The organism is Pseudomonas sp. KCJK9016 (assembly GCF_046231795.1).
GTDB classification, from domain to species: Bacteria; Pseudomonadota; Gammaproteobacteria; order Pseudomonadales; family Pseudomonadaceae; genus Aquipseudomonas; species Aquipseudomonas bananamidigenes.
Genome location: NZ_JBJJMM010000015.1, coordinates 1 through 165,066, shown reverse-complemented (window position 1 = coordinate 165,066; position 165,066 = coordinate 1). Strand labels below are relative to the sequence as shown.

Annotated in this window: 160 protein-coding genes; 61 read left to right on the top strand and 99 right to left on the bottom strand. The window is 59.0% G+C overall.

Annotated elements, in window-relative coordinates:
- The first annotated feature begins 775 nt into the window (after window positions 1-775).
- Window positions 776-1,018 (top strand): hypothetical protein, encoded by a 243-nt coding sequence (locus tag ACK6BI_RS16760; protein WP_409317916.1) that lies wholly within the window; start codon window positions 776-778, stop codon window positions 1,016-1,018.
- A gap of 181 nt (window positions 1,019-1,199) precedes the next feature.
- Here the strand turns inward: ACK6BI_RS16760 and ACK6BI_RS16755 are convergent, their stop codons facing one another.
- Window positions 1,200-1,421 carry a hypothetical protein gene (locus ACK6BI_RS16755; RefSeq protein WP_409317915.1) on the bottom strand — a complete coding sequence of 74 codons (222 nt, stop codon included), beginning with the start codon at window positions 1,419-1,421 and terminating at the stop codon, window positions 1,200-1,202.
- A 636-nt stretch (window positions 1,422-2,057) separates the two neighbouring features.
- Between ACK6BI_RS16755 and ACK6BI_RS16750 the strand changes: the two genes are divergently transcribed.
- On the top strand, window positions 2,058-3,077 hold the full coding sequence (locus tag ACK6BI_RS16750; RefSeq protein WP_409317914.1) for a fimbrial protein: 1,020 nt from the start codon (window positions 2,058-2,060) through the stop codon (window positions 3,075-3,077).
- Window positions 3,078-3,809: 732 nt separating this feature from the next.
- On the opposite strand, the gene ACK6BI_RS16745 is transcribed toward ACK6BI_RS16750, so the two are convergent.
- The 5 genes from ACK6BI_RS16745 to ACK6BI_RS16725 form a co-directional block, all read right to left on the bottom strand.
- Entirely contained in the window at window positions 3,810-4,847 is a 1,038-nt protein-coding gene (locus ACK6BI_RS16745) for a DUF4238 domain-containing protein (protein ID WP_409317913.1), read from the bottom strand.
- Between the two features lie 320 nt (window positions 4,848-5,167).
- Window positions 5,168-7,066, bottom strand: a complete 1,899-nt coding sequence (locus ACK6BI_RS16740) for a UvrD-helicase domain-containing protein (RefSeq protein ID WP_409317912.1) — start codon at window positions 7,064-7,066, stop codon at window positions 5,168-5,170.
- An 8-nt stretch (window positions 7,067-7,074) separates the two neighbouring features.
- Entirely contained in the window at window positions 7,075-8,997 is a 1,923-nt protein-coding gene (locus ACK6BI_RS16735; protein ID WP_409317911.1) for an ATP-dependent nuclease, read from the bottom strand.
- 894 nt (window positions 8,998-9,891) lie between these two features.
- Complete coding sequence (locus ACK6BI_RS16730) at window positions 9,892-10,299, bottom strand: hypothetical protein (RefSeq protein ID WP_223699210.1); 408 nt, start codon at window positions 10,297-10,299, stop codon at window positions 9,892-9,894.
- Window positions 10,300-10,359: 60 nt separating this feature from the next.
- Entirely contained in the window at window positions 10,360-11,160 is an 801-nt protein-coding gene (locus ACK6BI_RS16725; RefSeq protein WP_409317910.1) for a hypothetical protein, read from the bottom strand.
- 346 nt (window positions 11,161-11,506) lie between these two features.
- On the opposite strand from ACK6BI_RS16725, the gene ACK6BI_RS16720 reads away from it, so the two are divergent.
- The 5 genes from ACK6BI_RS16720 to ACK6BI_RS16700 are packed head-to-tail and all read left to right on the top strand — an operon-like array spanning window position 11,507 to window position 14,601.
- Entirely contained in the window at window positions 11,507-11,782 is a 276-nt protein-coding gene (locus ACK6BI_RS16720) for a hypothetical protein (protein ID WP_038574461.1), read from the top strand.
- Window positions 11,775-12,125 carry a helix-turn-helix domain-containing protein gene (locus ACK6BI_RS16715; RefSeq protein ID WP_038574459.1) on the top strand — a complete coding sequence of 117 codons (351 nt, stop codon included), beginning with the start codon at window positions 11,775-11,777 and terminating at the stop codon, window positions 12,123-12,125. The genes ACK6BI_RS16720 and ACK6BI_RS16715 overlap by 8 nt, the downstream gene beginning before the upstream one ends.
- 9 nt (window positions 12,126-12,134) lie before the next feature.
- Window positions 12,135-13,151 carry an ImmA/IrrE family metallo-endopeptidase gene (locus tag ACK6BI_RS16710; RefSeq protein WP_409317909.1) on the top strand — a complete coding sequence of 339 codons (1,017 nt, stop codon included), beginning with the start codon at window positions 12,135-12,137 and terminating at the stop codon, window positions 13,149-13,151.
- A gap of 23 nt (window positions 13,152-13,174) precedes the next feature.
- The gene (locus ACK6BI_RS16705) at window positions 13,175-13,765 is read left to right on the top strand and encodes a C1 family peptidase (protein WP_409317919.1); all 591 of its coding nucleotides are present in this window, start codon (window positions 13,175-13,177) and stop codon (window positions 13,763-13,765) included.
- Complete coding sequence (locus tag ACK6BI_RS16700; RefSeq protein WP_038574455.1) at window positions 13,762-14,601, top strand: hypothetical protein; 840 nt, start codon at window positions 13,762-13,764, stop codon at window positions 14,599-14,601. The genes ACK6BI_RS16705 and ACK6BI_RS16700 overlap by 4 nt, the downstream gene beginning before the upstream one ends.
- Here ACK6BI_RS16700 and ACK6BI_RS16695 read toward each other — a convergent pair.
- The 3 genes from ACK6BI_RS16695 to ACK6BI_RS16685 are packed head-to-tail and all read right to left on the bottom strand — an operon-like array spanning window position 14,573 to window position 16,778.
- Window positions 14,573-15,247: a uracil-DNA glycosylase gene (locus tag ACK6BI_RS16695; RefSeq protein WP_038574454.1), complete on the bottom strand. Its 675-nt coding sequence runs from the start codon at window positions 15,245-15,247 to the stop codon at window positions 14,573-14,575. The two genes, ACK6BI_RS16700 and ACK6BI_RS16695, sit on opposite strands and share 29 nt — an antisense overlap.
- The gene (locus ACK6BI_RS16690) at window positions 15,248-16,474 is read right to left on the bottom strand and encodes a nucleoside triphosphate pyrophosphohydrolase family protein (RefSeq protein ID WP_409317908.1); all 1,227 of its coding nucleotides are present in this window, start codon (window positions 16,472-16,474) and stop codon (window positions 15,248-15,250) included.
- Window positions 16,386-16,778, bottom strand: coding sequence for a DUF4031 domain-containing protein (locus ACK6BI_RS16685; RefSeq protein WP_409317907.1), 393 nt, complete (start codon window positions 16,776-16,778; stop codon window positions 16,386-16,388). The genes ACK6BI_RS16690 and ACK6BI_RS16685 overlap by 89 nt, the downstream gene beginning before the upstream one ends.
- A gap of 41 nt (window positions 16,779-16,819) precedes the next feature.
- On the opposite strand from ACK6BI_RS16685, the gene ACK6BI_RS16680 reads away from it, so the two are divergent.
- Window positions 16,820-17,158, top strand: a complete 339-nt coding sequence (locus tag ACK6BI_RS16680; RefSeq protein WP_409317906.1) for a helix-turn-helix domain-containing protein — start codon at window positions 16,820-16,822, stop codon at window positions 17,156-17,158.
- A 375-nt stretch (window positions 17,159-17,533) separates the two neighbouring features.
- Here ACK6BI_RS16680 and ACK6BI_RS16675 read toward each other — a convergent pair whose 3' ends face one another.
- The 3 genes from ACK6BI_RS16675 to ACK6BI_RS16665 all read right to left on the bottom strand — a co-directional run bounded on the left by ACK6BI_RS16675 (window position 17,534) and on the right by ACK6BI_RS16665 (window position 20,157).
- Window positions 17,534-17,839: a hypothetical protein gene (locus ACK6BI_RS16675; RefSeq protein ID WP_102623553.1), complete on the bottom strand. Its 306-nt coding sequence runs from the start codon at window positions 17,837-17,839 to the stop codon at window positions 17,534-17,536.
- Between the two features lie 72 nt (window positions 17,840-17,911).
- Window positions 17,912-18,067, bottom strand: a complete 156-nt coding sequence (locus tag ACK6BI_RS16670; RefSeq protein ID WP_409317918.1) for an antitoxin Xre/MbcA/ParS toxin-binding domain-containing protein — start codon at window positions 18,065-18,067, stop codon at window positions 17,912-17,914.
- A gap of 527 nt (window positions 18,068-18,594) precedes the next feature.
- Window positions 18,595-20,157, bottom strand: a complete 1,563-nt coding sequence (locus ACK6BI_RS16665) for a TnsD family Tn7-like transposition protein (protein WP_409317905.1) — start codon at window positions 20,155-20,157, stop codon at window positions 18,595-18,597.
- Between the two features lie 715 nt (window positions 20,158-20,872).
- Between ACK6BI_RS16665 and ACK6BI_RS16660 the strand changes: the two genes are divergently transcribed.
- The 3 genes from ACK6BI_RS16660 to ACK6BI_RS16650 are packed head-to-tail and all read left to right on the top strand — an operon-like array spanning window position 20,873 to window position 25,139.
- A complete protein-coding gene (locus ACK6BI_RS16660) occupies window positions 20,873-21,835 on the top strand; it encodes a hypothetical protein (protein WP_409317904.1) in 963 nt (320 codons plus the stop codon).
- Complete coding sequence (locus ACK6BI_RS16655; protein ID WP_409317903.1) at window positions 21,832-23,829, top strand: transposase; 1,998 nt, start codon at window positions 21,832-21,834, stop codon at window positions 23,827-23,829. Before ACK6BI_RS16660 ends, ACK6BI_RS16655 begins: the two co-directional genes overlap by 4 nt.
- The gene (locus ACK6BI_RS16650; protein WP_409317902.1) at window positions 23,826-25,139 is read left to right on the top strand and encodes an ATP-binding protein; all 1,314 of its coding nucleotides are present in this window, start codon (window positions 23,826-23,828) and stop codon (window positions 25,137-25,139) included. Before ACK6BI_RS16655 ends, ACK6BI_RS16650 begins: the two co-directional genes overlap by 4 nt.
- A gap of 2 nt (window positions 25,140-25,141) precedes the next feature.
- On the opposite strand, the gene ACK6BI_RS16645 is transcribed toward ACK6BI_RS16650, so the two are convergent.
- The 22 genes from ACK6BI_RS16645 to rpmH form a co-directional block, all read right to left on the bottom strand.
- On the bottom strand, window positions 25,142-25,900 hold the full coding sequence (locus ACK6BI_RS16645) for a hypothetical protein (RefSeq protein ID WP_409317901.1): 759 nt from the start codon (window positions 25,898-25,900) through the stop codon (window positions 25,142-25,144).
- A 281-nt stretch (window positions 25,901-26,181) separates the two neighbouring features.
- Window positions 26,182-28,014: a glutamine--fructose-6-phosphate transaminase (isomerizing) gene (gene glmS, locus ACK6BI_RS16640; RefSeq protein ID WP_409317900.1), complete on the bottom strand. Its 1,833-nt coding sequence runs from the start codon at window positions 28,012-28,014 to the stop codon at window positions 26,182-26,184.
- Window positions 28,015-28,016: 2 nt separating this feature from the next.
- Window positions 28,017-28,793, bottom strand: coding sequence for a DeoR/GlpR family DNA-binding transcription regulator (locus ACK6BI_RS16635; protein WP_409317899.1), 777 nt, complete (start codon window positions 28,791-28,793; stop codon window positions 28,017-28,019).
- A 132-nt stretch (window positions 28,794-28,925) separates the two neighbouring features.
- A complete protein-coding gene (gene glmU / locus ACK6BI_RS16630) occupies window positions 28,926-30,293 on the bottom strand; it encodes a bifunctional UDP-N-acetylglucosamine diphosphorylase/glucosamine-1-phosphate N-acetyltransferase GlmU (RefSeq protein WP_409317898.1) in 1,368 nt (455 codons plus the stop codon).
- 119 nt (window positions 30,294-30,412) lie between these two features.
- Window positions 30,413-30,838, bottom strand: a complete 426-nt coding sequence (locus ACK6BI_RS16625; RefSeq protein WP_007954164.1) for a F0F1 ATP synthase subunit epsilon — start codon at window positions 30,836-30,838, stop codon at window positions 30,413-30,415.
- Window positions 30,839-30,883: 45 nt separating this feature from the next.
- Window positions 30,884-32,260: a F0F1 ATP synthase subunit beta gene (gene atpD, locus ACK6BI_RS16620; protein WP_065260117.1), complete on the bottom strand. Its 1,377-nt coding sequence runs from the start codon at window positions 32,258-32,260 to the stop codon at window positions 30,884-30,886.
- Between the two features lie 27 nt (window positions 32,261-32,287).
- Entirely contained in the window at window positions 32,288-33,148 is an 861-nt protein-coding gene (gene atpG, locus ACK6BI_RS16615) for a F0F1 ATP synthase subunit gamma (protein ID WP_065260118.1), read from the bottom strand.
- A gap of 50 nt (window positions 33,149-33,198) precedes the next feature.
- Entirely contained in the window at window positions 33,199-34,743 is a 1,545-nt protein-coding gene (gene atpA, locus ACK6BI_RS16610) for a F0F1 ATP synthase subunit alpha (protein WP_409317897.1), read from the bottom strand.
- 21 nt (window positions 34,744-34,764) lie between these two features.
- Complete coding sequence (locus ACK6BI_RS16605) at window positions 34,765-35,301, bottom strand: F0F1 ATP synthase subunit delta (RefSeq protein ID WP_260521628.1); 537 nt, start codon at window positions 35,299-35,301, stop codon at window positions 34,765-34,767.
- Between the two features lie 12 nt (window positions 35,302-35,313).
- Window positions 35,314-35,784 carry a F0F1 ATP synthase subunit B gene (locus ACK6BI_RS16600; RefSeq protein WP_409317896.1) on the bottom strand — a complete coding sequence of 157 codons (471 nt, stop codon included), beginning with the start codon at window positions 35,782-35,784 and terminating at the stop codon, window positions 35,314-35,316.
- A gap of 58 nt (window positions 35,785-35,842) precedes the next feature.
- Entirely contained in the window at window positions 35,843-36,100 is a 258-nt protein-coding gene (atpE, locus tag ACK6BI_RS16595; RefSeq protein ID WP_003097235.1) for a F0F1 ATP synthase subunit C, read from the bottom strand.
- 133 nt (window positions 36,101-36,233) lie between these two features.
- The gene (atpB, locus tag ACK6BI_RS16590; protein ID WP_260521629.1) at window positions 36,234-37,103 is read right to left on the bottom strand and encodes a F0F1 ATP synthase subunit A; all 870 of its coding nucleotides are present in this window, start codon (window positions 37,101-37,103) and stop codon (window positions 36,234-36,236) included.
- 16 nt (window positions 37,104-37,119) lie between these two features.
- A complete protein-coding gene (locus ACK6BI_RS16585; RefSeq protein ID WP_003229783.1) occupies window positions 37,120-37,527 on the bottom strand; it encodes a F0F1 ATP synthase subunit I in 408 nt (135 codons plus the stop codon).
- A gap of 148 nt (window positions 37,528-37,675) precedes the next feature.
- Window positions 37,676-38,548: a ParB/RepB/Spo0J family partition protein gene (locus ACK6BI_RS16580; RefSeq protein ID WP_065260123.1), complete on the bottom strand. Its 873-nt coding sequence runs from the start codon at window positions 38,546-38,548 to the stop codon at window positions 37,676-37,678.
- A 9-nt stretch (window positions 38,549-38,557) separates the two neighbouring features.
- Window positions 38,558-39,355, bottom strand: coding sequence for a ParA family protein (locus ACK6BI_RS16575; protein WP_065260124.1), 798 nt, complete (start codon window positions 39,353-39,355; stop codon window positions 38,558-38,560).
- An 18-nt stretch (window positions 39,356-39,373) separates the two neighbouring features.
- On the bottom strand, window positions 39,374-40,018 hold the full coding sequence (rsmG, locus tag ACK6BI_RS16570; RefSeq protein WP_409317895.1) for a 16S rRNA (guanine(527)-N(7))-methyltransferase RsmG: 645 nt from the start codon (window positions 40,016-40,018) through the stop codon (window positions 39,374-39,376).
- Window positions 40,015-41,913 (bottom strand): tRNA uridine-5-carboxymethylaminomethyl(34) synthesis enzyme MnmG, encoded by a 1,899-nt coding sequence (mnmG, locus tag ACK6BI_RS16565; RefSeq protein ID WP_260521631.1) that lies wholly within the window; start codon window positions 41,911-41,913, stop codon window positions 40,015-40,017. The genes rsmG and mnmG overlap by 4 nt, the downstream gene beginning before the upstream one ends.
- A 551-nt stretch (window positions 41,914-42,464) precedes the next feature.
- Complete coding sequence (gene mnmE, locus ACK6BI_RS16560; RefSeq protein ID WP_065260127.1) at window positions 42,465-43,835, bottom strand: tRNA uridine-5-carboxymethylaminomethyl(34) synthesis GTPase MnmE; 1,371 nt, start codon at window positions 43,833-43,835, stop codon at window positions 42,465-42,467.
- Between the two features lie 81 nt (window positions 43,836-43,916).
- On the bottom strand, window positions 43,917-45,599 hold the full coding sequence (yidC, locus tag ACK6BI_RS16555; RefSeq protein WP_409317894.1) for a membrane protein insertase YidC: 1,683 nt from the start codon (window positions 45,597-45,599) through the stop codon (window positions 43,917-43,919).
- 2 nt (window positions 45,600-45,601) lie between these two features.
- On the bottom strand, window positions 45,602-45,847 hold the full coding sequence (gene yidD, locus ACK6BI_RS16550) for a membrane protein insertion efficiency factor YidD (protein WP_082302427.1): 246 nt from the start codon (window positions 45,845-45,847) through the stop codon (window positions 45,602-45,604).
- Window positions 45,840-46,241 carry a ribonuclease P protein component gene (gene rnpA / locus ACK6BI_RS16545; protein ID WP_065260184.1) on the bottom strand — a complete coding sequence of 134 codons (402 nt, stop codon included), beginning with the start codon at window positions 46,239-46,241 and terminating at the stop codon, window positions 45,840-45,842. The genes yidD and rnpA overlap by 8 nt, the downstream gene beginning before the upstream one ends.
- Before the next feature lie 16 nt (window positions 46,242-46,257).
- Window positions 46,258-46,392: a 50S ribosomal protein L34 gene (gene rpmH, locus ACK6BI_RS16540; protein ID WP_003213577.1), complete on the bottom strand. Its 135-nt coding sequence runs from the start codon at window positions 46,390-46,392 to the stop codon at window positions 46,258-46,260.
- Window positions 46,393-46,958: 566 nt separating this feature from the next.
- Here rpmH and dnaA point away from each other — a divergent pair.
- Genes dnaA through gyrB form a run of 4 tightly spaced genes read left to right on the top strand, consistent with a single transcriptional unit; the run spans window position 46,959 to window position 53,169 of the window.
- Window positions 46,959-48,485, top strand: a complete 1,527-nt coding sequence (gene dnaA / locus ACK6BI_RS16535) for a chromosomal replication initiator protein DnaA (RefSeq protein ID WP_409317893.1) — start codon at window positions 46,959-46,961, stop codon at window positions 48,483-48,485.
- Window positions 48,486-48,524: 39 nt separating this feature from the next.
- Window positions 48,525-49,628 carry a DNA polymerase III subunit beta gene (dnaN, locus tag ACK6BI_RS16530; RefSeq protein ID WP_409317892.1) on the top strand — a complete coding sequence of 368 codons (1,104 nt, stop codon included), beginning with the start codon at window positions 48,525-48,527 and terminating at the stop codon, window positions 49,626-49,628.
- 14 nt (window positions 49,629-49,642) lie between these two features.
- Complete coding sequence (recF, locus tag ACK6BI_RS16525) at window positions 49,643-50,746, top strand: DNA replication/repair protein RecF (protein ID WP_260521635.1); 1,104 nt, start codon at window positions 49,643-49,645, stop codon at window positions 50,744-50,746.
- Window positions 50,747-50,751: 5 nt separating this feature from the next.
- Entirely contained in the window at window positions 50,752-53,169 is a 2,418-nt protein-coding gene (gene gyrB / locus ACK6BI_RS16520) for a DNA topoisomerase (ATP-hydrolyzing) subunit B (RefSeq protein ID WP_409317891.1), read from the top strand.
- A 64-nt stretch (window positions 53,170-53,233) separates the two neighbouring features.
- On the opposite strand, the gene ACK6BI_RS16515 is transcribed toward gyrB, so the two are convergent.
- On the bottom strand, window positions 53,234-53,953 hold the full coding sequence (locus tag ACK6BI_RS16515) for a response regulator transcription factor (protein WP_409317890.1): 720 nt from the start codon (window positions 53,951-53,953) through the stop codon (window positions 53,234-53,236).
- 144 nt (window positions 53,954-54,097) lie between these two features.
- On the opposite strand from ACK6BI_RS16515, the gene ACK6BI_RS16510 reads away from it, so the two are divergent.
- Window positions 54,098-55,639 (top strand): sensor histidine kinase, encoded by a 1,542-nt coding sequence (locus tag ACK6BI_RS16510; protein WP_409317889.1) that lies wholly within the window; start codon window positions 54,098-54,100, stop codon window positions 55,637-55,639.
- A 157-nt stretch (window positions 55,640-55,796) separates the two neighbouring features.
- On the opposite strand, the gene ACK6BI_RS16505 is transcribed toward ACK6BI_RS16510, so the two are convergent.
- From ACK6BI_RS16505 to glyQ, 4 genes are all read right to left on the bottom strand, one after another.
- Window positions 55,797-56,576 (bottom strand): lysophospholipid acyltransferase family protein, encoded by a 780-nt coding sequence (locus ACK6BI_RS16505; RefSeq protein ID WP_409317888.1) that lies wholly within the window; start codon window positions 56,574-56,576, stop codon window positions 55,797-55,799.
- Window positions 56,577-56,658: 82 nt separating this feature from the next.
- The gene (gene gmhB / locus ACK6BI_RS16500; RefSeq protein ID WP_409317887.1) at window positions 56,659-57,198 is read right to left on the bottom strand and encodes a D-glycero-beta-D-manno-heptose 1,7-bisphosphate 7-phosphatase; all 540 of its coding nucleotides are present in this window, start codon (window positions 57,196-57,198) and stop codon (window positions 56,659-56,661) included.
- Between the two features lie 4 nt (window positions 57,199-57,202).
- Window positions 57,203-59,257, bottom strand: coding sequence for a glycine--tRNA ligase subunit beta (gene glyS, locus ACK6BI_RS16495; RefSeq protein WP_409317886.1), 2,055 nt, complete (start codon window positions 59,255-59,257; stop codon window positions 57,203-57,205).
- Window positions 59,254-60,207, bottom strand: a complete 954-nt coding sequence (glyQ, locus tag ACK6BI_RS16490; RefSeq protein ID WP_003187265.1) for a glycine--tRNA ligase subunit alpha — start codon at window positions 60,205-60,207, stop codon at window positions 59,254-59,256. Before glyQ ends, glyS begins: the two co-directional genes overlap by 4 nt.
- A gap of 81 nt (window positions 60,208-60,288) precedes the next feature.
- On the opposite strand from glyQ, the gene ACK6BI_RS16485 reads away from it, so the two are divergent.
- Both ACK6BI_RS16485 and ACK6BI_RS16480 read left to right on the top strand, forming a co-directional pair.
- On the top strand, window positions 60,289-60,846 hold the full coding sequence (locus ACK6BI_RS16485; RefSeq protein WP_065260137.1) for a DNA-3-methyladenine glycosylase I: 558 nt from the start codon (window positions 60,289-60,291) through the stop codon (window positions 60,844-60,846).
- A 40-nt stretch (window positions 60,847-60,886) separates the two neighbouring features.
- The gene (locus ACK6BI_RS16480; protein WP_260521641.1) at window positions 60,887-61,774 is read left to right on the top strand and encodes a lysophospholipid acyltransferase; all 888 of its coding nucleotides are present in this window, start codon (window positions 60,887-60,889) and stop codon (window positions 61,772-61,774) included.
- 50 nt (window positions 61,775-61,824) lie between these two features.
- On the opposite strand, the gene ACK6BI_RS16475 is transcribed toward ACK6BI_RS16480, so the two are convergent.
- The 5 genes from ACK6BI_RS16475 to def are packed head-to-tail and all read right to left on the bottom strand — an operon-like array spanning window position 61,825 to window position 66,388.
- Window positions 61,825-62,139 (bottom strand): tetratricopeptide repeat protein, encoded by a 315-nt coding sequence (locus ACK6BI_RS16475; RefSeq protein ID WP_409317885.1) that lies wholly within the window; start codon window positions 62,137-62,139, stop codon window positions 61,825-61,827.
- Between the two features lie 20 nt (window positions 62,140-62,159).
- On the bottom strand, window positions 62,160-63,536 hold the full coding sequence (gene trkA, locus ACK6BI_RS16470) for a Trk system potassium transporter TrkA (protein WP_409317884.1): 1,377 nt from the start codon (window positions 63,534-63,536) through the stop codon (window positions 62,160-62,162).
- Between the two features lie 22 nt (window positions 63,537-63,558).
- Window positions 63,559-64,869 carry a 16S rRNA (cytosine(967)-C(5))-methyltransferase RsmB gene (rsmB, locus tag ACK6BI_RS16465; protein ID WP_409317883.1) on the bottom strand — a complete coding sequence of 437 codons (1,311 nt, stop codon included), beginning with the start codon at window positions 64,867-64,869 and terminating at the stop codon, window positions 63,559-63,561.
- Window positions 64,866-65,825 carry a methionyl-tRNA formyltransferase gene (gene fmt / locus ACK6BI_RS16460; RefSeq protein WP_409317882.1) on the bottom strand — a complete coding sequence of 320 codons (960 nt, stop codon included), beginning with the start codon at window positions 65,823-65,825 and terminating at the stop codon, window positions 64,866-64,868. Before fmt ends, rsmB begins: the two co-directional genes overlap by 4 nt.
- A 56-nt stretch (window positions 65,826-65,881) precedes the next feature.
- Window positions 65,882-66,388: a peptide deformylase gene (gene def / locus ACK6BI_RS16455; protein WP_409317881.1), complete on the bottom strand. Its 507-nt coding sequence runs from the start codon at window positions 66,386-66,388 to the stop codon at window positions 65,882-65,884.
- Between the two features lie 170 nt (window positions 66,389-66,558).
- Between def and ACK6BI_RS16450 the strand changes: the two genes are divergently transcribed.
- The 3 genes from ACK6BI_RS16450 to ACK6BI_RS16440 all read left to right on the top strand — a co-directional run bounded on the left by ACK6BI_RS16450 (window position 66,559) and on the right by ACK6BI_RS16440 (window position 69,376).
- Window positions 66,559-67,584 (top strand): LysM peptidoglycan-binding domain-containing protein, encoded by a 1,026-nt coding sequence (locus tag ACK6BI_RS16450; protein WP_409317880.1) that lies wholly within the window; start codon window positions 66,559-66,561, stop codon window positions 67,582-67,584.
- Window positions 67,585-67,666: 82 nt separating this feature from the next.
- The gene (gene dprA, locus ACK6BI_RS16445) at window positions 67,667-68,764 is read left to right on the top strand and encodes a DNA-processing protein DprA (RefSeq protein WP_409317917.1); all 1,098 of its coding nucleotides are present in this window, start codon (window positions 67,667-67,669) and stop codon (window positions 68,762-68,764) included.
- Between the two features lie 54 nt (window positions 68,765-68,818).
- The gene (locus ACK6BI_RS16440; protein ID WP_409317879.1) at window positions 68,819-69,376 is read left to right on the top strand and encodes an L-threonylcarbamoyladenylate synthase; all 558 of its coding nucleotides are present in this window, start codon (window positions 68,819-68,821) and stop codon (window positions 69,374-69,376) included.
- Window positions 69,377-69,425: 49 nt separating this feature from the next.
- Here ACK6BI_RS16440 and ACK6BI_RS16435 read toward each other — a convergent pair whose 3' ends face one another.
- Window positions 69,426-70,403 (bottom strand): NADPH:quinone reductase, encoded by a 978-nt coding sequence (locus ACK6BI_RS16435; RefSeq protein WP_409317878.1) that lies wholly within the window; start codon window positions 70,401-70,403, stop codon window positions 69,426-69,428.
- A gap of 151 nt (window positions 70,404-70,554) precedes the next feature.
- Here ACK6BI_RS16435 and hemF point away from each other — a divergent pair, with 151 nt between their 5' ends.
- Window positions 70,555-71,469 (top strand): oxygen-dependent coproporphyrinogen oxidase, encoded by a 915-nt coding sequence (gene hemF, locus ACK6BI_RS16430; RefSeq protein ID WP_409317877.1) that lies wholly within the window; start codon window positions 70,555-70,557, stop codon window positions 71,467-71,469.
- 9 nt (window positions 71,470-71,478) lie between these two features.
- Window positions 71,479-72,300, top strand: coding sequence for a shikimate dehydrogenase (aroE, locus tag ACK6BI_RS16425; RefSeq protein WP_409317876.1), 822 nt, complete (start codon window positions 71,479-71,481; stop codon window positions 72,298-72,300).
- A 7-nt stretch (window positions 72,301-72,307) separates the two neighbouring features.
- On the opposite strand, the gene ACK6BI_RS16420 is transcribed toward aroE, so the two are convergent.
- The 3 genes from ACK6BI_RS16420 to betC form a co-directional block, all read right to left on the bottom strand.
- Window positions 72,308-73,876 (bottom strand): SulP family inorganic anion transporter, encoded by a 1,569-nt coding sequence (locus ACK6BI_RS16420; RefSeq protein WP_409317875.1) that lies wholly within the window; start codon window positions 73,874-73,876, stop codon window positions 72,308-72,310.
- Between the two features lie 200 nt (window positions 73,877-74,076).
- The gene (gene choX, locus ACK6BI_RS16415; protein ID WP_409317874.1) at window positions 74,077-74,994 is read right to left on the bottom strand and encodes a choline ABC transporter substrate-binding protein; all 918 of its coding nucleotides are present in this window, start codon (window positions 74,992-74,994) and stop codon (window positions 74,077-74,079) included.
- Between the two features lie 16 nt (window positions 74,995-75,010).
- Window positions 75,011-76,525 (bottom strand): choline-sulfatase, encoded by a 1,515-nt coding sequence (gene betC / locus ACK6BI_RS16410; RefSeq protein WP_409317873.1) that lies wholly within the window; start codon window positions 76,523-76,525, stop codon window positions 75,011-75,013.
- A 114-nt stretch (window positions 76,526-76,639) separates the two neighbouring features.
- Here betC and ACK6BI_RS16405 point away from each other — a divergent pair, with 114 nt between their 5' ends.
- Window positions 76,640-77,590 carry a choline sulfate utilization transcriptional regulator gene (locus ACK6BI_RS16405; protein ID WP_409317872.1) on the top strand — a complete coding sequence of 317 codons (951 nt, stop codon included), beginning with the start codon at window positions 76,640-76,642 and terminating at the stop codon, window positions 77,588-77,590.
- On the opposite strand, the gene ACK6BI_RS16400 is transcribed toward ACK6BI_RS16405, so the two are convergent.
- The gene (locus ACK6BI_RS16400) at window positions 77,591-78,256 is read right to left on the bottom strand and encodes an NAD(P)-dependent oxidoreductase (protein ID WP_409317871.1); all 666 of its coding nucleotides are present in this window, start codon (window positions 78,254-78,256) and stop codon (window positions 77,591-77,593) included.
- Window positions 78,257-78,340: 84 nt separating this feature from the next.
- On the opposite strand from ACK6BI_RS16400, the gene ACK6BI_RS16395 reads away from it, so the two are divergent.
- The 10 genes from ACK6BI_RS16395 (at window position 78,341) to ACK6BI_RS16350 (ending at window position 89,349) form a co-directional block, all read left to right on the top strand.
- Window positions 78,341-78,667, top strand: a complete 327-nt coding sequence (locus ACK6BI_RS16395) for a DOPA 4,5-dioxygenase family protein (RefSeq protein WP_065260155.1) — start codon at window positions 78,341-78,343, stop codon at window positions 78,665-78,667.
- Between the two features lie 436 nt (window positions 78,668-79,103).
- Window positions 79,104-80,411, top strand: coding sequence for a CitMHS family transporter (locus ACK6BI_RS16390; RefSeq protein WP_119429908.1), 1,308 nt, complete (start codon window positions 79,104-79,106; stop codon window positions 80,409-80,411).
- A gap of 70 nt (window positions 80,412-80,481) precedes the next feature.
- On the top strand, window positions 80,482-81,249 hold the full coding sequence (locus ACK6BI_RS16385) for a TerC family protein (protein WP_409317870.1): 768 nt from the start codon (window positions 80,482-80,484) through the stop codon (window positions 81,247-81,249).
- Between the two features lie 213 nt (window positions 81,250-81,462).
- Window positions 81,463-83,121 (top strand): Na/Pi cotransporter family protein, encoded by a 1,659-nt coding sequence (locus ACK6BI_RS16380; RefSeq protein ID WP_409317869.1) that lies wholly within the window; start codon window positions 81,463-81,465, stop codon window positions 83,119-83,121.
- Window positions 83,122-83,289: 168 nt separating this feature from the next.
- A complete protein-coding gene (locus tag ACK6BI_RS16375; RefSeq protein WP_409317868.1) occupies window positions 83,290-84,681 on the top strand; it encodes a M16 family metallopeptidase in 1,392 nt (463 codons plus the stop codon).
- 76 nt (window positions 84,682-84,757) lie between these two features.
- Complete coding sequence (locus tag ACK6BI_RS16370) at window positions 84,758-85,786, top strand: DUF5924 family protein (RefSeq protein ID WP_409317867.1); 1,029 nt, start codon at window positions 84,758-84,760, stop codon at window positions 85,784-85,786.
- Between the two features lie 54 nt (window positions 85,787-85,840).
- Window positions 85,841-86,989 carry an MlaE family lipid ABC transporter permease subunit gene (locus ACK6BI_RS16365; protein ID WP_409317866.1) on the top strand — a complete coding sequence of 383 codons (1,149 nt, stop codon included), beginning with the start codon at window positions 85,841-85,843 and terminating at the stop codon, window positions 86,987-86,989.
- A 14-nt stretch (window positions 86,990-87,003) separates the two neighbouring features.
- Window positions 87,004-87,789 carry an ABC transporter ATP-binding protein gene (locus tag ACK6BI_RS16360; RefSeq protein ID WP_176704470.1) on the top strand — a complete coding sequence of 262 codons (786 nt, stop codon included), beginning with the start codon at window positions 87,004-87,006 and terminating at the stop codon, window positions 87,787-87,789.
- A 1-nt stretch (window position 87,790) separates the two neighbouring features.
- On the top strand, window positions 87,791-88,729 hold the full coding sequence (locus ACK6BI_RS16355) for an MlaD family protein (protein ID WP_409317865.1): 939 nt from the start codon (window positions 87,791-87,793) through the stop codon (window positions 88,727-88,729).
- The gene (locus ACK6BI_RS16350) at window positions 88,726-89,349 is read left to right on the top strand and encodes an ABC-type transport auxiliary lipoprotein family protein (protein WP_409317864.1); all 624 of its coding nucleotides are present in this window, start codon (window positions 88,726-88,728) and stop codon (window positions 89,347-89,349) included. Before ACK6BI_RS16355 ends, ACK6BI_RS16350 begins: the two co-directional genes overlap by 4 nt.
- 3 nt (window positions 89,350-89,352) lie before the next feature.
- Here the strand turns inward: ACK6BI_RS16350 and ACK6BI_RS16345 are convergent, their stop codons facing one another.
- The 5 genes from ACK6BI_RS16345 to ACK6BI_RS16325 all read right to left on the bottom strand — a co-directional run bounded on the left by ACK6BI_RS16345 (window position 89,353) and on the right by ACK6BI_RS16325 (window position 93,697).
- Entirely contained in the window at window positions 89,353-90,582 is a 1,230-nt protein-coding gene (locus ACK6BI_RS16345; RefSeq protein ID WP_409317863.1) for a nucleoside recognition domain-containing protein, read from the bottom strand.
- A 102-nt stretch (window positions 90,583-90,684) separates the two neighbouring features.
- Entirely contained in the window at window positions 90,685-92,016 is a 1,332-nt protein-coding gene (gene gltP, locus ACK6BI_RS16340) for a glutamate/aspartate:proton symporter GltP (RefSeq protein ID WP_260521666.1), read from the bottom strand.
- 697 nt (window positions 92,017-92,713) lie between these two features.
- On the bottom strand, window positions 92,714-93,178 hold the full coding sequence (locus tag ACK6BI_RS16335) for an inhibitor of vertebrate lysozyme family protein (protein WP_409317862.1): 465 nt from the start codon (window positions 93,176-93,178) through the stop codon (window positions 92,714-92,716).
- A gap of 2 nt (window positions 93,179-93,180) precedes the next feature.
- Window positions 93,181-93,345, bottom strand: coding sequence for a DUF1328 domain-containing protein (locus tag ACK6BI_RS16330; RefSeq protein ID WP_003177151.1), 165 nt, complete (start codon window positions 93,343-93,345; stop codon window positions 93,181-93,183).
- Between the two features lie 67 nt (window positions 93,346-93,412).
- Window positions 93,413-93,697, bottom strand: coding sequence for a hypothetical protein (locus ACK6BI_RS16325; protein ID WP_065260171.1), 285 nt, complete (start codon window positions 93,695-93,697; stop codon window positions 93,413-93,415).
- Window positions 93,698-94,124: 427 nt separating this feature from the next.
- Here ACK6BI_RS16325 and algB point away from each other — a divergent pair, with 427 nt between their 5' ends.
- Window positions 94,125-95,471: a sigma-54-dependent response regulator transcription factor AlgB gene (gene algB / locus ACK6BI_RS16320; protein WP_409317861.1), complete on the top strand. Its 1,347-nt coding sequence runs from the start codon at window positions 94,125-94,127 to the stop codon at window positions 95,469-95,471.
- Between the two features lie 10 nt (window positions 95,472-95,481).
- Window positions 95,482-97,272, top strand: coding sequence for a KinB sensor domain-containing domain (locus tag ACK6BI_RS16315; RefSeq protein ID WP_409317860.1), 1,791 nt, complete (start codon window positions 95,482-95,484; stop codon window positions 97,270-97,272).
- Here ACK6BI_RS16315 and ACK6BI_RS16310 read toward each other — a convergent pair.
- From ACK6BI_RS16310 to ACK6BI_RS16280, 7 genes are all read right to left on the bottom strand, one after another.
- A complete protein-coding gene (locus tag ACK6BI_RS16310; protein WP_409317859.1) occupies window positions 97,269-98,882 on the bottom strand; it encodes an EAL domain-containing protein in 1,614 nt (537 codons plus the stop codon). The genes ACK6BI_RS16315 and ACK6BI_RS16310 overlap by 4 nt on opposite strands.
- A gap of 74 nt (window positions 98,883-98,956) precedes the next feature.
- Entirely contained in the window at window positions 98,957-99,736 is a 780-nt protein-coding gene (locus tag ACK6BI_RS16305) for an N-acetylmuramoyl-L-alanine amidase (protein ID WP_409317858.1), read from the bottom strand.
- A gap of 102 nt (window positions 99,737-99,838) precedes the next feature.
- The gene (locus ACK6BI_RS16300) at window positions 99,839-101,908 is read right to left on the bottom strand and encodes a diguanylate cyclase (protein ID WP_409317857.1); all 2,070 of its coding nucleotides are present in this window, start codon (window positions 101,906-101,908) and stop codon (window positions 99,839-99,841) included.
- Complete coding sequence (locus ACK6BI_RS16295) at window positions 101,905-102,783, bottom strand: endonuclease/exonuclease/phosphatase family protein (RefSeq protein ID WP_065260176.1); 879 nt, start codon at window positions 102,781-102,783, stop codon at window positions 101,905-101,907. The genes ACK6BI_RS16300 and ACK6BI_RS16295 overlap by 4 nt, the downstream gene beginning before the upstream one ends.
- A 14-nt stretch (window positions 102,784-102,797) precedes the next feature.
- Window positions 102,798-103,439, bottom strand: a complete 642-nt coding sequence (locus tag ACK6BI_RS16290; protein ID WP_065260177.1) for a thiol:disulfide interchange protein DsbA/DsbL — start codon at window positions 103,437-103,439, stop codon at window positions 102,798-102,800.
- Window positions 103,440-103,650: 211 nt separating this feature from the next.
- Entirely contained in the window at window positions 103,651-104,262 is a 612-nt protein-coding gene (locus ACK6BI_RS16285; RefSeq protein WP_065260178.1) for a cytochrome c, read from the bottom strand.
- Between the two features lie 32 nt (window positions 104,263-104,294).
- Window positions 104,295-104,600, bottom strand: a complete 306-nt coding sequence (locus ACK6BI_RS16280) for a cytochrome c5 family protein (protein WP_065260179.1) — start codon at window positions 104,598-104,600, stop codon at window positions 104,295-104,297.
- Between the two features lie 191 nt (window positions 104,601-104,791).
- On the opposite strand from ACK6BI_RS16280, the gene yihA reads away from it, so the two are divergent.
- Window positions 104,792-105,436 (top strand): ribosome biogenesis GTP-binding protein YihA/YsxC, encoded by a 645-nt coding sequence (gene yihA / locus ACK6BI_RS16275; protein ID WP_409317856.1) that lies wholly within the window; start codon window positions 104,792-104,794, stop codon window positions 105,434-105,436.
- 423 nt (window positions 105,437-105,859) lie between these two features.
- Here the strand turns inward: yihA and polA are convergent, their stop codons facing one another.
- Window positions 105,860-108,664 (bottom strand): DNA polymerase I, encoded by a 2,805-nt coding sequence (gene polA / locus ACK6BI_RS16270; protein ID WP_409317855.1) that lies wholly within the window; start codon window positions 108,662-108,664, stop codon window positions 105,860-105,862.
- Between the two features lie 74 nt (window positions 108,665-108,738).
- On the opposite strand from polA, the gene ACK6BI_RS16265 reads away from it, so the two are divergent.
- Together ACK6BI_RS16265 and ACK6BI_RS16260 are read left to right on the top strand one after the other, a co-directional pair.
- Window positions 108,739-109,029, top strand: coding sequence for a DUF2782 domain-containing protein (locus ACK6BI_RS16265; protein ID WP_065260182.1), 291 nt, complete (start codon window positions 108,739-108,741; stop codon window positions 109,027-109,029).
- Between the two features lie 60 nt (window positions 109,030-109,089).
- Complete coding sequence (locus tag ACK6BI_RS16260; protein ID WP_409317854.1) at window positions 109,090-110,043, top strand: homoserine kinase; 954 nt, start codon at window positions 109,090-109,092, stop codon at window positions 110,041-110,043.
- 102 nt (window positions 110,044-110,145) lie between these two features.
- Here the strand turns inward: ACK6BI_RS16260 and ACK6BI_RS16255 are convergent, their stop codons facing one another.
- Window positions 110,146-111,075, bottom strand: a complete 930-nt coding sequence (locus ACK6BI_RS16255; RefSeq protein WP_409317853.1) for a zinc ABC transporter substrate-binding protein — start codon at window positions 111,073-111,075, stop codon at window positions 110,146-110,148.
- A gap of 57 nt (window positions 111,076-111,132) precedes the next feature.
- Here ACK6BI_RS16255 and zur point away from each other — a divergent pair, with 57 nt between their 5' ends.
- The 4 genes from zur to ACK6BI_RS16235 are packed head-to-tail and all read left to right on the top strand — an operon-like array spanning window position 111,133 to window position 113,932.
- The gene (gene zur, locus ACK6BI_RS16250; protein ID WP_065260668.1) at window positions 111,133-111,615 is read left to right on the top strand and encodes a zinc uptake transcriptional repressor Zur; all 483 of its coding nucleotides are present in this window, start codon (window positions 111,133-111,135) and stop codon (window positions 111,613-111,615) included.
- Complete coding sequence (gene znuC, locus ACK6BI_RS16245) at window positions 111,615-112,400, top strand: zinc ABC transporter ATP-binding protein ZnuC (protein WP_409317852.1); 786 nt, start codon at window positions 111,615-111,617, stop codon at window positions 112,398-112,400. The genes zur and znuC overlap by 1 nt, the downstream gene beginning before the upstream one ends.
- Window positions 112,393-113,181: a zinc ABC transporter permease subunit ZnuB gene (gene znuB, locus ACK6BI_RS16240; RefSeq protein ID WP_065260666.1), complete on the top strand. Its 789-nt coding sequence runs from the start codon at window positions 112,393-112,395 to the stop codon at window positions 113,179-113,181. The genes znuC and znuB overlap by 8 nt, the downstream gene beginning before the upstream one ends.
- A 37-nt stretch (window positions 113,182-113,218) precedes the next feature.
- A complete protein-coding gene (locus tag ACK6BI_RS16235; RefSeq protein ID WP_409317851.1) occupies window positions 113,219-113,932 on the top strand; it encodes a PA5502 family lipoprotein in 714 nt (237 codons plus the stop codon).
- 38 nt (window positions 113,933-113,970) lie between these two features.
- On the opposite strand, the gene katE is transcribed toward ACK6BI_RS16235, so the two are convergent.
- Complete coding sequence (gene katE / locus ACK6BI_RS16230; protein WP_409317850.1) at window positions 113,971-116,112, bottom strand: catalase HPII; 2,142 nt, start codon at window positions 116,110-116,112, stop codon at window positions 113,971-113,973.
- A gap of 259 nt (window positions 116,113-116,371) precedes the next feature.
- Between katE and ACK6BI_RS16225 the strand changes: the two genes are divergently transcribed.
- From ACK6BI_RS16225 to ACK6BI_RS16215, 3 genes are all read left to right on the top strand, one after another.
- On the top strand, window positions 116,372-117,379 hold the full coding sequence (locus tag ACK6BI_RS16225; RefSeq protein ID WP_409317849.1) for a methionine ABC transporter ATP-binding protein: 1,008 nt from the start codon (window positions 116,372-116,374) through the stop codon (window positions 117,377-117,379).
- Window positions 117,379-118,053 (top strand): methionine ABC transporter permease, encoded by a 675-nt coding sequence (locus ACK6BI_RS16220; RefSeq protein WP_065260662.1) that lies wholly within the window; start codon window positions 117,379-117,381, stop codon window positions 118,051-118,053. The genes ACK6BI_RS16225 and ACK6BI_RS16220 overlap by 1 nt, the downstream gene beginning before the upstream one ends.
- 77 nt (window positions 118,054-118,130) lie before the next feature.
- Window positions 118,131-118,904 (top strand): MetQ/NlpA family ABC transporter substrate-binding protein, encoded by a 774-nt coding sequence (locus ACK6BI_RS16215; RefSeq protein ID WP_065260661.1) that lies wholly within the window; start codon window positions 118,131-118,133, stop codon window positions 118,902-118,904.
- A gap of 61 nt (window positions 118,905-118,965) precedes the next feature.
- Here the strand turns inward: ACK6BI_RS16215 and ACK6BI_RS16210 are convergent, their stop codons facing one another.
- From ACK6BI_RS16210 to ACK6BI_RS16190, 5 genes are read right to left on the bottom strand one after another with little or no spacing between them, the layout of a single operon-like run.
- A complete protein-coding gene (locus ACK6BI_RS16210; protein ID WP_409317848.1) occupies window positions 118,966-119,601 on the bottom strand; it encodes an SCO family protein in 636 nt (211 codons plus the stop codon).
- The gene (gene cyoE, locus ACK6BI_RS16205; RefSeq protein WP_409317847.1) at window positions 119,598-120,497 is read right to left on the bottom strand and encodes a heme o synthase; all 900 of its coding nucleotides are present in this window, start codon (window positions 120,495-120,497) and stop codon (window positions 119,598-119,600) included. The genes ACK6BI_RS16210 and cyoE overlap by 4 nt, the downstream gene beginning before the upstream one ends.
- Window positions 120,485-121,564 carry a COX15/CtaA family protein gene (locus ACK6BI_RS16200; RefSeq protein ID WP_409317846.1) on the bottom strand — a complete coding sequence of 360 codons (1,080 nt, stop codon included), beginning with the start codon at window positions 121,562-121,564 and terminating at the stop codon, window positions 120,485-120,487. The genes cyoE and ACK6BI_RS16200 overlap by 13 nt, the downstream gene beginning before the upstream one ends.
- A 10-nt stretch (window positions 121,565-121,574) precedes the next feature.
- Window positions 121,575-122,168: a hypothetical protein gene (locus ACK6BI_RS16195; RefSeq protein WP_409317845.1), complete on the bottom strand. Its 594-nt coding sequence runs from the start codon at window positions 122,166-122,168 to the stop codon at window positions 121,575-121,577.
- Window positions 122,134-122,874 carry an SURF1 family protein gene (locus tag ACK6BI_RS16190; RefSeq protein WP_409317844.1) on the bottom strand — a complete coding sequence of 247 codons (741 nt, stop codon included), beginning with the start codon at window positions 122,872-122,874 and terminating at the stop codon, window positions 122,134-122,136. Before ACK6BI_RS16190 ends, ACK6BI_RS16195 begins: the two co-directional genes overlap by 35 nt.
- Window positions 122,875-122,945: 71 nt before the next feature.
- Here ACK6BI_RS16190 and ACK6BI_RS16185 point away from each other — a divergent pair, with 71 nt between their 5' ends.
- Complete coding sequence (locus ACK6BI_RS16185; RefSeq protein ID WP_065260656.1) at window positions 122,946-123,149, top strand: twin transmembrane helix small protein; 204 nt, start codon at window positions 122,946-122,948, stop codon at window positions 123,147-123,149.
- 9 nt (window positions 123,150-123,158) lie between these two features.
- Here ACK6BI_RS16185 and ACK6BI_RS16180 read toward each other — a convergent pair whose 3' ends face one another.
- The 4 genes from ACK6BI_RS16180 to coxB form a co-directional block, all read right to left on the bottom strand.
- Window positions 123,159-124,046 carry a cytochrome c oxidase subunit 3 gene (locus ACK6BI_RS16180; protein WP_409317843.1) on the bottom strand — a complete coding sequence of 296 codons (888 nt, stop codon included), beginning with the start codon at window positions 124,044-124,046 and terminating at the stop codon, window positions 123,159-123,161.
- Window positions 124,047-124,071: 25 nt separating this feature from the next.
- A complete protein-coding gene (locus ACK6BI_RS16175) occupies window positions 124,072-124,623 on the bottom strand; it encodes a cytochrome c oxidase assembly protein (protein WP_409317842.1) in 552 nt (183 codons plus the stop codon).
- 126 nt (window positions 124,624-124,749) lie between these two features.
- Window positions 124,750-126,336 carry a cytochrome c oxidase subunit I gene (gene ctaD / locus ACK6BI_RS16170; RefSeq protein WP_065260653.1) on the bottom strand — a complete coding sequence of 529 codons (1,587 nt, stop codon included), beginning with the start codon at window positions 126,334-126,336 and terminating at the stop codon, window positions 124,750-124,752.
- A gap of 82 nt (window positions 126,337-126,418) precedes the next feature.
- The gene (gene coxB / locus ACK6BI_RS16165; RefSeq protein ID WP_409317841.1) at window positions 126,419-127,546 is read right to left on the bottom strand and encodes a cytochrome c oxidase subunit II; all 1,128 of its coding nucleotides are present in this window, start codon (window positions 127,544-127,546) and stop codon (window positions 126,419-126,421) included.
- A gap of 370 nt (window positions 127,547-127,916) precedes the next feature.
- Here coxB and ACK6BI_RS16160 point away from each other — a divergent pair, with 370 nt between their 5' ends.
- A complete protein-coding gene (locus ACK6BI_RS16160) occupies window positions 127,917-128,549 on the top strand; it encodes a hypothetical protein (RefSeq protein ID WP_065260651.1) in 633 nt (210 codons plus the stop codon).
- A gap of 51 nt (window positions 128,550-128,600) precedes the next feature.
- Here ACK6BI_RS16160 and ACK6BI_RS16155 read toward each other — a convergent pair whose 3' ends face one another.
- The 3 genes from ACK6BI_RS16155 to ACK6BI_RS16145 form a co-directional block, all read right to left on the bottom strand.
- Window positions 128,601-130,127, bottom strand: a complete 1,527-nt coding sequence (locus ACK6BI_RS16155; RefSeq protein WP_409317840.1) for a SulP family inorganic anion transporter — start codon at window positions 130,125-130,127, stop codon at window positions 128,601-128,603.
- Between the two features lie 82 nt (window positions 130,128-130,209).
- Window positions 130,210-130,941: a carbonic anhydrase gene (locus ACK6BI_RS16150; protein ID WP_409317839.1), complete on the bottom strand. Its 732-nt coding sequence runs from the start codon at window positions 130,939-130,941 to the stop codon at window positions 130,210-130,212.
- 215 nt (window positions 130,942-131,156) lie between these two features.
- On the bottom strand, window positions 131,157-132,215 hold the full coding sequence (locus tag ACK6BI_RS16145; protein ID WP_409317838.1) for a PA0069 family radical SAM protein: 1,059 nt from the start codon (window positions 132,213-132,215) through the stop codon (window positions 131,157-131,159).
- 234 nt (window positions 132,216-132,449) lie between these two features.
- Between ACK6BI_RS16145 and ACK6BI_RS16140 the strand changes: the two genes are divergently transcribed.
- Entirely contained in the window at window positions 132,450-132,752 is a 303-nt protein-coding gene (locus ACK6BI_RS16140) for a hypothetical protein (protein ID WP_409317837.1), read from the top strand.
- 52 nt (window positions 132,753-132,804) lie between these two features.
- Here the strand turns inward: ACK6BI_RS16140 and ACK6BI_RS16135 are convergent, their stop codons facing one another.
- From ACK6BI_RS16135 to ACK6BI_RS16125, 3 genes are read right to left on the bottom strand one after another with little or no spacing between them, the layout of a single operon-like run.
- Complete coding sequence (locus ACK6BI_RS16135; protein WP_409317836.1) at window positions 132,805-134,106, bottom strand: c-type cytochrome; 1,302 nt, start codon at window positions 134,104-134,106, stop codon at window positions 132,805-132,807.
- A 12-nt stretch (window positions 134,107-134,118) separates the two neighbouring features.
- On the bottom strand, window positions 134,119-135,903 hold the full coding sequence (locus ACK6BI_RS16130) for a GMC family oxidoreductase (RefSeq protein ID WP_409317835.1): 1,785 nt from the start codon (window positions 135,901-135,903) through the stop codon (window positions 134,119-134,121).
- Between the two features lie 2 nt (window positions 135,904-135,905).
- Window positions 135,906-136,652 (bottom strand): gluconate 2-dehydrogenase subunit 3 family protein, encoded by a 747-nt coding sequence (locus tag ACK6BI_RS16125; RefSeq protein WP_409317834.1) that lies wholly within the window; start codon window positions 136,650-136,652, stop codon window positions 135,906-135,908.
- A gap of 284 nt (window positions 136,653-136,936) precedes the next feature.
- On the opposite strand from ACK6BI_RS16125, the gene ACK6BI_RS16120 reads away from it, so the two are divergent.
- On the top strand, window positions 136,937-137,581 hold the full coding sequence (locus ACK6BI_RS16120; RefSeq protein WP_409317833.1) for a dual specificity protein phosphatase family protein: 645 nt from the start codon (window positions 136,937-136,939) through the stop codon (window positions 137,579-137,581).
- On the opposite strand, the gene ACK6BI_RS16115 is transcribed toward ACK6BI_RS16120, so the two are convergent.
- The 3 genes from ACK6BI_RS16115 to prlC all read right to left on the bottom strand — a co-directional run bounded on the left by ACK6BI_RS16115 (window position 137,568) and on the right by prlC (window position 142,095).
- Window positions 137,568-139,616: a M3 family metallopeptidase gene (locus tag ACK6BI_RS16115; RefSeq protein ID WP_409317832.1), complete on the bottom strand. Its 2,049-nt coding sequence runs from the start codon at window positions 139,614-139,616 to the stop codon at window positions 137,568-137,570. The genes ACK6BI_RS16120 and ACK6BI_RS16115 overlap by 14 nt on opposite strands.
- A 113-nt stretch (window positions 139,617-139,729) precedes the next feature.
- Entirely contained in the window at window positions 139,730-140,020 is a 291-nt protein-coding gene (locus ACK6BI_RS16110; RefSeq protein ID WP_007953955.1) for a YheV family putative zinc ribbon protein, read from the bottom strand.
- Window positions 140,017-142,095 (bottom strand): oligopeptidase A, encoded by a 2,079-nt coding sequence (prlC, locus tag ACK6BI_RS16105; RefSeq protein WP_409317831.1) that lies wholly within the window; start codon window positions 142,093-142,095, stop codon window positions 140,017-140,019. The genes ACK6BI_RS16110 and prlC overlap by 4 nt, the downstream gene beginning before the upstream one ends.
- A 62-nt stretch (window positions 142,096-142,157) precedes the next feature.
- Here prlC and ACK6BI_RS16100 point away from each other — a divergent pair, with 62 nt between their 5' ends.
- Window positions 142,158-142,703, top strand: coding sequence for a gamma carbonic anhydrase family protein (locus tag ACK6BI_RS16100; protein WP_409317830.1), 546 nt, complete (start codon window positions 142,158-142,160; stop codon window positions 142,701-142,703).
- 28 nt (window positions 142,704-142,731) lie between these two features.
- A complete protein-coding gene (locus ACK6BI_RS16095; RefSeq protein WP_409317829.1) occupies window positions 142,732-143,382 on the top strand; it encodes an HAD family hydrolase in 651 nt (216 codons plus the stop codon).
- Window positions 143,383-143,385: 3 nt separating this feature from the next.
- Here the strand turns inward: ACK6BI_RS16095 and ACK6BI_RS16090 are convergent, their stop codons facing one another.
- A complete protein-coding gene (locus ACK6BI_RS16090) occupies window positions 143,386-144,471 on the bottom strand; it encodes an aminopeptidase (RefSeq protein ID WP_409317828.1) in 1,086 nt (361 codons plus the stop codon).
- Between the two features lie 59 nt (window positions 144,472-144,530).
- Here ACK6BI_RS16090 and ACK6BI_RS16085 point away from each other — a divergent pair, with 59 nt between their 5' ends.
- Together ACK6BI_RS16085 and ACK6BI_RS16080 are read left to right on the top strand one after the other, a co-directional pair.
- Window positions 144,531-144,953 carry a hypothetical protein gene (locus tag ACK6BI_RS16085; RefSeq protein ID WP_409317827.1) on the top strand — a complete coding sequence of 141 codons (423 nt, stop codon included), beginning with the start codon at window positions 144,531-144,533 and terminating at the stop codon, window positions 144,951-144,953.
- A 40-nt stretch (window positions 144,954-144,993) separates the two neighbouring features.
- Complete coding sequence (locus ACK6BI_RS16080; protein ID WP_085713013.1) at window positions 144,994-145,413, top strand: hypothetical protein; 420 nt, start codon at window positions 144,994-144,996, stop codon at window positions 145,411-145,413.
- A gap of 6 nt (window positions 145,414-145,419) precedes the next feature.
- Here ACK6BI_RS16080 and ACK6BI_RS16075 read toward each other — a convergent pair whose 3' ends face one another.
- Window positions 145,420-145,659: a DUF1161 domain-containing protein gene (locus tag ACK6BI_RS16075; RefSeq protein ID WP_085713012.1), complete on the bottom strand. Its 240-nt coding sequence runs from the start codon at window positions 145,657-145,659 to the stop codon at window positions 145,420-145,422.
- A gap of 102 nt (window positions 145,660-145,761) precedes the next feature.
- Complete coding sequence (locus ACK6BI_RS16070; RefSeq protein WP_065260634.1) at window positions 145,762-146,193, bottom strand: OsmC family protein; 432 nt, start codon at window positions 146,191-146,193, stop codon at window positions 145,762-145,764.
- 243 nt (window positions 146,194-146,436) lie between these two features.
- Between ACK6BI_RS16070 and ACK6BI_RS16065 the strand changes: the two genes are divergently transcribed.
- A complete protein-coding gene (locus ACK6BI_RS16065; protein ID WP_409317826.1) occupies window positions 146,437-147,438 on the top strand; it encodes an LLM class flavin-dependent oxidoreductase in 1,002 nt (333 codons plus the stop codon).
- Window positions 147,439-147,514: 76 nt separating this feature from the next.
- Here ACK6BI_RS16065 and ACK6BI_RS16060 read toward each other — a convergent pair whose 3' ends face one another.
- Both ACK6BI_RS16060 and ACK6BI_RS16055 read right to left on the bottom strand, forming a co-directional pair.
- On the bottom strand, window positions 147,515-147,736 hold the full coding sequence (locus tag ACK6BI_RS16060; protein WP_409317825.1) for a DUF1161 domain-containing protein: 222 nt from the start codon (window positions 147,734-147,736) through the stop codon (window positions 147,515-147,517).
- Window positions 147,737-147,861: 125 nt separating this feature from the next.
- Window positions 147,862-148,077, bottom strand: coding sequence for a dodecin (locus ACK6BI_RS16055; RefSeq protein WP_003220389.1), 216 nt, complete (start codon window positions 148,075-148,077; stop codon window positions 147,862-147,864).
- A gap of 156 nt (window positions 148,078-148,233) precedes the next feature.
- Between ACK6BI_RS16055 and ACK6BI_RS16050 the strand changes: the two genes are divergently transcribed.
- Window positions 148,234-148,560, top strand: coding sequence for a YqjD family protein (locus tag ACK6BI_RS16050; RefSeq protein WP_007953918.1), 327 nt, complete (start codon window positions 148,234-148,236; stop codon window positions 148,558-148,560).
- Here the strand turns inward: ACK6BI_RS16050 and ACK6BI_RS16045 are convergent.
- A complete protein-coding gene (locus ACK6BI_RS16045; RefSeq protein WP_409317824.1) occupies window positions 148,533-149,450 on the bottom strand; it encodes a LysR family transcriptional regulator in 918 nt (305 codons plus the stop codon). The two genes, ACK6BI_RS16050 and ACK6BI_RS16045, sit on opposite strands and share 28 nt — an antisense overlap.
- Before the next feature lie 112 nt (window positions 149,451-149,562).
- Between ACK6BI_RS16045 and trpB the strand changes: the two genes are divergently transcribed.
- From trpB to ACK6BI_RS16030, 3 genes are all read left to right on the top strand, one after another.
- Entirely contained in the window at window positions 149,563-150,810 is a 1,248-nt protein-coding gene (trpB, locus tag ACK6BI_RS16040) for a tryptophan synthase subunit beta (protein ID WP_409317823.1), read from the top strand.
- Window positions 150,810-151,622 carry a tryptophan synthase subunit alpha gene (trpA, locus tag ACK6BI_RS16035; RefSeq protein WP_265812748.1) on the top strand — a complete coding sequence of 271 codons (813 nt, stop codon included), beginning with the start codon at window positions 150,810-150,812 and terminating at the stop codon, window positions 151,620-151,622. The genes trpB and trpA overlap by 1 nt, the downstream gene beginning before the upstream one ends.
- Window positions 151,623-151,742: 120 nt before the next feature.
- Window positions 151,743-152,186 (top strand): anti-virulence regulator CigR family protein, encoded by a 444-nt coding sequence (locus ACK6BI_RS16030; RefSeq protein WP_085713007.1) that lies wholly within the window; start codon window positions 151,743-151,745, stop codon window positions 152,184-152,186.
- 69 nt (window positions 152,187-152,255) lie between these two features.
- On the opposite strand, the gene ACK6BI_RS16025 is transcribed toward ACK6BI_RS16030, so the two are convergent.
- The 11 genes from ACK6BI_RS16025 to ACK6BI_RS15975 all read right to left on the bottom strand — a co-directional run bounded on the left by ACK6BI_RS16025 (window position 152,256) and on the right by ACK6BI_RS15975 (window position 162,372).
- Window positions 152,256-154,217: a DUF4105 domain-containing protein gene (locus ACK6BI_RS16025; protein ID WP_409317822.1), complete on the bottom strand. Its 1,962-nt coding sequence runs from the start codon at window positions 154,215-154,217 to the stop codon at window positions 152,256-152,258.
- Window positions 154,214-154,534 (bottom strand): DUF2388 domain-containing protein, encoded by a 321-nt coding sequence (locus ACK6BI_RS16020; protein ID WP_065260625.1) that lies wholly within the window; start codon window positions 154,532-154,534, stop codon window positions 154,214-154,216. Before ACK6BI_RS16020 ends, ACK6BI_RS16025 begins: the two co-directional genes overlap by 4 nt.
- A 28-nt stretch (window positions 154,535-154,562) precedes the next feature.
- Complete coding sequence (locus ACK6BI_RS16015; RefSeq protein WP_409317821.1) at window positions 154,563-154,871, bottom strand: DUF2388 domain-containing protein; 309 nt, start codon at window positions 154,869-154,871, stop codon at window positions 154,563-154,565.
- A gap of 107 nt (window positions 154,872-154,978) precedes the next feature.
- Window positions 154,979-155,296 carry a DUF2388 domain-containing protein gene (locus tag ACK6BI_RS16010; protein ID WP_065260623.1) on the bottom strand — a complete coding sequence of 106 codons (318 nt, stop codon included), beginning with the start codon at window positions 155,294-155,296 and terminating at the stop codon, window positions 154,979-154,981.
- A gap of 135 nt (window positions 155,297-155,431) precedes the next feature.
- Complete coding sequence (locus ACK6BI_RS16005) at window positions 155,432-155,641, bottom strand: DUF1127 domain-containing protein (protein WP_409317820.1); 210 nt, start codon at window positions 155,639-155,641, stop codon at window positions 155,432-155,434.
- Between the two features lie 258 nt (window positions 155,642-155,899).
- Window positions 155,900-156,115, bottom strand: a complete 216-nt coding sequence (locus ACK6BI_RS16000; RefSeq protein ID WP_003220409.1) for a DUF1127 domain-containing protein — start codon at window positions 156,113-156,115, stop codon at window positions 155,900-155,902.
- Between the two features lie 322 nt (window positions 156,116-156,437).
- Window positions 156,438-157,931 carry an acetyl-CoA hydrolase/transferase family protein gene (locus ACK6BI_RS15995; protein WP_409317819.1) on the bottom strand — a complete coding sequence of 498 codons (1,494 nt, stop codon included), beginning with the start codon at window positions 157,929-157,931 and terminating at the stop codon, window positions 156,438-156,440.
- 216 nt (window positions 157,932-158,147) lie between these two features.
- Window positions 158,148-159,581, bottom strand: a complete 1,434-nt coding sequence (locus ACK6BI_RS15990; protein WP_409317818.1) for an NAD(P)(+) transhydrogenase (Re/Si-specific) subunit beta — start codon at window positions 159,579-159,581, stop codon at window positions 158,148-158,150.
- Window positions 159,581-159,901, bottom strand: a complete 321-nt coding sequence (locus tag ACK6BI_RS15985; protein WP_003220416.1) for an NAD(P) transhydrogenase subunit alpha — start codon at window positions 159,899-159,901, stop codon at window positions 159,581-159,583. The genes ACK6BI_RS15990 and ACK6BI_RS15985 overlap by 1 nt, the downstream gene beginning before the upstream one ends.
- 15 nt (window positions 159,902-159,916) lie before the next feature.
- Window positions 159,917-161,038, bottom strand: coding sequence for a Re/Si-specific NAD(P)(+) transhydrogenase subunit alpha (locus tag ACK6BI_RS15980; protein ID WP_409317817.1), 1,122 nt, complete (start codon window positions 161,036-161,038; stop codon window positions 159,917-159,919).
- A 434-nt stretch (window positions 161,039-161,472) separates the two neighbouring features.
- Window positions 161,473-162,372, bottom strand: a complete 900-nt coding sequence (locus tag ACK6BI_RS15975) for a LysR family transcriptional regulator (protein WP_409317816.1) — start codon at window positions 162,370-162,372, stop codon at window positions 161,473-161,475.
- A gap of 158 nt (window positions 162,373-162,530) precedes the next feature.
- Between ACK6BI_RS15975 and ACK6BI_RS15970 the strand changes: the two genes are divergently transcribed.
- Together ACK6BI_RS15970 and ACK6BI_RS15965 are read left to right on the top strand one after the other, a co-directional pair.
- Entirely contained in the window at window positions 162,531-163,712 is a 1,182-nt protein-coding gene (locus ACK6BI_RS15970; RefSeq protein WP_065260616.1) for an acyl-CoA dehydrogenase, read from the top strand.
- A gap of 13 nt (window positions 163,713-163,725) precedes the next feature.
- Window positions 163,726-164,946 carry a CaiB/BaiF CoA transferase family protein gene (locus ACK6BI_RS15965; protein ID WP_409317815.1) on the top strand — a complete coding sequence of 407 codons (1,221 nt, stop codon included), beginning with the start codon at window positions 163,726-163,728 and terminating at the stop codon, window positions 164,944-164,946.
- The last annotated feature ends 120 nt before the right edge of the window (window positions 164,947-165,066 follow it).

The following is a 165,066-nucleotide window of genomic DNA, read 5'->3' as shown; positions in this document are numbered from 1 at the left end:
AAATGCACGGTTTTTTTAACTCGTATGCATACGTCTTTACTTGTACATACAAGCATATGCAATTGAACGGCCAACTTGCCGAGGGACCTTCCGACAAAACCAACGGACATCCCTGAACACGCCGAAATCACGGGGTATCGGTTGATTGAATTTTTTTCGCAGGAGCGCTTTTTGAAAGAAGACAGGCTGTTACAGGAGCGTGGCATTGCACCGCGCTGGGGTGTTCGGTAACAAAAAGTGGGAACGGGCCACAGTCTGGAGAACCCGATGGGGTCTCCAGGCTGTGCCTGTTTTGGATTTAGAGAATAAAAACTGTCGCACGGTGTCCGCAAACTACGCGGCTTCCAGCCTTACTTAGAGCAAACGCAAATCTGTGTCCGGGAATTGTTGACCACTACACATCAGGCAAACCAAAGTAATGAATTTGGGGATATTCGTTCATAACCTTTACGCTTGGATCAAGCTCAGCATACTGAATCGCCAGGAGTTGTGGCCGGTTCAAGAAGCGGAAAGCAACCCTATAGAACACTCGATCATTTGCCATCCCCTCAAAGCCGTCAACACGCAAGCTGCTTGATAAAGGCGTGCTTCAGCCCCATTCCTTGGAAAAAGTACGCGACGGCCTTTACGACATCTCGCTCCTCCGTCTGCAGACTGGACTCAAGAAGATAATGCTCTCGGTAAGCGCGTGCTTTCTGAAAGTCCAAAGACTGCCCTATGGCGAGATCAGTGGGCGGCGGCGCAGCCTTGGAATTCGACCCGGACTGCACGAAACGTGGGTTTACACATCACGCTGAAGCTGCTCCTGATGGTGGCAAGCAGCTACGGCAGTCTTGCTCGGATCCGCGGCTTTGATGGCCAGAACATCGGCCTGCTTGCCGTTGGAAGGCAGCACAGCCAGCCATTTTCCTTAAGCCAGGTAATGCAGCTCGGTGATCGGCCGATGTGCACGACGAATGCGCTTTACGACAGGCACGAAGTTAGGCTCTTAAGCCTCTTTTTCAGCGGCTTTCAATGAATACAATAGATTGAAGTTTCAGTAAGCTGGCAGGCCTCCCACTAACAAAATCCTGCGGGTTTCCTAGCCCGTGTCCTTTTGTAGTTCTCTAGGGGGGCGCACTCTGATCCCCCACACCTAGCTGTCTGGTTCCCGTTCGAAGAATGATCCGTTAGATGACTGAACTGATACGCAACGTCCATCAAGGAACTGTTGCATACCGTTGAGAAGTCAGTTTTCCGGAAAGTTTGCGAAGTATTTCAGCTTCACTCTGCAGCAAACCGATAATTTCTATGACGTTATTGGCCTCAGCGACAGTAAGCTTGCGCAAGATACTTAATAGGTCTGCGGCGCAGCTTTCGCTCACCGACACCGATTCGATCAACCTTAACTGAAAGTTCTGAATGTCGCGCAGAGAGCTCATAAGTTTGTCTTTCCTTGAAGAGTGTTTGATAGGTGCTACTCCAAATTTTAAAGACATACTGTGAGTCTTTTTATCAGACTACTCCCAAAGTGACGGGAAACTTTGCTTCATCGTATAGCGTATCGTCTGGTGGAGCCGGTATCTGAGTGTCATGCCCTGTCCCGTTCCTTTGGAAAGACGGACATGCCGTTTGAAACACCGACCGAAGATAGGCGGCGAGCCTGGAGTCACAATGGTGCGGTGGAAGCGGGTTTCATATAAATATTTGACCATCCAGAATTCCGATGATGGATTGGACCTACTAGCCACGGAGATCCCAATAAATAATAGTTCATATGACTACCTAGAATCAGCTCGTACCATTTTCGTACCAACTCTACCAAAAGTTCACCAATCGACTTGACAGGTGGGAAGGCACTCAAGATGCCCCGTGTCGGGTTGAGTCGTGAAGACGCGATCAGTTGCTCTACTCTCATTTCTACAGCAGCAACGGATATAGGATTCGTCTGATTCCTACGAACTCAATCAATCTATATGGTTACCAATTGATGAAACCAAGCTCAAACTGAAAATCTCTTTAATTGGTCGGTTCGCTATTGATTCAACGGTTTCCAGGGTGAGTGGCGAGGGTTAATTATGAAGTTCAAGCTTACGCACCTGCTGATGGGGATGATGTTGGTGGGGGTAGGAGAAGCCCATGCCTATACATGCAGCACGGAGACCAGTTCAACCACCATTACGGTGCCGGAGTTTACAGTTCAACAGGACTTGCCGGTGAATGCTGAAATTGGCCGTGTCGAGTCAAGCACAGTGTCTGCATATAAGTGCTCTGGAAATCCCGGGGAGTTCACGTGGCAGGATTTCGGTGTCAAAGCCTATGGCACCTACCTGACGACTATTGATGGCATGCGGGTGTATGAAAGCGGCATTACAGGTATTGGATATGCCGTTGGCGCGACTATGATGTCGAACTGCGTGGGCGACTACATTAAGTGGGTCGGGACCGGTAGCCCTGACTTTACGGATGGTAATCCGGATAACCGTATCTTCTGTGTTGCGAATGGTTTGTTTGGCCAGCAGCCCTTAAAGGGAAAGGCCTATATAAAGTTCTATAAGACCGCTGAAGTCACAGGCTCAGGCGAGGTTGTCAGCAAGAATGTGGGTTCCTTTATCTTGAAAAATAACAAGAGTTCTTGGCATTATCCAGAATCGAGATTCAATATCGGACCACTCAAAGTCAACACCGTGTCGTGTTCGCTTAGCGCTCCCTCGATCAATGTGGAGATGGGAAAAGTGGGCATCGGACTCTTCGAGGGAGTAGGAACCTGGCCAGGAGATGGCAATACCCGGACTTTCAGTGTTCCACTGGACTGTTCCGCCGGAGCCAGCATCAATCTGAAAGTCGAAGGCAATGTACAGAACGCCAGCCAGGGCGTGTTGAAGGTGGCTGCGGGCAACTCCAGCGCAAGCGGCGTCGGAATCCAGTTGCTCTTTGACGACAACCCGGTCGAACTGGGCAAGCAGTTCAAAGCGGGCACGGCGAGCTCCCAAGGTAAATACAACATCCCGCTCAAGGCGCGTTACTTGCAAACGGAAGACACAATCACGTCAGGTGCTGCAAATGGCAGTGCGACCATTACGTTGACCTACCAGTAATCCTTGGGCGAAAAAAAGCCCGGCGCCAGGCCGGGCTTTTCGTCAGGGCGGCGATCAGCCGTCGAGCAGCACCTTGTTGCGCACTGCACCTTTGTCGGCGCTGGTAGCCAGCAGGACCGCGCATCTGCGTGAACAGGCGCTAGTCGAGGTATCAGGCCGTGAAATCAAAACTCTGGACATGGATGGGCTCAAGCATCTGGTCGCGGGTTGTCATCGGTCTTCTTGAGAATCATCATGCACACCATGAGGCTATACCGAAATAAGGGGAAACTCACTCATTTGGTCTGCAACTATTTGTCAAGATTAAAAATCTCTCGAGACACGCCATAGACAGAACCATTTAGGGAAAGCTTGAGGTGGATTACACTCAAGCCTTTAGTAAGCGTCCAACCAACACCTCCTCCGAACTCCAACATTAAGGTGATCCTAAACATTAAAGTCAGTCTCATCCCGGTACGAATCTTGGGCGCTGTAGCGTGTTGGAATGGATTTTAAAGTCTGTCTCACCCCACCCCTAAGGCCGCTTTCCGATTCGGAAAAATATTAAAAACGGTCTCGCCGGCTTAGGCTCTGGCCACGATGATGGTCGCACGCAAGCTTTGGGGCCTTGGCCTGAAACAGGATATACTTGGACAGCTGGCTCCGAGACCTCGTTGGCACATAGCCTCCCCTTGGAGACGCTTGATAGCCCGCCTCCATGGCGGGCTTCTCTATATCTGCGCAACCCCAGTATCAGATGCGTTCAGGGTCGGGATACTCGGCCTCTTCCCTAGACTGGCTCTCATGCCATTCAGCCCAAAGCCTCTGCTCCGCCTCGTACTGCTCGCGAGAGACTGTACGGGGCAGGTACTCCTCGATGTCACGGGTGTCTGTTGCATACACGTAGCGGCTGGCGCCCTTCAGGATCATCGTCCTCAAAAAAGCTGCGTCGTAGAGACTGAGCGTGGTGCCTCGTTGAGGTGGTCTAGAACCCACACAGGCATACAAGAGATGCTTTGGGCTGAGCGGGATGAAAAGTCTCGTCCCTCGCACACCCCAGCCCCCCTCAAGGCTCAACTCGCCTTTTGCCCCAACACCCAGCCTTGTAAACGGATTATCAGTGGTGGGCCAAGTCACCCCAGGTGGTGCATGTAGAATGGTCCAACGATGGGTAGGTATCCGATGGATAGTGCTCTTTAGCACATGCTCAAGATGCCATATCCAAAACTTTCGTCCGTTGAGGACGTGCGCTTGCAGCCCCACCTCTCCATCCTCGTTCTTTACACGCTGGATCTTCAAGGGAAGCTTGTTGTAAGGGTCTGCTACAGGGGCGGGCTCCAGTTCGACACCGGAGGACAGGGCTGAATCAAACTTGGCAACTGACCCCTCCATTGTTTCAGACAAGAACGACTCAAGCGTTTCACTCTGACGCCTCATAAAGCTCTGCAACCCAACCGGGGTCCTGACTGACTGCGCTACCGCAAAGCGGAACAAATTGTTCCAGTCCTCGCTGGTCAACCGCGATTCGCTAACCACCTTTGCAATTGATCTGGATGCAGGTACTTCGAAATCACGATCAAGCCAGCGTTCGATCTCGTCACTGTCCTTTGAGCCTGAGAAGTAAGAGTACAGGTGCTCAAGCTTGGCAATGCTTTTGGGTGACAGCGCCTTCCAGGTTTCGCATTTTTCATGAGGCACCAGGAGTCTGTAGGTGAGGACCTTGCCGCCGCTCATCCACTGCTTCAGGTATGTCTGAGGTACGTAGTGGTTGTCCTTTTTGAAGCTTTCCATGGTGCTCAACATCCTCGTTGCTCTGCCTTGCGGGCAGCAATCCATTAAGGCCGGTCGGCGCAAGATCTACACGAAGTCATTTTGCAAAAAATGCAAGTGATTTGGGCTCCAATCACCTCTCACACCATCCACTCTCCCGATCACTTTCGCTTCCCGTTTGAGTCGTGAGGGCTGAGTAGCCCAGGAGATGGCGTAACTTTTTGGGGTTGGCGGTTTGCGCGGACTGGTGATTAGCATTGAATCGCTCCGGGTTTCGTAGACACCTCCATGCCTTAAACTAAGGCCAATCAGGAGGTGCCATGAACAACCCGCGTGGCCTGCTACAGCAAATGGGTAATGGTCCACCCTTGATCGGTCAATGCCGTTTTACACTCTTCTGAAACCCGTTCTGCATTGACTGCCAAGCACAGAAAGCTGGTAGGTCGCGACATGCCGACATACAGGTTTCGAAACTGAGAAAGCTGAGTCTCAGGCATTTTCCCGGAGCGAGTGCCAATCCCAGCAATGATGGGTAATGCCATCTGTAGGTCGAAGCGACGACTTGGATGGCCTAGGGACTCCATGACGAGGGTTGCCAGATGCGTTTCGCCTTTCATCGAGGCGAGGGTACCGATATGAATATCTAAGCTGCGACCATTTTTTTCGATAGAGCATATGGACCGGCGGGCTCCGTGAATAGCCATAGCCTCTGGCCGCTCAAAAACCGAGAGCGCGGCGAATATCTGTGGCGTCATGTGATTTGGGAGCAACGGGCGCAGCTTCACGTATAAAAAATTCACGATACGGATACGCCTAGCTTCATCCATATCGCTCAAATTTTTCATGCACAGATCACGAATCAGTAGCCGGAAGGCTGAAACATCTTCATCAGCATCACGCAGCTTCCGAATTAACTGATGATCGGTTTTCAAGCCTTCGACAATCTCTGCTTTGGCAGCGCGCAGTATCAGAAACAGCGCTCTGCGGATCTCCTCAAATCGTGATGAAAACGATGCGTTTACGGCAGGCTTGGGCCCCCCGAGAAGCGCCCAGAATCGCACAAGCTTGAGTCCGGGGGATTGGTCGCCACCCGAGGCTGGCCAGTAGTCCAGGAGGGTACGGCCTGCTAACTGTGTTTGGGCATCGCCCTGTTTGCGAGCGCAAAGGGCTTTGACTTTTCCACTGGTCAGATCGGTATCGCTGAACCGGTCTAGTACTTGGCCTCCAAACGTCGCAATCACATCCTGTACTCGCCCTGTGCTGTAGACGATCAGCATGGACGGATGTCGGTCTTGGGCCTCTCCAGTTACAGCAGTACCTGCCAGCTGTGTTCTAGACACAGACTTAGCGATGTGGGGTCCGAAGCGCTTGCTAGAGGAGATCGGAAGTACGTCGCCTCGGGGGAAAGTCAGGTTTTCCGCGCCTTCCGAGCTTCCAAGGATTCGTTGGTTGATGTCGCCGAAGCGCTGAACGGTGACGGTCTCATCGAACATCAGTTGCAACAAACGCTCTTGCTCCCATGACGTGTCCTGCATTTCGTCGATGAAGACGATAGGGAACCGTCGGGATAGCTGGGTGCGAACCTTAGGGAAAAGGGTCAACAAACGTTCTGCATACGCGAACATGTCCGCGTGCCGGAAAACCCCTTCAGCGGCGAGTTTTTCTTTGATACCGACGATTGCCGGAAGGGTTTTCGCGCCCGGTTTAGGAAGCGAGCCAAACTCGCTGGCGAGGTCCAGAGAGGCACCTTTGTAGACCAGCCCCTCTAGCATGGGCGCGACGCTCGCATTCTTTTGCATGTAAAGCTTCAAGCCAAAGTTAGCTTGGGCTAGCGCCAATGCCCGGCGAGCAAAGATATCGTTGTCGATCACATCGACAGTCATCCCATTGCTTCGCAGGTAGGGCAGAGCCAGAAACTGATTCACCATGGCGTGAATCGTCCCGATGAAGTGGGGATGCGCGAGCAGGCGACTCCCGTCATGGTTTGTACCTAACCGATGTTGAATCTCATCACGGGCGACATTGGTATGACTGAGTACACAAACGCCTGCGCGGCTTGAGGTCCATCTGCGGCTCAGCATCAGGAGCTTCGCGGCTAGCACCGTGGTCTTGCCACTGCCTGGCGCGGCGTTGATGTCACGAGACAGGTTCTCCAGCAATACGGCACGCCGCTCTTGATCATCGAAGTTCAAGTCGGGTGTCAGTTCGCGTAGAGCCGCAAGATCGGTATCATTGATCACAGGGACTGTCATGGCTCAGCCCTGCCAGTCAGATGCCGTAACGCCTGCTGTAGGTAAGGCGGCAGCTTGTTGAACAGCTCATCGCCTTTCCCATAGTCGCCTGTTGAAATCAGGTGAGCAGCGTATTGGGCAGTGATCGCTTTTGATGCCTCTTTTTCAACGAGCGGCTGGTAGATGAGTGACGCCAGTTCCACTGGCGAGTGTCCGGCGTTCGAGAGTTCTTTCCAACGCTCGCCTGCCTCGACGATCGTCTTCTTCTCATCGTCCTCCGTCAGCCGTTCCCCCCTCGAGTCTGCCTTCTTCGCCAGGTGAATTGCGTCATGCATCAACTGGGCACATCCATGAAGGGCGAGATCGAATTCCAGCGTCCAGTTGTTGGAGACGCAGACAATTGTGCTACCACCCTGGGCGCGATCGACCTTCGTTTTGACCAGTGCCTCGATTTCCTCTGGCGTGTAGTCTTTTTCGAATCGTTTACGGTTGTTCTTGGGAGGAGATATATAGGTGGCCTCATTGGGCACGATGTCACGATCCGTGATGCAGGCGACGGGAATGGGAATCGCCGAGCCATCAATCGGCTGCAAGATTCGCGCGTAGTGATAAAGCCCAACTCCGCCGACGTTAACGCAAGAAATGCCGTGTTCGTTGAACGAGTATCCTGAAGCTGCAGCCAGAGCGGGCAGCAGCAGCGCTTCTGCTGGCCCTTCCACGATCGCAACGCCGCGAGCGAAGAACAGATTCGCTTTGGTGGCATCGATAAAGCGCCTCAAAAACTCGTAATCGCTTTTCAGCAGTTTGGTCTTCCCATGAGCCAGGCTGAATAGTTGGGCACGGTTTACCAAGGTCAGGCTTGCGATGTCCGCACCCGCCGCCAGAGATGGGCTGTGGGTAGTCATAATGATCTGAACAGGGCGGCTATCTGGCTCCGCCGCCTTGGAGGTGCGTTCGAGGAGCTGCTGAACGCGCTCCTGCAGTTGCGGATGGAGATGGGCCTCGGGTTCCTCGATAAGCAGTAGTCCGAGTTCATCACCGTCCCGCAGCAGAACCAGTTCGGTCGCCATGAACAGAGCGTTGTTATAGCCGAGTCCGCGAATGCACCTCTCACCTGGATCGATGGTGGAGGATGGCAGCAGCGCCAATTCGAAGCGCTCCAGAATGGGCTGTAGGCCCAGCTCCGGAGCGATCTGGATGCGTGAGGACAGGGCATCGCCGGCAAACGCGAACTTGTTCAGGTAGTTGTCGTTGATGTCGTCTTGGACATCTCTGATAACCTGATGCTCGCCCAGGTGATGCTGAGCAAACGCCATCAGCCCGACCAGGTTGCTGGGGACCGTAGCAGGAGCCGCTAGGTCGAAGTCATTTTGCTCCTGCCCATCAATGCGTTTATGAGCGCCCAAAATTTGGGACAGCCGAGACTGGCGACCAGGGCGTAGCTCAGCTTCGGCATCTCGAAGGGGGCGCAAGTAGGTGGCTCGGATGAGCTCACGAACCGCCGTGCCGATCTCTGGCCCCGTGCCATTCGGGCCCGAGCAGGTGATGGCCTCGACCCGCCCACGTTTGTTAGCCTTCGGTGGTATCCAACGCGCCTGCAGATAGACGATCAAGCTATGAGACCCGTCTGCTTCGTGGGTCATCCACTCGAGAACTGAGGCCTCTTGCGCGGGGTCTAGGTCCACAAGAGTGGCTTCGATGAACAGGGAGCGGGCTCTTGTTGTGCCCGTGATGTGAAAGTCAGTTTCGAAAAGCCGAATGAACTCGTAGCTGGTTGTCCACAGCACGTAGCGAATCGCGTCAATTACAGAGGTTTTGCCGGAATCGTTTTCCCCGACAAGGATGTTCAGTCCTGGAGCAAGCTCCCAATCAAGTGAGGGGGCAACTGTACCGTCGCCAAACGCCCGAAAATTTGACGCCCTGATCCGCTTCAAATGCATCTTGCTTCTCCGTCCTGTTGGAAAGCCTGTCCCGGATGGCGCAAGGCAGTCCGTGCACTCTGTGGGTATGATTGGCTTTTATCACGTGAGAAAGCGGGTCGGAAGGGTAATTTAGTAGCAGGGAGCCATTACTGAGGGTGGGATGCAAATTCCACGGACACTTAGACAAGCATGTTGGGGCTGTGGTGTGCTGCACGACGACGCTGCCTACTTTAGTCTTCACAGAAGACTGGAATCTATTGTGGGAGAGGCAGGGCAACTGCTGAGGGAAATTTCAGCACTCTCGGAAAATTTCGTTCTTAGGCACGGGGTATCAATGGAAGCTCTGGAAGCTGGGACCGCCGAAATACTTAAAGAGTGGCAGATCTAGATGAGATGTGCATGGGACAGGAAACAATGCGTCGGAAGCTTGTGATCGCCTGACCTTGCTACCGTTGGCAGATACGAAAAAGCCCGCTTTCGGGGCGGGCTCTCACGCGTCTCTAAGGGGAGGCAATTTGCCAACAAAGTCTCGGAGCCAACCACCCTACTCTACACCCCAGGGCCATCCTTGTCAGTAAGCCTAGGTCAGAGTTTTAGCCCAGCCTGCCTAGGTGCGCATTACCTTATACCAGTCTATTTCGTACCCAGCATCCTGCAGCTCCTGGCTCAATGCCTGCTTCCAACCCTCGTCGTTCATCGAGGCCCAGACCACGCCTGCGAAGTCGCTTGGAATTTCAACCTGACCACGCTTGAGCGCGCAGACTCAGTCACGCCCCAAGTAGCCTACCCAGTCCCATATTCACGCGACTTCGGTGTGTTCACCAGCACCGCGGCAGGATTGCGTAAGCAATCGGAGCAAACGCGCTGTACGGTTTGATTGACCAGTGGGCTGACACATGCTCAGGTCCCGACTCAACGCTTGATATTCATCGTTTCGACGGCAAACAGGTATAGGGCGAACATTCTCACAAATTCGACACTGCCGAACAGCTTCAGGTTGATGGGATCGGGAACATTCGACACGTACCAAAAAATTACGCACAGGCAGAACGTCAATACCACCCCACCCAAATAGGGCCCCCAGCTAAAAAGATCGTGATCGGCAAGGCGGCTGTTCAGGTTGATTACACAGTGCACCCACGACACGACCATCACAGAGGCGAAAAATAAATAGAAGGGCAACAGCAAGCTGGTAACGGAAAAGGGATCCTTGATCGGTCCTCCACCGTCAACGAATGTCGAAAGAGCCAGCGCTGCAAACACGTTCAGCAGCGGGCGCGACTTGATCCTACCCAAAGCATCCAGAAGATCCTTGAACACTTATGTTTGATCCTTGCATGAGTTGAAACTTAGGCCCGCCTGCAAATCTGCGTTGGACCATCAACGCTTTCGGTGACGGTTCTTTTGTTGACGACGAATAGCTGCAGAGTGCTGAGATTTACGCCGTGCCATTTGCTGATTGAACGGCCCCAGCACTTTGTCCAGGTCTCCGTAAAAATTCGATTTCGACCTGACAACCTCGGTGAAGAAATAACGCTTAAAAGTAGAGCTCTCAAAACGTCCATGCCTCCAGCAGTGCAGCATAAAGTTGCTGCTCAAAAAGAAGCAGAAGCCGCCGAACAAAATAGTCAGCTGCAAGTACAACGCTTGGTCCCTAGCCAGTTCACCGGATGAGTTTTTCACCAGCAACCAATACACCGCCATAGTCGCTCCCAGTACCACACAGAACATGGGTAATGATGCTCTCTTGCGTATGGGCTGCCCGGCAACACTCACTTGCGTACCTTGGATTAAGGTGTACAGGGCATTCACCAAAAAGGGGAATCCAACGAAAGCAATGTCGATACCTGAGAAAGCGTAGCTCACCGAATCCAGCCAATAGACACCGACTAACGCCAGCGCCGTGATCGCGGCGACGATCAAATCCTTCTGTAGCGACTCAGCGTAATCAAGGTAAAGCCGACCATTTTTGCCCAAGCGCGAATGAACGTAGTCGACTAGTTCTATATACGCCAGCGGCCATAACGATGCCGTAAAGCCGACAATGTAAAAAGCTTTGAGTAGGGCAAAAAACTCAAGATTGTAAAGCAGCGCGAAAGGGTTGACTCTCAGAGCGAGGAACCCCCAAAAAAGCGACACCAGCAGAAGCGGATAGAAGAGGATGCGGTGCAAGTAACGCATGAGTTTCCCTAGCTAACAGATCAGGAGTGCAATTGCCCGGGTTGGACGGCTATAAACCCATAGCGAAACAGGGCCTACCATCCTCTTCGCTGCAAACCAGAGCAGCGTGGCATCCGACGCTCGTCGCAAATCTGCGCGCTTTGCTTGCCTAAATTGACCAACAGTTCGATCTGACTACAGTCACTACGCTTGGACGTAAAATGGCCAAGTGACGCTTGGACGATATCACGCTTAGCGGTACTCAATAAAACCGGCCTAGTCTAGGACCCGGTACAAGCCTATTGCCATCAGCCATACCATGTGGTTGTATTTATGTACAGCTATTGTTCGATTTTAAGACACTATAATGACCTTACTTCAAAGCAAAATTGAAGATCTGTTAGGTGCGTTCTGGGATGAACGAGAGATCGTCATTGCCAGCGATCCCACGTCTATCGATGACATGGGAGCACCGATGGACTCATTAACCGCTTGTGAAGCGATGATCGATATCGACGTGCTCGTAGGCAAGAAAATCCCTGTAGAAGTGGTCATTCGCAATGGGGGCTATGAGTCGCGCGATCAATTCATTCAGCAAGTCACCGAGGGGGTACTCACGTACCTAACGAAGGAAGATGAGTGAAACTGACAACGATGAAGAACGTCTCCAAATTGCGGAGCGGCTGCGATCTGCTCGCGAGTATCTAGGGCTATCCCAAGCTGAAATTGCTCAGCTCGTTGGACTTACACGCACAGCCATTACCGGAATCGAGTCCGGCACTCGCAAGGTTGAAGTGACAGAGCTGAAACGCCTGTCGAGCATCTACCATCGGTCCGTGGAGTATTTGCTGACAGGGTGCGAACCCGCGTACTCCGGTCCCGAACAATTCGCTTTCCTGGCTAGGGCAGTCAAAGGCCTGACTCAGAAGGATGTGGATGAAGTCGCTCGGTTTGCTGACTTCTTGAGGGCTTCGAAAGCTAATTAGGGGGTAGGGATGCTCTCCGCAACTCAAATCAAATCTGTTGTTACACGCGCCGCTGAGGTCGTCAGAGACTCCGGCGCGAAGCGCCGAATCGACGAGGATGGGTACACACGCGTCGATCCATTTCGGATTGCTCAAGCGGCCGGGGTGGTCGTGATGCTACGACCACTGGAAAAGCTATGGGGCGCATTTATCAGCGAAGGCCAACCAGGAATTCTGGTGAATGCTGAGCGTCCAGCAGGCGTTATCCAAATGACTTGCGCACATGAGCTCGGGCACTTCGTTCTGGATCACGGCACTACAACTGACGAACAGCTGGACTACACCAACACAGCCGCTCAGAAAGAACTGGAGGCTGATTGGTTCGCCTACAGTTTGGTGGCACCGCGCTGGGCCGTCGCGAAAATCATGAAGCGAAAAGGTTGGGCGGTGGCCGATCTTGCGCACCCCTTCAACCTCTATCAGCTTTCCCTAAGGCTAGGAATCAGCTACGCCGCAACCGCATGGTCACTTCAGAGACTGAAGCTGTGTGACCGATCGTTTGTTGAAGAGGTGCTACGAATTCAACCAGCGGCAATCAAGAAAGCACTGCTCCCCAAACCACTGGTCAATTCACAGCGAGACGTCTGGCTTATCGATGAAGCTGATCGAGATCTCGTTCTCGAACCCCGTGTTGATGACCAGATGTTGGTGCGACTAAAAGACCACTCGGGTGCTGGCTACGTCTGGGACACGAAAGAGGCAGCCTCGGAAGGTTTCACCATCGAACCGGTATTACTGCCTCCAGGCAACGCCGCAGATACCGACGCGCTGATTGCAGGTGGTGAGCACTATTTGGACTACCTGATCTCACCGTCTCAGAGTCTACCAACTGTTTGTTCAGAGCTTCAGCTCGACGAGCGCAAACCATGGGACAGGTCATCGGATCCGCTTAACAGCTTCGAAACCCAGACTCAATTCGAGGATTTGGCAAGCGGACTTTCTTCCGCAGCTAAGCAGGCTTTGCTTCAAGGAACCGGCCAATCGTGATTCAACCGCGCGTAACGATACCGATGAATTCCAGGGACCAGGGAAACAGGGGGTCATGCGTCGCGTTTTCGCTCGCAGGGATCAAGGGTAATCTCTCGAACCACTTGCTCAGTCCCGAATACGCTTATTTGGCTACCGTGCATCAGAGTCCCACATGGACGCCCAACGCTGGATTGGACGTCCGAATCGCTATTGCGGCTACCAAAATGGGATTGCCAGAAGATCATCACTTCCCATACCAGCAGAGCGAACCAGGGCTGCCATTACCGGTACTTCCCACCGGCGTCCCTCTCCACGGCCCTGATCTGGCACTTGCAGCACTCGACCTGAACAAAATCAAGCAGTGGCTGGGTCTTGGCAGACCGGTAGGAGTGCTGGTTTCGACAACCCAATCCTTCATGCGCCCTATCGATGGTGTGGTGGCCTTCGAAACGAATGTCTTCCCAGGCCGACATGCAGTGGTGATCGTGGGCTACGGTCACGATCAATCGGGGACGGAGCATTATCTGATCTGCAATAGTTGGGGAGTTGCTTGGGGAGTGAATGGACACGCATGGGTGCCAAACTCTTACCTAACCGCCCACGCATCATGTATCTACGGAGCTGATAAATGACGGAAGTATTCCAGAGGTCGCGAGTAGTACAAGCATGGCTGGCTGGCATCCGCTACCTGGAAAGCCAAAAGAAGCATGATGCCACCAATATCATCCTGGAAATTACCTCGCCCCAAGCTGCAACCAGCGAGGACCGTCAGGTAGTCAACGCCGTCAGTCGTGCCCTCCAACAGCGGAAGGCAAAACGGACTGTGATGACGGCTGCCGGGACAATCTTCCCCCAGACAATCTATAAGCGTTATGGGCGTCCAGATTGGTACGCGCACTACAAGTCGATCATGGCGCGTGGCATGGCACCGAACACCTGGGGCACCTATGCATTGCGTATGATCGAGCGCAAGGATGAAAGCGGTGCGACGTTTAATCCGCTCGACAAAATCATCGAAAAACTGATTGCTATTCGTACCAAATATTTGAATAAGTACGTGGCCGCTTATGAGCTAGGCGTTTGCGATCTGGCCGTAGATCTTGCAGACGACTTGAACGGCCTTGGATTTGATCTCCCGACCTATGATCCGAGCATCGATCGGCACAAGTACTACGGTTCCGCCTGTCTCAGCCACGTGACCTTCAAACTGATGCACGGAAAGATTGATCTGACTGCGATCTACAGGTCGCACCACTACGCTGAGAGGGCACTGGGCAACCTTATTGGGCTTGCCCAGTTGCAGCAATATGTCGCAACGGAGGCGGGATACGAGACAGGGACGCTGACGTGCATTTCCACCTACGCCAAGCTCGATGATGGATTGGGTGGCATCCGTGCGGCAAGCAATCTGCTTGAAACGTTCCCGATCGATGAGACGCTTATAAAAGAGACGGCTGCAGTGATCTAGCCCCCAAAAGGTCTTCCGGAATGCTATAAATCTGCTTCATTCCGTTGCGGAAGTCTTTCACGCCACCGTAGCTTGGATGCCGGACCGTTAGGACCTCGACTCCAAAAGCGGTTGCATAGCTTGCGGCATCCTGGCCGATTGCAACAATCCTGCGCACCTTGAGCCATTTGATCAGCGCATTGTTGAGATCGTTAACCAGCGCGAGTTCCTTGGCTTTGAAGCGTCGGTTCGTCAGGGGGTTGTCCGTTTCGTGCGGATGGAAGGGAAACACGTTCCAAAGTAGAGGCGGCTTCTCGATCACCTTCAAGACCCCCCAAATCTCGGCGGCCGTACGCTCAGCGATTACAGGCCCTCTAGTGGCTTGTCGTGAAGAACAACCCGGATAAACCTTAGCCATCTCCGCTAAGTGAAACTCATCCGTCAGCGCTAAGCCGGTCCTACGCCCACCTCGGTAACCAAGATCTCGTCCCATCCAAATGGTGTCGACACCGATATCTTCAGCAGCGCTGAGGTATGTGCGCAGGTTCGTACGCCGGTATGAAGCCGCATCTGTCCGATCATGCACTGGGCACGTGTCGGCATATGGGTTGAATACATCTTCCAGGCTCAAACTGGCGAGGGCTTTCACGAAAGAAGTGGGGGTCATTTATACACAGTTCTTATCGGCAAGAGAGTGGAAGGTCAGCTGGTGATTAGTCATGTCGACGACAACAGATCCTGACCGCACGGAACGAAGCTCTCGAAACACCTCGAATCCTTTCAGAATGGCCAGCTCCCACTGCCACAACGGGCATTTGTGAACCTCATACCCTTCCACCATGGAATGGATCTGCTTGAGCAGGCCGTACTCAAGCTCCCCCTCTTTGATCCCTTTGTAGAATTTTCGGCGCTTGGCATGGTTGAAAATCCAGGTGGCAATCCCTTCCTCGATAATCATCGCCCGAGCACCATCCTCATTCTCATCGATGATCGGGTTCGATTTTCGCTTAAGCTTGAGCAAACCACGCAGGACCGGCGACCATCCGAGGTACGCCATATAGGCAAGATGAAAGACATCGTGGAAACGATAGTCGTCGGGCTCGTTGCTATTATCTGTCAAACGGTCACCGATGAAGACACCGTTCAGCTGCTGCACAACAGATGGCCCGTTGCGACCTGGTAGCTCGATGAAGTCCATTTTGAGTGTCCTGGGCAAGCGCTCATAGCGAGGAAACTCGGACTCTGGATCGAAGAAAGGAGTGAACTCACGCTCGTCGCCAGGCCACCGGCTCTTGGTCTTTTCAAGGTTGTATCGCGCGACATCTTCAAGATGTAGATCGAAACTCGCGCAACTGAGTGCCAACTCCGCCAACAGACCACCCAGGTGATCCCTTAGTGTTGGGGTCGGCCCCGCCCGTAATTGAGCGTCAGGCATGTTACAGAAAATGCCGGCCGCATGAGCCAGAGCACCGAGTTGGCCACCTCTCAGCGCTGAACCTTCCTCCTGCCGACGCGAATTGATCAAAGCATCGATGTGCCTGAAGTTCACGGTTGCGATAACTGGAGACGCGCTCTCTTTGAATCGCTGCCTCAAAACCTTCAGGCAGCTTTCTCCAATTTCATCCGGAGTGAACTGCAGAATGGAATTGGCCCTGATCAGATACCACAGTGCATCGCCAAGCTCTTCAGCCGCGACCTCACTTTGAGTTTCTTCAAGCCTGTCTCGCTCGGCCTTCTTCACCGATGAAAGCAGTCCTCCCACCTCGCCGAAAAAGCCGAAGCGTAAAACCTGCAGCGCTTTGGGGTCATTCTTGAAGCGGGAGCTGTTGCTGGCCTTGAGGGCGTATTCCGGCAGCGATAGTGGTCGCTCCTGCTGTCTGGCAATAGGTGCCATCTATTCCTCCTGAATCGAACAGCGACTGCTGTTGCATCCTCTGCGCTTGCAATTGGGCCCGCATCTGCTTGCAGCACCCAATGATTTTCCTGCGATCTGCGTGTAAGGCTCCCAGTTGCATAGCCCGAGCCTTAACCGAGAGCGTGACATCGTAATGCGGATAAAAACTCTTGCTCTGGAACCACCTACGCTGGAGGCCTAATCGAGCCGCAAAGCTGTGGAGCTCGTCAAGCGAATCTGCTACCAGATGGCACCAAACACGGCCTTTCCAGCGGATATCTTCAGAATCGACGTAGACCGCCATGGCTAGTTTCTCTGTGCATAATGTGCAAATATTATGCACATATGACCGAAAAACTCAATGCAGCATCCGCCGCCAATCTCGCAAAAATCATCCGAGAAGCGCGTATTTCTCGCGGTTTAACCCTTGAAATTCTTGGGTCTAAATGCGGAATTCATCATTCTCAGCTTTCCCGCTTTGAGCAGGGAAAAATGGTGCGCGTGAGCAAAAATCTCAAATCAATTTGCACATTTCTGCACATAGATATTTCCCCGAACAAAAGTGATGCCGAACAAATGCAGTCGCTGTTCTCCCGCATCGAAAGACTGATCACGTCCTCTCAAAGCAGCGAACGCGCAATCGAAAGCCTGGTTTCAGCACTGGAAGAGCTCACCTTCGGATAGGTCGACCAGGATACGATAGACATGCTGGCCGCTGAGTTGGATGAGTAGCGATGACGATAGCGATATTGAAGCCAACGCATTCGGCGCACGGGTGGCCACGCATTCCTACGACCAGATGAACTCCAACACCGCCCCCTTCGTCGAGTTCTAACTGCCACCATCAGTCAAAGCGAGCGTGCCTGCGATAGCTATGGTCGAAGCATCTGTCGTGATTTCAGGATTCGGGCAAACGCTTGTGTGGCATGAGAGAACGCATCGTGACCCAGGTCATCAATGGGTCCGCTCCCTCTTGATTAGTGCGTTCTGAACAAGAACCTGTAATCAAATTGGACTGCTATTTTTTTCTGCGGAAACGGCCGTTGTGGCCACGCTGTATCAACCTCTGTCCTTGAAGAAATCATCCTTCGTAATCAAACCGAAATCGTCATCCGGCATTCCGCCATCATCGTCGAAGAGCCCTTGAGTACGCCGCTCTTCCTTAAGGCCGGCAACAGCTTGGAAAAAACAGCCTTCACACAGGTGTATCTCGTACCGTTCACCGTCATGCTTCGTTCCATAGCCCCAATGTGCCTGCAACGTTGCAAATTGAAGCCCACCGTTGTGTACCTTGGTGGTGAGCCGACAGACATCGCAAACAACGTCTTCGACACCATCAACTTCGACCTTACCGATAACTTTCATCTCCTATCTCCTCACGCCAGCGAGCGTATGAAAGCAGCCCCGAGTGACCGTATCGCGTGGAGGGGCACACCGCTATTGGTAAACACCCAAGCGAGCGCGCTCTAGGTAGTCCACCACAACCTTGAAACCCACCGAGGTATTGAGCATCTCGAAAGGAACAATCCCTGACAGGTGCTTACAAGACCGTCCCAGCCAATTCTCGGCGAGCGTTTGAGAGCCGAAGACCATCACTGCAAGCTCAAGTCCCTGGGCGTATTGGAGCGCTACAGCGCTCTGCTGGGGATTCAATCGGACTGCGTTCTGGGGGTTACTGAGCCGTTGGATGGTCCGAGCGGACTTCCCCATGATTCGCTCCAGGAGCTTGTAAGATTTGAATAGGCTTGATGAGCGGACCATAGCCTGAACATCACTGAGGGCAAAACCAGCTTGGACGAGGCGCAGGATGTCCAGATGACTCAAGCTTCCCGTCTCAGCATGGGTCAACTGGAACGTCGGTGGTTGAGCTGCGGCTCCTGTTTGAGGTCTCAAGATTGAAGAACTCATTGGACTGACCTCCCAATGCTCTGGATGCCAGATTTAATCCGTTTCTCTCTCATTGTAGTGATCAGCCGCTTCGAAAGTGAGTTAATCCCACCTCGGCTCGCAGGATCGCTAAAGATCACTACTTCACTCTCAAACATCCGAGCAACTCCGGCAGCACATCGGTCGCTCTCTGCATGTGGGTCATGATGCACACCTGGGCGATCAGTACGGCCCTATCGTTTGAACAGCAGCTTCATGTAGGCCCGAGTTCGCGGATATCGATCTCGACGTTCCAGACGCTGTGCAAGGCGTGGGAGCAGGGAGAAGATCTGCGACTGCTTGAGACACAGGTTCTGATCCGATCCGAATCGCCGAATAATCTCAGCTTCCAACTCACGTTGCAGTCCATCGTCCCTACTCTCCCAATCGACTCGCGGATTAGGGTTTCTAGCAGGTTTGGGCACTTGACTAGCCTGCGCATACAACCACTCTCTGTCGTGACGATGCAGCCAGGTGTAAAGCGATTGGCATTCGCGGCGAAGCTCAGTGAGAGAATGCAATGGAAACCGCGACTGAAGCTCAGCCCATCGTAAGCGATGATCAGCCTGATCGAGAGCCATTCGTCGAGCCTCCCATGACGCTTGAACGGCACACTCCGCGCGGAGCAGCTTGTTCACCGTGGATATGGTGAGTTGAAACTCCCGGCAAATTTCATTCTTTGCCGTTCCTTCAGCAAGTCGGCTCAGTAAATGTGCCCTGAATTCAGGCTTGAGCCGCTTCGGCCGAGGGTGGCCCTTTCTGTTTGCCGGTGATACTGAAACGTCAGGTACTGGGGGTGACGCCGGCAGTGCCGAAAGTGCTTTCCGCTGAGCACAAGCGACATCGTGGCATACCGCAAAGGACGAAACCTCGCCGAATAGCCAAGTAATCATCATCAGGTGTTTGAGTGGATGAATGTGCCGCCGTGGTGACCGCACCATTTGACTGATGAAGCTGGTGGCGGCGGTCTCAGTGGATGGTAGCCCACCATATGGACGAAACCTTCGCAAAGGGCTGATATGCGTCAACAGGCTCTGTGCCGCGCTTTCTGTTGGTAGCCACTTGCGGTAGAGCTGGGCGACCACTACTGGATCAAAGTGCTTGGCCAAGCCTAGAGACCCCAACTCGCGGCACACCGAGGCCAGTTGAGCGAGGCGCTCCCGTTCCAGGGAGGTGATCGCGCCATAATCCGAATCGCGTAATGTGCCAGCGCAGGGCATCGTCCAAGTGAAGCGCCCACACCAACGGCGATTTTGGCTGCATTCGCAAAGCACTTCACTGTGCTCAGGGCATACCACCACGCCTGGGTACTGATGGGACAGATGCCAATATGAGACCCCACACGAGTCCAGATCCCGAGCCATGCAGGACCGGCATGCTCGCAAAGGATGATCAGCACCGAATCCTCCACAAACGAGGCCGAGTTGGTACTTCAGCGGTCCAAGCGATGGGCCTCTGATTTGAACAAGGGCGCCGGCGACTGAGCTATCCGACTGAAAAGGGGAGAAGAACGGGAAAATGGTGCGCTGTTCAATGATGGAGATGGCTTCTCCCCAAAGGCCCGAGGTGTTCCGCTCGAAAGCATCCAGACCACAAGGCACATCGTGCTTGATGCACCGTTCTGAGAGGCTGAACAGCTGCTCGGTAGTCGCAGCTGGGCGGAGGTGACCAGACAGGAAATGCAGACGACTGCAAAGACTGAAGAACGTCTCTCCCGGTAGCCAAGCGAGGGAAAGTCCAAAACAAGAGGTAGCCATGGGCGCCTCTCCATGCGAGAGGTATCTCGGGCACGCAAACGTGCTGTGGATAACTTATTGTAGCCGGATGGCAGATGTGGATAGTTTGTTTGGAACTATCAGATAGCGTAGATATTCAGCTACGCCTTAGCAATGTGGATAACTTTTAAGTTATCCAACGAAGAGCAATTGAAACCTTTTGCACACATTAACCATACAAACTTACACTATATCAAGCAGCTAGGAAAGGGACCGGAATCTTGTGTGCGCTGTGCAAAAAGCTTTTAAGGTTGTCAACACAGCTTTCATAGCGTTACCATGCGCAGTAATCGCTATAGGCTTAACTGCGAACCGATCTAAAAAAGCATACATAGCGGCGTATGCTAAGTCTCCAAACTTCGCTCTGCGCCAAGAGCAAAAAGTTCGCTGCCAATTAAATAGCCAAGTTATAGAATATAAAGAGGTAAGCGGTATGAAGAATTCTGGTTAGTTTTTCGGGGAGCCAGAATAGACAAAGGCCTGGGTTTTACCCCAAGCCCCTGTGTCAAGATTAGTGCCCTGACACAGCCATTGTCTATCCGCATGCGCGGGGCGTCAAGTCCTGCGGTCCCCCTTCGTCCCTTGAAACGTAAATCCGGGTGCCCCAACAGCACCAGGTCGTGTGCGTACGCCTTTCGTACGCATGTACTCCACTTGGCCACCGCTGGCAGAACAAGTGGTATGGGTATGGACAATAATGATTTCTGAAAAAACGCTGAAGCGGATTAGAGACCGCCAGGGCAATTTCCGGTGGGGGGACGATTACGTTCCCGCCATTTGTGCTGTACCAGGTGAAGCCCCGAAGACTTCTAGGATCTGCCGCCTTAACAGCCGAAAGCTCGGCCGCACACTTCACCTGCTATCCATTCCTGAACGAGTGTTCACACAACTGGCGTTGTTCAATCCAGCAGTGTTTGAAATTCATGAGCAAAAAATGCTGCACCCGGTGCCGCATGTACATCCCCTGCATGGCCACCCTTTCGCCCTTGGCTTGAGTCTCAGTCCTCTAGTCGGAACTCTCGCCGCAGCAAAAGATATAGGGATGGACCATGCCAAGGTGGTGATAGAAACGCCGTGCGGCGAACGCCAGTGGTCCGCCTACCCATACCTGGGTGACCTACTGATCTACCTCCGCGAGCCGGGCACGGCGCCCTATGCTCTAAACTGGAACATCAAACTTTCCAAGTTTGATTTTATGGAGAAACGGCGTTCAGCGGTTAAAACATTAGAAGCGCGAAGAAAAGATCGTGAACGCGCAGAGTTACGCCTTCACCTTGAAGAAACTTATTATGCAAGCGCCGGCATCAGAACAGTAAATCTCTCGCTCGACGATATTGACCCCATTGTTGTAGCCAATCTAGATCAGATTTTTGGTTTACATGACCGTCCTCTCAGCCTTGACCAAAATTTACTGGAGGACTTCAGCCACCAATTACAAGAAGATTTTAATATTGGCCGCCCTCCGGCACTGGCGGCCATCACCTATGGCAACAAGTGGGGGCATCGCGACCAGTTCATCGCCCGCATATATCAAGATATTTGGAATAGATCGCTACCAGTAGACTTATTTCAATACATACAGATCGACCAACCACTTGGGCAGGCCAGGTGCGAAGTGATTGAGCACTATCGCCATTTTTTCTCGGAAGCCGCTCTATGATGGCGGGATCTCGACTGATTGCACCACAAGGCTGCGGTGAACTCGTCAAAGGAAAGGAATACCACTTTCTCATCAGTGATGGCGGGTGTAACCGTGTCCGCTTGGTCGAATTCGATGAAAAAGGGTCATCTGCGAAGCTGCACACGATGACCCGGCTGCGCTTCGAAGCGGCGCTGGAGGCTGGTGAGATCGTAGAGACAGGTAGCCATGATTATCCGCCATGGCTGACAGCGGCAGCAGGCATCGAAACCAAATGGCGCGAAAGCCGCCGCGTTAGCTCGAAACGGTCGTACGAGGAGATAGTTGACGGCCGCCTACTGAGGATCGTAGAACTTATTCCCAAGAGAGCAGAGATACTGGCCTCGGACGACCCGGAGGCAGTTATTAATGCTCACGCTAGGACTTCAAGGCCGAGGCAGCACCCCACACGTATCCGGCTATGGTTCTTCACTTATCTCGTATTTGGGCAAACAAAATGGGCATTGATGCCCCGCTTGGACGCATGTGGAAAGTGGGACAGAAGTGAGAAAACCGATAAGAAACTGGGTCGCCCATCCGGCCAAGGCCAGAATCATGGGTATCCCATAACTCCTGACATGAAGGAGAAAATCCTAACTGCCTTCTCGAAGCACTCACGGGTAGACAAGACCAAGGACGACATCTACGGGGATTCACTGCGAAAGACATTTGGTTGCCGTACTCGCCAAGGCTCAGCGGGGAAAGAGTTCTACCATCCCGACGGTGAGCCTTATCCAAGCTTCAATCAGTTCTGGAATTGGGTAAAACGGCTAACAAACCCCTCTGCCCTTGCGCAAGCGATGAAAGGGCCAAGCGCTGCGCGTGCAAAATCCGGCGACATTGGGAGCTTTGCGCAGATGATAGGTAACCTCAATCAGCGATTAGAATTTGATGGTTATTACCCAGAGGAAAAATTATCTGGGTTCATCGAAGGATCGCCACTGGATTCATTTTGTGTGGTAAGAGCAGTGTGTGCACTTTCAGGAGCCGTTGTAGGTATCGGCTTTGCCAGAGGCAGGGAAAGCTTGGAGGCGTACCGGATGGCCCTATTTTGCATTGCAATCGGCAAGGTTAAATACTGCAAGCTATTTGGTATGAATATCAAACCTGAGGAGTGGCCCTGCGAAGGACTCTCAAGCCAGATGATATTCGATAGAGGTCCAGGAGTGCATATAGATGTCTCTGGTGCAAAAGAATGGTTAGGCCGCTTGGAAATTACCCCTACACATTCTGGGCAATCTAAAGCCACAGTTGAATCCTCTCATCCTAGAGATAAAAAGTTCAAAGATCAGCCGGCGCATGTTCATAGCGGCCTCAATCTTGTTGAAATGTCACGCCGAGAGATACGTCGGATTATAAAGGACAATGAAACATCCGACGCTAGCGACCGTATGGATGAGGATATGTGGCTGGAAGGCTTCTCGCCGACCCCTCTGAACGTATGGAACTATCACGATGCGCTTGGCCGCAATCATGGCATCAAGATGTCGCCAGAAGAAGCTGTAAGGGAATTTTTGACGCCTATGCCTGCGGTGATCAGGGAAAAAGGTGTCTATTTATTCGGGAGAAAGTACAACTCAAAAGAATTGACCGATACAGGTATATTTGACCGAGTTGCTGGTGGTCGCGTGATTCACGCAACAGCATATACCATGACAATGTGCGTTCGACACATATGGATAGAGGTTGAGGGAAGGCTTTACGAACTCAACTGCGTTTTCACCGCAACCACAAGACGTGGCAGCACGGACATCTCGCTCGAAGACCTTCAGTACATCAACGAATCACGTCTCCGGGCTCAAGCAAAACGCAGAAAAGAAAAAATTGCCATTGATCAGCATCACTATCAAGAGTTTGAAAATGAGACGGGCAAGCCTTGGCATGCTGGAGTGAGAAAGTCAGGGCGTCCGGCTAAGAGTCTTGAAACACAGCGAGACTTAGATGATCAAAGACGACTGGTAGGTAATAAGCCATGATTGAAAGACTGCGAACCAGATTCGATGGTTTGATTGACATCGAGCACATACGGAAAAAGGTAACAGTCCGACCAAAACCCGTCGGCGACATAGATCGACTACCACCTATGTTAGCTGCACACATCCTTGATATGTCACTAAGACAAATTTACCTGCCAAATCAATTCAGTTTAGAGCTTATTGCAGAGCTAGTGGGGAAAGCAGCAGTCCATTCGGCAATACGTTCCGAAACAGAACAAACGTTTGTCAAAGGCATGTACTACCCTATAACAGCCGAAACTTTCCCAATCTGCCTTACTGGCTTAGCGGGTGTGGGTAAATCGGCAACCATCGAAGCGCTACTTCGCGCTATGCCCGGCCCTACTGAGTTCAAGCTAAATCATTACATGGAACCTCAAACAGCCGAGTCTTACTGGTACGCCAGCGCTAAAGGTAAAGCGTCTGGTAAGCAGCTGCTCACGGATTTTCTTGGCATTGAAGCGACTACACGAGAGAACACTGCAATCCTCAGATTAAGAGCGCAGCAGCAAGCACATCAACGCGGTATCTCGCTGGCAATTCTTGAGGAAATGCAGCATTTAACACCTGGGAAAGGGGCAGCCCTTACAACCGACATACTGCTTACTATGTCCGGCCTTGGCTTACCCATGGTGTACGTATCTAATTTCAGTTTGGGACATAAGCTGCTTAAACGTAATCAGGAAGACACCCAACGCCTAGTCGCAGAGCCGAGAATCATGTGGCCAGACGCCCTAGAGTCAAAAATCTGGGCTGAATTCATAGACGAATGTATTACCGTGAGTGATGGTCGAATTCGGGCCAATCCCAAAGATTTTTCTTACGAAATCTATCGAGGGAGCTATGGGCTAAAGCGTGCAGCCATTCACCTAATGGTACAGGCATATATCCAGGCTCGTTCCTCAAATCGCGCATGGGTTGAAATTGAGGATGTGCAAAGGGCTTATGCCTCAAGCTCATATTATTCGTACCGGGTGGACGTTGAGGAACTGGAGCGGATTGCTATTCAAAAGAACTCCAAACGTGATGACCTCAATTGCCCATTTGGCTCTCCCATACGCTCGAATGTGGTGCAGTTCGTTAGGAAGGAGCGCGACCATCGTGTCGCTCAAGCTGCTTTCAAAGGTGCGCTGACGGCTGAAGAGCGTGAAGCTCATAAAAGCTTGAAGCTGGATACCGACATGAAGGCTCAAAACCCGAAGCGCCCTAAGCGACCGCCTTTAGGAAAACCTACAAATGATGATTTGGGGAATGCATTCAGCGATTATTTCGGCGACAAGGAGGACAATTAATCCTAATACCTGCCTTGGTACTCAACACGCATCAGGTCATCTATGTTGCGAACCAGCTTATCTGTTTCACGCAGACTGTCTACTAAAGCAGCAAAGCTGCCATACAACATTGCTATAACTTCAATAATATTATGAGAATACCTATCGTCAGGGCGATATTTCAACCATGTGTCGGAAATTCTTTTAGAGTTTTTAAGCCTCCAATTTATCGCCATTAACTCCTCCTCACTAATACTTCCCTCCAGTGCCATTTTATTTGCCTGACCCGCAAGATGTTCTATAGCAGACTCCAAATCAACGGCAAATTTTGATTCTCCGATTTCCGCGAAAATTCTTGCGAATGTCAGTTTATATTCGTGTGGATTTTTCGTGGGTTCGCACTGATGGACATAGCTCCCTTTACACCCGCCCCAAAGTAGATCATGACCATATCCTTGGCGATGATATCGGATATCGCGCCTACATATAGGGCATTGTCTAAGCAGGATTGTATTGTGCTTCGCACATACCTCCACATATCTATGGTCACGTCTCCAGTAAGGGAAACCAAGCGACTCAATGTCCTCTTTTACACAGTCAATGCAAATTCCAGCTCGTTGACTTTCGGTTTCAAATCTCGTTTCGGAATCCTGATAATTGCCTCTGGTATAGCTGGATTGGCCGAAGCCTGGAAAAACCCCCACCTGCGAATAACTCGTGTGTTCATGCAGCAGACGATTGAATTCATATGTATCAGATCTGCCTAGCAGGTCAGCGATCACCCCGATAGACCATCCTCGCATGTAGTACCTGGATATTTCTTTGAGCTTTATCGACTCGGGTGATCGGGGGTCCAGGTAAAAATGCCTTTCGATGAAGGAGCGGAGAGACTCGTGCGGTTGGATGGTGAGCAGCAAGGAGGAGTACCCAATATTTCGAGGCACCAGAGGGGGCAGTAGAGGGATCTCTGCTCGGAGCCCCCAAAGGCTCCAAGCGAGACAGACTTTAATACTCAGAGACAGACTTTAATATTTACGATCAAAGGAGGGGGCCTGTGAATAACTTATTCCACCGTCACCGACTTCGCCAGGTTGCGCGGCTGGTCCACGTCAGTCCCCTTGAGCACGGCGACGTAGTAAGACAGCAATTGCAGCGGGATGGTGTAGAGGATCGGCGACAGGATGTCGTGGATGTGCGGCATCTGTACCACGTGGGTGCCTTCACCGTTGGTCATCCCGGCCTTCTCGTCAGCGAACACGATTAGTTCGCCGCCACGGGCACGGACTTCCTGCAGATTGGACTTGAGCTTCTCGAGCAGTTCGTTGTTCGGTGCCACAGTCACCACCGGCATGTCGTTATCCACCAGCGCCAGCGGGCCATGCTTCAGTTCGCCGGCAGGGTAAGCTTCGGCGTGGATGTAAGAGATTTCCTTGAGTTTCAGGGCCCCTTCCATCGCGACCGGATATTGCGCGCCACGGCCAAGGAACAGGGTGTGGTTCTTGTCGGCGAACAGTTCGGCGATTTTTTCCACCGTGCTGTCCATGGCCAGCGCTTCGCCCAGACGGGTCGGCAGGCGACGCAGTTCTTCGACCAGCGTGGCTTCAACGTCTTTGCCCAGCGTGCCGCGCACCTGGCCCAGGGACAGGGTCAGCAACAACAGACCAACCAGTTGCGTGGTGAACGCCTTGGTCGAGGCCACGCCGATTTCACGACCGGCCTGGGTCAGCAGGGTCAGGTCGGATTCGCGCACCAGCGAACTGATGCCGACGTTGCAGATCGCGAGACTGCCCAGGAAACCCAGTTCCTTGGCGTTGCGCAGCGCCGCCAGGGTGTCGGCGGTTTCGCCGGACTGGGAAATGGTGACGAACAGCGTGTCCGGCTGCACCACGACCTTGCGATAGCGGAACTCACTGGCCACTTCGACCTGGCACGGAATTCCCGCCAGCTCTTCGAGCCAGTAACGGGCAACCATGCCGGCGTGATAGCTGGTGCCGCAGGCCACGATCTGTACGTTGCGCACCTTGGCGAACAGTTCGGCGGCTTGCGGGCCGAACGCTTGCACCAGCACCTGGTTCGGGCTGAGACGCCCCTCCAGCGTGCGTTGTACCACGGACGGCTGTTCGTGGATTTCCTTGAGCATGTAATGACGGAACTCGCCTTTGTCGGCCGCTTCGGCGCCATCGGTGTACTGCACGGTCTGGCGCTCGACGGCTTTACCGGTCAGGTCCCAGATCTGCACCTTGTCACGCTGGATTTCGGCGATATCGCCTTCTTCCAGATACATGAAACGGTCGGTGACCTGACGCAGGGCCAGTTGGTCGGAAGCAAGGAAGTTCTCGCCCAGGCCCAGACCGATCACCAGCGGGCTGCCGCTGCGCGCCGCAACCAGACGATCCGGCTGCCGGGCGTGGATGACCGCCAGCCCATAGGCGCCATGCAGTTCCTTGACCGCTGCTTTCAGGGCGTCGGTCAGGTCGGGCAGTTTCTTGAGTTTTTCGGTCAGCAGGTGAGCGATGACTTCGGTGTCGGTATCGGAAGAGAACACATAACCCTGCGCCTTGAGTTGCTCACGCAGCGCTTCATGGTTTTCGATGATGCCGTTGTGCACAACCGCAACATTGCCGGAGAAATGCGGGTGAGCATTGCGTTCGCTTGGCGCGCCATGAGTGGCCCAGCGGGTGTGGGCAATGCCCAGGCGCCCCACCAGCGGATGTTCAGCCAGGGCCGCATCCAGTTCGCTGACCTTGCCCACACGACGGGTACGCTCCAAAACGCCGTCATTGGTGTACACCGCCACACCGGCACTGTCATAACCCCGGTATTCGAGGCGCTTGAGGCCTTCGACCAGGATGGCGGTGATATTACGTTCAGCTACCGCGCCGACAATTCCACACATGCTTATTTCTCCTGACTGACCGTCGCGCAAATCAAATTGATACCGCGAGCCTGAATCTGATCCCGTGCCTCCTGCGGCAGGCGATCATCGGTAATTAGGGTATGGACGCTGCTCCACGGCAGCTCCAGGTTTGGAATCTTGCGACCGATCTTGTCGGCCTCGACCATCACGATCACTTCCCGCGCCACTTCCGCCATCACCCGGCTCAGGCCGAGCAGTTCATTGAACGTGGTGGTGCCACGCACCAGATCGATGCCATCGGCACCGATGAACAACTGATCGAAGTCGTAAGAGCGTAGTACCTGCTCGGCGACCTGGCCCTGGAAGGATTCCGAATGAGGATCCCAGGTGCCGCCGGTCATCAGCAGGACAGGTTCATGTTCAAGTTCGCTCAGAGCATTGGCGACATGCAGGGAATTGGTCATCACCACCAGCCCCGGTTGCTGGCCGAGTTCGGGGATCATCGCGGCCGTGGTGCTGCCGCTGTCGATGATGATGCGGGCATGCTCACGAATACGGGTGACCGCAGCGCGGGCAATTGCCTGTTTGTATTTGGAAACGTTCTGACCGACATCGGCCACCAGTTCCTGAGGCATGGTGATCGCTCCGCCGTAACGGCGCAGCAACAGGCCATGGCTTTCCAACGCAGCCAGATCCTTGCGAATCGTAACTTCCGAAGTTTCGAAACGCTTGGCGAGTTCGTCGACACTGACTTCACCCTGCTCATTGAGCAAGGCCAGAATGTTGTGGCGGCGTTGGGGCGTATTGCGTTTCGACATGGCCTGATAAGTTTCGATTCGAAAGATAACGGAAGCAATCAAAACCGATCGACGCAAAATCGTCAAGCCGGGGGATGAAAAAAATCGCTGCCCTGGGGCAGCGATTCTCTGGATCGAAGTGCTGTGGATAACTCAGCTCTTTCTGATCTTCTCAGGACGCTTCCAGCCATCGATGTTTCTCTGCCGCGCACGACCCACGGCCAGCTGGGCGTTATCCACATTCTGAGTGATGGTCGAACCGGCGGCAGTGGTCGCACCGGACGAGATATCCACAGGTGCCACCAGCGAGTTGTTGGAACCGATGAACACATCTTCGCCCAACACGGTTTTCCACTTGTTGGCGCCATCGTAGTTGCAGGTGATGGTGCCGGCACCGATGTTGGAGCGGGCACCGATCTCGGCGTCGCCCAGATAAGTCAGGTGCCCGGCCTTGGCGCCCTCGCCCATACGGGCGTTTTTCAGTTCGACGAAGTTACCCACATGAGCACGAGCTTCCAGCACGGAACCCGGGCGCAGGCGGGCAAACGGACCGGCATCGCTGCCCTCACCCAGCACTGCGCCTTCAATATGACTGTTGGCCTTGATCACCACGCCTTTTCGCAGGGTGCTGTCCTTTATCACGCAGTTCGGGCCGATCACCACATCATCTTCAATGACCACCTTGCCTTCGAGTATCACGTTGATGTCAATCAGCACGTCGCGACCGACGGTCACTTCGCCACGTACATCGAACCGGGCCGGGTCACGCAGGGTCACGCCCTGCGCCATCAGGCGGCGACCGGCACGCCACTGATAGTGGCGCTCCAGCTCGGACAGTTGCTTGCGATCATTGGCGCCCTGTACTTCCATCGGATCGTGGGGTTGCTCCGTGGCAACCACCAGGCCGTCACCGACCGCCATTTCGATTACGTCAGTCAGGTAATACTCGCCCTGGGCATTGTTGTTCGACAGGCGTCCCATCCAGTCGGCCAGATGGCTGGCCGGTACCGCGAGAATGCCTGTGTTGCCTTCGGTGATCATGCGTTGCGCTTCAGTGGCATCCTTGTGCTCGACGATTGCCGCTACCTTTCCGCTGGCATCGCGCACGATGCGGCCATAGCCGGTCGGGTCCTCCAGCTCAACGGTCAGCAAGCCCATTTGCCCTGGAACGACATGCTTGAGCAGACGTTGCAGGGTTTCGACCTCGATCAACGGCACGTCACCGTAGAGAATCAGAACCGTGTCGGATGTAATGAACGGTACGGCCTGAGCAGTCGCGTGGCCGGTACCCAACTGCTTGTCCTGCAGCACAAAATTGAGATCATCGGCAGCCAGACGCTCGCGCACCACATCGGCGCCATGGCCGACGACCACGTGAATGCGCTGTGGATCGAGTTGACGCGCACTGTGGATAACATGGCCTAGCATGGAGTCGCCGGCGATCGGGTGCAGCACTTTTGGCAACGCCGAACGCATGCGGGTGCCTTGACCGGCCGCGAGGATAACGATTTCAAGAGACATGACTGGCTACCAATCCTGGGTGGTCAGCAATTGCGACCGGTTTTTTGAAAGTCGGAAAAAGAAAAAAGGGTAGCCGAGGCTACCCTTTTTTATCAATCGCACAACAAGTGGCTGACGGATTAACCGCCAAACTTCTTGCGGATCTGCTGGACGGTGCGCAGCTGAGCTGCAGCCTCGGCCAGACGTGCGGACGCAGCTCCGTAGTCGAAATCTGCGCTCTTCTCATGCAGAGCGGCCTCGGCAGCCTTGAGAGCTGCCTGGGCTTGAGCTTCATCCAGGTCGGCGGCACGTTGCACGGTATCGGCAAGCACCTTGACCATGTTCGGCTGAACCTCGAGGAAACCACCGGAGATGTAGAACACCTCGGCTTCCCCGCCTTGCTTGATCAGGCGGATCGGACCCGGCTTGAGATTCGTGATCAACGGCGCGTGGCCCAGAGCGATACCAAGATCACCCAGAGCACCGTGCGCAATCACCATCTCGACCAGACCGGAGAAGATTTCCCCTTCCGCGCTGACGATATCGCAATGGACTGTCATAGCCATCTGATTGCCTCAACCTAAATTAGCGCCCGTTGCCGGGCGCCTGGATTACAGTTTCTTGGCTTTCTCGATCGCTTCTTCGATGCCGCCAACCATGTAGAACGCTTGTTCTGGCAGGTGGTCGTAGTCACCGTTGAGGATGCCTTTGAAGCCAGCAATGGTGTCTTTCAGGGAAACGTATTTACCCGAAGCACCGGTGAAGACTTCAGCCACGAAGAACGGCTGCGACAAGAAGCGCTGGATCTTACGAGCACGGGCTACCAACTGCTTGTCGGTTTCCGACAGCTCGTCCATACCCAGGATCGCAATGATGTCCTTCAGCTCTTTGTAACGCTGCAGCACGTACTGAACGCCACGAGCGGTCTCGTAGTGCTCGTTGCCGATCACGTTCGGGTCCAGCTGACGCGAAGTCGAGTCCAGTGGGTCTACCGCCGGGTAGATACCCAGGGAAGCGATGTCACGGGACAGAACGACAGTGGCGTCCAGGTGAGCAAACGTGGTGGCCGGCGACGGGTCGGTCAGGTCGTCCGCAGGTACGTATACGGCCTGGATCGAAGTGATCGAACCTTGCTTGGTCGAAGTGATACGTTCCTGCAGAACGCCCATCTCTTCAGCCAGAGTCGGCTGGTAACCTACCGCCGAAGGCATACGGCCCAGCAGTGCGGATACTTCGGTACCGGCCAGGGTGTAACGATAGATGTTGTCGACGAACAGCAGAACGTCGTTACCTTCGTCACGGAACTTCTCGGCCATGGTCAGACCGGTCAGCGCTACACGCAGACGGTTTCCCGGTGGCTCGTTCATCTGACCGTAAACCAGGGCTACCTTGTCGAGAACGTTGGAGTCCTTCATCTCGTGGTAGAAGTCGTTACCCTCACGAGTACGCTCACCCACACCGGCGAACACGGAATAACCGCTGTGCTCGATGGCGATGTTACGGATCAGTTCCATCATGTTTACGGTCTTGCCTACACCGGCACCACCGAACAGACCGACTTTACCGCCCTTGGCGAACGGGCAGACCAGGTCGATAACCTTGATGCCGGTTTCGAGCAGGTCGTTGCCACCTGCCTGTTCAGCGAAGGAAGGAGCGGCGCGGTGGATACCCCAGCGCTCTTCTTCGCCGATCGGGCCGGCTTCGTCGATCGGGTTGCCCAGTACGTCCATGATCCGGCCCAGGGTCGCTTTACCGACCGGTACGGAGATGGCTGCGCCAGTGTTGTTGACGTCCAGACCGCGCTTCAGGCCCTCGGTGGAGCCCATCGCAATGGTACGAACCACGCCGTCGCCCAGCTGCTGCTGAACTTCCAGAGTGGTTTCGGCGCCTTGAACCTTCAAGGCGTCGTAGATGCTCGGTACGCTGTCGCGTGGAAATTCCACGTCGATAACGGCGCCGATGATTTGAACGATACGTCCGCTACTCATAGCTGGATCCTCTGAATATTTGAACCGTTAAACCGCGGCAGCGCCGCCGACGATTTCCGAGATCTCTTGGGTGATCGCAGCCTGACGCGCCTTGTTGTAGATCAGCTGCAAGTCGCTGATCAGATCACCGGCGTTGTCGGTAGCGTTCTTCATCGCGATCATCCGCGCAGCTTGTTCGGCCGCGTTGTTCTCGACCACCGCCTGGTACACCTGCGACTCCACGTAACGCACCATCAAGCCGTCAAGCAGCTCTTTGGCGTCCGGCTCGTAGAGGTAGTCCCAGTGGTGCTTGAGTTCTTGATCCGGGGTCGCCACCAGTGGAATCAACTGCTCCACGGTTGGCGTCTGGGTCATGGTGTTGACGAACTTGTTGGACACCACGGACAGGCGGTCGATACGGCCGTCCAGATAAGCATCCAGCATCACCTTGACGCTGCCGATCAGATCATTGATCGACGGCTCTTCACCCAGATGGCTGATAGCTGCAACGACGTTACCGCCGAAGTTGCGGAAAAAGGCCGCACCCTTGCTACCAACGACACACAGATCGATCTCGACGCCGTTTTCGCGGTTTACCGCCATGTCCTTGACCAGGGCCTTGAACAGGTTGGTGTTCAAGCCGCCGCACAGACCACGGTCACTGCTCACCACGACATAGCCGACGCGCTTGACGGCGCGGTCGATCATGAACGGATGGCGGTATTCCGGGTTGGCGTTGGCCAGATGCCCAATTACCTGGCGGATACGCTCCGCATAAGGGCGGCTAGCAGCCATGCGCATTTGTGCCTTGCGCATTTTGCTGACCGCCACTTTTTCCATGGCGCTGGTAATTTTTTGCGTGCTTTTGATGCTCGCAATCTTACTGCGAATCTCTTTTGCGCCTGCCATGTAACACCTATCAGGTTAGCAAGCGGGAGCCTTGCGGCTCCCGCTGCGGCTTACCAGGTTTGGGTGGCCTTGAACTTCTCGATACCGGCTTTCAGGCCAGCGTCGATTTCGTCATTGAAGTCACCCTTCACGTTGATCTTGGCCATCAAATCGGCGTGATCGCGGTTGAAGTAAGCAATCAGCGCTTGCTCGAAGCTGCCGACTTTGGCGATTTCAATGTCAGTCAGGAACCCACGCTCAGCGGCATACAGCGACAGCGACATGTCGGCGATCGACATTGGCGCGTATTGCTTCTGCTTCATCAGCTCGGTAACGCGCTGACCATGCTCAAGTTGCTTGCGGGTCGCTTCGTCCAGGTCAGAAGCGAACTGGGCGAATGCCGCCAGTTCACGGTACTGGGCCAGAGCGGTACGGATACCACCGGACAGCTTCTTGATGATCTTGGTCTGAGCGGCACCACCCACACGGGATACCGAAACACCGGCGTTCACTGCAGGGCGGATGCCCGAGTTGAACATGGCCGATTCCAGGAAGATCTGACCGTCGGTGATGGAGATCACGTTGGTCGGAACGAACGCGGAAACGTCGCCAGCCTGGGTTTCGATGATCGGCAGTGCGGTCAGGGAACCGGTTTTGCCGGTCACTGCGCCGTTGGTGAACTTCTCTACGTACTCTTCCGAAACGCGGGATGCGCGCTCCAGCAGACGGGAGTGGAGATAGAACACGTCGCCTGGGTAGGCTTCACGTCCTGGCGGACGGCGCAGCAGCAGGGAAATCTGGCGGTAAGCCACTGCTTGCTTGGACAGATCGTCATAAACGATCAGCGCGTCTTCACCGCGGTCGCGGAAGAATTCACCCATGGTGCAACCGGAGTACGGAGCCAGGAACTGCAGTGCTGCAGATTCCGAAGCGCTCGCGGCAACGATGATGGTGTTGGCCAGTGCACCGTTTTCTTCCAGCTTGCGAACCACGTTGGCGATGGTCGACTGCTTCTGACCGACCGCTACGTATACGCAGAAAATGCCACTGTCTTTCTGGTTGATGATCGCGTCGATCGCCAGAGCGGTCTTGCCGATCTGACGGTCACCGATGATCAGCTCACGCTGGCCACGGCCGACAGGAATCATGGCATCGACAGCTTTGTAGCCAGTCTGTACAGGCTGGTCTACCGACTTACGCCAGATCACGCCCGGTGCAACTTTCTCGACCGCGTCGGTCTCGGTGTTGCCCAGTGGACCTTTGCCGTCAACAGGGTTACCCAGTGCGTCGACAACGCGACCCAGCAGTTCCTTACCAACTGGAACTTCGAGGATGCGGCCGGTGCACTTGGCGCTCATGCCTTCAGCCAGACTGGTGTATGCGCCCAGTACAACGGCACCTACGGAGTCTTGCTCCAGGTTGAGGGCCATACCGTAGACGCCGCCCGGAAACTCGATCATCTCGCCGTACATGACGTCGGCCAGACCGTGAATCCGCACGATACCGTCAGACACGCTGACGACAGTGCCTTCGTTACGGGCTTGGGAGGTTACATCGAGCTTCTCGATGCGACCCTTGATAATTTCACTAATTTCGGAAGGATTGAGTTGCTGCATTGCTCTGCTGCCCCTTCAAACTCAAGATTTCAATGCTTCGGCCAGTTTCGCGAGTTTGCCGCTAACTGAGCCATCGATAACCAGGTCGCCGGCGCGAATGACAACACCCCCGATGAGGGATGCATCTTCCGCAACTTGCAGGCGCACTTCCCGGCTGAGTCGTGCACTGAGAACCTTGGCGAGTTTGTCTTGCTGTTCTTGGTTCAATGCAAAAGCACTGGTCACTTCAACGTCTACCGATTTCTCTTGTTCGGCCTTGTACAGGTCGAAAAGAGCGGCGATCTCCGGCAGAAGCGGGAGACGGTCGTTTTCGGCAACGACGTGAATGAAATTTTGTGCCTTGGCATCAAACTTGTCGCCGCACACGTCAATGAACGTGGCGGCCTTTTCTGCGCTCGTCAGTCGCGGGGCCTTGAGCACGCGCTGCATGGTGTCGTCTTGCGACACCGCTGCTGCCAGGCCGAGCATGGCTGACCAATTGGCCAGTTGCTGGTGGGCCTGAGCGTGCTCGAAGGCCGCCTTAGCGTAAGGTCGGGCCAACGTGGTCAGTTCTGCCATGATCGCCCTCGCTTAGATTTCAGCAGCCAGTTGGTTAACCAGCTCTGCGTGCGCGTTTTGATCGATTGTCTTGCCCAGGATCTTCGAAGCACCGCCAACGGCCAGGCTACCCACTTGGGCGCGCAGCGCATCTTTGACACTGTTCAGTTCCTGTTCGATCTCGGCCTGAGCCTGAGCCTTCACACGGTCAGCTTCGACGCGAGCCTGTTCACGGGCTTCGTCAACAATCTGGTTACCGCGTTTCTTGGCTTGCTCGATGATTTCAGCTGCCTGAGCTTTCGCTTCGCGCAGTTGCTGACCCGCTTTCTCTTGGGCCAGCTCCAGGTCGCGAGCTGCTCGGCTGGCAGCGTCCAGACCATCGGCGATCTTCTTTTGACGTTCGCGCAGTGCCGTGATGACCGGAGGCCATACGAACTTCATGCAGAACAGTACAAAAATCAGGAACGCAACGGACTGGCCAATCAGGGTCGCATTAATGTTCACGCCAACACCTCGCAGTTACGTTGTCCATCACATCAAATCAATCGGAAGATCCGAATGATTAGCCAGCGATCTGACCAACGAACGGGTTCGCAAAGGTGAAGAACAGAGCGATACCAACACCGATCATGGTTACGGCGTCGAGCAGACCGGCAACGATGAACATTTTAACTTGCAGCATTGGAACCATTTCCGGCTGACGCGCTGCGCCTTCCAGGAACTTGCCGCCCAGCAGGCCGAAACCAATTGCGGTACCCAGTGCGCCCAGGCCGATCAACAGTGCAACAGCGATAGCGGTTAGACCAACTACAGTTTCCATCTTTCCTCCCGACTTTTACGTCGTATGGTTTAGGTTTTTTAGATTAAAGCGGTAAAACAAATCGTTTCGGAGGCCCCGTGAGGAGCCCCCTCCCGTTTGACCGGGAGGGACATCAGACCGGCCGAGACCTGTCTTAATGGTTTTCTTCGTGCGCCATCGACAGGTAGACGATGGTCAGCATCATGAAGATGAACGCCTGCAGGGTGATGATCAGGATGTGGAACACCGCCCACGCCCACTGCAGAGCAACGCCCAGGCCGCTGAGCCAGAGCAGGCCGCTGCCGAACATCACAGCGATCAGGATGAACACCAGCTCGCCGGCATACATGTTGCCGAAAAGACGCAGGGCCAGAGAGATCGGTTTGGCGATCAGGGTCACGAATTCCAGCAGGAAGTTCACCGGGATCAGCAACGCCTGAACGAAGATGTTCTTGCTGCCGAACGGGTGCAGGGTCAGCTCGCCGATGAAGCCGCCGATGCCCTTGACCTTGATGCTGTAGAAAATAATCAGTGCGAAAACCGAGAACGCCATGCCCAGGGTCGCGTTCGGGTCGGTAGTCGACACGGCACGGAACGGGATGTGGTGGTCGCCGGAGATCAGGATGGCCAGCTGAGGAATCCAGTCGACCGGTACCAGGTCGACGGCGTTCATCAGGAACACCCAGACGAAGATGGTCAGTGCCAGCGGTGCGATCACCGGGCTACGGCCATGGAAGCTGTCTTTCACGCTGCCATCGACGAATTCGACCAGCACTTCAACGAAGTTCTGCAGTGCACCTGGCTGACCGGAAGTCGCCTTCTTGGCCGCCATGCGGAAAAGAAAGACGAAAATCAGACCCAGTGCGACCGACCAGCCGAGGGTGTCGACGTGGAAAGCCCAGAAACCCATTTCCTTGGCTTCTGCTGCGGTGTGGGCAAAGCCCCAGCCGCCGTTGGGTAGCTGACCGAAGGTCAGGTTCTGCAAGTGGTGCTGGATATAGCCCGAAGCGGTTGTTTCTGCCATGGTTGCCTCAAACGCCCTAAGGTCTCGAAAGTCTTGTTCTCATCAGCAGGGGAGCGAACCAGCTGACCGACTGAGTCAGCACGAAGGCGCCGAATACAGCGATCGGCGCCAGTGGCTTCACACCTGCAAACACCAGTGCAAACAGCACTGCCGTCAAAATCAGTTTGCCTGCCTCGCCGGCATAGAAAGACCGGACGATGGACTGGGCTGCTCGGGCGCCGGAAAACCGAAATGCCTTGTGAGCGAAATAAACATTGGGCAGCAAGGCTATCAGGCCTCCGCAAAGTCCCGAGTATCCGGCAACGACTCCGTGCCATTGCCAGAGCGCCAAAGCGGCAATGAGCAAAATGACAAATTGAGCCATCAACACCGGAAAAACCGCCAGGCGATGGAAGGGCAGGCGGTTTGGCTTGCGGGTTTCCATCACGATTGCTCTCCAATGGTCGGCTGCCGAAATTCAATAACTTGGCATAATTTGTGCCGACAAAATGCGCGCAGAGTATAGGGGCGGTTCTGCCCCTATTCAACTGTCAGGTAGTGATTTCCGACTGCGCGCTACAAGAGCAATTGTTTCAGCGGATGTGTGCAAGCACACCTTGAAGCTCGTCGAGAGAGTTGTAACCGATCACCAGTTGACCCTTTCCCTTCTTGCCGTGGCGGATCTGCACCGCAGAGCCAAGGCGCTCGGCCAGACGTTGTTCGAGCCGGGCGATATCCGGGTCGGGTTTTGCCGGTTCGACCGGCGCGGGTTTGCCACTCAGCCACTGGCGAACCAGTGCTTCAGTCTGGCGCACGGTGAGGCCGCGTGCGACAACATGTCGCGCCCCTTCCACCTGCTGATTGTCCGGCAGACCGAGCAGCGCACGGGCATGACCCATTTCCAGATCGCCGTGGGACAGCATGGTCTTGATGACTTCCGGCAGTGCGATGAGCCGCAGCAGGTTGGCCACTGTGACGCGAGACTTGCCCACAGCCTCGGCCACCTGTTGCTGGGTGAGCTGGAACTCCTGCTGCAAGCGCTGCAGAGCCACAGCTTCCTCAATGGGGTTCAGGTCTTCGCGCTGGATGTTTTCGATCAGCGCAATGGCGATCGCGGTTTCATCCGGCACATCACGGACCATGGCCGGAATGGTTTCCTGTCCGGCCTGCTGGCTCGCGCGCCAACGTCGTTCACCGGCGATGATTTCGAAACGGCCACCGCCGATCGGGCGAACCACGATCGGTTGCATCACGCCCTGAGTCTTGATCGATTGCGCCAGCTCTTCCAGCGCCTGGGGATCCATGTCCCGGCGCGGCTGATACTTGCCCCGCTGCAGCAGATCCAGCGGCAGGTGTTGCAACTCGCGGCTGTCAGCCTGCGCAGCCTGTTCTTCCAGGGCGCTGACAGTCGGACCGCTCAGCAGTGCATCCAGTCCACGTCCGAGACCTCGTTTCTTGACGGCCATGGGGATTCCTTAAGTTGGCTGGGCAGCGGCGATGCGTGAATTTTTGCGCTGACGGCGAACCATCTCGCCCGCCAGAGCCAGATAGGCCAGCGCACCACGCGATTGCTTGTCGTAGGCCAGCGCCGGCATGCCGTAGCTCGGTGCTTCGGCCAGGCGGACATTGCGCGGGATCACCGTGTCGTACAGCTGATCGCCGAAGTGTTCCTTGAGTTGGGCCGATACATCGTTCATCAGGCTAAGGCGCGGGTCGTACATGGTCCGCAGCAGGCCTTCGACCTTGAGGTCCGGGTTCAGCAGCTCGGCGATGCGCTTGATGTTATCCACAAGGTCGCTCAAGCCTTCGAGCGCAAAGTATTCACACTGCATGGGGATAATCACCCCGTCGGCGGCAACCAAAGCGTTCAGCGTGAGCATCGACAGCGATGGCGGGCAGTCGATCAGAATGTAATCGTAATTTTCACGGACCGGCGCCAGCGCGCTGCGCAGGCGGCTTTCCTTCATCTGCATTTCCAGCAGCACCACTTCGGCCGCCGTCAGGTCACGGTTGGCCGGCAGCAGTTGATAACCGCCGTGTTCGGAGAAATGCATGGCCTGGGCCAGATCGCATTCGCCGATCAACAGGTCGTAGACCGAGTTTTCCAGGCCATGTTTATCCACACCGCTCCCCATGGTGGCGTTGCCCTGTGGATCGAGATCGATCAACAGCACCCGGCGCTTGGTCGCGACCAGGGATGCTGCGAGGTTGATGCAGGTGGTGGTCTTGCCCACGCCACCCTTCTGGTTCGCTATCGCGAATACCTTAGCCATTCTTGCTTGTGTTCCCAATCATGCCGTGCGGCGCAGTATCAGCAGATGGCGTTGGCCTTGGCAACCGGGTACGGCCAGGGCGTGTTCGCTATCGAGTTTGAAGTCTGCCGGCAATGCTACCAGCTCATCGGCCGGATGAACGCCCTTCATTGCCAGCCAGCGTGTATCGGCGTCGCCGAGATGGCGAGTCCAGTTGGTGAAGTTCTCCATGCTGCTGAATGCCCGGGAAATGATCCCGTTGAAAGGCTCTGCAGGCTGGAAGGCTTCGACGCGACTGTGGATAACTTGCAGATTGTCCAGTTTGAGCTCGAGTTTGACCTGGGTCAGAAAGCGGGTTTTCTTGCCGTTGCTGTCCAGACAGGTCACTTGCGAATCCGGATACAGAATTGCCAAAGGAATACCCGGCATGCCTCCACCGCTGCCGACATCCAGCCATCGGCCGTTTTCGATAAACGACATCACGCTCAGACTGTCGAGCAAATGGCGGGAAACCATTTCGTCCGGATCGCGAACGGCAGTCAGGTTGTAGGCCTGGTTCCATTTGATCAACAGGGCCAGATAACCCAGCAGCAATTCGTGCTGGGCTTCTGTGAGATTGACACCGAGCTCACGGGCTCCTGTGGATAACTCTTCGGCGTGTTGCGAAGTGACCTTAGAACTCAAGCGCTTTGCTCCAACTGACGGCCCGCGCCGCGTTTTTTCAAATGAATCATCAACAGCGAAATCGCTGCCGGGGTCACGCCCGGGATCCGCGAAGCCTGGCCCAGCGTCTCGGGACGCGTGGCACTCAGTTTGCTTTGAATCTCTTTGGAGAGACCGGAAATGCTGGTGTATTCGATATCCACAGGCAATTTCGTGTCTTCGCTGGCGCGCAAACGGGCGATTTCGTCCTGCTGACGGTCGATGTAACCGGCGTATTTGGTCTTGATCTCAACCTGCTCGGCGACCTGTGGATCTTCCGCGCCCGGTCCGGTCACTTCGACCAGACCAGCGTAGTCGATTTCCGGACGACTCAAGAGATTGAGCAAGTTGTATTCGTGGGATAGCGGCGTGCCGAATTTTTCTGCAATCGCGTCACCTTGCGGCGTGCCGGGACGAACCCAGGTGCTTTTCAGGCGCTGTTCTTCAAGTTCGATATTTTCGCGTTTCTTGCAGAACGCCGCCCAACGCGCGTCATCGACCAGACCCAGTTCACGACCTTTTTCGGTCAGGCGCAGGTCCGCGTTGTCCTCACGCAGGATCAGGCGGTACTCGGCACGGGAAGTGAACATGCGGTACGGCTCCTGGGTGCCGAGGGTAATCAGGTCGTCGACCAATACCCCGATGTACGCCTCATCGCGACGCGGGCACCAGGCTTCCTTGCCCTTGGCCCGCAGTGCGGCGTTCGCGCCAGCCAGCAGACCTTGAGCGCCGGCTTCTTCGTAACCGGTGGTGCCGTTGATCTGGCCAGCGAAGAACAGACCGCCGATGACTTTGGTTTCCAGGCTGTACTTCAGATCCCTTGGATCGAAGTAGTCGTACTCGATCGCATAACCAGGACGCACGATGTGCGCGTTTTCCATGCCGCGGATCGATTGCACGATCTGCAATTGCACGTCGAACGGCAGACTTGTGGATATCCCGTTCGGATACAGCTCATGGGTGGTCAGGCCTTCCGGCTCGATGAACACCTGATGACTTTCCTTGTCGGCAAAACGGTGGATCTTGTCTTCGATCGAAGGGCAGTAACGCGGGCCGATGCCCTCGATTTCTCCGGCAGCGGAATACATCGGCGAACGATCGAGGTTCGAAGCGATAATTTCGTGGGTGCGAGCGTTGGTGTGGGTGATCCAGCAACTCACCTGCCGTGGATGCTGCTCTTTGTTGCCCAAAAACGACATCACCGGGATCGGAGTATCGCCTGGCTGCTCGGTCATGACCGAGAAATCCACAGACCGGCCATCGATGCGCGGAGGTGTACCGGTCTTCAACCGGCCGACACGCAGCGGCAGTTCACGAAGACGACGAGCCAACGCAATAGACGGCGGATCACCGGCGCGACCGCCGGAGTAATTCTGCAAGCCGATGTGGATAAGTCCGCCCAGGAACGTACCGGTGGTCAATACCACCGAATCTGCAAAGAAGCGCAGACCCATTTGCGTGACCACACCGCGGACCTGCTCCTGCTCGACGATCAGGTCGTCAGCGGCCTGTTGAAATATCCACAGGTTCGGCTGGTTCTCCAGGATTTCGCGGACAGCGGCTTTGTAAAGAATCCGGTCGGCTTGTGCACGGGTTGCACGCACGGCCGGGCCTTTACGGCTGTTCAATACACGAAACTGGATTCCACCCAGATCGGTAGCCATGGCCATCGCGCCGCCGAGGGCATCGATTTCCTTTACCAGATGGCTTTTACCGATGCCGCCGATGGCCGGGTTGCAACTCATGGCACCGAGGGTTTCCACGTTATGCGTCAGCAGCAGGGTTTTTGCCCCCATGCGTGCTGAGGCCAGTGCTGCCTCGGTACCGGCATGACCGCCGCCGATGACGATCACTTCAAAACGGGAAGGGAAATCCACCACGCACCTCGTGCCTGCTTAAGTAGGTATTCAGGAATAGTTTGAGATCAGGTTTCTGGACCTGGCCGACAAGTATAGGGACTTCGCCCTTCCTAAAGAACCCTTTGCACAAAATTTAACCAGCTGTGGAGAACTCGCGGTTAAAAGAATAAAAAAGAGAGAAATTTATAAAACCTTTGTTTTAAAGCTTATTCTTACTGCCCATCATCTTTGTGGATAGATTGCTACAAGCCTTAATTTTCAATGTGTACAGAGATTCAAAACCCTGTGCCCATGTCACCATGAGGCCCTTGGATAACCGGTTTAAGCCTGTGGATGAATGAGATGGTTATCCACAGAGGCGGTTGTGTCCAGTTTTGAAGCCCTGTTATCAACTGCCCTTAACGGCAGTTATTCACAGGGCTTAATCCACAGAATTCGGATGAATGAGCATGCAGCGGACAGGAGAAATCCGCTCGGGAAGAAGGAATCTACCCTGGGATGGAAGCAAAGGAGTGCGAAGAGAGGGGCAGACAGGTCGCGAACGGACCTGTCTGTGGACAACGGAAGGGTTATTTACCGATGCAGAAACTGGAAAAGATCCGACCGAGCAGATCATCGGAGCTGAAGGCTCCGGTAATTTCCCCAAGGGACTGTTGAGCCTGGCGCAGATCTTCTGCCAACAGCTCGCCGGCGCCCGCCAGGGTCAGCTGTGCACGGCCGTGTTCCAGGGCAGCGCTGGCATGGCGCAAGGCTTCCAGATGGCGACGGCGTGCGCTGAAGCTGCTTTCCGAGGTCTGCTCGTAGCCCATGCAGGCCTTGAGGTGATCGCGCAGCAGATCCAGGCCTTCGCCGGCAGCCTTGGCGCTCAGGCTGATGGTCACATGGCCATCGTCGCTGACTTCCAGGGCAATCGCTTCACCGGTCAGGTCCGCCTTGTTGCGAATCAGGGTGACTTTTGCCGGATCCGGCCGGGTTTCAAGAAATTCGGGCCATAACGCAAAAGGATCGGCCGCTTCCGGAGCCGTAGCATCGACCACCAACAATACTCGATCGGCTTCGCCGATGGCTTTCAACGCACGTTCGACACCAATCTTTTCCACATGATCATCGGTATCGCGCAATCCGGCGGTGTCCACGACGTGCAGTGGCATGCCATCGATGTGGATATGTTCGCGCAGGATATCCCGAGTGGTGCCAGCGATTTCCGTCACGATGGCAGCTTCTCGACCGGCCAGTGCGTTGAGCAGGCTGGATTTCCCCGCATTCGGACGCCCGGCAATCACCACGGTCATACCGTCACGCAGCAACGCACCCTGCCCGGCTTCACGCAAAACAGTGGATAATTCGTCACGAACCTTGTCGAGCATGCTAAGCACATGGCCATCGGCGAGGAAGTCGATTTCTTCTTCCGGAAAATCGATGGCAGCTTCGACATAAATTCGCAGGCCGATCAGCTGTTCGGTCAAGTTATGTACACGTTGGGAAAACGCTCCCTGCAAGGAACGCAGGGCATTGCGCGCAGCCTGTGCGGAACTGGCTTCGATCAGGTCGGCGATCGCCTCCGCCTGAGCCAGGTCGAGTTTGTCATTGAGGAAGGCGCGTTCGCTGAATTCTCCCGGACGGGCCAGACGACAACCCAGCTCAAGGCAACGCTTGAGCAACATGTCCAGAACGATCGGGCCACCGTGCCCCTGGAGTTCCAGAACATCTTCGCCGGTGAACGAGTTCGGCCCGGGGAAATACAGCGCCAGACCTTCGTCCAGCACCTGTTGATCGTCGCTGAAGAACGGGCCGTAGTGAGCGAACCGTGGTTTCAGTTCACGGCCGCTGATGGCTTTGGCTGCAACGCCGGCCAATGGCCCGGAGATCCGAACGATGCCCACGCCCCCGCGGCCCTGGGCGGTCGCGACGGCTGCGATGGTTTCACGAGGTACGCTCATAAACCGGTATCCAGACAAAAATGGCAGATAGCAAAACGCCCCACTAGGGGGCGTTTCGAGTGGTGTTATCCACAGAGTAAGTTACGCCTCGGCTTTCTTCGTCGCCGATTCGATCTTACGCGTGATGTACCACTGTTGTGCAATCGACAGGCAGTTGTTCACGACCCAGTACAGCACCAGACCGGCCGGGAACCACAGGAAGAAGAAGGTGAAGATGATCGGCATCATTTTCATGACCTTCGCCTGCATCGGATCCGGCGGAGTCGGGTTCAGACGCTGCTGGATGAACATGGTCGCGCCCATGATGATCGGCAGGATGAAGAACGGATCCTTGATCGACAGGTCGGTGATCCACAGCATGAACGGCGCCTGGCGCATTTCCACGCTTTCCAGCAGAACCCAGTACAGCGAAAGGAAAACCGGCATCTGCACCAGGATCGGCAGGCAGCCACCCAGCGGATTGATTTTCTCTTTCTTGTACAGCTCCATCATGGCTTGCGACATTTTCTGCCGGTCATCGCCATGTTGTTCTTTCAACGCAGCCAGTTTCGGAGCCACGGCACGCATGCGGGCCATCGACTTGTAGCTGGCGGCCGACAGTGGGAAGAAAATCCCCTTGATCAGCATGGTCAGGAAGATGATCGACCAGCCCCAGTTGCCGACAATCGCGTGGATATGTTGCAGCAGCCAGAAGATCGGCTGGGCAATGAACCACAGAATGCCATAGTCGACGGTCAGTTCCAGACCTGGGGACAACTCCTTCAGGACAGCCTGGCTTTTCGGGCCGGCGTACAGAATGGCGCTGGTTTCAACTTTTGCACCTGGTGCCGCGGTCAGCGAAGGACCGGTGTAACCGATGATGTAGTTGCCTTTGCTGTCTTTACGGGTCTGAACGATGTTGTTTTCGCCCTTCGGCGCAACCCATGCCGTCACGAAGTAGTGTTGCAGCCAGGCGACCCAGCCACCGGTAACGGTTTCCTTGAGTTGACCTTTGTCCATGTCCTTCATGGACACTTTCTTGTACGGCTCGGAACTTGTCCACAGGGCCGCGCCCAGGTAAGTCGCGGTACCGGTAGCAGTGGTCGACGAAGGATCGGCGCTGTTGTCACGCTTCAACTGCGCAAACATCGAGCCGGTCCAGGGTTGAGCGCTCTGGTTATCCACAAGGTAGGTTACGGTCACGTCATACAGGCCACGTTTCAGGGTGAAACGCTTGATGTAGTTGACGCCGTCCTTGCTGAATTTCAGGTCGACGACCAGTTGGTCCTGACCGTCGGCCAGTTGATAACTTTTCTTCTCCGAAGAGTAGACCGGACGACCGGCCGGATTGGCGTCTGGGCCGTTGGTGCCGATCAGACCGCTTTGCGCCAGATAAGTACGTTCACCGCCGTTGTCGAACAGCTGGAACGGAACATCCGGACGGTCCTGACGACGTGGATACAGTGGCAAGGTCAGTTGTGCAACGTCACCACCCTGTGGATCGATCGCCAGATCGAGCACGTCGGTTTTGACCTGGATCAGATCCTTGCTGGCAGCGACCGGCACTTCTGCAGGTGTGCTGGTATCGCTTGCGGCATGCGGAATATCGTCACTGGCGGAAGCGTTATTGCCAGGAACGGTGTCCGGCAAACCGGAGGTGGTCGTGCTGGAAGCAACATTCTGAGTCGGCAGGGCAGCCTGGCCATAATCCTGGTTCCATTTAAGAACCATGACGTAGGACACGATTGCCAGGGCGACGATCAGGATCGTGCGTTTGATATCCATGATTACTCGGCCATCGAAGAAGAACGGGAGGTAGGGACAGGTGGAACCGGGTCATAACCACCGGGATTCCACGGATGACAGCGACCTAAACGACGAAAGGTCAGCCAGCCACCGCGAAGAAGACCATGATTTTCGATGGCTTCCAACGCGTAGCAGGAACAACTGGGGTAGAAACGACAGTGACTGGCCATCAGGGGGCTAATGGCGTAGCGGTAAAACTGGATCGGAACGAGTGCCAGTTTACGCATCTGGACTGTCTACCCCTACAGTTTCGGTTTTGGCTGCTGGTGCCGGCTTGTTGCGCGCCAGACGTTTCCAGAGTTTGCCGAAATGCTGAATCAATTCGGGGTTCTCTACATCACCCAAACCTTTGCGCGCGACGATAACGATGTCCCAGCCGACCAGTGAATCCTGGTGCAGGCGAAACGATTCGCGCATAAGACGTTTGAGACGATTGCGCTCGACGGAGAGCTTTACGCTCTTTTTCCCGATGACCAACCCTAGACGGGGGTGATCGAGATCGTTGTTGCGCGCAAGGAGCAGGAGATTTTTCCCCGGAACCTTGCCGGTAGGGGAGTCAAAGACCGCCTTGAAGTGCCGGGGGGTAAGCAGACGCTTTTCCCGACTGAAGTCCTGACTCACCTCCAGTGCCGGATTATCAAACTGCCAGACGTGCGCGGCCTTTGGCGCGACGACGCGACAGTACGGCACGACCGTTCTTGGTAGCCATGCGAGCACGGAAACCGTGGGTACGAGCGCGTTTGATAGTGCTTGGTTGGAAAGTACGTTTCATGTCGTGTTACCTGGTTCGTCCACAACGGGCCGGAATGGCCCCCGTTTTAAGAGACCGGGGATTCTAGAGAAAGCAAGTCCACAGGTCAATTTCCAACCAACGTTTCCTTATAAATAGATCCCGGATGCCTCGAGGCTCGAAACCTTGTCGGCCAAACATAAAAATAAAGAAGCGAAGTATTTAAAGCTTTTCTGTAAAGCTTGTAAAAGCTAGGCCAGCCCTGTTCTGTGGATAACTGGCTCAAGTCCTTGTTCGACGTGATGTACAGAGAAGGACAACTACAGTGGAAAACCGTGATCAGCCTGTGCTGCGCGACCGGATAACCTGTGCGTGGAAGATGATGTTATCCACAGGCGGATTATCCACCGGGTTTCGCCCCCAGTTGTCCAGTGCTCTCAGCTGCATTTATCCACAGAGCTTATTCACACACCGTCGGTCGCTTTTTCGTGGGTTAACGTATTGATAAATCATGTCCACCGGGCAACCTGCGTGTGGATAAGTGAACGTCCCGCCGGTACAATGGCCGCTTGTTTTTGCCTCACCGGCTTTCAACTTAGGGGATTTCCGTGTCAGTGGAACTTTGGCAGCAGTGCGTGGAGCTTTTGCGCGAAGAGCTGCCAGCCCAACAATTCAACACCTGGATCCGTCCATTACAGGTCGAAGCCGAAGGCGACGAGTTGCGTGTCTATGCACCGAACCGTTTTGTTCTGGACTGGGTCAACGAAAAGTACCTCGGGCGCGTCCTTGAATTGCTGGATGAGCATGGGAACGGTCTGACGCCATCGCTTTCCTTATTAATAGGCAGCAAACGCAGTTCTGCCCCACGCGCAGCGCCAAACGCTCCGCTGGCCGCCGCTGCGGCAGCGTCTCAGCTGCAAGCTAGCGCGGCTCCTGTCAGCGCTCCGGCTCCCGCTCCGGCGTCTGCACCGGCCAAGCCGGCGACGCAGAAAACCGAGGAAGTCAGCGAGGAGCCGTCCCGCGACAGTTTCGATCCGATGGCAGGCGCTGCTTCGCAGCAAGCCCCGGTTCGTGCCGAACAGCGCACCGTGCAGGTTGAAGGCGCACTCAAGCACACGAGTTATCTGAACCGCACGTTTACCTTCGAAAACTTTGTCGAAGGTAAATCCAACCAGCTCGCCCGTGCGGCGGCCTGGCAAGTGGCAGACAATCCCAAGCACGGCTACAACCCGCTCTTCCTTTATGGCGGCGTGGGTCTGGGTAAGACGCACTTGATGCATGCGGTGGGTAACCATCTATTGAAGAAGAACCCGAATGCCAAGGTCGTCTACCTGCATTCCGAGCGTTTCGTCGCCGACATGGTCAAGGCGCTGCAACTGAACGCGATCAACGAGTTCAAGCGTTTCTATCGCTCGGTGGACGCCCTGCTGATCGACGACATTCAGTTCTTTGCCCGCAAGGAACGTTCCCAGGAAGAGTTTTTCCACACCTTCAACGCCCTGCTTGAAGGTGGCCAGCAAGTCATTCTCACCAGTGACCGCTACCCGAAGGAAATCGAAGGCCTTGAAGAACGCCTCAAATCCCGCTTCGGCTGGGGTCTGACGGTTGCCGTCGAACCGCCGGAGCTGGAAACCCGCGTAGCCATCTTGATGAAGAAGGCCGACCAGGCCAAAGTCGAGCTGCCGCACGATGCGGCGTTCTTCATTGCCCAGCGCATTCGCTCCAATGTCCGTGAGCTGGAAGGCGCGCTGAAACGCGTGATCGCCCATTCGCACTTCATGGGCCGCGACATCACCATCGAGCTGATTCGCGAATCCCTGAAAGACCTGTTGGCATTGCAGGATAAACTGGTCTCTGTGGATAACATTCAGCGCACCGTCGCCGAGTACTACAAGATCAAGATCTCCGACCTGCTGTCCAAGCGCCGCTCGCGCTCGGTCGCTCGTCCGCGTCAGGTGGCCATGGCGCTGTCCAAGGAACTGACCAACCACAGCCTGCCGGAAATCGGCGATGTGTTTGGCGGTCGTGACCATACGACGGTGTTGCACGCCTGCCGCAAGATCAACGAACTTAAGGAATCCGACGCGGACATCCGCGAGGACTACAAGAACCTGCTGCGTACTCTGACCACTTGATGAACACCAGCGCAGCTTATTAAGGCAAGGGACTAGACCATGCATTTCACCATTCAACGCGAAGCCCTGTTGAAACCCCTGCAACTGGTCGCAGGCGTCGTCGAGCGCCGACAGACCTTGCCGGTACTGTCCAATGTGCTGCTGGTTGTCGATGGCCAGCAGTTGTCGCTGACCGGTACCGACCTGGAAGTAGAACTGGTCGGTCGCGTACAACTCGAGGAGCCTGCCGAAACAGGTTCCATCACCGTGCCGGCGCGCAAGCTGATGGATATCTGCAAGAGCCTGCCGAACGATGCACTGATCGACATCAAGGTCGACGAGCAGAAGCTGGTGGTGAAGGCCGGTCGTAGCCGCTTCACCCTGTCGACCCTGCCGGCCAATGACTTCCCGACCGTGGAAGAAGGCCCGGGTTCGCTGACCACCAGTCTGGATCAAAGCAAACTGCGTCGCCTCATCGAGCGCACCAGTTTCGCCATGGCCCAGCAAGACGTGCGTTACTACCTAAACGGTATGTTGCTGGAAGTGTCGACCGGTGTGATCCGTGCCGTGGCGACCGATGGTCACCGCCTGGCAATGTGCTCGATGCAGGCCGATATCGGTCAGCAAGACCGCCACCAGGTGATCGTGCCGCGCAAAGGTATTCTCGAACTGGCACGTCTGCTGACCGAACCGGACGGCAATGTCAGCATCGTCCTCGGTCAGCATCACATCCGTGCGACCACCGGCGAATTCACCTTCACTTCGAAACTGGTCGACGGCAAGTTCCCTGATTACGAGCGCGTTCTGCCAAAGGGCGGAGACAAGCTGGTACTGGGTGATCGCCAGGCGCTGCGCGAAGCGTTCAGCCGTACCGCGATTCTGTCCAACGAAAAGTACCGCGGCATTCGTCTGCAACTGGCCAGCGGTCAGTTGAAGATCCAGGCCAACAACCCGGAGCAGGAAGAAGCGGAAGAAGAAGTGGGCGTGGAATACAACGGCGGCTCGCTGGAAATCGGCTTCAACGTCAGCTATCTGCTCGACGTGCTGGGCGTGATGACCACCGAGCAGGTTCGCCTGATCCTGTCCGACTCCAACAGCAGTGCGCTGCTGCAGGAGTCCGATAACGACGATTCGGCTTACGTTGTCATGCCGATGCGTCTGTAATCAGCTGACTCTGGATGTCGCTAAGTCGCGTCTCGGTCACCGCGGTGCGCAATCTGCACCCGGTGACCTTCTCCCCCTCTCCCCGAATCAATATTCTTTACGGCGCCAACGGCAGCGGCAAAACCAGTGTTCTGGAAGCCATTCACCTGCTGGGGCTTGCCCGTTCGTTTCGTAGCACGCGGCTGTTGCCAGTCATCCAGTATGAGCAACTCGCCTGTACCGTATTCGGGCAGGTGGAGCTCGCTGAGGGTGGTCACAGCGCATTGGGGATTTCTCGCGACCGTCAGGGCGAATTCCAGATCCGCATCGACGGTCAGAATGCCCGTAGCGCCGCGCAACTCGCGGAAATGCTGCCGCTGCAGTTGATCAATCCGGACAGTTTTCGTCTGCTGGAAGGCGCACCGAAGATCCGCCGGCAGTTCCTCGACTGGGGCGTATTCCATGTCGAGCCGCGCTTCATGGCCACTTGGCAGCGTTTGCAGAAGGCCTTGCGCCAGAGAAACTCCTGGCTGCGGCATGGTACACTTGACGCCGTTTCGCAGGCGGTTTGGGACAGGGAACTGTGCCAGGCCAGCGCTGAAATCGATGAATACCGCCGCGCCTATATCAAAGCCTTGAAACCGGTCTTTGAGCAAACCTTGAGCGAACTGGTTGAGCTTGAAGGTTTGACGCTCAGCTATTACCGAGGCTGGGACAAGGATCGGGAACTGAGTGACGTACTTGCCGGATCCTTGCAGCGTGACCAGCAAATGGGTCACACCCAGGCCGGGCCGCAACGTGCTGATTTGCGCCTTAGACTGGGCGCACATAATGCCGCGGACATCTTGTCCCGGGGGCAGCAGAAACTGGTGGTCTGTGCGTTGCGGATTGCCCAGGGGCATCTGGTGAGCCAAGCCCGGCGCGGTCAGTGTATTTATCTGGTGGATGACTTGCCGTCCGAGCTGGACGAGAGCCACCGTCGCGCGCTGTGCCGCTTGCTGGAAGACTTACGCTGCCAGGTCTTTATCACCTGTGTAGATCATGAATTATTGAGGGAAGGCTGGCAGACGGAAACGCCAGTCGCTCTGTTCCACGTGGAACAGGGCCGTATCACCCAGACCCACGACCATCGGGAGTGAAGGCATTGAGCGAAGAAAATACGTACGACTCATCGAGCATTAAAGTGCTGAAAGGCCTGGATGCCGTGCGCAAACGTCCCGGTATGTACATTGGTGATACCGATGATGGCAGCGGTCTGCACCACATGGTGTTCGAGGTGGTCGACAACTCGATCGACGAAGCCCTCGCCGGCCATTGCGACGATATCAGCATCATCATCCACCCGGATGAGTCCATCACCGTCAGAGACAACGGTCGTGGCATCCCGGTAGACGTGCACAAAGAGGAAGGCGTATCCGCTGCCGAGGTCATTATGACCGTCCTCCACGCCGGCGGTAAGTTCGACGACAACTCCTACAAGGTATCCGGCGGTCTGCACGGTGTAGGTGTTTCTGTGGTGAACGCCCTGTCCGAAGAGCTGGTCCTGACCGTGCGCCGCAGTGGCAAGATCTGGGAGCAGACCTACGTCCACGGGGTACCTCAGGCACCGATGGCCATCGTTGGCGACAGCGAAACCACCGGTACCCAGATTCACTTCAAGGCTTCCAAGGAAACCTTCAAGAACATTCACTTCAGCTGGGACATTCTGGCCAAGCGTATCCGTGAACTGTCCTTCCTCAACTCCGGTGTCGGCATCGTCCTCAAGGATGAGCGCACCGGCAAGGAAGAGCTGTTCAAATACGAGGGCGGCCTGCGTGCGTTCGTTGAATACCTGAACACCAACAAGACAGCGGTCAACCAGGTATTCCACTTCAACATCCAGCGTGATGACGGCATCGGCGTGGAAATCGCCCTGCAGTGGAACGACAGCTTCAACGAGAACCTGTTGTGCTTCACCAACAACATTCCGCAGCGCGACGGTGGTACCCACCTGGTGGGCTTCCGTTCCGCTCTGACGCGTAACCTGAACAACTACATCGAGCAGGAAGGTCTGGCGAAGAAGCACAAGGTCGCCACCACCGGTGACGATGCCCGTGAAGGCCTGACAGCAATCATCTCGGTGAAGGTGCCGGATCCGAAGTTCAGCTCGCAGACCAAGGACAAGCTGGTGTCTTCCGAAGTGAAGACCGCGGTCGAGCAGGAGATGGGCAAGTACTTCTCCGACTTCCTGCTGGAAAACCCGAACGAAGCCAAACTGGTTGTCGGCAAGATGATCGATGCCGCCCGTGCCCGTGAAGCGGCGCGCAAGGCCCGTGAGATGACCCGCCGCAAAGGCGCGCTGGACATCGCCGGCCTGCCGGGCAAGCTGGCCGACTGCCAGGAAAAAGACCCGGCGCTGTCCGAACTGTACCTCGTGGAAGGTGACTCCGCGGGCGGCTCTGCCAAGCAGGGACGTAACCGCAAGACCCAGGCGATCCTGCCGCTGAAGGGCAAGATCCTCAACGTCGAGAAAGCCCGATTCGACAAGATGATCTCGTCCCAGGAAGTGGGCACCCTGATCACCGCGCTGGGCTGCGGCATCGGCCGCGAAGAGTACAACATCGACAAGCTGCGTTATCACAACATCATCATCATGACCGATGCTGACGTCGACGGTTCGCACATCCGTACCCTGCTGCTGACGTTCTTCTTCCGTCAGTTGCCGGAGTTGATCGAGCGCGGCTACATCTATATCGCCCAGCCGCCGCTGTACAAGGTCAAGAAAGGCAAGCAAGAGCAATACATCAAAGACGACGACGCCATGGAAGAGTACATGACGCAGTCGGCCCTGGAAGACGCAAGCCTGCATCTGAATGAAGACGCCCCGGGCATTTCCGGTGAAGCGCTGGAGCGTCTGGTGAATGACTTCCGCATGGTGATGAAGACCCTCAAGCGCTTGTCGCGCCTGTACCCGCAGGAGCTGACCGAGCACTTCATCTACCTGCCGGCCGTCAGCCTGGAAATGCTGGGCGACCACGCGAAGATGCAAGACTGGCTGGCTCAGTACGAAACCCGTCTGCGCACCGTCGAGAAATCCGGTCTGGTTTACAAGGCCAGCCTGCGTGAAGACCGCGAGCGTGGTGTGTGGTTGCCAGAGGTTGAGTTGATCTCGCACGGCCTGTCGAACTACGTCACCTTCAACCGCGACTTCTTCGGCAGCAACGATTACAAGACCGTCGTTTCCCTGGGGGCCCAACTCAGCACACTGCTGGACGAAGGGGCTTATGTTCAGCGTGGCGAACGCAGAAAATCGGTCACCGAGTTCAAGGACGCTCTGGACTGGCTGATGGCCGAAAGCACCAAGCGCCATACCATCCAGCGATACAAAGGACTGGGTGAAATGAACCCGGATCAGCTGTGGGAAACCACCATGGATCCGACCGTGCGCCGCATGCTGAAAGTCACCATCGAAGATGCCATTGCCGCGGATCAGATCTTCAACACCCTGATGGGTGATGCGGTCGAACCTCGCCGTGACTTCATCGAGAGCAACGCCCTGTCGGTTTCGAACCTGGATTTCTGATCCCGCTCGGTACCAACGAAAAAGGCCAACGCATTCGCGTTGGCCTTTTTTATTTGCCTGTCGTTCACTGGCCTGCAGAAACCACACTCTCCAATCGATACCCATACCCGTAAATCGTCAGCAATTGCCAACCCCGATCCGCTGTCAGCCCGAGCTTGTTGCGCAGGCGATAGATGTGGGTATCCAGCGGTCGTGACGAGGCCATCTCTTCATGGGGCCAGAATCTTTCATATAGATAGTCCCGCGACAACGGACGGCCCAGGTTACTGAACAGGCAATGCGCGAGGCGATACTCGCGCTCAGTCATCATGATCGGTTTTCCCTCACGGGTAACGGTCAGCTCGGCATCGTCGAACACCAGATCATTGAAGCGCAGGATATTGGCCGCAGCCGGGCGTTGATGGCTATGCCGACGCAGCACGGCGGTGACCCGGGCCTTCAGCTCGTTGGGACGGAATGGTTTGCTGACGTAGTCGTCGGCTCCCGTATTCAACGCCTGTACGATATCGCTCTCACCGTCACGGCTGGTGAGCATGATGGCGGCCGGTGGTGCTTCCATGTGCTCGCGGGTCCAGCGCAGCAGCGCCAGTCCGGTGAGGTCGGGAAGCTGCCAGTCGAGTATAAGCAGGTCGAAGGTTTCGCGACGCAGCTGTCGCAGCAGGTCTTCTGCGCGTTCGAAACTGTGCAGCGACCATGGCTGTTCACCGGCCTCGGCCATTTGTTGCAGGGTTTGCTCGACCCGGCGCAGTTCGGCGGGTTCATCGTCCAGTATCGCAACGCGCATACGCGGTATTCCTTGTCGCTGGTTTTATGGCAAAGCAAATGAAAGTAAGCGGCACGCCGTGGGGGGAGCCGCTATGATTCTTCGGATCTACACCCTCAGACCTGTCGCCTGTGAAAGCATTCAACCCGCCCAGTCCGGTATTCCATGATTAACCGACGCCGCCACGAAAGCCGTGTGCAAAGTCAGGTTCAACGCCTGTTTCGGCAACTGGTGCGCGAATGGCTGTGGATAAGTCTAGTGCTGTTGCCGCTGACTGCATTGTTGTCGTGGCGTGCGCAGGTCAATCTGCAGGAGCCTGCACCGGCGGCCGGCGCAATGTTGTCGGTCGCTCTGGTGGCTTGTATGTTGGGGTTGTTGCTGTGGCGCCCGCGCCTGGCTATCTGGGTGACGCTCGGCGGGATTGCCTGTGTGTTGCTGACCAGTGCCGGCCTGGCGCAAATACGCCTCTGGTGGTCACCGACACCGGCGGCGCTGGGCATGCTGTTTGGCTATCTGATCTGGAACTGGCGGCGACTGAGCGTCGTGCTCACGTACTTCGGCTGGGAGCTGTCACGGCTGGACAGTGAACCGAAGGTGTTCCCCGAGCGACGCCGGGCGCAGTTTTCCAGTGCGGATCGCCTGCAGGGGCAGATCATGGCCCTTGAACAGGCCATGAGCCGCACCCGCGATACGCGACGGTTCATTTCCGATGGGTTGGAGTACTTGCCGGTAGCGACGTTGATCAGCGATCCACGGGGGCAAATCCTGCTGGGCAATCGCAAGGCCCGGAGCCTGTTCGATCATCCTCTGGTGGGTGAGGATGTCCTCGATCAACTGGCGAGTCTGGGCTATCCGGATTTATCCACAGACTCGCGCCCCCCGCTATCTGATTTACCTCTGCTGGAATTTCGCGACCCCAAGGATCGCAGCCTGCGTCTGGAACGTGCCGCGTTGTTGCCAGTGGATGGTGATACGCCGATTGGCTGGCTGCTGAGCCTCACCGATCTTAGTGCCGAGCGCGCTGCCGAGGAACAGCGCAGCGTGTTGCTGCGTTTTCTGTCCCATGATCTGCGGGCTCCGCACTCGGCGATTCTCGCCCTCCTCGACGTCCATCGGCACCAGGCCGGAACCGATGCGCCGTTGTTCGAGCAAATCGAACGTCAGGTGCGCCGGGCGCTGGAACTGACCGATGGTTTCGTATTGCTGGCCCGGGCCGAATCCGAGGCGTATCAATTCCAGCCGACTCTGTTCGCGATGCTGGTGATGGATGTCCTGGACCAGGCACTGCCCATCGCCCAGCAAAAGCGTATCGAACTGCTGAACGATATGGATGAGCAATCACAGGAACGCCTGGTGATGGCGGACCAGGGTTTGCTGACACGGGCGCTGTTCAATCTGCTGGAAAACGCGATCAAGTACAGCCCGGTCGGCTCCACGGTCAGATTGTGCGTTCGCTGTAACGATGACTGGCTGCAATGCGAATTGACCGATCAGGGCAAAGGCATCGCCGCCGAAGAACTGCCCGAACTTTTCAGTCAGTACCGCCGTTTTTCTTCAGCCCAAGGTATTGATGGCGTGGGCCTGGGGCTATCGATGGTCAAGGCTGTGGTGGATCACCACGGTGGCCGGATCGAGTGTCTCAGCGTTGTCGATCAAGGCACCACATTTCGTCTGGCGTTACCGATGATTGCCGAAGAGCAGGTATAAAAAAACCGGCTATATCAGCCGGTTTCCTTACTTCCGAAAAAAACTTATGCACCTTTTACGGCGTTTTAGCAGGTTCAGAAATATATAAGTAAATCAGTCACTTATTTAGTATTTCCTGAACGTTGCCAACAAACCGTACACAGGTTATCCACAAAAGTCAGGCTGTCGCCTGATCGTTGGTTGCCGGTGCTTGTGGAGCCGGTGGCAACGACCCCATTTCCCGCTGGGCCTGTTCGTTCCACGCCTGCACCCGGTCATTCAGATCGGCGATGGCGCGGGGGCCGGTTCCTTCGGCATACATCGGTTCACCGATGACCACGGTGATCACCCCCTGCCTTTTTCCCCAGCCGATTTTCGGCCAGAACTTGCCGGCGTTGTGTGCAACCGGCAGCACAGGCAACTGCGCATTGACTGCCAGCGCGCTGCCACTGCGGGAGAACTTGCCGATAGTGCCGTGAGGTACACGAGTGCCTTCCGGGAAGATCAGCACCCAGACATTGTCCTTGAGCAGATCATCACCTTTTGCTGCCACCTGTTTGAGCGCGGCTTTCGGGTTGTCGCGGTCAATCGCGATCGGCCGCAGCATGGCCATCGCCCAGCCGAAGAACGGCACATACAGCAATTCGCGCTTGAGCACCTGGCTCAAGGGCGAGAAATAAGCGGAGAGAAAGAACGTCTCCCAAGTGCTCTGATGGTTCGATTGAATCACGCATGGCCGGTCAGGCACGTTTTGCGCGCCTTTGACTTCGTAACTGATACCCAGGAACACCTTGGTCAACCACAAGGCGCAGCGGCACCAATACACATTAATGAAGCGATAGCGCGCCTTGAACGGCAGAAAGGGCGCGATAAAAAAGCTCAGGCTGCACCACAGCAAGGCGGTGGTACCCAGCAGCAGGTAAAAGAGGACAATTCTGATGGCCTGCAGTATCGACATGGCGACGTTTACCGTTACGGGCGATGCCCGACTGTTCAAGCGCACTCCCGATCAATCCCTGGTCAGGAACTTCAGAAGTACTCTAGTTGTGGATAAGTTCTGCGGCAATCGCCGCCAGATCGTCAAAAATCAGGGTGCCGACCGGAAGGGTCTTGCCCAAGGTCTTTTCGCCTTTCCCGGTCTTTACCAAAATGGGCTGTGAATCGACGGCTTTGGCGGCCTCCAGGTCACCAAGGCTGTCGCCGACGAACCAGACATTCGTCAACGCAACGTCGTAATGCTGCGCAATGGTTTTCAGCATGCCGGGTTTCGGCTTGCGGCAGTCGCAACCCTCGTCCGGCCCATGTGGGCAATACACGATCAGCCCGACTTCACCGCCCTGCTCCGCCACCAGTTCGCGCAGGCGCGCGTGCATGGCGTCGAGGGTGGCGAGGTCATAGTAGCCGCGAGCAATGCCCGACTGGTTGGTGGCGACCGCCACCGTCCAGCCGGCCTTGCTCAACTGCGCAATCGCTTCGATCGAGCCGGGCAGCGGAATCCACTCCTCCACCGACTTGATGTAAGCGTCGGAGTCGTAATTGATCACTCCGTCCCGATCGAGAATCAGCAGTTTCAACAACAATCCCTCAACCCAGCAGCGAAATGTCGGCGACGCCCAGGAACAGGCCACGCAGACGCGACAGCAGCGCGTAACGGTTGGCCCGCACGTTGGCGTCTTCGGCATTGACCATCACGGCGTCGAAGAACGCGTCGACCGGCTCGCGCAGTGCAGCCAGACGTGCCAGCGATTCGTTGTACTGACGCGCCGCAGCCATTGGCTGTACCGCCTGATCAGCCTGCTGGATCGCCGAGTACAGCGAGAACTCGTTGGCGTTGTCGAAGTACTTGGCCTGGACATCGGTCGGCACCGAGCCTTCGACTTTGCTCAGCAGGTTCGACACCCGCTTGTTCACCGCCGCCAGCGCTGCCGCTTCCGGCAGTTTGCGGAAGGCCTGAACCGCTTGCACACGCTGGTCGAAGTCCAGCGCCGAACCCGGCTTCAGGGCACGTACCGACAGGTAGGTGGCGACATCCACGCCTTCGTCTTCGTAACGCGCACGCAGACGGTCGAAGATGAATTCCAGCACCGCGTCGCTCAGACCGGCAGCCTTGACCTTCGCGCCGAAGGAATTCACGGCGAACGCCACGGCGTCGTTCAGGTCCAGATCCAGTTGTTTCTCGATCAGGATCCGCAGCACGCCCAGTGCCGCACGGCGCAGGGCATACGGGTCCTTGCTGCCGGTCGGCAGCATGCCGATGCCGAAGATGCCGACCAGGGTGTCGAGCTTGTCGGCAATGGCCACGGCCGCACCGGTCAGGGTAGCTGGCAGTTCGGCGCCGGCACCGCGCGGCATGTACTGCTCGTTCAGCGCCAGGGCGACGTCTTCCGGCTCGCCGTCATTGAGGGCGTAGTAGTAGCCGGCGACCCCTTGCATCTCCGGGAACTCGCCGACCATTTCAGTGGCCAGGTCGCACTTGGACAACAGACCTGCACGGGCAGCCCACGAAGCGTTGCCGCCGATACGCGCCGCGATGTACGCAGCCAGTTTCGACACGCGCTCGGCCTTGTCGTAGACGCTGCCGAGTTTTTCCTGGAACACCACGTTCTGCAGACGTTCGTTGAACACTTCGAGCTTCTGCTTCTTGTCCTGCTTGAAGAAGAACTCGGCGTCGGTCAGACGTGGGCGAACCACTTTCTCGTTACCGGCGATGATCTGCTGCGGGTCTTTGGATTCGATGTTGGCCACGGTGATGAAACGTGGCAGCAACTTGCCGTCGGCATCCAGCAGGCAGAAGTACTTCTGGTTGTCCTGCATGGTGGTGATCAGCGCTTCCTGCGGCACGTCGAGGAAGCGTTCCTCGAACGAGCACACCAGCGGCACCGGCCATTCGACCAGCGCGGTCACTTCGTCGAGCAACGCCGGCGGCACGATCGCGGTGCCTTCCTGACGGGTTGCCAGTTCTTCGGTGCGCTTGCTGATGATCTCGCGACGTTCGTTGGCGTCAGCCAGTACATAAGCGGCACGCAGGTCGGCCAGGTAGCTCGATGGCGAACCGATGCGCACGGCCTGCGGGTGGTGGAAACGGTGGCCACGGGATTCACGGCCGGCCTTCTGCGCGAGGATGGTGCAGTCGATGACCTGGTCGCCGAGCAGCATCACCAGCCACTGGGTCGGACGCACGAACTCTTCCTTGCGTGCACCCCAACGCATGCGTTTCGGGATCGGCAGATCGTTCAGCGAGTCTTCGACGATGGTCGGCAGCAGACTGGCGGTCGGCTTGCCGGCGATGTTCTGGCTGTAGCGCAGTTTCGGACCGCTCTGGTCGATTTCGCTCAGCTCGACGCCGCATTTCTTGGCGAAGCCCAGCGCCGCCTGGGTCGGATTGCCTTCGGCATCGAACGCGGCCTGACGTGGCGGGCCGTCGAGGTTGATGCTGCGATCCGGCTGCTGGGTGTCCAGCTTGGTGATCAACACGGCCAGACGACGTGGCGCGGCGTAGACAGCCTTGGACTCGTAGCTGAGACCGGCAGTCTGCAGACCCTTTTCGATACCGGCCAGAAACGCTTCGGCCAGGGTGCTCAGGGCTTTGGGTGGCAGTTCTTCGGTGCCCAGTTCAACCAGAAAATCTTGAGCACTCATTGTGCAGCCTCCAGCTTGGCCAGTACTTCGTCACGCAGATCCGGGGTTGCCATCGGGAAGCCCAGCTTGGCGCGGGCCAGCAGGTAGGCTTGGGCGACGGAACGCGCCAGGGTGCGAACGCGCAGAATGTATTGCTGACGCGCGGTCACCGAGATCGCCCGGCGCGCATCCAGCAGGTTGAAGGTGTGCGAGGCCTTCAGAACCATTTCGTAGCTTGGCAACGGCAGCGGCTGGTCGAGTTCGATCAGGCGCTTGGCTTCGCTTTCATAGAAGTCGAACAGTTCGAACAGCTTGTCGACGTTGGCGTGCTCGAAGTTGTAGGTGGACTGCTCCACTTCGTTCTGGTGGAACACGTCGCCGTAGGTCACCTTGCCGAACGGACCGTCGGCCCAGACCAGGTCGTAGACCGAGTCCACGCCTTGCAGGTACATGGCCAGACGCTCGAGGCCGTAGGTGATCTCGCCGGTCACCGGGTAGCACTCGATGCCGCCCGCCTGCTGGAAGTAGGTGAACTGGGTCACTTCCATGCCGTTGAGCCAGACTTCCCAGCCCAGGCCCCAGGCGCCGAGGGTCGGCGATTCCCAGTTGTCTTCGACGAAGCGGATGTCGTGGACCAGCGGGTCCAGGCCGACATGCTTGAGGGAGCCCAGGTACAGTTCCTGGAAGTTGTCCGGGTTCGGCTTCAGGACCACCTGGAACTGATAGTAGTGCTGCAGACGGTTCGGGTTTTCGCCGTAACGGCCGTCAGTCGGACGGCGGCTTGGCTGTACGTACGCGGCGTTCCAGGTTTCCGGGCCGATGGCACGCAGGAATGTCGCGGTGTGGAAAGTGCCGGCGCCTACTTCCATATCGTAGGGCTGAAGTACCACACAACCTTGCTCGGCCCAGTATTGCTGGAGCGCGAGGATCAAGTCTTGGAAGGTACGCACGGCTGGCGTAGGCTGGCTCACGAAATTCACCTGTTTCTTGGGCTGCGATTTAAAGAGCGGGAGTATACCCGATTCAGTCGCACCTCCACCCCCTGGAGCCTTATGCCACGCTGCTTTTGGTGCAACGATGATCCGCTGTACATGGCTTACCACGATCAGGAGTGGGGTACGCCGCTACGCGACGCGCAGGGATTGTTCGAGTTGCTTTTGCTCGAAGGGTTCCAGGCCGGGCTTTCCTGGATCACCGTGCTGCGCAAGCGCGAGCGATATCGCGAGGTGTTGTACGGCTTCGACGTACAGCGCGTGGCGCAGATGAGCGACGCGGAAATCGATGAGTTGATGCTCGATCCGGGGATCATCCGCAACCGTCTCAAGCTCAATGCCGCCCGGCGCAACGCTCAGGCGTGGCTGGAACTGGATGACCCGGTGGCGTTCCTCTGGTCGTTTGTGGATAACCGCCCGATCATCAATCATTTCAAGGATCGCAGCGAAGTCCCGGCCATTACCCCGCAAGCCGTGGCCATGAGCAAAGGCCTTAAAAAGGCCGGTTTCACCTTCGTCGGCCCGACCATTTGCTATGCCCTGATGCAGGCTTCGGGCATGGTCATGGATCACACTCAGGATTGCGACCGCTACGCGCAGCTGGTCAACGGCGGTTAGAATGGCCGCCTCGCGCACAGCACAAGATCAGGAGTGACCTGTGGAAAAGTTTAAAGGCGCCATGCTGGTCGGCGCTCTGCGGCTGTTTGCCATGCTTCCGTGGCGGGCCGTGCAGGCCGTGGGTTCGGCGATCGGCTGGATCATGTGGAAAACCCCCAACCGTTCCCGCGATGTGGTGCGGATCAACCTCGCCAAATGTTTTCCACAGATGGACCCGGCCGAACGCGAGCGTCTGGTGGGGCAGAGTCTGAAAGACATCGGCAAGTCCCTGACCGAAAGCGCCTGCGCCTGGATCTGGCCGGCCCAGCGTTCCATTGATCTGGTACGCGAAGTCGAAGGCCTCGACATCCTCAAGGAGGCGCTGGCGTCGGGCAAAGGCGTGGTCGGCATCACCAGCCACCTGGGCAACTGGGAAGTGCTCAACCACTTCTATTGCAGCCAGTGCAAACCGATCATTTTCTATCGTCCGCCCAAGCTCAAGGCTGTGGATGAATTGCTGCGCAAGCAACGCGTGCAGTTGGGCAACCGCGTGGCGGCGTCGACCAAGGAAGGCATCCTCAGTGTCATCAAGGAAGTGCGCAAGGGCGGTCAGGTGGGGATTCCGGCGGACCCGGAGCCGGCCGAATCCGCTGGGATCTTCGTGCCGTTCTTCGCCACCCAGGCCCTGACCAGCAAGTTCGTGCCGAACATGCTGGCCGGCGGCAAGGCTGTCGGCGTGTTCCTGCACGCCCTGCGTCTGCCGGACGGTTCCGGTTACAAAGTGATTTTGGAAGCGGCGCCGGAAGCCATGTACAGCACCGACACCGAAACCTCCTGCGCCGCAATGAGCCAAGTGGTCGAGCGTTATGTGGCGGCCTATCCGAGCCAGTACATGTGGAGCATGAAACGCTTCAAGAAGCGCCCGCCGGGCGAAGCGCGCTGGTACTGAGCCGCGGGTTCATCTGTGGATAACCTCGCTGGCGAGGTTATCCACAAGCTTCACGGCTTTTGCCGATCCAGCTTCTTCAGAAACACCGTCATTTCCTTCTCGGCCTGCTTGTCGCCATGGGCCCGGGCCGCTTCCAGTCCCTGCTCCCAGGCCTGTCGCGCAGCCGTCGGATCACCCAGCGCCAACTGCGCCTTGCCCAACAGTTTCCAGGCCGCCGAATACTTCGGATCGAAACCGACGCAGTGCTGAAAATGTTCGGCGGCCTTCGCATTTTCCCCCTGATCCAGATAGCCCTTGCCGAGGCCGAAGCGCAGCAATGAGTTATCCACACCCTTGGCGAGCATTTTTTCCAGGGATTCGATCATCGGTTTCGCCTCGAGGTCGGTCAGAAAAAACTCAGTCCCACGTGGAACAACTTCTCCACATCGCGAATATGCTTTTTATCCACAAGGAACAGAATCACATGGTCACCGGCGGCGATGACCGTATCGCCGTGGGCGATGATCACTTCTTCATCGCGAATGATTGCGCCGATAGTCGTGCCCGGCGGCAGGGCGATGTTCTCGATGGCCTTGCCGATGACCTTGCTCGACTTCGAATCACCATGGGCCACCGCTTCGATGGCTTCCGCCGCGCCACGGCGCAGGGAGTGCACGCTCACGATATCGCCACGGCGCACATGGGCCAGCAAAGTGCCGATGGTCGCCAGTTGCGGGCTGATGGCGATGTCGATATCGCCGCCCTGGATCAGGTCGACGTAGGCCGGATTGTTGATGATCGTCATCACCTTCTTCGCCCCCAGGCGCTTGGCCAGCAGCGATGACATGATGTTGGCCTCGTCATCGTTGGTCAGCGCGAGAAAGATGTCGGCGTCGGCGATGTTCTCTTCCAGCAGCAGGTCGCGATCCGACGCACTGCCCTGCAGCACCACGGTGCTGTCGAGGGTGTCGGAAAGGTAGCGGCACCGCGCCGGGTTCATCTCGATGATCTTCACCTGATAACGGCTTTCGATGGCCTCGGCCAGGCGCTCGCCGATCTGCCCGCCGCCGGCGATGACGATGCGCTTGTAGGTTTCGTCGAGGCGGCGCATTTCGCTCATCACGGCGCGAATGTTCTCGCGGGCGGCGATGAAGAAGACTTCGTCGTCGGCCTCGATCACCGTGTCGCCCTGAGGAAGAATCGGGCGGTCGCGTCGGAAAATGGCGGCAACCCGTGTCTCAACATTCGGCATGTGTTCGCGCAACTGACGCAGTTGCTGCCCCACCAGCGGCCCGCCGTAGTAGGCGCGTACTGCCACCAGTTGCGCCTGGCCTTCGGCGAAGTCGATCACCTGCAAGGCGCCGGGATGCTGGATCAGGCGTTTGATGTAGTTGGTGACCACTTGCTCTGGGCTGATCAGCACGTCGACCGGAATCGCTTCGTTCTGGAACAGCTGTTCTTCGCGGGTCAGGTACGAAGCTTCACGTACGCGGGCGATCTTGGTCGGAGTGTGGAACAGAGTGTGGGCGACCTGACAGGCGACCATGTTGGTTTCGTCGCTGTTGGTCACGGCCACCAGCATGTCTGCGTCGTCGGCGCCGGCCTGGCGCAGCACGCTCGGCAGCGAGCCTCGGCCCTGTACGGTGCGGATATCGAGACGGTCGCCGAGGTCGCGCAGACGGTCGCCATTAGTATCGACCACGGTGATGTCGTTGGCTTCGCTGGCCAGGTGTTCGGCCAGCGAACCGCCGACCTGTCCCGCACCGAGGATGATGATTTTCAACCCGTCACTCCATTGAATCCGTTTAGCCGCGCGCGGCAGCGATCTTGATCAGCTTGGCGTAGTAGAACCCGTCATGCCCACCCTGCCGGGCCAGCAATTGGCGACCATGAGGTTGTTTGATTCCGGCCTGCGTGGCCAGATCCAGTTCCCGGGCGCCCGGCGTGCGCTCAAGGAACGCGGCAATGACTTCGGTGTTCTCTGTCGGCAAGGTCGAGCAGGTGGCGTAGAGCAGGATGCCGCCCACTTCGAGGGTTTTCCACATCGCGTCGAGCAGTTCGCCTTGCAGTTGCGCAAGGGCGGCGATGTCGTCGGCCTGGCGGGTCAGCTTGATGTCCGGATGACGGCGGATCACCCCGGTGGCCGAGCACGGCGCGTCCAGGAGGATGCGCTGGAACGGTTTGCCGTCCCACCATACGGAGATGTCGCGCCCGTCGGCGGCAATCAGTTCGGCGCTCAGGCCAAGGCGTTCGAGGTTTTCCTTCACCCGTACCAGACGCTTGGCTTCCAGATCCACCGCCACGACACCGGCCAGCGCCGGTTCGGCTTCAAGGATGTGGCAGGTCTTGCCGCCAGGGGCGCAACAGGCGTCCAGTACCCGTTGGCCCGGCGCGAGATCGAGCAGATCGGCGGCCAGTTGCGCGGCTTCGTCCTGCACGCTGATCCAGCCTTCGGCGAAACCCGGCAGGCTGCGCACATCAGCGGCGGCGTCGAGGACGATGCCGTCGCGGCTGAACGTGCACGGCTGCGCGGCGATGCCCGCTTCCGTCAGCAGACCGAGGTAGGTGTCGCGGCTGTGATGACGGCGGTTGACCCGCAGGATCATCGGCGGATGCGCGTTGTTGGCTTCGCAAATGGCTTCCCATTGTTCAGGCCAGAAGGCCTTCAGGGATTTTTGCAGCCAGCGCGGGTGGGCGGTGCGCACCACCGGATCGCGTTCCAGTTCGGCGAAGATCGCCTCATGATCGCGCTGGGCATTGCGCAGCACGGCATTGAGCAGACCTTTGGCCCACGGTTTTTTCAGCTTGTCGGCGCAACCGACGGTTTCGCCAATGGCAGCGTGCGGCGGGACGCGGGTATAGAGCAACTGATAGAGGCCGACCAGCAGCAGCGCCTCGACATCGGCGTCCGCCGCCTTGAACGGCTTCTGCAACAGTTTTTCCGCCAGTGCCGACAAGCGTGGTTGCCAGCGGGCAGTGCCGAACGCCAGATCCTGCGTGAAACCGCGGTCGCGATCTTCGACCTTGTCCAGTTGTGCCGGCAGGGAGCTGTTGAGCGAAGCCTTGCCGCTCAGGACTGCGGCGAGTGCCTTGGCGGCGGCCAGACGCGGGTTCATGGCGCGTCCACCGCTGCACCCAGTACGGTGCCGATGGCGAATTTCTCACGACGGCTGTTGAACAGATCGCTGAAGTTCAGCGCCTTGCCACCGGGTAATTGCAGGCGGGTCAGGCACAGCGCCTGTTCGCCACAGGCCACCAGCAGGCCGTCCTTGCTGGCGCCAAGGATGGTGCCCGGCGCGCCTTTGCCTTCGGCCAGCGTCGCCGCCAGCACTTTCAGGGCTTCGCCGTTGAGCGTGCTGTGGGTGATCGGCCATGGGTTGAAGGCGCGGACCAGACGCTCCAGCTCGATGGCCGGGCGGCTCCAGTCGATGCGGGCTTCGTCCTTGTTCAGTTTGTGGGCGTAGGTGGCGAGCTCATCGTTCTGCACTTCGCCTTCCAGGGTGCCGGCGGCGAGCCCGGCAATCGCCTGCACGACGGCGGGCGGGCCCAGTTCGGCGAGGCGGTCGTGGAGGCTGCCGCCGGTGTCTTCGGCGCTGATCGGGGTTACCACCTTAAGCAGCATCGGCCCGGTGTCCAGGCCGGCTTCCATGCGCATCACGGTCACGCCACTTTCGGCGTCACCTGCTTCCACAGCGCGCTGGATCGGTGCTGCCCCGCGCCAACGTGGCAGCAGCGAGGCGTGGCTGTTGATGCAACCCAGGCGCGGTATATCCAGCACCGCTTGCGGCAGGATCAGGCCGTAGGCGACCACCACCATCAAGTCCGGTTTCAATGCCGCGAGTTCGGCTTGAGCGTCGGCATTGCGCAGGGTCGGCGGCTGCAACACCTGGATATTGTTTTCCAGGGCGAGTTGTTTGACCGGGCTCGGCATCAGTTTTTGTCCGCGACCGGCCGGACGATCCGGTTGGGTGTAGACGGCGACGATCTCGTAAGGGCTGTCCAGCAGGGCCTTGAGATGTTCGGCGGCGAATTCCGGGGTACCGGCAAAAACGATGCGCAATGGCTCAGTCATGGGGGAATCTCGTAAAAAGAAAAAGGCTTGCCGCGGCAAGCCTTTGGAGAGGGGCATCAAGCGTTCTGGCGGTGCTGCTTTTCCAGTTTCTTCTTGATCCGGTCGCGTTTGAGCGTGGACAGGTAATCGACGAACAGCTTGCCGTTGAGGTGGTCGCATTCGTGCTGGATGCACACGGCGAGCAGGCCCTCGGCGATCAGTTCGTAAGGCTGGCCTTCACGGTCCAGCGCCTTGATCCTGACCTTCTGCGGGCGGTCGACGTTTTCGTAGAAGCCCGGCACCGAGAGGCAGCCTTCCTGGTATTGCTCCATTTCGTCGGTCAGCGGTTCGAACTCGGGGTTGATGAACACCCGGGGTTCGGTGCGGTCTTCGGAAAGGTCCATCACGACGATACGTTTGTGCACGTTGACCTGGGTCGCGGCAAGGCCGATGCCCGGCGCTTCATACATTGTTTCAAACATGTCATCGACCAGTTGACGCACTTCGTCGTCCACTACGGCCACAGGTTTGGCGATAGTGCGCAGACGCGGGTCCGGAAATTCGAGGATGTTCAAAATGGCCATAAGCTTGATTGCTGCACGTGTGAGGTAAAGTCGGGTCGATGGCCTGGCGGGTCCGAAGATGCAGGCTACCGTTGTGAAACGTAGCGCCTTGCTTTTCAGCATAGAGCAGGGAGCGAGCCACGGGGGCTCTGGCGTTTCACGCGAACGCACATGATAAAGGGATTCACCGCATGAGGAAATCACTACTCGCCCTGCTGTTTCTGGCCTCGGCCGGCACCGCATACGGGCAAGTGCAACTCAAGGAAGGTTTTCCACAGCAATACACGGTGGTTTCGGGGGATACACTCTGGGACATATCCGGTAAATATCTGCGCGAACCCTGGCAGTGGCCACAACTGTGGCGGGCCAATCCGCAGATCGAAAACCCCAACCTGATCTATCCGGGCGACACCCTGACGCTCAGTTACGTCAACGGCCAGCCACGTCTGACCCTTAATCGCGGGGCGTCGCGCGGCACCATCAAACTTTCGCCCAGGGTCCGCAGCAGCCCGGTGGCCGAGGCGATTCCGAGCATTCCGCTCAAATCCATCAACAGCTTTCTGTTGAGCAACCGCATCGTTGACAAGGTCGAGGACTTCGACAAGGCGCCGTACATCGTCGCCGGCGATGCCGAGCGCGTGCTCAGCGGCACCGGCGACCGGATCTACGCCCGTGGCCATTTCGATCCGGGCCAGCCGGTCTACGGCATCTTCCGTCAGGGCAAGGTTTATACCGATCCACAGACCAAGGAGTTCCTGGGGATCAACGCCGACGATGTCGGCGGCGGCGAAATCGTTGCCACCGAAGGCGATGTCGCCACCCTCGCCCTGCAACGCACGACCCAGGAAGTACGCCTCGGCGACCGTCTGTTCGGTGGCGAAGAGCGTTCGATCAACTCGACCTTCATGCCCAGTGCTCCCGCCACCGACATCAACGGTCTGATCATTGATGTGCCGCGTGGCGTCACGCAGATCGGCGCAATGGACGTGGTGACACTCAACAAGGGCAAGCGCGACGGGCTCGCCGAGGGCAATGTGCTGGTGGTGATGAAAACCGGGGAAACCGTACGCGACCGGATCACCGGTCAGCCACTGAAAATCCCCGATGAACGTGCCGGCTTGCTGATGGTGTTCCGTACCTACGACAAGCTCAGTTACGGCCTCGTCCTGAACGCGTCGCGCTCGCTGGCAGTGCTGGACAAGGTGCGAAATCCTTAGCTGGCTTCACAAGTTACCAACAGAGTTATCCACAGCTTGTTCCGAAGGGTTCGGGGCTAATGACGATCAAGGATGATCCATGATGATGCCTGTCTGTATGCCGGTTTCCCCGGCAGAACTGGAGGCGCGTTTGCGCCTGCACCGCCTGCCGGAAATCGGCCCGAAACGTTTTGCCCGATTGCTCGAAGCGTTCGGCTCTGCGTCCAAAGCCCTCAGCGCGCCGGCCAGTGCCTGGCGCTCGCTGGGGTTGCCGGCGACGAGCGCCGAAGCTCGCCGCTGTCCTGACGTGCGCGACGGCGCCAGCCACGCATTGCGCTGGCTAGAGCGTCCGCAGCAGCATCTGCTGATGTGGGACCAGGCGGATTATCCGGCGTTGCTGGCGCAGATTTCTGATCCGCCGCCCTTGCTGTTTGTCGCCGGGGATCCCGCCATTCTGGAAAAACCGCAACTGGCGATGGTCGGCAGCCGACGTGCCTCGCGTCCGGGCATGGACACGGCGGCGGCGTTTTCCCGGAGTCTGGCCGGAGCCGGTTTTGTCATCACCAGTGGCCTGGCCCTGGGAATCGATGCGATGGCTCATCAGGCGGCGGTGGACGTCGGAGGGCAGACTGTCGGCGTATTGGGTACCGGGCTGGAAAATTTTTACCCACAGCGCAATCGACGGCTGGCGGACGCGATGATTGCCTCTGGCAGCGCGGTGCTTTCGGAATTTCCACTGGACACCGGACCGACAGCGAGCAACTTCCCCAGGCGTAACCGGATCATCAGCGGTTTGTCCCTTGGCGTGCTGGTGGTCGAGGCCAGTGTGGCCAGCGGCTCGCTGATCACGGCGCGACTGGCGGCGGAACAGGGCCGCGAGGTCTACGCGATTCCGGGGTCGATTCACCATCCCGGTGCGCGCGGTTGTCACCAGTTGATCCGTGACGGCGCCGTGCTGGTGGAGACCATCGAACACATCCTGGAGGCCCTGCGTGGCTGGCAGCACCTGCCGGCGTCCGCGACCGCACCAGGCTCCGACAGTCCGTTGCTGCGCCTGCTGCATGCGGCACCACACACCAGCGAAGGGCTGGCCGAGAGCAGTGGCTGGGCGTTGCCCAAAGTGCTGGCGGCACTGACCGAACTGGAGATGGAGGGGCGAGCGGTATGCGAAAACGGTCGCTGGTTTGCACGGGCGAGCTAGGTTTTACATTGAAGATCGGTAAACTGCGCGAAACCTGTTTGCGGAGAGTTTTTCATGGTCAACAGTTGGCGTGTGCAACAAGCCGCACGAGAGATTCGCGCCGGGGCGGTGATTGCCTATCCAACCGAAGCCGTCTGGGGGCTGGGGTGCGATCCATGGAATGAAGAAGCGGTGGATCGCCTGCTGGCGATCAAGAACCGTTCGGTGGACAAGGGACTGATTCTGGTCGCTGACAACATCCGGCAGTTCGATTTCCTGTTCGAGGATTTCCCCCAGGACTGGATCGACCGCATGGCCAGTACCTGGCCGGGTCCGAACACCTGGCTGGTGCCGCATCAGAACCTGTTGCCGGAGTGGGTGACCGGAGTGCATGACACCGTGGCACTGCGGGTCAGCGATCATCCGCAGGTGCGGGATCTGTGCTCGCTAGTGGGGCCGCTGATTTCGACGTCGGCCAACCCGCAGGGACGGCCGGCGGCGAAGAGTCGCTTGCGGGTCGAGCAGTATTTTCGCGGGCAAGTCGATCTGGTGCTGGGCGGCATGCTGGGCGGGCGCAAGAACCCGAGCCTGATCCGCGACCTGGCAACCGGTAGGGTCGTGCGCCCGGCCTGATACCGTGGCGCTTTGTGGCGAGGGAGCAAACTCCCTCGCCGCAGTCGGTTTATGGCAACAGAATGGTCGAGCCAGTGGTACGCCGCGCCGCCAACTCGGTCTGCGCCTTTGCCGCATCCGCCAGTGGATAACGCTGACCGATATCCACTTTCAGCTTGCCGCTGGTGATCATCCCGAACAACTCATCCGCCATGCGCTGCAGGTTCTCGGCATTGTTGGCATAGGTCGCCAGGGTTGGCCGGGTGACGTACAGCGAGCCTTTCGCTGCGAGAATCCCCAGATTGACCCCGTCCACCGCGCCGGATGCATTGCCGAAGCTTACCAGCAGCCCCCGTGGCGCCACGCAGTCCAGCGAGGCGAGCCAGGTGTCCTTGCCGACGCCGTCGTAGACGACCGGGACTTTCTTCCCGTCGGTCAATTCCAGCACTCGTTGCGCGACGTTTTCGTGGCTGTAGTCGATGGTTTCCCAGGCGCCGTGGGCCTTGGCCAGTTCGGCTTTGGCTTGCGAGCTGACGGTGCCGATCAACTTCACGCCCAGGGCTTTCGCCCATTGGCAGGCGAGCAAACCGACGCCGCCGGCCGCCGCGTGGAACAGAATGGTTTCGCCACCCTTGAGTTCATAAGTCTGACGCAGCAGGTACTGCACGGTCAGACCCTTGAGCATTACGCCCGCTGCGGTTTCGAAGCTGATGGTATCCGGCAGGTGCACCAGATTCGCTTCGGGCAGGACATGCACGTCGCTGTACGCGCCCAGCGGACCGCTGCCATACGCCACGCGGTCACCGACCTTGAACCGGGTGACGGCACTGCCCACGGCCTCGACGATGCCCGCGCCTTCCGCCCCCACACCCGACGGCAATGCCGGCGGCGCATACAGACCGCTGCGGTAATAGGTGTCGATGAAGTTAAGGCCGATGGCCTTGTTGCTCACGCGGACCTGCTGCGGGCCGGGCTCGGCGGGCTGGTAGTCAACGTATTCGAGCACTTCGGGGCCGCCATGGGCGCGGAACTGGATTCGCTTGGCCATCTGCCTACTCCTCGGGACGATTCGGAAGGCCCCTATCGAACTCCCCTGCTTGATCTTCGTCAACTGCGGCGTGCCGGCCTGCGATGGTATGCTACGCGCCCATTTGCGCCGCCCCTCGCCCACGGGGCGATGCCCGATCCAAGGTGAAGCCATGACGACCCGCACCGACGCCGTAAAGGCCTATCTGCTCGACCTGCAAGACCGCATCTGCGCGGCCCTGGAATCCGAAGACGGCGGCACGCGCTTCGTCGAAGACGCCTGGACCCGTGCGGCCGGCGGTGGCGGTCGCACCCGGGTGATCGAGAACGGCGCGGTGATCGAAAAGGGCGGCGTCAACTTTTCCCACGTCTTCGGCAGCGGTCTGCCGCCGTCCGCCAGCGCCCATCGGCCGGAGCTGGCCGGGCGCGGCTTTGAAGCCCTTGGCGTGTCGCTGGTGATCCATCCGCACAACCCGCATGTGCCGACGTCCCATGCCAATGTGCGTTTTTTCATCGCCGAGAAGGAAGGCGAAGAACCGGTCTGGTGGTTCGGCGGTGGCTTCGACCTGACCCCGTACTATGGCAACGAAGAAGACTGCATCCACTGGCACCGCGTCGCCGAGCAGGCCTGTGCGCCGTTCGGTACGGACGTCTACCCGCGCTACAAGGCCTGGTGCGACACCTATTTCCACATCAAGCATCGCCATGAACCACGGGGCATCGGCGGGCTGTTCTTCGATGACCTGAACGAATGGGATTTCGACACCAGTTTCGCTTTCATGCGTGCCATCGGCGATGCCTATATCGACGCTTACCTGCCGATCGTGCAGCGTCGCAAGAATGATGCGTTCACCGCCAAACAGCGTGAGTTCCAGGAATTCCGTCGCGGCCGCTACGTCGAGTTCAACCTGGTTTACGACCGTGGCACCCTGTTCGGCTTGCAATCGGGCGGGCGCACCGAGTCGATCCTGATGTCGCTGCCGCCGCAAGTGCGCTGGGCCTATGACTGGAAGGCCGAGCCGGGCAGTGAAGAAGCACGGCTGACCGAGTACTTCCTGCAAGATCGCGACTGGCTGGCCCAGGCCTGAGGACTTCTGATGGATCGTTACGTCGTTTTCGGTAACCCGATCGGCCACAGCAAGTCGCCGATGATTCACAAACTGTTCGCCGAGCAGACCGGACAGAGCCTCGACTACAGCACCCTGCTGGCGCCGCTTGACGACTTTTCCGGCAGCGCCAAGGCGTTTTTCCGCGAAGGTCGCGGCGCCAACGTGACCGTCCCGTTCAAGGAAGAGGCCTACCGCTTGGCCAACAGCCTGACCGACCGTGCCCAACGGGCGGGGGCAGTGAACACCCTGAGCAAACTCGCCGACGGCAGCCTGCTCGGGGACAACACCGACGGCGCCGGGCTGGTGCGGGACCTGACGGTCAACGCCGGGTTCAGCCTCACCGGCAAACGCATCCTGCTGCTCGGTGCCGGTGGCGCGGTGCGTGGCGCACTGGAGCCGTTGCTGGCGGAGAAACCGGACTCGGTGATCATCGCCAACCGTACAGTCGACAAGGCTGAGCGGCTGGCCGAACTGTTCTGCGATCTGGGACCGGTCTCGGCCAGCGGTTTCGACTGGCTGCGCGAGCCGGTGGACGTGATCATCAACGCTACCTCCGCCAGCCTCAGCGGCGACGTGCCGCCGATTGCACCTGGCCTGATCGAACCGGGCAAGACCTTGTGCTACGACATGATGTACGGCAAGGAGCCGACCGCGTTCTGCCGCTGGGCCAGCGAACAGGGTGCGGGCGTGGTGATGGATGGCTTGGGCATGCTGGCGGAACAGGCGGCGGAAGCGTTTTTCCTGTGGCGTGGTGTACGTCCCGACACGGCGCCGGTTCTGGCGGAGCTGCGTCGTCAACTGGCGCTGTAAAGCGCCTTCAATCCTCGAAGCGGATCGGGCATTTCTCCGGCCCTTCGAGTTTGCGCAACTCCTCCACCACCTGCGGTCGCGCCTGACGCAAGGTCAGGCTGCGATCCTGGCGCAGCAGGCGCCGGGCTTCCTGATGAAGCATTTCCACGCCGGAATAGTCGATGAAGTTGATCTGCTGTGCCTCGATCACCACCCGTGCGCCGTGCATCCGTTGCAGCCGCACTTGCAGATAGTGGCTGGCGCCGAAAAAGATCGATCCGCCGACCCGCAACACATCGTCATCTCCATCGCGCCAATGCTGCACCCGCGGCTGCGAAGTGCGCTTGAGGTAGAAAAACAGCGAAGCCAGCACGCCGGCGTAAATGGCCGTCTGCAATTCCAGCAGCAACGTGGCGACGCAGGTCAGGCTCATCACCACGAATTCCGCCCTGCTGACCCGCAACAGCGCACGAATGCCGCGATGATCCACCAGCCCCCAGGCGATCAACAGAATGCTGCCGGCCATGGCCGGGATCGGAATGTGTGCGATCAGCCCTGCACCGAAAATCGCGAACAGCGCCACCCACAATGCCGAAAACACCCCGGCCAGCGGTGAACAGGCGCCGGCCTCATAGCTCAGTCCGGAACGGGTGAACGAACCGGCGGACAACGAGCCCGAAAAGAACGCCCCGACGATGTTGGAAAGCCCTTGGGCGCGGACTTCCTGATTGGCATCGAGCAGTTGTTGTGAGCGTGCGGCAATCGAACGGGCAATCGACAGGCTGGTAACCAACCCGAGCATGCCCACGGCCACGGCGCTTGGCAGCAGCCTTAAAACCAGATCCATATCCAGCGGCAATCCGCTGAGCGGCGGCAGGCGTCCAACAAAGGCGCTGACCAGATGAACATGGCCGAACATCGTCGGCCACAGCCACACTATCAGGCTGCCAAGGACCAGGGTCATCAACAGCGTCGGCCAGCGTGGCAGCAGTTGCTTGAGCAATACGCCCACCACCACCGTAGCGGCGCCAAGGACAAGCGAGGGCTTATCCACAGCCCCGAGATGTCGCAGCAGATCCATCAGACTGGCCAGTGCCGTCGCCCTGGCCGGCAGATCCAACCCCAGCAAATTCGGCAACTGCCCGATGGCAATCACCACCGCCGCACCGAGGGTGAAACCCAGCACGACCGAGTGCGAGACGAAATTCACCAGCGCGCCGAAGCGCAACAGACCGAGCAGCCACTGAAAAATCCCCGCGAGAAATGTCAGCAGCAGGATCAGGGTGATGTAGTCCTGCGACGCCGGCACGGCCAGCGGGCTGACGCTGGCGAACAGCACAATCGAAATCGCCGCCGTCGGCCCGCAGATCAGATGCCATGACGAACCCCACAGGCAGGCGATCAGCACCGGAATGATTGCGGCATACAGGCCATATTCGGGTGGGAGCCCGGCGATCAGGGCGTAGGCAATCGACTGCGGCAACGCGAGAATCGCACCGCTGAGGCCTACGATCAGGTCCCGCCCGACGCTGGCGCGGGTCTGTCGGGGCAGCCAGGCCAGGAAAGGGAACAGTGAGCGGCGGCTGGGGAAGGCCATGGATCCTCTCGGGTGAAATTTTACGCAAGCGTAACAGTACAGGGCTGATCATTGTGGCGAGGGAGCTTGCTCCCGCTGGAGTGCACAGCACTCCCGATCCCGCAGACTCGGCCAGTGAGAAATGCATCGTTGCCTGTTTTCTGGACTGCTACGCAGCCCAGCGGGAGCAAGCTCCCTCGCCACAAAGCGGAGGTAATGATTTACAGCCGGGCTTTTACCGCCGGCAACGCATCCTTCCCGTCAACGGTCTTCACGCCGTCGAGCCACTTGTCCAACACCCCCGGATTCGCCTTGATCCAGGCCTTCACCGCATCGGCATTGCTGACCTTCTTGTTCACCACTTCGGCCATGATGCTGTTCTCCATCTCCTGCGTGAACGAAAGATTGGTCAGCAGTTTGCCCACATTCGGACAGGCCTGTGCATAACCCTTGCGAGTCAGGGTGTAGACGCTGCCGGTGTCGCCGAAGTATTTCTCGCCACCCTTGAGGTAACGCATTTTCAGCTGCACGTTCATCGGGTGCGGGGTCCAGCCGAGGAAGGTGACGAATTTCTGTTTCTTCACCGCCCGCGACACTTCGGCCAGCATTGCCTGTTCGCTGGACTCGATCAGCTTCCACTGACCCATGTCGAAATCGTTTTTCTTGATGATCTCCTGCAGCGAGATGTTCGCCGGTGCGCCGGAGCCGATGCCGTAGATCTTGCGATCGAACTTGTCGGCGAATTTGTTCAGGTCGGCAAAGTCATGCACACCGGCATCCCACACGTAGTCCGGCACGGCCAGGGTGAATTCGGTGCCGTCGAGGTTCTTCGCCAGTTGCGTGACATCGCCGGTGGCCACGAACTTGTCGTAGAAGCCCTGCTGCGCCGGCATCCAGTTGCCCAGGAACACGTCGACCTGGCCGTCCTTCAAGCCGCCAAACGTGATGGGCACGGCGAGGGTGTCGACCTTGGCCTTGTAACCCATGCCGTCGAGCAGAAAGCCCGCGATGGCGTTGGTCGCGGCAATGTCGCTCCAGCCGGGATCGGCCATTTTCACCGTGTCGCAGTTCTCGGCGAACGCGGATGCGCTGCCCAGTACCAGCAGACTGACCGTCACTACTGTGGATAACTTGACCATGGACTTCCCCTCGACGTTATTGGTTTTGGCAGGGTTGTGGATAACGGGCCTTGCGCTCCAGGTCATCGAGGTCGATGTGGTTGCGCATGTACTGCTGACTGGCGTCCACCAGCGGCTGGTGGTCCCAGCTCTTCAGTTTGCCGATCGTCAGCGCCTCGGCGACGAAGCGCCTGCGCCGTTGGCTTTCGAGAACTTCGCGATGAATGGCCGGAATGTCCCATCTGGCTCGTGCTTCGGTGAGAAAGTCGTCGAACAGCCGGCGATGTTGCGGTGATTGGCTGAGTTCTTCCTGCTCTTCTGGATCGTTATCCACGTCGAAAAGCAGGCAAGGGTCGGTTTCGCTGTAGATAAATTTGAACGCGCCCCGCCGGATCATCATCAGCGGGCTGACGGTGCCTTCGGCCATGTATTCGCCGAACACTTCATCGTGACCACCCTGCCCTCGCAGATGCGGCACCAGAGAGCGACCATCCAGCGGCAGATCCGGTTCCAGGCTGCCACCTGCCAGTTCCACGAAGGTCGGCAACAGATCGGCGGTGGACACGGCAGCGTTCACACGGCCTGCATTGAACTGACCGGGCGCACTGATCAACAGGGGCACCCGCGCGGCCATTTCGAACCAGTGCATTTTGTACCAGAGGCCTTTCTCCCCAAGCATGTCGCCGTGGTCGCCGGAGAAGACGATGATGGTGTCGTCCGTCAGCCCGCAATCGTCGAGGGTTTGCAGGAGTTTGCCGACGTTGGCGTCGATATAACTGCAGGCGCCGAAATACGCCCGGCGTGCATCGCGAATCTTGTCCACAGGCAACGGCTTGTCCCACAGGTCGTAAACCTTGAGCAAACGTTGCGAGTGCGGATCGAGTGAAAGCTGATCCGGTGTGGTCGGAAGCGGGATATCCGCCTCGTCGTACAAATCCCAGAATGCCTTGGGAATCGTGTATGGATCGTGTGGGTGCGTCATCGAAACGGTCAGGCAGAACGGCTGGTCGCCGTCCTCGCGGATGTGGTCGAACAGGTATTGCTGCGCCTTGAACACCACCTCCTCGTCGAAATCCAGCTGATTGGTGCGCACACACGGCCCGGCCTGCAGCACCGAGGACATGTTGTGGTACCAGCTCGGCCGCACATCCGGCTCGTCCCAGTTCACCGCCCAGCCGTAGTCGGCCGGGTAGATGTCGCTGGTCAGGCGCTCCTCGTAACCGTGCAGTTGATCGGGGCCGCAGAAGTGCATCTTGCCCGACAACGCGGTGCGATAACCGAGGCGACGCAGGTAATGGGCATAGGTGGGAATGTCGGCGGGAAAATCGGCGGCGTTGTCGTAGGCGCCGATCTTGCTTGGCAACTGACCGCTGACCAGGGTGAAACGCGAGGGCGCGCACAGCGGACTGTTGCAATAGGCGGTGTCGAACACCACGCCTTGTGCGGCGAGACGACTCAGGTTCGGCAGTTTGATCGGCGACGGGCCGTAGATAGGCAACATTGGCGCGGCCATTTGATCGGCCATGATGAAGAGAATGTTCTTGCGCTTCATGTGATCGCGGCATTCCATAGTGAATATTTATGCGACATTGCTGCGATTGAGCATGGATTCCATGCAATTTCCGGTAAAGCCCGCGCCGGACAATGACTAGGATAAGCACAGCTTATGTATGAAGCCCTCGGTGATCTGTCCCTCGACCTGCTGCGCGCTTTCGAGGCGGCGGCCCGTCATCGCAGTTTTACCGCCGCCGCGGTGGAGCTTGGTACGACTCAACCGGCCATCAGCCAGCAGATCAAACGGCTGGAGGAGCAGCTCGGAACGCGGCTGTTCGACCGGATTTACCGAGGTATTGAACTGACCGAGGTTGGCTCAATCCTTTTCGAGCAAATTACCCTCGGTTTGCAGAATATCGACGCAGGATTGAGTGCGATCAGCGCACAGCAACAGCATGAAGTGTTGCAGGTCGCTACCGATTTCGCCTTCGCTGCGTACTGGCTGATGCCGCGCCTGCATCATTTTCACGCAGCCAATCCGCAGGTCGATGTCAGTTTGGTCACCAGCGAGCGCAATCACAACATGTTGCGCCCGGATATCGACGTTGCCGTGCTGTTCGGCGACGGTCGCTTCAAACAGGGCGAAAGTCATTGGCTGTTCAGCGAAGAAGTGTTTCCGGTGTGCAGCCCGCAATTGCTCAAGGATCGCGTCCTGCCCATGCCAGCCAACGCGTTGCTCGAGTTTCCCCTGCTGCACTTGCGTGGCGAAAACAGCAGTAACTGGTTCGACTGGAGCGGGTTGTTTCGCGAACTCGGCATCAATACGCCGCCAGCGCCGGGGCAACTGCGTTTCGATAATTACACGTTACTTATCCAGGCGGCGATTGGCGGTCAGGGTGTTGCAATTGGCTGGCGGCACCTTGTGGATAACTTGCTGGCGCAGGGCTTGTTGTGCCGGCCGATTGCAGAAACCACGCTTTCGCGCCTCGGTTATTACGTGGTGCTGCCCCAGCGCAAACGCCGGGGGGCGTTGATTCAGCGGTTTGTCGATTGGCTGATGGCCGAACAGGCCAGCAGCGCGCAGTCGCTGACGGGAATGGATTTGCCTTCGATCGCCGTGTGATCAAGGCTTCGATGCGGCAACAAAACTCACATGCTCGCCTGTGTGCAGGTTCAGACGCAGTTCATCGGCAATTCCGATCGCCACCCGGTGCAAACGCTCCAACGGTTCGGCCAGGCCCGGCTCCAGCGTTGCGCCGACCTGGCTGAAATGCTCGATGGTCAGCCCCGCCACTCCACGCGGCGCATCGACCAATGTCCAGTGCAGTGAGCTGCCTTGCAGGGCCTCGCGGATTTCCCCGGCGGTGTGGCGCTGCAAGCGATCATCCAGACCGGGTTCGTCCAGCAGCGCGAAATCCCCCACGACAAACAACCGCGATACGCTCGCCGCTTGCAGGCCATCGATCAGCGCATCCACCGCCAGCACCTGCTCCACCGGCCCCAGCACCACAGACTTTTCCACATGATCGCTGCTGAACGGCAGGCCCGGCACATCCAGCAGGCAGATCACCGCCGAGCTGCCGGCTACGCTCTGGTTGACCCGTTCGGCATCGAACAGATCGCCGCCCTTGGTGCGCAGGCCCGGGCGTGGCGCGAGGGCGGTCAGGTCGTCGAGGATGGCGATGACTTCGTGCTGACGGCGCAGCAGTTCAGCCATCAACGCACTGCCCAGGCTACTCATGGCACCATAGAGCACCACCTTCACCACCGGGGTTTCGGCATTTTTCATGGCTGAGGTCCCTTTTGATTTCCATTGTATGGCGTGTGACATATGGCCAGCGCCAAGGGTTCGAACCGATTCGGAGGGTTCGCGATGCAGACGATCAAGGGTTACCACGCCCACGTTTATTACGACGCCGGCACCATCGAACAGGCGCGGACGCTGTGTGAGCAGGCGGCGGCGTTGTTTCCATTGAAGATGGGTCGCATGCATGAACGCCCGGTGGGCCCGCATCCGGACTGGAGTTGCCAGCTGGCTTTCGGTCCGGAGCTGATTGGCGATGTGCTGCCGTGGCTGGCACTCCATCGCAAGGGACTGGTGGTGTTCCTGCACCCGGACACCGGCGACGACTTGCTCGATCACACCGAGCACGCGATCTGGATGGGGGCGATGCGGCCGCTGGACCTGTCTGTTTTTTGATCAGAGGGTTTCTTCCGGCTCGCCGGGCAAATGCTCGTCCAAATCTTGCAGGGGGCCGCTGAACTGAAAGCGGGTATGTCCGAAATGGCAGCCGCCTGTGTGCAATTGGTTCATCACCCTGCTCCCGTTCCCGTGTTCATTGACTCTAGTCGCATCCGACGGCCGGTTGGTCGTTCGAATCGAAGCTTTCACCCGCGAAAGCTGGCTGAAAGGTTGCCCCATTAGGATCGCCGCCACTACCGGCAACAGACCGGTTGGCCAACGCATGTCATTGCTTGCATGTCAGGCCCGATTAACAACAACAATGGTGATTCTGATGTCCTCTGTAGCCCGCCTCCTCGCTCCAACTCCGCCCGTACGTCTCGTGCTTCCCGTTCTGCGCTGATCCCGCCCGATCCGCTTACTTACCTAGCCGCGCTACGCCTGGAGTTTTCCCATGCTGACTTTCCTTGGCTTCGCCATGGTCATCACGTTCATGTTCCTGATCATGACCAAGCGCCTTTCCGCGCTGATCGCTCTGATCATCATCCCGATCCTGTTCGCCCTGTTCGGTGGCTTCGCACCGAAGATCGGCCCGATGATGCTCGAAGGCATTACCAAGCTTGCGCCGACCGGCGTGATGCTGATGTTCGCCATTCTGTACTTTGCCCTGATGATCGACTCCGGCCTGTTCGACCCGGCCGTGCGCAAGATCCTCAAGCTGGTCAAGGGCGACCCGCTGAAAGTGTCGGTCGGCACCGCCGTCCTGGCGCTCGTCGTTTCCCTCGACGGTGACGGCGCGACCACCTACATGATCTGCGTGGCCGCCATGCTGCCGCTGTACAGCCGCATCGGCATGAGCCCGCGGATCATGGCCGGTCTGATCATCCTCGCCGGCGGTGTGATGAACATGACCCCGTGGGGCGGCCCTACCGCCCGTGCGGCCAGTGCGCTGCACGTGGACCCGTCGGACATCTTCGTGCCGATGATCCCGGCCATGGGCGCCGGTGTGATCGCGATCCTGATCATTGCCTACTTCTACGGCAAACGTGAACGTGCGCGTCTGGGTGAGCTGCACCTGATCGGCGACGAGATCGATCACAGCGAAATCAGCGTGTCGCAGTTCCCGGATGCCCGCCGTCCGAAACTGATCTGGTTCAACGGCCTGCTGACCCTGGCGTTGATGTGCACCCTGATCGCCGGCCTGTTGCCGCTGCCGGTGCTGTTCATGGTGGCGTTCAGTATTGCCATGATCGTCAACTACCCTTGCCTGCAACAGCAGAAGGATCGCGTCGCGGCTCACGCCGGCAGCGTGCTGTCGGTGGTCAGTCTGATCTTCGCGGCGGGCATCTTCACCGGTATCCTGTCGGGCACCGGCATGGTCGATGCCATGTCGAAAAGCCTGCTGGCGGTGATCCCTGATTTCCTCGGCCCGTACCTGGCGGTGATTACCGCGCTGGTGAGCATGCCGTTCACGTTCTTCATGTCGAACGACGCGTTCTACTACGGTGTGCTGCCGGTGCTGTCGGAAGCGGCCAGCCACTACGGCATCACCGCTGTGGAAATGGCCCGCGCCTCGATCGTCGGCCAACCGGTTCACCTGCTGAGCCCGTTGGTGCCGTCGACCTACCTGCTGGTGGCACTGGCCGGGATCGAGTTCGGCGATCACCAGCGTTTCACCCTGAAGTGGGCAGTGCTGGTCTGCCTGTGCATACTGGCCGCCGCACTGCTGTTGGGGACGTTCCCGCTGTTCAGCACGTTGTAACGGCTTCAAATCACCCGTACGCCGGCGGCCTGCCGGCGTACGGGTTTAACACTCGCTCAAAGGAATACACATGGATTGGCTGACCAACCCCGAAATCTGGGTTGCCTTCTTCACCCTGACCGCCCTGGAGATCGTCCTGGGCATCGATAACATCATCATGATTTCGATCCTGGTCAGCCGCATGCCCAAACACATGCAGCAGCGCACCCGGATCTTCGGTCTTGGCCTGGCCATGATCACGCGGATCCTGTTGCTGCTGTCGATCACCTGGGTCATGCGCCTCACCGCCGACCTGTTCGTGGTGTTCGGGCAGGGCATTTCCGGTCGCGACCTGATCCTGTTCTTCGGTGGCCTGTTCCTGCTGTGGAAAAGCTCCCAGGAGATGTACCACGCGCTGGAAGGTGAAGACGAAAGCGATGATGCGCCTTCGGGCAAGGGCGGCAACTTCTTCTACACCATCATCCAGATCGCGATCATCGACATCGTGTTTTCGCTGGACTCGGTGATCACCGCCGTCGGCATGGTCTCCCATGTCCCGGTGATGGTCGCGGCGATTATCGTGGCGGTACTGGTGATGATGGCGGCCTCGGGCAAGATCAGCGAATTCATCGACAAGCACCCGTCGCTGAAAATGCTCGCGCTGTCGTTCCTGCTGGTGGTCGGCACCGTGCTGATCGCCGAAGCGTTCGACGTTCACGTACCGAAAGGCTACGTCTACTTCGCCATGGGCTTCTCGCTGGCAGTCGAAGCTATCAACATCAAGATGCGCGGTGCGATTGCCCGCAAGAAAAAACAGCAGGATCCGGTGAAACTGCGCAAGGATGTTCCGGGTCAGTAACCGCAACGCTGCGCTGATGATCAAAGGGCCTTCGGGCCCTTTTTTCATGGCTGCATGAACCTGATTTCATGACGGTTTTGTTTCAATCCGCACTTTAGCTGTGCAATGCTGGCGCCCGGACCGTTCGCCAACTACAGCTTATGAACAACACGTAGAAACTGCGCGGTATCGTCAACTTGCCCCTTTGGGGCACTGCAACTACAGGGGGTCTGCATGCTCACCCTGCTCAATCTGCTGTCTGCCGTGGCCCTGCTGATCTGGGGCACGCACATCGTCCGAACCGGCATCCTGCGGGTGTACGGCACCAACCTGCGGCACGTGATCGGCCAGAACATGTCCAGGCGCTGGCTGGCGTTCATCGCCGGCATCCTGGTGACCGCGATGGTGCAGAGCAGCAACGCCACCGCCATGCTCGTGACTTCCTTCGTCGGCCAGGGGCTGATGGCGCTGACCCCGGCCCTGACCACCATGCTCGGCGCCGACGTCGGTACGGCACTGATGGCGCGGGTGCTGACCTTCGATCTGTCATGGCTGTCGCCGCTGCTGATTTTCCTCGGGGTGATTTTCTTTCTGTCACGCAAACAGACACGGCTCGGGCAGATGGGCCGCGTGGCCATCGGCCTGGGGCTGATCATTCTGGCGCTGCAACTGATCGTCGAGGCCGCCGGGCCGATCACTCACGCCAAGGGCGTGAAGGTGATCTTTGCTTCGCTGACCGGCGACATCCTGCTCGACGCCCTGGTCGGCGCGCTGTTCGCGATGATTTCCTACTCAAGCCTGGCCGCGGTGCTGCTGACCGCGACCCTGGCGGGCGCCAATGTGATCAGCCTGCCGGTGGCGATCGGTCTGGTGATCGGCGCCAACATCGGCAGCGGCGTGCTGGCGTTCATGAGCACCAGCATGCAGAACGCCGCGGGCCGGCAAGTGGCACTCGGCAGTCTGTTGTACAAACTGATCGGCCTGTTGCTGATCATTCCGGTACTCGACCCGCTGGCACACTGGATCGACAGCCTCGATTACAGTCCGCAGGAAATGGTCATCGGCTTCCACCTGCTCTACAACACCGCGCGCTGCCTGATCCTGCTGCCGACGGTCGCGCCCATGGCGCGGCTGTGCGCCTGGCTGTTGCCGGAGCGACCGGAGGTCAATGGCACCGCCAAACCGCGTCACCTCGACCTGACCGCGCTGGTCACGCCAAGCCTGGCGCTGGCCAACGCCGCCCGGGAAACCCTGCGCATGGGCGACCTGATCGACAACATGCTCGACGCCACCCTCGACGTGCTGCGCGGCAAACAGACCGCAGTCACCCAGGAAATGCGCAAGCTGAGCGATGACGTCGAAGCGCTGTACAGCGCGATCAAGTTATATCTGGCGCAGATGCCCCGGGAGGATCTTGGCGAACAGGACAGTCGGCGCTGGGCGGAAATCATCGAACTGGCGATCAACCTCAAGCTTGCCAGCGACCTGATCGAACGCATGCTGCGCAAGGTGCAGCAGCAGAAGACGTCCCAGCGCCGTTCATTTTCCGAAGACGGACTGGAAGAACTGGCCGGGCTGCACCAGCAATTGATCGCCAACCTGCGGTTGGGGCTGTCGGTGTTTCTCAGTGGCGACAAGGAAAGCGCACGCCAGTTGTTGCGCGAGAAACGTCGCTTCCGCGCTCAGGAGCGGCGTCTGGCCCATGCCCATGTCAGCCGTTTGCAACGCAAAATCGTGCAAAGTATCGAGACCAGTTCGTTGCACCTGGAATTGATTGCCGATATGAAACGCCTGAACTCGCTGTTCTGCAGCAGCGCCTACGTGGTGCTGGAAACTTCCGACACCGGCGCGCTGGCGGCGGACGAAATGGCCGACATCACGCATTCGCCTTGAACGTCTGGGGCTGTGGTCAGTCAGTACTCATGGTTCAGCCTCAAGGACGCCTTTGCGAGCAGGCTCGCTCCTGCATTTGAAAGGCATTCCTTTGTGGGAGCGAGCCTGCTCGCGAAAGCGATCCGACTGACGACACGGATCTCCAACTCAGTTGTATGGAAGCTCGTTATGCGTTGCCTGTTGTTCGCTTGTCTGCTGCTCGGTTCCCTGCCCGCCCTGGCCCTGGATCGTTTCCAGGTCGAGGGCTATGCCCTGCCCAACGGCCTGCAATTGCTGCTCAAACCCGGCACCGAACGCGGGCATGTGGCTATCCGCCTGGTGGTGGGCGTCGGCCTCGACGATTTCGACTGCAATGAAAAGGAGCTGCCGCATCTGCTCGAACACCTGTTGTTCAGCGGCATCGATGCCACTGGTGAAGGTGGCCTCGAAGAGCGCATGCAGGCCCTGGGCGGTGACTGGAACGCCTTCACCAGCAACGCTGACACCACGTTCGTCATCGAAGCCCCGGCGAAAAACCAGCGCAAGGTCCTCGACCTGTTGCTGGATCTGCTGACCCAGACCCGTTTCGACGACAACGCGATCAACGCCGCCAAACGGGTGGTCGAGCGCGAGGACGGCGGCCATTACACCCGTCTGCGGCGCTTTCTCGACCGTCAGGACCTGGGCCACAGCGCCAGCAATCAGCTGGCGGTCGAGCTTGGGCTGAAGTGCCCGCAACGGGCCGAAGTCGATGGCCTGACCCGCGAGCAGCTGGATAAGGTGCGCAAGGCCTGGTACGCGCCGAACAACATGACCCTGATCGTCGTCGGCGACCTCGACAAGCTGCTGCCGGCCTATCTGGAACGGGCGTGGGGCGCGCTCGAGGCGGTCGATCCGAGCGAGCATCGGTCGCTGCCGGACATCCGCACCAGTGCCGCCCATGAGCGCACGCTGACCCGCGGCTTCATCGGCAATGGCGCCAAGCTGCACTGGCTGGTGCCGGAGCCGGTGCTCGACGACCAGTACGACGAGACTTTCGATTTGCTCAAAGAATATCTGGAGTGGGCGCTGTATCGCGAGTTGCGCCTGAACCATGGCTTGTCCTATGGACCCTGGGCCGAACGCGAGGTGTTTGGTGGCGTCGGTTTCATGAGTCTTAACGCCGACCTTGATCGCAGTGATATCACCGAGGCCGAACAGGTACTGGAAGATCTCAAGGCCAGCCTGCTGAAAAACGGCCTCGATGCCGACACCTTCAATCGCATCAAACAGGCAGCCATCGCCCATCAGGCCTGGGCCGTCCAGGGCAACAGCGGCATGGCTGACTATTACTGGAGCGCGCTGGGCGACTACGAGGATGGCCGCTTCGCCGATCCTGCCCGGGAACTGCAAGGGGTGACGCTGGAAGCGGCGAACAAGGCCATGCGCGAATTATTGTTGCAGCCGGGGTATCTGCGCATCGAGAAAGCGTTGTTCAGTGACGATCAGGTGGTGTGGCTGATGGGGGGCGGTTTGGGCGTTGTGTTGCTGCTCCTGCTCGGCTGGCGACTGCGCCGGCGAAAATCCGTGCCTTCAGACTGACCGGCAGCCTCGCCACAGGCCCCGACGGGCGGTACTCTGTCGAGGTTTTTTTCCTCGACTGTCGTGAACCGCCCACATGCCTAAATTGAACCTCCTGATCCAGCGCATCCTCGAACTGATGAAGCGCTACCCCGGGGTCATTGCACTCGGCGGTTTCATTTCCGGTGTCGGCAGTTTCATCCTGGTCGACCGGCAACAGGGCCTGGCGAGCTGGATCACCACGATCATGCTGCTGAGCTGGATCTGGCTGATGCTGGAAAACAGCTTGACGGAGCTGTTCACCCGGGTCTTCAAACGGGAAATTCCCCAGCCGCTGCTGCGTTATGCGACGCAGATGATCCATCAGGAAAGCCTGTTTTTCGTCCTGCCGTTTTTCTTCATCACCACTACCTGGAACAGCGGCCAACTGGTATTCACCGGCCTGCTGTGCATCGCGGCGCTGATCTCGATCGTCGATCCGCTCTACTACAAATGGCTGGCGCCCCGGCGTTGGGCGTTTCTCGCGTTGCACACCCTGACCCTGTTCGCTGCCCTGCTCACCGCCCTGCCGGTAATCATGCACCTGACCACCTCCCAGAGCTTCAAGTGGGCGCTGGGCATTGCCGTGGTGCTGTCATTCCCGAGCCTGGCGTCGATCTTCCCGATCCGCACCGTGCGCAATGCGCTGGCGATCCTCAGCATCACCATAGGTATCGGTGGCGTCGGCTGGGTCCTGCGTTCGTGGGTGCCGCCGGCAACGTTATGGATGACTGACGTGGCAATCAGCACTCAGGTGCAGGACCGCACTCCCGGCGCCAGCCTGGAGCAAGTCAGTGCCGATCAGATCCGTAGCGGCGGCCTCTACGCCTACACCGCGATCAACGCGCCGCGCGGGCTCGATGAGCGGATCTACCATGTGTGGCAGTTCAACGGCAAAGAGGTCGACCGCATTGCCCTCGACATCCACGGCGGGCGCAAGGAAGGCTATCGGGCGTGGACCCACAAGCAGAACTTCCCCGGCAATCCGGTCGGTGACTGGCAGGTGCGGGTGCTGACCGAAGACGATCAGGTGATCGGCGTACTGCGCTTCGAAATTACGGACAGCACACCGATCAAAGAAAAGTAATCCGGTTCGTGCTATTACGTAGATTCGCTCAGCCGCAGAACAAGCACGGAGTCTATGACCAGCAGCGCGATGACCGGTAATGCCCGACTGGACACGTCAATCAGCCCTGCCCGCCTGCGGGTCACCGGGGACTGGACGCTTGCCCATTACGCCGAACTCAAGCACCTGAGCGAAACGCTCCGCGGTCAGTACGACGCCAGCACCACCATCGATCTCAATGGCCTCGGCGCCCTCGACACCGCCGGCGCTTCACTGCTGGTGGAGCTGCTCGGCTCCGAGCGACTGGGCAAGTCCGCCGAACATCCCGATTGCACGATTTCCGCTGCCGACCGCGCCTTGCTGCAAACCGTGTATCGCTCGCTGACCGACTTCTGCGTGCCGGTCAAGGAGCCGGAAATCAGCGTCAGCGTGCAGTTGCTGACCCGGATCGGCCGGGCCGTCGATGCGGTGTGGCAGGACACCCTGCAACTGCTCGGTTTTGTCGGTCTGATTCTCGAAACCATCGCTCGCAGCCTGTTCCGGCCCAGGCGCTGGCGGATCACGCCGATGATCGCGCACATCGAACAGACCGGCCTCGACGCCGCCCCCATCGTCGCCCTGCTGACCTTTCTCGTCGGCGCGGTGGTGGCGTTTCTCGGGGCGACGGTGCTGGCCAGTTTCGGCGCCAGCGTGTTTACCGTGGACCTGGTGGGCTTCGCCTTTCTTCGGGAGTTCGGCGTGTTACTCACGGCAATCCTGATGGCCGGCCGTACCGCCAGTGCCTTCACGGCGCAGATCGGTTCGATGAAGGCCAACGAGGAAATCGACGCGATCCGCACGCTCGGCCTCGACCCCATGGAATTGCTGGTGGTGCCGCGGGTGCTGGCGTTGCTGGTGGCGCTGCCGATGCTGACGTTTCTGGCGATGATCTGCGGGATCATTGGTGGCGCTGTGGTCTGTGCGGTGTCGCTGGATATTTCCCCGGCGATGTTCCTCTCGCTGCTGCAAAGCGACATAGGGATTCAACATTTTCTGGTGGGACTGGTCAAAGCCCCGATCTTCGCGTTCCTGATTGCCGCCATCGGCTGTCTGGAAGGCTTCAAGGTCAGCGGCAGCGCCGAATCGGTCGGCGCCCATACCACCTCGAGCGTGGTGCAATCGATCTTCGTGGTGATCGTGCTCGATGCGGTTGCCGCGCTGTTCTTCATGGAGATGGGCTGGTGAGTCGTCTACCCCGCATGCCGTCCGAAGCGGTGATCGAAGTCCGTGGCCTGTGCAATCGCTTCGGCAGCCAGAGCGTGCACGAGAACCTCGACCTGGACTTGTACAAGGGCGAGATCCTCGCGGTGGTCGGCGGTTCCGGCAGTGGCAAATCGGTGTTGCTGCGCAGCATCGTCGGTTTGCGCCGGCCCAGCGAAGGCATGGTCAAGGTGTTCGGTCAGAACCTTCCGAGCCTGCCGGAACATGAGCGTTCATTGATCGAGCGGCGTTTCGGTGTGCTGTTCCAGAAAGGCGCGCTGTTCTCTTCGCTGACGGTGACCGAGAACGTCGCCCTGCCCCTGATCGAACACGCCGGCCTGAGTCGTGAAGACGCCGAGCACCTGGCGGCGGTGAAACTGGCACTGGCCGGGCTGCCGCTGTCGGCGGCGGACAAGTACCCCGCCTCGTTGTCCGGTGGCATGATCAAGCGTGCAGCCCTGGCCCGGGCATTGGCGCTGGACCCGGACATTTTGTTTCTCGACGAACCCACCGCCGGCCTCGATCCGATTGGCGCAGCGCAGTTCGACCAGTTGATCCTGACCCTGCGCGATGCGCTGGGACTGAGTGTGTTTCTGGTGACTCACGACCTCGACACGCTCTACACCATTACCGACCGGGTGGCGGTGCTGGCGCAGAAGAAAGTGCTGGTAGCCGGGCCCATTGACGTGGTCTCGGAAACCGACGACGCGTGGATTCACGAATATTTCCACGGCCCTCGCGGCCGCTCGGCGCTGGACGCCGCCAAACTGCTCAACGAGGTCTGACATGGAAACCCGAGCCCATCATGTGTTGATCGGCCTGTTCACGGTGATTGTGGTGGCCGGTGCCCTGCTCTTCGGTCTGTGGCTGGCCAAGTCCAGCGTCGACACCGAGTTCAAGGATTACGAAGTCGTCTTCAACGAGGCGGTCAGCGGTCTGTCCCGGGGCAGCCCGGTGCAGTACAGCGGGATCAAGGTCGGCGACGTGGTCAGCCTGCGCCTCGACCCGCAGGATCCGCGCCGGGTGCTGGCGCGGATTCGGCTCGGCGGCGACACGCCGGTCAAGGAAGACACACTGGCCAAACTGGCCCTGGCCGGGATCACCGGCACGTCGATCATCCAGCTCAGCGGCGGTACGCCCGAGAGCCCGAAACTGCGCGGCCATGACGGCAACCTGCCGACCATCGTCGCTTCGCCCTCGCCTATTTCGCGGCTGCTCAATGACAGCAATGACCTGATGAGCGGAGTCAGTACGCTGCTGAGCAACGCCAATCAGATGTTCTCCGCCGACAACATCGAGCGCGTGAGCAAAACCCTCGAACATCTGGAGCAGACCACCGGTTCGATCAATGATCAACGCGGCGACCTGCGCCAGGCCATGCAGCAACTGGCGACCGTCGGCAAACAGGCCGGCAGCATGCTCGAGCAGACATCGGCGCTGATGCGTAATGCCAACGGTTTGCTCAACGATCAGGGCAAACAGGCGCTGGGCAGTGCCGAGCAAGCGATGAAGTCGCTGGAACAGAGCAGCGCCACCATCAACGGCTTGCTGAGCAAGAATCAGAATTCCCTCGACAGCGGCATGCAGGGCCTCAACGGCCTCGCGCCGGCAGTGCGCGAACTGCGTGAAACCCTGAATTCGCTGCGGGCCATTTCCCAACGTCTGGAGGCCAACCCCAGCGGTTACCTGCTGGGCAGTGACAAGAACAAGGAATTCACGCCATGAAGCTGACTCGCCTCGCCCTCCTCGCCGGCTTCACGCTGATCGGCGCCTGCTCGATCCTGCCCAAGTCCGAGCCGCTGGACGTTTACCGCCTGCCTTCTGCACAGGCGCCCGCCTCGCCCGCTTCGGCGACTCAGCATTGGTCGCTGCGTCTGAACAAACTGCAGGCCAGCGAAGCGCTGAACCGTCCGGGCATCGCGGTGATTCCCCAGGGTGACATCATCAGCACTTACAAGGCTTCGCGCTGGAGCGACCCGGCGCCGGTGCTGATGCGCAACCGGCTGCTCGATGGCTTCCAGCGCGATGGCCGCGTGTCGCTCCTGAGTACCGACGACAGCAACTTCCAGGCGGATCTGGAACTGGGCGGCAGCCTGCAGGCATTCCAGACGGAATATCAGGGCAATCAGGCCAGCGTCGTGGTGCGGGTGGATGCGTTGCTGGTGCGCGGTCATGACCAGCGGATTCTGGCCAGTCGCCGTTTTGAAGAGCGCCAGCCGTTGAGTGATGTGAAGGTTCCGGCGGTGGTGGCCGGATTCGGTCAGGCCAGTGATCGCCTCACCGCGAAAGTCGTGGCATGGGCGGTGGAGCAAGGGCAGAAAGTGGCCCCACCTGCCCGGCCCTGAGCCTCAGCCGAAGAACCAGTAACAGACGCCGATAGCGCCGAGCACGCCCGCCAGCTCGGCCAGCAGCGCGCACCCCACCGCATGTCGCGCCCGCTGGATGCCCACCGCGCCGAAGTACACCGCCAGCACGTAGAACGTGGTCTCGGTGCTGCCCTGGATGGTCGCCGCCACCAGCGCCGGGAAGCTGTCGACGCCGGAGGTCTTCATGGTTTCGATCAGCATTGCCCGGGCGGCGCTGCCGGAGAACGGCTTGACCATCGCGGTCGGCAGCGCATCGACGAAGCGCGTGTCCCAGCCTGCCCACTGCACCAGATGGCGAATGCCGTCGAGGCCGAAATCCAGCGCACCGGACGCTCGCAAAACACCGATCGCACAGAGCATCGCCACCAGATACGGCAGCAGGTTTTTGGCGACGTCGAAACCTTCCTTCGCACCTTCGACGAATGCTTCGTAAACCTTCACCTTGCGCAAGGCGCCGATCACCAGAAACAGCATGATCAGGCCGAACAGCGTCAGGTTGCCGAGAATCGACGAGAGGCCCGCCAGTGCGCTGGCCGACATCGTGGCCAACAGTGCCATGAAACCGCCGAGGATCAGCGCACCGGGAATCAGATATGCCAGCACCACCGGGTCCCAGACCCGCAGGCGCTGCATGAACGCCACCGACAGGAAGCCGACGATGGTCGAGCAACTGGTGGCCAGCAGGATGGGCAGGAACACCAGCGTCGGATCCGGCGCTCCTTGCTGGGCGCGATACATGAAGATCGTCACCGGCAACAGGGTCAGGGACGAAGCATTGAGCACCAGGAACAGGATCTGCGCGTTGCTGGCGACGGTCGAGCTGGGATTGAGTTCCTGCAGCGCCTTCATGGCCTTGAGGCCGATCGGCGTGGCGGCGTTGTCCAGGCCCAGGCCGTTGGCGGCGAAGTTCAGGGTGATCAGGCCCAGCGCCGGATGCCCGGCCGGTACTTCCGGCATTAACCGCAGGAACAGCGGCCCGAGCACTTTGGCCAGCCATTCGACGATCCCGGCCTTCTCGGCGATGCGCAGAAAACCCAGCCACAGGGTGAGTGTGCCGAACAGCAACACCATGACTTCGACTGACAGCTTGGCCATGGCAAAAATGCTTTCCACCATCGCCGCGAAGATCCCGGCGTTGCCGCCGATCAGCCACTGCCCCAGCGCCGACACGGCTGCCACGATGAAGAAGCCAAGCCACAGGCCATTAAGCATCAGTCAAATCCCCCGGAAGATGCGGCGAATGATAGCGGGGTCGCCAGAAACGACAAACCCCGGATTTCTCCGGGGTTTGTCAGGGCGCATGGCAGGCGGGGATCAGTTTTTCGAAACGTCACCGGCCGGCAGTTGTTCCTTGCTGCGCCAGTGCGGCAGCGAGTTCCAGTAGCGCTGGCCCTTGGCGTCGTCGTACATGCCTTCCCAACGGGCGATGACCAGTACGGCGAGGGCGTTGCCGATCACGTTCAGGGCGGTACGCGCCATGTCCATCACACGGTCGACACCGGCGATGAAGGCCAGGCCTTCCAGCGGAATGCCGACGCTGCCCAGTGTGGCCAGCAGAACCACGAAAGACACGCCCGGCACACCGGCGATGCCTTTGGAGGTGACCATCAGGGTCAGGACCAGCAGCAGTTGCTGGCTGATCGACAGGTCGATGCCGTACAGCTGGGCGATAAAGATCGCTGCGATGGACTGATACAGGGTCGAACCGTCGAGGTTGAACGAGTAGCCGGTCGGAACCACAAAGCTGCAGATCGCTTTCGGTGCGCCGTAGGCTTCCATCTTCTCGATCACGCGCGGCAGCACGGTTTCGGAGGACGCGGTGGAGTAAGCCAGAACCAGCTCATCCTTGAAGATGCGCATCAGTTTGATCACCGAGAAACCGAACATTTTGGCGATCAGGCCCAGGATCACGAAGGCGAAGAAAGCGATGGCGACGTAAACCAGAATCACCAGCTTGGCCAGCGGCAGCAGCGAGGCGAAACCGAAGTTGGCCACGGTCACCGCGATCAGCGCGAACACACCGATTGGCGCGTAGTTCATGATCATGTGGGTGACTTTGAACATGCTTTCCGAAACGCCCTGGAACATCTTCACCAGCGGCTCGCGCAGGTCCGACTGCAGGCTCGACAGACCGAGACCGAACAGCACGGAGAAGAAGATGATCGGCAGCATTTCGCCGCGGGCCATGGCTGCGAAGATGTTCGACGGGATCAGGTTGAGGATGGTCTCGATGAACGCGTGTTCATGTTGTACTTCGGCGGCGGTCGCCTGGTACTTGGAGATGTCCACGGTGCCCAGGGTGCTCATGTCGATGCCGGCACCCGGGTGGAACAGGTTGGCCAGAAGCAGGCCGACGACGATGGCGATGGTGGTGACGATTTCGAAGTAGATGATGGTCTTCAGGCCGATACGCCCGAGCTTCTTGGCGTCGCCCACGCCGGCGATGCCGACGATAAGGGAAGAAATGACGATCGGGATCACGATCATCTTGATCAGACGGATAAAGATATCGCCTGCCGGTTGCAGGACATTGCTGATCCACCAGGCCTTTTCGGCACTGAAATGGTTGAGCAACGCACCGATTGCAATCCCCAATACCAGACCGATGAGGATCTGCCAGGCGAGGCTGAGCTTTGCCTTCTTCATATTCTTTACCCTTACTTGCGTTTGACTCAAGGCACATGCAGGAACTGGAACGCTCTTGGCGGAAAAGTCTGTGCATCTGCCTCCGTATAAGGTGCCCCGAAGCGCGTATTTACGGCTCTCCGGCAGGCGAAAAAAGGCGCAACTATTCCGATGCGGGGTTGCGCCGTCTAATGCCGTAAACGCCTACCCTATGCCGAATCGGCATGAGTTTTTTTTACTGAAACTGGCGTCCCAACCGGTTCGAATACGACATTTCGGCAGGCATAAGTGCCGTGAACCGGCCATTACAGCGTAGATTGGTTATTTTTTGAGCGAGTGATTTCGACGAAAATTTTCGGAAAAAGCCTACGTTTGGAATCTAAAACCCTGACAGGCTTTATCGACTCTTTCTCGATATACGGTCGCGAGGAAACACCGCGAAACGCTTTTCGCGCGCAGTGTGAACGACAAAAAGATGAGCAGAACGCTCTGGATCAATGTTTTGTCACTTTGAAAGCTCAGCGCAAGCCCGTCGAACCACTGCGGGTCGGCGAACTTGCGTTGCAGCCTTTACCCTGACCCGGCCCTCATCGCAGGCACTCCCTGTACCCGTAGGTCACTCCGACCCTGAAACAGTCAGAACGTCCCGGCCCCCTGGTCATGCACCGACCTTCCTCGGGCGGGTGCAATGGAAGGCAGCTGTCGGCTGCCTTCGTGTTCAATACCAGTTCGGATCTTTCTTCAGCGTTTCCATCAACAGATCCTGCATGCCCTGATCGGGTTTGCCGATAAAGCGGTAAGTGGCATGTCGCGTTGGCGACTTGTCTGCCGGCAATCCTTCGGGCACATCGACCAGCATGCCGTAGGCGTGTTTCTTGTCGAAGCTGAATGCGACGATCAAGCGGTGGTTGAGGCACTTGTCCTGCGATTCGCAGAGCGGCCCCACCAGGTACTTGTCGCCGTCTTCCGTGACGGCATTCATCTGTTGGTCCGGCGCGCCGGAGAGGTTCATGACCCATTCCGGCAGGCGTTCTTCCTTTTTCACCACGCCTTCCCAGGTTTCCCGGTATTGCGGGTCCGAACTCAAGAGCTCGTTGGCCCGGGTCTGGCCATCATTGGCCGCCATCGCCATGGCACTACCGCCCAGAAGCAGGGCGGCTGCCAGTGTCTTTAAAGCACTCATGGTCAACCTCGGCCGCGACGGCCAAAGAAGAACGAGGCGATGAACATCACCAGGAACACGACAAAGAGAATCTTGGCGATACCCGTGGCGGTGCCCGCGATACCACCGAAGCCCAGGACTGCAGCGATGATGGCAATGATCAGGAATGTAATTGCCCAGCTCAACATGGTGATTCTCCTTGTTTCTATTTAGGGATGTTGCCGGTCTCGGCGCAGTGGCGCCCAGATTCGTGGATCAGAAAACCCAGCGTTCTTCGCGCGGCATGTCGCCCAACGGTTGCGGCTGGTCGACATCCATCATGCGCATCGCGCCGTTATCGACCTGGCTGCTGGTGACGGCGCTGAAGTGTGTCTGGGTGGCGTGTTGCATCGAAATCAAAGGCTCGGGGTGCTGACTCTGTTCCCAAAGCAGGTATTGCTGGCAGGCGATCAGGGTGATCAGCAGCGCCAGTGCGCCAAACAGGCCCTGCTGCAGATGCAGGGGAGAAATACGCATTTGGGCAGCACGTTGGCGAGTCATCCTGGTTTCCTCACTCTTGTCGGGTTGGGGCAGTGCATGTCTGCCCGGGCTGATTGAGTTATTGCAGTCGGCATGCCAGCTTTTTTGTTTGAAAAATTCTAATAAAATCAGATGCTTATAATTGATGTGAATTTTTTTGACGACGCATCCTGCACGATGGCTGTTTCGCGGTCGTGCGAAATGCACGAATGCGTCGTGGGAGAAATCATTCTTTTTGAATTGAAAGCAGGGTGTGGATGTCAGAAAAGGAAGCAGGTAAACGCCTGCAAATCGGCGATTGTTAAAAAAATCAACAAAATCAGTGTATTAGCCGAAATAGCAGGAGAGGGCTACCCTGCCATGACTGGATTCGATCAGAATCAACCATGCAACTTGCCCGATTTTTACGGGACTAACTCAAGACATTCATTTATGGAGCGTAGGAAACATGGAATCAGCCACTGAGCATCAAGGCCGCATTCTGCTGGTGGATGATGAATCCGCCATCCTGCGAACTTTCCGTTATTGCCTCGAAGACGAAGGCTATACCGTCGCTACCGCCAACAGCGCAGCTCAGGCCGATGCATTGTTGCAGCGTCAGGTATTCGATCTGTGCTTCCTCGATCTGCGTCTGGGTGAAGACAACGGTCTCGACGTGCTGGCGCAGATGCGCATTCAGGCGCCCTGGATGCGGGTGGTGATCGTCACCGCCCATTCGGCCGTCGATACGGCGGTTGATGCCATCCAGGCCGGTGCCGCCGACTATCTGGTCAAACCGTGCAGCCCGGACCAGTTGCGTCTGGCCACTGCCAAGCAGCTCGAAGTGCGCCAGCTTTCGGCGCGTCTTGAAGCCCTTGAAGGCGAGGTCCGCAAGCCAAAGGACGGTCTTGATTCCCACAGCCCGGCGATGAAAGTCGTACTGGAAACGGCACGGCAAGTGGCGAGTACCGATGCCAATATCCTGATCCTCGGCGAGTCCGGTACCGGTAAAGGTGAACTGGCCCGGGCCATTCACGGTTGGAGCAAGCGCGAGAAGAAATCCTGCGTCACCATCAATTGCCCGTCCCTGACCGCCGAACTGATGGAAAGCGAGCTGTTCGGTCACAGTCGCGGCGCATTCACCGGCGCCAGTGAAAGCACCCTGGGCCGTGTCAATCAGGCCGATGGCGGTACGCTGTTTCTCGACGAAATCGGCGATTTTCCCTTGACGTTGCAGCCAAAGTTGCTGCGATTTATTCAGGATAAGGAATACGAGCGGGTAGGGGACCCGGTCACCCGCCGCGCCGACGTGCGCATCCTCGCGGCCACCAATCTCAATCTTGAGGACATGGTGCGCGACGGTCGTTTCCGTGAAGACCTGCTGTATCGCCTGAACGTCATCACGCTGCATTTGCCGCCCTTGCGCGAACGGGCCGAGGACATCCTGACCCTGGCCGACCGTTTTCTCGCGCGTTTTGTGAAGGAATATGCTCGCCCGGCCCGGGGCTTCAGTGACGAGGCCCGGGAAGCCCTGTTGGGTTACCGCTGGCCAGGCAACATTCGCGAACTGCGCAACGTGGTCGAGCGGGCGAGCATCATTTGTCCGCAGGAACGCGTGGAAATCAGCCACCTCGGAATGGCCGAACAACCGGCCAACAATGCCCCGCGGGTCGGCGCGGCCCTCAGCCTCGAAGAACTGGAAAAGGCTCATATCGGTGCGGTGCTGACGGCCTCCTTGACCCTCGACCAGGCTGCCAAGACCCTCGGGATCGATGCCTCGACCCTGTATCGCAAGCGCAAGCAGTACAACCTGTGAGCTCCCGCCGATGAAACTGGCGATGAAGTTGCGGACCCGCTTGTTCCTGAGCATTTCCGCACTGATCACCGTGGCCTTGCTCGGGCTGCTGCTCGGGCTGGTCAGCGTGATGCAAATGGCCGGGACTCAGGAAGCGCTGATCCGCAACAACTTCGTCACCCTCGATCTGGGCCTCAAGCTGCGCCAGACCCTGGGCGATCAGCTGATCATGATGCTCGCCGAGAAGCCTGATCCGGTGGCGTTCGAAGCGTCGAAGCAGCATTACTTCGAGCTGCTCGACGAGGGCATCGCCCAGGAGCAGAAAGGCGATGACCGCCAGTACGGGTTCAGTCAGGCCAAGGCCGATTACCTGAGTTTCCTGCAGGCATTCGACCTGTCCCGCGATCCGGGCGCCGCCCTGAGTGGCGGTGGAGACTTGCGCGAACGCTTCAATGTCTTGCGCAACGGTCTGATCTCCGAACACAAGCACGCACTGGACAATATCAACGCGGTACAGCATGACGCCCGGGACCGGGCGCTGTTGGTCGCCGGACTCCTCGGGCTGGTAGGGCTGGCGGTGCTGATCATCGGTTTCATCACGGCCCAGGGGATTGCACGCCGGTTCGGCGCACCGATCGAGGCGCTGGCGAAAGCGGCGGACAACATCGGCCAGGGCAATTTCGAAGTGACCCTGCCAGTGTCCTCGGCCATGGAAATCAACTTGCTGACCCGTCGTTTCGGGCTGATGGCCGAAGCCCTTCGCGAGCATCAGGCGACCAATGTCGATGAATTGCTGGCCGGTCAGCAGCGCTTGCAGGCGGTGCTCGACAGTATCGATGACGGCTTGCTGATGATTGACCGCCAGGGGCATCTGGAACACTTGAACCCGGTGGCACAGCGACAGCTGGGCTGGGACAGCGACCGTTTCGGCGAGGGGCTGGGCAGCGCCTTGCAACGTCCGGAACTGGATGCGCAACTGCAACTGGTATTGCGCGGCGGCACTCTTGAGCGCGCGCCGGAAGACTTGAGCATCGAGGTTGATGGCGAATCGCGGCTGCTGACCTACAGCCTGACTCCGGTCAGCCACACCCAGGGGCATATCCTCGGAGCAGTGATGGTGCTGCACGACGTCACCGAGCAGCGTGCGTTCGAGCGGGTGCGCAGCGAGTTCGTGCTGCGCGCCTCCCACGAACTGCGTACGCCGGTGACTGGCATGCACATGGCCTTCGGGCTGTTTCGTGAACGGGCGAAGTTTCCGGCGGACTCACGCGAGTCGGATCTGCTCGATACGGTCAACGAAGAAATGCAGCGCCTGATGCAGTTGATCAACGACCTGCTGAATTTCTCGCGCTATCAGAGCGGTTTGCAGAAACTCACGCTGGCACCGTGTTCCATCGAAGATTTGCTGACGCAGGCGCAATCACGGTTCGCCGACGCTGCCGCGCAGAAGGGGGTGGCGTTGAATGTCGAGGTGCAGAGTCCCTTGCCGCGCTTGCAGGCCGATCAGGCGCAACTGGATCGGGTGCTCGACAATCTGATCGATAACGCCTTGCGCCACACCACTCGCGACGGGCTGATCCGTCTGCAGGCGCGGCGTCATGGCGAGCGGGTCATCATCAGCGTTGAAGACAACGGTGAAGGCATTGCCTACGGCCAGCAGGGGCGGATCTTCGAGCCCTTCGTACAGGTCGGGCGCAAAAAGGGTGGCGCGGGGCTCGGACTGGCACTGTGCAAGGAAATCGTTCAGCTGCATGGTGGGCGGATGGGCGTCTACTCGCGGCCGGGGCAGGGCACGCAGTTCTACATGGCGCTGGCGGTCTAGGCTTCGTCGTCCATGCGGCGTCCGGCGAGCCGCCGGCCTCGTGTGATGAGTTCGATGAATTGCACGGCGCTTAACGCCTGGGCGAACAGCCAGCCCTGGCCGAACTTCACACCTTCGCTGCTCAACAGTGCGGCCTGGGATTCATGTTCGATACCCTCGGCGATGACCTTCAGGTCCAGGGCCTGGGCCATGTGAATGATGTGCGGGGCGACGCCGCTGCTGGCCGCGTCGTGGCCGAGTGCGTCGATAAATGCCTTGTCGATTTTCAGGCAGTCCACCGGCAGGGTCTGCAGGTAGGAGAGGCTGCAATAGCCGGTGCCGAAATCGTCGATCAATACCTGGTGACCGACATCGCGTAACGCTTGCAGGTTTTCCCGGGCCACCACGACATCGATCAGCCCGCGTTCCGTCACTTCAAATGCAATCTGCCTTGCCGCTACCCGGTGCAGACTCAGCAACCGCGCCATGACCTGGCCGATGCGCGGCACCATCACATCACAGGCTGCCAGATTCACCGAAATGTACAGCTGTGGATTGGCCCGAAGCAGCTGACCCAGCTGTTCCAGCAGGCGCTGCAGGACGAAATCGGTCATCTGGCGAATCTGCCCGGTGTTTTCCGCCATCGGGATGAACAGGTCAGGACTGGTCAGCGTACCGTCCGGTCGCCGCCAGCGCAGCAACGCTTCGGCGCCGACGCAATTGCGGCTGTCGAGGTCGAAGATCGGTTGATACAGCACTTGAAGCTCACCGCGGCGGATCGCTCCGTGCAGTTCGGCATCCAGCGACTGACGCTGGCGGACCAGCCAGAACACCAGGACCCCGACAAATGCCCCCAGCAACAGACAGAACGGCACCATCCACCACCAGAGCTCCGGAATGTGCATGCCGGTGCGCGGTGTGATCAACACCAATTGATACTCCGGATTGTCGGTCGGCATGCGGTAGATGAGCTGTGTCTGGGTTATCTGCAGCGCGTCGGTGGACTTCGGAGGCCACGGCTCGGCAGGTGGCCAAGCCTGTGGGACGCCGAGCACCGGAATGGCTCGGGTTCCGTGATCCAGCACCACCAGCAGGCTGCTTTCCGGGGGCAGGTCGACCATGTCGGTCAAGTGCCCGCGCGAGGTGGCTACACGAAAGTTGCCCCGTCCGAGCATCAGTGCCGCACGGTTTTCATCGGGTTCGGTGGTGGTATTCAGCCAGTAACTGTAGGTCGGGCCCTTGATATCCGGCGGACGGACGACCGACAGACCTTCCTGGCGCGGACGATTGGAGCAGATGCGGGAGGCATCCATGTAGGCCGCTTCATAAACGAAGCGATAGTTGAAGGTCACTTGCTGCAGTGTGGCGATCATCTCGTCGTCGCAACTGCGTAGCGGCTGGGCTTCGAGGTCGTCGAGACTTTCGCGCAACTGGCCGAACAACTGTTCCAGGCGAGCCAGGAAGCGCTCGCCCTGGGCGTTCATTTCCTGACTTTCACTCTGTTCGACCTGATGCATGGCCACGAACAGTCCGCCGGTGATCAGCAGGCTGGCGCTGAGGACAGCCGCCAGCATCGCCAGAAACCACGGACGATAAAACCAGCCGCGCAGCGCCTCTCGGGTAGCAACCATATGGATATCCGAAGAATTACCAATGAGTTATAGCTGCTGATTGTGTTTTCGCCTTGACCGTCGGGCGGGCGTCATTATTTTGTCTGATTCAACACCAGCAGCAACGCTGCCGTTTGCGCATCCGGCGTGCCGTCAAAGCGGGAAGGGCGGAAGTGCATCTGGAAGGCGGCGAGTACATGGCGGGTCGCCACGTCCAGTTCACCGTTTTGCGGGGTTGCATAGCCCAGGCGGGCCAGTTGCGTCTGGAACCAGCTGATGCTCGGTAACTCGACGTCGAACCTGACCTGCTGGCGGGCGACCGCCTGTTCGTCTGGCCATAGCCCCAGACCCTCGGCAGCCAGGCGTTTCCACGGGAACAGCGGGCCAGGATCCAGCTTGCGCAACGGTGCAATGTCGCTGTGTCCGATGATGTGGTCCGGGCTGATGCCGTGGCGTTTGCTGATGTCCCTGAGCAGCACGATCAGCGACTGCACCTGGGCTTCACTGTACGGATACCACACGCGGCCGGTCGGAGTGTCCTTGAAGCCGGGATTGACGATTTCGATCCCGATCGAGCTGGAGTTGAGCCAGGTACGCCCCTGCCATTCGCTTTCGCCCGCATGCCAGGCGCGCAGGTTTTCGTCCATCAGCTTGTAGATTGTGCCGTTCTTGTCGTCGCCGATCAGGTAGTGGCTGCTGACTTCACCGTGGGTCAGCAGTTGCAGCGAGCGCTGCAGGGAAGCAGAGGTGTAATGCACGATCACGAACTGCGCGCGGCTGTCGTGATTGGCGGAAGGGTGGCTGGTGTCGTAGCGCGGGCCGCTGGCACAACCGGCCAGGATGAGCAGCGACGTAACGAGAGCAAGGAATTTCATGGCAGAGAGCAGTACACACAAGACAATAATGCAACAGTGTAACGTACTGACCTGCCTGCGAACGGCAAAAGGGCTGATTTAAATGAAATGGAACAATTGTGTTCAGCCCAGCTCGACCCGGTTGCGACCCGCATTTTTTGCCCGGTACAGCGCCTGATCGGCCCTTTTGAGCACCAGATCGCTGCGCTCTCCTGGCTTGAACGATGCCAGCCCCATGGAAATGGTGATCGTCACCCGCTCGCCCTTGAAGTGAAAAGGGCAGGCCTCGATCGCAGCACGCAGCGTTTCCAGCAACCTGGCACCGACGGCCGGCGGTGTGGCCGGCAGCAGCAGGACAAATTCCTCACCGCCGAAACGGGCAATGAAATCGTTGCCCCGCAGGCGTTTGCGCAACACGGTGGCGATGATCTTCAACACCTTGTCGCCGGCCAGATGCCCGTAGTTGTCGTTGATTCGTTTGAAGTGATCGAGGTCGAGCATGGCCAGGCTCAGGGTATTACCGTGTTGCTGCCATTGGGCGATTTCGTGGTCGAGACGCTCGCTCCAGGCGGCGCGGTTGGGCAGGCCGGTGAGCGGGTCGATCAAGGCTTTCTGGCGTTGCTCTTCAAGGTGTTCGCGATAGCCGAGGGCCTCTTGTTCCATGTGGGCCACACGTTCGGCGAGGCTCTTGAGGCGGTTGGCCACTTCCTGTTCACGGGCGTCGCGTTGCTTCTGATGCTGGTCCATCGTGCCAAGCAGGCCTTCGAGGTGGTTTTCCAGCACCTGTTTGAGATCGTCCAGATCCGCCGCCTCCTGAACACTGTTCTGCAAACCATCGACCTGTTCGCGAATCTGCGTGTCCATCGCCCGCGCTGCAGAACTGTTGTCGGCATGGCCTTCGCTGGCGGCCTGCAGGTTGCTCTGAAATGCTTCCAGGCGTTCGTTGAGTTGCTGCAGATAAGCCTCGAATTCGTGCTGGCCGCTGTCGGTGATGGCCAGCATCAAGGTCGCCAGATCGTCGAGGATTGGCAGCAGCTCGTACCAGTTCAAACCGTTTTTCAGCCGTTCACGCATGGCTTCGGCTTGCGGGCGATGGCGCTCCGGCAGGGTCAGGTCATCCAGTAGCCCGATCAACGTGTCTTCGATGTGTTTGGCTACCGAGCTATAGGACGGTTCGGGCGAGTCCGGCAGGGCATAGAGGATGTCGTGCTCGGACTGTTCCGGATCGATGGCCGCCAGGGCCTGCGCGATAGGCTCGGGCAAGGGCAGGCTGTCGAGGATGACCGGGGGTGGGTTGTCACCGGGATGGGTCAGTTCGTCGGGGTTGATGGCCATTGGCGTCGGCGGAGCGAAGACCGGAGGCAGCGCGGCGGCTGGCGGCTCAGGTTCCGGTTTGAAGGTCTCCGGCTCGCCGGGGGCGGGGACGACTTCGGGAACGATTCTGACCGGCTCGAAGGCGACCACATCCGGCTCTGGCTCCGCCGCATGCTCGGGCGTTGGTGCGCAAGCTTGCGGCGGGGTGGCGGCAGCAACAGCAACAGGCTCGGCAGAGACGACAGGCGCTTCGTGCATTGGCATTGCTTCAGGCGCAGCGGCGGGTGACTGCACAGGTTGAACATCCGGAGCCGCTCCGGCAGGTTGAGCCACAGGCGCAGGTGTTTCTTCACTGTCACGACTGCCGAACAGACGCTGCAACAAGCCGGGGCGTACCGGTTCAGCCGGCGTCTCCAACTGGCTCAAGGCCTTGCCCTGCAAGCCGCTGAGTTCGCTGAGCAGCAGCGGCATTTCCCGGGCCTGACTGACTCGTCCGTCGAGTTGCTTGGCGAATTTCTTCAGCGGCTGAGCAACTTCCCGGGGCAGCGGCAACGACTGCAGCTGGGTGACCAGCGCGTTGAGCGCGGTGCTGACCTGTTCGATGCGGGTTTCACGACGTTGCTCGGAATCGAGCACGGCTTTTTCCAGACGCGGCAACAGGGCGGCGAGGCCGGCATCCATGTCGTCGGTGCGTATCACGTCACGCATTTCTTTCATGTATTGATCGACCACACGGTCGGTGCCTTCCGCCGCCAGGGTGCTGCGCACCAGGCCGCGGCGCAGCAGGTCGAGCCGGGCGTCCCATCGACGTTCCAGCTTTTCCTGTTGTTCGATGCTCTTGAGGTATTTTTCTTTCCAGCGCTGGGCTTCGTCGCTCATTCAGGCGTTCCGCGAGGGGCAGGACTCAACGCGGGCAAGGCATCGGCCGTGAGCGAACCCGGCAGACGAATCTCTACCGCGACGGGCAGGTGATCGGAAATCGGTTGGGCCAGCACTTCGACTTTTTCCAGGGTCAGGGTCGGGCTGAGCAGAATATGGTCCAGACAGCGCTGGGGGCGCCAGCTGGGGAATGTCGCTTCGAGTTGCGGGGCCAGCAGCCCGAGGTCGCGCAACGGTGAGTGTTGCAGCAGGTCGTTGGCGTGGGTGTTCATGTCACCCATCAGCACCTGATGCTGGTAGCCACCGATCAATTCGCGGATGTAGGCCAATTGCATGGTGCGTACCCGGGCGCCAAGCGCCAGGTGCATCATCACCACCACCAGCGCGTCGGGACCTTCGCCGAAGCGTACCAGTATCGCTCCGCGACCCTTTGGTCCCGGCAGCGGATGGTCCTCGATCGCCCACGGGCGCAGGCGACTGAGCACGCCGTTGCTGTGCTGGGCCAGTCGGCCGAGGTTGCGATTGAGCTGTTGATACCAGTAGGGGAAAGCGCCGAGATGAGCCAGGTGTTCGACCTGATTGACGTAGCCTGAACGCAGGCTGCCGCCATCGACTTCCTGCAGGGCGACCAGATCGAAGTCGCCGAGCAGATTGCCGATCTTCTGCAGATTGCCGGAGCGCCCGGGATGCGGCAGCAGATGCTGCCAACTGCGGGTCAGGTAGTGCCGATAACGTTCGGTACTGATGCCGACCTGGATATTGAAGCTGAGCAAACGCAAACGGCTGTCTGCGGGCAGGCCCGTGGATTCCAGGTGGTGCTCGTTGACCTGCGGATCATGCAGGCCGACGAGTCGTTCGGTTCCCCAGCGGCGCATGGCGATTGCCGCGCTTAGTTGGCGGCTGCCTTGTTGGCCGCTCGCTCTTTGGCGACCAGTTGGTCAGCCAGTTTCAGAGCTTCTTCGGCACCACCGGCAGAGCCGATGTCAAAGCGATATTTACCGTTGACGATCATGGTTGGAACGCCGGAGATTTCATATTTCTTGGCCAGTTCGCGAGCCTTGACGATCTGGCCCTTGATGGCGAAAGAGTCGAAAGTGGCCAGGAACTTGTCCTTGTCCACGCCTTGAGTGGCGAGGAAGTCAGCCATGTCGTTCTTGTCGGTCAGTTTCTTGTGTTCTTTCTGGATCGCGTTGAACACCGCAGCGTGCACGTTGTGCTCGACGCCCATGGCTTCCAGGGTCAGGAACATCTGACCGTGGGCGTCCCAGGGGCCGCCGAACATGGCCGGGATGCGAACGAAATTGACGTCGGAAGGCAGTTTCTCGACCCATGGATTGATCACCGGCTCGAAAGCGTAGCAGTGCGGGCAGCCGTACCAGAACAGCTCCACCACCTCGATCTTGCCAGGCACGGCAACCGGTACCGGGTTGCTCAGTTCGACGTAAGGGGCGGCAGGTGCTTCGGCGGCCTGGGCCGTCACGCCGAACAGGCTGGCAGCGACGAGGGCGGCGCTGATGATCAGATTACGCATGCTTTACTCCTGGGCAAATTGGGTCGCCTCGCGCGACCTGTTTTCAGACAGATCCTGGCGGGCATGAGTTCTGTAGTGTAACGGCAGCGGCCACAAAAAAGGGCGGCCAAAGCCACCCTTTTTATACTTGCTGCAACGGATTAATCGAGCGTTAACGTGGCGGGAGTTGTCCTTCACACGCAACGCTCGAATCACCATCGCAGGCCGGTCCTCAGTGCAGCCCTTGAATGTAGCTGGAGACTGCCGCGATGTCCTCATCGCTCAGTTTGCGAGCGATGGTGCGCATGGTCATGGCATCGCCGTCGTTGTTGCGACCGGCTTCTTCCTTGCGGAAATCGGTCAGCTGCTTGGCAATGTATTGAGCGTGCTGGCCACCCAGATGCGGGAAGCCGGCGGCAGCGTTGCCCGCGCCGTTCGGCGAATGGCAACCGGTGCAGGCCGGCAGGCCTTTTTCCAGGTTGCCGCCACGGAACAGGGCTTCACCGCGAGCGACGATTTTCGGGTCGGCGGCGCCGACGCTGCCTTTCTGGCTGGCGAAATAGGCGGCGATGTCAGAAAGGTCCTGATCGCTCAGGTTGGTCAGCAGCCCGGTCATTTCCAGAACGGTGCGTTTGCCCGACTTGATGTCATGCAGTTGCTTGGTCAGGTAGCGTTCACCCTGACCGGCCAGTTTTGGAAAGTTTGGCGCCATGCTGTTGCCATCCGGGCCATGGCAGGCCCCGCATACGGCCGCTTTCGCCTGGCCTGCGGCGGCATCGCCTGCAGCATGGGCGAAACCTGAGATTCCCACGGTCAACAGCAGACTCACGATCAGTTTGTTCATCAGCTAATCCAACTACGGCTAAGGGTTAAGAGTTATGGACCGGGTTTACTCTCGCTCATCCAGAGGATGATGGCCTGGTAATCCTCGGCACTGCAGTCCATGCACAAACCACGCGGCGGCATCGCCTTGAAACCCTGGGTCACGTGTTGCACCAGCGTCCCCATGCCTTTCGCCAACCTCGGCGTCCAGGCTGCCTGATCGCCTCTTTCGGGCGCCATGGGTAGCTGGCCGGAATGACAGGCACCACAAACACGGTTGTACACGGCTTCCGGATCCTGTGTAGCCTGTGCGCCGCAAAGCGGCATCAGAACTCCGGCAGCCAGCAGCCATTTCGTCATAAAACGACCTTTTCAGGGTTGAGAGCGATCTGCGTTCTGTTGCGCAATCAAAGTCTGTCGCTCTCGTGAGCTTCATCCTTCGCCGGGACAAAGCACACACAAAATCTGCGGCATTATATACTGGCGTCACTGAAACGGAAGCGACACCGCGTTCCGCGCCCAATCCTGGCGCCGCCCACATCGGAAATCCCATGCAACTCAAGAATCCCATCCTCGGCCTGTGCCAACAGTCCACGTTCATGCTCAGTGCCGCCAAGGTCGATCAGTGCCCCGACGACGAAGGCTTCGAAGTGGCGTTCGCCGGTCGTTCCAACGCCGGTAAATCCAGCGCGCTGAACACCCTGACTCACGCCAGTCTGGCGCGGACCTCGAAGACCCCGGGTCGCACACAGCTGTTGAACTTCTTCAAGCTAGACGATGAACGGCGTCTGGTCGACCTGCCCGGCTACGGTTATGCAAAAGTACCGATCCCGCTCAAGCAACACTGGCAGCGTCACCTTGAAGCCTATCTGGGCGGGCGCGAGAGTTTGAAGGGGGTGATTCTGCTGATGGATATCCGCCACCCGATGACCGACTTCGACCAGTTGATGCTCGACTGGGCCGTTGCCGCCGGCATGCCGATGCACATCCTGCTGACCAAGGCCGACAAGCTGACCTACGGCGCAGCCAAGAACACGCTGCTCAAAGTGCAGTCGGAAATCCGCAAGGGCTGGGGCGACCTGGTGACGATCCAGCTGTTCTCCGCGCCAAAGCGCATGGGTCTGGAGGAGGCCTACACCAGACTGGCGGGCTGGATGGAACTGGCGGATAAGGGAGCGGAAGCGGCGGCAGAGTAAGGGGATTTCAAAACTGTCTGTGGTGCTGTCAGGCAAGGCAAAAGCATTGCTAAAACGGCCGGGGTCGCGCTCGACTTTAGGGGACCTAAATGAGCATTTTTAGCGATGCTTTTAACGCAGTCTGGCGGCGCCACAGCCAGTTTTGAGGCAAAAAAAGCCCCGGACTTCATATGGGGAGGGAGAAGTTCCGGGGTTCAAGTTCCGAACCGCTAGGGCGGGGTTCAGATATCTGCCAACACTTAACACAACATAGGAGCATCGAAGGGCTTCACCAGCCATTCAGTATCTCTGAGTGGCCTGTCGCAAGATTAGTTCAGATTCTTTTCAAAAAAATTTGGAATAAGCTCAAGAACGATCAGCGCTAAGCCCTGTCGATGACCTTGCCGCGACGCCCTGTCGCGGCAAAACCACGGCCCAGAGGCCTCAGTGCGCCTCGTCCCAGTTGTTGCCGACGCCCACTTCCACCAGCAATGGCACATCCAGCTTCGCCGCTTCGCTCATGTGGAGGCGAATTTCGTCGCGAACCTGATCCACCAGATCCTCCCGAACTTCCAGCACCAGTTCGTCATGCACCTGCAGGATGACTTTGGCGTCCAGCCCCGAAGCGCTCAGCCAGTTGTCCACCGCCACCATGGCTTTCTTGATGATGTCTGCTGCGGTGCCCTGCATCGGCGCGTTGATCGCCGTGCGTTCGGCAGCGGCGCGCTCCTGCGGCTTGTTGGAGTTGATGTCCGGCAGGTACAGACGACGGCCGAAGATCGTTTCCACATAGCCCTGATCCGCTGCCTGGGCGCGAGTGCGGTCCATATATTCGCGAACGCCCGGGTAACGCGCGAAGTAGGTGTCGATATAGGCCTTGGCGGTCTTGGTGTCGACGCCGATGTCCTTGCCCAGCTTCTGTGCGCCCATGCCGTAGATCAGACCGAAGTTGATCGCCTTGGCGCTGCGGCGCTGGTCGGAGGTCACTTCGCCCAGCTCGACCTTGAACACTTCGGCTGCCGTTGCGGTGTGCACGTCCAGGTTGTTGCGGAAGGCGTTCATCAGGCCTTCGTCGCGGGACAGGTGCGCCATGATCCGCAGTTCGATCTGCGAGTAGTCCGCCGCCAGCAGTTTGTAGCCTTTCGGCGCGACAAACGCCTGACGAATGCGTCGGCCCTCGGCGGTGCGAACCGGAATGTTCTGCAGGTTCGGATCGCTCGACGACAGGCGACCAGTCGATGCCACAGCCTGATGATACGAGGTGTGTATACGTCCGGTGCGCGGGTTGATCTGCTCCGGCAGACGATCGGTGTAGGTGCTTTTCAACTTGCTCATGGAACGGTGTTCCATCAGCACTTTTGGCAGGCGGTGATCGTCTTCGGCCAGCTTCGCCAGCACCTCTTCGGCGGTGGACGGCTGGCCCTTGGCGGTTTTCTTCAGTACCGGCAGGCCGAGCTTTTCGTAGAGGATCACGCCCAGTTGCTTGGGCGAGCCCAGGTTGAACTCTTCTCCGGCGATTTCAAACGCTTCACGCTCCAGCGCGACCATCTTGTCGCCCAGCTCAATGCTCTGCACGCCCAGCAGTGCGGCATCGACGAACGCACCCTGACGCTCGATGCGGGCCAGCACCGGCACCAGCGGGATCTCGATGTCGGTCAGCACGCTGGCCAGGCTCGGAATGGCGCTGAGTTTTTCGAACAGCGTCTGGTGCAGGCGCAGGGTCACGTCAGCATCTTCGGCGGCATAAGGCCCGGCCTGTTCTAGAGCGATCTGGTCGAAGGTCAGTTGTTTGGCGCCTTTGCCGGCGATGTCCTGGAAGCTCACGGTGGTGTGATCCAGATACTTCTGCGCCAGGCTGTCCATGTCGTGACGGGTCGCTGTGGAGTTGAGCACGTAGGACTCAAGCATCGTGTCGAAGGCGATGCCGCGCACGGTGATGCCTTCATTCTGATCGCCACCGATGGCGCAGTTGGCCAGGATGTTCATGTCGAACTTGGCGTGCTGGCCGACCTTGAGCTTGTCCGGGTCTTCGAGGATTGGCTTGAGCGCGCGCAACACCGTGTCGCGATCCAGTTGCTCCGGCACGCCGATATAGGAATGCGTCAGCGGGATGTAGGCCGCTTCATTGGCCTGCACCGCAAACGACAAACCGACCAGTTGCGCCTGCTGAGCATCGACCCCGGTGGTTTCAGTGTCGAAGGCAAACAGCTCGGCTTTCTTCAGTTTTTCCAGCCAGACGTCAAAGCGGGCCTGGTCGAGGATGGTTTCGTACCGGTTTTCAGTGCTGGCGGCTGGGGCTTCGGTTTCCGGGGCGCTGAACAGATCGACGACCGGCTCGGGGGCGGCGGCGCTGCTCAGTTCCTGGCGTTTGGCGTCGCGTTCCAGATCGTTGATCCAGCTCTTGAACTCCAGCAGGGTGAAAAGCTCGTAGAGCTTGGCCGGGTCTTCCGGGCCCATCTGCAGGTCGTCGAGGCTGATATCCAGAGGTACGTCGACCTTGATGGTCGCCAGTTGATAGGAGAGGAATGCCATCTCCTTGTGTTCTTCGAGCTTGGCCGGCAGGGTCTTGGCGCCGCGGATCGGCAGGGTCGGCACGATATCGAGCTGCGCGTAGAGCTCGGTGAGGCCACCGTTGACACCGACCAGCAGGCCGGAAGCGGTTTTCGGGCCGATGCCGGGAACGCCGGGGATATTGTCGGAAGAGTCGCCCATCAGGGCCAGATAATCGATGATCTGCTCCGGAGCGACGCCGAATTTCTCCTTCACGCCCTCCACGTCCATCGAACTACCGGACATGGTGTTGACCAAGGTAATGTGCCCGTCGACCAGTTGCGCCATGTCCTTGTCGCCGGTGGAGATGATCACCGGGCGCTCGGCGGCTGCGCTGCTGCGGGCCAGGGTGCCGATCACGTCATCGGCCTCGACGCCGTCGACGCACAGCAGCGGAAAGCCCAGCGCCTTTACGCTCTGGTGCAGCGGCTCGATCTGCACACGCATGTCGTCTGGCATGCTCGGGCGGTTGGCCTTGTATTCGGCATACATCTCATCGCGAAATGTCCCGCCCTTGGCGTCGAACACCACGGCAAACGGGCTGTCCGGATACTGCTTGCGCAGGCTTTTGAGCATGTTCAGCACGCCCTTGACCGCACCGGTCGGCATGCCTTTGGAGGTGGTCAGCGGTGGCAGCGCGTGAAAGGCGCGGTACAGGTAGGACGAACCGTCCACCAGGACGAGGGGGGCTTGGCTCATGAGCAGGATCAACCTTTTCGGCGGGTCCGGCGCTAGAATAGCGGGACCGTTGACGACAAAGGGACAAGGTTATCATGCGTACGTTAAATCGCTTGCTGCTGGTCAGTCTGATTGCTGTCTCACCGTTGCCTGCGATCGCGGCGGATGATGCGCCGTCCGCGGAGCCGGAAGTCACTATCCGCACCGAGGGTGACAAAACCATCCAGGAGTACCGGCAGAACGGTTTCCTGTACGCGATCAAGGTGACTCAGAAGGGTTTTCCGCCCTATTTTCTGGTGCGCGCGGACGGTACTGATGCAAACTTCATCCGCTCGGACCAGCCGGATATGCTGATCCCCGCGTGGAAGATTTTCGAGTGGAAGTAGTTTCTTAATTTCAACCGGCGCCGGCTCGATGGCGGCGCCAGAACTGAGCAGTTTTCAACCATGTCTGTGTTCACCCCCCTGGCTCGGCCCGAGCTGGAAACCTTTCTCGCCCCTTACGGGCTCGGCCGTCTGCTCGATTTCCAGGGGATCGCCGCCGGCAGTGAAAACACCAACTTTTTCATCAGCATGGAAAAGGGCGAGTTCGTCCTGACCCTGGTCGAGCGCGGCCCGGTGCAGGAAATGCCGTTTTTCATCGACCTGCTCGACGTTCTGCACGAAGCCGACCTTCCGGTGCCCTACGCACTGCGTACCACCGACGGTGTGGCCCTGCGCGAATTGAAAGGCAAGCCGGCGCTGCTGCAACCGCGCCTGGCCGGCAAGCACATCAAGCAGGCCAACGCCCAGCATTGCGCACAGGTCGGTGATTTGCAGGCCCATCTGCACCTCGCAACCCAGGGCGACAGCATGATCAAGCGCAAGACCGATCGTGGCCTGGACTGGATGCTGGAGGAGGGTACGCAGTTTCTCTCGCACCTCGACGACGAACCGCGTGCGCTGCTGCAGAGCGCGCTGGACGAAATCACCCAACAGAAAGAGAAAATTCTCGCCCTGCCTCGGGCAAACATCCACGCCGACCTGTTTCGTGACAACGCGATGTTCGAAGGTACGCATCTGACCGGGCTGATCGACTTCTACAACGCCTGTTCCGGGCCGATGCTCTACGACGTGGCGATTGCCTTGAACGACTGGTGTTCGGACGATGACGGTCTGATCGACGGCCCACGTGCGCGGGCCTTTCTGGGCGCCTATGCGGCACTGCGTCCATTTACGGCGGCCGAAGCCGAATTGTGGCCAACCATGCTGCGAGTGGCGTGTGTGCGGTTCTGGCTGTCGCGGTTGATCGCGGCGGAATCGTTCGCCGGGCAGGACGTGCTGATTCACGATCCGAAAGAGTTCGAGCAGCGGCTGGCGCAGCGTCAGCAGGTCCACTTACCTTTGCCTTTCGCCCTTTAAAAGCTTCGCGAGCAGGCTCGCTCCCACATTGGTTTTGTGTCGATTACAAATCTGATGTGGGAGCGAGCCTGCTCGCGAATGGGGCAATACTGATGCCCGTGTTTACAGCGACTCCAGGCAACCCGCCAGGTCATTCCCCAGTTTCTCCAGCACTTGCTCATAACCCTGAGCCGTCGCTGGTGTGTATCCGCCCAACGCATCCAGCTCCGCCAGCTTCACCGGCAGGCCCGCCACCAGGGTCTCGGCCAGACGCGGACGCAGTGGCGGTTCACTGAATACGCACGTCTTGCCGACTTCCTGTAACCGCGCGCGCATTGCCGCCACATGCTGAGCGCCCGGCTGTACTTCTGCGGCAACGCTGAACACGCCAGTGTGTTTCAAGCCGTAGGCATCTTCGAAGTAGTCGAAGGCTTCATGGAAGACGAAGTAGGGTTTTCCTTCAACGCTCGCCAGGCGTTTCTTCAAACGCTGGTCCAGTGCATCGAGACGTTCGTCAAACGCTTTGGCGTTGCTCTGATAGCGCTCGGCATTGGCCGGGTCGGCGACGCTCAGGTCAGCGGCCATTTTGTTGGCTATCACTCGCGCGTTCACTGGCGATAGCCACAAATGCGCATCGAGCGTGCCGGGACGATGGTCGTGGTCATGCTCATCGGCGTCTTCGGCGTGGGAGTGGCTGTCTTCGGCGAAGCGGCGCAGCTTCATGCCCGGCAGATCCTGCACGGCGACGCTCGGCAGCGTACGACCGTTCAGTACCCTGGGCAGGAAACCTTCCATGTCCGGGCCGATCCAGTACAGCAGATCCACCGATTGCACTTTGCGCACGTCGGACGGGCGCAACGCATAGTTATGCGGCGAAGCCCCCGGCGGCAGCAGCACTTCCGGAATCGCCACACCGTCCTGCACCGCAGCGGCAATCAATTGCAGCGGCTTGATGCTGGTGAGGACTCTGACTTCGGCCTGAGCCGAACCGATCAGCAGAAAACTGGCGACAAAGGCCACAAAAACAGAAAAAAGTCGGGACACGATGACCACTCAAGGAGGCGAGAACGGGTAACATAATAACGTCTCTAACAAAACTCGTCGCCGCTCATGCCTATTACACCGATTGCCAGCCGTCCCCACGACCATTCTCATTGCGTCCACAGCGCCCTGTCCGAGGCCGATGCCTTGTGTGCACAGAAAGGCCTGCGCCTGACCGCATTGCGTCGGCGGGTGCTGGAGCTGGTGTGGCAGAGCCACAAACCGCTGGGTGCCTACGACATCCTGGCTGTGCTCAGCGAGCAGGACGGTCGTCGCGCCGCGCCGCCGACCGTGTACCGTGCGCTGGATTTCCTGCTGGAAAACGGCCTGGTGCACCGCATCGCTTCGCTGAATGCCTTCGTCGGTTGCGTTCATCCAAAGCATTCGCATCAGGGCCAGTTCCTGATCTGCCGCGAGTGCCACGCGGCCATCGAACTTGAGCAAAAAACCATCAGTGACGCCATCGTCCACAGCGCCAGTGACGTCGGCTTCATCGTCGAAGCCCAGACCGTCGAAGTGGTGGGTCTCTGCTCTGGTTGCCGGGGGGCTTGATGAGCGATGCGTTGATCCGTCTGGAGCAGGTGGCTGTCCGGTTTGCCGGGCAGAACGTGCTGGACAACATTCACCTGAGCGTCGAGCCGGGGCAGATCGTCACCCTGATCGGCCCCAACGGTGCCGGCAAGACCACGCTGGTACGTGCCGTGCTCGGGCTGCTGAAGCCCGACAGCGGCAGCGTCTGGCGCAAGCCGAAACTGCGCGTCGGCTACATGCCGCAAAAACTTCACGTTGATCCGACCCTGCCGCTGTCAGTCCTGCGCTTTCTGCGGCTGGTGCCGGGCGTCGATCGTCCGCGAGCGTTGGCGGCGCTGAAGGACGTGGGCGCCGAGCACGTCATCGACAGCCCGGTGCAGAGCGTGTCCGGCGGTGAAATGCAGCGCGTGCTGCTGGCCCGGGCACTGCTGCGCGAACCGGAACTGCTGGTACTCGACGAACCGGTGCAGGGCGTCGACGTGGCGGGCCAGGCCGAGCTGTACAGCCTGATCACTCGCCTGCGCGATCGCCATGGTTGCGGGGTGCTGATGGTGTCCCACGACCTGCATCTGGTGATGAGTACCACCGACCAGGTCGTGTGCCTCAACCGTCACGTCTGCTGCTCCGGACATCCCGAGCAGGTCAGCGGCGACCCGGCTTTCGTCGAGCTGTTCGGCAATCATGCGCCAAGCCTGGCGGTCTATCACCACCATCACGACCACGCCCACGACCTGCACGGTTCCGTGGTCAAAGGGCCTGTGAAAGGCCAACCTCACGTTCACGGAGATAGCTGCAAGCATGGCTGATTTTCTGTTCTACGCCCTGCTTGCAGGCCTGGCGCTGGCGGTGGTTGCGGGGCCGCTGGGCTCGTTTGTGGTCTGGCGGCGCATGGCCTATTTCGGCGATACCCTCTCCCACGCCGCGCTGCTCGGCGTAGCGCTGGGGTTTTTGCTGGATGTCAGCCCGACCGTCGCGGTCACCGTGGGCTGCCTGCTGCTGGCGGTGCTGCTGGTGACGCTGCAACAACGCCAGCCGCTGGCATCCGACACGTTGTTGGGCATTCTTGCACCGAGCACGCTCTCGCTCGGCCTGGTGGTACTAAGCTTCATGCATGAGGTGCGGATCGACCTGATGGCCTATCTGTTCGGCGACCTGCTGGCGATCAGCCCGACTGACCTTGCCTGGATCCTTGGCGGCAGTGCGGCGGTGCTGGTGCTGTTGGTCACGCTGTGGCGACCGCTGCTGGCCATCACCGTGCACGAAGAGCTGGCCAGGGTCGAAGGCCTGCCGGTGGCCGGTCTGCGTATGGCGTTGATGCTGCTGATCGCGGTGGTGATCGCCGTGGCGATGAAAATCGTCGGTGTGTTGTTGATTACGTCGCTGTTGATCATCCCGGCAGCTGCGGCACAACGTCACGCCCGTTCGCCGGAGCAGATGGCGCTGGGCGCGAGCCTGCTGGGCATGCTCGCCGTGTGTGGCGGGCTGGCGCTGTCCTGGTTCAAGGACACCCCGGCCGGCCCGTCAATCGTTGTGACGGCGGCCGCACTGTTTCTGCTGAGTTTTGTTCTGCCCCGTCGAGGGGTGTAGACTTGCTCGTTTTTTGCGCAAATAGAGAGTCGCAGGAATGAAGCCGTTCGCCTCCCGTTATCTGCTCCTTGTCGCATTTTCAGTGCTGCTGGGCGCCTGCCAAAGCTCGCCGCCGGTGGCCGAAGTCCCCGATGCACGAGCCACGGCCATCGCACAGCTGGAGCAAAGCCTGGCCAGCAGCGAACTGGCCACCGCCGAGGACCAGTTGGCAGCGTTGCAGGCCGAAACGCCCAACGATCCATCCCTTGAGCAGTACCAGCGCCAGTTGGCCGAAGCTTATTTGCGCCGCAGCCAGATCGTCCTGCAAAAAGGCGATGTGAATGCTGCGGCGACCGCCTTGAGTCGTGCCCGCGCGCTGATGCCCAAGGCCCCTGCGCTGACTGGCGGCGTCAATGGTGCGATCACTGAAGCCCGCAAGGCTGAGCTGGAGAAAGCCGAAGCGGCACTTCAGGCCGCCGAGGCCAAGCCGAAAGCGAAGGTGATCGATCTGACCGCCGAAAGCACCACGGTCGCGTTGAATATCACCGACAGCCGCAAACTCCGCCGTCAACTCGACGCGATTGCCGCCGATGTGGTGAATTACGATTGTGCGGTGAGCATTCAGGCGCCGCGCACCAACGATTATCCATGGCTGGCGACACTGATCACCAAGCGTGTGAAGAAGCTTGATCCGGATTTCGATCTGCAGATCGAGAAGCAGATTTTGCGCACGGTCCCGGCACAGATGGTTCTGAGCCCGCGCAAACCTTGAATTGACCGCAGCCTGCTTTTCGCAGGCTGCGGTTTTTTTCAGGCCGGAATTGCCTTGGCCTTCGCCTCCCGATCCCAAACCCGATGCTGCCCGATCGCCGCAAAGAACGGCTTGGTCAACGCTTTCACATCTGCACCTTCTATCAACCCGGCATCCGCCTCCAGCTTCAACACATCCAGCAATTGTTTCGCCTCGCCATGCAGCGCGATCGCCTTCAAGTGTTTGTAAGCCTCGAGCAGGTAGTGCAAGGCCACGCCGTCTCCAGTCAATGCTTTGACCGACGCCGCGCCGCCCGGCACGAATACCGCGTCGAACACCACTGAAGGCATACCTTCCATCGACGCATCCACCGCCAGGCTTTTGCCATCCGCCGTCTTCACCGGCGCCGAGGTCGGGCCGAGCAATTTGGCGTGTGCACCCTCTGCGGCCAAAGCCTTCTTCATTGCCTCAATCGCCGCACCATCGACGCCGTTGGCCGCCAGAATGGCGACTTTTCGGGTCTTGATGTTCTCGGGCAACAGGTTGGCCTGACTCAGCGCCGGCGAGTGATCCAGTGAGGTCTTGCGCACCTCGACCGTGCCTTGGGTAGGGGCCGGCAAACCGAGGTTCACCGCTACCCGACGCGCCAGTTCCAGATCGATGTTGGCCAGAATCTCGTTCACTTCTCGGGCCCGGATGTGCTCCCGTTCAACCTTGCCCAGTTCGAAGCTGTACGCCGAAATGATGTGCTCTTGCTCGTGCTTGCTCATGCTTTTGAAGAACAGTCGTGCCTGGGAAAAGTGATCGCTGAACGATTCGCTGCGCTGGCGGATCTTGTTGGCGTCGATGCGCTCTGCGTAGCTCTCGAAACCGCCGTCCTGCGCAGCCGGCGGGGTTTCTTTCGGCCAGCCGCCATCGATCGAGTTTGGCTCGTAGGACGCGCGGCCCTTGTCAATCACCGTGCGGTGCTGGGCATCGCGCTGGCCATTGTGGAATGGCGCGACCGGGCGATTGATCGGCAGCTCATGAAAATTCGGCCCGCCGAGTCGGCTGATCTGCGTGTCCGTGTAGGAAAACAGCCGGCCTTGCAGCAGCGGGTCATTGGAGAAGTCGATCCCGGGGACGATATGGCCAGGGCAGAACGCGACCTGCTCGGTTTCGGCGAAGAAGTTGTCCGGGTTGCGGTTGAGGGTCATTTTGCCCAGCGGTGTGATCGGGACGATTTCCTCGGGAATCAGTTTGGTCGGGTCGAGAATGTCGAAATCGAAGTCGTGCTCGTTTTCTTCCTCAATGACCTGTACGCCGAGTTCCCATTCCGGGTAGTCCCCGGTCTCGATGGCCTCCCAGAGATCGCGTCGGTGGTAGTCGGTATCTTTACCGGCCAGTTTCTGCGCTTCGTCCCACACCAGCGAACAGGTACCGGCGGTGGGGCGCCAGTGGAACTTCACGAAGCGCGATTTACCCTCGGCGTTGATCAGCCGGAAGGTGTGCACACCGAAGCCCTGCATGCTGCGCAGGCTTTTCGGGATGGCCCGGTCGGACATGGCCCAGATGACCATGTGCGCCGATTCCGGTACCAGCGACACGAAATCCCAGAAGGTGTCGTGGGCCGAGCCGCCGGTCGGTATTTCGTTGTGCGGTTCGGGTTTTACAGCGTGGACAAAGTCGGGAAACTTGATCGCGTCCTGAATGAAAAACACCGGCATGTTGTTGCCCACCAGATCGAAGTTGCCTTCGTCGGTGAAGAACTTCACGGCAAAACCACGCACGTCACGCACGGTGTCGCCGGAACCGCGTGGCCCCTGCACCGTGGAAAAACGTACGAAAACCGGTGTTTTCTTCCCCGGATCCCGCAGGAACCCGGCCTTGGTCAGCGCCGAATGGTTCTCGTAGCTTTGAAAGAAACCATGGGCGCCGGTACCGCGGGCGTGGACGATGCGCTCCGGGATCCGCTCGTGGTCGAAGTGCGTGATCTTCTCACGCATGATGAAGTCTTCCAGCAGTGACGGCCCACGCGGCCCGGCCTTGAGCGTATTCTGGTTGTCCGCGACCTTCACGCCCTGATTGGTGCGCAGGGCCTGGCCGGTGGCGTCGGAGCGAAATTTTTCCAGGCTGTCGAGTTTGGCGTTGGTGTTGGCGCGATCCGGGGTGTCGGTGCCGGCCAGTTGGCTCTTGTCAGTGGCAGGTTTTTTCGTACTCATCAGTCGTGAACTCCTGTATGCCCGGGCATTGCGCCGGGCCGCTCGAGTGGTTCCCGGGCACGGCACCCAGGGTTTCAAGTCGCTTAACTAGTGACTGATGAGGGTTTCGGGCGTTCCTTTTTTATGACCTTTGATCCTGTTATTGCCAAATCGAAGGTTAATTGCGAAATAAATGCTAAGAACCTCTATACGGACAGGCTAAAATGCGCGCCCGGCTAACCGCTGATCCTTTTCCAACGCGCCCCACAAGGTTCGCTACGTGATCGAGTTTCAAAACGTCCATAAGACTTACCGCGTCGGCGGTAAGGACATCACCGCGCTGCATCCGACCAGCCTCTCCATCGAGAACGGTCAGGTGTTCGGCCTGATTGGCCATTCCGGCGCGGGAAAAAGTACCCTGCTGCGTCTGATCAATCGCCTGGAAGATTCCAGTGGCGGCAAGATCATCGTCGACGGCGAAGAAGTCACCGCGCTGGACGCCAATGGCCTGCGCCGTTTCCGTCAGCAGGTCGGAATGATCTTCCAGCACTTCAACTTGCTGGCCTCCAAGACCGTGGCCGACAACGTCGCGTTGCCGCTGACCCTGGCCGGTGAACTGTCCCGTGCCGAGATCGACCAGCGTGTGGCCGAATTGCTGGCGCGGGTCGGCCTGTCCGATCACGCGAAGAAATATCCGGCGCAGTTGTCCGGCGGCCAGAAGCAGCGTGTGGGCATCGCCCGTGCGCTGGCGACCAAGCCGAAGATCCTGCTGTGCGACGAAGCCACCAGCGCCCTCGACCCGCAGACCACCGCCTCGGTGCTGCAACTGCTGGCCGAGATCAACCGCGAGCTGAAACTGACCATCGTGCTGATCACCCACGAGATGGATGTGATCCGCCGTGTCTGCGATCAAGTGGCAGTGATGGATGCCGGCGTGATCGTCGAACAGGGCTCGGTGGCTGAAGTGTTCCTGCATCCGAAGCACCCGACTACCAAGCGTTTCGTGCAGGAAGACGAGCAGATTGACGAAAGCGAGCAGCGCGATGACTTCGCTCACGTGCCGGGTCGCATCGTGCGTCTGACCTTCCAGGGCGACGCGACCTACGCTCCGTTGCTCGGTACTGTCGCCCGGGAAACCGGTGTGGACTACAGCATCCTGGCCGGTCGTATCGACCGCATCAAAGACATTCCTTACGGGCAATTGACCCTCGCCGTCACCGGTGGCGACATGGACGCGGCGTTCGCCCGCTTCACCGCCGCTGACGTTCACATGGAGGTGTTGCGCTAATGGCAGACCTGATGAGTTTCTTCACCAATATCGACTGGTACGAAATCTGGCTGGCCACCGGCGACACCATGATGATGCTCGGCGGTTCGCTGCTGTTCACCGTGCTGCTCGGCCTGCCGTTGGGTGTGCTGCTGTTCCTCTGCAGCCCGCGGCAATTGCTCGAAGCCAAAGGTGTATACGCCTTGCTGTCGCTGGTGGTGAACATCCTGCGTTCGCTGCCGTTCATCATTCTGTTGATCGTGATGATCCCGTTCACCGTGCTGATCACCGGCACCTCGCTGGGTGTGGCCGGTGCGATTCCGCCGCTGGTGGTAGGTGCGACACCGTTCTTCGCGCGTCTGGTGGAAACCGCTTTGCGTGAAGTCGATCGGGGCATCATCGAAGCGACCCAGTCGATGGGTGCGACTACCCGCCAGATCATCATGAACGCCTTGTTGCCGGAGGCCCGTCCGGGCATTTTCGCAGCGATTACGGTGACGGCGATTACACTGGTTTCCTACACCGCAATGGCGGGCGTGGTTGGCGCCGGTGGTCTGGGTGACCTGGCGATCCGTTTCGGCTATCAGCGTTTCCAGACTGATGTGATGATCGTCACCGTGGTGCTGCTGCTGATTCTGGTGCAAGTGCTGCAGATGGTGGGCGATCGGCTGGTCGTGCATTTTTCGCGCAAATAACCCGGTTTGGTAATCAAAAAATGAGCCGGCCATTCGCTGGCAGGTGCCACACGGGCACCTCAAAAGGAGTTAGCTGAATGAAAAAACTGATCGTCGCTCTGGCTGCAGTTGCAGCGTTCTCGGCTCATGCCGACGAAACCCTGACTGTTGCCGCCACCCCGGTGCCGCACGCGGAAATCCTCGAGTTCGTGAAGCCTGCCCTGGCGAAAGAAGGCGTGGATCTGAAGGTCAAGGTTTTCACCGACTATATTCAGCCGAACGTGCAGGTCGCCGAAAAACGCCTGGACGCCAACTTCTTCCAGCACCAGCCGTACCTCGATGAATTCAACAAGGCCAAGGGCACCAGCCTGGTGGCCGTGACCGGCGTACATCTGGAGCCGCTGGGCGCTTACTCGAGCAAGATCAAGAAAATCGAAGACCTGCCAGGCGGCGCCAACGTGGTCATCCCGAACGACGCCACCAACGGCGGCCGTGCGTTGTTGCTGCTGGACAAGGCGGGCGTGATCAAGCTGAAGGATTCGAAAAACATCCTGTCGACCGTCAAGGACATCGCCGAAAACCCTAAAGACCTGAAGATCCGCGAACTGGAAGCCGCGACCATCCCGCGCGTGCTGACTCAGGTCGATCTGGCGCTGATCAACACCAACTACGCGCTGGAAGCCAAGCTCGATCCGTCCAAGGATGCTCTGGTCATCGAAGGCAACGACTCGCCTTACGTGAATATCCTGGTGTCCCGTGCGGACAACAAGGACAGCGACGCCATGAAGAAACTGGCTGAGGCCCTGCACAGCCCGGAAGTGAAGAAATTCATCACCGAGAAGTACAAGGGCGCGGTGTTGCCGGCGTTCTGATCCTGGCTTGCAGGCATAAAAAAACCGCAGCTCAGGCTGCGGTTTTTTTTGATCCGGGTTTTTACTTGCGGTCCAACATCACCGGCAACTGCGCAATCAGCTTGGCATTATTCAACGGCGCCCGAATGAAACCGCGCTGCGTACCATCAGGCCCGATCACTGCCAGATTGCCGCTGTGATCCACCGTGTAGTTCGGTTTGCTGGTATCCGCCGGAATGAACGGAATGCTCACCGCGTTCGCCACCTTCTGCAGTTCCTCGATCGACTTCGGCGTCAGGCCGATGAACTGCTTGTCGAAGTAGCCCAGGTACTGCTTCAACTGCGCAGGGTTGTCGCGGTTCGGGTCGACGCTGACCAGCACGATCTGCAGTTTATCCACAGCGTCCTTCGGCAGTTCGCTCTTGATCTGGCGCAGTTGGGCGAGTGTGGTCGGGCAGATGTCCGGGCAGAAGGTGTAGCCGAAGAACAACAGGCTCCATTTGCCCTTCAGCTCGTTGACCGTGACCGGCTGGCCGTCCTGATCGGTCATCGTCACGTCCGGCAGGTTGCGGCTTTGCGGCAGCAGGATGATGCCGGCGTCGATCAGTGCCGTCGGGTCGCCCTGGCCCTTGCCGCTCAGCACTTTGTTGACGGTCAGGCCGAGGATCAGCGCGATCACGGCCACGAGGATGAAGACGGTTTTCTGGGTTCGAGTCATAGGTTCAACAGTAAGTAGTGGTCTACGAGCAGGGCGATGAACAGCAGAAACAGGTACCAGATAGAGTACTTGAAGGTGTTGATCGCCGCGTGCGGCCGAGTGCCACGGTACAGCACCACGGCCCATTGCAGAAACCTTGCGCCCAGCCCGAGGGCGCAGATCAGGTACAGCGCGCCGCTCATGTGGATCACGTACGGCAACAGGCTGACCGCCAGCAGAGCGAAGGTGTACAGCAGAATGTGCACCTTGGTGTAGTGCTCGCCGTGGGTGACCGGCAGCATCGGGATGTCGGCCTTGGCGTATTCCTCTTTGCGATGGATAGCCAGCGCCCAGAAGTGCGGCGGGGTCCAGGCGAAGATGATGAGTACCAGCAGCAGCGGCTCGGCGCCGATATGGCCGGTGGCGGCGGTCCAGCCGAGCAGCGGCGGGGCGGCGCCGGCGAGGCCGCCGATGACGATGTTCTGCGGCGTCGCGCGTTTGAGAAAACCGGTGTAGATCACCGCATAGCCAAGCAGCGAGGCCAGGGTCAGCCACGCGGTCAGCGGGTTGGTGAAGGTCAGCAGCAAGGCCTGGCCGAGCAGTGCCAGCACCAGCGCAAAGGTCAGTGCCGCTATGGGCGCAACCCGGCCTTCGGCCATAGGCCGCTTGTGGGTGCGTGCCATGACGGCGTCGATGCGCCGGTCCACCACATGATTGACCGCCGCCGCCCCCCCGGCGCACAACGCGATGCCCAGGTTGCCGAACACCAGCACCGTCCACGGTACGCCGGCGCGGGTGGCAAGGAACATGCCGACCAGCGAGGTGATGAGCATCAGCACCACGACTTTCGGTTTTGTCAGCTCCAGGTAATCACGCCAGATCGCCTGTCCGGGACGTTCGCCGATCAGAACCGCCATGGCGTTTCTCCTTTTATCGTGATGGGTGCTGCCGAGTGTTTGCGCGGGCTCAGATGCCAGCGCGCGAGCATCGGCTGCTTGACCCGAACCAGACTGGTCCGCGCGTGATAATTGACCAGCACCATGGTCAGCAGCAGCGCCGCGCCGCCGGCGTTGTGCGCCACGGCCACCGGCAGCGGCAAATGGAACAGCACGTTGCTGACACCGAGGGTGATCTGTGCGGCGAGGGCGACCAGTACCAGCCCGGCCAGTCGCGTCATGCCCACCACTTTCAATTGCCACGCGAGCCCGAGCAGGACCATCGTCACCAGCAACGCGCCGATACGGTGGGTCAGGTGAATCGCCGTGCGGGCGTCACTGTCGAGTTGCCCGCCGAGGTAATTGGGGCCGATGTGTTGGGTCAGGTGAAAGCCGTTGGCGAAATCCGCCGGCGGCAGCCATTGGCCATGGCAGGTCGGGAAATCGATGCAGGCCACCGCCGCATAGTTGGAACTGACCCAGCCGCCCAGGGCGATCTGGCCGATCACCAGCAACAATCCGGCGGTGGCCCAATATTGAAGACGTTTGGGCACGGTCAGTGCCGGCAGCACACCGGACAGCCTCAAGGTCAGCAGAAACAACAGGCTCAAGGTCGCGAAGCCACCCAGCAAATGCCCGGTCACCACTTGCGGCCAGAGCTTGAGCGTCACCGTCCACATGCCGAACGCCGCTTGGGCGAACACCACCGCCAGCAGGAACAGCGGCAATTTCAGCGGTTGCCCTGGATGCCGCCGATTGACCCACGCCCGCCCGGCCAGAAGCGAAATCAGCAGGCCGAGGGTGCCGGCGAAATAGCGGTGGATCATTTCGTTCCAGCCTTTGTGCGCCTCCACAGGTGAGTCGGGGTAATGCAGTTCGGCATGGGCCAGCTGGGCTTCGCTTTTCGGCACGCTGATGAAGCCGTAGCAGCCGGGCCAGTCCGGGCAGCCGAGCCCGGCGTGGGTCAGGCGGGTGTAGGCGCCAAGCAGCACCACGATCAGTGCCAGCAGGGTGGCAAACAGCGCGAGGCGAAATCCAGGTTTGGCCATGACGATGCCCTTATCCGATGTTCGACAGTTTCAGCAGGTGACGCAGGTCGTTGAGCAGATCCTTGCCCTTCACACTCGGGTCGTAACGCAGCACGAGATTGCCGTGGGGGTCGATGATCCACAGCTGCGGCGTGGTTTTGTCGCCGGTCGCCTTGCTGAATGCGGCGGCGTCCAGCGGATAACGTTGCAGTTGCGGATATTCGCGAGTGAGTTTGGCCTGGTAGTCGGCGCTCAGCGGTTGCGCGGCGGCAAGTGCGTGGCTGGCGCGTCCGGCATCGCGGCCGAGGCCGATCTGGATCTGCCGCGCCAGATACACCAGTTGCTGGCAGTCCACCGCGCAGTCTTTCGGCGCGGTCACCAACATCTGCCAGCGCGTTTCGTCAGCCGTCACACCGAGATCGGCGCGGCTCTGGCCGTTGCCGATCAGCTCGCCGTGGTAGCTGCGACCGTCAGGAACCCAGAACTGCAACTTGTACATGCCGGTGGCAAGGATCATCGGGCCGATCACGCCAAGCAGGATCAGCAGCAGTTGAATGCGCCCGCGGCGGCGACCGGCCGGGACTTTGACTTCAGACATGCTGGGTGGATTCATGGCCGCTCCCATGGTGTTTCTCCTTCGCGTTGTGCAATCCGAGGTAGAGGTAGAGACCGAACAGGGCGGTGGCCATGGCGAACCACTGCACGGCATAACCGAGATGTTTTTCCGGGCCCATGGCGATCACCGGCCAGTCGGCCTGATAGCTGGCAGGGCCGGGTTCGGCGCGTAACTCATAGGCGAAGCCGTCGCGCTCGAGGGTTTTCCACAATTTGGCCGGTTCGACGGCGGTGACGGTTTGCGGCCAGGTGCTGCTGACCGGGTCGGCGTGCAGCTGGAAGGTCGCGCCAGGGGCGACGTACACCCAGGCGTCGACATTGACGGCATCGGCCGGTGTGTTGAATTGCGGGGTTACGCGGCGGTCCGGCCATGGCAGCCAGCCGCGATTGACCAGCAGCCAGAGGCCGGTGCGCTGATCCTGAAACGGTTGCAGCAATTCGACACCGACCTTGCCGTCACGCTGCCGGTTATCCAGCAGCAGGCTGTGCGCCGCATCGAACCGGCCATGCAGATGCACCCGGCGAAAGGCCGGATCGGTGCTGTGCAGCAACTCGGTGCTGGCCATCGGTTCGGCGGCCCGACGCTCGGCATAACTGGCGAGCAGGGCGGTTTTTTCCGCACCCCGGCCCAGCTGCCAGAAGCCCAGCGAAATCAGCAGCGGCAGCAGCAAGGCGACCACCAGCGTCGGCACAAGGCCTGGCCGGAAGCGCTTCATGGCTGCGCCAGAAAAGCAGTAAATGCGACCGCTATACTTGATTGCATCGCCTGTACCCCCGGAGTCTTCCCATGCTCAAAGCAGCGATCGTCCTGATGCTGATTGCCACGGTGATCAGCCTGTTCAGCGGCCTGTTTTTCCTGGTCAAGGACGACAGCAGCTCGAATCGCCTGGTCATCGCCTTGAGTGTTCGGGTGGCATTGGCCGCTTGCACCGTCGGCTTGATTGCCTGGGGTTTCTACAGCGGCCAACTGGTGTCGCACGCGCCCTGGTAGCTCTGTCCTTCAGAGCACGTAAACGAAGATGAACAGACCGATCCACACCACATCGACGAAGTGCCAGTACCAGCTCGCGGCTTCGAAGCCGAACTGGTGCTCGTTGTCGAAGTGGCCTTTCATGATCCGCATCAGCATCACGAACAGAATGATCGTGCCGATGGTCACGTGGGCGCCGTGAAACCCGGTGAGCATGAAAAACGTCGCGCCATAGATCCCCGAACCGAGGGTCAGGCCCAGTTCGTGATAGGCGTGCATGTACTCCTCGGCCTGCAGGGCGAGGAAGCCGCAGCCCAGCAGTACGGTAATCGCCAGCCAGAGCTTCAGCGCGCCGCGGTGGCCTTTCTTCAGGGCATGGTGGGCGATGGTGATGGTCACGCTGGAGCTCACCAGCAGGATGGTGTTGACCAACGGCAGCCCCCAGGGGCTGATGACCTCCCTGGGCGGCGGGAACAGTTTCGGATCCGGCGTGTGCAGCAGCGGCCAGGTGAACTGGAAGTTCGGCCAGAGCATGTGCGCAATGCCTTTTGTGCCTTCGCCACCCAAGGCCGGGCCGGAGACGTGCCGCACGTAGAACAGCGCGCCGAAGAAGGCGATGAAGAACATCACCTCGGAGAAGATGAACCAGCTCATGCCCCAGCGGAACGAGCGATCCAGCTGCGGGCTGTACAACCCGGCGCGGCTTTCCTTGATCACCGCGCCGAACCAGCCGAACAGCATGTACGCCAGCAACAGTCCGCCGACGAAAAAGATGTACGGCCCGTGGGATTCCGGGCGCGCCGCTTTCAGATCGTTGAACCAGGTGGCCAGGCCGTAGACGGTGATGACCATGCCGAAGGTGGCGATGATCGGCCACTTGCTCTGGGCCGGGACGTAATAGTGCTCGTGAGTTGCCATTTATTGTTCTCCTTATCGGGCACGCTTAACCGCCAGTGTTTGCAGCCACCGGAGGATGTCGGGCGGTGATATCGAACAGCGTGTAGGACAGCGTCAGGTGCTTCACGTCCTTGGGCATGTCGCGGTCAACGATGAAACGCACCGGCATCTCGATCTGCTGACCGGGCTGCAGCACCTGCTGGGTAAAACAAAAGCATTCGGTCTTGTGGAAATACGCCGCCGCTTCACTCGGAGCGATGCTCGGCACGGCCTGGGCGCTCATCGGTTTGTCGGTGGGATTGCGGGCGACGAAGATCATCTCGTTCACCGCCCCGGGATTGGCTGTGAGTTCGTCATGCTTGGGATAAAACTCCCACGGCATGTCGATATTGTTGGTCGACAGGAACTGCACCCGCACCTGCCGCGACTTATCCACGACCTGCTCGCCTTCGTACTGCCCGGCGGTCTTGCCATTGATGCCGAAGGCCTTGCACATCACGTCGTAGAGCGGCACCAAGGCAAAACCGAAGACGAACATCGCCACCACCACGCCGAGCAGTCGGGTCACCAGTTTCTTCAGTGAGATCGAGTCAGCCATGGGACATGTCTCCCCGGTTATTCCGTGTGGGAGCGAGCCTGCTCGCGAAGCATGCAACACGATTTTTCAGGCACACCGTGTCATCGTTCTTCGCGAGCAGGCTCGCTCCCACAGGGCGATCAGTGTTCATTTCACTTCCGGCGGTGTGGTGAAGGTGTGATACGGCGCCGGCGACGGCACGCTCCATTCCAGCCCTTCGGCGCCATCCCACGGTTTGGCCGGTGCCGGCGCGCCGCCACGGATGGTCTTGATCACGATGAACAGGAAGAAGATCTGCGTGGCGCCGAACATGAACGCGCCGATCGACGAGACCATGTTGAAGTCGGCGAACTGCAGGTTGTAGTCCGGAATCCGCCGGGGCATCCCCGCCAGTCCCACGAAGTGCATCGGGAAGAACGTCAGGTTCATGCCGACGAAGGACAGCCAGAAGTGCAGCTTGCCCAGGGTTTCGTCGTACATGTGGCCGGTCCATTTCGGCAGCCAGTAATAGGCGGAGGCGAAGATCCCGAAGATCGCTCCCGGCACCAGCACGTAGTGAAAGTGCGCGACCACGAAGTAGGTGTCCTGGTACTGGAAGTCCGCCGGGGCGATGGCCAGCATCAGCCCGGAGAAACCGCCGATGGAAAACAGGATCACGAACGCCACGGCAAACAGCATCGGTGTCTCGAAGGTCAGCGAGCCTTGCCACATGGTGCTGGCCCAGTTGAACACCTTCACCCCGGTCGGCACCGCGATGAGCATCGTCGCGTACATGAAGAACAACTCGCCCACCAGCGGAATGCCCACCACGAACATGTGGTGCGCCCAGACGATGAACGACAGGAACGCGATGCTCGCCGTGGCGTAGACCATCGAGGTGTAGCCGAACAGCGGCTTGCGCGAGAAGGTCGGGATGATCTGGCTGACGGCACCGAAGGCCGGCAGGATCATGATGTACACCTCGGGGTGGCCGAAGAACCAGAACACGTGCTGGAACAGCACCGGATCACCGCCACCGGCGGCACTGAAGAAGCTGGTGCCGAAGTGGATGTCCATCAGCATCATTGTCACGCACCCGGCCAGCACCGGCATCACCGCGATCAGCAGGAACGCAGTGATCAGCCAAGTCCAGACGAACAGCGGCATTTTCATCAACGTCATGCCGGGGGCGCGCAGGTTGAGGATGGTGGCGATCACGTTGATCGCGCCCATGATCGAGCTGATCCCCATCAAGTGGATGGCGAAGATGAAGTAGGTCACGCTTTCCGGCGCATAGGTCGTGGACAGCGGCGCGTAGAACGTCCAGCCGAAGTTCGGCCCGCCACCGGGGGTGAACAGGGTCGAAACCAGCAGCAGGAATGCCGCCGGCAGCAGCCAGAAACTGAAGTTGTTCATCCGTGGCAGGGCCATATCCGGCGCGCCGATCATCAGCGGGATCATCCAGTTGGCGAGGCCGACGAACGCCGGCATCACCGCACCGAACACCATCACCAGCCCATGCATGGTGGTCATCTGGTTGAAGAACGCCGGTTCCACGATCTGCAGACCGGGCTGAAACAGCTCGGCGCGGATCACCATGGCGAACGAGCCGCCGAGCAGGAACATGCAGAACGCAAACCACAGGTACAGCGTGCCGATGTCCTTGTGGTTGGTGGTCAGCACCCAGCGCATCAGGCCTTTGGCGGGGCCGTGGGCGTGGTCGGCGTGACCGTGGTCATCGATGACAGCGCTCATGGCCGGTCTCCTTCAAGTGAGTGGACTTGGCAGGCCGGGGCGCCTTGCCCCGGCCGGTTCACGCAGTACGCAATAGACCGGCTCATTTGCTTTCCGCCTGTTTCAGCTCCAGCACTTCTTTTGGCGTGACCATGTCGCCCTTGTTGTTGCCCCAGGCGTTACGTTCGTAGGTCACGACCGCTGCGATATCGACTTCCGAGAGTTGCTTGCCGAAGGCCGCCATGGCGGTGCCCGGCTTGCCGAAGTACACGCGGTGCAGGTGATCGGCTTTCGGCCCCGTGGCAATCGGCGAGCCCTTGAGCGCCGGGAACATCGGCGGCAGGCCCTGGCCTTCGGCCTGGTGACAGGCCACGCAGGTGGTGTGGTAGATCTTGTCGCCGCGCTCCTTGAGCTCGTCGAGGGTCCACTCCTTGCTGGTCAGCTCCTTGAGCTGCGCAGCTTCGGCCTTGCGGTCGGCCAGCCATTTCTCGTAGTCGGCCTTCTCCTTGACGTCGACCACGATCGGCATGAAACCGTGATCCTTGCCGCACAGCTCGGCGCACTGGCCACGGTAGATGCCGGGCTTGTCGATGCGCGTCCACGCTTCGTTGACGAACCCGGGGATCGCATCGCGCTTGACCGCGAAGGCCGGCACCCACCAGGAGTGGATCACGTCGGCGGAGGTGACGAGAAAGCGCACCTTGGCGCCGATCGGCAGCACCAATGGCTTGTCGACCTCGAGCAGGTAATGCTCGCCCTTGGCTTCCTTGTTGTGAATCTGTTCGGCAGGCGTGGCGAGGTTGCTGAAGAACTCGACGTCCTGGCCCAGGTATTTGTAGTGCCACTTCCACTGGTAACCGGTGATCTGGATATCGATATCCGGCTCACTGGTGTCGTACATGCGAATCAGCGTGGCAGTCGCCGGAACGGCCATCGCGATCAGGATCAGCAGCGGGACGACGGTCCAGAGAATTTCGACGGTGGTGCTTTCGTGGAATTTTGCGGCGACCTGTCCGGTAGAACGGCGGTGCACCATCATCGACCAGAACATGGCGCCGAAGACGATGACCCCGATCACCACACAGATCCAGAAAATGGTCATGTGCAGGTCGAATACTGCGTGACTGATTTCAGTCGCTCCAGGCGCCATATTCACAGTCCAGGCCGCGTTGGCCGGGCTGAAAATCGACCACAACAGGAGGCCCATCCAGACGTGTGGATGTCGCATCATTGCGGGTTCCCCTTATCGTTCTTGTTATCCCGGAGGCGTAACGCCTGCGGCAAGGGAGCGGCTGCATCAGACTGCGAACTTGAATTGCCGGGCCTTGCTGCGGGTGCAGTCGGGCGTCATCAGCTAACTCCATTCAATGGCGAGTATAGACAGCGGCTGAAAAATGCAATGTGCGAGCGTAAATCGGATGAAACGGTGGGCACTTGCGTTCCACGGCACGAATGGAGAAGGATGCAGACGAGTGGTGGCAAACCGATATAACGCAGGTGTATCAAGGATGAAATAATTATGACAAATGCGTCTTAGCATTTTTCGTAAGCCAGCTAAGTTATGTCTTCCCTATTTCATTGCCTTGTTTCCTGGAGTTTTCATGAACACCGCCGCATTGCGCGAGCAGATCCACATAGCCCGACAACACGAGATCGAAACCGGAAAGCTGACCCGTCAGCTCGAAAACCAACTGCAACACCTGCACCCGGCCATCCAGTTGCCGGAAACCGACGCCAACGGCGTGCTGACGCGTTTTGTCGCCGCCTACATCGATGAAGTGCCAGACCTGCTGGATGCAGCCAATGAAGTCGCCAGGGAAGCGGGAATCGAGTCACAGATCAAACCGGTGCTGAAAATCGCCGAGCAGTACTTTCTCCAGCCGCCGGTCGGCCTGGACAGTCTGCTGGACGAGGCCTATCTGGCCCACCGCTTTGTCGAAGAGGTCAACGACCTGTACATCAAGCATTTCGGCCAGCCACTGATCCCCCTGGACATGACGGTCGCCAATCTGATTGCTCACCAGTTGCTCGGTGAGGAATTTGCCAATCAACTCGATGAAGTGGTGCACCACGCGGTGGACAGCATGCTCGACGACGACAGCTTTGCACTGGAGTCGGTGGAAGCCTACCGCGAAAAACTCAGCAGCCCGGACACCGGTGCGGCGTGGAAACGCTGGCCGTGCATGAGCCGCCGCCTGGGCGTGGGCCTGGAGCTGGATCAGCCTGCGGCTTGATCTCTGCGCAAACGATTGGGGGAACAGATTGCTCTGTTCCCCCAGGTGTTTTCAGCCTGCCGCACCGATGCCGGTAGTGGTGCGAACCCGTCCCTCAAGCCTGCGCTTCAATCCTCGCGACTCGATCAACAATTTCGACCCCTTGGCCGCATTGGCCCGCCCCCACTCTTCCAGCAGTTCCAGACAGGAGTGGTCGATGTAGCTCAGATTATTGAGCGGCACATGTACCGTCGTGCCCGGCGCAATACTGCCCAGCACCTGAGTCAGCGCCGGCACCTTGAGGAATGTAGCCGCACCCACCAGCCGCAATTCCATTTCCCCCTCCTGCGGCAGATCGATCAGGCTGATCTTCAGCCGCGAAGCCTTGAACGCCAGTTTCACCAGGGTCAGGCCGAAACCGATCAGCACACCGGTCAACAGGTCGGTGAAAATGATCGCCAGCGCCGTTGCGGCGTAGGTGAACATCGGCATCCGGCCATAACGCCCCAGGCCGCGAAAGGCTTTCAGGTCCACCAGTTTGAAACCGGTGTAGACCAGCACCCCGGCCAGACTCGCCACCGGAATGCTTTGCAGCAGACTCGACAGCAACAGTACGAAGGCCAGCAGCCACAGGCCATGGAAAATCGTCGAGTAGCGCGTGGTCGCGCCGGCCTGGACGTTGGCCGAACTGCGCACGATCACCCCGGTCATCGGCAGTGCGCCGACCAGCCCGCAGAGCATGTTGCCGACCCCTTGCGCCGACAGTTCGCGGTCGAAGTCCGAACGCGGGCCGCTGTGCATGCGATCTACCGCAGCGGCGGACAGCAGGGTTTCGGCGCTGGCGATGAAGGCCACGGCAAACGCGGCGATCAGCACAGACGGATCGGCCAGGCTCAGCAGGTCCACCGGTTTCAGCCAGTCGATGGCTTCGGCGAGGTTCGCCGGTACTTCGACCCGTTTGACCTGCAACGCCAGCAACAGACTGGCACCGGTCGCCAAGCCGACACCGAGCAACGCGCCGGGAATGAAGCGCAGTGACTGCGGCCGGAATTTCTCCCACAGCCACATCACGGCAATGGTCGACAGCCCCAGCAACCCGGCCTGCCAGCCAAAGGACGGCAAGGCCTGCGTCACTGCCCCGGGAAACGCTGTGAGGTTATCGAGCCCGGAGGGTTTCGGTGCTGCATCGAGCATCACATGCACCTGTGAAAGCACGATCAGCACGCCAATCCCGGCGAGCATGCCGTACACCACCGCTGGCGCCGTGACCCGGAACCAGCAGCCGAGCTTGAGACGTCCGGCCACCAGTTGCAGAAAACCCGCCAGCAGCAAAATCGGTCCGAGCATCTCGATCCCGTGCTGGCGCACCAGTTCGAACACCAGCACCGCCAGCCCCGCCGCCGGCCCGCTGACCTGCAACGGCGACCCCGCCAGCCAGCCCACCACCAGCCCGCCGATGATCCCGGTGATCAGCCCTTTGGCCGGCGGCACCCCTGAAGCAATCGCAATGCCCATGCACAATGGCAGGGCAACCAGAAACACCACCACCGAAGCCAGCAGCTCCCGTGGCAACACCGCTTTCAATTGAGCCGCACGCATGATGATTCTCCCGAAGCTTTTTTCAGGCGTGGCCAGGCCTGGCCGCCGAAACGCGACCGACCACACGGATATTTAGGAGGATTCAGAAGCGCGCTTTGGGCGTCGCCACCGGAATCGGATGGCTGCCGTCGAGCGGTCGGAAGCATCCCTGATCCGCGTCGTAAGCTTTGATTTCGCTGGTTTCGATGTTGTAGACCCAGCCATGGATGAACAGATGACCGTTCGCCATGCGCGAGGCTACCGAAGGATGGGTACGCAAGTGCTGCAGTTGGGCGATGACGTTCTCCTCGGTGAGGATCGGCATGCTCTCTTTTTCGTCGGTGCAGTGGCAGTTGTCGTGCACCATGGTTTTCGCGACTTCGGCGTGACGTAGCCAGGCTTTGACCGTCGGCATCTTTTCCAGACTGCCTGGGTTGAGTACTGCGCGCATGGCGCCGCAGTCGGAGTGGCCACAGATGATGATGTGCTGCACGCCCAGCGCCAGTACCGCGTACTCGATGGCGGTGGAAACGCCGCCGTTCATCTTGCCGTAAGGTGGAACGACGTTACCGACATTGCGGGTCACGAACAGATCGCCGGGGGAGCTCTGGGTGATCAGTTCGGGAACGATGCGCGAGTCGGCGCAGGTGATGAACATCGCCCGTGGCGACTGGGCCGTGGCGAGTTTCTTGAAGAGTTCTTCCTGCTGCGGAAAGACCTCATGATGAAAATGCAAAAAGCCATCGACGATATGTCGCAGTGCTGCATCGGCGGATGCCGCCCCGGGGACGGCTGGCGCCGACGCAGCCAACGGCTGTTTATCCTTGTCACTCATGATTCATCCTCTTTGGCGGATTCTGGGAGTCATTCCCGTGTATTCCGGTATGAAGCCAGTGGCTGTTCAAAAAAACCGGGCCGTCCTGACCCGTCAGTCACTCGATGAGCAAGGTAACCGCCGAAACTTAACTCAAACTGAATCAAGCGCTCTAGAACGTGTGTTCCAGGTCACAAAAAACGTGACCCGGCACCTCCACCAGAGGCCAATTGCCCCTAGATCAGCGCCATTTGACGACCCGGCGGACAAAAGGCCGTGCAGTCGAGATTGAAACCTTCGCGGCGATTGAGCCCCAGGCGCTTGAGGGCTTTGGCGAATCGTTGGGCGAGCAGGTCGGCGAATGGCCCTTCACCGCGCATGCGGGCGCCAAAACGGCTGTCGTACAGTTCGCCGCCACGGCTCTGTCGGATGAGACTCAACACATGGGCAGCACGCTGCGGGTAGTGCGCCTCGAGCCACTCCTCGAACAGCGGCGCTACCTCCAGCGGCAGGCGCAACATCATGTACGCAGCGCTTTGGGCCCCGGCGGCGTGGGCCTCTGTGAGCAGGCTTTCGATTTCGCTGTCGTTGATCATCGGAATCATCGGTGAGCACAGCACACCCACCGGAATCCCTGCTTCGCGCATCACCCGGATGGCCCGTAACCGCGCCTTGGGCGCCGCGGCACGGGGTTCGAGGATGCGCTTGAGCTCATCGTCCAGCGTCGTGAGGCTGATCATCACCGCCACCAGCCGTTGCTGCGCCAGCTGAGTCAGCAGGTCGAGATCCCGCAGGATCAGCGAGCCCTTGGTGACGATGGTCACCGGGTGCCGGTAGCGCAGCAGCACTTCGAGGATCTGACGAGTGATTTTGTGTTCTCGTTCGATCGGTTGGTACGGGTCGGTATTGGAGCCCAGATTGATCGGCGCACATTGATAGCCTTTTTTCCCCAGCTGTTCTTCCAGCACCTGGGCGGCGTTGGTCTTGGCAATCAGCTTGGTTTCGAAGTCCAGCCCCGGCGACAGGTCCCAGTAGGCGTGGCTGGGTCGTGCGTAGCAATAGATGCAGCCATGCTCGCAGCCGCGATAGGGATTGATCGAGCGGTCGAAGGGCAGGTCCGGCGAAGTGTTGCGGGTGATGACGGTCTTCGCTGTCTCGATCCGCACCTCGGTGCCCTGGGTGTCGGGCACTTCCTGATACCAGCCATCGTCCTCGGCCACTGAACGACTGGGTGCAAAACGGTTGTGCGGGTTGGTGGCGGTACCGCGACCGCGCGGGGGCAGGGGGCTGGTCATCACGGATTTCCTGTATCTGTATATGCATACAGTATCTGCTGCAGGCAGGATGATCCACTACCGTTCGGCCATCGATCAGTAACAGGCAGGGTTAGTTGAGCGCATAGTTAAATAACAAGTTCATACAGGTGAAAATCAAAGAAACACAAGTTGGCTGGTAGTTTATTGTTCGAGTTCATAGTATCGACTCCGCTTTACCACACTTGTTTAAATGAAATGCAAAAGGATTTGATGATGTCGTTTTTTAATTCGCGCGGTGTTTTTCTGCAATTGCTGCAACCCGGTCCATCGGAGCCGAATACACTGGTTTCCATGCAACTTGCGCGCAAGGAACCGGGCTGGGACGCCGAGGCGGACGAGCCGATGGAAAGACTGGTGGACTCCATTTTCGTCACCGCGACCTCCACGGATGGCGGGCATACCTTCAGTATTGGCCGTCTGGAGCACGATGTGGATCGCGACGGTGAAGTCGGTGAGCAGGATCGGGCCAAACTGGCTGCCCTGGCCAAAGCCTATGCCAGTATTACCAATCCGTAACAGAGGTTGAATATATAACCCCTGCATGATCTTCATGCAGGGGTTATTGCGCTTAGTTGTGGTTAGTTACTTGTCCAAGGTCGCCGACAGATGTTGTAGTCATATCGTCCGTCCGTAACCTGGCCACATCTTTCGCGGTGACAGAAGATGCCTTGTTGCCCCAACTTCCACGAATGAAACTCACCACATCCGCCACTTCCTGATCCGACAGACGCCAGGCGAAACCCGGCATGGTGAAGGTCGACGGTGCCGTGTGCGTCGCAGGCAATGTTCCGCCCTTGAGCACGATATGGATCAGCGAAGTCGGGTCGTCCGATTGCAGCACCGGATTGCCTGCCAGCGCCGGGAACACCCGGGTGTAACCGTGGCCGTCGGTGCGGTGGCACGCGGCACAGTTGTCGATGTATACCGAGGCACCGCGCTGGCTGTCATCACCGTTCCACAAGGCCTTGGCGGCTTTTTCATCGTACTGGTGCGGCTGGTCGGCAGGGTCGTTGGCCGGCAGCGATTTCAGGTAACGGGCAATCGCCGTCAGATCGGCGTCGGTCATGTACTGCATGCTGTGGGTGACCACGTCGCTCATGCCGCCGAACACCGCGCTGCGGTCGCTGCGACCGGTCTTGAGGAATTGCACCAGTTGCTCTTCGCTCCAGCTGCCGAGGCCGTCCTTGTGGTCGCCACGCAAACTCTTGGCGATCCAGCCTTCCAGCGGTGCGCTGCCTGACAGAAAACTGCTGCCTTCGGCTGCACTCAGGGATTTTTCCTGCATGGTCAAAGCCCGTGGCGTATGGCAGGCGCCACAGTGTCCGAGGCCTTCCACCAGATACGCTCCACGGCTGAGGACGGCGTCTTCCGACGCGGGTTTGTAATCCTCGACTTTCGGCGCGAACAGCCAGCGCCAGCCCGTCAGCGGCCAGCGCATGCTCAGCGGCCACGGGATGTCGCTGGCCTTGTTTTCCTGCGCCACTGGTTCAACACCGTGCATGAAATAGGCGTACAGCGCTTGCATGTCATCCTGGCTGACACGGGCGTAGGACGGGTACGGCATCGCCGGGTACAGGGTACTACCGTTTTTGGCGACGCCATGACGCACGGCCTGGTCGAATTCCTCGAAGCTGTAGCCGCCCAGCCCGTTGTTGTCCGGGGTGATGTTGGTCGAATAGATCGTGCCGATCGGAGTTTCCATCGGCAGACCGCCGGCGAAGGGTTTGCCGTCCTTGGCCGTATGGCAGGCCACACAGTCGCCGGCACGGGCGAGGTATTCGCCTTTTTTGATCAACGATTGATCGACTTCGGAACTATGAGCGGCGACGCTGCCAAGCAGCGCCAGAGATGCGATAACGAGAGTCTTCATGGTCATCGCTCCTTAAGCCTGAACCAGCGGGCCGGGGTTTTTCAGGTATTGCTCGCGGATCGCTTTCGCCGACCAGTAGGTCAGCGCGGCAACCAGCCCGGTCGGGTTGTAGCCCAAGCCCTGCGGGAATGCCGATGCCCCCGGAACGAACACGTTGTGTACGTCCCAGCTCTGCAGATAGCGATTCAGCGCGCTGGTCTTCGGGTCGGTGCCCATGATCGCGCCGCCGTTGAGGTGGGTGGTCTGGTAGGACGCGGTGTTGAAATGGTCGCCGACTTTCTTGCCGATCACCGCAATGGCTTTCGGACCCATGGCTTCGGCGATCTTGCCCATTTTTTCGACCATGAAACGGTTCATCCTGATGTCGTTTTCCTGCCAGTCGAACGTCATCCGCAGCAGCGGCAGGCCGTAGGCATCGCGGTACACCGGGTCCAGATCGAGGTAGTTGCCCCGGTAGGACTGATGCGCGCCGTGGGCATCCATCGACACTTGGTGAGTGTAGTAATCAGCGGTTGCGCGTTTCCACGCACTGCCCCAGGCCGGGGTGCCCGGCGGGTTGGAGGTGCCGGCGATCGGCCGGCTGCCGGCCTGGTTGACCCACATCGGCGAGCCACCGACGAAACCGTGAGGCCCGTGATCGAAGTTATCGGCGTTGAAGTCGTCCACCGCCACGCCGTTGCCGCCGGCACCGATGAAGTTGTTGGTGTGCGTGTCCTTGTCAAAGAACGCCTTGATCGTGGCCATGTTCTGGTAGGCGAAGTTGCGCCCGACCACACCCTCGCCGCTGATCGGGTCGTACGGTTTGCCGATGCCGGAGAGCAGCATCAGCCGCACGTTGTGCAACTGGAACGCGCCGAGGATCACCAGATCTGCCGGTTGCTCGATCTCCCGGCCCTGGCCGTCGATGTAGGTGACGCCGGTGGCCTTGCTTTTTGTGCTGTCGAGGTTGACCCGCAGGACGTGGGCGTTGGGCCGCAGTTCGAAATTCGGCAGCGGTTTCAGCGCCGGCAGAATGTTCACGTTCGGCGAGGCCTTGGAATACATGTAACAAACGTAACCACTGCAGAAACCGCAAAAGTTGCACGGGCCCATTTGCGCGCCGTAGGGGTTTGTGTATGGCCCCGAAGTATTCGCGGAAGGCAGGTTGTAGGGTTTGTAACCGACTTCGGCAGCCGCTTTGCCGAACAGTTGCGCGGAAACCGTATTTTTCTGCGCTTCCAGCGGAAACGGGTTCGAACGATCCGGCGCGTACGGGTTGCCGCCCTTGCCCTGGCCGACCAGTTGGCCCTTGACGGTCCAGGCCTGACCCGAGGTGCCGAAGACTTTTTCGGCGAAATCGAAGAACGGCTCCAGCTCTTCATAGCTGACGCCGAAGTCCTGGATGGTCATGTCCTTGGGAATAAAGCTTTTGCCATAGCGTTCTTCGTAGTGGCTGCGCATGCGCAGCTCGATCGGGTCGACGCGAAAGTGCACGCCCGACCAATGCAGGCCGGCGCCGCCCACGCCATTGCCCGGCAGGAACGCGCCCAACTGGCGGTTCGGCAGGGCGATGTCGTTGACGCTGTGACGGATGGTGACAGTCTCTTTGGAGATGTTCTGAAAGAGTTTTTTCCGCACGCTGTAGGTGAGTTCGTCAATCACCTGGGGATAGTTGCCGTCAGGGTAAGTGTCCTGCATCGGCCCGCGCTCCAGCGCCAGCACGTTGAGCCCGGCTTCGGTCAGCTCTTTGGCCATGATGGCGCCTGTCCAGCCGAAACCGACGATCACCGCGTCGACCTTTTTCATTACCGTTGCCATGCTCACGCCCTCTCGCCGCGAATCGAAACTGCCGGGAAGGGGTATTGCTCGTTGCGTTCCACCCAATCCATGAAATCGGCGCGGGCGCCGGGGAAGCCGATCATGGTCCAGCCGACCATGCCTTTATTGCCACCGTGGATCGGGTCGCAGAAGAACCCTTCCTTGGTGTTTTGCAGCAAAAGATTGAAGAAAATCTTCGCCGGAACAGCGTCGAATTGCGGTTTTCCAGCTTCGAGCTGCTTGAGCATATCGTCTCGGGTAGCGCTGTCTTGCTCGGCAAATGTTTTACCGTTGAGGGATTTTGCCCACTGATCCGTGGCGGCAATGCCCAGGCGATAGATCTCTTTTGGCACCAGTTTGCTCTGCCAGCCCATCTCGGGTGCAGCGTCGGCGTTGAACGGGCCTTGCATGTACCACAGGGCACCGGCGGCGTACGGAGTGTTCATTTGTCGATCAATGTATTCCGGCACGCCGGCCTCGAGAGCACCGGGGCCCTGGGCGTCGTTGGGGATCAACTGCGCGACGGCGGCATTGATGAACGCCCACTCTTCTGCAGTGAAGTAGCTCGGTTGGTAGGCGCTTGTATCTGCGGCAACCGATTTGGCGGGGGCCGGGGCTGGCGAGCTTTCGGGAGCCGCTTGCAGCACGCTGCTGCCCAGGCCGGTGCCGGCGAGGGTGACCACCGGGATCAGGGTCAGGGATTTGCGCAAGAACTCACGCCGCGGGTTGTCTTGATCTTGATCAGACATGGGGGGCACCTCATCAGGCATTGATGGTTATCAGCCGTTTCTGCGAACGGCTTTGAAGTGGTCGGTTGCGACGTGGCCGGGAAAAGGGGGACATCTGCAACATGATGTGACAAATGGTAGCAGGCTAAGCAATCGGATGAATCGCTTCAGCCGAAAAAAGCCCGAAATGGCGACGAAACATGCCCCGGCTTCACGTTTCTTTGACAATCGCCTCACAGGGATTTGACTGGACAACCTTCAAGCTGCCGCCCTCACTGACAAATCCCACACGGTCACCGCACAGCATGTCCTTGAAGCGTTTTTCCTCTGCGATCTGTTTCTCGCTGTTTGCCCTGTTCGGCTCGATCCCGGCCCACGCCGCCGATGTGCCGGTTTCACGCCCTGCGGAATGGGCGCAACCGGTCGAGGTGAAATACAACTTCTTCCAGATGTCGCCCACGCTCTATCGCAGTGCGCTGCCTGATGCCGGTGCGGTGCCGCTGTTGCAAAACCTGAAAGTGGCCACGGTCATCAACTTTCTGCCCGAGGCGGATTCGAGCTGGCTGAAGGCCCCGGGTATCAACCAGGTACAACTGCCATACCGCACCAATCACGTCGATGACAGCGACGTCCTCAAGACCTTGCGTGCGATCCAGACCGCCGAGGCCAACGGTCCGGTACTGATGCATTGCAAGCACGGCTCCGACCGCACCGGGCTGATGGCGGCGATGTACCGCATCGTCGTGCAGGGCTGGAGCAAGGAAGACGCACTGAACGAAATGACTCAGGGCGGCTTCGGCGAAAGTGGCCACTTCAAGGACGGTGTTCGCTACGTGATGCAGGCCGATGTCGACAAGTTACGCACCGCGCTGGCCAATGGCGATTGCAGCACCAGTGCGTTCGCTACCTGCTCGATGAAGAGCTGGTTCCAGACGGTCAACCTGAAGTAATTCGCCCGGCCGACCGGTCGCTACGCAGATCTTCTCTGACCGGTTGACCAATGAATCTCTCCACTGCTTCCAGCAACGGCCGACCGGCTCCCGGCGAAAAGAACGTCTCCCGGAACGCCCGGCCCGTCTGCGCGTTGAATACCCAGTCGCGGCTGAAGCGTTTGAACGCTTCCCGAGCCAGCTCCTGCGACCAGACATAGGCATAAACCGAAGCGTCGTATTGGGTCACCATGTAATCGAAACTCTGGGCGAACCGATGATTGTCGGGAAGTAGCCGGAAACCCATTGTGCGCTGCACGTCGGCGCAAACTACTTCGACAGTGCGCCCGTCACCGTGGGTGGCGTGAAGCTCGAAGTCGATGATCGCACCCATCAGTATCAAGGCTTGTTGCCGGCTGGAGTGGGCCTCACTGGCCGAGAGTGCCGCGTCGACACGTGCGGCACTCAGGCGCTCGCCTGTCTGGAAATGTGCACCGAGCCACAGGACGAACTCCCGCGACTGGCACCACTGTTCGAACAATTGCCCGGAGAACTCCGCTGCCTCATGACCCAATTGCAGGATGCCGGACAGGGTGTGATGGGGTGAGCGCGTCAGCACCTGCTGGAGGCAGTGTCCGAACTCGTGAAAAAGTACCCGCAAGTCGCTGAGGTCGAGCCGACAGGGCTGGCTGTCGGTGGCTGCCGTGAAATTACTCTGGAGTACGGCAATCGGCAGTACCGGTCGGCCTTCGGCATTGATCCGGCGATTGCGCAGTGTCGTTGTGCCGGCAAAATCCACGGCGTTGGCGCGATGAAACGGATCGATGTAGAGGTAGCCGATGATCTGCTCATGTTCGCTGACTTCCAGTAGTCGTACGTCTTCATGCCAGTGCCCTGCGCCGGGCTGTTCGACGATACGGATTCCGAACATGCGTTCGCAGAACACGTAGAGCCGGCGCAGGGTGCCATCGAGCGGGAAGTAATCACGCAGGTCTTCAAGTGCTCCGGGAAACTGCTGTTGGCGCCATTGTTCGGCGAGGAAGTCTTCATCCCATGGCTGGACCCGGTCGATACCGAGTTGCCGCGCGAAGGCAGTCAATTGTCGGGCGTCCTGTTCAAGGATAGGCGCCAATTGCGCAACCTGGCATTGAAGAAAATCCCTGACCCAGGCCGTCGTTCCAGCCATGCTTCTTGTCAGGCTCAATTGTGCGGCGTTTTCGTGGCCAAGCAAGCGGGCTTTCCGTTGGCGCAAGGCAAGCAGTTTCTTCAGCACCGGACCGTTATCGAAACGACCCGCCAGCGGTCCCTGATCGGATGCGCGGGTCAGGTAGGTCACACAGCATTCTTCTCGCAAGGCCCGGTTTTCGGCGTATTTGAGAATGTGCTGGCAGGTGTTCTGATCCAGGCGAATCAACCAGCCGTCATGGCCGGCCTGGCGGGCATTGAGTGCGAGGCGCTCCTTCATCGCCGGGGAAAGGCCCTCGAGCAGTGCGATATCGTCGACCCGTTTGCTCCAGGTCTCGCTCCAGCTTTCCAGGTGGGTCAAAAACGCGGATTCGAGGCCGCCGATCTCCAGGTTCAAACGGGCCAGTTCCTGTTGTTGCGCAGTGGGAAGCGCTATGCCTGACTGCCTGAACTGCCGCAGTTTGCGCGCCAGCACGATCTTGCGTGACTCATCGAAGCAGGCTGCGACCGAGCTCCGCGCCAAACGCAGGTAAGCCTCGTACAACGGACGATTGCGGGCTTTCTCGGAGCGATATTGATTGAGCGCAATTTGAGCCTTGGCGCTTTCCGCGAGCCAGTCGGCATCGTCGGATTTGACCGTGGACAGCGTTTCGAGAACCGACCGGAATTCACTGATGCGGGCATCTGCTTCGTCGATGGTCAATACCAGGTCGTCCCAACCGGGGTGTTCGAGCTGAGTGGTGAGTACTTGCGCAATGATTCGTCGATGGTCGCCAATGAGACTGTTGATTGCCGGTACCAGGTGCTCGGCGCGAATCGCCGGCCAGGGCGGCAGGACCCAGAGTTGCAGGAGGGGGTTGGTGTCAGGCATGGCAGCTTCCTTCGAGGCGTCAGGGAAACGGGCAGCCTACGAAGCAAGTGCACGGGAGAGGTGTTAAGCCAATACCACCTTCCACCGGGATCCGGTGGAAGGTGGCGTCGGGATCAGTGTTGCTCGTCGGGCTTTTTCTTCAGCTTCGGGTTGGGGAAAAACTGCACTGCCTGAACCGTCTTGTCAGGTGCAGGCTTGAGTGCGCTGGTGTTGACTCGCGTACCCAGTTCTTTCGGAACCGACAGCCCTTGGGCATTGAGCGTATCGCTGTAGCCGCACGCTACGCATTCGCGGTGCGGGACGTCGTCTTCGCTCCACATCATCAGCTTGTCCGGCTCGCTGCACGCCGGGCAGACGGCCCCGGCGATAAAGCGTTTTTTGGTCTTCACAGGTGCCTCACTCATGCTGCTGCGTCCTCGCTCAGGCCGCTGTGGCGCAAGAGTGCGTCAATCGAAGGTTCACGGCCACGGAAGTCGACGAACAGCACCATCGGCTCCTGAGAGCCGCCGCGGGCAAGAATCGCTTCACGGAAGGCGCGACCGGTGTCGGCATTGAGCACGCCGTCTTCTTCGAACCTGGAGAAGGCATCCGCCGACAGCACTTCCGCCCACTTGTAGCTGTAGTAACCCGCCGCGTAACCGCCGGCGAAGATATGCGCGAAGCTGTTGGGGAAACGGTTGTAGGCCGGCGGACGCATCACCGAGACTTCGTCCCGCACGCTTTCCAGTACCTGCGCGACGCTGCGACCGTCACCGTGGGTGGCGTGCAGTTCGAAGTCGAACAGCGAGAACTCCAGCTGACGCACCATCATCAGGCCGGACTGGAAGTTTTTCGCTGCGAGCATTTTCTCCAGCAAGTCCTGCGGCAGCGGTTCTCCGGTTTCGTAATGCCCGGAAATCAGCGCCAGGCCTTCCGGCTCCCAGCACCAGTTTTCCATGAATTGGCTCGGCAGCTCGACCGCGTCCCACGCCACGCCGTTGATGCCGGACACGCCGGCATGCTCGACGCGGGTCAGCAGGTGATGCAGGCCATGGCCGAATTCGTGGAACAGGGTGGTCACTTCATCATGGGTCAGCAGCGCAGGCTTGCCGCTGTCAGCCGGAGTGAAGTTGCACACCAGGTTGGCCACGGGGCTTTGCAGCACGCCGTCGATCGTGCGGCGACGATCACGGGCGCCGTCCATCCAGGCACCGCCGCGCTTGTTGGCGCGGGCATAGAGGTCGAAGAAGAAGCGGCCGACGTGCTGGCCGTTTTCCTTGATCTCGAACAGGCGCACGTCCGGATGCCAGGTATCGAAGCCTTTCAGTTCGGCGATTTCGATGCCGTACAGGCGCTGGACGATGGCGAACAGGCCACCCAGCACTTTGTCGATCGGGAAGTAGGCGCGCAGGGTTTCCTGGGCGACGCTGTAGCGTTGTTCACGGAGTTTTTCACCATAGAAACCGCTGTCCCAGCTTTGCAGATCGGCACAGCCCTGTTCGGCGGCATAGGCCTTTAGCTGCTGCAGATCCTGGGCGGCGAACGGTTTGCTGCGTTTGGCCAGGTCGCGCAGGAAGCTCAGTACCTGATCGCTGGATTCGGCCATTTTGGTCGCCAGGCTCAGCTCGGCGAAACTCGAAAACCCGAGCAGCCTGGCCAGTTCCTGGCGCAGGTCGAGGATTTCACTCATGACCGGGCCGTTATCGTACTGGCCGGCATTCGGGCCTTGATCCGACGCGCGGGTGCAGTAGGCGGCGTAGACTTCCTCACGCAGCGCACGATCCTGAGCGTAGGTCATCACCGCGTAGTAGCTCGGGAATTCCAGGGTGATCAGCCAGCCATCGAGGCCCTTGGCCTGCGCGGCGGCAGCCATTTGCGCCTTGGCCGAATCGGTCAGGCCGGCGAGGGCGGCTTCGTCGGTCAGGTGCTTGGTCCAGGCTTGAGTGGCGTCGAGCAACTGGTTGGAGAAGCGGCTGCCCAGCTCGGACAGCTTGCTCTGTACTTCGGCGTAGCGCTTCTGCTCGGCTTCCGGCAGGTCGATACCCGACAGGCGGAAGTCACGCAGGGCGTGTTGCAGAATGGTTTTCTGCGCCACGTCGAAACCTGCGGCTTCCGGGCTGTTGGCCAGGGCTTCATAGGCCTGGAACAGTTCGCGGTTCTGACCCATTTCGGTGGAGTAGGCGCTCAATGCCGGCAGGCACGACTCGTAGGCTTCACGCAGTTCGGCGCTGTTGCACACGGCATTGAGGTGGCTGACCGGGCTCCAGGCTGCGCCCAGTCGATCATTGAGTTCGTCCATTGCCAGCACCAGCCCGGCCCAGGTCGGGTTCCGGCCCTGGGTCTTGAGAATTTCGGCAATGGCGGCGCGGTTGTCGGCCAGGATGGTTTCGATGGCCGGCTGCACGTGTTCGGCACGGATCGCGGAGAACGGCGGCAGGTCGTAGGGCTGCAGAAGAGGGTTGTTCACGCTCACGGTTGGCACCTTGGCTGGAAGAAACATGCGCCCATCTTAATTACAATCGACACCCACCGCAGCTATCGGCGACAGAGAGAGAACCAATCGTGTCCCTTCGCAAGTACCAGAATTACACCCCACGCTTGAGCAAAGGCGCTTTTGTCGACGGCTCCGCGGTGGTGATCGGCGACGTCGAAATCGGCGAAGACAGCTCCGTATGGCCGCTGACCGTGATCCGTGGCGACATGCACCGTATCCGTATCGGTGCGCGCACCAGCGTGCAGGATGGCTGTGTGTTGCACATCACTCATGCCGGTCCGTTCAACCCGGACGGCTTTCCACTGCTGATCGGCGATGACGTGACCATCGCCCACAAGGTCATGCTGCATGGATGCACTGTCGGCAGTCGCGTACTGATCGGCATGGGCAGCATTGTCATGGACGGTGCGGTGGTCGAGGACGATGTGATCATCGGCGCCGGAAGTCTGGTGCCACCGGGCAAGCGCCTGGAAAGCGGTTTCCTGTACGTGGGCAGCCCGGTGAAACAGGTTCGTCCGCTGACCGACAAGGAAAAGGCCTTTTTCACCTACAGCGCGGCGAATTACGTGAAGCTCAAGGATCTGCATCTGGCCGAAGGCTACGACCAGCTCTGATTGTTCTCTCCATTGCCCGGGATTTTTCATGCATCACCAGACCATACTGTTCGACCTCGATGGCACCCTCACCGACCCGCGTGAGGGCATTACCCGCTCCATCCAGTTCGCCTTGAGCAAACTCGGCATCGATGAGCCTGACCTCACCAGACTGGAACACTTCATCGGCCCGCCGCTGTTGCAGGCGTTCATGCAGTTTTATCGTTTCGATGAAGCCAGAGCCTGGGAGGCGGTGAATTTCTATCGCGAGCGCTTCAAGGTCACGGGGCTCTACGAAAATCGCGTGTTCGAAGGCGTCATGCCGTTGCTGGAAGCCCTGAATGGCCAGGGTCGGCAGTTGTATATAGCGACTTCGAAGCCGTGGGTGTTCGCCCGGGAAATCGCCCGGCACTTCGATTTTGCCAAACACTTCAAAGTGATTTACGGCAGTGAACTGGATGGCACCCGTACGAACAAGGTCGAGCTGATTGCACACCTGATCGCCGAGGAAGGGCTGGATCCGGTCAATACACTGATGATCGGTGATCGCAAGCACGACCTGATCGGTGCTCGCAGCAACGGGCTGGATGCGGCGGCGGTAGGGTACGGCTTCGGCAGCCATGAAGAGCTGAGCGCCGAGGCGCCGGCGTATCACTTTGAAACCCTGGCTGAGCTGCATCAGGCGTTTTTGCAGCGCTGACCATCAACCGGAGCGAAGGGCGGCCAGCTTACGCAGCGCTGCCTTTCGCTTGTCAGCCGGCAAACCACCCAGTTTTTCCACCTGTGCATAGAACTTCTGCCAATCCCCACCGACTTGCCTGAACAGGGCCGCAAACGCCGGCACCCACTGGTCATAAAGCCCGAACGGCAACAGCCGCGCATTGTTCAGCGGCGCATTGACCCAGGCGTCATAACGTTTGTCCCCGGCCCACTGGTGATCGCGCATCTTCCGATAGTCCCGGCGAAACCGTTCGAACTCGGCGGCCTTGCGTTCGCGCATCTGCTCGACGGGTATCTGTTGCGTGTACAGCTTTTCCAGCCGGGCACGGGTATCGAGGATCAGCTGAACGAACTGATCGCGGCGTTTGAGTTGAGCATTATTTTCTGGCGGCAGGCCACGAAACGCCCGCCACTGCCGAGTGCCTTCCTGCTCGACAAAGGTGGCGTAGGACTCGTTGAACTCGGTGTCGTCCTTCACGTAGAAACGCTGATGACCCAGTTCATGGAAGATCAGCGTCGCCAGGCGTTCGTCGCCCCAGCCCATCATCGAGTTGAGGATCGGGTCATTGAACCAGCCCAGGGTCGAATAGGCCTCGACACCGCCGATCGACACATCCATGCCTTGCAGGCGCTGAATCGCGGCTTCGCCCCGTGCCGCACTCTGGCTGTAGTAACCGCGATAGGCCACGCAGCCGGCAATCGGGAAGCAGTGGTTCTGCGGGCTCAGGGAAAACTCCGGCGTGGCGAACACGTTCCACACCACGTACGGCCGGTGAATGTCGGCGTACAGGCGATAGCTCTGGTTATCCGGCAGATGCAGATGCTGGCTGGCGAAATTCCGGGCCTTTTGTGCCTGAACCAGGTGTGCGCGCAACGTTGCGTCCCGACTCGGGTCGGCAATTACCTTGGCTACCGGCTCCCGTGTCCGAAGCAATTGCAACTGACCGCTGGCCAACTGGCTGTAGTAACTGACGCTGGAGCAACCGTTGAGCAACAAAAACAACACACCCGGAAACAAAACCCGCAAAACGCGATCAAGTAACCCAAGGCTTGGAAACGGCCTGAACACAATAAGAACATCCCTGGAAAGTCTGATCGCAAGACTATCCCGCCCATTGGAGCTTCGCCATGCGCATCTTGATACTGACGGGAGGCCTGCTGACGCTGGCCGGTTGTGCCGGATTCGGAATGCCTTCGCCAGACCCCACACAAGCCTGGATCGATCTGGACGCCCGGCAACAGGATACGGCGCTGCAAGCGCTGGAAGTCGACAGGAAAGCCGCCGTCGACAAACGTTATTTCGAGGTACAGCCCGGCAGTCACGAACTGAAGGTGCGCTATCAGTTTCCGGTGGAGGCGACCAACATCGGCCCGGACGCCGAACCCCTGTGGCGCGATTGCCAGTTGAGCCTGAAATTCTCCGACTTCAACGCCGGCCAGCGCTATCGGCTCCAGGCTGGCTACATCGGTTTCCGGCCGTGGGCCAGGCTCTATGACCAGCAGAAAAATGTAGTCGGCCAGGGCAAACCGGCAGGCTGTCAGCGCACCTGATCGGCGTTATGCTGGATGTCCGAATCCACGGACATTCATCATGCGCAAGTCAATGCTGTTGCTGGTTGCCGGTGTGCTCGCCGGTTGTCAGACGCCGATGCCCCCGGTCGACCCCAACATGGCCTGGGTCGAGTTCTCGACACCGACCCCGGGCGGAAAACTGCTGATGGCCGAACGTCTCGACAAACAGCGCCTGACTGACGGACGTTTTTTCCAGGTAACGCCCGGCAGCCATGAGTTGCTGGTGCGTTTCGATTTCGAGGCACCCGGTGGAGGAGCTGGCATGTTGAACGACCCAGTGGAGCGCCTGTGCTACCTGACCATCCGCTTCGACCATTTCGAAGCGGGGCAACGTTACGTGCTGGAGGGGCGCTCCCTGATGTTTACTCCCAGTGCCCGGCTGTATAACGCCAAGCGGGAAATCGTCGCCGAGGATCGCGACACCTATTGCGCCATCTAGCGTGAATCAGCTGTCGTTCTTCTGGTAGATGATGGCCTTGGTGCCGTTCTCGCAAGTGCCGACGATCATGGCGACGTCGTGCTTTTCGGCTTCCTCTTTGGAGACTATCTCCAGCGTGTAGGAAGGCACTGCATTCGCCTGAATCTTGATTTCGATCTCTTTCCTGAGTTCTTCGCAATCTTTGGGTGCCGCAAAGGCCGAAGTTGCCAGCACGCCACAGATAACCGCCAAAGCAAAACGTTTCATGGTTGAAGCTCCTGGGAGCAGTGCGCACGACGATGCGCGAAAGCTGCTGTCATTTATTCGACCACATTTTTGCCTGGCGGGTTCTGATTCTGCTCAAGTCGATCAGCTGACCAGCGATGCATCCAGGCTGATCTTCGCATTCAAGACCTTCGACACCGGGCAACCTTCCTTGGCCTTGTTGCTCAGTTCCTCGAATTGCGCCTGGGTGGCGCCCGGAATCTTCGCCTTGAGAATCAGCTTCACTGCAGTGATCGCGAAACCGCCGTCAACCTGATCAAGGGTGACTTCGGCCTGGGTATCGATGCTTTCGGCCTTCAGACCGGCATCGCCGAGGATCATCGAGAACGCCATGGAGAAACAGCCGGCATGGGCGGCGCCGATCAGTTCTTCCGGGTTGGTGCCCTTGCCGCCTTCGAAGCGGGCCTTGAAGCCGTAAGGCGCCTCCCGCAGGACGCCGGTTTCGGTGGAGATCGAGCCGATGCCGGTTTTCAGGTCACCTTCCCAGTGCGCGGATGCTTTCTTCACGATAGCCATGTGTGCCTCCTTCAATACGGGCGCGAAACGCCGCGCCGTCATGGTTTTTGCCTGCAAGGCTTCTGAGGATAGACGCCAGGACAAAGTTCAGCCTGGCTGAGTCGTTGACTTTTTTAGTAGGAAATTTCGAATCGGCTATTGAAACTCGGGTATATGCCCTTATTGCACAGAACACGCTTATGAATTGGGCAGGTTTGCGTTCGTCAGGAACACACCGGCGCCCTCAATCGGAGATGCAGGTTCATGAAGCAACTGTCCGACGTAAAGTTTTCCACTCTCGATCTGGTGCCGGTGCGCGAGAACGGCAGCCCGGCCCAGTCGCTGCGCAACTCGCTGGATCTGGCGCAGCATGTCGAGAAATTCGGCTACACCCGGTTCTGGGTGGCCGAGCACCACAACATGGACGGTATCGCCAGTTCCGCCACGTCGGTGCTGCTGGGTTACCTGGCCGGCGGCACGTCGACCATCCGTGTCGGCTCTGGTGGCGTGATGCTGCCTAACCACGCGCCGCTGGTTATTGCCGAGCAGTTCGGCACGCTCGAAAGCCTTTATCCTGGGCGGATCGACCTCGGTCTGGGCCGTGCGCCGGGTTCCGATCAGATGACCGCTCGGGCCCTGCGCCGTGAGCGCTCTGGCAGTGCCGACGACTTTCCGGAAGATGTTGCCGAGCTGGTGCGCTTCCTGGGTCCGCGCACACCGGATCAGCGGGTGATCGCAATGCCGGGCACCGGCACCAATGTGCCGATCTGGCTGCTCGGTTCAAGCCTGTTCAGTGCGCAACTGGCCGGCGAGCGCGGTTTGCCCTACGCCTTCGCCTCGCATTTCGCACCGCGCTTCATGCACGAGGCGATTCGCGTCTATCGCAATCACTTCAAGCCTTCGGCGGTGCTCGACAAGCCTTATGTGATGCTCGGCGTGCCGCTGGTAGCGGCCGACACTGACGAGCAGGCCGATTACCTGGCAACCTCCGTGTACCAGCGAATTCTTGCGCTGATGCGTGGGCAAAGTCTGGTGCAGCGTCCGCCGGTGAAAACCATGGATGGCCTGTGGTTGCCTCATGAGCGTGAAGCCGTAGGTGATTTCCTTGGCCTGGCGATGGTCGGCAGCCCGCAGAAAATCCGTGCGAAGCTGGAAGTGCTGATCGAACAGACTCAGGCCAACGAGCTGATCTTCACCTGCGATCTGTATGAGCACGCCGATCGCCTGCATTCCTACGAATTGCTGGCACAGGTGATGAAGGGCTGAAGCCTGATAGTTGTTCAAAAGATAGCCGGGTATAAAAAAGCCGACGCATTTGCGTCGGCTTTTGCATTTCAGGCGATCAACCGCGTTTGTAGACGATTTCTTTGGTCTTGCCTTCGCAAGTACCTACGACTTTCCCGCCGTGTGCTCCTTTATCGACAATCTCCAGCGAATAACCGGAAACGCCCTTGGCATCCAGTTTCGCCGCGATCTCGGCTTTCAACTCTTCACAAGGCTTGCCGGCAGCAAACGCACCACCGGCAAGGCTCAACAAACCTACTGCCAACATGAACTTCTTCATCGGTCGCACTCCCTGGTCGGATTAAAAGAGGCGGGCATCGAGTTCACTCGATGCGCTCACCCTGTAGCGCTTTGCCATTCCTATGGCATTCGGCCAGCGCGCAAGTTCAGAAGCGTAGTCCAAACTCAGCTGCTGGCAATCCGGAACCCGACTTTCAGGGTCACTTGAAAATGGGCAGCCTTGCCGTCCTTGATGTGGCCACGCGTATCGACCACTTCAAACCATTCCAGATGCTTGATGCTCTTGTTGGCCTCGGCCAGAGCGTTGTTGATGGCGTCTTCGATGCTGCTGGTGGACGAACCGACCAGCTCGACTTTCTTGTACGTGTGATGGTCACTCATGGCGATCTCCTTGACGTGTGGATTTGAGCCTAGCAGCGATTTGCGCTGTTGATTTCGGTCGCCGGGAGAAACCGGAGTTCAGATTTTCTGCACTTTCCAGAACCCGTGAAGTCCCAAACAACACACGCCACTCATCACCAATGCAGGAGAGCCACCATGGCCAACACCTCGTTACGCAAAGCCTCGTTGCAAAGCATGGAAGCGGAGATCGAGAGTCTGCTCAAGTCGTTGGAAAGCCTGAAAGACGACGCTTCGGACGAGTCGCGCAAGACCCTCAAGGCGCTCAAGGGCAACGCCGAAAGTGCGTTGAAACATTCGCGCAGCCTGCTCAGCGATGCCTACGAAGAAGTCAAAGTCAAAACCCGTGAGACCGGAATCGCCACCCGTGATTACGCGCAGGAACATCCGTGGACGACCGCCGGTGTGGCGGTCGGTGCGCTGGGCCTGCTGGCCGCCTACTTGCTGTTCAAGCGCGGCGAATGATCTGCCTGGCGCAGCTCGTCCCTGAGCCACTGCGCCAATTGCCGGGCGCGCCCGTCGGCGGCGCGCTTGGGTAGCCACAACGCCAGTTGCGCCGGGGTTTCGCAAAAGCCCCATGGCGCGACCAGGCGCCCGGCCTTCAAGTCTTCGGCCACCAGAGGTTCTGGCGCAATCGCCACACCCAAACCGGCAACGGCCGCTTCCAGCAAGTAATACAAATGCTCGAAACCTTGTCCCAGCTTCAACGCCTTGGCGTCGAGGCCGCTTTGCCGTGCCCAGCTCGGCCAGGCTTGCGGGCGAGAGGTCGTATGCAGCAATGGCTCTCCGAGCAGAGCGACGGGCGGTGCCGATTGCAGGTACGGGTAGCCGCTGAACAGCGGGCTCATGACCGGGCCGATCCGTTCGCTGGCAAGCTCGTACACCTGCATGTCGGCAGGCCATGGCGGCTCGGCGAACAACAGCAATGCGTCCAGTCCCGGGCGGCGCGGGTCGAGGTCGCCTTCACCGGCTGACAGGTGCAGGCGCAAGTCCGGCAGATCGGCATTCAGCCTGCCCAGCCTGGGAATGAACCAGCGCGCCAGCAGGCTGCCGGAGCAACCGAGCACGAACGGCGCGTCGGCGGTGCTTTGGGTCAGCTCGGCGCACACGCTGCGCAAGCGATCGAACGCCTCGCCGCTGGCGTCGCGCAGGCGGATGCCGGCATCTGTGAGTTTCAAGCCGCGACCGTCCTTCACGAACAGGCTGACGCCCAAGTGCTCTTCAAGCACCTTGAGCTGGCGGCTGACTGCGCCGTGAGTGACATGCAGCTGCTCGGCAGCCTGACTGACGCTGTTCAGCCGGGCGGTGGCTTCGAACGCACGCAACGCGTTCAGCGGAGGAAGGTCATGGCTCATGATATCTGTGAGTTTTCCTGACAGGTTGTGGCGATCTTATCGGTTTTCAGGCTGGAAGGTCAGGGGTAGAGTGAACGCCATTGCCTTCTTGTGAAATCCGCTGGAGTGACCCATGACCCAGACTTCGAATACCTCCGATCTGCGTAACGGCCCTGACGCCAACGGCCTGTTTGGCGCGTTCGGCGGCCGTTACGTCGCCGAGACCCTGATGCCGTTGATCCTCGATCTGGCCCGCGAATATGAAGCGGCCAAGGAAGATCCGGCATTCAAAGAGGAATTGGCCTACTTCCAGCGCGATTACGTCGGACGTCCGAGCCCGCTGTATTTCGCCGAACGCCTCACCGAATTCTGTGGCGGCGCGAAGATTTACCTCAAGCGCGAAGAGCTGAATCACACCGGCGCGCACAAGATCAACAACTGTATCGGCCAGATCCTGCTGGCGCGGCGCATGGGCAAGAAGCGCATCATCGCCGAGACCGGCGCCGGCATGCACGGCGTGGCCACCGCCACCGTGGCTGCTCGCTTCGGCCTGCAATGCGTGATCTACATGGGCACCACCGATATCGAGCGCCAGCAGGCCAACGTTTTTCGCATGAAGCTGCTGGGCGCCGAAGTGATCCCGGTGGTCGCCGGCACCGGCACTTTGAAAGACGCGATGAACGAAGCGCTGCGTGACTGGGTGACCAACGTCGACAGCACCTTCTACCTGATCGGTACCGTGGCCGGCCCGCATCCTTACCCGGCGATGGTTCGCGACTTCCAGGCGGTGATCGGCAAGGAAACCCGCGAGCAACTGCAAGCGCAGGAAGGCCGCCTGCCGGACAGCCTGGTGGCATGCATCGGCGGCGGTTCCAATGCCATGGGCCTGTTCCACCCGTTCCTCGATGACAAGAGCGTGGAAATCATCGGCGTCGAAGCCGCCGGTTACGGCATCGAGACCGGCAAGCACGCGGCCAGCCTCAACGGCGGTGTACCGGGCGTGTTGCACGGCAACCGTACTTTCCTACTGCAGGACGACGATGGTCAGATCATCGACGCCCACTCGATTTCCGCCGGCCTCGACTATCCGGGCATCGGCCCTGAGCACGCCTGGTTGCATGACATCGGTCGCGTCCAGTACACCTCGGTGACCGACGACGAAGCCCTCGCTGCATTCCACCAGTGCTGCCGCCTCGAAGGCATCATCCCGGCACTGGAAAGCGCCCATGCCCTGGCCGAAGTATTCAAACGCGCACCGAAGCTGCCGAAGGATCACCTGATGGTGGTCAACCTGTCCGGTCGCGGTGACAAAGACATGCAGACCGTCATGCACCACATGGAACATTCTCAACAAGAGCAATCGAAGCAGGAGAAACACTGATGAGCCGCCTGCAAACCCGCTTTGCCGAACTCAAGGAACAGAACCGCGCCGCACTGGTGACCTTCGTCACCGCAGGCGACCCGGACTACGACACTTCGCTGGCAATTCTCAAAGGCTTGCCGAAAGCCGGCGCCGACGTGATCGAACTGGGCATGCCATTCACCGACCCGATGGCCGACGGTCCGGCGATTCAACTGGCGAACATCCGTGCCTTGGGCGCAAAGCAGAACCTGATCAAAACCCTGCAAATGGTTCGCGAGTTCCGTAAGGACAACAGCGACACGCCGCTGGTGTTGATGGGCTACTTCAACCCGATCCACAAGTTCGGCGTCGAGCGTTTCATCGCCGAAGCCAAAGAAGCGGGCGTTGACGGCCTGATCGTGGTCGACATGCCACCGGAGCACAACTCGGAGCTGTGCGACCCGGCTCAGGCGGCAGGCATCGACTTCATCCGTCTGACCACGCCGACCACCGATGATGCGCGTTTGCCGAAAGTACTGAACGGCAGCTCCGGTTTCGTTTACTACGTGTCGGTTGCCGGTGTGACCGGTGCCGGTGCGGCGACTCTGGAACACGTCGAGGAAGCCGTGGCGCGCCTGCGTCGGCATACCGACCTGCCGATCAGCATCGGTTTCGGTATCCGTACGCCGGAGCAAGCCGCGTCCATCGCGCGTCTGGCCGATGGTGTGGTGGTGGGGTCGGCACTGATCGATCACATCGCCAATGCGGCCACGCCGGCTCAGGCCATCGATGGCGTGCTGAGCCTGTGCTCGGCGCTGTCCGAAGGCGTGCGTAAGGCCCGCGTCAGCTGAAGGTAAAGTTCCTGATACAGAGGAATTAGCACCTCGCGGCACAGACTAATCAAGCAAGACCGAGGGATTCAGAACCACGTTCTGAGTCCCTTTTTGCTGTCAGTGCAGTGAGGAAAAACCATGAAAATGCCGAAACGCCTGATTGCCAGTCTGGGCGTGCTGATGATCAGCGCCACGCCGCTGCTGGCCAGCGCCGACCCACGCGACGATCACGACCACGGCGGCCCGCAACAGGGCCATTACGACGATCGCGGTGGCGATCACCATGACTGGCAAAGCAGCCACCGTGGCGGCCCACCACCACGTGACTTCGGGCCGGTGCGCCAGGTGATCCGTGACAACCACGGCTACTTCGTTCGCGGTGCACCGCCACCGCCGGGCATTCGCCTTGAACGCGGTCGGCCGTTGCCCCACGGCTACTATGGCGAGCGGCTGGATCCCCGGGCGTTGGGGCGCTTGCCGGTGTATCCGGGCTATGAGTGGCGTCGGGCCGGTGGCGATATCGTGTTGATCGCAGTCGGTACCGGGATCGTCTACGAAATTCTGGATGGCGTTCTGTACTGATTTGCAGGCAATAAAAAAGACCACAGCCTTGCACAGGCTGCGGTCTTTTGTTTTTCAGGGACGTTGTTTTCAGGGCAACTCCAGGCCACCCGAGGCTTTGTGCAGTTTGCGCAAGTGTTCGCCGATTTGCTTCACGTTGGCCTCGTTGGCCGCAATCTCTGCCGCTCGCTTCGGTTCCAGCAGCGCACGCACTTCCTTGTCCAGATCACCGCTCAGTACCAGTAGCTGTTTCTGGCGCTGGCTGCTTTCGGCCTCCAGTCGGCTGAACTCGCTGGGTTGCGGCAGGCCGTAACCGCGAGAGTCGAGCAGTTCTGCAGGGCGACTGAGGAAGCCGCTGTTGGCAAGGATTTGCTGCAATGTCGCGTTGGCCTTGTCCATGCCGCCGTTTTCCAGCTCCCGGGCACCGAGGTAGCGTTGTTTGACCTCATCCTGAGCCAGCAGCAACTGGCGCCGGAAACTCGCCTGTTCCAACAGCAGCAATGCAGCGCTGGTGCGCAAATCGGCACGTTCGAACCAGGGCCGTCGCTCTTCGGCAGACAGCGACAGCCATTCCTCGACGCTGGTCTGCTTGATCGGCAGCTGTTTCTTCAGCACCTCGAACATCGCCTGATAGCGATCACGGAACGAGTCGAAACGATAACCCAGGCGCAAGGCCTCTTTGGGGTCGTCCAGCACGCTGGTATCGGCCAGCCCCCGACCTTTGAGCACCTCAAGCAGGCCATTGGGCATGATGCTGTCGAGACCGACAAGCTGCGAGTTATTGCTGCCGCTGCGTAGCAACTTCAAGCTTTCCACCGCGCAATTGTTGGACAGGAAGAAGTAGTTGCCGTCGTAGCTCCAGTGCATTTCGGCAGCGTGCTCGACCACGTCTTCGATCTCGCTGCGCGACAGATTCAGCGGCACCGAGGCGAGGCTGCGCAATTCGGTCTTGGTGTATTCGTCGATCACCTGTGCCAATGGCAGAACGAATAGACGCGACGGGTACTTGCCGACCAGTCCGTCCCAGCTCGACAGTTGCACGTCGCCGACGAATGCGCGGTAGGACAGCACCAGATGCTGGTCCAGATCCAGTCGGCAGTCCGGCCCGCGTGGCCGGCCCGGTGCGCAGATCACCAGGCGCAACATGCTGTGTCCCCAGCGGCTGACCCAGTTCTGATTCGCTTCGGCCAGCAGGTAGTCGATGGCGTAGACACGTTCCGGATCGACCTGCCCCAGTGGTTGCTTGGCAAAGTCATTGCCGGCATTCAGGAACGCGAAGGATTTGGCGCAGGTGTCCTTTTCCGGCGGCGCCCAGCCGAAGTGTTCCTTGTAATAGCGGTACAGCGCTGGGCGGCGGCAGGCGTAGCTCGGGTCGAGGAGGAAATACTCCATGTTGACCGCGACGAATTCCTTCGGACTGGAGATCTCGTACAGGTCCGGGCTGCGGGCGATCTGCCGGTTGTGCTGTTCACGTTCGCCACGGCGGCCGACATATTGCTGCCAGCCGGCGAGGTCGAGCAGGCGCGGGTCATCGCTGAGGGTGAAGCGCCGGTCGTTCTGACCACGGCACTCGTCCGGCAGGCCGACCAGTCCGGCACTGTTGTTACGCCGGGTGCAGCGCTGGATCAGCGTGCGTTCGGCGGCTGGCCACAGACGTGCGCGGTCGTAAATGTGGGTGATTTCATGCAGCACTGTGGCCAACAATTCCTGACGCACCGTGCCGTGGGGGCGGCTGGTCTTTTGTTTGGCCGCGCTGCCATCGGTGAGACTGGCGAGCAGCTTGCGGTTCAGGTCCAGCTCGGAAACAAGAGCCGCCTCACCGTAGGCATTGTCGGGCATCTCGTCGGTCCAGCCGACATCGATGCGTCGATCCAGGCGTTCGATGAAGCTGGGCGGCAGCTTCTGCATCGCTTCATCGAGCAGCGCCTGGCTGGCCTGTTGTTGGGCGGGGCTCAGACCCTCGGTCTTGAGCCGCAGTTGCAGGCTGGCGTGGGCGTTGCTGCCGATCAGCAGCAGCGCCCCGGCCAGCAGCCAGGCGCTGAGAGATTTCACAATGCGAGGATGGCTTCGGCGAGTACCTGGTCGCTGGCGTCGCGGGCTTCCGGCACGCGGGTGCGCAAGGTGTTGAGGGCGGCTTCCAGGTGCGCGCCACGGATATCACCGTTGCTGGCAACGAAACTCGCGGCGTCGTCGTGGGCTTCGCGGATGATTTTCGAATCGCGGATCGACGTGGTGGTGTCGGACGTGAAATCGATGGTGCGCTGGGAGGCGCGAACAATGATGTTACTGGTGGCTACCAGGGTGTGCGCCTGGGCCATATCGGCCAACAACAGCAGGCCAAGGGCGGCAGCAATCAGCGGGCTACGCATGGAACGACTCCGGGAGGGACAAGAATGACTATTGGACGAGAATTGCCTGTGCCAGTTCAAGGTCGCTTACATGAAGTTTTGGCCGGGATTTGCGCAGATAATGCAGTGCGGATTCCAGCTGAGCGCCTCGTAACTGGCCGTCACTGGCAACGAATGCCGCGGCATCGTCGTGGGCGGCGAGCATTAGTTTACGGTCGAAAGGTGCGGAAGACACCATGCTGGTGGCGTAACCGCTGACAACGGTGTTTTGCGTCGAGATATCAAAGGCATCGACCGACGTCGCCCAGCAGGCAGCAAACAGAACAGAAGGGATAAGCAGATTTGAAATAAAACGCATGAGTCTCGGGTGCTGTAAGTGAGCCCCAAGGCTAGCGTAATGCCCGGACCAGAGCCAGCGGCGAAACATCGGGACACGACTGACGTGTCCCGTCCCGCCATATCCGGTCAGATCGCCAGGATGGCTTGCGCCAGTTGTGCGTCGGTCGCGTTCAGTTGTGGTGCCTGATGGCGGATGAGGTCCAGGGCACTTTCCAGTTTCACGCCACGGATCCGGCCTTCGCTGGCAACGAAGCTGGCAGCGTCGTCACGGGCAGCGATAACGACCTTGTTGTCACGCAGCGAAGAGCTGACGTCGGAAGTGGCGTCCGAAGAAGACTTCAGCGCACCTACAACGGCGTCAGTGGTGACGATGAAGCTGGAGGCGCTGGCATTGGCAGCCACGGCCAGCAGGGCAGCAGCGCTGAGCAGGCGAAGACGGGACATGGTGTAACTCCTCTGGAGATTTCGTATTGAGAGGTGGCTTGGTGTATGGGAACTCAGACGCCAGTCGCACAGCATTCGCCACGTTCTGCCGGGGATATTAGGCCTGTGCGCGGGGTTCGCACAGTGGGCAGATTGCTAGCGCCAGAAGGGTTTTTCCAGTTCGTTCAGTCGATCCGCGTGGCTGAGGCCGAGATCGGCGAGATCCCGAGCATCGAGTTGGGCCAGCAGGCGCCGTGTTCTGACCCGTTCAAGGCGTTGGCAGAAACCTCTGACCAGCCGCCGAATACGATCGAAGCGAGCAGAGCATTTCACCGTGATTGCTGAAACATCCTGTAAGTGATTCATGACGTCTTCCTTACTCCAAGGGGGGCGGAAGAGCATGTTGAGCCGGATACGATGAGCAAGGCAGATACACCCTGACAGAATTGTACTGGTTCAGTTGCTTGTTAAATAAAACTGTACCTGTCTGCGATGCAGGCACCTGTATCGCATGTTTCCCGACCCCCAAAACGACAAAACCCGCCGCGGTTTCCCGCGACGGGTCTTGTGTGTTCAATTCGGGTTGCTGGCGGTGGGTCTATTGACCAGAGCCAGCGACGCTACTTAGCGCCAGAACGGCTTGCTGAGCTCTTCGTAGCGTTGTGCTTCGCTGATACCGGCGTCAGCCAGCAGACGCGAATCCAGACGAGCCAGTTGATGGCGGCTGGAGATGCGGCGCTGCCACAGCATCAGGTTGGCGATAACGCGCAGAGGCAGGGAAGCTTGGGTTTTTGCAGCTTTGTCTTCGAAGAACAGTTCGGAACTGAGTGTACGTTCCATGGTTGACATCCTTCCGCTTGTGGCGGGATCAGGTAGTGGTTTAACTGGTGCCCATGATCCTCTCGTTTGGTCAGACTCTCTAGATACAGTTCACTTGTATTGTGAGTGACCAGTTAACTGTTTATAGGGGGTGTACGGGTCAAAATCGCGCAAACTGTACCTGTCTGCGCTTATTTGGTGCATTTTTACCCGGTTCGAAGAATTGGGTAGGCAAAATACGTAAGAAAAGACCGGTACAGTAGTACAGTTTTTGGTGGCGTGGAGTATTTTCAGAATCCCGCTGGCGAAACTGTGTTTGCGCCAGCGGGAAATTCTGTGCGGATTACGCGTTCAGCATCCGCCCGGTTTCTTCCAGATTGATGTGCCAGCTCAGGGCATCACGCAGGATGTGCGGGGTGTGACCGCCGATGGCGCAGGCTTTTTCGAAGTATTCGTTCAGCGCCTGGCGGTAATCCGGGTGCACACAGTTGTCGATGATGACCCGGGCACGCTCCCGTGGCGCCAGGCCACGCAGGTCGGCCAGACCCACCTCGGTTACCAGGATGTCGACGTCATGCTCGGTGTGGTCGACGTGGCTGACCATCGGCACCACGCTGGAAATCGCGCCGCCCTTGGCGATCGATTTGGTCACGAACACCGCCAGGTGTGCGTTGCGCGCGAAGTCACCCGAACCGCCGATGCCATTCATCATCCGTGTGCCGCAGACGTGGGTGGAGTTGACGTTGCCATAGATGTCGAACTCCAGGGCCGTGTTGATGCCGATAATGCCCAGGCGACGAACCACTTCCGGGTGGTTCGAGATCTCCTGCGGGCGCAGCACCAGTTTGTCCTTGTACTTCTCCAGGTTGCCGAACACGTCACTGTTGCGCCGCTCCGACAGGGTGATCGAGCTGCCCGAGGCGAAGCTCAGCTTGCCGGCGTCGATCAGGTCGAAGGTCGAGTCCTGCAGCACTTCGGAGTACATGGTCAGGTCTTCGAACGGCGAATCGATCAGCCCGCACATCACCGCGTTGGCGATGTTGCCGATCCCGGCCTGCAACGGGCCGAGCTTGTTGGTCATGCGTCCGGCCTCGACCTCCTGTTTGAGGAAGGTGATCAAGTGATCGGCGATGGCTTTGGTGTCGACATCCGGCGACGACACGGTAGACGGCGAATCCGGCTGCTGGGTGATAACGATGGCGACGATCTTCTCCGGCGGTATCGGGATCGCGGTGCTGCCGATGCGATCGTCAGCCTTAACCAGCGGGATGGGCGTGCGGGTCGGGCGGTAGGTCGGGATATAGATGTCATGCAGACCTTCGAGGTTGGCGTTGTGCGCCAGGTTGATTTCGACGATCACATGTTTGGCGAAGATCGCGAAGCTCGCCGAGTTACCCACCGAGGTAGTCGGCACGATGTGGCCTTGTTCGGTAATGGCCACGGCTTCGATCACCGCGATGTCCGGCAGCTTCAGTTGCTGGTTGCGCAGTTGCTCGACGGTTTCGGACAGGTGCTGATCGATGAACATCACTTCGCCGGCGTTGATCGCCCTGCGCAGGGTGCTGTCGACCTGGAACGGCATGCGCCGCGACAGGACACCGGCCTCGGTCAGTTGCTTGTCGAGATCGTTGCCCAGGCTGGCACCGGTCATCAGGCTGATTTTCAGCGGCGTGACCTTGGCGCGCTCGGCCAGTGCGTGGGGAACGGCCTTGGCTTCGCCGGCGCGGGTGAAGCCACTCATGCCGACGGTCATGCCGTCCTCAATCAACGCAGCGGCGTCGGCGGCGCTCATCACTTTATCCAACAACGAAGGCAGGCGAATACGGTCACGGTACATGGATTATTTTCTCGGGCAGCGAGTAGCAGGATGCGCAGTCTAGTGAATTTCGCGGACGCCTGTCCCGCTACCAAGGTCGCAAACGAGGCGTCTATTTAGCGGGTTTCAAGTAAAACACCGTTACCGGATCTGCAACAACGCGGCATATTGTCCGACGGTTTTTGCAAACAAAAACGCCCCGACAAGTCGGGGCGTCCGGGTACAACAATCAGCGATTTACTCGACTGCTTTGACCATGTCTTCGATGACTTTCTTCGCGTCACCGAACACCATCATGGTCTTGTCCAGATAGAACAGTTCGTTGTCCAGGCCGGCATAGCCGCTGGCCATCGAGCGCTTGTTGACGATGATGGTCTTGGCCTTGAACGCCTCGAGAATCGGCATGCCGGCAATCGGCGATTTCGGATCGTTCTTGGCGGCCGGGTTGACCACGTCGTTGGCGCCGAGCACCAGCACCACGTCGGCCTGACCGAATTCGGAGTTGATGTCTTCCATCTCGAACACTTGGTCGTACGGCACTTCGGCTTCGGCCAGCAGTACGTTCATGTGGCCCGGCATCCGGCCGGCCACCGGGTGAATCGCGTACTTCACGGTCACGCCGTGGTGGGTCAGCTTCTCGGTCAGCTCTTTCAGGGCGTGCTGTGCACGGGCCACAGCCAGGCCGTAACCTGGCACGATGATGACAGTGTCGGCGTTGGTCAGCAGGAAAGTCGCGTCGTCAGCCGAACCGGATTTCACTGGACGGGCTTCCTTCTCACCGGCAGGACCGGCGTCTGCTGTATTGCCGAAACCACCGAGCAGTACATTAAAGAAGGAGCGGTTCATCGCCTTGCACATGATGTACGAGAGGATCGCACCGCTCGAGCCCACCAGCGAACCGGCAATGATCAGCATCGAGTTGTTCAGCGAGAAGCCGATTCCCGCAGCCGCCCAGCCGGAATAACTGTTGAGCATCGATACCACGACCGGCATGTCGGCGCCGCCGATCGGGATGATGATCAGCACACCCATGACGAATGCCAGAGCCAGCATCAGTGCGAACGCGGCGAGGTTGCCGGTCAGCATGAAGGTGACGCCGAGGATCAGTGTTGCCAGGCCCAGTACCGCGTTCAGCTTGTGCTGACCGCTGAACTGTACCGGTGCACCCTGAAACAGTCGGAACTTGTACTTGCCCGACAGCTTGCCGAAGGCGATCACCGACCCGGAGAAGGTGATTGCACCGATGGCTGCGCCGAGGAACAGCTCCAGACGATTGCCCGCCGGAATCGAGTCGCCCAGTTGCTTGACGATGCCCAGCGACTGCGGCTCGACCACCGCCGCGATGGCGATGAACACCGCTGCCAGACCGATCATGCTGTGCATGAACGCGACCAGTTCCGGCATCTTGGTCATTTCTACGCGCTTGGCCATGATCGATCCGGCGGTGCCACCGATCAGCAGGCCAACGATCACGTAACCGATACCGGCAGTCGCCAACTCGGCCCCGAGCTTATAGATGAGGCCGATGGTGGTAAGGATTGCCAACGTCATGCCGATCATGCCGAACAGGTTGCCGCGGCGTGACGTAGTCGGGTGCGACAGGCCTTTGAGGGCCTGGATGAAACAGATCGACGCGATCAGGTAGAGCGTCGTGACAAGGTTCATGCTCATTACTTGGGCGCCTCTTCTTTTGCTTTCGGGGCTTTCTTCTTGAACATCTCAAGCATGCGGCGGGTGACCAGGAAACCACCGAACACATTGACCGCGGCCAGTGCCACGGCGAGGGTGCCCATGGTCTTACCCAGCGGGGTGACAGTCAGTGCGGCGGCGAGCATGGCGCCGACGATCACGATGGCGGAAATCGCGTTGGTCACCGCCATCAGCGGCGTGTGCAGCGCAGGTGTAACGTTCCAGACCACGTGGTAGCCGACATAAATCGCCAGCACGAAGATGATCAGGTTGTAGATACCGGGGGAGATAAGCTCTTCCATCGTCTGAATCCCTGCTTAGGCGTTTTTGCGGATGACCTGGCCGTCGCGGCACATCAGGCACGCGGCGACGATGTCGTCTTCGAGGTTCACTTCGAACTGGCCTTCTTTGGTGAAGACCAGCTTCAGAAAGTCCAGCAGGTTGCGTGCGTACAGTGCCGAGGCATCTGCGGCGACCTCACCGGCCAGATTGGTCGGGCCGACGATGGTCACGCCATTCTCGACCACGACCTGATCGGCCACGGTCAGCGGGCAGTTGCCACCCTGAGCGGCGGCGAGGTCGATGACCACCGAGCCGGGTTTCATCTGCGCCACGGTGTCCGCGCTCAACAGCACGGGTGCCTTGCGGCCCGGGATCAGTGCGGTGGTGATGACGATATCGGCCTGCTTGGCGCGCTCGTGCACGGCCTGGGCCTGACGCTGCATCCAGCTCGCCGGCATCGGGCGTGCGTAACCGCCGACACCGACCGCGCATTCGCGTTCTTCATCGGTCTCGTAAGGCACGTCGACGAACTTGGCGCCGAGGGATTCAATCTGTTCCTTCACGGCCGGCCGGACGTCGGACGCTTCGATGACTGCACCCAGACGTTTCGCTGTGGCGATCGCCTGCAACCCGGCCACGCCCGCCCCCAGAATCAGCACGCGCGCCGCTTTCACGGTGCCCGCAGCGGTCATCAGCATCGGCATGAAACGCGGATAGTAGTGGGCGGCCAGCAGCACGGCCTTATAGCCGGCGATATTCGCCTGAGAGGACAACACATCGAGGCTCTGGGCCCGGGAGGTGCGCGGAGCCGCTTCCAGGGCGAACGCGGTGATGCCGCACTCGGCCATCTTGGCGATAGTGTCATTGTTGAACGGGTTGAGCATGCCCACCAGCACCGTGCCGCGCTTGATCAGCGTCAGCTCGGCATCGCTTGGAGCGACCACTTTGAGAATCAGCTCGGCGCCAAACGCGTCATTGGCGCTGCCAATGGTTGCGCCCGCCGCTTCATAGGCACTGTCGACAACGCTGGCTTTAACGCCGGCGCCGCTTTGCACAGTGACTTTATGACCTTGGCTGATCAGCTTTTTGATGGTTTCCGGGGTTGCAGCAACCCGTGTTTCACCGGTCTGGGTTTCGAGAGGAACACCAATGTGCACGTCAAATCTCCTGCGTGATCTTATTGAGTAAACCCATGCACTACGGATGGTGCGACTGGGGCGGCCGATCAGCACGATCCCGCCGAATCAGGGCGGGGCGCGGCATTTTGCAGGCGAAGTTTATGCCCTTCAAGGGATTATGACGGGTGACGGAAAATTAACTACAAGTCATCCCGTGACCGAATGTCGCAGATGGCCAGTTGAATCCCTTGCAGGCCGTGCCTTTCAAGGAGTCTGGATGAATTTGAAGAATTTTCTCATCGGTGACGTGAATAGGCTGCAATGAGTCGTGAATGAGGGCGCAAAGCCACGTAGGAAGGCGCTTCTGGGACGTCTGTACGACCTTCGTATACAGTCTGTCGATTTGCGACAAATAGTTATATCTGTAGGGCTTTGATTTTTCTGACTACGGGGTTAGTAATTGCTGAAGCCCTTTAATCTTCTGGGTTGTAGCTATGTGCCTGATTCACCAGCCAGTCGCGAAACGCCTTGAGGGACGCCGATTCGACCTTGCGCTCCGGAATCATCAGGTAATACGCCTTGATGCTGGAGAGCGCGTTGGGGTTGGCAATGACCAGGCGTTTCTCGGCCAGCTCGCGCTGAATGAGGAACGGTGGGATCAGCGCGATGCCCATATCGTGCATGGCCGCCTGGGCCAGCATGGAGAATAGCTCGTAGCGCGGACCTGTCATGTCGCGGGGAAGGTTCAGGTGTTGTGAATTGAACCATTGCCGCCAGGCATAGGGCCGAGTGGTCTGTTGAAGGAGGGGGAGATTGGCGACTTCTTCGGGTGTCAGAAGCTTCCGGTTGCCGAGCAGGGCAGGGCTGCATACCGGCATCGGGTTTTCACCCATCAGTCTGTGGGACTCGGTGCCCGACCAATCAGCATCGCCGAAATATATGGCGGCATCGAAGTCGGTATCGGCAAACAGAAACGGGCGGGTGCGGTTGGTCAAGTTGACCGTCACTTCCGGATGCTTGAGCTGGAAGTCCTTCAGTCTCGGCAGCAGCCATTGCGTGCCGAAGGTCGGCACCACGGCGAGTTCGATGACATTGGTGCCTTGTTGTCCCATCACAGACAGGGTGTCGCGCTCCACGGCGTCGAGTTGGGTAGCGACTCGTCGACTGTAGGAAAGACCCGCTTCCGTCAGCTTCACCCCGCGACGCGAGCGTCGGAACAGTTCGACATTCAGAAAATCTTCAAGGCTGGCGATCTGTCGGCAGATGGCGCCCTGGGTGAGAGAAAGTTCTTCGGCGGCCTTGGTAAAGCTCTCATGGCGGGCGGCGGCTTCGAAACTGATCAGGGCGGTAGTGCTGGGTATCTTGCGGCGCATGTACGTCAACCTCACTAATACGCCGCATAGAAGGCATCTGGCGACGTTTCGGAGTGAGAAAGTAGCACAACAGGATGCGAAATCTTCGTTTGTCGGGATGGCGAAGCGAGCTTAGGATCAATCCCACGTTAATTCACCCGATTTGCGAGGACTCACTCATGGGCGGTAAAGCTAGCTTCAACTGGATCGATCCATTGCTGCTGGATCAACAGCTGACTGAAGAAGAACGCATGATCCGCGATACCGCCGAGCAATTCGCCCAGCACAACCTCGCGCCACGCGTTCTCGAAGCCTTCCGCCATGAGAAGACCGATCCGGCAATCTTCCGTGAAATGGGTGAGGTCGGTCTGTTGGGTGCGACCATCCCCGAACAGTACGGTGGCAGTGGCCTCAACTACGTCAGCTATGGCCTGATTGCCCGTGAGGTCGAGCGCGTCGACTCTGGCTACCGCTCGATGATGAGTGTGCAGTCTTCGCTGGTGATGGTGCCGATCAACGAATTCGGTACCGAAGCACAGAAGCAGAAATACCTGCCGAAACTGGCTTCCGGCGAGTGGATCGGCTGCTTTGGTCTGACTGAACCGAATCACGGTTCCGACCCGGGCGCGATGATTACTCGTGCACGCAAGGTCGAAGGCGGCTACAGCCTGACCGGCGCCAAGATGTGGATCACCAACAGCCCGATCGCCGATGTGTTCGTGGTCTGGGCCAAGGACGACGCTGGTGACATCCGCGGTTTCGTGCTTGAGAAGGGCTGGAAAGGCCTGAGCGCTCCGGCGATTCACGGCAAGGTCGGCCTGCGGGCTTCGATCACCGGTGAGATCGTCATGGACAACGTGTTCGTGCCGGAAGAGAACATCTTCCCGGACGTGCGCGGCCTGAAAGGTCCGTTCACCTGTCTCAACTCTGCACGTTATGGCATCTCCTGGGGGGCGCTGGGTGCAGCCGAGTTCTGCTGGCACACCGCACGCCAGTACACTTTGGATCGTCAACAATTCGGTCGCCCGCTGGCGGCTACTCAACTGATCCAGAAGAAGCTGGCCGACATGCAGACCGAAATCACTCTGGCGCTGCAAGGCTGCCTGCGTCTGGGACGCATGAAGGATGAAGGCACCGCTGCGGTTGAAATCACTTCGATCATGAAGCGCAACTCTTGCGGCAAGTCCCTCGAGATTGCCCGTATGGCGCGTGACATGCTGGGCGGTAACGGGATCTCCGATGAGTTCGGGGTGGCTCGTCACCTGGTCAACCTGGAAGTGGTGAACACCTATGAGGGGACTCACGACGTACACGCACTGATCCTCGGTCGTGCACAGACCGGTCTGCAGGCGTTCTATTAACAGGAGAACGACCATGGGCGCGCTGTCGCATCTGCGGGTACTGGATTTGTCGCGTGTGCTGGCCGGCCCGTGGGCCGGACAGATTCTTGCCGACCTTGGCGCGGAAGTGATCAAGGTCGAGCGCCCGGGCAATGGTGATGACACTCGCGCCTGGGGGCCTCCCTTTCTGAAAGATGCTTATGGCGAGAACACCAGCGAAGCGGCTTATTACCTGTCGGCCAATCGCAACAAGCAATCGGTGACGATCGATTTTACCCGTCCCGAGGGGCAGAGGCTTGTGCGGGATCTGGCAGCCAGGTCGGACATCCTGATCGAAAACTTCAAGGTCGGCGGACTGGCAGCTTATGGTCTGGACTATGAGTCGCTGAAGGCGATCAATCCGAATCTGATTTATTGCTCGATCACCGGTTTCGGTCAGACGGGGCCGTATGCGAAGCGTGCGGGTTATGACTTCATGATTCAGGGGCTGGGTGGGCTGATGAGCCTCACCGGGCGGCCCGAGGGTGATGAAGGTGCCGGACCGGTGAAGGTGGGAGTGGCGCTCACGGATATTCTGACGGGGCTGTATTCGACCGTGGCGATCCTGGCGGCGCTGGCTCACCGTGATCATGATGGTGGCGGTCAGCACATTGATATGGCGCTGCTGGATGTGCAGGTGGCGTGTCTGGCCAATCAGGCGATGAACTACCTGACGACGGGCAATGCACCAAAGCGGTTGGGAAATGCGCATCCGAATATCGTGCCGTATCAGGATTTTCCTACCGCCGATGGCGATTTCATTCTTACCGTGGGCAATGACGGGCAGTTCCGTAAGTTTGCCGAGGTGGCTGGGCAACCGCAGTGGGCGGACGATCCGCGCTTTGTTACAAATAAACTGCGGGTTGCGAACCGGGCGGTGCTTATTCCGCTGATACGCCAGGCGACTGTCTTCAAGACTACCGCCGAGTGGGTGGCTCAGTTGGAGCAGGCGGGTGTGCCGTGTGGGCCGATCAACGATCTGTCACAGGTGTTCGAGGATCCACAGGTGAAGTTTCGCGGGTTGGCGGTTGAGCTCCCCCATATGCTGGCGGGAAAAGTGCCTCAGGTGGCCAGCCCGATTCGGTTGTCCAGGACACCTGTCGAATACCGACGCGCTCCTCCTTTACTGGGTGAACACACACTAGAGGTTCTGCAGCGTGTGCTGGGGCTTGGGGCGGGTGCGGTGGCTGCAATGAAAGAGAGTGGGGTGCTTTGACAGCCTCTTCTATATAGAGGAGGGGCATTCTGCAACTTATTGAAAGAAAAGCGAAATTAAGTGTTGACGGCAGATTCTGGAGGTCTATAATTCGCCCCACTTCCGGCGCAGTCGAAACGT

What these genes read in the sequence shown, in the direction of transcription:
- ACK6BI_RS16755 (WP_409317915.1), bottom strand. Translation starts at nt 1,421, where the DNA reads ATGAGCTCTCTGCGCGACATTCAGAACTTTCAGTTAAGGTTGATCGAA.
- ACK6BI_RS16750 (WP_409317914.1), top strand. Translation starts at nt 2,058, where the DNA reads ATGAAGTTCAAGCTTACGCACCTGCTGATGGGGATGATGTTGGTGGGG.
- ACK6BI_RS16745 (WP_409317913.1), bottom strand. Translation starts at nt 4,847, where the DNA reads ATGGAAAGCTTCAAAAAGGACAACCACTACGTACCTCAGACATACCTG.
- ACK6BI_RS16735 (WP_409317911.1), bottom strand. Translation starts at nt 8,997, where the DNA reads ATGCATTTGAAGCGGATCAGGGCGTCAAATTTTCGGGCGTTTGGCGAC.
- ACK6BI_RS16725 (WP_409317910.1), bottom strand. Translation starts at nt 11,160, where the DNA reads ATGCGTTACTTGCACCGCATCCTCTTCTATCCGCTTCTGCTGGTGTCG.
- ACK6BI_RS16720 (WP_038574461.1), top strand. Translation starts at nt 11,507, where the DNA reads ATGACCTTACTTCAAAGCAAAATTGAAGATCTGTTAGGTGCGTTCTGG.
- ACK6BI_RS16715 (WP_038574459.1), top strand. Translation starts at nt 11,775, where the DNA reads ATGAGTGAAACTGACAACGATGAAGAACGTCTCCAAATTGCGGAGCGG.
- ACK6BI_RS16710 (WP_409317909.1), top strand. Translation starts at nt 12,135, where the DNA reads ATGCTCTCCGCAACTCAAATCAAATCTGTTGTTACACGCGCCGCTGAG.
- ACK6BI_RS16705 (WP_409317919.1), top strand. Translation starts at nt 13,175, where the DNA reads ATGAATTCCAGGGACCAGGGAAACAGGGGGTCATGCGTCGCGTTTTCG.
- ACK6BI_RS16700 (WP_038574455.1), top strand. Translation starts at nt 13,762, where the DNA reads ATGACGGAAGTATTCCAGAGGTCGCGAGTAGTACAAGCATGGCTGGCT.
- ACK6BI_RS16695 (WP_038574454.1), bottom strand. Translation starts at nt 15,247, where the DNA reads ATGACCCCCACTTCTTTCGTGAAAGCCCTCGCCAGTTTGAGCCTGGAA.
- ACK6BI_RS16690 (WP_409317908.1), bottom strand. Translation starts at nt 16,474, where the DNA reads ATGGCACCTATTGCCAGACAGCAGGAGCGACCACTATCGCTGCCGGAA.
- ACK6BI_RS16685 (WP_409317907.1), bottom strand. Translation starts at nt 16,778, where the DNA reads ATGGCGGTCTACGTCGATTCTGAAGATATCCGCTGGAAAGGCCGTGTT.
- ACK6BI_RS16680 (WP_409317906.1), top strand. Translation starts at nt 16,820, where the DNA reads ATGACCGAAAAACTCAATGCAGCATCCGCCGCCAATCTCGCAAAAATC.
- ACK6BI_RS16675 (WP_102623553.1), bottom strand. Translation starts at nt 17,839, where the DNA reads ATGAAAGTTATCGGTAAGGTCGAAGTTGATGGTGTCGAAGACGTTGTT.
- ACK6BI_RS16670 (WP_409317918.1), bottom strand. Translation starts at nt 18,067, where the DNA reads ATGGTCTTCGGCTCTCAAACGCTCGCCGAGAATTGGCTGGGACGGTCT.
- ACK6BI_RS16665 (WP_409317905.1), bottom strand. Translation starts at nt 20,157, where the DNA reads ATGGCTACCTCTTGTTTTGGACTTTCCCTCGCTTGGCTACCGGGAGAG.
- ACK6BI_RS16660 (WP_409317904.1), top strand. Translation starts at nt 20,873, where the DNA reads ATGATTTCTGAAAAAACGCTGAAGCGGATTAGAGACCGCCAGGGCAAT.
- ACK6BI_RS16655 (WP_409317903.1), top strand. Translation starts at nt 21,832, where the DNA reads ATGATGGCGGGATCTCGACTGATTGCACCACAAGGCTGCGGTGAACTC.
- ACK6BI_RS16650 (WP_409317902.1), top strand. Translation starts at nt 23,826, where the DNA reads ATGATTGAAAGACTGCGAACCAGATTCGATGGTTTGATTGACATCGAG.
- glmS (WP_409317900.1), bottom strand. Translation starts at nt 28,014, where the DNA reads ATGTGTGGAATTGTCGGCGCGGTAGCTGAACGTAATATCACCGCCATC.
- ACK6BI_RS16635 (WP_409317899.1), bottom strand. Translation starts at nt 28,793, where the DNA reads ATGTCGAAACGCAATACGCCCCAACGCCGCCACAACATTCTGGCCTTG.
- glmU (WP_409317898.1), bottom strand. Translation starts at nt 30,293, where the DNA reads ATGTCTCTTGAAATCGTTATCCTCGCGGCCGGTCAAGGCACCCGCATG.
- ACK6BI_RS16625 (WP_007954164.1), bottom strand. Translation starts at nt 30,838, where the DNA reads ATGGCTATGACAGTCCATTGCGATATCGTCAGCGCGGAAGGGGAAATC.
- atpD (WP_065260117.1), bottom strand. Translation starts at nt 32,260, where the DNA reads ATGAGTAGCGGACGTATCGTTCAAATCATCGGCGCCGTTATCGACGTG.
- atpG (WP_065260118.1), bottom strand. Translation starts at nt 33,148, where the DNA reads ATGGCAGGCGCAAAAGAGATTCGCAGTAAGATTGCGAGCATCAAAAGC.
- atpA (WP_409317897.1), bottom strand. Translation starts at nt 34,743, where the DNA reads ATGCAGCAACTCAATCCTTCCGAAATTAGTGAAATTATCAAGGGTCGC.
- ACK6BI_RS16605 (WP_260521628.1), bottom strand. Translation starts at nt 35,301, where the DNA reads ATGGCAGAACTGACCACGTTGGCCCGACCTTACGCTAAGGCGGCCTTC.
- atpE (WP_003097235.1), bottom strand. Translation starts at nt 36,100, where the DNA reads ATGGAAACTGTAGTTGGTCTAACCGCTATCGCTGTTGCACTGTTGATC.
- atpB (WP_260521629.1), bottom strand. Translation starts at nt 37,103, where the DNA reads ATGGCAGAAACAACCGCTTCGGGCTATATCCAGCACCACTTGCAGAAC.
- ACK6BI_RS16585 (WP_003229783.1), bottom strand. Translation starts at nt 37,527, where the DNA reads ATGGAAACCCGCAAGCCAAACCGCCTGCCCTTCCATCGCCTGGCGGTT.
- ACK6BI_RS16580 (WP_065260123.1), bottom strand. Translation starts at nt 38,548, where the DNA reads ATGGCCGTCAAGAAACGAGGTCTCGGACGTGGACTGGATGCACTGCTG.
- ACK6BI_RS16575 (WP_065260124.1), bottom strand. Translation starts at nt 39,355, where the DNA reads ATGGCTAAGGTATTCGCGATAGCGAACCAGAAGGGTGGCGTGGGCAAG.
- mnmE (WP_065260127.1), bottom strand. Translation starts at nt 43,835, where the DNA reads ATGAGCGTACCTCGTGAAACCATCGCAGCCGTCGCGACCGCCCAGGGC.
- yidC (WP_409317894.1), bottom strand. Translation starts at nt 45,599, where the DNA reads ATGGATATCAAACGCACGATCCTGATCGTCGCCCTGGCAATCGTGTCC.
- yidD (WP_082302427.1), bottom strand. Translation starts at nt 45,847, where the DNA reads ATGCGTAAACTGGCACTCGTTCCGATCCAGTTTTACCGCTACGCCATT.
- rpmH (WP_003213577.1), bottom strand. Translation starts at nt 46,392, where the DNA reads ATGAAACGTACTTTCCAACCAAGCACTATCAAACGCGCTCGTACCCAC.
- dnaN (WP_409317892.1), top strand. Translation starts at nt 48,525, where the DNA reads ATGCATTTCACCATTCAACGCGAAGCCCTGTTGAAACCCCTGCAACTG.
- recF (WP_260521635.1), top strand. Translation starts at nt 49,643, where the DNA reads ATGTCGCTAAGTCGCGTCTCGGTCACCGCGGTGCGCAATCTGCACCCG.
- ACK6BI_RS16515 (WP_409317890.1), bottom strand. Translation starts at nt 53,953, where the DNA reads ATGCGCGTTGCGATACTGGACGATGAACCCGCCGAACTGCGCCGGGTC.
- ACK6BI_RS16510 (WP_409317889.1), top strand. Translation starts at nt 54,098, where the DNA reads ATGATTAACCGACGCCGCCACGAAAGCCGTGTGCAAAGTCAGGTTCAA.
- ACK6BI_RS16505 (WP_409317888.1), bottom strand. Translation starts at nt 56,576, where the DNA reads ATGTCGATACTGCAGGCCATCAGAATTGTCCTCTTTTACCTGCTGCTG.
- glyS (WP_409317886.1), bottom strand. Translation starts at nt 59,257, where the DNA reads ATGAGTGCTCAAGATTTTCTGGTTGAACTGGGCACCGAAGAACTGCCA.
- ACK6BI_RS16485 (WP_065260137.1), top strand. Translation starts at nt 60,289, where the DNA reads ATGCCACGCTGCTTTTGGTGCAACGATGATCCGCTGTACATGGCTTAC.
- ACK6BI_RS16475 (WP_409317885.1), bottom strand. Translation starts at nt 62,139, where the DNA reads ATGATCGAATCCCTGGAAAAAATGCTCGCCAAGGGTGTGGATAACTCA.
- rsmB (WP_409317883.1), bottom strand. Translation starts at nt 64,869, where the DNA reads ATGAACCCGCGTCTGGCCGCCGCCAAGGCACTCGCCGCAGTCCTGAGC.
- fmt (WP_409317882.1), bottom strand. Translation starts at nt 65,825, where the DNA reads ATGACTGAGCCATTGCGCATCGTTTTTGCCGGTACCCCGGAATTCGCC.
- def (WP_409317881.1), bottom strand. Translation starts at nt 66,388, where the DNA reads ATGGCCATTTTGAACATCCTCGAATTTCCGGACCCGCGTCTGCGCACT.
- ACK6BI_RS16450 (WP_409317880.1), top strand. Translation starts at nt 66,559, where the DNA reads ATGAGGAAATCACTACTCGCCCTGCTGTTTCTGGCCTCGGCCGGCACC.
- dprA (WP_409317917.1), top strand. Translation starts at nt 67,667, where the DNA reads ATGATGCCTGTCTGTATGCCGGTTTCCCCGGCAGAACTGGAGGCGCGT.
- ACK6BI_RS16440 (WP_409317879.1), top strand. Translation starts at nt 68,819, where the DNA reads ATGGTCAACAGTTGGCGTGTGCAACAAGCCGCACGAGAGATTCGCGCC.
- ACK6BI_RS16435 (WP_409317878.1), bottom strand. Translation starts at nt 70,403, where the DNA reads ATGGCCAAGCGAATCCAGTTCCGCGCCCATGGCGGCCCCGAAGTGCTC.
- hemF (WP_409317877.1), top strand. Translation starts at nt 70,555, where the DNA reads ATGACGACCCGCACCGACGCCGTAAAGGCCTATCTGCTCGACCTGCAA.
- aroE (WP_409317876.1), top strand. Translation starts at nt 71,479, where the DNA reads ATGGATCGTTACGTCGTTTTCGGTAACCCGATCGGCCACAGCAAGTCG.
- ACK6BI_RS16420 (WP_409317875.1), bottom strand. Translation starts at nt 73,876, where the DNA reads ATGGCCTTCCCCAGCCGCCGCTCACTGTTCCCTTTCCTGGCCTGGCTG.
- choX (WP_409317874.1), bottom strand. Translation starts at nt 74,994, where the DNA reads ATGGTCAAGTTATCCACAGTAGTGACGGTCAGTCTGCTGGTACTGGGC.
- betC (WP_409317873.1), bottom strand. Translation starts at nt 76,525, where the DNA reads ATGAAGCGCAAGAACATTCTCTTCATCATGGCCGATCAAATGGCCGCG.
- ACK6BI_RS16405 (WP_409317872.1), top strand. Translation starts at nt 76,640, where the DNA reads ATGTATGAAGCCCTCGGTGATCTGTCCCTCGACCTGCTGCGCGCTTTC.
- ACK6BI_RS16400 (WP_409317871.1), bottom strand. Translation starts at nt 78,256, where the DNA reads ATGAAAAATGCCGAAACCCCGGTGGTGAAGGTGGTGCTCTATGGTGCC.
- ACK6BI_RS16395 (WP_065260155.1), top strand. Translation starts at nt 78,341, where the DNA reads ATGCAGACGATCAAGGGTTACCACGCCCACGTTTATTACGACGCCGGC.
- ACK6BI_RS16390 (WP_119429908.1), top strand. Translation starts at nt 79,104, where the DNA reads ATGCTGACTTTCCTTGGCTTCGCCATGGTCATCACGTTCATGTTCCTG.
- ACK6BI_RS16385 (WP_409317870.1), top strand. Translation starts at nt 80,482, where the DNA reads ATGGATTGGCTGACCAACCCCGAAATCTGGGTTGCCTTCTTCACCCTG.
- ACK6BI_RS16380 (WP_409317869.1), top strand. Translation starts at nt 81,463, where the DNA reads ATGCTCACCCTGCTCAATCTGCTGTCTGCCGTGGCCCTGCTGATCTGG.
- ACK6BI_RS16375 (WP_409317868.1), top strand. Translation starts at nt 83,290, where the DNA reads ATGCGTTGCCTGTTGTTCGCTTGTCTGCTGCTCGGTTCCCTGCCCGCC.
- ACK6BI_RS16370 (WP_409317867.1), top strand. Translation starts at nt 84,758, where the DNA reads ATGCCTAAATTGAACCTCCTGATCCAGCGCATCCTCGAACTGATGAAG.
- ACK6BI_RS16365 (WP_409317866.1), top strand. Translation starts at nt 85,841, where the DNA reads ATGACCAGCAGCGCGATGACCGGTAATGCCCGACTGGACACGTCAATC.
- ACK6BI_RS16360 (WP_176704470.1), top strand. Translation starts at nt 87,004, where the DNA reads ATGCCGTCCGAAGCGGTGATCGAAGTCCGTGGCCTGTGCAATCGCTTC.
- ACK6BI_RS16355 (WP_409317865.1), top strand. Translation starts at nt 87,791, where the DNA reads ATGGAAACCCGAGCCCATCATGTGTTGATCGGCCTGTTCACGGTGATT.
- ACK6BI_RS16350 (WP_409317864.1), top strand. Translation starts at nt 88,726, where the DNA reads ATGAAGCTGACTCGCCTCGCCCTCCTCGCCGGCTTCACGCTGATCGGC.
- ACK6BI_RS16345 (WP_409317863.1), bottom strand. Translation starts at nt 90,582, where the DNA reads ATGCTTAATGGCCTGTGGCTTGGCTTCTTCATCGTGGCAGCCGTGTCG.
- gltP (WP_260521666.1), bottom strand. Translation starts at nt 92,016, where the DNA reads ATGAAGAAGGCAAAGCTCAGCCTCGCCTGGCAGATCCTCATCGGTCTG.
- ACK6BI_RS16335 (WP_409317862.1), bottom strand. Translation starts at nt 93,178, where the DNA reads ATGAGTGCTTTAAAGACACTGGCAGCCGCCCTGCTTCTGGGCGGTAGT.
- ACK6BI_RS16330 (WP_003177151.1), bottom strand. Translation starts at nt 93,345, where the DNA reads ATGTTGAGCTGGGCAATTACATTCCTGATCATTGCCATCATCGCTGCA.
- ACK6BI_RS16325 (WP_065260171.1), bottom strand. Translation starts at nt 93,697, where the DNA reads ATGACTCGCCAACGTGCTGCCCAAATGCGTATTTCTCCCCTGCATCTG.
- algB (WP_409317861.1), top strand. Translation starts at nt 94,125, where the DNA reads ATGGAATCAGCCACTGAGCATCAAGGCCGCATTCTGCTGGTGGATGAT.
- ACK6BI_RS16315 (WP_409317860.1), top strand. Translation starts at nt 95,482, where the DNA reads ATGAAACTGGCGATGAAGTTGCGGACCCGCTTGTTCCTGAGCATTTCC.
- ACK6BI_RS16310 (WP_409317859.1), bottom strand. Translation starts at nt 98,882, where the DNA reads ATGGTTGCTACCCGAGAGGCGCTGCGCGGCTGGTTTTATCGTCCGTGG.
- ACK6BI_RS16305 (WP_409317858.1), bottom strand. Translation starts at nt 99,736, where the DNA reads ATGAAATTCCTTGCTCTCGTTACGTCGCTGCTCATCCTGGCCGGTTGT.
- ACK6BI_RS16300 (WP_409317857.1), bottom strand. Translation starts at nt 101,908, where the DNA reads ATGAGCGACGAAGCCCAGCGCTGGAAAGAAAAATACCTCAAGAGCATC.
- ACK6BI_RS16295 (WP_065260176.1), bottom strand. Translation starts at nt 102,783, where the DNA reads ATGCGCCGCTGGGGAACCGAACGACTCGTCGGCCTGCATGATCCGCAG.
- ACK6BI_RS16290 (WP_065260177.1), bottom strand. Translation starts at nt 103,439, where the DNA reads ATGCGTAATCTGATCATCAGCGCCGCCCTCGTCGCTGCCAGCCTGTTC.
- ACK6BI_RS16285 (WP_065260178.1), bottom strand. Translation starts at nt 104,262, where the DNA reads ATGAACAAACTGATCGTGAGTCTGCTGTTGACCGTGGGAATCTCAGGT.
- ACK6BI_RS16280 (WP_065260179.1), bottom strand. Translation starts at nt 104,600, where the DNA reads ATGACGAAATGGCTGCTGGCTGCCGGAGTTCTGATGCCGCTTTGCGGC.
- yihA (WP_409317856.1), top strand. Translation starts at nt 104,792, where the DNA reads ATGCAACTCAAGAATCCCATCCTCGGCCTGTGCCAACAGTCCACGTTC.
- polA (WP_409317855.1), bottom strand. Translation starts at nt 108,664, where the DNA reads ATGAGCCAAGCCCCCCTCGTCCTGGTGGACGGTTCGTCCTACCTGTAC.
- ACK6BI_RS16265 (WP_065260182.1), top strand. Translation starts at nt 108,739, where the DNA reads ATGCGTACGTTAAATCGCTTGCTGCTGGTCAGTCTGATTGCTGTCTCA.
- ACK6BI_RS16260 (WP_409317854.1), top strand. Translation starts at nt 109,090, where the DNA reads ATGTCTGTGTTCACCCCCCTGGCTCGGCCCGAGCTGGAAACCTTTCTC.
- zur (WP_065260668.1), top strand. Translation starts at nt 111,133, where the DNA reads ATGCCTATTACACCGATTGCCAGCCGTCCCCACGACCATTCTCATTGC.
- znuC (WP_409317852.1), top strand. Translation starts at nt 111,615, where the DNA reads ATGAGCGATGCGTTGATCCGTCTGGAGCAGGTGGCTGTCCGGTTTGCC.
- znuB (WP_065260666.1), top strand. Translation starts at nt 112,393, where the DNA reads ATGGCTGATTTTCTGTTCTACGCCCTGCTTGCAGGCCTGGCGCTGGCG.
- ACK6BI_RS16235 (WP_409317851.1), top strand. Translation starts at nt 113,219, where the DNA reads ATGAAGCCGTTCGCCTCCCGTTATCTGCTCCTTGTCGCATTTTCAGTG.
- katE (WP_409317850.1), bottom strand. Translation starts at nt 116,112, where the DNA reads ATGAGTACGAAAAAACCTGCCACTGACAAGAGCCAACTGGCCGGCACC.
- ACK6BI_RS16220 (WP_065260662.1), top strand. Translation starts at nt 117,379, where the DNA reads ATGGCAGACCTGATGAGTTTCTTCACCAATATCGACTGGTACGAAATC.
- ACK6BI_RS16215 (WP_065260661.1), top strand. Translation starts at nt 118,131, where the DNA reads ATGAAAAAACTGATCGTCGCTCTGGCTGCAGTTGCAGCGTTCTCGGCT.
- ACK6BI_RS16210 (WP_409317848.1), bottom strand. Translation starts at nt 119,601, where the DNA reads ATGACTCGAACCCAGAAAACCGTCTTCATCCTCGTGGCCGTGATCGCG.
- cyoE (WP_409317847.1), bottom strand. Translation starts at nt 120,497, where the DNA reads ATGGCGGTTCTGATCGGCGAACGTCCCGGACAGGCGATCTGGCGTGAT.
- ACK6BI_RS16200 (WP_409317846.1), bottom strand. Translation starts at nt 121,564, where the DNA reads ATGGCCAAACCTGGATTTCGCCTCGCGCTGTTTGCCACCCTGCTGGCA.
- ACK6BI_RS16195 (WP_409317845.1), bottom strand. Translation starts at nt 122,168, where the DNA reads ATGGGAGCGGCCATGAATCCACCCAGCATGTCTGAAGTCAAAGTCCCG.
- ACK6BI_RS16190 (WP_409317844.1), bottom strand. Translation starts at nt 122,874, where the DNA reads ATGAAGCGCTTCCGGCCAGGCCTTGTGCCGACGCTGGTGGTCGCCTTG.
- ACK6BI_RS16185 (WP_065260656.1), top strand. Translation starts at nt 122,946, where the DNA reads ATGCTCAAAGCAGCGATCGTCCTGATGCTGATTGCCACGGTGATCAGC.
- ACK6BI_RS16180 (WP_409317843.1), bottom strand. Translation starts at nt 124,046, where the DNA reads ATGGCAACTCACGAGCACTATTACGTCCCGGCCCAGAGCAAGTGGCCG.
- ACK6BI_RS16175 (WP_409317842.1), bottom strand. Translation starts at nt 124,623, where the DNA reads ATGGCTGACTCGATCTCACTGAAGAAACTGGTGACCCGACTGCTCGGC.
- ctaD (WP_065260653.1), bottom strand. Translation starts at nt 126,336, where the DNA reads ATGAGCGCTGTCATCGATGACCACGGTCACGCCGACCACGCCCACGGC.
- coxB (WP_409317841.1), bottom strand. Translation starts at nt 127,546, where the DNA reads ATGATGCGACATCCACACGTCTGGATGGGCCTCCTGTTGTGGTCGATT.
- ACK6BI_RS16160 (WP_065260651.1), top strand. Translation starts at nt 127,917, where the DNA reads ATGAACACCGCCGCATTGCGCGAGCAGATCCACATAGCCCGACAACAC.
- ACK6BI_RS16155 (WP_409317840.1), bottom strand. Translation starts at nt 130,127, where the DNA reads ATGCGTGCGGCTCAATTGAAAGCGGTGTTGCCACGGGAGCTGCTGGCT.
- ACK6BI_RS16150 (WP_409317839.1), bottom strand. Translation starts at nt 130,941, where the DNA reads ATGAGTGACAAGGATAAACAGCCGTTGGCTGCGTCGGCGCCAGCCGTC.
- ACK6BI_RS16145 (WP_409317838.1), bottom strand. Translation starts at nt 132,215, where the DNA reads ATGACCAGCCCCCTGCCCCCGCGCGGTCGCGGTACCGCCACCAACCCG.
- ACK6BI_RS16140 (WP_409317837.1), top strand. Translation starts at nt 132,450, where the DNA reads ATGTCGTTTTTTAATTCGCGCGGTGTTTTTCTGCAATTGCTGCAACCC.
- ACK6BI_RS16135 (WP_409317836.1), bottom strand. Translation starts at nt 134,106, where the DNA reads ATGAAGACTCTCGTTATCGCATCTCTGGCGCTGCTTGGCAGCGTCGCC.
- ACK6BI_RS16130 (WP_409317835.1), bottom strand. Translation starts at nt 135,903, where the DNA reads ATGGCAACGGTAATGAAAAAGGTCGACGCGGTGATCGTCGGTTTCGGC.
- ACK6BI_RS16125 (WP_409317834.1), bottom strand. Translation starts at nt 136,652, where the DNA reads ATGTCTGATCAAGATCAAGACAACCCGCGGCGTGAGTTCTTGCGCAAA.
- ACK6BI_RS16120 (WP_409317833.1), top strand. Translation starts at nt 136,937, where the DNA reads ATGTCCTTGAAGCGTTTTTCCTCTGCGATCTGTTTCTCGCTGTTTGCC.
- ACK6BI_RS16115 (WP_409317832.1), bottom strand. Translation starts at nt 139,616, where the DNA reads ATGCCTGACACCAACCCCCTCCTGCAACTCTGGGTCCTGCCGCCCTGG.
- ACK6BI_RS16110 (WP_007953955.1), bottom strand. Translation starts at nt 140,020, where the DNA reads ATGAGTGAGGCACCTGTGAAGACCAAAAAACGCTTTATCGCCGGGGCC.
- prlC (WP_409317831.1), bottom strand. Translation starts at nt 142,095, where the DNA reads ATGTTTCTTCCAGCCAAGGTGCCAACCGTGAGCGTGAACAACCCTCTT.
- ACK6BI_RS16095 (WP_409317829.1), top strand. Translation starts at nt 142,732, where the DNA reads ATGCATCACCAGACCATACTGTTCGACCTCGATGGCACCCTCACCGAC.
- ACK6BI_RS16085 (WP_409317827.1), top strand. Translation starts at nt 144,531, where the DNA reads ATGCGCATCTTGATACTGACGGGAGGCCTGCTGACGCTGGCCGGTTGT.
- ACK6BI_RS16080 (WP_085713013.1), top strand. Translation starts at nt 144,994, where the DNA reads ATGCGCAAGTCAATGCTGTTGCTGGTTGCCGGTGTGCTCGCCGGTTGT.
- ACK6BI_RS16075 (WP_085713012.1), bottom strand. Translation starts at nt 145,659, where the DNA reads ATGAAACGTTTTGCTTTGGCGGTTATCTGTGGCGTGCTGGCAACTTCG.
- ACK6BI_RS16070 (WP_065260634.1), bottom strand. Translation starts at nt 146,193, where the DNA reads ATGGCTATCGTGAAGAAAGCATCCGCGCACTGGGAAGGTGACCTGAAA.
- ACK6BI_RS16065 (WP_409317826.1), top strand. Translation starts at nt 146,437, where the DNA reads ATGAAGCAACTGTCCGACGTAAAGTTTTCCACTCTCGATCTGGTGCCG.
- ACK6BI_RS16060 (WP_409317825.1), bottom strand. Translation starts at nt 147,736, where the DNA reads ATGAAGAAGTTCATGTTGGCAGTAGGTTTGTTGAGCCTTGCCGGTGGT.
- ACK6BI_RS16055 (WP_003220389.1), bottom strand. Translation starts at nt 148,077, where the DNA reads ATGAGTGACCATCACACGTACAAGAAAGTCGAGCTGGTCGGTTCGTCC.
- ACK6BI_RS16050 (WP_007953918.1), top strand. Translation starts at nt 148,234, where the DNA reads ATGGCCAACACCTCGTTACGCAAAGCCTCGTTGCAAAGCATGGAAGCG.
- ACK6BI_RS16045 (WP_409317824.1), bottom strand. Translation starts at nt 149,450, where the DNA reads ATGAGCCATGACCTTCCTCCGCTGAACGCGTTGCGTGCGTTCGAAGCC.
- trpB (WP_409317823.1), top strand. Translation starts at nt 149,563, where the DNA reads ATGACCCAGACTTCGAATACCTCCGATCTGCGTAACGGCCCTGACGCC.
- trpA (WP_265812748.1), top strand. Translation starts at nt 150,810, where the DNA reads ATGAGCCGCCTGCAAACCCGCTTTGCCGAACTCAAGGAACAGAACCGC.
- ACK6BI_RS16030 (WP_085713007.1), top strand. Translation starts at nt 151,743, where the DNA reads ATGAAAATGCCGAAACGCCTGATTGCCAGTCTGGGCGTGCTGATGATC.
- ACK6BI_RS16020 (WP_065260625.1), bottom strand. Translation starts at nt 154,534, where the DNA reads ATGCGTAGCCCGCTGATTGCTGCCGCCCTTGGCCTGCTGTTGTTGGCC.
- ACK6BI_RS16015 (WP_409317821.1), bottom strand. Translation starts at nt 154,871, where the DNA reads ATGCGTTTTATTTCAAATCTGCTTATCCCTTCTGTTCTGTTTGCTGCC.
- ACK6BI_RS16010 (WP_065260623.1), bottom strand. Translation starts at nt 155,296, where the DNA reads ATGTCCCGTCTTCGCCTGCTCAGCGCTGCTGCCCTGCTGGCCGTGGCT.
- ACK6BI_RS16005 (WP_409317820.1), bottom strand. Translation starts at nt 155,641, where the DNA reads ATGAATCACTTACAGGATGTTTCAGCAATCACGGTGAAATGCTCTGCT.
- ACK6BI_RS16000 (WP_003220409.1), bottom strand. Translation starts at nt 156,115, where the DNA reads ATGGAACGTACACTCAGTTCCGAACTGTTCTTCGAAGACAAAGCTGCA.
- ACK6BI_RS15995 (WP_409317819.1), bottom strand. Translation starts at nt 157,931, where the DNA reads ATGTACCGTGACCGTATTCGCCTGCCTTCGTTGTTGGATAAAGTGATG.
- ACK6BI_RS15990 (WP_409317818.1), bottom strand. Translation starts at nt 159,581, where the DNA reads ATGAGCATGAACCTTGTCACGACGCTCTACCTGATCGCGTCGATCTGT.
- ACK6BI_RS15985 (WP_003220416.1), bottom strand. Translation starts at nt 159,901, where the DNA reads ATGGAAGAGCTTATCTCCCCCGGTATCTACAACCTGATCATCTTCGTG.
- ACK6BI_RS15975 (WP_409317816.1), bottom strand. Translation starts at nt 162,372, where the DNA reads ATGCGCCGCAAGATACCCAGCACTACCGCCCTGATCAGTTTCGAAGCC.
- ACK6BI_RS15970 (WP_065260616.1), top strand. Translation starts at nt 162,531, where the DNA reads ATGGGCGGTAAAGCTAGCTTCAACTGGATCGATCCATTGCTGCTGGAT.
- ACK6BI_RS15965 (WP_409317815.1), top strand. Translation starts at nt 163,726, where the DNA reads ATGGGCGCGCTGTCGCATCTGCGGGTACTGGATTTGTCGCGTGTGCTG.